This is a genomic window from Kitasatospora sp. NPDC087315 (assembly GCF_044744345.1).
GTDB lineage: Bacteria > Actinomycetota > Actinomycetes > Streptomycetales > Streptomycetaceae > Kitasatospora.
Map to the genome: position 1 here is coordinate 1 of NZ_JBIUYD010000018.1, position 191,506 is coordinate 191,506.

A 191,506-nucleotide genomic window follows, 5' to 3' on the forward strand; every position below is an offset into this window, starting at 1 on the left:
GCCGCCGGCATCTGGCACAACAACCTGATCGGCGCACCGGTCACCCGCTCGCTGATCGCCTACGACCACTGATCACATCGGATCTACTCGTCTAGAGGCCCTGGGCGAGCAGGAGTTCGTGGGCCAGGCGGGCGCTGCGGGCGGCCTGCTCGGGGTCGGGTTCCTGGTCGGGGATCTCCTCCATCCCCTGGACGAGGGTGCGGATCGCCTGCCCGAGGGCCTGGACCTGGGACTCCAGCATCTCCACGCGCTCAATGGCGCTTTCGAGGTCTCGACCGGGCGGGTGGAGGCCGTCGCCGGGTGAGTCGCTGGTGGCGGGGTCGGTGGTGGGGTGGGTCGTCATCGGTTGCTCCTGCGGGGGTGGTTGTGTCGGGGGGCTTGCCCGGCGGGTGTGATGAGGCCGTAGCAGCCGTCGTAGCGGTGGCGGACGGGACGGGCCCGGGCGCGGCGACCAGCTCCAGGGCCTTGGTGTCGACCTCGGTTCCGGTTCTCATACGAGCCCTCCTCGGGCGGAACCGTGGCTCTTCGGGGCCGCCACACCGTGATGCAGCGCGGTACACCCGGCTGGAGCGCGAGGCAGGTGCGGCTGCCCGTACGGCTGACGGCATCCGGCGTGCCCACTCGGCCCCGGTACGGTTGCGTCCCGGTTTCCCGGGCCGACCGTGGACCACTCCGTACCCGACGCTAGTCCGGTTCGCGCCCAGAAGCGATGGCCGCGCGGCCCCGCCCGGTGGTCTGCTCCCGGGCGATCGTCAATTTCCGGGCCGCGCCTTGCGCTCGCCGAGATTCTCCGTGCCGGGCGCGGGCCCGGATGTCAGTCGTGCGGGATGACGGCGACGGGGCAGACCGCGTGGTGGATCGCGGCGTGGGCCACCGGGCCGATGCGTGGTCCCAGGCCGGTGCGGTACCCGCCGCGCCCCACTACGAGAAGGCTTGCGCCGGGTGCGATGTCCACGACGGCCCGGCCCGGGCCGTCGTGGCTGAGGTGCTCCACCACGTGGACGGTGGGGAACTTCTCGCGCCATGGGAGCAGCGCCTCGTGCAGTGCCTGCTGGTCCGACTGTTGCAGAGACTCCTTGGGCGGCCGGTCCCAGCTGAGGGCCACTGGCCGGCGAGTGGTGGCGTGGACGGCGAGCAGGGGCGTGCGGCGTCTGGCGGCGGCGCCGAAGGCGAACCCGACCGCGCCCTCGTACCCGGAGCGGAGACTCATGCCAACGGCCACCGCGCCGGGCCGCGCGGCGGGTGTGCGGGTGCCCTCCGGTTCCTCGCAGGCGCGGACCAGCACCACGGGCCGTTCGAACCGGGCGACGGCGTGCAGGGCGAGCGAGCCGAGCAGGTAGCCCTGGACGCTGCCCAGCCCCTGCGAACCGAGCACCAGCATCTCCGCGTTGCGGGCGGCGGGCAGCAGTGCCGTCGGGGTGTCCACGGGCAGGACTTCGCTGATGACGGGTACGTCGGGGTAGCGCTTGAGCAGGTCGCTCTCCGCGTCCTGGAGGATGCGCTGCGCTGCCCGGGCCTGTGGGTGCTCACCGGGGACGTTCTGCGCCGTCATGGAGCGCAGGATCCACAGGTGCAGCAGCCGTACCGGTAGCCCGCGCAGTTGCGCCTCCTGGGCTGCCCAACGGGCGGCGGACAGGCTCTCGGGGGAGCCGTCGAGGCCGACGGTGATCTCCGGTTGCATGGTGGTTGCCTCCGTGTCGTCATTTCTGCCCGATCTCTGCCGGACCGGACGGGCCGTGGCAGCTCAGACGGTGGAGCCGGCTTTCCCGCCCGGTGGGACCATGACGGTCGCGGTGTGCCCCGTGTGGCCGTCGGCTCCTCGCGGTACTGCCGTCCGAGCGCCCCGTGACAGCCTCCCGCACTTCACGGCGGTACCACGTCCAGCCTGGACAACGGCGGCACCGGTCGCACTTCGGGCGGCCGGGGCAGCCGCCTGTGGGAACGGTGAGACTGGGAAGTGATGGACCACTGCACGGCGGTGGTGAAGACGGCGGAGCCGGCCGGCCCGCCGGGAACGGGAGTCGACCGATGGCTGGGAACGGGCGCGACGGACAACGCCGGCTGACCGGCGAGCTGGCCGAGCTGGTCCGGCTGGCGGGCGCGGCAATGAGCGAGGTCATGGACGGGCTGACCGGCTCGGCCGCCGTGGCGGAGGGGGCGACGGCTGCCGACAAGGCGCTGGCAGAGCTGCGTGAGCGGATCGAGGAGGACGCGGCAGGCGTGTTGCCGGGCAGGACCGCACAGAGGTCGGACCGGCACGCGATCGTCGTCGGCGTGCATGTGGGTACCGAGGTGGAATGCCTGGCGGATCTCGCTGAGCAGCTGCTGCGACTGGCCTGGTCGCGCCAGTCGGCCGAGCCGTGGCCGGAGCGGCTGAGGCTGCCCCTGCGCGGAATGGGCGAGGTCGTGCTGGTGATGCTCGCCAAGGCCGCTGACACGCTGGAGGCCGAGGCCGCCGAAGCCCGCGCGGATCTGCTCGCGGAGCAGCACGAGGTCGCCCAGCGGCAGCGCCTGTTGTACGAGCTGCTGCTGTCCGGGGCCGAACCTGCCGGGGCCGGAGACAGCGCCGACGCGACCCTGCTGGCGTGTTACTACCAGCGCTGTGCCGACCACGCCGTCTCCGTCGCGCGCCATGCGGTCCTGTTTTCGGCGGCCGGGGGCCGGTGAGGCGGGCGAGTCTGCCGACCGCCAGTGCCGCGGTGGTGACCGCCGTCAGCGCGGCCTCGTGACCGTGACCGGTGGCCACCGGGGAAGGCCGCCCGTGCCTCCCGTCCGCCGGGGTCGAGTTTCCGGTCATGCGGTGCCGGCGGCGGCGGTGGCGTCCAGGATCAGCTGCCAGGTGGCCTGGTTCAGGACGCTGCCGCGGTGGGTCACCAGCAGGGCGGCCTGGAGCGGGTCGGTCGGATCGATCGCCGGTGGGCCGCCGCCACGGGTCAGATGCCGGAGGAGCGCCGTGACGTTGTGTGCGAAGGCGGTCGATGCGGTGGCGGGTACCTGCGACGGGAGGTTGCCGGCGCCCATCACCGTGACTCCGTCACCGACCGGCGTCGTGGTGTCCGGTTCGGCGCCCTCGACGTTGCCGCCCAGCGGGCCGACTGCCAGGTCGACCACGACCGAGCCGGGGCGCATCGCGCGCACCGCGTCGCCGGTCAGCAGCGTCGGTGGTGGCCTGTCGGGCGGGTCGACGGAGGCGAAGACCAGGTCGAAGCCGGGGAGCGCGGCGGCCAGCCCGTGGCGCAGCTCGTCCTGCTCGGTGTCGAGGGCCTGGGCCAGTCCCGCCGCGCCGGTCACCGGGGGAAGGTTCGGCAGGTCGAGCAGGGTGGCGCCGAGCGCGACGGCCTCCGCCCGCTCGCGGCGCCGCAGCTCATGGACGTGGACGAGCGCGCCGAGGCGGCGGGCCGTGTCGACCGCCTGCAGGCCTGCGGCCCCGGCGCCGACGACCAGGGCCCGGACGGGCTCGAAGGACGCGGTCGTCGAGCCCCAGGGCGGCAGGCAGCGGTCCAGCCGGTCGGCCGCGGTCAGCACGGCCCGGTAGCCGGCGATCCGGGCCTGCGAGGTGCGGGCATCCATGGGGTATCCGTCGCTCATCTTCTCCGGTACCAGGTCGAGACCGATCGCGGTGAGGCCCTGGTCGGCCCATTGGCGGACCAGGAAGGGGATCAGGGTCGGCCGGAGCAGGGCGATCAGCAGCTGACCCGGGCGAAAGCGGTGGGTGAGACCGAGGTTGGGGCTCTGTACGCCGAGCAGGATGTCCGCGCGGCGCAGCAGGTCGGTGCGCGGAACGAGACGCGCGCCGACGGCGGTGTAGGCATCGTCGGGGCACCAGGCGCGGGTGCCGGCGCCGGGCTCCACCAGGACGGTCAGGCCCAGCGCGCCGACGGTGCGGACCAGTTCGGGGACGAGAGCCACCCGCCGCTCACCGGGTGCCGTCTCCCGCAGGACCCCCGCCGTCATAGCCGTCACAGCCGTTGCCACCGCCCTTCGGAGCAGGCCGACATGCCCAGTATGTCGCGTTTTGAGAGGCTGGATCCCCCGGACGGACCACCGGCAGCCGAGGAGCGGACGACCGGACGAGCGGACGACCGGACGAGCGGAGGGAGCCGGCGGTGGCAGGCAGGGGCTGGCAGTTCTGGGTGGACCGGGGCGGTACCTTCACCGACGTGGTCGCGCTCAGCCCGGACGGGCGGGTGCTGACCCACAAGCTGCTCTCGCACGACCCGGCGAGATACCGCGATCCCGCCGTCGCCGGAATCCGCGCGCTGCTGGGTCGCGAGGGCGGCCGGGCCGGTGCCGATCGGATCGAGGCGGTCCGGATGGGCACGACGGTGGCGACCAACGCCCTGCTGGAGCGCAAGGGCGAGCCGACGGCGCTGGTGATCACCCGCGGCTTCGCGGACGCGCTGCGGATCGGCTACCAGAACCGGCCGCACATCTTCGACCGTGAGATCAAGCTGCCCGAGCCGCTGTACGGCCGGGTGATCGAGGTGGACGAGCGGATCACGGCCGAGGGCACCGTACTGCGCGCGCCCGATCTGGAACGGCTCGCCCACGACCTGCGCCGCTGCTACCGGGACGGCATCCGTGCGGTCGCGGTGGTGTGCCTGCACAGCTACCTGCACCCCGCGCACGAGCGGGCGGTCGGTCGGCTCGCCGAGGAGATCGGCTTCCCGCAGGTCTCGCTCTCCAGCGAGGCCAGCCCGCTGATGAAGCTGGTGCCGCGCGGCGACACCGCCGTGGTGGACGCCTACCTGTCGCCGGGGCTGCGCCGCTATGTGCGGGAGGTGGCCGAGGAACTGCGCGGCGTGCGGCTGATGTTCATGCAGTCCAACGGCGGCCTTGCCGAGGCCGGGCACTTCCGCGGCAAGGACGCGATCCTCTCCGGGCCGGCCGGCGGCATCGTCGGCATGGTGCGGATGTCGCAGCTGGCCGGCTTCGACCGGGTGATCGGCTTCGACATGGGCGGCACATCCACCGACGTCTCGCACTACGCGGGCGAGTACGAGCGGGTGCTCACCACCCAGGTGGCGGGCGTGCGACTGCGCGCGCCGATGCTGGCCATCCACACCGTGGCGGCCGGCGGCGGTTCCGTCCTGCACTTCGACGGCAGCCGGCTCCGGGTCGGCCCCGACTCGGCCGGGGCCGACCCGGGACCGGCCGGCTACCGCGGCGGCGGACCACTGACCGTCACCGACGCCAACCTGGAACTCGGGCGGATCCAGCCCGAGTACTTTCCACAGGTCTTCGGCCCCGATGGCGACCGGTCGCTCGACCTCGACCTGGTGCGGCGCCAGTTCGCGCAGCTGGCAGAGGAGATCGGCGCCGCCACCGGAGAACGGCGCTCACCCGAGCAGATCGCCGAGGGGTTCCTGCGGATCGCGGTGGGCAACATCGCCAACGCCGTCAAGCGGATCTCGGTGCAGCAGGGCCGCGACGTCACCCGGTACGCGCTGACCACCTTCGGCGGGGCAGGAGGGCAGCACGCCTGTGCGGTGGCCGACGCGCTGGGCATCCGTACGGTGCTGGTGCCGCCGATGTCCGGGGTGCTCTCCGCGCTGGGTATCGGCCTGGCCGACACCACGGTCCTGCGGGAACGAGCGGTGGAGCGTGCGCTCGAACCCGCCTCGATGCCGGCGGTCCGGGAGATCGCCGGAGAGCTGGAGGCAGCGGCCCGGACCGAACTGCTCGACCAGGGCGCCGCTACCGAGCGGATCCGGGTGACGCACCGGGCACGGCTGCGCTACGACGGTACTGACACCACGCTCGCGGTCGAGCTGGCCGGGCCCACCAGGATGGCCGCCGCGTTCGAGGCCGTGCACCGCGCCACCTACTCGTTCCTGATGGACCGTCCGATCGTCGTCGAGGCCCTGCTGGTGGAGGCCACCGGCCTCAGCGAGCAGCCCGATCTCGGCGCCCTGGGCACACCGGGCGGACTTCCCGGCGAGGCGCACACGGTGCGGCTGTACACCGGTGGCGCCTGGCGCGAGGTGCCGCTGCTGGAACGAGAGCGGATGCGTCCGGCACACACCGTCACCGGCCCGGCGGTCATCGCCGAGGCCAACGCCACCACCGTGGTCGACGAGGGCTGGCGGGCGACGCTGGCCCCGACCGGGCACCTGTTGGTGGAACGCTCCGGCGCCCGCGCCGAACCGGGCGTCGGCACCGCAGCCGACCCGGTGCTGCTGGAGATCTTCAACAACCTCTTCATGGCGATCGCCCAGCAGATGGGCGCCCGGCTGGAGTCGACCGCCCAGTCGGTCAACATCAAGGAGCGGCTGGACTTCTCCTGCGCGCTCTTCGACCCCGACGGCAACCTGGTCGCCAACGCCCCGCACATCCCGGTGCACCTGGGCTCGATGGGCACCACCGTGAAGGAGGTGATCCGCCGCCGGGCCGGCGCCATGAGGCCGGGCGACGCCTACGCGGTCAACGACCCGTACCACGGTGGCACCCACCTGCCCGACATCACCGTGGTGACACCGGTCTTCGACAGCGATCGCGACGAGATCCTCTTCTTCGTCGCCTCCCGGGGCCACCATGCCGAGCTCGGCGGAATCTCCCCCGGCTCGATGCCGGCGACCAGCCGGGAGATCCACCAGGAGGGCGTGTTCTTCGACAACTGGCTCCTGGTGGCGGACGGCAGACTCCGCGAGGCCGAGACCCGGAAGCTGCTCACGGAGGGACCCCACCCCTCCCGCGACCCCGCCACCAACCTCGCCGACCTGCGCGCGCAGGTCGCCGCCAACCAGAAGGGCGTGGACGAAGTCGCCGCGATGATCGAGCACTTCGGGCTGGACGTGGTGCAGGCTTACATGCGGCACGTGCAGGACAACGCCGAGGAGGCCGTGCGCCGGGTCATCGACTCCCTCCAGGACGGGCAGTACCGGTACGAGACGGACTCCGGCGCGGTGATCGCGGTGCGGGTCGAGGTCGATCGCGCACAGCGCAGCGCCACGATCGACTTCACCGGTACCGCCGCTCAGCTCGACTCCAACCTCAACGCACCGTCGGCCGTCGTCACCGCCGCCGTGCTCTACGTCTTCCGCACCCTGGTCGCCGACGACATCCCGCTCAACGACGGCTGCCTGCGCCCGCTGCGCATCGTCGTACCGCCCGGCTCGATGCTCGCGCCCGTCTACCCGGCGGCGGTGGTCGCGGGGAACGTCGAGACCTCGCAGGCGATCGTCGGCGCACTCTACGCCGCACTCGGCGTCCAGGCCGAGGGCTCCGGGACGATGAACAACGTCAGCTTCGGCAACGAGCAGCACCAGTACTACGAGACGGTCGCCTCCGGCTCGGGAGCGGGCGAGGGCTTCGACGGTGCGAGCGTGGTGCAGACACACATGACCAACTCCCGCCTCACCGACCCCGAGGTCCTCGAATGGCGCCTGCCGGTCCTGCTGGAGGAGTTCGCCGTGCGCCACGGCAGCGGTGGTGCGGGCCGTTGGCGCGGTGGCGACGGAGCGGTGCGGCGGATCCGGTTCCGCGAGCCGATGACCGTGAGCATCCTGTCCGGGCACCGGCGGGTACCGCCCTACGGCATGGCCGGCGGAAAGCCCGGCACCCTTGGCGCCAACCGGGTGCGCCGGGCAGACGGCAGCACGGTCCGGCTGGCCGGCTGCGACAGCGCCGACCTCGCGGCAGGGGACGTCCTGGAGATCGAGACTCCCGGCGGGGGAGGTTACGGGCCGGCCTGACGCACCGCCCGGTCGGCGAAGGCGTGCCGGATTCGGGCTTCGCCCGGGGCTTTCTCGCGCCCGTCGTGGGCGAAGGGGTTCGCAGGTAGGTGTGCGGGCCGGGGAGGGGCGTGGTGACGCGGCCGACGTCTGATCAGACCACGTCTCACTGCGGGCGTCAGCCGTCGCCCGTTCGTCACGGCGGATGAGCTGATCCAGGCAGCTCGGGGCGCGCGGTTGCTCGTGATGGGCAGCCGGGGCCCGGGCGGCTTCGCCGGGACCGTACTCGGCTCGGTCAGCCGGGCCCGCGTGGAGCACGCGAGCTGAAGCCGCGGGGAAGGATGCGCTGACCCGCCGCCCCGACTACACGGGCGGCTCGGGGTAGTACTGGATGCCGTGGCGCACCTGGCGCGCGCGTTCCACCGAGTGCAGGCGCGTCACGAGGTGCAGTGCCATGTCGATGCCGGCCGAGATGCCGGCCGAGGTGATGACGTCGCCGTCGTCGACGAAGCGGGCGTCCCGGTGGACTTCGGCGGTGGGCTCCAGTTCGGCGAGCAGGTCGAGGGACGCCCAGTGCGTGGTGACGGAACGGCCTTGCAGCAGGCCCGCCTTGGCCAGGACGAGCGCCCCGGTGCAGACACTGGTCGTCAGCGACGCCCGTGCGTCGAGCCGGCGGACCCAGTCGAGATGGTCCTCGTCCTCCAGCAGCGGGCGGGTGCCTTGGCCGCCGGGGTGCAGGACGACGTCGGCGGCCGGCATCCCGTCCCGGGAGAAGTGCGGCAGGACGGTGAGGCCCTTCGCGCACTCCGCCGGAGCGCCGTCCCGGGAGACGCAGTTCACCTGCCAGCCGTCCTCGGGGAACTTGCGCGTCCAATAGGAGAGAACCTCCCAGGGCCCGATGGCGTCCAGCTCCTCGACCTCCGGGAAGAGCAGGATCGCGATCTGACGAAGCCTTCTGTCGCTCATGGGCGCCATCAAAGCAGAGGTCCCGGAGCTGTCGCCAGTGGTACGGGAGCGTTGCGGGACAAACCGGAAGCGCGGGGCGGACGGATTCACCCGGCTGGTCTTACCGGCTTCCTCTGTTGTGTGACGTAGCGTCAAATCTCCTGTGCTTCAAGGTTTCTGACGATATTACAGATCGTTGACTTTGGTATAGACCTCTGAATAGATTGTGCGCCGTGCGGACGGGGTCGCCGTGCGGACCCACCGCCGGGTGTCCCGGTGCCCGCAGGTCGTGACCTTCCCCGATACCGCCGGATGTTTCGCGCCTTTCGCCACCCCTTGTCTCCGACGGAGGATGCTTTCAGGTGCTCGACCAGGAAGAAGTTCACCGACGATCGTTCTCCGCACGGGGCGGAACCGCTCCGCTGACCTGGGGGCAGCTCGCGATCTGGAAGACCATCGCGTGGATGGGGGACGAAGCGCACTATTTCAATGTGCGCCGGCTGATCGACCTCCCCGACGGCACCACGGTGGACCGCGCGGTGGAGGCGGTCCGCGAACTCGTCGTCCGGCACGAGGCGTTGCGGACCCGCTGGGAGGAAGACGAGGAGGAACCCACGCAGACGGTGCGGGCCGAGGGCGCCGTCGAGGTCCTGGTCGTGCCCGTACCCGAGGGGGACGTCCGCGAGGCGGCGGAGGCCCGCACCCTTGCCCAGGCCGCCGAGCGGCTCCCCGGCGCCGAGGGGATGCCGGGCCGCTTCACGGTCTTCACCCGCGGCACCGAGGCGATGTGCGTCGGCCTGGTGGTCACCCACCAGGCCGTGGACGGCTGGTCGATGCGAATCCTGGAACGCCAACTGCGCGCCCTCGCCGCTGGCGAGCAACTCGCCGCCGACCCGTGGCAGCCGCGCGACCAGGCCGGCGTCGAGCGATCACCGGCCGGGCTCGCCCGCAGCCGGGGCGCGCTGCGCTACTGGGAGCGGACCATCGAGAAGGCTCCCCCCGCGATGTTCGGGCCGTCCCCGCAGAGCGCCGCCGACCCGGAGCGCTTCGTCCGGCTGGGGATGGACTCGCCCGCGCTCGCGCTCGCCGCCACCGCACTGGCCGACCACTGCAGGACGTCCGTCTCCACGGTCCTGCTCGCCGCGACGGCCGCCGTCGTGAGCCGCTTCGCGGAGCGCACCTCCGTGGTGCTCCAGCTGATCGCCTTCAACCGGGTCGACCCGCGCACCGACGACCTGGTGGGCTCCATGACGGAGAACGCGCTGTTCACCGTCGACGTGGACGCGGCCGGCTTCCCCTCCCTCGTCCGCGCGACCCACGAACGAGCCGCCATCGCCTACCAGAACGCCCGCTACCACCCCGTCGATCTCGACCGGGTACTGGACGGTGTCGCGCAGCGCCGCGGCGCCCGCCCCGACCTGGGCTGCTTCTTCAACGACGCGCGGTTCCAGGACCGGTGGCCCGACACGCTCGGCACGCTGCCCACCGAGGCCGGCGCCGTCGAACGGCTCCGGGCCCGCACCCGCCTCCACGTCGAGGGCGCCTGGGCGGCCCAGGACGCGACCTTCTTCGCCCACACCGCCTACTCGCCCGACTCGGTCCGCTTCTTCGTCATGGCGGACACCCTCCTGCTGCCCCGGCCCGTCATCGAGGAGTGCCTGCGAGAGACCGAGCGGGTGGTCCTCGACAGCGCGCTCCGGCTCGCGGCAGCGCCTGTGCCGGGCGGAGAGGGCGCATGACCCCCGGACACCGCAACCCGGCCGCGTCCGTGCGCACCCGGGCGGCCCGGTGGGTGGCCATCGCCCGCCTGCTGCCGGCGGCCGGAGGGCCGCTTGTGACGCTCGCCCTCGCCGTGAACCTCGCACTGGGCCTGCTGCCCGTCGCGTTCATGGTCGCGACGGCCGTCGCGATCTCGCGGCTCCCCCGGGCGGCCGCCGCCGGCGGTGCCTGGGGCGTGGTGCTGCCCGCACTGCTGGTCGGCCTGTCCGCCTTCGTCGTCGCGCAGACACTGCGCCCGTTCCAGACCGCCGTGGCCGAGTCCGTCACCCGGGCCGTGGACGGCTACTGCGTCGACCGGCTGCTGACGGCGACCACCATTGACGCGCCGCCCTCCTCGCTGGACCGGCCGGAGGCGCTGGACCGTCTGGCGGACGCCCGGTCGGCGTTCGACCGCGCCATGCCCAGCCCCGGCGACGCCGTCGCGGGTCTGGTCGGCCTCGTCGCACGCTACGCCCAGCTCGCCGCCGCGCTGGTGGTCCTCGCCGTGGTGCTCCGGCCGTGGGCCGCCGTGCTGGCCGCCGTCACCGCGATCGCCGTCCGCTTCGGTCAGCGCGGCTCCCTCGCCGCCTTCGTCGAGTACTGGAAGGGGATGGCGGGCGAGCGCCGGAAGTCCGCCTACCTGCGGACCGCCGCGATCGAGGCGTCCGGCGGCAAGGAGATCCGTCTGCTCGGCGCCCTGCCCTGGTTCCGCGACCGCTACCGGGCCGAGGCCGTCGGCTACCTGGCGCAACTCTGGAAGGAGCGCCGCCGCCTGCTACTGCTGCCGTTCGTCGGCCTCGCGGCAGTGGCGGCCGTCGGCGGCGGAGGGGTCTTCCTCGCCCTCGCGACCGGAGTCCCCCGCGGTACCGACGGCGCTCTGGCGCTGGCGCTGACCGTGCAGTGCCTGCTCGTCCCGCTGCGCTTCGGCGTCTACTTCCCGGAGAGCGACGTGCAGACCCAGTACGGCATGCTGGCCTACCGGGCGCTCACCGACTTCGAGGCACAGACGGGCCACGAGGCACGGCCGGAGCGGGCCAGGCCGGTACCCCGGCTGAGCGAGGGCATCGCGTTCCGGAAGGTCTCCTTCGGCTACCCCGGCGCGGACCGCCGGGTCTACGAGGAACTCGACCTGCTCCTGCCCGCCAACCGTTCCACGGCCGTCATCGGCCTCAACGGCGCGGGCAAGACGACCCTGGTCAAGCTGCTGGCACGGGTGCACGAACCGGGCTCCGGCCGGATCGAGGCCGACGGCGTGCCGCTGACCGACCTCGAACCGGCCGAGTGGCGCCGCCGACTCGCCGTCGTCTTCCAGGACTTCAACCGCTACGACCTGACCCTCGCGGAGAACGTCGCGCTGGGCGCCGCGCACCGGCCGATGGACCGGGACGCCGTCACCGCGGCCCTCGTCCGGGCCGGCGCCCGGGAGATCCTGGACGCCGTCGGACCGGACACCGCCCTCTCCGCCGCCTACCAGGGCGGGCGGGACCTCAGCGGTGGGCAGTGGCAGCGAGTGGCCCTCGCCCGCGCCCTCTACGCCGTCGACGCCGGGGCCGAGGTACTCGTCCTCGACGAGCCGACCGCCCAGCTCGACATCCGGGCCGAGGTGGCCTTCTACGACCGCTTCCTCGAACTCACCCGGGGGATCACCAGCGTGGTGATCTCGCACCGGTTCTCCACCGTCCGGCGCGCCGACAACATCGTCGTCATCGAGGACGGCGCCGTGATCGAGAACGGTGACCACGACAGCCTGCTCCGGGCCGGCGGGCGGTACGCGGAACTGTTCCGCCTCCAGGCCGACCGGTTCGACCGGGCCCCGGACGACCCGCAGGCGGACAGCACCGGTGACGGCCGGCCGGACGAGACCGCCCCCGACCGCCAGGGAGCTCTGCGATGAAGGATCTGTGGCTCGCCGTCGCGCACTTCATCCGGTTGTCCTGGCGCATCGACCGGCGCCGGCTGATCACCGGCCTGGGGCTGCTGCTGCTCGGCTGCCTGGCGACACCCGCTCTCGCCGTCGCCCTCAAGCACCTGACCGAGGCGGTGCTGGACGGCCACGGCGGCCCGGCCGTCGGTTTCGCGCTGGCGGCCGCGCTCCTCCTCGTCGGGGAGCAGATGCTGGGCCACTTCGCCCACCTGCACTACTTCGAGCTCGGCGAACTGGAGGAGGTCGAACTCCAGAGCCGTCTGCTCGACGCCGCCGGTGCCCCGGGCACCCTGGAACGGGTGGGCACCCCGGAGTTCGCCGACACCCTGCACCTCGTCCGCGAGGACGTGGTCAGAACGAGGTCGGCGCTGGAGGCGGTGCTGCAACTGGTCACCATCGGTTTCCAGACCGTGCTCACCATGGTGCTCCTGGCCCAGGTCCAGCCCGTCCTGGCCCTGCTGCCACTGCTCGCCGTGCCGCCGGTGCTGGTCGGCCACCGGGCCCAGGAGGTCGTGGAGCGCGCCAAGAAGGACAGCGCCGAGGACTCCCGGCGCACCCGCGACCTGCTCAGGCTCGCCACCGCACCCGGGCCGGCCGGGGAGATCCGTCTCTCCGGCGCCGGTCCCGAACTCCGCCGCCGGCAGGCCGAGTCCTGGCGGGCGGTGAGCGCGGTCCTGAACCGCGCACAGTGGAGCGCCGCCGCCCTGCGCGCCGTCGGACAGCTTCTGTTCGCGGCCGCCTACGCCGCCGCGCTGCTGATCACCGTCGGCGCGGCCCTCGACGGGCGGATCGGGCTCGGCGACGTCATCCTGGTCATCACCCTGACGGTGCAGATCAGCACCCAGACGGCCACCTTCCTGGGGCTGTTCGGCACGCTCCAGGGGGCCGGCCGGACCGTCCGCCGACTGGCCCGGCTCGGCGCGGAGGGAGACCGGGCGCCGGGCCCCGCCGCCGCTGAAGCCCCCGCGGGCACGGCCGCGGAGCCCGGTCCGGCAGCGGGCGCCGACCCGGCCGGGGTGCCGGGAACGGCCCCGCCCGTCGCCCGGCCCGGCCCGTCGGTCCCCGCACGGCTGCACGGCGGCATCCGCTTCGAACACGTCTCCTTCAGCTACCCCGGGGCGGCCGAGCCCGTCCTGGACGACATCGACCTGGAGATCCCGGCCGGTTCCACCATCGCCCTGGTCGGCGAGAACGGAGCCGGGAAGAGCACCCTGGTCAAGCTGCTCTGCGGCCTCTACCGCCCGACCCGGGGCCGGATCCTGGTCGACGGCACCGACCTCGCCGAGCTCGACCCCGTGGCCTGGCGGGCCCGGGTCGCCGCCCTGCTCCAGGACTTCGCCCGCTACGAACTGCCCCTGCGGCAGACCGTCGGACTCGGCGACCTCCGTCCCGGAGCACAACCCGGCGACGACACCGCCGCCCTCGCCGCCGCGCTGCGCTCGGCAGACGCCGAGAGCGTCGCCGCCGCCCTGCCCCGAGGCGTCGACCACCTGCTCGGCAAGGGCTACGGGGACGGTGCCGAACTCTCCGGCGGTCAGTGGCAGAAGCTGGGCCTCGCCCGCACCCTGCTGCGCCCGGCCCCGCTGCTGCTCATCCTCGACGAGCCGGCCTCGGCCCTGGACGCCGAGGCCGAGCACCTCCTGTTCGACGGATACGGCGCCACCGCCCGAACCAGGGCCCGGGCCCACGGCTCCGTCACGGTCCTGGTCACCCACCGCTTCTCCACCGTGAGCCGCGCCGAGAGAATCCTCGTCCTCACGGAGGGCCGGGTACGCGAATGGGGCACCCATGAGGAGCTCATGGCCCGCCCCGGACTCTACGCGGAGCTCTACACCCTGCAAGCCGCCGCATACGCCTAGAAAGGCAGGTACCTTGCACACCCGTGACCCCATCCACCGGTTCGAAGACCCCGCGACCGCGGAGGACGGCACCGAACTCGCCCGGATCTGGGCCGACCTGATCGCGATCTCGGCCCGTCCCGCACTCGCTGACGACGCCGCACCGGGACCAGGTCTGGCCAGGGCCCTGGCCGTGGTCGACAACGGCATCCTCAGCAGGGGATCCGGCGGTATCCGGTCCGTCCCCTCGGCCGGCGCGATCTTCCCCTACGACGTCCTCGCCCTGGACCGATCCGGCCCGGGCCCCGCCGTCCTCTACCGGCTCGATCTCGACCGCCGGCTCTGCGTCCGCACCGCCGGTGGCGCACCACTGGACGAGATCCTGGCGGAGGACGCCGACGACGAACGGTCCGTTCTCGTCCTGCTCGCCGTCCGCCCCTGGCTGTCGATCCGCAAGTACGGTCCGCGGGGCTACCTCTACGCGCAGATCGACACCGGACACGCGGCGACCAACATGCTGGGTACCGCGCTCGACCACGGCACCGCCCGGTTACGCCTCGCGGTGTCCCGGCAGCGGCTGGCCGCGGCACTCGCCGACCTCCTGCCGTACCGCGAGATCCACTCCGTCCTGGAGCTGGGACTCCCGGAGTCGCCCGACGCGCCCGTCCCGGAGGGCTGGAGCTACCTGTGCCAGGACCGGCCGGTCCCGATGGAGAACACCGGTCACCTGGAGGCGGTCTGCTGGTCCGGCATCCCCGACCTGCTCGCCACCGGGCAGGAACGGGCCCCGGTGGCGGCCCGTACCGTCGTCGACGCCGGCCCGGTGCTCCCGGCCTCGGCGCGGATCCGGCCCGGGGAGTGGACCGGTCTGTCCCGCCGGCGGCGCTCCTCCAAGCACTTCGGGCGCCGACCGCTCGACCCTGCCGTCCTGCTCGACACCGTCGGCACCCTGACGACCACACTGCCCTGCGACTTCGCCGGCGCCGGCCTCGGCGTCACGGTGCTCACCCCGCACGGCCGCCTCCCCGCCGGCCGACCGGAGCACCACGGCGAACCGCGCTTCCTGGGCACCGACTTCGTCACCGACGCCGAGGCGATCGCCCGCGCCTGCATGGGACAGCACCACCTGGCGGGCGCGGACACCTTCGTCCTGCTGCACGCCGACCGCGCCGGCACCCTCGGCAAGGGCCCCGCCCTGCTGCGCGAGGCCATCTTCCGGTCCGCGGCCGCCGCCCACCTGCTCTACCTGGGCGCCGCGCGCAACGCCATCGGGGTCACCGGCGTCGGCGGGTTCGACGCCGCCCGGTGGCGGGCCGCCGCCGAGCTGGACGACACCCGGGAACTGCTCTACATCGTCGCCCTCGGCAGCGACCGCGACGCCGGCCGCAAGCTGGACCGCGCCGAGATCGCCTACGCCCAGGGGGAAGGATGACCGGCCTGCTGTGGGAGCGCCTGCGCGAATCCCTGCACACCCACCGTGACCGGCCCGCCGTCACCGATCCGGACGGGACCGCCAGCTACGGTGAAATCCTCACCAGAGCAGTCGAGTTGAGCGAGAGTCTCGGGCTCGGTATCCGGCCCGGCCAGGACCGCCCCAGGATCGCCCTGAGCGCCGGCAACTCCGCGCACTACCCCGTCGCGCTGCTCGCCGCTCTGGGGAGCGGAGCGGTGCCCTTCCTCTTCGACCCGCAGTGGGGGGAGACGGAGATCGCCTCCGCCATCCGCAGCTGCGGCATCGACCTGCTGCTCCACGACCGCCCGCTGCCCGCCGGGTCGGCCGGCCCGGCCCGCCCACTGGCCGGGCCGCTACAGGTCAGCGAGGCCACCGGACCGCGCGAGCGCCCGGAGCTGCTGCCGACCACCGAACTGTGCCGCTACACCACCGGGAGCACTGGGTACCCGAGCTGCGTGGAGTTCTCCGGCACCGCCGTGACCGGCGCCGCCACCAGCTGGCTCGCCGGCACCGGTCTGCGGCCCGACGACCGCATCCTCTGCTTCGCGGGCCTCGCCAACGGCCTGGCCTTCAACACCTCGCTCGTCCCCGGCCTGCTCGCGGGCTCCGTCCTCCACCTGGCCGGTGGCCTGCCGACCGCCGGGCACGTGCTGCGGTACGTCCGGCAGACCGGGCCCACCCGGCTGACCGGGTTCCCGGCGCTGTACGCCTCGCTGCTGCGCCGCACCGCCCCCGCCCCGGAGCTCGCCGGAATCCGGGTGGCGATCTCCTCGGGCGCTCCGCTGCCGCCGGACGACGCCCGTGCCCTGATCGACCGGTACGGCCTTCCCGTCGCCAACTACTACGGCATCGCCGAGACCGGTCCGCTCACCTTCGACCGCGAGCCGGCCCCGGAGCGCGGCCTCGGCGCACCGCTGCCCGGCGTCGAGTTCCGGATCCCGCCCGGCGCGCGGGCCGGGGAGCCCGCCCCGATCTCGGTCCGCTCCTCGTCCATGGGCTCCCGGTACCTCAACGCACCCGGCCTCCTCGAACACCGCCTCGACCAGGACGGGTTCTACCTCACGGGCGACGAGGGCCACCTGGAGTCCGGGCTGCTGCACCTCTCCGGCCGCTCCGGCAAGCACATCAACGTCGGTGGCCGCAAGGTCGATCCCCACGAGGTGGCGGAAGTCCTGCGCACCGTGCCCGGTGTGACCGACGCCCTGGTCCTGGAGGTCACCAGGTCCGACGGCGACAAGGCGCTCGGCGCCCTGGTGGCCGCGCCGGCGCACGTGGGGACCGATGCCGTGCGCGCCCACTGCCAGGGCCTGCTGGCCCCCTACAAGGTGCCCGAGCGCCTCGCCGTGGTGGACCGGATCCCTGCCTCCAGCATCGGCAAGCCCCGGCTGGCCGCCGCGCGCGCCCTGCTGGAGGGCTGAGACCGGCGCGCCGGGGCGCCGGCCGGCCCGGCCGCCGTCCCGCCACCTTGTCCGCACGTCCTCGTCCGCACGTCCTCGTCCGTACGCCCTTGTCCGTACGTCCTCGTCCGCACGCCCTTGTTCGCACGTCCGACCAGACCGTCCCCGCGAAACGGAGTGTCATGACCAACCCGTCCCCGCAGCCCAGCGCCCTGCACGATCGCGTCGCCGATCTCGCGGTGACCGCCTCCGACGGCGGGCTTCCCCTGGACGCCGTCCTGGTCGGCAGCTCCTCCTTCGCGGAGCTCGGCATGTCCTCCCTGTCCTTCCTGCGCCTGATCGACTCCCTGGAGAACGAGTTCGGCGTCTACATCGACCTGGAGGAGGCGGCCGGCGCCCTCGGCACCGTGCGCGGCCTCGTGCGGTACATGGAGGACCAGGGAGTCGGCCCCCATGCCGGGTGAGACGTTCCGGGTCGCCCTGGTCGGCGCCCGGGGAAGGCTCGGTACGGCGGTGGCCGAGGCGTGCCGGGACGCCGGACACCACGTGCTGCCGACCGGCCAAGGCGGCGAGCTGCCGACCGGCGGCCGCCCCGACGTCGTGGTGGACGCCGCCCCGGCGGCCGCCACCGAGCGGACCGTCGCCCAGTGCCGGAGCGCCGGCCTGCCGCTGCTCAGCTGCGCCTCGGGGCTGACCCCACGGCACTTCGACGCTCTGCGGACCCTGGCGGCCGAACGGCCGGTCCTGCGGGCCGCCAATCTCTCGCTTGGCCACTGGCTCCAGCGCCGGGCGATCGCCGTGCTGGCCGAGGCCCTGGCCGGACACACCGACCGGCCGGAGGCCGTGGTGCGCGAGCGGCACACGGCGGCCAAGAAGGACAGCCCCAGCGCCTCCGCGCTGGCCCTGGCCGAGCTGTGGACCGCCCGGACCGGCGAGCCACCGACCGAGGTCGCGGCTCTGCGTTCCGGCCTGCCGGTCAGCGACCACACTTTCCAACTCACCTTTGAACAGCAAATTCTGACAATCAATCACGAGGTCAGGTCACTGGCCGCGGCCGGCGCCGGCGCCCTGCTCGGGGTGCGCTGGCTCGCGCGGGCGGACGCCGGGCTGTGGTCGATGGACGACGTCTACGAGGCCGCGGCCCGAAGGAGCAGGCATGCCGATCAGCACCGATGAGACCGCTGCGGCCACGCCCGCGACCGCCGGCCCGCCGGCCCCGACGCCCGCGCTGCTGCGGCTGCGCGGACACCTGGCGATCGGCGCCCGGTCGCTGTCGCTCGGCGGGCACGACGACTTCAACCAGGGCCAGGTCTCGGCCCGCCTCCCCGGCGGCGGGTCCTTCCAGATCAAGGGCGCCCTCACCGGCTTCGACGAGTGCCGGCCCGAGGACATCGTCCCCGCCGAGGTGGACCCAGACGCGCCGCCGCACCGCCTCGCCCCGCCCGAACTCCCCCTGCACCAGGCGGTGTACGCCGCCCGCCCCGACATCAACGCCATCGTGCACAGCCACGCGCCGTACACCCTGGTGTTCGGCGCGACCGACCTGGCGCTGCGCCCCGTCTCCCACGACGGTGCCTGCTTCGAGGACCGGTTGTCCCGCTTCACGGTCACCAGCAACACGATTCTGTCCATCGCCACCGGCCGCGCGGTCGCCGCCGCACTCGGGCCCGACCCGGCGCTGCTGCTCCGCAACCACGGCGGGCTGGTGGTCGGCAAGTCGCTCAAGCACGCCATCGTCCTCGCCCACCTGCTCGAACGGGCCTGCCGGTTGCAGCTCCTGGCGGAGTCGGCGCCCGGGGGCTACCACAGCTCCTCCGCCACCGACGTCGAGGCCAAGCGCGAGTTCATCTACGGCGACCTCGCGGTCCGGTCCTACTGGGAGCACTCCGTACGCGCCGTCGTACGGGCCTGGCCGGAGGCGGCGGGATGGTAAAGGTCGAACGGTCGTTCGCCGACGACACCCAGCGGGAGCTGTTCGCGCTGGTGGAGGAGATCGCGGACAAGGAACTCGCGCCGCGCGCCGCCGCGGAGGAGCGCTCGGGACGCTTCCCGAGGGAGCTGGTCGAACTCCTCGGCCGGGCCGGGCTGGTCGGCCTGCCGTTCCCGGAGCGCTGGGGCGGCGGGGACCAGCCGTACACGCTCTACCTCCAGGTGCTGGAACGGCTCGCGTACCGCTGGTTCGCCGTGGCCGAATCCGTCCACCTCCAGGTCCTCGCCTCGCACGGACTGGCCCGGTTCGGCGGCGACGAGCAGCGGGACAGATGGCTTCCGCGGCTGCTGAGCGGCGAGGTGCTCGGCGCGAACGCGCTGTCCGAGGCCGACGCCGGCTCGGACCTGGAGGGCATCAGGACGGCCGCCGTCCGGGAGGAGGGCGGCTACCGGATCTCCGGCACCAAGTCCTGGGTCAGCCACGGCGGTGTCGCCGGCCTCTACAACGTCTACTGCCGAACTGGCGGCGCCGGCCTGGGCGGGCTGACCTGCCTCATGGTGGACGCGCAGACTCCGGGCGTGCTGCCCCAGCGGCCCGAGCGCAAGATGGCGCTGGCCACCCTGCCGACCGCCCAGGTCGTCCTCCAGGACGTCCGCGTGCCGGAGTCCATGCGGCTCGGCCGCGAGAACCGGGGCATGCTGGTCGCGGCCTCGGTCTTCGACCACGGGCGGCTGGGCATCGCGGCCTGCGCGGTCGGCCTCGCTCAGGCGGCGCTGGACTACGCCGCCGACTACGCCAAAGGGCGAGTCCAGTTCGGCTCGCCGATCATCTCCTTCCAGGGCGTCGGCTTCCTGCTGGCCGACATGGCCACCCAGGTCGCGGCGGCCCGCGCCCTGCTGCTGGAGGCGGCCCTGATCCGGGACTCCGGGCGGCCGTTCGCGACCCAGGCCGCACAGGCCAAGCTCTTCGCGACCGACACCGCCATGCGGGTCACCACCGATGCCGTCCAGGTGCTCGGCGGCCACGGCTACGTCCAGGACCACCCCGTGGAGCGGTGGATGCGGGAGGCGAAGCTCCTGCAGATCATCGAGGGCACCAACCAGATCCAGCGAGCGGCGATCGCAAGGTCGCTGTGACCTCGGCGGGAACCTGCCAGGACCGCACGAACCGACACAGAGGATCACCATGCGCTTCGGCTGTTTCATCTCCCCCCTGCACCCGATCGGAGAGGACCCGACCCTCCTGTACCAGCGCGACCTCGAATTCGCCCAGGTGGTGGACTCGTTGAACTACGAGGAGCTGTGGATCGGGGAGCACCACTCGGCGGGCTGGGGCACCATCCCCGCGCCGGAGCTCCTCATCGCGGCCGCGGCCGAGCGCACCCGGCGAATCAAGTTCGCCACCGGGGTCACCGCGCTGCCGTACCACCACCCCTTCCTGGTCGCCGAACGGGCGATGCACCTCGACCACATGACCCGCGGCCGGTTCATCCTGGGCGGCGGTGCCGGGTCGGTGATCTCGGACATGCACATGTTCGGGATCGCGCCCGAGGACACCCGCGAGCGCACCGCCCAGGCGATGGAGACGATCGTCGCGCTGCTCGCGGGCGAGACGGTCACCCGGGACGAGGGCTGGTTCAGGCTCGTCGACGCCCGGCTGCAGCTGGGTCCGTTCAGCCCGGGCGGCCCGGAGGTCACCGTCGCCAGCGCCGCCACCCCGTTCGGCGTCCAGCTGGCCGGCCGGCTCGGCATCAGCGTGCTGTCCCACGCCGCACCGCCGTGGGGCGCCGTCCGGGCCGGGCACAGCCTGGGCATCGAACGGTTGGCGGACCAGTGGCGCCACCACGAGGAGGCGGCGGCCGAGGCCGGCCGACAGGTGTCCCGGGACGACTGGCGACTGGTCATACCCGTCCACGTGGCGCGGACCAGGGAGGAGGCACTGGAGGACATCCGGGAGGGGTGGCTGCGCCAGCGCGACGAACTCTGGATCGACACCATCGGCCTCCCGATGTCGCGCAACCCGCAGAGCGGCGCCAAGGCCTTCGAGGCCACCGTGGCGGCCAACGGGATCATCGTCGGCGACGTGGAGGACGTCGTCGGCGCGATCACCAAGCTGCAGGAGGTCACCGGCGGGTTCGGCACCCTGCTCATCTCCTGCCAGGACTGGGCGCCGTGGCCGGCCCAACTGCTGAGTGTGGACCTCTTCGCGCGGTTCGTGGTGCCCCGCTTCCGGGGCACGACCGACCGGCTGCGCGCCTCGAACGCGTGGGCGGCGGCCAACCGTACCGCCATGCAGGAAGCCGGTTTCGCGGCGCGGAACAAGGCCATGGCCGAGCACGGTGCGCCGGACGGCGGGGGCCAGGGGGAGCGCGAGCGCGTCTGACGGCGGCTCCGGCACGTTGTGCGCGGTGCTGTCCGGAGTCAACCTGCGCCCGATCGTGGGGCGAGCAATCGAGATCGGCGCGCTCGCCGACTCTGGCCTGGCGTTGGTCGGGGATCTCTGGACTGGGTCGGAGGAGCGGTCAGCACGGGGACCTGGCGGAACATGCGGACCAGCGGCGGTGTCTGCCCAAGGGCTGGACCGCCGCTGGCCTCGCGACCCCTTCGGGGCTGATGAGCACCAGAAACCTCCCGACCCTATGACGCGCTCGTTGCGAGCCCTCCAGGGCTTACGGCCACGCGCGTACGAGGACACGCAGCATCAACGCTGCCTGTTGTGAGAGGGCGATACGTGAGCTGATGTCCGGTTCGTGATTGGGGCTGGGTGAGGTTCGCTGGTCGGGGGTCCGCGACGGGGGTTGTGGGCGGGGCTGGGTGAACAGGCCGGATTCGGTCTCGGTGAGGACGCCTCTGCTGACCAGGCGTTTCAGCTTGGGGCGGATTCCCTCGGTGTTCTTCGGGACGATCAGCCGGATCGATCTGGTCTTTCCGCCCACCTACAGGTCGTGGCTCAACTGGATCGAGCCCGAGTTCGCCGCGCTTCGTTACTTCGCGCTCAACGGCACCGCTCACCGCAACCGCGACGAGCAGAACGCCGCCATCGGAGCCCACATCCGCTGGCACAACGCCAAGGCCGAACGGAAGACCAGCTTTGCCCCGGACTCACCCGTCCACTCCTGGAGCTATGACCCGGCCAAGGCTGCATGACAAGCCGCTGGAACAAAATGTCTACAAACTCCTTGACCGAACGTCATGAATCGGGTCAAATCTATCAGCGGCGCCCGATTTGTACGCTTTTCATGTTGGTTGGGTGTGCGGGGCGCCGGTCGGACTGTCCTTGAAAGGTGGGTCCCGTATGGACTGGTCGAGAGGGCGGCCGCCGGCCGCCGTGGCTGTGCCCGGAGGAGGGGGGCCACGGTTGTCGCTGATATCCGGGCCCGGAGTGCGCAGAGCGTTATCGCTGGCGCTGGCACTGGCGATGATGCTGACGATGTTCAGCCTGGCAGTGCGGTCATGGGCGGCGACGGCGCATCAGATCGACGGCAGGTGGGTTCCGGGCACCCCGGCCCAGGTGGCCTCCGGTGAGGTGGTCACCGCCGAGTGGCGGGTCAACCTCAACGACGACGCCGAGGCCCCGGCGAACGGACCCGTGGACGACGTCACCCTCGGCGTCACTCTGGTCAACGGGGTGTTCGACGCGCTGCCGGGTCTGTGCCTGACGGCCGGGGTCGATCCGGCGTCGTCCCTGTCGGCTGACAAGAAGACTCTTACCTGTAACCTCGGCACGCACCAGCAGGGCACATCGGTGGTGTTGCAGGCACCCGTGGTGGTCGACGGGCCGACCGGGGGCCAGGTGACCGCGGTGGGGACCATCGACGGTCAGAGCGCCGCCGTGCCGCCGCTGAGTATCGTCAACCCCTTCACCATGGACATGCGCTGGGGCGTCGGCGCGGCGAACTACAGGCAGGGAGCCGGGTACTTCGAAGTCGACTACGAGTGGACGCTGAGCAAGGGGAGGGGAAGCGACCCTGGACCGCAGACGATCACGTACGACTTGACGATCGGCTCGCAGCAGGGGAGCCAGATCCAGCTCGCTCCCCAGGGGTGCGCGCCGTACTCGATTCCCGCGCCGGCCGGCGGCCACCCGTGGTCGGGCGGCGGCCACCCGGCGAACCAGACGGCGTCCTTCGTGGACAACTGCCAGATCACGCAGACCGGTCCGAACGCGTTCCGGCTCACGATCTCCGGGATCGACTACGCCCCGGCCAGCCCGCCGACCCTGGACTCGACCGGCGCCAGGCTGCCGTCCGATCAGGTGGCTCTGGCCTCCGGTTCGATCTGGGTGCGCGTGCTCACCTCGGCCGAAGGTTCTGCCGCACTGACGGCGAGCGCCCCCACCTACACTTCGACCACCGGGCAGACGGCGCAGGACAACCCCGCGAACAACAGCGAGTCCAAATCGTGGACGACCCCCGGCACATACTCCTCGGGCTGGGGACGGGGCTACACCGGTAGCGGCGGTACCACGTGGGATGACACCTACCGGGTGGCGGCCGGCACGACTGTCGGGCAGTACATGGACACCGCGATGCAACTGCATACCGATCGGCCCGACGACCGCCTGGTCGGGATGTGCTCGGCGCTGGACACCAAGTACGTCACCTTCAACGGTTTCAAGTGGACCACCCCCGCCGGCGGAGTCGACGGCGCAGTGGTCGAGTACTACACCGGGAACGACGCCCACCTGGATCCGACCAGTGCCGCGTACGACCCGAACGGGTTCGACTGCGGCGTGACGGGAGGGTGGACCACCACGCCACCCGCCGATCCGGCGCAGGTGAAGGCAGTCCGGGTCACGGCGACCCAGGGCCAGATGAAGGTGCCTGGCTACACCAACATCAACCAGAACGTGTTCCAGACGATCAAGCCGGGCACCCCGCCCGGTACGGACGTGTGGAGCTTCTTCTCCGGTGTTATGGATGATCCGCTCAACAACTGGTGGAACAAGGCGGGTTGCATCCTGAACACACCCGGCCTCCGGTACCCGTGCACCACCGGCTTCCGTGACGTGCTCCGAGTCGCGACGGCGTCGCCGGCGATCGGCAAGTCGGTCGACCGCGCCGTTGTCACGCCGGGCGTCCCGGCGACCTACACGCTGAAGTACTCGGCGAACGGAGCGGGGGCGATCCCCGCGACGGTGGACGGCTTCAAGATCGTCGACACCCTACCCGCAGGGGTGACGTACGTTCCGGGATCCGCCGCTCCCGAACCCGTGGTGACGGCCAACGGATCGGGCCGACAGGTGCTGACCTGGACACTCGACGGTGTCGTCACCAACGCGGACCACAAGCTGACTTACCAGGCGGTGGCCGACAGCTCGGTGACGGCGGGTCAGGCCCTGACCAACTCGGCCACGGCCTCGCTCGGCGGGATCACGACCGCGCCGGCAACGGCACAGGTGACGGTCGCGACGGGCGGATACACCACGATCGCCAAGACAGCCGACTCGGCGTTCATTCCGAACGTGAAGGGCGACGGCAGGGGTTCGGGTTCGTGGACGGTGACGCTGAGGTCGTACGACCCTGCCCCGCAGGCGTTCACGGACACGATCGACATCCTGCCGTACAAGGACGACGGTCGCGGAACGTCCTACTCAGGCTCCTACGAACTGGAGTCTGTGACGGCCGTGCCGGGCGCGAAGGTGTACTACACCACTGTCGCGCCGGGTTCGCTGTCCGACGACCCGGACAACAAGTCCAACGGCCGGGCCGGTGACCCCACCGGGAACTCGGTGGGCTGGACGGAGACGTTCACGCCGGACGCGACGGCTGTGCGGGTGATCGGGCCTTCGCTGGATCCGGGTGCGCGCCAGCAGTTCAAGGTGGCCGTGGCGACCGACGGGGCGGTCGGAGGCGACAAGCTCGTCAACCGGGCGCAGGCACGGGACGGGCACACCGAGCTGGTGATGCGCACGTCGGCTCCGCTGACGGTGGCGAACTACTACTCGGCATCGCTGAAGAAGTTCGTCCAGGGCAAGGACGGACAGTGGCAGGACGCCAATGAGGCCGCCGACTACCCGACCTTCCGCTACGGGGACACCGTCCACTACCGGATCGTGGTCACCAACACCGGCCAGGGCACTCTGACGAACGTCAAGGTCTCGGACGACAAGTTCCCCGAGCTCGGCGCGTTCACCGTCGCCTCGCTCGCCCCCGGGAAGAGCGAGTCCCACGAGTTCAGCACCGTGCTGGACACGTCGGTGCCGGGCACGTTCGTCAACACCGCCTCGGCGACGGCGGACACCCCGCCGGACTCTGGTACCCCGCCGCAGATCCCGTCGGACCCGGCCGGGTTCGAGGTGGCGAACTACCGCGTGGAGAAGGCCGCCGACCCGGTCTCCGGCCAGGCGGTCAGCCCGGGTGAGAAGGTCACCTACACGGTGAAGGTCTCCCAGGAGGGCTCCGCCGCGGCGAACGCCTCCCTCTCCGACGACCTCTCCAAGGTGCTGAACAACGCCGACTACAACGGCGACGTGAAGGCCTCGATCGGCACGGCCGAGGTCAAGGACGGGGTGCTGCAGTGGAACGGCACCGTCCCGGTGGGCGGCGAGGCGACGATCACCTACTCGGTCACCGTCAAGGGCGGTGGCAACGGCGAACTCGTCAACGCCGTGCTCTCCCAGGGCTGCGCGGTGGCCGAGGACGGCACCACCCCGGGCTGCACCACGCACCACCCCGTGGGCTCGTACGTCTTCTCGAAGGTCTCGGACCCGAAGTCGGGTTCGACGGTGCAGGTCGGTGAGAAGGTCACCTACACCGTCGCCGTCAATCAGCACGGCAAGGCCGAGGTCAAGGGCGCCACGATCACCGACGACCTGTCCAAGGTCCTGGACGACGCTACCTACAACGGCGATGTGAAGGCCTCGGAGGGCACCGTCGAGGTCAAGGACGGCAAGCTGACCTGGACCGGCGACCTTCCGGTGGACGGCAAGGTCACGATCACCTACTCGGTGACCGTGACCGGCGGCGGCGACACCAAGCTGCACAACGTCGTCACCACCCCCGACACCAAGCGCGGCACCTGCGAGCAGGAGATCGGCTGCGAAACCGACCACGTTTACGGGACCTACGTCTTCTCGAAGGTCTCGGACCCGAAGTCGGGTTCGACGGTGCAGGTCGGTGAGAAGGTCACCTACACCGTCGCCGTCAATCAGCACGGCAAGGCCGAGGTCAAGGGCGCCACGATCACCGACGACCTGTCGAAAGTCCTGGACGACGCTACCTACAACGGCGATGTGAAGGCCTCGGAGGGCACCGTCGAGGTCAAGGACGGCAAGCTGACCTGGACCGGCGACCTTCCGGTGGACGGCAAGGCCACGATCACCTACTCGGTGACCGTGACCGGCGGCGGCGACACCAAGCTGCACAACGTCGTCACCACCCCCGACACCAAGCGCGGCACCTGCGACGAAGCGGTGGGTTGCGAGACCGACCACACGGTGCCGGCGGGGAACACCCCGCCGCCGCCCACCGACAACAACCCGGCTCCCGACAACCCCGGACCCGCCCAGCCGGCCCCGCAGCCGTCCGGCATCCTCGCCCGCACCGGCACGACTGTGCTCACCGCGGCCGCGATCGGCGGCACGCTGCTGATCCTCGGCGGCCTCGCCCTCGCCCTCAGCAGGCGCCAACGCCGCAACAACTGAGGTAGACGGACCTGAGAAGGGTGTCCGTGGCAGCCAGCCACGGACACTCTTTCGGGTATACGCCACAAAGGGAGAGCGCCGACTGCAACCGCACTGCGCCCCTGGGGTCTGAGAGGGCAGTATGTGACGTGATGTCGCGTCTTTCGTCACCGGATCGTATGGGACCGCAGCCTCCGCGCTGACCAGAGGGCCCGGTCGTGCTGGAGTGTCCCCGTGAGCGACCGCCAGCCCTGCAAGAGCGGCTTATCCGACGAGCGCTGGGCCCTGATCGAGCCCGTGATCACCGCCTGGAAGGCTCGGCATCGCTCGGTCAGCGGCCACGAGGGCAACTGCGACATGCGGGAGATCGTCAACGCCCTGCTGTACCAGTCCCGCACCGGCTGCCAGTGGGACTACCTGACCCACGACCTGCCGCCCGTCGGCACGGTGAAGTACTACTTCTACAAGTGGCGCGACGACGGCACCGACCGGACCATCCACGACCTGCTGCGCTGGCAGGCGCGGGAGAAGAGGGGCCGATTGGCCGACCCGAGCCTGGTGGTGCTCGACACCCGGAGCGTGCACGCCGCCGCCGGAGTCCCGGCCGACACCACGGGGCGGGACGCGAACAAGAAGGTGCCGGGGCGCAAGCGGGGACTGGCCCTTGACGTGCTGGGCCTGGTGATCGCGGTGGTGGTGCTGGCCGCCTCCGTCCACGACAACGCCGTCGGGACCGTGCTGCTGGACAGGGTGGTCGCCGCCACCGAGCCGGGTGCCGTGAAGAAGGCCCTGGTGGGCCAGGGGTTCAAGCAGGCCTGGCGGCACCCGCTGGCACGCCTTGGGCTGCGTCGTGATCAGCCCTGGAGGGCTTGCAACCGGTATGGGTGTCCGGAGTGGGCTTCCTCGGGTTTCACCATCGGCTGGTGCGTCATGTTCCGCGCCGGGGCGGCAAGCCCATCACCTTCCTCGCCCGATGGCCTGCAGACAAGGCTATGAGGCACGCGCGCGGGATCGGCTCTGTGAACTGACGGACCGTTCCCGTCCGCGATTGCCGGTTGAAGTGGTGGTGCAGGCGATGAACTGGTTCCTGTCCGGGTGGGCGGTGTACTTCAAGTATGGAAACTCATCACGCCACTTCGACAAGATCAGGATGTTCGCGAGGATGCGACTGGCGCTGTGGATCGCCAAACGGCACCATCGCAGTCGGTCAGGTCCTCGGCGTTATTCCACCGCGCGAAACGGGAGTCCTTCAGCGCTCTTGCCTGCTCCCGGACGCCGAGTTCGCGCCGGGCCCGGTTCCACGAGGCCCGGCGTCCGGTGTTCAGCGCTTCGGTGGCCCAGACGACCACGTGGAAAGCGTCCATCACCCGCAGCGCACCGGGTGCCCGCTGGGCGATGACCTGGGCGGTCCAGGCGGCGCCGTCGGCGCTGATGTGGGTCAGCCGGGCGGTTCGAGCCTGGCCGAGCTGGTCGAAGAAGCGGGTGAGGACGTCGGCGCCGTGGCCGTCGGCCATCCACACCACGCGGGCGGTATCGTGATCGACCACGACTGTCATGTAGCGCTGGCCCCTGCGGTAGGAGATCTCGTCGATCCCGGTCCGGCGCAATCCGGCCAGGCGGTCGGTGTGCCGGTCGCGGTCGGCGGTGCAGCGCTCGACGATCCGGCCGATCGTGCGCCAGGTGCAGCGCAGCAGTTCGGCCGCGGCGCTCTTGGAACACTCGGCGGCCATCCACGCGGCCTGCTGGTCGAAGGCCAGGGTGTGACCGGTGCCGCGCCGGGCGTCGGCCTCCAGGAACACCTGCCGCGTCCCGTGGTCCAGGTCGCGCCATCGGCGTCGGCCGCGTCCGCGGTCGTACAGCGCTGCCGGGCGGCGGCACAGTCCGCACCGTCCACGCCGCCGCGCGTCAGGCCGTACCGACACGACCACGCACTGTTCTGATTTGTCCCAGCGCACCGCCTCGACCACGGTGTTTGCTGAAGGCAGGCGCGCCGTCTCTCTGCTTGATCCAATTTGGGCTTCGACACCTCAAGGATCACAGAGGACGACGTGTTTTACGTCCAGTCGTAAATCAGCGCACCCACACATGCGGCAGGACAGCCTAGTTTGTCAGGTGGTCGAACTCGCCTGCCTTGATGCCGCGCAGGAAGGCGCGGAGCTTGTCGGGGGTGGTGGTGATGATGGTGTCGGGGTCGTCGCTTTCGCGGAGCTTGATGGCGCCGTCGGGGGCTGCGGCGAGACAGATGCAGTTGACCGACTCGGAACTGTAGCTGGACTTCTGCCAGTTGAGAGCTGACATGGCGCTTCCTCTCAGGTGTCCTTTTCGATACGGGCAATGAGATCACGTGACTTCGGGGGGCTGAGGGTGCAGGCTTCCATGAGGTCCAGAACCTTCTGATACTTCACCAGTTGCGCATGGGCGTCAAGGAACTCGGAGCCGTGATACGTATCGAGCTGCACGGTGTCGAGTTGGGGCACGGGTGCGGAGCAGTAGACGATGGACTGCCCGGAGCCGGGGAGCGTGCCCGCACCGAAGGGGATCACGAGAACCGAGACATTCTCGCGGGTGCTCACCTCGATGAGGTGCCTGTGTTGTGCGCGGGCCACTGCCGGCCCGCCGAACCCCATCCGCAGGGCTGCCTCATGGACAATCGCCGTGAGCGGGATCGCCTGTCGGCTGTAGAGGACTGCCTGCCGTTTCATCCGGTACGACAACCCGGTGCTCCACGTCGTGCGGCGCCAGAGGCGGTACGGCGTTGCTGGCGAGTGCACGTGCCTGGTCGACGGTCTGGAGCAGGCCGGGGATGTGAATCACCGAGGCGATGCGCATCGCCGTGGTGTGGTGTTTCGTTTCGGCAAGATCGAGCATGTTTGGCGGCAGGATGTCGCGATACTCCTCCCACCACCCTCGGGTCCGCCTGCCGGTCATGCCGGCGAGAGCGTCGATCAGGTTCTGGTCTGTGCATGTGTAGGCGCGAGCGAACGTGCGGACGCGCTCCGCGCTCACCGCGTACCGGCCCGCTTCGATTCGGCTCATGTGGGCCTGGTTCACTCCGAGGCGTGCGGCGGCGGCAGTTGAGCTGAGCCCGGCGTTCTCGCGGAGTTTGCGCAGCTCAAGTCCGAGCCGCTGCTGTCGCAACGTTGGGGTGCCGCTCGCTGTCATCGTGCTCCCTCTCATCTCTCACTTACAGCACGCAAACCTTCGACCAGGAGCTGTGCGGGCTCGTGCTCGATACCGCGCCCCGGCTTTTCGCCGTCGTCCAGGTGTGCGGTAACGGCCGCGCGGACGCTGACGGATGGGTCGTGGCCTGGGGGCTCGCCGACGGTGACGGGTCGACCTACGTGGTCGGCGTCGACGGGCAGACGCGGATGACCGTCGCGTCGCCCGAGCGCGCCGTGCACCTGTTCACGGGGCAGCCGGGTATCACCGCGAGACTGGTGTGGCTCGCACAGCCGGCCGCTGCCGCGCTCGACCGGGCCGAAGCCGCCTGAACTCGCTTGCCTGCGCTGCCCGGTTGCCTCGGTTACTGAGCCGTGAGGACCGGTTGCCGCGGCGATCGTTCGTCGGTGGTCGGCGATAGCATCCGGTTCGGCGTGAACGGTACTGGCGAGACAGCAGGAAGTGGAACCGCCGTGGGCTTCGCTACGCGTGACATGCTTGCTGCAGTGACCGGGAGCTTTCTCATGTACTCGGCGCTCGGCGAGAGGTTCCGTACGCGGCATCCTGATCTTGCCGGGCGCCTTCAGATGTCGGCCTCCCCTGCGCTGCACCTGTCGGTGCCGCTGACCGGTGGCGTTCCGTGGTCCTTGCCCAGCTGCGTTTCGCCAAGCCGTATGACCACACCCCGGTCTGGGCGGTCGTGGGGCCGGACACCTCCGAGCCGCCTCGCATCTGGTGGGGCACCACGGACACCGACGTCCTTGTGGACGCAGGGCTGTCGCCGAGCTCGAACGCGGTGAGGAGCGGAGCCCCTGGAGGTGGGGCGAGCCCGAGACCGGCGAGATCGTGGCAATCGGCTCCATAACACTCGGTGCTACCCTCGGCGGGCCGGGCGACATCCTGTGACCAGCACCGCTGCAGTACCGGCCGGTTGCCGCGCTGCCGCGACCCACGACGGCGCTCGCAGGCACTCTGACCTTGGACTTTACCCTCGGGTCGTGATCAGCCCTGGAGGGCTTGCAACAAACCCGGGTTCGTGCCCTCCCATATGCTGCCCGCTTGATGCCGTCGAGCGGGCTCTCGTCGTAGAGGCCGAGCCGGTGGGCGTCGAGGAGGATCGACTTCAGTTTGTCGAAGGCGTTGGGCTGGGGAGCGAGGCCGACGCCGTTGCGCTCCATGGTCTGGATGAAGGCCTCGACGACCTTGTGGTCGAAGGTGCTCATCCGGCGACTGCGGAAGGCGGGGTAGAGGTGGTGTTCGAGAAGCGAGTTGAGGTGGTGTCACCGATATCCAGTTACTCGGGCCCCGAGGGTGTCGGCGTCCCGGTCCTGGCCGGTATCGGAAAGTCGGGGATTCGGGTGGGTTGGCACCAGACCGCAGGACCGTGGTCCGGTGCCTGTGGGGTGCTCTGCTGCTGAGCGGGTGAGGGCGCCAGGCGGTAGGCCGGTCAGCGCGGTGTGCCCAGCGGTGGGCCGAGGACGTGGTCGCGGGCGGCGCGCACGAGGACGGCCTGGACGTGGGTCGGGATCGCGGCGCGGTTCCAGTGGAAGATCACCATGAGCGCGAGTACGGCGCGCAGTCCTCGTGTCAGTTCGCCCGTGCGGGCGGCTTCGGCGAGGTCGTGGCCGGTCTGCGTGAACGCGGCTGTGCGCTCTTCAAGGAGTTCGAGGGCCTGGCCGGGGGCGGTCATGGCCACGGTGTCCGCTGCCATCAGCCGGCCGATGCTGGACGTCGTCGACGTGATCGACTCGGGTGTGGTGCAGGTGGGCAGTTGGCGCATCTGCGCGACGCGGTCCCACACGTCGCCTTGCTCGGTCCACTCCTGGCCTGCGGCGCGCAGCATCGCGCTGCACAGCAGGATGGACAGTTCCGGGCGTCGCACGGGTATGACCGGTCCGGCCGCGTGGTGGCGCGACAGGGCCTCGCTCAGGATGGCGCGGCTGTCGGCGTGGAAGAGGCGGTGGGCGGCGTCCATTCCTCGCGGGCCGCCGAGGGCGGCGGTCTCGGGTTCGTAGATGCCGTGGGACCAGGTGGTGATCACGCCCTGCTGCTGAAGCGCTGTCAGGAGGCCGGTCAGGGAGGTGCGCAGTCTGGTGGCGGTGGTGGCGGGGCCGGGCTGGAAGCGCAAGCGCCAGACGGGGTGTTTGCGGACGTACCACCAGCTGAGGATGTCACCGCTCGTCTTCGCGTCGCGGAGATGGGGGAACAGTTGGGTGGCGAAGGCGTTCTCGGCGGTGTTCCAGGAGGCCGGCTGCACGAAGAAGTGGACCCAGGTGTCTGCGGGGTTGTCGATGGCGGCGCGTCCGGCCGTGCGGTAGGTCTCGGCGGCCGCGGCGAGCGTGGGCGCCGCCACGCCAACGCAGGCGGCGGCGTCGGCGAGCGGCGTTCCGGTGAGGACCGCGAGTACGGCCTTCTCGATGGCGTCGGGACGGGATGGCATGGGCGTCTTCTCGGGAGGAGGCGAGCGCTGGGGTTCAGGACAGGAGCAGGCAGGCGTCCCAGCTCGTGGCGGGTGAACCGCCCTGTTCGGTGGCGTGCAGGGCGAGGCGGGTTCCGGCGAGGCCGTCGAGGAACCCGGGCTCGCGGGCCGGGGCCTGGTCGTGGAGCAGCGTCCGCAGGGCGGGCAGGTGCGCGGCGAAGTCCCGTGCCCGTGCTGAGTCCTGGGCGACGCGGTGCACGGTGTGGAGTAGGCCGGCCGCACCGTGGCACAGTCCGGCGTCGCAGATCAGGGCGAGCTGGGCCGGGTCGGCGATGCACCGAAGGAGGGCCTGTTCAGCGGCGCGCTTGCGGTGGTCGTCGCCGAGCGCGATGGCGGCGAGCTGTTGTGCGCGAGCCAGACCGGGGGCGCCGTAGCACCAGCTCGGGCGCATCGGGCCGTCCTGGAACACGGCGCCGGAGTAGTGCTCGCCGACGGTGACCCACTGCGGCCACCACGGTCCCGTGGCCGCGTCCTGGCGCAGGCCGTCCAGCCACGTCAGGATCCGCCGTATGGCGCCGGTGTGGCCGTCGACCAGGGCCCCGGCGCTCTTGGCCAGGGCCAGGAGTGCGAGCGGGCCGGTGATGCCGTGGGCCAGGCCGACGTTGCCGTGACCGCCGGGGAAGGCACCGGAGGTGCGGCCGGAGGGGTCGTAACGTACCCACCAGCCGGGCAGGTCGCTGCCGGGGATCGGCTGGGTCAGGCGTACGAGGTAGGAGAGGACGTCGTGCAGGGTGTCGCCGTGCGGGTCACGCCGCAGCAGATAGGCGCCGAGACCGGTCAGCCCGTACAGCAGGTCGTACTCGGAGGCGGTGGTGAGTTCGCCGCGGTCGATGCGGGTGTGGGCGGTGTCGAGGCGGCGCCGGGTCAGAGCGGTGACCACGGCATCGAGGGTGTGCAGGGTCTTGCGGTGGTGGCCGGTGGTGCCGGCCGCGGTGTGCAGGACGTAGGCGAGGGCCGGGGCTCCGACGAACAGGCCGGCGTCGTCGGAGCCGACAAGCGGGGTGCGGGCGATGCTGGTCAGCCGGTCCCGCACGGTGGCCCAGTCGCCGGTGCCGAGGTGGGCTCGCTCGATGTGCAGGAGGGTGATGCCGACTGCGCCGGTGGCGAGGGCCTGCGCGTGCTGGTTGTCGGGCCCGCCCGGCACCGGCGACGACGTGGCCGGCGCGGAGTTGGGCGGTTGGGGACGGGCGGTGCGGGGGGTCATCGGAGGGCTCCGTGGGTGCGGGCGGCCCAGGAAAGGGCGGCGGCTCGGGCCAGGCGGTGGCAGGCGCGTTCCGCGTCGGGGTCGATCCCGGCCGCGCGGATGTGGTGCATGTGGAGCAGCGACGCCAGGACGCTGTCCGGGTGCGGGCCGTCAAGGACGGTGAGGCGGCGGCGGTAGGCGTCCAGGGCGGCGCGGCGCCGGGCCCAGGCTTCGGTGATCGAGGTGCCGGTGACGGCTCGCAGCGCCGCCCAGGTGTCGGCGGGGTCTGCGAGGGCGACGGCTTGGGCGAGCAGGGGCCTCTGCGGTGCCGCAGCGGGGGTGCGGGCGACGTTTTCGATGAGCCAGCGCATTCCTGCCTCGGTGCCGCCGAGGAAGCCGGCGGCGATGTCGGTCATGCTCACGGCGGTGAGCGCCGGGGCCGGGAGCCGGCCAGGTCCGGTGTGCTGGAGCTGGGCGAGGACGGCGGCGGAGTCCGCGACGAACACCCACTCCGCGAGGCCGAGCAGCGAGCCCTCGCCGTAGCGGCCGGTCTCGGGCCAGTAGGTGTCCCACTGCACCCGCCCGGTGGCCAGGCCGATGTCGGCCAGGCTCTGGACCCAGATGCCGACCTGGCGGGCGGTCTCGCCGAAACCGCCGTCGCCGTGGCGGATCCGCAGCCGCAGGTGCGGGTCCGGGTCCTGGTAGCGGATGAACCACCACGGCGTGTCGCCCAGGGCGGCGGTCAGGTCGGGCAGGCGGGCCAGCAACTCGGGGTGGCGGGCCGGGTGGGCGTAGACCTTGGCGTACGCCCACCCGGCACCGGCGGCGCCCGGGGTGCGGCCGGGGGAGGGCCCGGCGGGCCGCCGGGGAACGGGCAGCCGGGCAGGCTCGCGGGTGGAGACGAGCGGGACGACGATCTCGTGCGCGCGGCCACCGATCCAGCCCAGGGCGCTGGACGCGGGCGCCTCTCGCAGGATCGCCCGGCCGCTCTGGTCGACGTGGGCACGCAGGAGCTGCCGGTGGTGGCGCTCGGCGAGGTCGAGCCGAAGACGTTGGTCACCGTCTCCGAGGTCCAAGTGGTCCGGTAGCAGGCGCCGTTCCCGCAGCCGGGCGAGCGCGTTGTCCCAGTTTCGCCACGAGGACGCCGTCGGCGGAAGGTCGGCGCTCTCCAGGCGCCAGCGGGTCGGGGCGAGGATGCTGCGCCCGTACCGGACGGCAGGCAGGTAGGGCAGTTTCCCGGCGGCCGGTCCCCAGGAGAACGGTGCCAGGACCGCGGCCCGGGCCCGGGGAAGTTCGGTGAGGAACCGGGCCAGCGGGTGGGTGAAGTTGCTCAGCTGGACGGCGTTCAGGACAGTGGGTTCGATCGGGCGGCCGGTGGTGCGGGAGACCAGCCACAGGCGGCGGGCGTCGCTGGTGACCGCGAGGTCGGTCAGCGGTACGGTGCCCTGGTCGTGTTCGGCGAGTGTGATCGTCTCCGGCAGGACGGGAGGGGTGCGGGCGACGTTCTCGGTACGCACGCGCAGCGGCGGGCTGGAGAGCTGGGCGCGGACGGCGCCGGTGGCGAGCGCCGGAGCCCGGCGCAGCGCGCCGGCCATGCGCTGCTGGGTGGTGTCGTCGAACAGGTGCAGGAAGCGGCCGGTTGTGGTGCCCGCGCCGTGGGCGAGGCCGGTGACGACGAGCGTGAACAGTCCTTCGTCCAGCAGGTCCGGGGACTCGCTGTGGAGTTGGAAGCACAGCTCCAGGTGAGCGGGTACCTGCTCGATCGGTCCGGGGGCCAGTCGTGGCAGCACGTCCGTGGCGTTCACTGTCGTCAGGCCGTTGAGAGCGGCCAGCTGCGCGACTTCGAGCAGCGTGGCGTCGCGCTCCTGCACGGCCGGTGCGGTGGTCGGCAGCTGGGATCCGCGGTACCCGGCCGGGTAGCCGAGCCCGGTGTCGGGGTTGACCAGCTCCAGCAGCGGGACGAGCGCGCCCATGCCGTACCGTTCCAGGAAGCGGCCGTGGTAGTCCCGCCAGGCGGGCGGGCCCTGTGGGTGGGGACCGGCCAGCGCCAGGGCGGCGGCCGCGCGTTCGGCCTCCAGCGCGACGTTCCTGGGCAGGGCCAGGTCGCAGTCCAGCCGCAGGTCCACCGCCAGCAGCGGCGGGCCGCCGCCTGGGACGGCCGCCATCGCCTCCAGCGTCTCGGCGCGGGTACTGCCCTGGTGGCCCGGGTCCTCGGCGCCATGCCGGACGAGGTGGTCGTGCACGGTGCTGAGCAGGTGCACCGTCGGTGCCACGGAGCCGCAGCCGGCGGCGCCGGCGTGCCCGAGCTGGGCCAGGAGATGGCCGAGCGGATCGGGAGCGGTCATCGGCGGCCTCAGCGAGGTGATGAGCACGCGCTGCCCGATCAGTCGCGTGACCATACGGTCGATGGCTCCGCACGGAGCGTCCGGGAATTCGACGCTCACCCTCGTCACCAGCTCCTCGACCAGGACAGCGTCCCGGGCGGCGGCCAGGATCGCCGCGACGGGCGGGGTCCGGCGAACCGACACCTCCTGCGGCGCGCCACCGCCACCGCCAACGGGCGGCTGGCGGCAGGGCAGCACGAGCTGGTCGCCACGAATCAGGCAGGTTGCGTCCGCTACGACCAGCAGCCGGCGCAGCAGTTCGGCGTCCGCCTCCAGCCGGTCCACCACGGCGGCCAGCCAGGCGGCGTCCGGTCGCGCGCAGGCTCGGTGCTCCCCGCCCCAGGAGACCTTCAGCCGGTCCCCCAGCCGGGCGGGCGCGACCCCGGCGAACAGGCCGAAGGGCGTCGCCCGGTGCCGGGCCCGCAGCAGGTAGCGCACCAGGGACTCCCCGATCCGGCGCAGCTGGCGTCCCGAGGCCACCTGGCCGGCTCCTGCGGCCCGTACCCGGGACGCCAGGACGGGGCTAGCCACTTCCACGGCCTCCGCCACACCGGGGCCGGCCCACGCCTCGGCCAGCCACCGCCGCCACGCCGCCGAGTCCTGCGCACCTTCGCCGCTCAGGTCCGGCCACGGCGCCACGGCCTCCGCCCCACCGTTCGCGGCAGCTCGCAGCAGCACCGCGTCCACAGCCCGGAACATCCCCACCCCCAGATCGACTTCGTACGGCCCGCACCCCGGGTGTGCCGGGGCCGAGCGGGCCCCGCCACACCCCCGGTCAGGCGATGCAGGTGCTGTTCGAGCAGGCGCTCTGGCAGGTGCCGCCGCAGCCGTCATCGGTGCTGCTCATCAGTTCGGCGATGACCGGGCCCTGATCGGTGACCGTGACATCCAGCTCGAAGTCGTTCTCATCCATGTGTTTTCCTCCTCGGAGAGTTGACGGACTGACAGGTGGTGCTCACCTGGCCCCGGTGTTGGCCGGTTACGGCCGTCGGCCGGGCCAGGAGATCGAGATGCGGGTATGGGCCTTGTCGACCACACGACCCGCGGGCAACTGGTCATCGGGCGTACCGGCGGGGAAGATCTCGATGCGGGCGCCCGGGCCGCTGCGCTGGGTCTGGTCCCAGGCGCGGATCTCCTTCACCAGACCGGCCGCCGTAGCCGCGGCCGCCGGGCCGTGCCCGTACGCGCCGAGCTCGAAACGGGTCCGGGTCTCGTCCACCGCACGCACCGTGCGGTAGGCGAAGGTGCCGCCGGCCACCAGCGTGGCGACACCGAGCGGCGAGGCCGACGCCACGATGCCCTTGTCACGCGCACCCACCGTGGCGGTCAGCCGGGTGTGGCCGTCCAGGACGGTGGCCAGCCACAGGTCCAGATCGTCGATCGGCTCCTCCCCGCCCACGGTCACCCCCGACCACACCTCCTCGCGGGGCGAGGACAGCGCCGCGCGCAGCGCCTCGACATCCACCTGATCGCCGTCGTCCAGCCGCAGCCCGACCTCCTCGTTCGGTGTGTTGCGCAGCAGCACCAGGCGCTCGCGCTGCTCACCGGCACCCTGCATCGGCACGAACCCGCACAGCTCGTAGCCGCGGCTGACCAGACGGTCGCCTTCACGGACGAGGACGAAGGAACGCATCAGGCCGCGCACGCGCAGCGGGACGACGATCCGGCCTCCCGGGGCGAGCTGCTCCCGCCAGGCCGGCGGGATGTCCGGGGCCCCGACGGTGACCTCGATCAGGTCGAACGGAGCCCGCCCCGGTGCCCCGAACTCGCCGTCGGCGGTGACGACATGAACGCTGTCGTAGCCGGCGTCGGCGAGCAGCCGGCGGGCCCGGTCGGTCACCTCCGGGTCGATGTCGAGGGTGGTGACGGTGCCCGCCGGGCCGACGAGTTCGGCGAGGTAGGCGGCGTTCATACCGCCCGAGCCGATCTCCAGGACGTTCTCGCCCGGCTGCGGGTCGGCCTGCTCCAGCATGAACGCCTGGACGTTGGCGGCGGAGACGGAGCTGATCGCGAGCCCGTCCTTGTCCCGCTTGGTCACCACCGCGCGCTGCGGATCGTAGGCCTCGGCGAGCCGCGCCTCGGGGGCGAACGCCTCGCGGGGGACCTGGCCGATGACCGACGCGACCCGGTCTGTGCGGATCGCTCCGAGGTCGCGCAGCTGCTTGACCAGGCCGGCCCGCAGAGCTTCCGGGGATCCGGAAGCGGGTGTGCTGTTCAAGGATGCTCTCCTTCGTTGGTGGTACGTGCCGGGATCAACGAGCCTGGCCGGACGGGGCCGCGTCCCGCCTCGTGGACAGGGCACGACTTCCTGGTCCTCGTTTGGTTGGGCGGTCGGTCTACGGGCCGCCTCGCTGCCGACGCTCCAACGGCCTGGCGGGAGGGCGGTGGAGGGGACGATGCCCGCCAGGCTGTTCCACGCCTCGGCGTTGTCCGCCACCATCGAGCGCGTCCACGTCACGACGCCTCGTGCCGCGCCTGTCGAGAGCGCATCCGACACGCTCCGCCCCCGGGAGCCTCCCGGCATCGGCGTAGCACGCGGCGATGACCCCCTTGAGGGTCTCCGCGTACTGGCGGATGCGGCCCGGAGACCGAGGTGCTTCCGAAGACATGCCCCTACTGTCACGGGAGCGTGGCGTTCAGTGAACCTGCGGTACATAGGACTTCCGAAGATCGCGCAGGATCGAACTCGCACGGCGCGTAGGACTTCGCCGACGCATCGTCAACTCATGTTGATTGCAAGGTCTTACGAGCGAACGTTCATGGCCGCTGAACGAGGTCAAGGTCGAGCATTCGTGCGACTCGGCCGGCCGTTGCCGGTCCATCGGCGAACACCGCGGTTATGCCCAGGGTCTCGGCCGGCACCAGGTTCGCCGGATGGTCGTCCACGAAGACGCAGTCGGCGGCGGCCAGATCCATGCGGTCCAACGTGCGTTGGTATATCCCCGGGTCGGGCTTGGCGATGCCTTCTTCGCCGCTGATGACCCGCACGTCGAAGAGATCCCATACTCCGGTCTCGGCATACGGGTTGTACGGGTCGAACCCGTAGGAGTTCGACAGGAGGGCAACGGTGATTCCCGCGCTGCGGGCCTGCTGGGCAAGCGCGACCATCGAGGGAACGGCGCGCACTTCTGCGTGAGCCCGCCCCATCAGGTTCTCGGGAGCAACCCCCATGATTGCCGCCGTTTCCCGGTTCCAGTCGCTCTGCGACATCCTGCCGAGTTCGAGCTCGACATAGAGCGCGCGCCCCACAGGGTCGTCCTCGAGGGTGCTGCGCCAGGTGTCGGCGGGCAGCCCTTCGCCGGTGCACCACGCGCGGGAGGAGTGGCCGATGGGGGTGGTCATCACTCCCGCGAAGTCGAGGATCAGGCCGCGGTAGGACAACGTGCGCTCCAATGCAGGTGGTTCGGGTGACTCGGGTGCTAACGGACGGTTGGCGAGGTGCCCAGGATGGCGGACAGCTTCCGGATACGGCTGGTACTGGCGTGACCGGCTCTCTGGATGATGACACCCGGGATGGCCTGGTGGCGCGACCACTCCGGGTGGGATGAGCAGACCTCAAGGAGGGTGTCCAGGGAGGTGTCCCACTGCCGTGCGTCACATTGCGCGAGGGCCACGTCGAGCAGCATGCGGTTGTGCGCGGCCTGCGTGAGCCCGGACGGGTCGAACCGGCGGGAGATCTCCAATGCGCGCCCCGCGTTGCCCAGCGACACGTTGACCCCGACGGCCTGGGCGTCGGCGTAGGAGGGACCGAACTGCAAGCCGTTGGTGTAGACGTCACGTCCCAGGCGGGCGGCCACCGCGTGGGCCTGGGACAGGAGGTCCGCGGCACGCGCGGAGTCGCCGAGTCTGCTGGCGGCGACGGCGGCAAAGATGATGTTCTTCCCGTAGGCCGCCAGGAGGCTCGATCCCTGCTCGGAGAACGTCGGCTCGGTGCGGGCGGCCGCCGCCTCGGCCTCTCGCAGTGCTTGTTCCACCCGGGCGTCGCGCAGCAGGACACGAGCCCGCGCTGATCCCAGCATGGACACCCGTACGGGGTCTGCCGCCAGTTCCGCGTAGCGAATGGCATGGCCGATCGCCGCGTACGCCAAGTCCCGCGCCCCAAGGAAGTTGGCGATGAGGCCGGCAGCGCGATAGGCGTCGGAGAGGAGCGCGTTCGCGGCGGCCTCCTGGCCGGCGGGCGTGGCCTGGGCGAACAGCGCCACGGAACGGAGGAAGGGCGCGACCAGGACACCGGCGTCGGTGTAGGCCCCTCGCCAGTACACCCGCCACATGCGGGCGGCGGCTTCGGCGAGGTCTGCCGGGCCCGGCGCTGCGCCTTCGGCAGGGTCATGAAGGACACCTGCGGCGGTGTCGTGGACTGTTCGGGACAGTTCCCGGAGCATCGCCCGATCGTCCGGGCTCATGCCTCGCCGTGGCGCCTGCTGGCCAAGGATCACCGCAACGTCGGAGTGCAGAGCTTCTGCGAGACGAAGCAGGGTCGGCAGTGACACGTTCCCGTTCTGCTCAGCTTTCTGGACGGTGTGCAGTGAGAGACCGCTCCGCTCTGCGAGGCCGCTCTGCGTCATTTTGCCGCGCAGCACCTTGAGCCGCTCACCTGTGGTGAAGTCCTGCCATTGTCCCATCTCGTCCCCATCCTCCGGCTTCTCATCGGTAGGTACCCCGCCAAGCTGGGCCAGTGGACCACGTTACGGCAGTGAAAGATCTTTGACGGACGTGAAGTTGACCTGCATTCACAGCTGGATGGCCGAGGGGGCGGTTTCTAGCGGTCCATGCTCCGGTGGCCGAGTCGGCCTCGCCGATGCGGGAGAAACCACGGTCCACGAGCCCGTAGGAGTCACTGGTGCGGTGCCTCGCCGCAGTTTTGATGGCACCGATCGCGTTGGCCAGGGGACTGGCCGACCGCGACCACTCTCCCGCGCGGGCTCGTGCCGCCGGGTTCCCCTCGTCGTAGTCCGCCTCATTGGCGACGGACTGCGCGCGCACCGACAAGTCCAGTCGCCAGAACAGCAGGACCTGTTCAAAACGGACGAACAACAGGCGGCGGCGGTTGGAATGAAGGAAGTCCGGATCGACGCGTACTTCTTCAACCGGGTGCACCAGGTGCAGGAGCGCTCTGACCTGTGCCAGGCACGTGGCGAACTGGTTGTCGGGGACGATCCATTCGACGTCGATGTCGCCCTCGCTACCCGCCGCAAGTGACCCCAGAAGCGTCGCCCCCGAACCGGGACAACCTCGCTCAAGGGCAGCCCGCACTCCGGCCGCCAGGCATTCGCGGCTACCTCGGAACTCCATGCAGGACAGCGTAGAACCGCCTCACACCCCACATCGGCCGTCAAGGGCCGCAGGCACGTTCGGCTGTACCCGACAAGCCACGCTGCGGACCGCGGAACCCAATCGCCGACACGGATGTTTTCCAACGGCCAGGACGGCCGAAGGTCAGGAACTCCCACGTTGCTACCCCTCGCAGGGGCGATGGTCCTCATCGCCCCTGCGAGGGGTAGCAACAGCTGGTAGGGGAGTAGCGTTCCGGTGGACATGAGGATGTTTGTCGAAGGCGTTGGACTGGGTGGTGAGGCGGACGTCATTGCCCTCCAGGGTCTGGATGAAGGCCTTGACGACCTCGGCATGGACCTCGCATTGCATCGGGCCGTACTTCTGGATCCGTTCCGCCTTGCGCTGGCTCTGCGGGGAGTTTCCGGGCCTGGTAGACCTCGGCAAGTCGGGCGTTTGCCTTTGCGGACGATGTGTGGGCGGCGGCGGGGCTCGGCGGGGGAGAGGTCACCGGGCGGCGCGGTCGTCCCGGTGGACGGCGGCTCCTCGATGGGGCACTGACGGTCCTTCCCCCGGCCCGGCACCGGCGGGCCGCGCACCGCCCCACGCACCTCACTCACGCACCTCACGCACGCACCTCACGCACGTACCGAACGCACCGAACGCACCGAACGCACCGAACGGAGAACCGGAGAACCGGAGAACCGGAGAACCGGAGAACCGGAGAACCGGAGAACCGGAGAACCGATGGGCATCCTCGACGGCCGGCGCCTGCTGATCACCGGCGTCCTCACCCCGGCCTCGATCGCCTTCCACGTCGCGCGCGTCGCCCAGGAGGAGGGCGCGCGCGTGGTCCTCACCGCGCACGGCCGGCCGAGCCTGGTCCGGCGGGTCGCCCAGCGGCTGCCCGAGCCGCCGCCGGTGATCGGACTGGACGTCACCGACACCGGGCAGCTCGGCTCGCTGGCCGAGCGGGTCGGCGCGCATCTGGACGGCCTGGACGGCGTGCTGCACTCGATCGGGTACGCGCCGCCGTCCGCGCTGGGCGGCAACTTCCTGAGCACGCCGTGGGAGGACGTCGCGACCGCCGTGCACGTCTCGACCTACTCGCTCACGTCGCTGACCATGGCCGCGCTGCCGCTGATGGGGCCGGGCGGCTCGGTGGTCGGGCTGGACTTCGACGCCTCGCGGGCCTGGTCCGGCTACGACTGGATGGGCGTGGCCAAGACCGGGCTGGAGTTTTGCGCCCGTTACCTGGCCAAGGAGTTGGGGCCGCGCGGGATCCGGGTCAACCTGGTGGCGGCCGGCCCGCTGGCGACCACCGCCGCGCGCGGCGTCCCTGGCTTCGACGGGCACGACTGGGACCGGGCGGCCCCGCTCGGCTGGGACGCGGCGGACGCCGGGCCGACCGCGCGGGCCTGCGCCGTCCTGCTGTCGGACTGGCTGTCGGCCACCACGGGCGAGATCGTGCACGTGGACGGCGGCGCGCACGCGGTGGGCGGCTGACCGGCATGGCGCTCAACCGGGCCTGTCTGGACCGGGTGTTCGCCGCACCGGAGCCGTTCCTGGTGACCCGCGCGGCGGTCCGCGCGTTCGCGGCGGCGATCGGCGACCCGAACCCGCTCTACCACGACCCGGTCGCCGCCCGGGCCGCCGGCCACCCGGACCTCCTGGCCCCGCCCACCTTCGCGGCGCTGGTCGCGGGGGAGGCGTACTGGCAGCTGCTGACGGACCCGGAGTTCGGCCTCCCGCCGGAGGGAGCGGTCCACCTGGCGCAGTGGTTCGGCTTCGAGCGGGCGCTGCGGGCCGGCGACGAACTGGCCGCCGAGACGGTCCCGGAGACGATGGACCGTCAGGCCGGCCGGGACCGGGTGGTGTTCCGGACCACGATCGACGACGCGCGGGGCGGGCGGGTGGCCACCGTCCGGACCACGCTGCTCGGCCCGGCACCCGGGCCGGGCTGACCGGACCGCGCCGCCCCCGCCGGGCTTCGGGTGCCTGGCCGTCGCGCCGGCGGGGACAATGGGTGTTCGACCTGTCACACAGTTCGACCTGTCACACAAGGGGGCCGTGCCATTCTCACTCTCGTCCTCGCCTGCGACGTGCTCTTCTGGGTCCTGCTGGCGGCCGGCCTGGCGGCCCGCTACGCGGCCGGCCGGCCCCGGCTCGGCGGCGCGCTGCTGTTCTGCGTCCCGCTGATCGACGTGGTGCTGCTGGTGACCACCGTGCTGAGCATCCGCGACGGTGTCGAGCCGACGGTCTGGCACGGTCTGTCGGCGGCCTACCTCGGCATCACGGTGGTCTACGGGCACCGGACGATCCGCTGGGCCGACGCGAAGTTCGCCCGCCGCTACGCCGGGAACGCGCCGCCCCCGCCGCCGAAGCTGTACGGGCGGGCCGCCGTCCTGGACGCGTGGGCGGGCTGGTTCCGCTTCCTGCTGGCCTACGCGATCAGCGTCGGCCTGATCTTCGGCCTGGTGGCCCTGGTCGGCGGGCCCGACCGGGGCGCCCCGCTGCTGGTCTGGCTCAACCCGCTCACCAAGGTCCTGGTGTACAGCCTGATCTGGCCGGTCGTCACCACCGTCCGGCCCGGCCGCGCCCCGGACCGGCCCGCCGACACGCCGTGACGTGGTCCGGACCACTGGTCCGGACCACGGTGCGGACGGCCCGCTGCGCGGTGGCTCGGCGGGCCTGTCAGGACGGCGGGGCGCAGGGCGGGCAGGCCCTGGGCTGCCGATTGTGTGTTCGCCGGGGCGCGTCAGGGCGTACGGATGGGGGAAGAAGACGGGCAGAGGTCGGCTCCCGGACACCGCGGAGGACCGATGCGCCGAAACGGACGGGTGGCGAACGCCCTGCTCGCACTGGTGAGCCGGGACTGGCTGGGGGTGCCGGTCGCGCTGCTGGTGGCGGGTGTGGGTGCCGGGCTGGTCGGGACCGGTGCGACTTGGGCGGTGACGCTCGGCATCTTATTCGTGACCGTCGGTGTGGTGCTGGCGGTCGGTGCGGTGCGGCACCTGGTGCTGGTGGGCCGCGGAGCGGGGGCGGGCCGGCCGCCGGGGCGGCTGGTCGAGGTGGGTGGGCGCCGGATGCACGTCCTCGCCGAGGGGGTCGCCGGGGACGGGCCGACCGTGGTCTGGATGCCGGGCGGACACGCGCCGGGCGAGGAGTTCGGGCAGTTGCACGCGATGATGGCGGCCCGGACCCGCTCGGTGCTGGTCGACCGGTTCGGCTCGGGCTGGAGCGATGTCGGGCCCTTCCCGAGGACGACGGCGGCCGAGGCGGAGGAACTGCCGGCCGCGCTGGAGGCGGCGGGGGAGCGGGCTCCGTACGTGTTCGTCGGCCATTCCTTCGGCGGGCTGCTGGTCGCGAACGCCGCCCGGCGGCGGCCGGACCTGGTGGCTGGACTCGTGCTGCTGGATCCGACGCCCCTGGATGTCATCGCCTTCGCGCCGCCCAACCGGCTGGTGGCGGGCATGCGCCGGGAGTTCCTGCTGACGGCGGTGCGGCACCTGTTCGGTGCGCACCGTGACCGTGGCGGCCGGACCGGCCAGTACTGCGCCGCCGCGTCGATCTTCGCGGAGCTCTCGCCCTCCGGCCTGGCGGAGGTGGGCTGGGAGACCGTGGTCTACGACGGGGACCTCGGCGACCTGCCGCTGGTGCTGGTCGTACCCCGCGACCTCACGGGTGGCGAGACGGTACTGGCCGCCGCCCGGGACGCGGCCGAGGCCGGGCGGATCGGCCGCTTCTACCTCAGGGCCCGGACCCGCTACCTGGCGGCGTCGACCGCGGCCCGGGTGGTGTACACACCGGCGGGCACCGGCCATGACTTCCCGACCGAGGAGCCCGGGTTCGTGGTCGGTGTGGTCGCGGATCTGGTGCGGGAGCTGCGCACGCTCGGCCCATGACCGCATGTTCACACCCCATGACCGTACGTTCAGCCCATGACCGTACGGGCGGAGCCGGCCCGGACCGGGCGCCGGCGGGAGAAGGCGCCCAGGTCCACGACGTTGCCGGTGTGCTCGCAGCGGTAGTGGACCGGGTCGCCGTCGTGGTCGTGGCCGGCCTCGACCAGGTCGATCAGGGTGGCGAGGTAGCGGCCCACCAGCGGGGCGTTCTTGAACTGGTTGCCGCTCGTGCCCATGGCGACGTAGTAGCCGTCGAGGGCGGTGCGGTCGTAGATCGGGGTCCAGTCGTCGGCGACGTCGTACACGCCCGCGACCCCGAGGGGCCGGTTCGGGACGCCGATCTCCGGGAAGCGGCGGGCCGCCCGGGTGACCTGGGTCCGGAAGCGGTGGGCGGTGGGGCGGGGGTCGGCTTCGTCCGGGTCGTCGATCCACTCCGGCGGGTCGCAGGGTGGCTCGGTGCCGCCGATCAGGAGGCGGCCGCCGGAGGCCGCTCGCAGGTAGGTGCCGAGGTCGAGGTCGGCGACGACGGGGCCGGGTCCGGGACCGGTGGTGTGGCCGCTCGGCGCGACGACCTGGTGGACCTCCTCGCGCAGCGGGCGCACGCCGATCGTGAAGTCGCTGCCGACGCCGGACAGCCGGTTGAGGCCTCCCGACCACGGGCCGGCGGCGTTGACCACGACCGGCGCGGAGATCCGTGTTCCGTCGGCCAGCCGGATGCCCGCGACCCGGTCCGCGTGCCGGTCGACGGCCACCACGGTGTGGTGGAACAGGAAGCTCGCGCCCAGCTCGGCCGCCGCGTCGGCGAGGTTCTGGGCGGCGAGCTGCGGGTCGTCGACGAACCCGGCGTCCGGGGTGAACAGGGCACCGAGCTCACCGGTCGGGCCGTCGAAGAAGGCGTCGTCGTCCACGGGCTTCGGCGGCCAGTACCGCCCGGGGTCGATCCCGGGGAGGTGTCGGCGCAGCGCAGGGGCGTCCCACCGTTCGTACTGGACGCCCGCGCGGTCGAACAGGGCGGTGACCCCGGACGGTGCGACGGCGGGGGAGTCGAGCAGCACGGCGCCGCTGCGGTGGAAGGCCGCGAGCGGGCGGCGGCCGGTGAGCCGCAGGTGGTCGGGCCAGGACGTCCAGAGGTGCTGGGCCTCCCAGGCCGTGGCGACGCCGTCGAAGGTGGAGTAGTTGAACCGGATGATCGCACTGGAGGCGCTGGTGGAGCCGTGGCCGGCGGCGCCCGCCTTGTCCACGACGACCACCTGCCGTCCGGTGCGGGCGAGTTCGAGGGCGACGGCGGCGCCGATCACCCCGGCTCCGACGACGACCGCGTCCGGTCGGCTGGTGGTCATGACGGCCTCTCGTCGGGCAGGGAGGTGCGCAGGCTGGGCACGGAGGCGAGCAGCGTCCGGGTGTACGGGTGCCGTGGGTCGCGCAGCAGGGCCTCGGTGGGGGCGGTCTCGACGATCCGACCGTGCCGCATGACCGCCACCACGTCGGAGACGTAGCAGACCGCGGGCAGGTTGTGGCCGATGAACAGCATGGACAGGCCCAGCCGCCGCTGGAGGCCGCGGATCGTGTTGAGGACGGACGCCTGCACCGAGACGTCGAGCGCCGAGGTGATCTCGTCGGCGATCAGCAGTCCGGGCTCGACGGCCAGGGCGCGGGCGACGGCGACCCGCTGGCGCTGGCCGCCGGACAGTTGCCGGGGCAGGCGGTCCGCGAACCGGGGGTTCAGGCCGACGAGTTCGAGCAGGGCGGTGACCCGCTCGGCACGGGCCTGCCGGTCGAGCCGGTGGAACGCGGTCGCCGCTTCGCCGAGCGTCTGGCGGACGGTCATCCGGGGATCCAGCGCGGTGTCCGGGTCCTGGAGGACGATCTGGACCAGGCGGCCGAGTCGGCGCCGGTCGCCGACGGTGCGGGCCCGGACCTCCCGGCCGTCGAGCAGGACCCGACCCCCGTGCACGGGGGTGAGGCCGACGATCGCGCGGGCCAGGCTCGACTTCCCGGAGCCGGACTCGCCCACGAGGCCGAGCGTGGTGCCGGGCGGGATCTCCAGCGAGACTCCGTCTACGGCGGCGACGGGGCCGCGCGGGCCGTGGTGGCGGACGGTGAGGCCGGTGAGCTGAAGAGCGGTCATGACGCGACCACCTCCGCCGCCACCGGGTACCAGCAGGCCACCCGGTGGACCGCGTCGAGGTCCTCCAGCGGCGGGGTCTCCTCGGCGCAGTGGTCCCGGCGACGTGGGCAGCGGGGCTCGAACGGGCAGCCCGGGGTGGGCGCGAGCGGCTCGGGCAGTGCGCCCTCCACCGTCGGCAGCGGCCGGTCGCGGTCCGCGGTGAGGTCCGGTACCGACTCGACCAGGGCCCTGGTGTAGGGGTGCCGGGTGCCGGTCGCGAGACGGTCGGCGGGCAGGGTCTCGACGATGGTTCCCGCGTACATCACCAGGACGCGCTCGCAGAACTCGCCCACCAGCGCGACATCGTGGCTGATGAACAGGACGGCGGCGGAGGTGTCCCGCCGGATCTCGGACAGCAGCCGGGTGATCTGCCGCTGCACGGTGACGTCGAGCGCGGTGGTCGGCTCGTCGGCGATGATCAGGCCCGGCCGCACCATCAGCCCGGAGGCGATCATCACGCGCTGGCGCTGGCCGCCGGAGAGCTGGTGGGGGCGTGCCCGCAGCAGGGCAGGGGGAAGGGCCACCCGGCGCAGGGCGTCCGAGGCCTCCGCCAACGCCTGGGCGCGGCTCGCACCGCGATGGGCGCGGACGGTCTCGGTGAGCTGGGTGGCGATGCGCAGCGACGGATTGAGCGCCGTGGCCGGGTTCTGGAAGACCATCGCCAGGCCGGTCGCGAGGTGGTGTTCGCGCTGGGCCGGCGTCATGGCGCCCAGGTCGGCGCCGAGCAGACGGAGGGTCCGGTGGGACACCAGGGCCCGCTCCGGGAGCAGGTCGGCGATCGCGAGCGCGGTGAGCGACTTGCCGGAGCCGGACTCGCCGACGAGCCCGACGATCTCACCCGGCCGCAGGGAAAGGCTCACGCCGCGAACCGGTCGGATCACGCCGTCCGGGGTGGGGAGTCCGACGCTCAGGTCCTCGACCTGGAGTACGAGACCGTCCTCGGCGGGCCCGCTCGGCGCGACCGGCTGCCGGGGCGCACGGGGTGCCGGGCCGCGCCGGGCGACGCCTCCCGCCAGGACCTCGCCGAGCAGCTGGAACGTCAGCGCCGCGTAGAGGATGGCCAGGCCGGGGGCGAGGGCGGGCAGCGGCTGTGCGTAGATGCGGTCGAGCCCCTGGTTGAGCAGCTGCCCCCAGTCGTAGCCGGGCGGCTGGACGCCCAGGCCGAGGAAGCTCAGCCCGGAGAGCGCGACCAGGGAGGTGCCCGCCGCCGTGGTCGCGCTCAGCAGCAGCGGCTCGGCGATGTTGGGCAGGACGTGCCGCCACAGCAGCCGGTGCCGGCGCAGGCCGAGGACCCGGGCCGAGGCCAGGTGGTCGGTGCCCGCGACGGCGGCGGCGAGCGTCTGGGCGAGCCGGGCGAAACCGGGCACACCGGCGACGGCGAGGGCGAGCGTCGCCCCGCCGGCGCCCGCGCCGAACACGACCGCGAGGAACATCGCGACCAGGAGCGCGGGGAAGGCGAGCAGGAGGTTGATCAGCCCGGCGAGCAGTCGGCGGGTGCGGCGGCCGACCACGGCGGTGGACGCGCCGAGGAGGATGCCCGTACCCGCGCCGATCGCGGTCGCGGCCAGCGCGAGCAGCAGGGAGGGCCGGGTGGCGGTCAGGACCCGGGCGAGCAGGTCCCGTCCGAGGCTGTCGGTGCCGAGCGGGTGGGCCGCGGACGGGCCTTGCAGCACCGCCGAGGGGTCGGGGCGGTCCGCCGCCGCGCCCCAGAGGAGGGGGCCGGCCAGCGCGAGCACGACCAGCGACGCCAGCATGGCCGCCGTGACCCAGGCCATGGGCGAGCGCGGGTACCTGGTGGGAAGGGGCATCGGATCCTCAGCTCTCCCTGATCGCAGAGCGCGGGTCCAGCAGCGCCAGCAGCACGTCGACCAGGAGGCCGGCGAGTAGTACGGTCGTGCCCAGGATCAGGACCGTCGCCTGGACCACCGGGTAGTCCTGGGTGACCACCGACTGCGCCAGCGCCGAGCCGATGCCGGGCCAGGCGAACACCTTCTCGACCAGCACCGTGCCGGCGATCAAGGCGGGCAGCAGGCTTCCGGCGACAGTGAGCGCGGCGGTCGCCATGTTCGGCGCCGCGTGCCGCAGGTAGCGGCGGGTGGGGGACAGCCGCTTGCTCCGGGCGGTGCGCATGTAGTCCTCGGACAGCACCTTCAGCGCCTCCACCCGGACGATGCGCACCAGGACGGCCGTGGGCGCGAGGGAGAGCGCGAGGACCGGCAGGACGAAGGACTCCGCGCCCGCCGCGCCGGCCACCGGCAGCAGCTGGAGGCCGACGGCCAGCAGCGCGGTGAGCCCGGCGGCCAGGACGAAGTCCGGTACCCCCGCGAGTCCGGCGGTGACCACGGTGAACGCCAGCTCGTTGCGCGGGTGCCGGCCGTCACGGGTGCGGACGGCAGCGAGCAGTCCGCAGGGCAGGGCGACGGCGAGGGTGACGAGGAAGGCCAGGCCGGCGATCTCCAGGGTGGCCGGCAGCCGGGTGCGGACGAGCTCCGCGACCGGTGTCCCGGTGACCAGCGAGCTGCCGAGGTCGCCGTGCACGAGGCCGTCGAGATAGTGCCGGTACTGGGACAGGAAGGGCGCGTCGAGCCCGAGTTGGTGCCGGCGTGCGGCCACCAGAGCGGGGGAGGCGTCGACGCCGAGCGCCGCGCGGACCGGGTCGCCGGGCACCAGGCGGATCATCGCGAACGACGCGGTGAGCACGACCCCGAGGGAGAGGAGCAGCCGGGCGGTGCGGCGGCCGAGGAACGCCGTCCAGGGATTCCGCAGCAGATGGGGCAAGGACACGGTGGGCCCCCGGTCACTGGTGGAGGCGGATGCTGGTGGGGACGAGCTGGCCGCCGAAGGTGGTGGCGAAGGTGGTGCGGTGGCCGTACACGGTGCTCCGGCCGTCCGCGATCGGCAGGGCGTCGACCGAGCGGAAGAGGGCGGCGGTGGCCCGGTTCCAGGTGTCGCAGCCCTCGGTGTCCGGCTCCCGGAGGGCCTGGGCGACCAGGGCGTCGTACTCGGGGTTGGCGACGCCCGCGAAGTTGAGGCCCTGGGCGGGGGTGGGGCCGGAGAAGAACGGGATGAAGCCGACCGGCAGGGCGAAGCCCGGTGAGGTGCCGACCACGACGTCGAAGTCGCCGGTCCGGTACATGGCGTTGACGAGGGCGGGCAGGCTCTCGGTGACCAGCTTGACGTCCGCGCCGAGCTCCGTCCAGGTGCGGGACATCAGCTCGGCGGCGGGCGGCAGGGTCGGTCCGAGGTCCGGGCTGGTGATCAGTCGCAGCCGCAGCGGTCGGCCGTCCTTGGTCAACCGGCCGTCCGGGTCGTGGGTCCAGCCGGCGGCGCGCAGGGCCTCGGTGGCGTCCTGCGTCGGTAGGTTGGCTGCGGCGAGGTCGGCGTGGCAGACGGCGCCCTCGGCGCCGAAGTCGGTGGCGGGCCGGCCGGTGCCGCCGACGGCGACGTTGGCGAGGCCCTGGTGGTCGAGCGCGGACACCAGGGCCCTGCGCAGCGCAGGGTCGGCCAGCGGTCGGCCGGGGCGCTGGTTGAAGAAGGTCAGTCCGACGACGGTCGCCACGTCGGTGGTGGACAGGCCGTGGCCGGCGAGCCGGGCGCGGTCCGGCCCGTTCACGTTCGCGATGTCGACGCCGCCGGTGAGGAGCAGGTTCGCGGTGGTGGAGGCCTGGGGCACCACCGAGATGACGATGCGGGCCGGAAGGCCGGGTTCCGCGGTGGTCGCTCCGGCCGGGCCCCAGGTGTAGCCCTCGCGGACGGTGAACTCGTACGGCCCGCCGGGGGAGTAGCGGGTGAGCACGTACGGGCCGGTGCCGTGGGTGGCGCGGTCGAGCGACTGGGGTCGGTCGAGGCCGGCGGGGCAGACGATCGGCAGCAGGCCGAGGGTGCGGGTGAGGAACGGGAAGGGGGCGGCGGTGCCGGCCGAAACGGTGCCGGCCGGGTCGTCGGCGGTCACGGTGAAGGGGACGTTGGGGAGGACGGTCTGGGCGCCGGCGAGCTGGTTGGCCGGGTCGCCCGCGTAGGTCAGCGCCCGGGCCACCGCCGAGGCGGTGAGGGGGGTGCCGTCGGAGCAGGTGATGCCGGGGCGGAGGGTGAAGGTGGCCGTGGTGGTGGTGGCCTGCCAGGTCGAGGCCAGGCCGGAGACCACGGTGCCGTCGGGGGAGAGGTTGACCAGCGAGTCGTAGGCGTAGCGGGCCTGGGTGGCGCCGAAGGTCGAGTAGGGGTCGAAGCTGGGCGTCTCACTGGCCGCGGCGATCCGGACGGTCCCGTGGTCGACGAGCGGAGTGCTCGTCGAGGACCGGGCGACGCCCGCGCAGCCGGCCACCGCGACGGCCGTGGCGGTGGCGGCGGCTGCCAGGAGGACCGGCAGGAGGCAACGGCGCATGGCGTCATGGTGCCACCGAGTTTTCCCGCTGACGAGTCAACTCGCCTTTGTGGCAAGTGTGTTCGAATAGCGAAAGCCGCCTGTGGATGCGTCGGGGAGCCGTTCGCGCGGCCCCTGGCGATCGGGTTCGTCTCACCCGTTCGAGGGATAGTACGGCCGCGGTTCCGCGGACCGGGCGACTGGGCGGCCGGTCATCGCCACACTGGCCGGATGAGGACGAGGACGAACGCGCCGGGCGAGGAGATCGGTCGACTGGCCGACGATTACTGGGAGTTCCTGCTGGAACGCGATCCACTGCTGAGGGTGCGCCAGGGGCTCCTGGTGGAGACGCTCCCCGGGGCGTCGCTCGCCGAGGCCGAGGAGCGGGCGCGGTTCGCGGAGGGTGCGCTCGGGCGGGTCCGGGCACTCGGCGGCGTGGGGTTGTCCGGAGTCGACGCCGACACCGCCGCGTTCCTCACGGGGTTGGCCGAGCAGGAGCTGCGGTCCCGCCGCTGCCACTGGCTGACGCCCGCGGCCACGCCGTACCGGCTGTTCCCGCTGTCGCAGTACGTCGACGTGGTCCTGTGCCCGTTCCGCTTCGCCGAACGACCGGACGTCGAGCGGTACTTGTCGCTGCTGCACGAGCTGGCCCGGGTGGTCGGCTCGATCGCCGACAAGGCGGCGGAGCAGGCTGTACGCGGTTTCCGGGTGCCGGCCCCGGCCCTGGCCGGGACGCGCGCCACCGTCGTCGGCCTGCGGGCGTCCGTGGCGCGCCGGGTCGAGGTGGACGACGACCGACTCGGCGGACTGGGCCGCGCCGACCGCGGACGGCTCCGCGACGGGGTGCATCGGCTGGTGGAGGTCGAGCTGGCACCGGCCTTCGACGGCCTGCTCGCCGTCCTCGACGAACCGGCCCACCTGCGCGAGGCGCCGCAGGCCGTCGGCTGGGCGCAGTACGCGGGCGGGGAGGAGGCGTACCGGGAGTTCGTCCGGACTCACAGTGGGGGCGACACGCCGCCCGAGCGGCTCCACGAGCTCGGCCGCGAGCAGTGCCGGGAACTCGCCGAGCGGATGCGGGAGGTCCGCACGGCCCTCGGATTTCCGGGCCCCGAGGGCGAGTTCCACGAGCGGCTGCGCACCGAGCCCCGTCTGTACGCCCGGACCCCCGAGGAGGTCGAGGCCCGCTACCGCGGCCACCTCGACCGGCTCGCCCCGCTGCTGCCGCGCTGGTTCGCCGTGCTGCCGGCCGCGCCGTACGGACTGGCGCGGCTGGATCCGGCGCTGGAGGCGGGGATGACCTTCGGATACTACGAGCAGCCGACTCCGGACGTCCCGGTCGGACGCTACCGCTACAACGGTTCGGACGTGGATCGGCGCTCGCTCCTGGGCGCGGCGTCCTTGATCTACCACGAGCTGGCTCCCGGGCACCACTTCCACCTCGCCCGGCAGGCAGAGGGCCTGGAACTGCCGCAACTGCGCCGCGAGGTAGCCGAGTTCACGGCTTTCAACGAGGGCTGGGCGGAGTACGCGGCCGGTCTGGGCTGGGAGATGGGCCTCTACGACGACCCGTGGGACGCGTACGGGCGCCTCGCGCAGGAGCGGTTCACCGCGCAGCGCCTCGTCGTCGACACCGGGCTCAACCTCGGGACGATGAGCCTGGCGCAGGCGCGGGACTTCATGCGCGCCAACTCCACCGAGGCGGACGACCAGATCGTCCCGGACCTGCTGCGCTACTCGACGGACCTGCCCGGGCAGGCGCTCTCCTACCGGGCGGGCTACCTGGAGTTCGGCCGGCTGCGGGCCCGGGCCGAGAGCGGGCTCGGAGCGGGCTTCGACGTACGGGCCTTCCACGAGGCGGTGCTGGGCGGGGGAGGGCTGCCGTTCCCGGCCCTTCGGCGGAGGGTGGCGCGCGAACTCGGCAATCCTCAGCAAGTAGGAAAATAGGCCCATAGGTTTGAATATGTAGGCGGCGGCCTTTACTGCTCAAGCAGGCCAAGATCACTCGCATGAGTGAAATCGGCCGGGACTGTTTGGTCTCGGTGGGCATGGCTCGACTACGGTGGCGAGAGAGTGGGCGGCGGACCCCGGCGATAAGGAATTCGGCCCAGTGGGCCCCGGCAGGGGAATAGTGAATTCCGGAAATGGGTACCTCTGTCCGCCCGGCTGTGCGCTGCTCCGGTGTTCGCAGTGCCCGGGATCCCTGTCATACGTATGCGTGAAGAGGATGGAGCATCATGCCGCCCGTAGTACCGCCCTTCCTGGTTGGCCTCATCGTCGCGCCACTGGCCAAGCGCCTGCTCAAACCGCTGGTGCGCGGTGTCGTCAAGACATCCGTCGGCCTTGCCATGGAGGTGAAGAAGGCGGCCCATGAGGCCGGAGAGAACATCCATGACCTCGCGGCCGAGGTGGCCGCCGAGATGGTGGCGGCGCAGATCGCCGCCGGTGACGTCGCGGCCCCCTCGGGGGACGGCCGGCGGGCCGCCGAGGCCGGCACCCCGAACGGTGAGAAGGACGACCCCGCCGACCGGACCGAGGGCGACGCGAGGACCTCGAAGATCCGTGCGACCGCCGGTGCCGGAAAGGCGCACTGACGGCCTGGCCTGCGGCCCGGGCCGCCGTGCGGGTGAGTATTTCTACCGGACCCGGAGAAATGCGCCTGCGCGGCGGCCGGCCGACGGCCTGTCGGCTGGACCATTCCCCCCTCCAGACTTTCCGATTCGTCGTATGTTCCCCGTCCGATCCGTGACGGCTTCCGCGACTTCCGCAAACAGGTGATCGTACACATGCCATCTCTGCTGGGTGCCTCAGTCGGACATCGCTCCGTAGAGGTGGACGTGCGCCCGCGCTCGGTCATTCCGGGCCGTCAGCGCTGGGACGTCAAGCCGGTCCTCGGGCGACCCCAGGTGGCCGAAGTCCTCGTCGCGGCCCTGCGGCGCATCCCGGGGATCACCGAGGCACAGGCCAGCCCGATCACCGGAGGGGTCCTCGTCCGGCACGACGCGCGGGTGAAGGCCGCCGACGTCGGTCGGCTCGTCCGCGGAGCGGTCACCCTGGTCGTGGAGGGCACCGGCGGAAGGGCGCGGACGCCGCAGACCCGGCCCGCCGTCGAACCGGCCCCGCGGGCGGAACGCGGCGCCGGGGGCCCCGTGCTCGCCGTCGGGGGCGGCCTGGCGGCCGGAGTCGCCCTGATCCGGGGGTCGGCGGTGACCAGGCAACTGGTCGCGCTGGGCGGTGTGGCGACGGCGACCGTGACGGTCCTCCGGAAGGCCTGGCGCAGGACGGCCGACGAGACCCGGGAACTGACCGGGGACGGATCCGCCCGCCACCCCCTGCTGGAGATCGTCGGACCGCACCGCCGGCGGCTCTACCGCGCTGCCGCGCTCTCGGTCGCCTGCCAGGTCTCGGAGATGGCGCTCGGCACCTTCCTCGGCTGGACCGCGCTGGTGCTCATCAAGGGCCGGGCCGCGCCGCTGGTCGGCCTCGGCCTGACCACCGCCTCCGCCCAGCTCTGGGGCCTGGCGGGCCTGGTGTCCGTGGCCTGTGCCGCGGTGGCGGCCCTCTCGTACACCTCCAGCCTCCAGTGGCGCGGGCTCGGCCAGGACATCCAGCACGACTGGCGCAACCGGACGTACCAGCACGTGCAGCACCTCGAACTGCGGCACCTGGAGGGTGAGCGGACGACCCGGGTCGCCGGCACGCTCACGGAGGACGTCGGTCAGCTCGGCACCTTCTTCGCCACCTCCGCGAACGACGTGCTGCAACTGGGTACCAGCCTGGCCCTCCTGGTGCCGGCGTTCCTGCTGCTGGCACCGCAGATCGCCTGGATCGCCTTCCTGCCCATCCCGGTCATCGCCTGGCTGTCGTTCCACTACCAGGAGAAGGTGGCGGAGGACTACGCCGTTTCCGGCGAGCGCCGGGCCAGGCTGCACAGCCAGTTGGTCAACACGCTGGAGGCCGGAGCCACCGTCAAGAGCTTCTGCACCGAGGGCTACGAGGCGGATCGCATCGACCGGCTGAGCGAGGAGGCCCAGGAGAGCAGCCGGCAGACCGACCGGAGCGCGATCCGCCACGCCGAGATCGTCCGGGTCTGCACGACCAGCTCCATGGCCGGCACCCTGCTGCTCGGCGGCCTCTCGGTGCTCAACGGGACCCTGCGGTTCGAGGTGTTCAGCCCGCTGATCGGACTGCCCCAGATGGTGCTCCTGCGGATGAGCCGGCTCGGTGGCATCGCCGACCAGTACCAGCGCACGCTGGCCGCCTACGACCGGGTCAAGCGGCTGCGCGAGCTGCCCGTCGAGACCGACGGCACCGGCGGACCGCTCGACATGGAGAAGGTGCGCGGGGAGATCGTCCTCGACGAAGTGACCTTCGCCTACCCCGGCCGCCCCCCGGCACTGGAGGACCTCTCGCTGACCGTCCCCGCCGGGCGGACCACCGCCATCGTCGGCGCCACCGGCTCCGGCAAGACGACGATCGCCAAGCTGCTGATGCGCTTCCAGGACGCGGAGTCCGGCAGCGTGCTGCTCGACGGGCGGGACGTACGTGACCTGCCGCGGCGGGACCTGCGCGAAGCGATCGGGTTCGTCGCCCAGGACCCGTTCCTGTTCGACGGCAGCATCGCCGACAACATCCGCTACGGCAGCTTCGAGGCCTCCGACGAGGCCGTGGTCGAGGCGGCCGCGACGGCCGAGGCGCACACCTTCATCGCGACGCTGCCGGACGGCTACGACACGCTGATCGGCGAACGCGGCGCCGCGCTCTCGGGCGGCCAGCGGCAGCGGATCGCCCTGGCCCGGGCGATCCTCAAGGACTCGCCGGTCGTCATCCTGGACGAGGCCACCTCCGCCGTCGACAACGAGACCGAGGCCGCCATCCAGCGGACGCTCCGGAGCTTCGCCGTCGACCGGACGGTGATCGTGATCGCCCACCGGCTGTCCACCGTCCGCCACGCGGACCGGATCTTCGTCATGGACAAGGGCGGCGTCGTGGCCGAACAGGGCACCCACGACGAGCTGCTCGCACAGCACGGGCTCTATGCGTCCCTCTGGCACCTCCAGGCCGGCGAACTCGCCGCCTGACCGTAGGGAACAGCGCCACCCACGTCGCCGACCGCGTGACAGTACCGCGGTCGGCGCGACGCCGCGCGCCCTGCCACCAAGCCTGCTCACACCTTCGGAGGTACCCCCATGTCCCGTCGTGAGGGCGATGCCCTTCCCCTGACAGCGGCCCAGTACGAGATCTGGCTCGCCGAGCAACGTGCCCGGACGGCGATCCCGGCCTACCGCATCGGCGAGTACCTGGAGATCCACGGGCCGGTCGACCCGGAGCCGTTCGAGACCGCGCTGCGCCTGGTCGTCGACGAGGTCGACGCCCTGCACGTGGGCTTCGTCGAGGACGGCGAGGGCCCGCACCAGGTCGTCCGCGAGCACACGGAGTGGAAGCCCGCGCAGGTCGACGTCAGCGGGGAGGCCTCGCCGCTCGCGGCGGCGCGGGAGTGGATGGACCGGGACCGGCTCCGGCCGCTGGACCTCGCCCGCGACCCGCTCTTCAGTTACGCGCTGATCGCGCTGGCACCGGACCGGTTCGTCTTCTACCAGAGCTACCACCACCTGGTGATGGACGGGTTCGGGTACACCATCGTCGGACGTCGCGTGGCACAGGCGTACACGGCGCTCGTCGAGGGGCGGCCGGTGCCGCCGTCCCCGTTCGGCTCGCTGGACGAGCTGATCGCCGGCGACGCGGCATACCGCGGCTCGGAGCAGTACATCGCCGACCGCGCCTACTGGACCGGGCGGTTCGCCGACCGGCCGGCACCGGCCCGGCTGTCGGACCGCCTGCCGGGCGGTCCCTCCGCCCAGTTCCGGCGCACTCCGCCGGCCGGACCACTGCGCCCCGGGGCGCTGCGCGACGCGGCAGAACGGACGGGTGTCCGCTGGTCCCGCGTCGTGATCGCGGCGACGGCGCTGTACGCGCACCGGCTGACCGGGGCCCGGGACGTGGTGCTGGGCCTGCCCGTCACCGGCCGGGGCGCCGACCCGGTACTGGCGGCGACGCCCGGTGCGGTGTCGAACCTCGTGCCACTGCGGCTGTCGGTGCGGCCGGACCTGCCGTGGTCGGAACTGGTCGAGCAGGTGGACCGGGAGGTCGCCGCCGCGCTGGCGCACCAGCGGTACCGCAGCGAGGACCTGCTCCGGGAGCTGGGGCAGTCCGGCACGATCGAGACGGCGTTCCCGCTGATCGTCAACATCATGTCCTTCGGCTCCGAGCCGAGTTTCGCCGGGCGGCCCGCCACGGTGTACGCCCCCCTGGGTACCTCCGCCAACGACCTGGCGATCTGGGCCGTGGGCGGGCGCAACGAGTACGGTCCGAAAATCGAGCTCGGGGCCTACGCGGAGGTGTGCACGGCGAAGGAACTCATCGACCACCAGCGGCGGTTGCTCGCGCTGCTGGGCACCCTCGCGGACTGCGACCCGCAGGAGGCGGTCGGCCGCATCGGCCTGATCGGGGCCGACGAGCACGGCGAACTGCTGGCCCTCGGCACCGGCACGACGACGGAAGCCCCCGCGGCCCTGCTGCCCGAGCACTTCCGGGCACGGGTGCGCGAGACGCCGGACGCGGTCGCGGTGGTGTCCGGCGAGGAAACGCTGACGTACGCCGAACTCGACGCACGGGCCAACCGCCTGGCGCACGCCCTGATCGCCCGGGGCGCCGGGGCCGAGCGGTCGGTGGCGCTGGCCCTGCCGCGCTCGGCCGGGCTGGTGGTGGCGATCCTGGCCGTGCTGAAGACCGGGGCGGCCTGCCTCCCGGTGGATCCGGAGCACCCGGCCGCCCGGATCGCGTATCTGCTCGACGACGCCCGGCCGGTGCTGCTGGTGACCGACTCCCGCACCCGGGACCGGCTGCCCGGGGCCGGCCCCGCCGAGCGGCTGGTGCTCGACGACCCGGAGACGGCCGCCCTGCTCGCCGAAGGCCCGGCGGCGGACCCGGCGGTGGCCGTCGACCCGCGCCACACCGCCCAGCTCGTCTACACCTCCGGCTCCACCGGACGGCCCAAGGGCGTGGCGTCGACGTACGGCGGCCTGGCGAACCTCTTCGCCCACCAGTGGCGGGAGCTGTTCCAGCCGCTGCTCGGGGACCGGGCACGCGTGGCGCTGACCACCTCGACGGCGTTCGACGCCTCCTGGGACCAGCTGTTCGGCCTCTTCGCCGGACACGAACTGCACATCCTGGACCTGGAGACCTGGGCGGACCCGGACGCCTTCGTCGACTACGCCGTGCGGCACCGGATCGACTTCGTCAACGCCACCCCGTCGTACCTGCAAGTCCTGCTCTCCCACGGCCTGTTGAGCAACGGCGAACACCGCCCGGCGGTGGTCGTGGCGGGCGGGGAGGCCGTCCCCGACCGCCTGTGGGAGCAACTGCGGGAGGCCGACGGGGTGGCCTGCTTCAACTTCTACGGGCCTTCCGAGTGCACCGTCGACGCGGCCGTCGCGCCGGTGGCGTCGAGCCCGCGCCCGGTGATCGGCCGTCCGGTCGCGGGCGCCCGGCTGTACGTGCTGGACACCGCGCTCCGGCCGGTGCCCACCGGGGTGCCGGGCGAGCTGTACATCGCCGGTGCGGGCCTCGCCCGCGGCTACCTCGACCGGCCGGGCCTGACCGCAGGACGGTTCGTCGCCGACCCGTACGGACCGGCCGGTGCCCGCATGTACCGCACCGGCGACCGGGTGCGGTGGGGCGCGGACGGCCGGCTGGAGTTCCTCGGCAGGGTGGACGACCAGGTGAAGATCCGGGGCTTCCGGATCGAGCCGGGCGAGATCGAGGCCGCGCTCGCCGCCCATCCCCGGGTCGCGCAGACCGCCGTGGTGGCACGGACCGACGACGAGGTCCGGCTGGTCGCCTATGTCGTACCGGCCGCCGGGGCGGCCCCGCGCTCGGCCGAGCTGCGCGAATACCTGCGCGAACGGCTGCCGGAGCACCTGGTGCCCGGCGCGTTCGTGCTGCTGGACGGGCTCCCGCTGACGCCCACCGGAAAGCTCGACCGCCAGGCGCTCCCGGCCCCCGGTCCGGTGCCGGTGACCGCTGGGCGGGCCCCGCGCACCGCGGCCGAGCAGGTGCTCGCGGGCCTCTTCGCCGACGTCCTCGGCGTGTCCGGGGTCGGAGTGGACGACAGCTTCTTCGACCTCGGCGGGCACTCGCTGCTGGCCACCCGACTGATCGCCAGGGCCCGCTCGGTGCTCGGTGTGGAGCTGGCCCTGGCCGACCTGTTCGACGCACCGACCGTCGTGGGCCTGGCGGCGGCCGTGGACGGGGCCGGCCGGGCGCGGCCCGCGCTGGGGCGGCACGAGCGGCCCGACACGGTGCCGCTGTCCTTCGCACAGCGCCGGCTCTGGTTCCTGCACAGCATGGAGGGGCCCAGCGCCACCTACAACGTGCCGCTGGCACTGCGGCTCTCCGGGGATCTCGACCAGCGGGCCCTGGAAGCCGCGCTGGCCGACGTCGTCGAGCGGCACGAGAGCCTGCGCACCGTCTTCCCGGTGGCCGACGGCGAGCCGTGCCAGCGCGTGCTGGACCTCGACGACGCCCGGCCCCGGCTGCGCGTCACCGCGGTCGAAGCGGACGAACTGCCGGAGCGGCTGGCCGAGGCGGCCCGGCACGGCTTCGACCTGGCGGCCGAACCCCCGCTGCGGACCGAGCTGTTCGAGCTGGGCGCGGACGAGCACACCCTGTTGCTGGTGGTGCACCACATCGCCGGCGACGGCTGGTCGATGGGCCCGCTGGCGCGGGACCTGACCGCCGCGTACGCGGCACGGGCGGCGGGCGGGAAGCCGGAGTGGGCGCAACTGCCTGTCCAGTACGCCGACTACACCCTCTGGCAGCGGGAGCTGCTCGGCGAGGAGACCGACCCGGACAGCCTCCAGGGCCGACAGCTCGCCTACTGGTCGGACCGGCTCGCGGGACTGCCGGAGCAGACCGAGCTGCCCTTCGACCGGCCCAGGCCGGCCGCGATGTCCTTCCGGGGGGCGCAACTGCCGGTCCGGCTCGACGCCGAACTGCACCAGGGCCTGCGCGAGCTCGCCAGGGACGGCGGCGCCAGCCTGTTCATGGTGCTCCAGGCCGGGCTGGCCGCCCTGCTCGGCAAGCTCGGCGCCGGCACCGACGTGCCGATCGGCACACCGATCGCCGGGCGCACCGACGAGGCCGTGGACGACCTGGTCGGCTTCTTCGTCAACACGCTGGTGCTGCGCACCGACCTCTCCGGCGACCCGACCTTCACCGAACTGCTCGGCCGGGTGCGGGCCGGCGCGCTGGCCGCGTACGCCCACCAGGACCTGCCCTTCGAGCAACTGGTGGAGGCGGTGAACCCGGCCCGGTCGCTGTCCCACCACCCGCTCTTCCAGACCATGCTCGCGCTGCAGAACGCGCCCACGGGCAGCTTCGACCTGCCGGAGCTCCGGGTGACCGGCGACCTGGTCGGCACCGGTACGGCCAAGTGCGACCTGACCTTCATCCTGACCGAACGGCCCGGCGAGGACGGCCTGTCGGGCGTGCTGGAGTACAGCACCGACCTGTTCGACGAAGCCACCGCGGCCGACCTCGTCGAGCGCTGGCTGCGGCTGCTCCGGGCCGTGGCCGCCGAACCGGACCGCCGGATCGGCCGGCTCGACGTGCTGTCGCCGGAGGAACTGCGCGAGCTGCTGCCGTCCGGTGCCGGTCCTGCCGATCACGCCCCGGAGAGCACCATCACCGCGCTCGTCGAGGAGCGGGTGCGGGTGAACCCGGCCGCGGTCGCGGTGGTGTGCGGCGACACCGCGTTGACCTACGGCGAGCTGAACGCCCGTGCCAACCGGCTCGCGCACGCGCTGATCGACCGGGGGGTGGGGCCGGAGCGGCTCGTCGCGCTGGCGCTGCCGCGCTCGGCCGAGCTGGTGGTCGCCGTCCTGGCCGTGCTCAAGGCCGGCGCCGCGTACCTGCCGGTGGACCCGCAGTACCCCGCGGCCCGGATCTCCTACCTGCTCCAGGACGCCTGCCCCGCCCTGCTGCTGACGACGAGTCGGATCGGTGAACTGCCCGGCGCGGAGTCCGTGGACCGGCTCCTGCTGGACACCGCCGACCTGGACGGGCTGCCGGACGAGGACCCCGGCATCGACGTCGGTCCGGGCCACCCCGCGTACGTCATCTACACCTCGGGGTCCACCGGCAACCCCAAGGGCGTGGTGGTCCCGCACCGGAACGTGGTGCGGCTGTTCGGTACCACCAGGGAGCTGTTCGCGTTCTCCGCCGAGGACGTCTGGACCCTCTTCCACTCCTACGCCTTCGACTTCTCGGTCTGGGAACTGTGGGGCCCGCTGCTGTACGGCGGCCGGCTGGTGGTCGTGGACTACGAGACCAGCCGCTCGCCCGGACGGTTCCTGGAACTCCTCGCCCGCGAGCGGGTGACGGTGCTGAACCAGACGCCGTCCGCCTTCTACCAGTTGATGCAGGCGGACGAGGAGGCGCCGGAGACCGGCCGGGTGCTCGCCCTGCGCACGGTGGTGTTCGGCGGCGAGGCGCTGGAGCCCGCCAGGCTGGCGGCCTGGTACGAACGGCACCCGGACGACGCGCCGCTGCTGGTCAACATGTACGGCATCACCGAGACCACCGTGCACGTCACCTACGCCGCGCTCGACCGGTCGGTCGCGACCGCGGGGGCGGCCAGTGTGGTCGGTGCCGCCATCCCCGACCTGCGCGCCCACGTGCTGGACGCCCGGCTGCGGCCGGTGGCCCCGGGCGTAGCGGGCGAACTGTACGTCGCGGGCGCCGGGCTGGCACGCGGCTATCTGAACCGGCCGGGCCTGACCGCCGGGCGGTTCGTCGCCGACCCGTACGGGCCGGCGGGCAGCCGCATGTACCGCAGCGGCGATGTGGTGCGCCGGGCCGGGGGAGGCAGCCTGCGGTTCGTCGGCCGGGCGGACCAGCAGGTGAAGGTGCGCGGCTTCCGGATCGAGCTCGGCGAGATCGAGGCGGCGCTGGCCGCGCACCCCGGCGTCGCCCAGGCCGCGGTCCTCGCCCGGCAGGACCGCGCCGACGACACCCGGCTGGTCGGATACCTGGTGCCGAGCGCGGGCCTCGCCCCGCGCTCGGCCGAGCTGCGCGAGTACCTGCGCGAGCGGCTTCCGGAGTACATGGTGCCCTCGGCGTTCGTGGAGCTGGACGCGCTGCCGCTGACCACCAACGGGAAACTGGACCGCCGGGCGCTGCCCGCACCGGAACTCGTCTCGGCGGGATCGGCGGGGGCCGGCCGCGCGCCGCGCACCCCGCAGGAGCAGATCCTCTGCGAGCTGTTCGCCGAGGTCCTCGGGGTGGCCGAGGCCGGGGTGGGGGACAGCTTCTTCGACCTCGGCGGGCACTCCCTGCTCGCCACCCGGCTGGCCGCCCGGGTCCGCGCGACCCTCGGCGTCGAGCTGGAGCTGCGCACCCTGTTCGAGTCCCCGACCCCGGCCACGCTGGCCGCCGCCCTCACGGGCGCCCGCCGGGCCCAGCTGGCCCTGGCGCCGTACCCGCGGCCGGAGAGGACCCCGCTGTCGTTCGCCCAGCGCCGGCTGTGGTTCCTGCACCAGCTGGAGGGCGCCAGCGCCAACTACAACATCCCGCTGGCCTGGCGGCTGTCCGGACCGCTCGACCGCGAGGCCCTGAAGGCGGCGCTGGCGGACGTGGTGGCCCGGCACGAGAGCCTGCGGACGCTCTTCCCGGCGGTGGACGGCGTGCCGTACCAGCGGGTGCTGGACGTCGTGGCGGCCCGCCCCCGGCTGCACCTGAGCCGGACCTCCGAGGCGGAGCTGGACGGTGTCCTGGCCACGGCGCTGGCCTGCCGGTTCGACCTGGAGACCGATCTGCCGCTGTACGCCGAGCTGTTCGAGCTGGCGCCGGACGAGCACGTCCTGCTGCTGGTGGTGCACCACATCGCGGGCGACGGCTGGTCGCTCGGCCCGCTGGCGCAGAACCTGACCGCCGCCTACGCGGCGCGCCGCCGTGGTGAGGAGCCGTCGTGGGAGGCGCCGGCGGTCCAGTACGCGGACTACACGCTGTGGCAGCACGAACTGCTGGGCGACGCCGCCGACCGGGACAGCCTGTTCGCCCGGCAGGCGGGCTACTGGACCGGGCAGCTGGCCGGCCTGCCGGAGCAGATCCAGCTGCCCACCGACCGGCCCCGCCCCGCGGTGGCCTCGCACCGGGGCGACTTCGTGCGGACCGGGCTGGACGCGGAGCTGCACCGCGGCCTGCGCGAGCTCGCCCGCACGCACGGCACCAGCCTGTTCATGGTGCTCCAGGCGGGGCTCTCCGCCCTGCTCACCAAGCTGGGCGCGGGCGAGGACATCCCGGTCGGCAGCCTGATCGCGGGCCGCACCGACCAGGCGCTGGACGAGCTGGTCGGGTTCTTCGTCAACACGCTGGTGCTGCGCACCGACACCTCGGGAGACCCGACCTTCGCCGAACTGCTCGGCCGGGTCCGGGACACCTCGCTGGCCGCGTACGCCCACCAGGAGCTGCCGTTCGAGTACCTGGTCGAGGCCCTCAACCCGGCCCGGTCGCTGTCGCACCACCCGCTGTTCCAGGTCATGCTGGTGCTGCAGAACGCCCCGAGGGCCGACTTCACCCCGCCCGGGCTGGAGACCGGCGAGGTCAAACTGACCACGACCACCTCCAAGCTCGACCTGATCTTCTCGATGTCCGAGCGGCACGCCGAGGACGGCACCCCCGAGGGGATCGACGGATTCGTCGAGTACGCCTGCGACCTGTACGACCGGGCGACCGTCGAGACGGTGATCGAGCGCTGGGTGCGACTGCTCGGAGCGGCGGTCGTCGACCCGCGGCGGCGGCTCAGCCGTCTCGACCTGCTCTCCGCCGGGGAGCGGCGCGCACTGCTGCCGGGGCCGGTCCCCGCGGAGACGGCCGGCTCCACCGGTCTGCCCGCGCTGTTCGAGGCCCGGACGCGGGAACGGCCGGACGCGGTCGCCGTGGTGAGCGGTGACCGCACCCTCACCTACCGGGAGCTGAACAGCCGGGCCAACCGGCTGGCCCACGCGCTGATCGGGCGCGGGGTGGGGCCGGAGCAGCTGGTGGCGCTGGCCCTGCCGCGCTCGGCGGAGCTGGTGGTGGCCGTCCTCGCGGTGCTCAAGACCGGCGCCGCGTACCTCCCGGTCGACCCGGACTACCCGGCCGCCCGGATCGCCCACCTGCTCGACGACGCCCGGCCCACGCTGCTCCTGACGGACCGCCGGACCGGTGACCTGCCGGGCGCGGAGGGGGTCGACCGGCTCGTCCTCCACACCGCCGACGGGTCGGACGGGTCGGACTGGCTGGATGGGCTGGACGGGCTGCCGGACGGCGACCCGGGTGTCGTGGTCGCGCCCGAGAGCGCCGCCTACGTCATCTACACCTCCGGCTCCACCGGGAAGCCCAAGGGCGTGGTGGTCCCGCACCGGAACGTGGTGCGGCTGTTCGACGCCACCCGGGCGCTGTTCGCGTTCTCCGCCGAGGACGTCTGGACCCTGTTCCACTCCTACGCCTTCGACTTCTCGGTGTGGGAGATCTGGGGCCCGCTGCTGCACGGCGGACGGCTGGTCGTGGTGCCGTTCGACATCACCCGCTCACCGGAGCGCTTCCTGCGCCTGCTGGCCGACGAGCGGGTGACGGTGCTGAACCAGACGCCGTCCGCCTTCTACCAGTTGATGCAGGCGGACGAGGAGGCGCCGGAGACCGGCCGGGTGCTCGCCCTGCGCACGGTGGTGTTCGGCGGCGAGGCGCTGGAGCCGGCCAGGCTGGCGGGCTGGTACCGGCGCCACCCGGACGACGCACCGCGCCTGGTCAACATGTACGGCATCACCGAGACCACCGTGCACGTCACCTACGCGGAACTGGACGGCACGCACACCGCCGGCCCGGCGAGCGTCATCGGCACCCCGATCCCCGACCTGCGCGCCCAGGTGCTCGACGCGTACCTGCAGCCGGTGCCCCCCGGGGTCGTCGGCGAGCTGTACGTGGCCGGCCCCGGGCTGGCGCGCGGCTATCTGAACCGGCCTGGCCAGACCGCCGGGCGGTTCGTCGCCGACCCGTACGGGCTGCCGGGCACCCGCATGTACCGCAGCGGGGACCTCGTCCGCCGACGCGCGGACGGGGGACTGGAGTACGCCGGCCGGGCGGACGACCAGGTGAAGGTGCGCGGCTTCCGGATCGAGCTCGGCGAGATCGAGGCGGCCCTGGCGGAGCACCCGCAGGTCCGCCAGGTCGCGGTGATCGCCCGGCAGGACCGGGCGGACGACACACGCCTGGTCGCCTACCTGGTACCCACGGCCGGAGCGGACGCCGGGCCGGACGCGCTCCGCGCCCACCTGCGCGAGCGGCTGCCGGACCACATGGTGCCGGCCGCGTTCGTCGCCCTCGACGCCCTGCCACTGACCGTCAACGGCAAGCTCGACCGGCGCGCCCTTCCCGAGCCCGACACCACCGGGGCCCCGGCCGGCCGGGCACCGCGCACCCCGCAGGAACACGTCCTGGCCGGGCTGTTCGCGGAGGTGCTGGGGGTGGCCCGGGTCTTCGCCGACGACGACTTCTTCGACCTCGGCGGGCACTCCCTGCTCGCCACCCGGCTGGTCGCCCGCGTGCGCGCGACCCTGGGCGTGGAACTGGAGCTGCGGAGCCTGTTCGAGACCCCGACGGTGGCCGGGCTGGCCGCCGGCCTGGGCGGGGCCGGCCGGGCGCGGCTCGCCCTGGGCCGCGCGGAGCGACCCGACCGCGTTCCGCTGTCGTACGCGCAGCGGCGGCTGTGGTTCGTCGACCAGTTGGAGGGGGCCGGCGGGATGTACCACATCCCGCTGGCCTGGCGGCTGACCGGCGATCTGGACCAGGACGCCCTGCGGGCGGCGCTCGGGGACGTCGTCGCCCGCCACGAGAGCCTGCGCACGGCCTTCCCCCAGGTCGACGGAGTGCCGTACCAGCTGGTCCTGGACGCCGGGACGGCCCGGCCGCTCCTGCCCGTCACACGGACCGACGAGGCGGGCCTGCCCGAGGCGCTGACCGAGGCGGTGGGACGCGGATTCGACCTGGCGGCCGAACCGCCCGTGCGCGCCGAGCTGTTCCGGCTGGCGCCGGACGACTACGTGCTGCTGGTGGTGATCCACCACATCGCGGGCGACGCCTGGTCGCTGGGCCTGGTGTCCGCCGACCTGTCCACCGCGTACGCGGCGCGTCTGCGCGGCGAGGAACCGCGCTGGGCGGACCTGCCGGTGCAGTACGCCGACTACACCCTGTGGCACGACCGGCTGCTCGGTGACCGGACCGACCCCGAGAGCCTGTTCGCCCGGCAGGCGGGCTACTGGACCGGGCAGCTGGCCGGTCTGCCGGAGCAGATCCGGCTGCCCGCCGACCGGCCCCGCCCCACGGCCATCTCCAGCCGGGGCGGACACCTCGCCGTCGAGCTGGACGCCGAGCTGCACGAAGCGCTCGTCCGCCTCGGCCGGGAGCGTGGCGCCAGCCTGTTCATGGTGCTCCAGGCGGGGCTCTCCGCCCTGCTCACCAAGCTGGGCGCGGGTGAGGACATCCCGGTCGGCAGCCTGATCGCGGGCCGGACCGACGAGGCGCTGGACGAGCTGGTCGGGTTCTTCGTCAACACGCTGGTGCTGCGCACCGACACGAGCGGCGACCCGACCTTCGCCGAACTGCTCGGCCGGGTCCGGGACACCTCGCTGGCCGCGTACGCCCACCAGGAGCTGCCGTTCGAGTACCTGGTCGAGGCCCTCAACCCGGCCCGGTCGCTCTCCCGCCAGCCGCTGTTCCAGACGCTGCTCGCGCTGCAGAACGCGCCGCGCTCCGCCTTCGACCTGCCCGGCCTCACCGCCGAGATCATGCTGGTGCAGTCGCCCACCGCGATGTTCGACCTCTCCTTCCACCTGGTGGAACGCGGCGGCACCGGCGGGGCGCCGGAGGGCGTCATCGGCCACATCGAGTACGCCACCGACCTGTTCGACCGGGCCACGGTGGAGGCACTGCTCGCCCGCTGGCTGCGGCTGCTCGCGGTGGCGGCGGCCGAGCCGGACCGGCCGCTGAGCCGGATCGACGTCCTCACCGCCGAGGAACGGCACGAGCTGCTGGTCGCGCGCAACGACACCGGGTGCCCGGCGCCCACGGCCGGCCTGCCCGCGCTGTTCGAGGCCTGGGCCCGGGCCACCCCGGACGCCGAGGCGGTGGTGTTCGAGGAGACCGTGCTCACGTACCGGGAGCTGAACGTCCGGGCCAACCGGCTGGCCCACGCGCTGATCGCGCGCGGGGTGGGGCCGGAGCAGATCGTCGCCCTGCGCCTGCCGCGCTCGGCGGAGCTGGTGGTGGCCGTCCTCGCGGTGCTCAAGACCGGCGCCGCGTACCTCCCGGTCGACCCGGACTACCCGGCCGCCCGGATCGACTACATGCTGACCGACGCGCGGCCGGCCGTCGTGCTCGACGACCTCGCGGCCGTCGACGCGCCCGGGGCGTACCCGGACACCGACCCGTCGGTGGTGCCGGACGCCCGGCACCCGGCGTACGTCATCTACACCTCGGGCTCCACCGGCCGGCCCAAGGCCGTGGTGATGCCCTCCGGCGCCCTGGCGAACCTGCTGCACTGGCACCACCGCGCCGTCGGCGGCGAAGCGGGCACGCGGACCGCCCAGTTCACCGCGCTCAGCTTCGACGTCTCGGTGCAGGAGATGCTGTCCGCGCTGCTGTTCGGCAAGACCCTGGTGGTGCCGACCGACGAGCAGCGCCGCAGCGCCGAACTCCTGGTGCGGTGGCTGGAACGGCAGCGGGTGGCGGAGCTCTTCGCGCCGAACCTGGTGGTCGAGGCGCTGGCGGAGGCGGCCGAGGAACACGGGCGGGACCTGCCGGACCTGCGGCTGATCGCGCAGGCGGGCGAGGCGATGCGGCTGGGCGGCGGCCTTCGGCGCTTCCAGGCCCGCAGGCCCGGCCGCGTACTGCACAACCACTACGGCCCGGCCGAGACCCATGTGATCACCGCCTTCCCGCTGCCGGCCGACCCCGCCGACTGCCCGCTGCCGGTGCCGATCGGCCGCCCGATCGCCAACAGCCGGGTGTACGTGCTGGATCCGGCCCTGCGGCCGGTCGCCCCCGGCGTCACGGGCGAGCTGTACCTGGCCGGGGCCGGGCTGGCGCGCGGCTACCTGAACCGGCCGGGTCTGACGGCGGGGCGGTTCGTCGCCGATCCGTACGGGCCGGCGGGCACCCGCATGTACCGCACCGGGGACCTGGTCCGCTGGCGCGCCGACTGCGAGCTGGAGTTCGCCGGCCGGGCGGACCATCAGGTGAAGGTGCGCGGCTTCCGGGTCGAACCCGGCGAGATCGAGGCGGAGCTGGCCGCGCACCCCGGCGTGGCCCAGGTCGCGGTGCTCGCCCGCGAGGACCGGCCGGGCGACACCAGGATCGTCGCCTACGTCGTGCCCTCGGCCGAGACCGGGACCACGGCGCCGGCGCTGGCGTCGTACCTGCGCGAGCGGCTGCCGGACCACCTGGTGCCGTCGGCGTTCGTGGTGCTGGACGTGTTGCCGTTGACGCCGAACGGGAAGCTGGACCGGGTGGCGCTGCCGGCGCCGGAGGCGGGTGTGCCCGGGGGCGGTCGTGCGCCGCGGACGCCGCAGGAGCAGATCCTGTGCGAGCTGTTCGCGGAGGTGCTGGGCCGGCCGCAGGTCGGTGTCGACGACGACTTCTTCGGCCTGGGCGGGCACTCGCTGCTGGCCACCCGGCTGGTCTCCCGGGTCCGGGCGACCCTCGGGGTCGAGCTGGAGCTGCGCCGGCTGTTCCGGACGCCGACACCGGCCGGGCTCGCGGCCGGCCTGCACGACGCCGCCACCGCACGGCAGGCGCTGGTGCCCCGGCCGCGCCGGGAACCGCTGCCGCTGTCCTTCGCGCAGCGCCGCCTGTGGTTCCTGCACCAGTTCGGGGCGCCCAGCGCGACGTACCACATGCCGCTGGCGCTGCGGCTCTCCGGCGACCTCGACCGGGAGGCGCTGGGGGCGGCGCTGACGGACGTGGTGGCGCGGCACGAGAGCCTGCGCACGGTGTTCCCGCACACCGGCGGCGTCCCGCACCAGCGCGTGCTGAGCGCCGCGGAGGCCACGATCCGGGTGCCGGCGTGCCAGGCGAGCGAGGCGGAGCTGCCGGAGCTGCTGCGCGAGGCGGCGGTGCGCGCGTTCGACCTGACGGCGGACCTGCCCGTCCGGGCACAGCTGTTCACGCTCGCGCCGGACGAGCACGTCCTGCTGGTCGTCCTGCACCACATCGCCGGCGACGGCTGGTCCATGAGCCCGCTCTCCCGCGACCTCGCGACCGCGTACGCCGCACGCAGGCGAGGCGGCGCCCCGGGCTGGGCGCCGCTGCCGGTGAGCTACGCGGACTACACCGCCTGGCAGCACGAGATCCTCGGTGAGGAGTCCGACGCGGACAGCGTGTTCGCACGCCAGGTCGGGTACTGGACCGAAGCGCTCGCCGGGCTTCCCGAGCAGCTCCCGCTGCCGGCCGACCGGCAGCGGCCGGCGGTCATGACCTATGGCGGCGGGCTGCTGGACGTCCGGATGGACGCCGAACTGCACGCCGGACTGGCCGAGTTGGCCCGGCGTTCCGGCGCCAGTCTGTTCATGGTGCTCCAGGCGGGTCTGGCGGCGCTGTACACGCGGCTGGGCGCGGGGACGGACATCCCGATCGGGAGCCCGATCGCGGGCCGGACCGACGAGGCGCTGGACGACCTGGTCGGGTTCTTCGTCAACGCGCTGGTGCTGCGCACCGACACCAGCGGCGACCCGAGCTTCCTCGAACTGCTGGGCCGGGTGCGGGAGACGACGCTGTCGGCCTTCGCGAACCAGGACGTGCCGTTCGAGCACCTGGTGGAGGTGCTGAACCCGGCGCGGTCGATGTCGCTCCACCCGCTCTTCCAGACCGTGCTGGCCCTGCAGAACGCGCCGATGGGCGACTTCGAGCTGCCCGGGCTGGTGGTCTCCGGGGTGGCGGTGCAGACCGGGACCTCGCGGGTCGACCTGACCTTCGGCCTCGCGGAGAACCGCGGGCCCGACGGCGCACCGGCCGGGCTGACCGGTGCGGTCGAGTACAGCACCGACCTGTTCGACCGGCGGACGGTCGAGACCCTGTTCGCCCGCTGGACCCGGTTGCTGGCCGCGGTCGCCGCCGCTCCCGACCGGCCGATCGGCTCGATCGACCTGCTGGACGGAGCGGAGCGCCGCGAACTCCTGCCCGCCGTCGAGGGCGAGGTGGCCGCCGCGAGCCTGCCGGATACCTTCGCGGCACAGGTGGCGGCGACGCCGGACGCGGTCGCCCTGGTCGACGGGCCGACCGAGCTGACCTACCGCCGGCTGAACGCGTGGGCCAACAGGTTCGCGCATGCCCTGATCGCGCGCGGGGTCGGGCCGGAGCGGACCGTGGCGGTGGCGCTGCCGCGGTCGGCGGAGTCCGTGGTCGCCGTCCTGGGCATCCTGAAGGCGGGCGCCGCCTACCTGCCGGTGGACCCGGCGTACCCCGCCTCCCGGATCTCGTACATGCTGGACGACGCGCGGCCGGTTCTGGTGGTCGACGATCCGGCGCTGGTGACGGAGACCGAGGGCTTCCCGGAGAGCGATCCGGTGGTGGCGCAGGATGTCCGGCACCCGGCCTACGTGATCTACACATCGGGGTCGACCGGTCGGCCCAAGGGCGTGGTGGTGAGCCACACCGGTGTGTCGGGCCTGGTGGCGGCGCAGGTCGAGCGGCTCGGCCTGGAGCCGGGCAGCCGCGTCCTCCAGTTCGCCTCGCCCAGCTTCGACGCGTCGTTCTGGGACCTGTGCAGCGCCCTGTTGACCGGTGCCACCCTCGTGCTGGCTCCGGCCGAGGCCCCGATGGAGGCCCTGACGGACCGCCGGCTCGACGTCACCCATGTGACCTTGCCGCCCTCGGCCCTGGCCGCGCTGGACGGTGACGACCTCACGGCCGGCACCCTGGTGGTGGCGGGTGAGGCCTGTTCGCCGGAGCTGGTGGCGCGCTGGGCGCCCGGGCGCCGGATGATCAACGCGTACGGTCCGACGGAGACGACGGTGTGCGCGACGATGAGCGACCCCCTCGCACCCGGGTCGGGCGTGCCGCCGATCGGCCGGCCGGTCGCGGGCTTCCGGGTGTACGTACTGGACGAGCGGCTGCGCCTGGTGCCGCCGGGCGTCGCGGGGGAGTTGTACGTCGCGGGCCCGGGGCTGGCCCGGGGCTATCTGAACCGGCCGGGTCTGACGGCGGGGCGGTTCGTCGCCGATCCGTACGGGCCGGCGGGCTCGCGGATGTACCGCACGGGAGATCTGGCCCGCTGGCGCGCCTGGGGGTCCCCCCGGTCGGTGGGGGCGCCTCCCAGCCTCCCCCAGCCTTCGGCCGGGGGGACCCCCATGGCTGGGGGCGCGGGGGGAGGTGAGCTGGAGTACGTCGGCCGGGCGGACCATCAGGTGAAGGTGCGCGGCTTCCGGGTCGAACCCGGCGAGATCGAGGCGGCCCTGGCCGAGCACCCCGCCGTCGCCCGGGCCGCCGTCCTCGCCGACGGTGACCGGCTCGTCGGCTACGTGGCACCGCGCCCCGGTACTGTCGCCCGCCCGTCGGCGCTGGCGGGGTATCTGCGGGAGCGGTTGCCCGACTACCTGGTGCCGTCGGCGTTCGTGGTGCTGGACGTGTTGCCGTTGACGCCGAACGGGAAGCTGGACCGGGTGGCGCTGCCGGCGCCGGAGGCGGGTGTGCCCGGGGGCGGTCGTGCGCCGCGGACGCCGCAGGAGCAGATCCTGTGCGAGCTGTTCGCGGAGGTGCTGGGCCGGCCGCAGGTCGGTGTCGACGACGACTTCTTCGGCCTGGGCGGGCACTCGCTGCTGGCCACCCGGCTGGTCTCCCGGGTGCGTTCGGCCCTGGGGGCCGAGGTGGGGCTGCGCGCGCTCTTCGAGGCGCCGACGGCGGCCGGCCTGGCGGCGCGGCTCGCCGGGGCCGACCGGACCAGGCCCGCGCTGGCGCCGTACGAGCGACCGGAGTCGGTACCGCTGTCGTTCGCGCAGCGCCGCCTGTGGTTCCTGCACCGGATGGACGGGGCCGCCGCGGCCTACCACATCCCGCTGGCGCTCCGGCTGACCGGAGCGCTGGACCGGAAGGCGCTGGAGGACGCGCTGGCCGGGGTCGTGGCCCGGCACGAGAGCCTGCGGACGGTGTTCCCGGAGCTCGACGCCGTGCCGTGCCAGCGAGTCCTCGACCCCGAGGCGGCCCGGCCCCGGCTACGGGTGACCGAGGCCGGGGAGGACGATCTGCCACAACGGCTCGCCCGTGCGGCGCGGCTCCCGTTCGACCTCGCGGCGGAACCACCGCTGCGCGCCGAGCTGTTCGCGCTCGCGCCGGACGAGCACGTGCTGCTGCTGGTCGTGCACCACATCGCCGGTGACGGCTGGTCCACCGGCCCGCTCGCACGCGACCTCGCCGAGGCCTACGCCGCCCGGTGCCAGGGCCGCGAGCCGGACCGGGGCGCCCTGCCGGTGCAGTACGCCGACTACACGCTCTGGCAGCGCGAGCTGCTCGGCGACCCGGACGACCCGGACAGCCGGTTCGCCGGACAACTCCGCTACTGGACCGAGCAGCTGGAAAGCCTTCCGGAGCGGATCCCGCTGCCCGCCGACCGTCCGCGGCCGGCCGTCGCCGGCTACCGGGGAGACGCCCTCGGCCTCGAACTGTCCCCGGAACTGCACGCCGGACTGGCCGAGTTGGCCCGGCGTTCCGGCGCCAGTCTGTTCATGGTGCTCCAGGCGGGTCTGGCGGCGCTGTACACGCGGCTGGGCGCGGGGACGGACATCCCGATCGGGAGCCCGATCGCGGGCCGGACCGACGAGGCGCTGGACGAGCTGGTCGGGTTCTTCGTCAACACGCTGGTGCTGCGCACCGACACCAGCGGCGACCCGGCCTTCGGCGAACTGCTGGGCCGGGTCCGGGAGACCGCGCTCGCCGCCTACGCCCACCAGGACGTGCCGTTCGAGCACCTGGTGGAGGTGCTGAACCCGTCCCGCTCGCTCTCGCACCACCCGCTCTTCCAGACGATCCTCGCCGTGCAGAACGCGCCGATGGGAGAGTTCGGGCTGCCCGGCCTCAGGGCGTCCACCTTCGCCGTGCCGACCGGAACGGCCAAGTTCGACCTCGGCTTCAACCTGAGCGAGCGGTTCCGCCCCGACGGCAGCCCGGACGGGATCGCCGGTGTGGTCGAGTACGCCACCGACCTGTTCGACCGGGACACGGTCGCCGCTCTCGCCCGGCGCTGGACGCTCCTGCTGGAGGCGGTCACCGCCGATCCGGACCGGACGATCGGGGGGATCGACCTCCTCGAATCCGAGGAGCGGAGCCGGCTGCTGGAGCGCGGCAACGCGACCGCTCGCGAGGTGGCCACCGTGCCGGTGCCGGAGGCGTTCGCGGCACAGGTGGCCGCGACACCGGACGCGCTCGCCCTGGTCTGCGGGGACATCCAGCTGACGTATCGTCAGCTGGATTCCCGGGCGAACCGGTTCGCGCACGCGCTGATCGCCAGGGGCGTCGGCCCGGAGCGACTCGTGGCCGTGGCGCTGCCCCGGTCGGTGGAGTCCGTGGTGGCCGTCCTCGGCGTCCTGAAGGCCGGTGCCGCGTACCTTCCGGTGGACCCCGCGTACCCGGCGGCGCGGATCGCGTTCATGCTGGAGGACGCCCGTCCGGCACTGGTGGTCGACGATCCGGCGATGGTGGCCGAGGTGTCCGAATGGCCGGACACCGATCCGAAGACCACCCTCGACGTCCGGCATCCGGCCTATGTGATCTACACCTCGGGCTCGACCGGCCGGCCCAAGGGCGTCGTGGTCGGCCACGGCGGCGTGGCCAGTCTTGTCGCCGCGCAGATCGAGCGGTTCGCGATCGAACCCGACAGCCGGGTGCTCCAGTTCGCCTCGCCCAGCTTCGACGCCTCGGTGTCGGAGATCTTCACCGCCCTGCTGCGCGGCGCGGCCCTGGTGCTGCCTCCCGCGGCGGAACCGGTCGCCGCGCTGACCGACCCCGGCCTCGCGGTCACCCACGTGACCGTGCCCCCGTCCGTCCTGGCGGCCCTGCCGGAGGGCGCGGTCACCGTGTCGACCCTGGTGGTGGCGGGTGAGGCCTGCCCGCCGGAGCTGGTGGCGCGCTGGGCGCCCGGGCACCGGATGATCAACGCGTACGGTCCGACGGAGACGACGGTGTGCGCGACGATGAGCGACCCCCTCGCACCCGGGTCGGGCGTGCCGCCGATCGGCCGGCCGATCGCCAACGCCCGGGTGTACGTGCTGGACGAGCGGCTGCGCCCGGTACCGCCCGGCGTACCGGGTGAGCTGTACGTCGCCGGCGCGGGCCTGGCCCGCGGCTACCTGAACCGGCCGGGCCTGACGGCCGGGCGGTTCGTCGCCTGCCCGTTCGGCACGGACGGCCACGGGCCCCACGCCCCCAGCCTGGCGGCCGGGAGGTGCCCCCAGCCCGATGGCGGGCAAGGAGGGAGGATGTACCGCACCGGCGACGTGGTGCGCTGGCGCGCCGACAGTCAGCTGGAGTACGTCGGCCGCGCCGACGACCAGGTGAAGGTGCGCGGCTTCCGGATCGAGCCCGGCGAGATCGAGACGGCCCTGGCCGAGCACCCCGCCGTCGCCCGGGCCGCCGTCCTCGCCCAGGACGACCGGCTCATCGGCTACGTCGTCCCGCGCCAGGACGCCGGCCGCGACGGCGGCCGCGAAGCCGACCACGTGGGCGAGTGGCGGGACATCTACGACGCCCTGCCCATCACCCCCGGGGAAACCGCCTTCGGCCAGAACTTCGTCGGCTGGAACAGCAGTTACGACGCGAGCCCGATCCCCGTCGAGCAGATGCGGGAATGGCGGGACGCCACCGTGGCCCGCATCCTGGCCCTGCGCCCCCGCCGGGTGCTGGAGGTCGGCGTCGGCACCGGCCTGCTCCTCTCCCAGATCGCCCCGCACTGCGAGTCCTACTGGGCGACCGACTTCTCCGCCACCGCGATCGACGCGCTGGCCGCCCAGGTCGCCCGGCAGGAGGAGCTGGCCGGACGCGTCGTGCTGCACACCCGCCCCGCGCACGACACCGACGGCCTGCCCGCCGGGCAGTTCGACACCATCGTGCTGAACTCGGTGATCCAGTACTTCCCGTCCGCCGACTACCTCACGGACGTGATCGACCGGCTGGTGCGGCTGCTCGCCCCCGGTGGCGCGCTCTTCGTCGGCGACATCCGCAACCTGCGGCTGCTGCGCCCGCTGGCCACCGCCGTCCAGCTGCACCGGGCCGGAGACGGCGCCGACCTGGCGACGGTGCGTCGGGCGGTGGAACAGTCCCTCCTGATGGAGAAGGAGCTCCTGGTCGACCCGGACTTCTTCACCGTCCTGCGGGACGGCGGCACCGACATCGGCGCGGTGACCGTGGAGGTCAAGCGGGGCCGGTACCACAACGAGCTGACCCGGTACCGCTACGACGTCACGCTGCGCAAGCGGCCTGCCGCCCCGGTGGAGGGCGACGCGACGGCCGAACTCGCCTGGGGCCGGGGCGTGACCGGGCTGCCGGAGCTGCGTGAGCTCCTCGACCGGCAGAGCGGCCACCCGGTCCGGATCACCGGCGCACCCAACCGCCGCGTGCTGCGCGAGGCGGCCCTGGCCCGGGCCGTGCAGGACGAGGACCTCCCGCTCGGGCCGCTGCTGGACCGGCTGCACGCCCCGGAGGAGGACGCGGCGCCCGATCCCGAGGACTTCCACGCCCTCGGGGACGAGCTCGGCCGCCCGGTGTCCGTCACCTGGTCGGCCACCGGCCCGGACGCCCTGGACATCGTCTTCGGCGGCGCACCCGGTGACGCCCCGGCCGAGGCGTACCGGCCCACCCGGGGCGCGGGCACGGCGCCGTCCCCGCTCACCAACCGCCCGGCCGGAAGCCGCGGTACCGCGGCCCTGGCCGCCGAACTCCGGGGCTGGCTGGGCGGCCGGCTGCCCGACTACCTGGTGCCGTCGGCGTTCGTGGTGCTGGACGCGCTGCCGCTGACCGCCAACGGCAAGCTCGACCGTCGCGCGCTGCCCGCCCCCGACCTTGGAACGGTCGCCGGCGGCCGGGCTCCGCGCACCCCGCAGGAGGAACTGCTCGCCGAACTCTTCGCCGACGTGCTCGGTCTGCCCCGGGTCGGCGTCGAGGACAGCTTCTTCGACCTCGGCGGCCACTCGCTGCTGGCGACCCGCCTGGCCTCCCGGGTCCGGGCGGTCTTCGGTGCCGAGCTGGAGGTCCGGACGCTCTTCGAGCACCCGACCGTGGCCGCCCTGGCGGGCCGCCTCGACGGCTCCGTCACGGAGCGGCCCGCGCTGACCGCCCGGCCGCGCCCCGAGCGCCTCCCGTTGTCCTTCGCCCAGCGCCGCCTGTGGTTCCTGCACCGGATGGACGGGCCGAGCGCCACCTACAACATGCCGCTGGCGCTGCGGCTCTCCGGCGCCCTCGACCGGGAGGCGCTGGGGGCGGCGCTGGCGGACGTGGTGGGACGGCACGAGAGCCTGCGGACCGTCCTGCGAGAAGCGGACGGCGTGCCCCACCAGCAGGTGCTGAGCGCGAGCGAGGCGTACCCGCCGCTGCCGGTGGTCGAGCTCGACGAGAGCCGGCTGCCGGAACGGCTCGCGCAGGCGGCCCGGCGCGGCTTCGACCTCGCCGCCGAACCGCCGATCCGGGCGGAGCTGTACGCGCTCGCCCCCGAACGGCACGTCCTGCTGGTCGTGGTGCACCACATCGCCGGCGACGGCTGGTCGATGGGCCCGCTCTCCCGCGACCTGGCCACGGCCTACGCGGCCCGCTGCCGGGGAGAGGAGCCGCACTGGCAGCCGCTGCCGGTCCAGTACGCCGACTACACCCTGTGGCAGCGCGACCTGCTCGGCGAGGCCGCCGACCAGGACAGCCTGTTCGCCCGGCAACTCGACTACTGGAAGGGCGAGCTGGCGGGCCTTCCGGACCAGGTCCGGCTACCCTCGGACCGGCCCCGGCCGGCCGAGGCCTCCCAGCGCGGCGGCCGGATCGAGGTCCGGCTCGACGCGGACCTGCATCAGAACCTGCGGGACCTGGCCACCGCGCACGGCGCCAGCATGTTCATGGTGCTCCAGTCCGGCCTCGCCGCCCTGCTCACCCGGCTCGGCGCCGGCACCGACATCCCGATCGGCAGCCCCATCGCCGGGCGGACCGACCAGGCGCTGGACGACCTCGTCGGGTTCTTCGTCAACACGCTCGTGCTGCGCACCGACACCGGCGGTGACCCGGGCTTCGCCGAACTGCTCGGCCGGGTACGGCAGAAGGCGCTGGCCGCCTACGCCCACCAGGACGTGCCGTTCGAGTACCTGGTCGAGGCCGTCAACCCCACCCGGTCGCTGGCCCACCACCCGCTGTTCCAGGTCATGCTGGCCCTCCAGAACGCCCCGGCCGGCGAGTTCATCCTGCCGGGACTGGAGACCGCCCACCTGGCGGCCCCGACCGGCACCGCCCGCGTCGACCTGACCGTCAGCCTGGCCGAGCGGTACGGCCCGGACGGTGTCCCGGCGGGCGTGCTCGGCGCGGTCGAGTACGCGACCGACCTGTTCGACCCGGCCACCGTGGAACGGCTGTTCGCCCGCTGGGTGCGGCTGCTGCGCGCGGCCACCGCCGAGCCGGACAAGCCGATCGGCCGACTCGACCTGCTGTCCGTCGAGGAGCGCCATGAGCTGCTGGTCGAGTTCAACCGGACCGCCGCCGAACTGCCCGAGGCCGGTCTGCCGGAGCTGTTCGCCCGCCGGGTGGCGGCCACACCGGAGGCGGTCGCGGTGGTCGCGGACGGTACCGAACTGACCTACCGGGAGCTCGACCTGCGGTCCAACCGTCTGGCGCGGGCGCTGATCGGGCAGGGCGTGCGGCCGGAGACCCCGGTCGCGGTCCTGCTGGAGCGCTCGGCGGAACTCGTCGTCGCGCTCCTGGCGATCGTCAAGGCAGGCGGCGCGTACGTCCCGCTCGACCCGCGGTTCCCGTCCTCCCGGATCGACCTGATCATCCGGGAAACCGGCGCGGTGCTGGTGCTCACCGAGGACGTGCTGACCGCGCTGAGCCAGGCCGAGTCCGACGATTCCGACCCGCACGTCACCTGTGATCCCCGGCAGCTGGCGTACGTGATGTACACCTCCGGCTCGACCGGCCGGCCGAAGGGGGTCGGTGTCACCCACCGCGACGTGGCGGCGCTCGCCCTCGCCCCGTGCTGGCGCGAGGGCGGCCACGAGCGGGTGCTGCTGCACTCGCCGACCGCCTTCGACGCCTCGACCTACGAGCTCTGGTCACCGCTGCTCGGCGGCGGCCGGGTCGTCGTCGCACCGCCCGGCCGGCTCGACCTCGACCTGCTCGCGGGAGCGGTCGCCGACCACGGGGTGACCGGACTGTGGCTGACGGCCGGCCTGTTCCGGCTGGTGGCCGAGGAACGGCCGGGCCTGCTCGCCGGGGTCCGCGAGGTGTGGACCGGCGGCGACGTGGTGCCGCCGTCGGCCGTCGCCCGCGTGCTGGCGGCCTGCCCGGGCACCGCCGTGGTCAACGGTTACGGCCCGACCGAGGCCACCACCTTCGCCGCCCACCACCGGGTCCGGACGCTTCCCGGGGCCGCCGCGAGCGTGCCGATCGGCCGGCCCATGGCGAACATGCGCGCCTACGTGCTCGACGCCGGGCTGCAGCCGGTGCCGACGGGTGTGGAAGGCGAGCTGTACCTCGCCGGGGCCGGCGTGGCCCGGGGCTACCTGGGCCGGCCGGGCCTCACCGCCGAGCGCTTCGTCGCGGACCCGTACGGGCCTGAAGGACAGCGGATGTACCGCACGGGCGACCTGGCCCGGTGGCTGCCCGGTGGTGCCCTGGAGTTCGTCGGACGCACCGACGAACAGGTCAAGTTGCGGGGCTTCCGGATCGAACCCGGCGAGGTCGAGGCCGTCCTCGCGGCCTGTCCCGGCATCGCCCAGGCGGCCGTCCTCGCCCGCGAGGACCAGCCCGGCGACCAGCGGCTGGTCGCCTACCTGGTGCCCGCCGCCGAGGGCGCGCCCGCGGCGGACGAACTCGCCCGCAGGCTCGGCCGCGAACTGCCCGAGTACATGGTGCCGTCGGCCTTCGTCACCCTCGACGAGCTGCCGCTGACCGCCAACGGCAAGCTGGACCGGGCGGCCCTGCCCGCACCCGGGTTCGAGGCGACGGGCGTCGGCCGCGGCCCGCGCACCCCGCAGGAGCAACTGCTGTGCGCCCTGTTCGCCGAGGTCCTCGGCCGGGAGCGGGTCCACCTCGACGACAGCTTCTTCGACCTCGGCGGGCACTCGCTGCTGGCCGCCCGCCTGGTCTCGCGCATCCGGGAGACACTGGGCGTCCCGGTGGGCCTGCGCACCCTGTTCGAGGCACCCACCGTGGCCGGTCTGACACACCGTCTGGCCATGAACGACCCCGAGGACGCCTTCGACGTGGTCCTGCCGCTGCGGTCGACGGGCAGCCGCCCGCCGCTGTTCTGCATCCACCCCGGCGGCGGCATCAGCTGGTCCTACTCCGGGCTCCTGAACCACCTCGGCCCGGAGTACCCGGTGTACGCGATCCAGGCGCGCGGCCTCGCGCGCCCCGAGACCCTGCCGACGTCCTACGAGGAGATGGCGGCCGACTACGCCGACCAGATCCGCAAGGTCCAGCCCGACGGCCCCTACCGGCTGCTCGGCTGGTCCGCCGGCGGGTTGATCGCCCACGCGATCGCCTGCGAGCTCCAGGCCCGCAGCGAACGCACCGAACTCCTGGCGGCCCTCGACGCCTACCCGGTCAAGGACGTGGTGCTCGACGAGTCCCCCGTGCCCACCGAGCGGGACGTGCTCGTCGGCATCCTCGACTGCGACCCCGCCGACCTGGGTGAGGGGCCGCTCTCCTACACCGAGGTCGCCGAGATCCTCCGCCGCCGGGGCAGCGCCCTGGCGCACCTGGACGAGCGGCGCATCGAGGCCGTCGTCCGGATCATGATCAACAACGCCGAGCTGGCGGCCACCCACGCCCCCGGCCGGTTCGAGGGGGACCTGCTGCTGTTCAACTCCACGATCGACCGCACCGAGGACTCGGCCGGCGCCGCCACCTGGCGGCCGTACGTCACCGGCCGGATCGACTCGCACGACATCACCACCCGCCACGACCGGATGACCCAGCCGGGCTCACTGGCCCAGATCGGACCGATCGTGGCCGCCCGCCTCGCCGAGGTCACCGGCGACACCGCCCTTTCCCACCAGGAGGACTGACCCATGACCAACCCGTTCGACGACCAGGACGGCACCTTCCTCGTGCTCGTCAACCAGGAGAACCAGCACTCGCTGTGGCCGCAGTTCGCGGACGTCCCCGAGGGCTGGACCGTCGTCCACGGCCCCGACACCCACGCCGCCTGTCTGGAGTACGTCGAGCAGTCCTGGACCGACATGCGGCCCAGGAGCCTTGCCGACGCCATGGACGCCCAGCGGTAGCGCGGCCGACGTGACCTCCACCGACACGCTCGGAGCCGACCCGCTCGGAGCCGACACCCCGGCCGGGGCCCGTGCCACCACGGGCCCGGCCGGGCTGTCCGGAGACCTCGCCGCGGCGCTGTACACGCCCGAGGCCCGCCGGGACCCGTATCCGTTCTACGCCCGGATGCGGCGCGAGAGCCCGGTCCACCGCAGCGACCAGGGCATCTGGTACCTCACCAGGTACGCCGACGTCGACGCCGCCCTGGGCGACCTGCGCCTGTCGAACGACCGGGACCGGATGACCAGGGCCCTCGGCGGTCTGGGCGGAAACCTGAAGGCCCTGAGCCGGCTCACCGACCGGCTCGGCCGGGTGATGACCAACACCGATCCACCGGACCACGCCCGGCTCCGCAAGCTGGTGAACCGGGCGTTCACCGCCCGGCGGGTCGAGGCCCTGCGGGACGGCATCCAGACGGTCGTCGACGACCTGATCGACCGGGCCGTGGCACAGGGGCCGGCCATGGACTTCATCGAGGCGGTCGCCTCCCCGCTGCCCCTGGCCGTCGCCTGCGAGCTGTTCGGCATCCCGCCCGAGGACCGCCCCCGGGTGAAGACCTGGTTCCGACGGCTCGGCAACCTCACCGCGGACATCGAGCAGGCCGAGGCCGCCGTCGACCAGTACGAGGAGTACCTGTCCGGGCTCATCCGGCAGCGCCGGAGCGAACCGGGCGACGACCTGATCAGCGCCCTGGTCACGACACAGGCCACGGACGACCGGCTCACCGACTCCGAACTGCTGTCCACCTGCTTCGTCCTCGTCACCGCCGGAGACGAGACCACCGCCAACCTGATCGGCAACGGCACCCTCGCCCTGCTGCGCCACCCCGACCAACTGGCCCGGCTGCGTGAGGACCCGGCGCTGATCCGCACCGCCGTCGAGGAGCTGGCCCGCTACGACACGCCGACCCAGGCGATCGTCCGGGTCGTCGCGGAGGACGTCGAGATCGGCGGGCAGGTGCTGCGCGAGGGCGAGCTGGTGTACCTGTTCCTCGGCGCGACCAACCGCGACCCGGACCGCTTCGAGGACCCCGACCGGCTCGACCTGGCGCGCACCCGCAACCGGCACCTGACCTTCGGCACGGGCCCGCACTTCTGCCTCGGCGGACCGCTCGCCAGGCTCCAGACCGAGCTGGCCGTCGGGACGCTGGTCCGCAGGCTCCCGCGCCTCGGGCTCGCGGACGAGGCGGCCCTCGAATGGCGGCCCAACCCGCTCCAGCGGCGGCTGTGCGCCCTGCCGCTCACCTACTGAACAACCCCATCGACCGCAAAGGAGAACCGACCATGGCCCGAGAGTTCCAGGTGCGTCGGGAGCAGGACCTGCCCGTCGCACCGGACAAGGTCTGGCAGGCGATCGCCACCGGTGCCGGCAACCTCAGCTGGCTGTACCCCATGGAGGTCGAGCCGCACGTCGGCGGGACGGTCTCCCGCGGCGGGGGCACCGTCGTGGCGTGGGAACCGCCGCACCACTTCGCCGTCCGGGCGACCAGGGACGGCGGCTTCTCGAACACGCTCAGCTACCACATCGAGCCGGCCGACGGCGGGTCGAGCCATCTGCGGATGGGGATCCACTGGGTGCACGAGGGTGTCGTCGACGACGGCTGGGACACCAGGGCGGACGCGGCCGAGAAGCACGTCGACTTCTACCAGCACAGCCTCGCCCAGTACCTGACGCACTTCGCCGACCGCGCCGCCGTCTACGTCAAGGCCGGCCGGCCCGGACCGACGGGCGACCCCGCCGACTTCGCCACGCTGCGCCGGCGCCTCGGCCTCCCCGACGACGCGGCCGTCGGCGACCGGCTCTCACTCGACCTCCCGGGCGCGGACGACGGCCCGGAGGAGGTGGTCGTGGACTACCTGAGCCCCGACTTCATCGGGCTGCGCGGCCCGGACGCGCTGTACCGGTTCTACAACGGCAGCTCCTGGAACTGGCCGATCTGGCTGGGCCACCACCTGTTCGCCGAGGGAGCGGACGAGCAGCAGGCCACCAAGGCGTGGAACGCCTGGCTCAACGGCTCCTGACCCCTCGCACCACAGACAACCGGAGGACCACTGGTGGAAACACTGCTCTACGCCGCCGAACTCGTCGAGGAGGGCGGCACGTACAAGCTCGTCGTGCAGGACGTGGTGCGGGACACGGTCCAGGTCACCCCCGTCCCCAAGACCGCGGTGGACAAGCTCCCGATCTTCCTGTCGGCGCTCAGCTCCAAGCTCAACTCCGCACCGGCGCGCGGCCGCCGGTAGCACACCTCACACCCGACGAGGCCGGTGCCGTCCGTCCGGAACGACTCCCGGACGGACGGCACCGGCCTCGCTCACGCCCAGAGCTGTTCGCCGAGGGTCCCGCCCGGCGCGGCCCCGGGCAGCACGTAGGCCACGGCCGACGCCTGGTGTTCGACGAAGGGGGACAGCGCGTCGCGGGCGGCCAGGCGCTCCTGGACGCGGGTGAAGAGGGCGGGGTCGCGCATGAAGGCGCAGAACAGCAGGCCGCGGTCGTCCAGGCCGTCGTCGTAGCTGTAGCCGCGACGGAGCATCCGGGCGCCCCTGTCGAGGCGGGGGCTGCTGAGACGGATGTGGGAGGTCGCGGGGATGACGTAGGAGCCGTCCGGGTGTTTGGCGTAGATGTCCGGCTCGTCGTGCTCGGCGGTGCCGGTGAGCGGGACGCCGTCGCCGGAGCGGCGGCCGATCGTCATGTTCTGCCGGTCCTCGGGGAGTGCCGCGAAGCCGGCGACATCCATGCGGATCCTGCGGTAGACCAGGATGGTCCCGTTCTCGTGGGCTCCTGGCGGGCCCCAGACCCATTGCCGGGCGGCCTCGTCGTCGGGGTTGGCGGTGCCGTCCTTGAACCCGAACAGGTTTCGCGCGGTGGTGCCCGGGGGCGTGGGAGGCAGGAAACCGGACTGGGTCCAGCGCGGGACGGCGCCGGCGGCCCTCGCGGCGGTGGTGGCCAGCTCGGCGACGACGGTCAGCGTCCAGCGGTCGGCGGCGCACAGCTGGACCAGCACGTCGCCGTTGCCGCGTGCCGGGTCGAGGCGGTCGCCGGGGTACGGCGGCAGGTCGGTCAGCTCGCCCGGGACGTTCAGGCCGAGCCGGGAGGCGAGCACGGGGCCGACGCCGACCAGGGAGGTGAGCCGGGCCGGGTCGTCGGTCCGCAGCCGCAGGTCGGGCAGCGTACCGGCGGCAGCGGTGGAGAGCGTGCGGGTCAGCGCCTCCAGGACGGTGCGCAGGGTCTCCCGGTCCGCGGTGGCGGAGGTCGGCGGGAGGTCCAGGGAGAACAGCTGTGTGACGGGTAACTGAGGCGCAGTCAGGCCGGCCTGCCGGGCGCCGTGGAAGGAAATCGCCGCCGGGGGTGGCGGGGCGGCGCTGGAAGCGGCGCCACGGCGCGATGCCCGGACGCTGCTCACCACCCCCTCCGCCGCCGTGCCGATCCCGGCGGCCAGCACCGCTCCGGCAGTGAGGAGGCTCCGGCGGTCCAAACCGGTTGCGGCGATTCGTGCCGGCTCCTGCGCATTTCCCGGTTCGGTGTGCATGGGCGATATTGGAGACGATAGAACACCTGTCATGCAAATCCTGCCTCCTCATGGTCTGTTGAATCGTTCGGTGCCCGGGCCTGCCGTGTCCCGGGCACCGGCGCCGCGGTACCTGCCGCGGTACCTGACGGCGCTGGTCGTCGCGGTCGCGGCGGCGGCCACGGGTTGCTCGTCGGCCGATTCGAAGCCGTCCGCCGATCAGCACCCGGCCGGGAACGTCCTTCGCGTACCGGAGGACTTCCGCACGGTGCAGCAGGCGGTGGACATCGCTCGTGAGGGGGACACGGTGCTGGTTCACCCCGGCGTGTACCGGGAGAGCGTGCGGGTCACCGTCCCGCGGGTGGTGGTGCGCGGATCGGACCGGAACGCGGTGGTCTTCGACGGAGGGCAGCGGCTCACCAACGGCATCACCGTCTCCGGTGCCGGCTCGGTGGTGGAGAACCTCACCGTCCACGGCTACCTCGCCAACGGCGTGCTGTTCACCGGCGTCACCGACGAGAAGCTGCAGTACCGCGGCGCCGGCGGGTCGGCCTACGACCCGCTGGACACCGTCCGGTTCCCGCCGGTGCAGGGGTTCCGGGCCTCCAGGGTGACGGCGTACAACAACGGGCTCTACGGCATCTACGCCTTCGACGCGCGCAGTGGTGTCATCGAGGACTCCTACGCCTCCGGAGGGGCCGACTCCGGCATCTACGTCGGCCAGTGCAAGCCCTGCGACACGCTGGTGCGCGGCAACACGGTGGAGCGCAACGCGGTCGGCATCGAGATCACCAACGCCTCGGACGGCTTGACGGTGCTCGGCAACCGCGTCGTCGGCAACCGCGTCGGGGTGACGGTGAACTCCAACGACCTGGAGGCACTCGCCCCGCAGCACGGCGCGGTGATCGCCGGCAACGTGATCACCGACAACAACGCCGCGGACTCGCCCGAGCAGGCCGACGGGGGCTTCGGCATCGGCATCGGGATCGGTGGCGGCACGGAGAACCACATCGCGCGCAACCTCGTCCGGGGCAACCGCGCGGCCGGGGTCGTCGTCACCGACCTCCCGGGGCACCCGGCCGTCGGCAACCGCATCGAAGGCAACAGCGTCACGGCCAACGGCGCCGACCTGGTGATGGCCGCGGCCGACCCCGGCAACTGCTTCAGCGGCAACTCGCCCGCGACCCAGAGCCCGAACGGCCTGGAGGGCCTTGCCGGTTGCGGTGTCACACCGCGGCAGGCCGTCCCGGCCGGCCGGTCCGTGCCCGTCCAGCCGCCGCCCGGTACGCCCTTCAACTCCGTGCCCGTCCCGCCCGCCCAGCCGTCGATGCCGGACCCGGCGGAACCCGGCCGCCCGGCGACGGACCTCCCCGGCCCGGTCGACCCGGACCGCTACCCCCTGCCGACCGACGCCACCGTCATGCCGCGGCCGAGCTGAGCCCGGTCGGCGCGCTCAGGCCCGGGACACGGCCGACGGGGCTCCCCGGAAGGCGAGTCGAGCTGCCGGAAGGCCCGCTCGGCCGCCGGGGAGCCCCGCCGGTGCCGCTTTCGGTACCGATCGCGGTGCCTCTTTCGGGGTGGTCGCGTCAGCCCGCGGCCCACGGTGCCTCGGGCAGCCGCGCGCCGTCGTCACGCCCGGTGATCTCCACGGTCGTCGGGGTGCCCAGGCCCGGCATCCGCATCGTCACCCGCCGCAGACCGCCGTCGCCGTCGATCCAGTACGTCAGCGGCGACAACTCGCCGTCCGGCCCCGCCCCGTGCGTGGCGTCGCGGGAGCGCGGTCCGGAGAACCTGTCGTAGTTCCGGCCGTCGATCCGGTCGGTTCCCAGCCATCGCGGCCCGGACTGCGCGAGCAGCAGCGGATTGTCGGGCCGGTCCGCGCCGAGCTGGATCAGCAACTGGAGCCCGGCGTCCAGGGGATCCGTCGTGTAGGCGCGCGGTGACCAGCCCGGGCGGGGAACGTGCTCGGCCCGCTGCCACGGCGGGCCGCCGGCGCCCTCCGGCTCCGGTGCCAGCCCCAGACCGCGGCTGTCCCACACGATCAGACCGTGGTCGAGCTGCCCGGTGGCCCCGGTCGCCTGGTAGCTGCCCACGGCCCGGTGGTTGCGGTAGTCCACGACCCCGTCGACCCGGATCACCACGCCGCCGCCCTCGGCGGCGGTGAGGGTCACCGCGACCGGACTGGCCTGGTACAGGGTCAGGCGCGACAGTGCGATGCGGGCCGCCTCGTCGGACGTCACCGCCCTGCTCGTGGTGGGCCCGGAGCCGTTCTGGTAGACGGCCAGGCCACCCGCCGTGGCCGCGCACACCGTGACCGCTGTCAGCGTCCTGAACCAGAAGGTCCGACGCGGCGTACGGCCGCTGGTCTTCTTCCGGGCCATGCAGATGCCTTCTCTCACGTCGGTCAAACACGAGGGCGGGTTCGCGGACCACCGGTCCGCGAACCCGCCCGATCCACTCCTGCCGGCAGCCGGCGCACCGGGCGCCGGCCACCGAGCCCGGATGCTACCTGTGCTGGGCCCTGCGCCTGCGGACCAGCACGAGCAGCGCCCCGCCGAGAGCCGTCAACATCGCGGCGGCCAGGGCCATCGGCATGAGCTGGCCCGTGCCGGTGCTCGCCAGGGGCGAGCCGGGCACGGCGCCCGGTGCGGCAGGCACGTTCGGCGGGTTCGGCGCGGCCGGTGCGCTGGGCGTGTCCGGCGTCGGTGGCGCCGGTGTGGGTGTCGGCGTTGCCGACGGGGTGGGTGTGGGGGTGGCCAGCAGCCGGTTGACCGCGGTCGTGGAGAGTCCGGCGTCGAGGTTCCCGGCGTTCAGCACCAGCGGGCCGAGCACCGTAACGTCCGGAGCGGCGTAGCCCTCGGGCGGGCTGACCTCCTGCCAGTAGTACGTCCCCGGTACGCCGGTGCCCTGACAGATGCCGTCGGGCCCGGTCGTGCAGGGCTCACCGACCGGCGTGTCGGGCTTCGCCCCGGTGGTCTGCAAGCCGTCGGTGCCGTTCGTCTCCTTCCACAGCTGGAACTTCGCCCCCGCCAGCGGTTTGCCGTCCTGGTCGTTCTTGACCAGGCGCAGCGCGCCCTCCTGCTGACGGAACCCGAAGTCGAAGGTGTGGTCGTTCTCGCCCGGTCCGCCGGTGGTCAGCGCCCGTTCCGGGAACTTCCCGCCGGCCGGGACGATGCCCTTGGAGTCGACGAAGTGGTTGTCGCCGACGTCCGCGTCGGTGGGCACCCACTGGTACAGCGGGCCGTCCTTGGCATAGTCGGCCGGGTTGTCGAGCCGGATGGTGTACTTCGTCTTCGGCTTCAGACCGCCGGGCACGTCCGAGTCGTCGAAGTAGTACTCACCGCGCGGTGTTGTCTTCGTCGTGCCGACGAGTTTCCCCGACTCGTCGTAGAGGTTGACGGTGGCACCGGGGACCGGGCGCTGGCCCGGGCTCTGGACGCCCTTGCGCTCGGGGTCGTACCAGACCCGGTTGCCGATCTGCAACGGTGCCTGGTCGCAGAGCACCTCCAGGTCGCCCATCGAGGCGCCCTTCCCGAAGGCGGCGTTGCCCGGGTTCAGGCGCAGGCCGGAACCGTGCTCCCGCGTTCCGTCGCGCTTGGTGAACATCGTGCCGGCGCCGTAGGCCGTGTCATTGGGGTCCACGCCGGAGGTCGCGATGTAGTCCTCCACCTTCGACAGCGCCAGGCCGGCGTAGGCCGAGTTCGCGTGGATACCCCCCATGCTGGACACGTTGAAGAACCTGGTGCCGCGCGGCGTCAGCCCGCAGCCGGTGTTCGTGTCCATCACGTACACGCCGCCGGCCAGGCACGCCTTGTTCAGGTCGCCGCCGGCCACGATCACCCGGTAGGTCGAGGTGTCCCCGGGCCGCGCATACGCCGTCGACTGGTCGGCGAACCGGTCGCGGAACGCCAGCAGCATGGAGCCGTCGGTCTCGAAGGCGATATCGGCCAGCTCCGGCTCGGGGTTGGACATGGACCCGCCGCACGCCTGGCCGTTCTGCTGGGTGGGGTACGTGTCCGTCCAGGGGAACCAGCCCGACCCGGCGCAGGGACCGGCCCCACCGAGCGTGGACAGGCGCGGGTAGTCCAGGGGCTGCTCCAGCACCGCCTTGCCGAAGGTCCCCGTCGCCGGGTCGAACGGCAGGACCACCGCGCGCAGGTCCGAGACCTTCCCGGTCGACTCGCCCGAACAGACACCGCCGACGTAGCCGACGCCGTCCTGCAGGCCCAGGCCGAACGGACGCCAGTCTCCCGGCGCGGGACAGCCCGGGTCCGGGATGGCGTGGACGGACTCGGGAGCCGCCGCGGTCGGCAGGGTGGCGTTGTAGTGGTACAGCTTGCGGTTGTTGAGGTTGACGACGAAGAGGTCGCGGCCGTCCTCGGAGATCTCCAGGTCGCCCAGGCTCTCCTTGCCCGTCGCGGAGAGGAAGGCGTCGTCGGCGGTGCCGGCGCCGTGCGCCGACGCTCCGGAGTCCGGGACGGTGGTGAACAGCGACGTGGTCTTGTTCGTCATGTCGGTGACGTAGATCGCGCCGGCGCCGCCGGGGCCGTACGTCGTGTCCCGCTTGGCCAGCGCCGAGCTGAACAGCCGCTTCCCGGGCTTGCTCCACCCGATTCCGTAGAGGGTGCCGGTCTCGGCGTTCGTGGCCAGGTCGGTCGTGTCCGTGTTGAGTCCGCGCGCGTTGTACGGGAACGTCACCAGCGTTCGCTGGGACTGCGGTTCATTGCTCGCGGGCTGGCACGCCGTGACCAGCGGCGCGTTCTTCTGGCAGTAGTCGCCGGGGCTCCACAGCCCCGTGGTGTACGCCACGTGCTTGCCGCCGCCGAGGTCGACGAACTCCTCGTTGCTGCTCAGCTGGTTCGGCGCGCCGTCCAGGCCCTGCCGCGACGCGAACGCCGGGAACAGCACGCCCGGCTTCGGGTTCACGACCTGGACCCGGTACTTGCCGCTGGCCGTCCGGGCCGTACCGGGTGCCAGGGTGAGCGTGCCGTCGGCGGCCGTCACCCCGGTGATCCCGACGCCGTCGTCGTTGGTGAGTGTCACCGTGACGCCGCCGATGCCCGGTTCCAGGGCCGGGCTCCACACGCCGGACGCGTCCACGGCCCGCACCACCCGGACCGTCACCGATCCGTCGTCCGCCTGCGGATACGCCGCCGGTGCCACCGCCAGTGAGCAACTGGCGATTCCCACGGCGAGGGCCGCGGAGCGGGCTATGGTGCGGCGGCCGGGCAGACCCGACCACCGCCGGCCCGGTCCGTGCGCGGCGCCGTTCGTCTGTTCACTTCTAGGTGTCATTCCTGCTCTCATCGTGGAGAAGGGGCTGGTGCCCCGACCTCGTGAAGGAGTCCATAGAGCGGCGGTGATCCGCCTTCTTAACGGAAGTTTAAAGAGGGTGTAAGCAAGCATGTGACAGAATGGCAATTTTGACGTCAGGTCAATTCGCTTCGGTGCCCGGCCCCGGCCTTCCGCGAGCGAGCCGCCCGGGCCGGGGATCCCTCGGTCAGGTCGACAGGCGGATGAAGTGCTCGGTCGCGAGGATTCGGTGCCGGACGTCGTCGGGCAGGCGGGACAGGACGCCGGGAAGAGGACGCTCGCCGTCGACCTGGCTCCGGTGTGCCGTGATCGCGGCCCACTTCTGCCCCAGCCAGGGGCGGACGTCGCGTGTCACGTCGGCCAGGGCGTCCGGGACGCTGAGCACGGACTTGCCGACCCGCGTCAGCAGGGGGCCGAGGTCCGCGACCGCCGAGTGGGGATGGGTGGCCATGTGCACGGTGCCGGGCCGCCAGGGCGCCCCGGCACCCGGGTAGAGGTGTTCGAGCCCTGCGGCGGCCGCGGCCAGCAGGGTGGCGCGGTGGGTCTGCCGGTGGTCCGGATGGCCTGTCAGCTGCCCGTAGGCGTCGTGGGTGAGCACGATCTCGGGCCTCACCTCGCGGATGTGGCGCACGATGTCCTCCACCACGCGATCGAGAGGTGCCTCGCACAGCCGCGGCCGCCCGGGGGCGGAGTCCGGGGCACGGTGGTCGGCGTAGCCGAGCATCCGCGGCTCGCCCGCGCCCAGGATCCGGAGGGCCTCGGCGAGTTCGGCGGCGCGGTGGGTGCCCGGCGCCCAGGTGACGGTGACGACCGCTGTCCGTGCTCCGGAAGCGGCGTGCTGGGCGAGCACCCCGCCGACGAGGAGCGACTCGTCGTCCGGGTGCCCGACCACGGCGAGCAGCGAGGGCAGTGGCGGCATGCGAATCTCCATCATCGGTGTGCCGGGAACGGTCAGCGCACCCACCCGTCAGGGCCGGGACGCAGCGTCATGTAGCCGTCCACGGGCCCGAAGCCGAGGTCGCGGTAGAGCGGGGCGCCGGCCTCGGTGGCGCGCAGCTCGATCGAGCCGCAGCCGGCGTCCTGGAGCGCCTCGACCAGGGCGGTGGTGACGGCGCGGGCGTGGCCGCGCCGCCGGTGCGCGGGGTCCGTGGCCACCGTGTGGATCCGGCCCCAGCGGCCGGTGGGAAAGGCCGGGCCGAGGTAGCCGCGGTAGATGATGCCGATGGCGCACGCCGCGAGCCCGCCGTCGGTGGGGACGACGTAGGCGAGCAGGTTCGGGTCGCTGCCGAGGCGGGCGCGCATGTCGTCACGGAAGGTCGAGCGCCACTCGTCGGTGGGCTGGGCGCCGTCCAGGACGGCGACGCGCAGGCGCAGCAGTTCGTCGGCGTCCTCGGGCCGGGCCGGACGGGCGGTGGTGGCGGTCATCGACTGGTCTCCTTCGCACGGGGGTCGGGGTCGGTGGTGAGGAGGAGGCGGATCCGGCGGGCAGGACGGCGGCGCTCAGGAGCACGCCGGCTCCGCTTCCCCCTGCGGCCACGCGTCGCGGTCGCGGCGGTGGTCGAACTCCTCGGCCTCGGCGGCCAGGACGTCGAAGTGGGGGAGCGGGGCCCAGAGGCTTCGTTCGCCGATGACGTAGAGGCGGCGCTTGGCGCGACTGGCGGCGACGTTGAGCAGGTGCGGGGTGCCGGCGGCCCACGCGCGGGCGCCGGGCCGGCCTCCGCCGAGTACGAGGATGACCACGTCGGCCTCCTTGCCCTGGGCCTTGTGGACGGTGGCGCAGCGTTCGTCGAGGAGATCAGGGGACCAGCCGGTGCGCTCGCGGCAGATCTTCCTGCACTCGTCGACGAGGGCGCGGAACGGGGCGATGATGCGCAGGCGTTCGAGGTCGACGCCGTGCTGGTGGAGGCGGTCGAGGACGAAGGTGAAGGCGCGGCGGTCGCGTTCGCCCCAGGGGGCGTCGGGTGGGCGGTTGGGGTCGTCGGTGTTGAGCCAGCGGCTGGGCAGCAGGCCGTCGCGGGCGGTGTCGGGGAAGGGCCTGGGGTGGGTGCCGTAGACCATGAGGCCGCCGTACGCGACCTCGTTGCTGACGGTGAACATCGGTTCTTCGCAGCGGCGGTGGACACGCAGGGGCGAGCCGACCCAGACGTACTCGTCGTCACCGCCGGGGGAGGGCAGGTAGGTGCCGTAGCGGTTGACACGGTCGGCGACGGCCTGCGCGGAGGTGGCGGAGGGCAGCCACTCCTCGTCCACTCCGTAGGCGCGCAGCAGGCGGCGCTGGAGGCTGGTGGGCATGGTGACGACGGGTTCGAGCTGGAGAGGGTCGCCGACCAGGACGGCGCGGCGGGCCCGCCACAGGGCGCCCACGGCGGCCTGCGGGGTGGCCTGGCCGGCCTCGTCGACGAGGACCCAGCCGACCGAGCCCTGTCCGAGGCGGGCGAACATGCTGCCGATGGAGGAGAAGGTGGTGGAGACCACCGGCACGAGGAGGAAGAGGGTCTGCCAGGCGTGCTGGACCTCCTCGTCGGGGACGGGGCCGTTGGTGCCGGCCATCAGCTCCATCAGGACCTGGAGGTTGCCGCGGACCTTCTTGGCGGTGCCCGCGACGAGGGCGCGGTGCAGGTCCAGGGCGCGCAGGAACAGGTCGCTGCGGGCGGTGGACCAGGCCTCGTCGGACCAGGGTGAGCCGAGTTCCTGGTCGCGCTCGTCGAGGTGGAGCCAGCCGAGCGGCAGGGCGGGCAGCGTGTTGGTGGCCTCCCGCAACTGGTGGTGGAGGGCGTCGAGTTCGGCGACGGCGGAGTCGAGGTCGCGCCGGGCGGTGGCCGTCGCGTGCCGGGCGCGCCGGAGTGCGTCGTCGGCCGCGTCCTCCTCGGCGCGGGCCGCGTCCTCGCGGGCCTGGGCGGCGGCGACGGCGGAGGCGGCCTCGGCCACCGCGCCGCCGCTGCGGGCGTGGAGGTCGGCGGCCAGGGCCTCGGTGCGTACGGCGGCGGCGACCTGCGCCATGGCGCTGTCCAGGTCGGTGCGCTGCTGGACGAGCAGGTGCAGGATCTCGGCCTGGGTGCGGTCGCGGTGCTGTTCGGCGGCCTGCCGGTCGGCGGAGGTCTGCAGCAGGCGGCGCAGTCCGCCGCGCACGCCCCGTTCGGTGGTCGGGGGCGCCTCGTGACGGGCGGTCAGCGCGTCCACGTACTGCCGGTGGTGTGCGGCCAGTTCGCGGGCGGCCGACAGGTCCGCGCGGGCGGTGGCCAGCTGCCGGCGGGCCTGGGGAACGCCTTCGCCGGCCAGCCGGTGTGCCGTCTCGGCTGCCCGGGTGGCGGCCTGGGCGGTGGCGGTCGCCGCGGTGGCGGTGTCGAGGCGGGCCGCGGCGGCGACCGCCCGCTCGTCGGCGCGGTGGACGTCGGCTCGCAGTGTCTCGATCCGCTGTCCGGCCCGCGGTGACTCGACGCCCTCCAACCCGGCGGCCAGTCGGCGGCGTTGCTCGCGCAGGCGCTCGACCTCGGCCTGCGCGGCGCGGAAGTCGGCGACGGCCTGCGTCCAGGACGGCACCGGCCGGGCCGGACCGGCCGGTGGGGCGGTGCTCGGGCCGGCGGAGCCCTCGGCCCGGCCGCGGGCCGGGGCCGGGGTGCGGGGCGGGATCCAGTCACTCAGGAGGGCCTGCATGCCGCGCAGCGCGGGGAGCCCCGCGGCGGTGCGGGCGTCGGCCTCCTTCTCGGGCAGCCGCCCCCACCAGAAGCGCTCCCCGAACTCCCTGCGGTTGGCCTTGTTGCCGAGTACGGCCGCGACGAGCCCCCACGCGGGCGCGCCCCCGAGGAGCGCGGAGGCGAGGTCGGCAAAGTGGTCCGGGTCGTCGTGCCAGTGTTCGTCGAGCGCGTCGAGGCCGGGGAGTTCGGCGGTGATGTTCTCCACCGCGCCGTTGTTGGACGAGGTGACCACGATCTCGAAGCCGGTCAGCCGCGGGTCGAGCCCGGAGACGAAGCGCGCGTGAGCGCCCTGGCGGTCCTTGCCCTGCCACGGGCGGCCGGTGAACGCCTGTGCGGGCCGGTCGAAGTCGGCCATCGCCGCGGCCCGTTCGACCACGAGTGCGGCGACCAGATCGCGCAGCATCGTCGTCTTGCCCGTTCCCGGCGGGCCGTTGACCGAGAACAGCCCGCCGTCGGTGCCCGCCCGGTCGGCCAGCATGCGGTCGACCGCGAACTGCTGGCTCAGCGCGAGGGGGAACCGCGCCGGTGCCGGCCACCGGCCGGCCGGCACCAGGTCCGGAGCGACACCGGCCAGGACGACCTCGCGGTCCTGCCGGACATCCGTCCTCGCGCCGGTGTCGATGGCGCCGTGCTCGGTCAGGTAGGCGTCCAGGGCCGGGCCGAGGCCCTCGCCGGCGGCCGCGCGCACCCGGGCGAGGTCCGGCGGAAGCAGGCTGTTGAGGAACGGCTGGGCGGCGGTGACCTTGGTCCTCGGATCGCGCGGGCGGTGAACCAGCAGGCTGCGCACCCGGACGACCCTCGGCCGCAGGTGCTCCTGGACACCGCACAGGTCGGCGATCTGCGCGGTCAGGGCCACCAGGTCGGCGAACGCGACCGGGCGCGGACCGGCATCGGCCTCGCGGCCGGGCACCGCAGCCACGTCCGCCGGGTCGGTGGGCGATGCCTCGGAGGCGGCGTCCGGGCCGCTGTCGGCTTCGGCCGCGCGGCCCTCCTCCACGGTGCCGCGAGCGGAGTGGCGGGCCGCCGCCCAGTCGGCGGCGCGACGTACCAGGGGCTCCGTCGCACCCTGCAACGCGACGCCGGCGATCTCGCCGAACAGCGCGCCGACCGCGGCCACCGCGGCGCCGCCCAGAATTTCGGCGAGCAGCTGCTGCCAGCCGCGAGTACCGGCCACGGGTTCCGGTGCCGCCGTCCCATCGGGCCGCCGGACCGCTTCCCGGACCGTGGATCCGGGCGATCGGGGGGAAGTGGCGTACGGGTTCGCGGCAGCGGTCAGCTCGCCGACCGCCACGGCGAACGCCTCGCTCAGTTCCTCGAAGCCGTCCAGCCACCCGGGAACGGACGGGCCCGGGTCGAACAGCCGCCCCGCCGCCCAGCCGCACGCGGAGACCACGGACGTGTCCTCGATCGGGCGCCCCTGGTCGTCCAGGACGAGCGCGAACATCGCGCTCTGACCGGACAGCACCAGCTCCTCCTGCGGCACCCCCGGATCCGGGTCGGTGCCCTCGGGCAGCACCGCGATCATCGCCTGGCGCAACAGCTCCAGGTCGAAGACCCCGCCGTACACCTCGTGGCGCCACACCTTCCCGTACGGCGCCCGGTCCGCGGCCGTCACCGGATGGTCCGGCGCCCACGGCAGCGGCGGCAGCGCCTGGCCCGCCGTCGGCGTCAGATCCACGACGTGCTTGTCCGCGGTGCCGGCCCGGCCCGCGCGGCGCCGGCTCGCCGCCGGGATGGTCGGCGGGCTGAACAGCTCGACGGCCCGCCAGCATTCCAGCAGAGCCTCCTGGCGCCGGCCCTCCCCATGTGCGGTCCGCACCCACTGCCCCCGTGTCGAACGCGCGGCGCACGGCCGCTTTCTGTGCTGATCAGCTGTCCGCAGAATCTACCCGACCAGGGACGGGTGAGCGGAGTGGGTTGCACGGGTGCCTGGCGGGGCGCGGTGCGCACACGGCAGGGCCGGGACTGCGCCCGATCGGTGGATCAGCCCTCGCCCGCTGTCGGGTGGCGAGCCCGCGGCGGGGCGGCGAGCATCGAGACCATGGCCGACCGCGACATCCCCTTGAGTCACGACGCGTTCTACCTGGACGCCACGGCCCGTATGTTCGGGTGGAACGTCACGCGGGAGGCGGACGAGAGTCTGATGATGTCGCTGTTCGAGCGGACGGTGCGGGTGGTCTTCTGGCACGACGGCGGGTTCCGGTACGCGTGGGCCACAGGCCCGGGCAGCGAGGCCATGGAACTGGCACTGCCGGAGGTGCTCGACGTGCTGGAGGAGTACGGCAGCGCGACGCCGCCGGCGCCGTAATGGAGGAGGAGGCCTGATCGGCAGCGTGTGTCACCGGGCGTTGCCCCGGATCCTCCGGCGGGCCGCGCCGCACTGGCGCGGGTAGCGTCTTGTCCTGGGGAGCCCGGCAGCGCGAGGAGACTCATGTCCGATGCCATCGTGATCGGCGCGGGCCCCAACGGGCTGGTGGCCGCCAACGTCCTGGCGGACGCCGGCTGGCAGGTCGACGTCCTGGAAGGCCAGGCGGAGCCCGGCGGGGCGGTCCGTAGCGACCGGGGCGTCCACCCCGGCTATGTCCACGACGTGTTCAGCTCCTTCTATCCGCTCGCCATGGCCTCGCCCGTCATCGGAGCACTGGACCTGGAGAAGTACGGTCTGCGCTGGAGCCACGCACCCACCGTCCTGGCCCACCCCCTGCCCGACGGGCGCTGCGCCACGCTGCACCGGGGCGCCGCCGCGACCTGCGCAGGCCTGGAGAGCACGTTCGGCGGGGCGGACGCCGGGGCGTGGCAGCGGCTCTCGCAGCTGTGGGACGAGCTGGACCCCCACCTCCTGCGCACGCTCTTCACTCCTTTTCCGCCGGTCAAGGCCGGTGCGGCGACGGCGGCCCGGATACGGGCGGCGGGCGGTCTGCGGGCGTTGCGCTTCCTGACCCTGCCGGTGCGCCGCCTGGCGCAGGAGGAGTTCACCCAACCGGGTGCCGGTCTGCTGCTCGCCGGGTGCGCGCTGCACGCCGACATGCTGCCCGAGGGCGTCGGCAGCGCGGCCTTCGGCTGGCTGATGGCGATGCTCGGACAGCAGGTCGGCTGGCCCGTCCCGGTGGGCGGCGCCTCCGCCCTGACGGGCGCGCTGGTGCGCCGCCTGGAGTCCCTGGGCGGCAGGGTGCACTGCGGGGCCCCGGTCGTGGAGGTGATCGTGCGCGGCGGCCGCGCGCTGGGAGTGCGTACCGTCGACGGCCGGGCGTACCGGGCCCATCGCGCGGTCCTCGCGGACGTGCCCGCCCCCGCCCTCTACGGTTCACTCGTGGGGTGGGAGCACCTGCCGCCCCGGACGGCGGAGGACCTGCGCCGCTTCCAGTGGGATTTCTCCACCCTCAAGGTCGACTGGGCTCTGGACGGCGCGATCCCCTGGGCCGCACCAGCGGCGGCGGACGCGGGAACCGTGCACCTGGGCGCCGACCTGGACGAGCTCAGCGACTACGCCCTGCAGCTGACCACCGGGCGGCTCCCGCGCCGCCCGTTCGCCCTCCTGGGGCAGATGACCACCGCCGACCCCGCCCGCTCCCCGGCCGGAACCGAATCGGCCTGGGCCTACACCCACGTCCCGCAGAAGATCAAGGACGATCTGGGCCCCGACGCCATCACCGGACGCTGGGACACCCGCGAGGCACACGCCATGGCGGAGCGCGTCGAGGACCAGGTGGAACGCTTCGCGCCGGGCTTCAAGGACAGGATCGTCGCCCGGCGCATCCTCACCCCGCCGATCCTGCAGTCCCTCAATCCCAGCCTGGTCGGCGGTGCCATCAACGGCGGCACCACCGCCCTGCACCAGCAACTCGTCTTCCGCCCCGTGCCGGGCACCGGCCGGCCCGAGACACCCGTCACCGGGCTCTACCTGGCTTCCTCCTCCGCGCACCCGGGCGGCGGCGTCCACGGCGCCTGCGGAGCCAACGCCGCCCGCGCGGCCCTGCGCTCGCACCGGCTTCTGGCCGGCCGCATTCTCTCACCCGGCCTGGCCGCCGCCCAACGGCTGCTGTCGGGCCCACGCGAGAAACACATCTGACGATCACCGCACCGGCCCCGCCGGGCAGCAGACCGCGTGGCGGGGAACACGGAGGAGGAACCGCATGGCACGGCGCCAGCAATTCATCGAGTGCCCACCGCAGCAGGTGTGGGCCGTCCTGGCGGACGGCCACAGCTACGCCCAGTGGGTCGTCGGCACCCAGCACATCGGCCACGTCGACCCGCGCTGGCCCGCTGTCGGTGCCGTCCTGCGCTACCAGGCCGGCCTCGGACCGTTCAACATCCACGACATGACCGTGGTGAGGATCTGCGAGCCCGGCACCCGCCTGGAACTCGAGGCGAAGGCCCACCCGTTCGGCGCCGCCCGCATCGCCCTCACCCTCATCCCCTGGGGAGACAACACCCTGGTCCTCCTGGACGAGCACCCCCTGACCGGTGCCGGCGCGCGGCTCCAGGGACCGGCCAGCGAACTGCTGCTCCACCTGCGCAACCGCCGGTTGCTCGGCAACCTGGCCCGGGTAGCGGTCGGGGAACAGCATCAGGACACGGCCTCGGGCTCCGCCCCGCACCATTGGTGAGCGCGATCGCCTCTGTCACCGATGACGGGGCGGTGCCGATGACGACACAGCGCCGTTCGCTGACAGGCCTTCTCCGCGACAACGGCACGGCGTGAAGCAGTCGCCTGGTCGGCCGGACAAGTCTTGGCAGCCAAAAGGTAGTTCGGGGCGCCCGGCCGCTTGTTGCCCACCCTGATCGTTCTTCACGCCGGGAAGTCGACCTTCAGGCTCGACGTACCCGTGCATCAGGGCGACCCAGGAGACCCCCGGCGTTATCGTGGAAGGAGTGGCGGGCCCGCGATCGGGGCCATAACTCACGAAAGGCAACCAGCCATGGCTATCGGGAAGAAGGCCGCCCACAAGGCCGAAGCGGTCAAGGGCGGCGCGAAGAAGACCGCCGGTCGCGCGACCGGTGACCGCAAGCTCGAGGCAGAGGGCCGCGGCGACCAGATCAAGGGCAACATCAAACAGGCAGGCGCCAAGATCAAGGACGCCTTCAAGCACTGACCGTCCGGCCGCGGCGGCGCTCGGCCTGTATTCCCGCGCGGCCGCGGCCCGGCGTATCGGACACCCTGGCGCGCCGCCCCACGTCCAGCATGTCCGCCGCCGATCCGATGGCCGCACTGACAGGTCGTCACCTGCGTTACGACCGGCACGACCCCGCGACCCCGGCCAACGACGATCTGGTCTTCTCCAGGGGCCACGGGGGCGTGTGTCTTCTGCCGCGTTGCTCAGGTGCTGAGCAGGCGGTTGAAGAACGAGCGGTAGCGCCGGAGCGCGATGCGCAGTTCTTCGGTCGGCACCTCGTCGCCGCGGTGCCATTGGCCTTCGAGGTCCTGCTTGTGTGCGGCGAAGGTGGTGGCGAGTGCCTGCATCGCTTCGGCGACCAGTGTGTCGGCCGCGTGTACGGCGTTGCGCGGGTCGTCGACGAAATCGCTCTGGATCTTCTGCCACCGTGAGCGGAACTCCTCCTGCTCCGCCCCCAACAGGGGTTCGCTCTCGTCGGCGGCTTCCTGGTCTTCGGCGGGCTCGGATGCCTGGGCGTCACCTTTCTCCCGGTCTTCTTTCTCCCGGTCTTCGGCTTTCTCCCGGTCTTCTTTCTCCCGGTCTTCGGCTTTCTCCCGGTCTTCGGCCCGGTCTTCGGCCGTGGACTCCTGCCCGCGGCCCTCCCGCTCGGTGGCGGTGGCTTCCCCGGGGAACGCCGGTGGCGAATCCGCCCAGGAAGTACCGCTCTGTTCGTCGGTGTCCTGTCGGGCGCCGGCCAGGTCCTGCGTGGACAGGCCGCCCTCGCCCGGCTCGGGTGTCTCTTGGCTGCGCATCTCTTCACTTCCGTTTCGGCAGTTACGGTCGGCTGCGGCCGCCGACGGGTGCGCCCTGCCGGCTCAACTCGCCGGTCCAGGGCTCACGTACGGCTGTCCCGCGGCCGGTCGCCGTTGTGGAGCAGTTCCTCGAACAGGGTGCGGTAGTGCACCATCGCGCCCCGCAGCTCTTCCGTGGTCGCCTGGTGGCGGCTGCTGCGGTCGTTGACCTCGTGGGCGGACCGGAAGTGCGTCAGCACGTTCCCGTGTTCGACGGAGAGGTCCTTGAGCTGCTGTTCGTACCCCTCGGTCGGGTATCCGCGTTCGCTCATGAGCGTGGTGACGAGCCGGTCCGCCTCGTGCACCGCGTCGTCGGGCCGATCGACGAACCGTTCCTGCACCCGGGCCCAGTCCTCGGCGTACCGCTCCCGGACGCCTGGTGGCAGCGGCTTGATGTTCAGCGCGTCGTGGCGTGCCTCGCGTTCGCGCAGCTCGCGGTCGGCCGCCAGACGGCCGTCCTTCGCCTCCGCGGTCCGGTCGTACTCCGGCCCGAACCGCTCCCGCAAGTGGCGGCGGCGTGTGACGAACCACGCCACCAGCGCGCACACGATCAGCAGGACCACGACGACACCGATGATGATGAGGGTTCCTGTTGACATTGGGTCCTCCGCTTGTAGCCCACTGAACCCCCAAGACCGCGCCTTCCCTTGACTGCTGATCCGAAACGCGGACAAACCAGGCCGAACTTTCGCCACCTGGCGGCCTCCGAAGACCGGCCCCCGCTGAGGGCGTACGTCTCCGGCCGTCGTGGGGCCGGCGCCCGGCAGCGGTTCGCTCGAATCGCTCGACTTCGTGGAGCGCCATCAGCCCGAGGGCGCCGGTCGGGTCGGCGGCCCGTGGTCCCGGAGCTCGCCGATCACCGCCCAGGCCACCGACACCACCGGCACCGCCACCACCGCGCCCAGGAGGCCGGCCAGGACGGCGCCGCCGGTCACGGACAGGGCCACCGCGACCGGGTGGATCCGGACCGACCAGCTCATGACCAGCGGGTGCAGCAGATGGCCCTCGATCTGGCCGATGACCACGATCAGCCCGAGCACCAGCAGCGCGACCAGCGGACCACGGGCGGCCAGGGCGACCAGCGCGGCGACGGCCAGCGCGATGGGGGAGCCGATCAGCGGGACGAGCGCCGCGACGAACTCCAGCACCGTCAGCGGCAGTACGAGCGGCACCCGCAGCACGGCCAGGGCGATACCGACCAGCATCGCGTTGGTCGCCGCCACGATCAGCACCCCTCGGGTGTAACCGGCGAAGGTGTGCCACGCGGCGCGCCCCGCCCGGCCCCACACCGGACGCGCCCGGGCGGGGAGCTGGTGCTGCGCCCAGCACCACATCCGGTCGCCGGAGTGGAGGAAGAACACCGAGCAGAACACCGCGAGCGCCAGCCCGGTGAGCAGTTCGACGGCCCGGCTCGCGCCGCTGAGCGCGGTGCTGAGCAGCGCGGAGCGGTGGGCGGCGACGAACTCGCCGATCTTGGCCCGCAGGCCGGTGACGGTGCCGGGCCGCAGGTGGAAGGGGGCACCGGTGAGCCAGTGGTCGATCCGGCCGAGGCCGCCGCGCAGTTCGGTGCCCAGTCGGCTCCAGTCACCGGCGACGGTCGTCCCCACCAGGGTGAGAACGCCGGCCACGACCACGAGGGCGCAGACGACGGCCAGCAGGACGGCGAGCGGGCGGGGCAGCGTCCGCGCCAGCAGGTCGACGAGCGGCCGCAGGACGGAGGTGATGACCAGCGCCAGGAACACGGCGATGACCGGAAGTTCGAGCTGGGTGAGGACGGAGACGGCCAGATAGGCGGCCACGCCCAGCAGGACCAGCCGCCAGGTGTACCCGGCGGCGGTCCGCAGCCCGGAGGGCACGCGGTCCCCGGAGGGCACGCGGTCCCGGGACGCCGGGGGGCGGACCCGGGGCGGGTTCACCCTGGTCCGGCGGCTGCCGGGCGGGCGGGGTCGCCGGGCCGGTCTGACGCCGTTCACTCGCACGGGCGGCCTCCCTGACGTCGGCCGGGTTTCGTCCGGTCCCGTGCGGCTACCCCGGCGGGTGGGCCGGAAACGGTCGCGGCCACGGCGGCGTGGCGACCGCGGCCAGCAGGACCACGAGGCCCACGGCCGGTCACGCCACGTGGTCGCCGGGCAGTCCGGAGTGGGGGCGGTGCGGGGGCAGGACGGTCTCTCCTGCGCCCGCGCCCGTGTAGCCGCCGCGGAGCCGGGCAAACGCGGGGCGTGGACGAGGAGCAGGTGGTGAGTCCGGCCCTGCCCGGGACGGCGATCTCCCCGGCCCCGGTCGTCCGCGCGACCCGGCGCGCCGCCCGGCGCACGACGGCCGCAGACCCGCCGCCGGGCACCTCCGACGACGTGGAGTGAGGAGCCCGGCATGAAGCGCCCAGGCGAAGGCCCCGCGCCAAAGGGCTCCGACCGGACCAGGCGGCTCGTGCTGGACGGCGGCGAAGGCGCGGTGCAGCGTTCCCGGGACTTCAGCCGCCGGTCCCTGGTGTCCTGGCATTGGCTGCCCACCTCGGACGCCGGGCAGCTGGCGGTGGCGGGGGACGTCCTGCTGATGGTCTCGGAGCTGGTCACCAACGCGTGCCTGTACGCGCCCGGCGGCCCTCGGGAACTGCGGCTGAGCTGGGACGGCGAGCGGCTGCGGGTGGAGGTTTCGGACGCCAGCCCGGTCCCGCCGCGGCTGCGCCCGTTCGCCGACCCCGGTCGTCCTGGTGGCTACGGTCTGCGGGTGGTGGACCGGTTGGCGCGCGACTGGGGCTGTCTGCCCGAGGGCGAGGGGAAGCTGGTGTGGCTGGAGGTTCCGTCCCCGATGGACCACGGCGCCCGTCGGCGCTGACCCGCTGAGACCCGCTGACCCTCGGGCTCGGCACTACCAGGTCTGCCCCCTCGGTACAGCCAGGTCTGCCCCCGGAGGCCGGCGCGGTCAGGTCTGCGCGGTCAGGTCCGCCCGGGGTGTGGCCTGGGCGGCGGTGCCGGGTCGGGGCCCGGGAAGGGGCCGGGATTCGGGAAGGGCGGGATCGGCGGCGGAACCGGGTCGGGGTCCTTGCCCGGCTTCGGCGCAGGGTCGGGGCGGGGGATCGGCTCGGTGTCCGGGCCCGGGGGAGGCGGGATGGTCATCACGGCCGGGACGGTCTTCACGACGGCCTCCTCAACGGCCCAGCGCGTGCGCCAGCTCGCGCTTGTTCATCTTCGAACGGCCCTTGATGTCGCGGTGCTTGGCCTCGTTGTACAACTGCTCGTAGGTCGGGCCCTGGGCCCCCTTGTGCGAGCGCTGCCCACCGCGGCGGCTGGAGGACATGTCCTGGAGGGAACTGCGGCTCGCGGTCTTCGACTCGCCGTGCCGGGCGCGTTCCTTGTTCACCGTCCGGGCGGCGATCTCCTTCGCCCGCTTCTCGCTCTCGCCCCGGTCGAGCGCGCTCTCCTTGATGTGCTCGTACTGGCGCTCCCGCTTGGGGCTGGATCCTCGCGGCATGGCGGTCGCTCCTCTCTCGGCCGAGGTTGTTGCCCGAGCGCGTATACCCGGAGAAAAAGCAACAAACCACCCAAAACATGAATTGGATGTCGTGTGTCGGGTAGAAAAACCCATGACGCGGCCCAGACGCACAGCCGGCCGCGTCAGCACCCCCGCCGGGTGCCACCGGGACCGTCGCTTGAAGACGGGCACAGGTCCTCCGGAAAGCAGCCCGCCGCGCTTGAGCGCGAGCCGCTCGCGGCGTTCGCCCCGATGCCCAGGAGAAAACCACCGTGTTCACCACACTGGAAACCGGTCACTCCACCGACCGGACGGCCGCCCCGCCGTCCGGTCTCCCGCCCGACCTGCCACCGCGTCCGACCGACGCGCAACTGCGTGCGATGGACAAGTCCGAGGCACGCGAACTCAGCGACGCGCTGTTCGAGCGCCTGGCCGGACTCGGCCGCGAGACGCGCGCGTACAGCTACGTGCGCGGCACGATCATCGAACTCAACATGCCGCTGGTGCGTTTCATCGCCGCCCGCTTCCGGTACCGCGCCGAGGACATGGACGACATCCTCCAGGTCGGTACGATCGGTCTGATCAAGGCCGTCGACGGCTACGACCCGCAGCGCGGCGTCGAGTTCGTCACCTACGCCATCCCCACCATCGCGGGCGCGATCAAGCGGTTCTTCCGCGACACCTCCTGGCCGGTCCGGGTCCCGCGCAGCATGCAGGAGCTGTACCTGACCGTCGCCCGCGGCTCCGACCTGCTGGAGCAGGATCTCGGCCGCCTCCCGCACCCCGACGAGATCGCCGAGGGCCTCGACCTGACGGAGGCCCAGGTCATCGAGGGCCTGGTCGCCGGCCGGGTCTACCACCCCGACTCGCTGGACGCGTTGCGTGACCAGGATGCCGACGAAACCGGCAGCGCCCTGCTGGACCGGCTCGGTGACTGCGATCCGGGCATCGAGCTCGCCGAGTTCCGCATCGCCGTGCGCCCGCTGCTCGCCCGACTGCCGCGCCGCGATCAGACCGTGCTCAAGCTCCGCTTCTGGGACGGCTGGACGCAGTCCGAGATCGCCGAGCGGATCGGCGTCTCCCAGATGCACGTCTCCCGGCTGCTCACCGCCACCCTGGTCCGCCTGCGCGAGCAACTGGAGGACCGCGAGGCCCCCGGCTGGACCGACCGGCCCGGCCAGGAGGACTGAGGCGGAGCCGTCGCCGTGGACCGGCCGGGTCGGTCCGGGCGCGACCGGGGGCCGCTCGGCGGCGAGAACGGCGACCGCGAGGAGGCGGGCACGATGGATCAGCAGGATCAGCAGGATCAGCAGGACCAGACGGCACCGCTCGGAAGCGGGACCGAGACGCGCCGCGACCGCGAGCCGGACGCGCTGCTGCGCAGGTTCGGCCTCGGGTTGCGAAGCCGGGCCTGGGAGGTGATGCGCGGCGTACGGCCCCGTACGGTGCTGGTGCTGGGCCTGCTGATGGGCGGGCTGCGGACCTCCCCGGCGGCCGTGTTCTGGGCGATCACCGGCTGCTGGGCCCTGGCGCTGGGCGTCGGGTTCGCCGTACTGTGCGCCTTCGCCGAGGGCCGCCGGAGCGGGCGGTGAACCGGCTCCCGGGCCCGCGCGGCCCGCTGTCCGAGGCGGTGCTGAGCCTGGTGACCTCCGGCCCGCCGGGCGCGGGCCGGCTCCTCGTGCCGCCCGTCCCGGGCACCGACCCGTGGGGCGAGGACCACCAGCTCGCCCTCCACCTCTGCTACGAACTCCACGACCGCGGCCTGCCCGGCGTCCACCCCGGCTGGGAGTGGGAGCCCGAACTGCTCTCCTTCAGAGGAGAATTGGAACGGCCGTTCCTCGCCGCCGTGCGCGCCGGGGCGGAGCCCGTCCGGCCGCTGCGCCAGGCCCTGGAACGGTTGCTGACGGAGCCCGCCGAGGGGACCGGGCCGTCGCACTTCCTGCTCGCCGAGGGTGCGCGGTGGCACGCGCGCGAGTATCTGGTGCACCGCTCGGTCTACCACCTGAAAGAGGCCGACCCGCAGCTGTGGATGCTGCCGCGGATCCACGGCCCCGCCCAGGCGGTGCTGATGGCGGTGGCGTACGACGAGTACGGCGCAGGTCGGCCCGACCGGGCCCACTCACTGCTGTTCGCCCGGATGATGGCCGACTTCGGCCTCGACGCGGAGTACGGGCACTACCTCGGCCTCGTCCCCGCGCCCGCGCTCGCGGTGGTCAACCTGATGACGCTGTTCGGCCTGCACCGCGTGCTGCGCGGCGCCGCCGTCGGACACTTCGCCACTGTCGAGATCACCTCCTCGCCCGGCTCCGCCCGCCTGGCCGCAGCCCTGGAACGCCTCGGCGCAGGGCCGGACGGCACGCTGTTCTACCGCGAGCACGTCGAGGCGGACGCCGTCCACGAGCAACTGGTCCGGCGTGGGGTGATCGATGAACTGATCAGCGCCGAGCCCGGGTTGGAGGACGATATCGCGTTCGGTATCGCGGCCGCCGAAGTCGTCGACGGCCGGTTCGCGGACCACCTGCTCGGCCAGTGGCGGGCCGGCCGCAGCTCGCTTCGCTCATTCCTGCCCGACGGCCGGGGCTGAAGCCCGCCCCGGCCGGGCGCGGCGCCGGTGGCTGGTGTCGCAGAACGGATAGCGACGGCTGCGCCGGCAGGCGCACAGTGCCACCACCGGGCGGTCGGAGACGTGGACCGTCCCGTCCGGCAGGACAACCTCCACCGGGCCCTCGACCAGCAGCGGCCCGCCCGGCACGACGGTCACCCGGGTCGCGGCCCGGTCAGCGCTCCCGGACACCGCGCACCACCACCAGTTCCTCCTCGCGCTCGCCGGGCCGGATCAGCCCCCGCCGCTCGAACAGTCCGGCGCGCGCCGTCATCACCGGCCCGAAAGGCTGCCTGCGACGGGTCGCCACCGCCACCCGTAGCCCGGCCGACCGCAGCGTGGCCAGTGTCGCCGGGACATCGGCCAGCGAGGACTGCACCAGCAGTAACACCCCGCCCCTGGCCAGCAGTTGCGGCGCCTCCCGGCAGATCCGGTCCAGCAGCAGCCGCCCGTCCGCCCCGGCGTCCCAGGCCAGCGTGCGCCTGGGGCGGGGCCGCGCCACGTCTTCGCAGGTGGGGACGTACGGCGGGTTGGCGGTGATCAGGTCGAAGCGCTGTCCGGCGACCGGGGCCGCCAGGTCGCCCCGGAGCAGGCGCACCCTGCGGCGGTTCAGCCTCGCGTTCAGCCAGGCGGTCGCCACCGCCCGGGCGGAGAGGTCCACGGCGGTGACCCGCGCGCCGGACCCGGCGGCGGCGAGGGCCACCACACCGGTCCCGGTGCCGAGGTCCAGCACCCGGCTGGCGGCGTCCAGCGACTCCTGGCGCAGGCAGGAGAGCAGGAGCTCGGTGTCGCCCTGGGGCGGGTAGACGCCCGGTGGTCTGATCAACAGCATGCCGGGCGGCTGCCCAGGTCGGCGGCGCCTACACCTCGGACGCCGACCTGCGCCGTGCCGTGGCTGCCGCGACGGTCCGCGGCCTGCCGGCGCGCGTCCGGGCAACTCCCTCACTCACCGTTGACCTCGTAGCGCATTTCGTGTCAAGGAATGCGCGAATTCCACTTCATGTCTTGTTCAGCGTGATCGTCCTATCCTGAAGAGGTGGAAGAGCAGCAGGCGGTCGGGCGTCAGTGGACGTTTCTGACCAACCACGCGCGCGTCCTGGTGCAGATCGCCCGGGACCCGGGCATCAGGGTGCGGGACATCGCGGCCCGCTGCCTGCTGACCGAGCGAGCGGTCCAGCGGATCATCGCCGACCTCGAAGCGGCGGGCTATCTCAGCCACCACCGCGTCGGACGCGCCAACATCTACCGCGTCATCGACGGCAAACAGCTGCGCCACCCCGCCGACAGCGGCCCGACGCTGGCGGAACTGCTGGCTGTCCTGCTGCGCTGACCGTCGGCCTCGGCCGCGCCCGGGCCCTCGCCCTTCCGCGGCAGGGGCGTGTGTTTCCGGCTGCCCGTTCGGGAAACACGCCGGATGACAACACCTTGCCCGGAGCGGAGCACCATGACAGGGAATCCTTCCCGCACGGGAGCGCGGCCGTGACCGGCCCCGGCGTGTTCAGGTTCGGCGTCGAGGAGGAGTTCCTGCTGGTCGATCCGGCCACGCGGCTCACCGTTCCCCGAGCCCACCGCGTAGTGCCGGGGGCCGCCCGAACACTGGGCGGCCGGGCCCAGCACGAGTTCCTGGCCACCCAGGTCGAGGTGTGCACCCGCCCCGTCGTGACGGCCGCCGACCTGTGCAGGGAACTGGCGGCGGCACGCCATGCGATGGCCGCCGCGGCGGAGGACACCGGGTGCCTGCTGGTGGCCTCCGGTACCGCCGTGCTGCCCAGCCACCACCCGCTGCCGCTCACGCCGACGGACCGCTACCGGCGCGTCGCCGACCACGTGGGCCGGATCGCCGACCAGCGGGGCGGCGAACTCTGCGGCTGCCACGTCCACCTCGGTGACCTCAGCCGGTCCGAGGCCCTCGCGCTCAGCGCGCACCTGCGCCCCTGGCTGCCGGTCCTGCAGGCGCTCTGTGTCAACTCGCCGTTCTGCGAGGGCCGGGACGGCGGTGCCGCGAGCAGCCGGGCCGGCCACTACGAGGCGTGGCCGACCTGCGGACCCGCCCCGGTCCTGGATCCGAGAGAGTACGAGGAGACGATGCGGCGGCTGATCGCCCACCGCGTGATCCTCGACCGGAAGATGGTCTACTGGTACGCCCGGCCGTCGGAACACCTGCCGACCCTGGAGGTGCGGATCGCCGACACCAACGCGGATGCGGGCGTCCCGCTCCTGCTGGCCGTCCTGCTGCGCGGCCTCGCCCAGGTGCTCCTTGCCGCGCACCGCGACGGTGCCCCACCCCCGCGCATGGCCCCGGCGGTTCTGCGGGACGCCCACCGGCGAGCCGCACTCGGCGGTCTCGCCGCCGTCGGTACGGACCCGTCCACCGGACTCCGCCGACCCGTGTCCGGGCTGGTCGACGAGGTGCTCGAACTGGCCGCTCCCGGCCTGGCGAGGGCAGGGGACCTGGAACTCGCCCGCATTCTCCTCCACCGCCAGCTGACCTGCGGCACGGGCGCCGACCGGCAGCGGGCCGTGTTCGCCCGCCGCCGCTCGCTGACGGATGTCGTCGACCACCTCGCCCGCCTCACCGCGGGCCCGGGGATCGCGCCGCTTCCGGTCCTCGCGTCCGGCGGCACCACGTCCTCCCGCCGAGCCGACGGCACCGCCGCCCCGTTCTGACAGCCAAGGGCGGGGAGGGGGCGGAGGCCCGATCGACCGGCCTCCGAGTCCGCCCGTTCTGTGGACGATCTTTGCCGCAAACATCTTGAGCGTGAACGTTTCTGACTGTCTGTCACTTGACTTTGCGCTTCGGCTGCAGTCGCCTGAGCCAGGTCTGGCGCAGCACGGTGCGATGGGGTGGGGGAGACGTGCGCGAGGGCGTGATGGTCGCGGGCCGCCTCAATGGAGTGCCCTGCCCGTGAGGCGGTGTCCGACTCCGCTCCGCCTCGGAGCTGATCCCGGGGCGGGGTCTGCGGTGGCCGGGCCCGGCAGGCGGCTCTTCGCCCGTAATTCGCCCGCATTTGTCGTGCCCGTGGCAGGAGCGGCCCAAAGTGACCCTTTCTTCCGCAGGCGTATGCATGGCAGGCGAAGCGTGGACAAATCAACCGGGGGAATCGGGTGGGGGCGAGGGCTTCCGGGCGCGAGCCCGGGCGAAGGTGGTGCGTCAACGTCGTTCTCCCGGTGGGTATTCGGCCGGGCGGCGGCCTTCGCGGTGCGGGTGGGATTCGCGAGGCGCGTGGCCGCCCTCCCCTGCCGTCCCGTGCCTGGTTCCGGGGGCGGGCCCTGCGGTGGCAGGGTCGTTCGGGCCGTGACCTCCTCGGTGGAGCCGCCCGGAGATGTGCCGGAGGCAAGAGCGACACTTGCCGCAGATCGGTCGCCGGCCCGGCCGCCCCTGAATTCGGTTGAGACCTTGGCGATATGAGGTCGTTACGAATAACGGGCAATGGGCGAGTCAAAGATGCGTATGATCGCCTACTGTGCGCCAGCGGCCTTGGCGTTATTAATGCGGCATCCAGTTGACCTGCGGGATTCTCAATGAATGCGATGATTCTTCGGCGATGTTCCGCTGCTGCCCGGCTTCCGCATGGGCATGCCGGATTCTGCGGGCTGTAGCCACCGGGATTGTCCGGGGACCGATCCGGGCGACCCGCCGGGGTCCGTACCCCGGCGAACTCCGCAGGACGGACCGCCGGGTGGTTGGCCCGACCGCCGCAGGACCACCCCGCCCCGCCCCGTCGAGGCGTACCACCCACCGCCCGACGGGCGAACCCGTTGACACACCGGCCCTGACACGGCATCTCCGGGCGCTGCCCCGGGTTGGCCGACGTTCTCTCTCGGAGTCCCCCATGCCCAGTACCCACGTGGCCGCCATCCTTCGGAAGCGCCTGCTCGGAATCGTCGGCGCCAAGGCGCCTCAGCCTCCCGCTCCCGTCCCCGCCCAACCCGCGCCGCCCGCCGCAACCGCCGCACCCGTCGCGCCCGCCGAACCCGCCCCCGACCCGCTGGCCGAACGGGAGGCGCAGCTGGCCGAGGAGCTGTCCACCGTGGTGCGCCACGGCGATCGCCTGGCGTACCCGGGTGGTGACTACTGGCCGGCGCAGGCCTGGGACGAGAACCTGGAGGAGGCCGCCGCCGCGCTGCGGGCCGCCGGCCTGGCCTTCGCGCTCGTGCCGGACCCCGAGTTCCGGCACCGCCTGGCCATCCGTCCCGGCGACCGGGCCGCGGTACTCGACGCCTGCGCGACCGCCTTCGCCGGTCAGGCCGTCTACGCGGATCTGCTGGAGCACGGCAGGACGCTGCGCACCGTCCTGGCGGAACAACTTCCCGTGGCCGTCGCACAGTTCGAGGCGCCGGCCGACGAGTTGCCGACGGAGCGCGGCGCACAGGACGAGCGCGACGCGGAGGACCCGGCGGAGCAGGAGCAGGAGCAGGAGCAGGAGCAGGTTCGGGACCGGGTCAAGGGCATCCGTCTCTACCGTCCCCGCCTCACGCAGGGACCGCAGTACTACGGCGCCGACTACGGCTGTGACCTGGAGTTCTGGGACTCCGCCGAGCCCGGTCCCGGAGCGATCGCCTCCATCGCGGAAACGAGCTTCGGCTGGTGGCTCCCCTCCTTGGAGGCGACGGCCGACCTGCGGATACGTGGCCGAAACTACCCGGTGCTGGACGCCCTGGCCGCGACCTTCCCCGACGACGTCGGCTTCCCCGTCGACGTGGTCATCACCTGGGTCGACGACTCGGACCCCGAATGGCAGCAGCGCCGCACCGCGACCCGCGCCCGCGTCCTCGCGGGCCTCGCGGGCCACGCACCCGACGGGGACGGCACCGAACTGCCCGGAGACGCCGACCACCGCTACCACAACCGGGACGAACTGCGGTACTGCCTGCGGTCGATCGCCGCCCACGCCCCGTGGGTGCGGCACGTCTTCCTCGTCACCGACGACCAGACCCCGGCCTGGCTCGACTCCTCGCAGCCCGGGCTCACCGTCGTCTCCCACCGGGAGCTGTTCGCCGGCACCGACGCCCTGCCCGTGTTCAACTCGCACGCCATCGAAACCCGGCTCCACCTGATTCCCGGCCTCGCCGAGCACTTCCTGTACATCAACGACGACGTGTTCCTCGGCCGGCCCGTGCGCCCGCAGGCGTTCTTCCTCGGCAACGGGCTCTCGAAGATCTTCCGCGACACACGCGTCATCCCGCCGGACGTGAACGACCCGGACGCCGCCGTCCACGACGAGGAGAACCCGGACGACGCCGTCTACGTCGCGGCCCAGAAGAACACCCGCGCCGTCCTGGAGCGGGAGTGCGGACGAACGTACCCGCTGGTCCTCGCCCATGTGCCGCAGCCGCTGCGCCGCAGTGTGATGGACGAGGCCTCCGAGCGGTTCGCGGACGGCCTGGCCGCCACCACCCGGTCCGCGTTCCGCTCCGCCACGGACCTGGCTCCGGTGACCCTCGTCACCAACTTCGCGCACGCCTCCGGTCGCGCGGTCGACGGCCACCTCTACCATGGCTACTTCGCCGCCGACAGCGCCGAAGACCTCGAACGGCTGGACGACTTGACGCGGGAGCGCTGGGCCGACGTGTTCTGTCTGGCGGACGGGGCCCGTCATGCCGTCGGGCCGCAGGAACAGGACCGCGCCGTCCGCGACTTCCTGCAGGAGTACTTCCCCGTGCCGTCCCGCTTCGAGCACCACGGGGCCGACCGTCCCGCGGCACAGCGGGACGGGGCGTTCACCGCGTAGCACCCCGCCCTCCGCCCCCGCCCGCGCGGGTATCACCGCTGTTCAGGTGCCCGGGATCCGCTTGGTAGGCTCTGCGAGCCGCAGGACCGGGAGGGGCATTGAGGAAGCGATCCGTGGGCGCGCTCGCGTTGGTGCTGGCGGTGTTCCCGGTGTGGCACGCGCCCCAGGCGGTGCCCGGGGTGCGCCCCGGCAAGATCGTCCAGATCGTCGCGCACCAGGACGACGACCTGCTGTTCATGAACCCCGATGTGTCGAGCTCGATCCGCCGCGGGTTTCCCGTCGTGACCGTCTTCATCACGGCGGGGGACGCCAACCGCGGTCCGGCCTACGCCAGGGACCGGCAGAGGGGCGTGCGGCGGGCCTACGCGCAGATGGCCGGTGTGCGCGGCTGCGGCGACGACGGCAGCGGCTGCTGGATGAGGGAGGTGTACCGGCCGGTCGAAGGCGGTCCGGCCGTGGAGCGTGACACGCTCAGGAGCGCCACGTACACGCGGGTGGTCTTCCTCAACCTGCCCGAGTGGACCGACCGGGACGCGGCCTACCTCGGCGGCGAGGCACTCGACCGGCTGTGGCGGGACCCGGCTCTCTCCAGCAGCACCCTGGACATGGACGGCGCCGGCGGGGTGTGGCCCCAGCGCTACGACCGGGCGGCCCTGATCGGCGTCCTGAACGGCCTGCTGGCAGCCGAGGAGGCCACGCTGGTCCGGGTCCAGGACCCGGCCCCGGACCCCTCCCTCGCCGCGGACCACGGCGACCACATACGGGCGGCCTGGTTCGGGCAGGCGGCCGTGGACCGTTACTCCGCCACCGGCCGGCGGCGGGTGGTCGTGGAGCACTACCGCGACTACAACACCCGCAACTCGCCCGCCAACCTGGCCTCGGCCGAGAGCGCCGGCAAACACGCCACCTTCGAGGGCGCCTACGCGCCCACCGACGACGAACTGGCCGACGAACTGACCCCGGGCGTCTGCGCGGACCAGAAGCGGTACCGGTGCTGGCAGTCCCGGCAGTACCCGCGCTCACCCCGGTCGACGCAGGTGGTCACCGCCGACCGCGACGGCGCGCTGCACGCCTTCGTCGTGGAGAGCGGCAGGCTCTACGAGTGGTACGAGGACGCGGACAAGGCCTGGCGAGGCCCGAACATGCTCGGGACGCCCGGCGGCCCGCTGGTCGCGGGCCTGTCCGTGGGGCGCGACCAGGACGGCCGGCCGGCGGTCTTCGGCCAGCGTGCGGACACCGGCGAGATCGTCTCCTGCCGTCAGGACGGGACGGGGGGCTGGACGTGGCAGCCGCTCGGCAGCCCGAACGAAATCGCCCAGGCCGCGGGCCCGTTGGGCAATGCCGCGCTTCAGGTCAGCACCCCGGTCGTGGCGTCCAACGGGGACGGGCGGCTCCAGCTCTTCGTGCGCAACCGGGACGGCGGTCTGAGCACCCGCTGGCAGCGGGAGGGCGACGGCGCCTGGAGCGGCTGGGCCGACCTGGGGCAGCACGACCTCCAGGGGCCGCCCACCGCCGTCACCACGCGGGACGGCCGGATCGAGGTGTTCGCGCTCTCTGTCACGGGCGGGCGTTCGACCGTCCGGCACTGGTACCAGCCCGCGCCCGGCGCGCTGCCGGTCATCGACCCCGGCTTTCCCGTGATCGCCCCCACCAGCACCGTCAGCGCGGCGGTGGGCCCCGATGGGCGGCTGGAACTGTACTACCGCAGTATCGATGCCGCCGATCCGCTGGACCAGTACGCGAGTTCCTCCACCGCCGTCCTGACCGAGGCCGCCGAGGGAGGCGCATGGAGCCCGCAGGGCCGCGCGCTCAACGGCACCGCGGACGACGGCGGCAGCGGCGAGGCGGCCATCGCCACCCCGGGACCGGTGGTCGGCCGCCGCACGGTCGTGGCCGTACGCAACCGCGACGGCGCCGTCAGCGTCAGCACCCGCGACGACAGCGGCTCGTTCGGGGCCTGGACCCACCTGGGCGGCTACATCGTCGGTGTCCCCGCCGCGGGCATCGACCGCGACGGCCTGACCGACCTGGTGACCATCGGCATCGACGGGCGGCTCTACGACAACCGGCAGAAGGCGGACGGCTCGTTCGCCGGCTGGCTCCCGATGGGCGACTCCTGACGCGACGTGAGCCGGCCGCGCCGCCGGAGAACACCGGCGCCGCCGGGGAGTTGCCCGCGGCCGCGGCCACCGGTGTGCGACCTGAGGAGGAGGGGAGGATCACCCCTGCGGCTTAGCCGCGGGGAACCTCGTATTTCTACTCTGGACTGATGACGCGCCTCGATGTCTGGCTCCGTGAGCACCCCCTGGCGGTCGACGGCGCCTGGGCGTTCGCCGTGTTCTGCCTCGCCGCGCTCTCCCGGCTCGACGGTCACGGCGCGTGGCAGGGAGGCCTGCGCGCGGAGGACGCCGTCGCCCTGGTCCTGTGCGGCCTGATGGTGGTCCGGCGCCGCCGGCCGGACGCGGTGGTGGCGGGCGCACTGGTGCTCGGCCTCGCCCAGGCGTGTCTGGACATGCACCCGGACGGCGAGGGCATCGCCTACCTGGTCTTCGCGTACACCGGCGCGGCCTTCGGCTCGGTGTGGATCTCACGGCTGGCCCTGGTCGGCTGCCTGCTGACCGGCCTGCTCGCCTTTGGCCTGATCACCAGGCACCCGGCGCCCGACCACGCGGTCCTGTGGGCCGTCCTGCTCTCCAGCCCCTTCCTCCTCTGCTGGGCCTGGGGGCGGCTGATCCGCACGCGCCGTGCCTATCTGATCTCGCTGGAGGAGCGGGCGGTGCGGCTGGAGCAGGAACGCGACGCGAACGCCCGGGTGGCCGTGGCGGACGAGCGGGCCAGGATCGCCCGGGAACTGCACGACGTGGTGGCCCACAACGTCTCCCTCATGGCGGTCCAGGCGGGCGGCGCCGCGTGCGTGGTGGAGACCTCCCCGGCGCTGGCCAGGGAGGCGCTGGGCACCATCGCCTCCACCGGCCGGAAGACGCTGGCCGAGATGCGCAGCCTGCTGGGCGTGCTGCGCGCCGCGGGCACGGCCGAGGAGTATGTGCCGCAGCCGCGTGTCGAGGATCTGCCGGAGCTGCTGGAGCAGGTGCGGACCGCCGGTCTGCCGGTGGAGTTCTCCGTCTCCGGGGAGTCGCGCGAGCTGCCGCGCGGGGTCGAACTGGCCGTCTACCGGATCGTCCAGGAGGCGCTGGCCAATGTGCGCAAGCACGGGGGGCCCGACCCCACGGCCCGGGTGACGGTGGATTTCGGCGACCGCAGGCTGGGGGTGCTGATCGAGGACGACGGCCGTGGCGGTACCGGCCGGTCGCCGGCGTGGGGCGCCGGCGGTACGGGGCACGGTCTGATCGGCATGCGTGAGCGGGTGGCCATGGTCGGCGGCAGACTGGAGGTCGGGCCGCGGCCCGGCGGCGGCTTCCGTGTCAGTGTCGTCCTGCCGCTGGCCGCCACCGGGCTTCCGCGCGCCGACTGGTGACACGCCGGCTGGTGACACACGTCGGCTGATGACACGCCGACTGATGACGGTCCGGCGCGACGCCCCGGGTCAGCCGAGCCGGGCGAGGGCCAGGTTGAGGGCGAGGACGTTCACCCTCGGCTCGCCGAGGAACCCGAGGGTGCGGCCCCGGACGTGGGCCTCGACGAGCCGCCGGACCGTGCCGCGGTCCAGGCCGCGGGCCCTCGCCACCCGGTCGACCTGCTCCTGCGCGTAGGCGGGGGAGATGTCCGGGTCGAGGCCGGAGCCGCCGGCGGTCACCGCGTCGGGAGGGACCAGGGCCGCGTCGACACCGTCGAAGACGGCGGTCGCCGCGCGGCGCTCCTGGACGGTCCTGGTCAGGCCCGCGTCGTTCGGACCGAGGTTGGAGGCCCCCGAGGCGGTGGGGTCGTAGCCGGCCGCGCCGGCCGCGGACGGGCGCGGCTGGAACCAGCGCGGGTCCGGCCGGGCCTGCCCGTCGGGGCCTGCGGGGTCCTTCCCCGGCAGGGTGAAGTTCTGGCCGAGCAGGCCGGAGCCGACCACCCGGCCCCGCTCCCTGACCAGCGAGCCGTTGGCCCGGTGCGAGAGGGCGGCCTGCGAGATCCCGACGACGAGCAGCGGGTAGGCCAGACCGCAGAGCACCGTGAAGACCAGCAGGACGCGCAGGCCCGTCAGATGCAGCCGGACCGGGGTCGGCAGGTGCGTGGCCACCGGGGACTCCTTCGCGGGGGCTGGGGGATCGGCTGGGGGCTCGGGGGGCTCGGCGGGGATCCGGGAGGCCGCGGCTAGTAGATGAACCGCACCACCAGGTCGATGAGTTTGATGCCGACGAACGGGAGGATCAGGCCGCCGACCCCGTACACGGCGAGGTTGCGGCGCAGCAGGCCGGAGGCCGACGAGGGCTTGTAGCGCACGCCGCGCAGGGCGAGCGGGATGAGCACGACGATGATCAGGGCGTTGAAGACGATCGCGGAGGTGATCGCCGAGGTCGGGCTGTGCAGGTGCATGATGTTGACCTTGCCCAGGCCGGGGTGGACCGAGGCGAACATGGCCGGGATGATCGCGAAGTACTTGGCGACGTCGTTGGCGATGGAGAAGGTGGTCAGCGCGCCGCGGGTGATCAGCAGTTGCTTGCCGATCTCGACGATGTCGATCAGCTTGGTGGGGCTGGAGTCCAGGTCCACCATGTTCCCGGCCTCCTTCGCGGCCGAGGTGCCGGTGTTCATCGCCACACCGACGTCGGCCTGGGCGAGGGCCGGGGCGTCGTTCGTCCCGTCCCCGGTCATCGCGACCAGCTTCCCGTCGGCCTGCTCCCGCCGGATCAGGGCCATCTTGTCCTCGGGGGTGGCCTCGGCGAGGAAGTCGTCGACGCCCGCCTCCTCCGCGATCGCCCTGGCGGTGAGCGGGTTGTCGCCCGTGATCATGACGGTCCTGATGCCCATCGTGCGCAGCTCCTCGAACCGCTCGCGGATGCCGCGCTTGACCACGTCCTTCAGGTGGATGACCCCGAGCACCCGGGCCGGCTCCCCCGGGTGGTGGACCGCCACGACCAACGGCGTACCGCCGGCCGCCGAGATGCCCTCGACGACGGTGCTCACCTCGGGGCCGACGGTGCCGCCGTTCCGCTCCACGAAGGCACTCACCGAGGCCGCCGAGCCCTTGCGGATCCGCCGGGCCGCGCCGTTCCCGGTGAGGTCGACGCCGCTCATCCGGGTCTGCGCGGTGAACCCGATCCAGTCGGCGCGGCCGAGCTCGCCCTGGGTACGGGAGCGCAGGCCGTACTTCTCCTTGGCCAGCACCACGATGGAACGGCCTTCGGGGGTCTCGTCGGCGAGGCTGGACAGCTGCGCCGCGTCGGCGAGTTCGGCCACCCCGCTGCCGCCGACCGGGGTGAAGCCGGCGGCCTGCCGGTTGCCGAAGGTGATCGTTCCGGTCTTGTCGAGCAGCAGGGTGGACACGTCCCCGGCGGCCTCGACGGCGCGGCCGGACATGGCGAGGACGTTGCGCTGCACCAGCCGGTCCATGCCGGCGATGCCGATGGCCGACAGGAGCGCGCCGATGGTGGTCGGGATCAGGGCGACGAGCAGGGCGATCAGGACCACGAGGGGCTGTTCGGCGCCCGCGTAGGCGGCCATCGGCTGCAGGGTCACGACGGCGAGCAGGAAGATGATGGTCAGTGAGGCGAGCAGGATGTCGAGGGCGATCTCGTTGGGCGTCTTCTGCCGGGCGGCGCCTTCCACCAGGGCGATCATGCGGTCGATGAAGGTCCTGCCGGGCTCGGAGGTGATCCTGACGACGATGCGGTCGGAGAGGACCTTGGTGCCGCCGGTGACGGCCGAGCGGTCGCCGCCGGATTCGCGGATCACCGGTGCCGACTCGCCGGTGATGGCGGACTCGTCGACGCTCGCGATTCCCTCGACGACGTCACCGTCGCCCGGGATGATCTGCCCGGCCTCCACGATCACCTGGTCGCCGAGGCCCAGCCGCGCGGCCGGGACCACCTCCTCGGCGGCCACCGCAGCGCCGGGCCGCCAGTCGCCGACGATGCGCCGGGCCACCGTCTCGGTCCTGGTCCGGCGCAGGGTCGCGGCCTGCGCCTTGCCCCGGCCCTCGGCGACGGCCTCGGCCAGGTTGGCGAAGACGACGGTCAGCCAGAGCCAGACGGCGATCACCCAGGCGAAGACACTGGGGTGGCGGATCGCCGAGACGGTGGTCAGCAGCGAGCCGACCTCGACCACGAACATGACCGGATGCCTGACCATCACCCGTGGGTCGAGCTTGCGCAGCGCGTCCGGGAGGGAGGAAACCAGTTGCCGGGGGTCGAGCAGACCACCGGAGACCCGGCGCGCCCCGCGCCCGGCGGGCCCGGCCGCGTCGGCAGGGTCGACGGGGCCGGGCGGAACGGGCGGGTCCATCAGCGGAGTCCTTCCGCGAGCGGTCCGAGCGCCAGGGCGGGGAAGTAGGTGAGGCCGACGACGATCAGCACCACGCCGGAGAGCATGCCGACGAAGAGCGGCCGGTGTGTCGGCAGCGTCCCCGCCGTGGCGGGGACCGGCTGCTGCCGGGCCAGCGAGCCGGCCAGGGCGAGGACGAAGACCATCGGCAGCAGCCGGCCGAACAGCATGGCCAGGCCCAGCGCGGTGTTCCACCAGGTGCTGGTGGCCGTCAGGCCGGCGAAGGCGGAGCCGTTGTTGTTGGCCGCCGAGGTGAAGGCGTAGAGGACCTCGGAGAAGCCGTGCGGGCCGGAGTTGAGGGCGGCGGACCGCACGCCCTCGAACGTCATCGCCGTGCCCGTGCCGATCAGTACGACGGCCGGGGTGGTGAGGAGGTAGAGGGAGGCGAACTTCATCTCCCGGCCGCCGAGCTTCTTGCCCAGGTACTCCGGGGTGCGGCCGACCATCAGCCCGGCGACGAAGACCGTGACGACGGCCAGGACGAGCATCCCGTACAGGCCGGAGCCGGTGCCGCCGGGGGCGATCTCGCCGAGCATCATGTCGAGCAGGGTCAGGCCGCCGCCGAACGGCGAGTACGAGTCGTGGGCGGAGTTGACCGCGCCGGTGGAGGTCAGCGTGGTCGAGGCGGCGAAGAGCGTCGACCCGGCGATGCCGAAGCGGACCTCCTTGCCTTCCATCGCCGCTCCGGCCGCCTGGAGCGCGGTGCCGTGATGCCGCCATTCGAAGGCGGTCATCAGGGCCGCGGAGGCGATCCAGAACAGGGCCATCACGGTGACGATGGCATGGCCCTGGCGGCGGTCGCCGACCATCGTCCCGAAGGTGCGCGGCAGCGAGAACGCGATCACCAGCATCAGGTAGAGCTGGAGCCAGTTGGTGAGCGGGCCGGGATTCTCGAAGGGGTGCGCGGAGTTGGCGTTGTAGAAGCCGCCGCCGTTGGTGCCCAGCTCCTTGATGACCTCCTGCGAGGCCACCGGCCCGCCGGGGACCGACTGGGTGTCGCCCGTCAGGGTGGTGATCTGCTGCGCGGCGTGCAGGTTCTCCACCACGCCGCCGGCCACGAAGACGACCGCGAACACGACCGAGACGGGCAGCAGCAGCCGCAGGGTGATCCGGGTGAGGTCCACCCAGAAGTTGCCGACCCGGTCGGTGCGGTCGCGCGCGAAGCCGCGGATCAGCGCGGCCACCACGGCGATGCCCACCGCGGCCGAGAGGAAGTTCTGTACGGCCAGCCCCGCCATCTGCACCAGGTGGCCCATGGTCGACTCACCCGAGTACGACTGCCAGTTCGTGTTGGTGACGAACGACGCCGCCGTGTTGAAGGCGGTGGCCGGGCCCACCGGGGGGAGGCCGAGCGAGAGCCAGAGGTGGTTCTGCAGGCGCTGGAAGGCGTACAGGAAGAGCACCGAAACCGCGGAGAACGCGAGCACGCTGCGCAGATAGGCCGTCCACGACTGGTCCTGGTCACCGTTGACACCGATCAGCCGGTAGACACCCCGTTCCCCGGGCAGGTGTGTCCGGCTGGTCAGGACGTGCGCCAGGTAGTCGCCCACCGGGCGGTGCGACAGACCCAGCGCGGCCACCAGCGCCAGCGCTTGCAGGAGGCCCGCGAGGGTGGGGCTCACCTCAGAACCGGTCCGGGTGGAGCAGCGCCAGGAGCAGGTAGATCACGAGGGCGGTCGCGACGATGAGCCCGACGATGTTGTCCGCGGTCACAGCCGTTCCACCGCCTTGGCGATCAGAGCGAGGACGGCGAACACGAGAACCGTGACGCCGACGAAGGCCAGGTCGGTCATGAGGGCTCCACCGGGGCTGTCGGGACCGGGCGCCGAGCGGCTGTCCGATCGGTCCAGTCGATTGTCGGACGGCTGGGGTGACAATCCGTGGTTATCCGCGTCCGTCAGGGTGACGGCGGCCGGCGGGGCGGCGTGCCGGTGGTGCGGGAGCGGCGGGTCCGCGGACCGGGCGGTCCGTACCGCCGCCCGCGAACTCACCGCCGCCGCCCGCACGTTCCTCCGGTGAGCCGTCAGGACACCGGTGCCGGTGAACTCGTCGGCCCGGCCTTCGGCACCGACCGGCCTTCACGGCCCGACCGACCGGCCCGCACCGCCGAACCGACCGGCCTTCACCGCCGGCCAGAGCGCAGGAGAACCTCCGATGTCTTCCGAACCGCCGACGCCCGACACCACGCCGAGGAACCCCGACCGCCGACGCGACGACGACCGGGCACTGCCCCGCTGGCTGCCCAGGGGGATGATGCTCGCCCTGCTGCTCGCGGGGGCGTTCCAGCTCGCGAACTGGGCCTTCCATCAGCTCATCGACCTCCTGGTGATGCTGCTGATCTCCTTCTTCCTCTCCCTCGCCATGGAGCCGGCGGTCGACCGGATGGCCGCCCGCGGCATCCGGCGCGGCGTCGGCACGTTCCTCGTCTTCATCGCCCTCGCGGCGGCCATGGCCGGCTTCGTCACCGCACTGGGCACGCTGCTCGTCGACCAGGTGGCCCAGCTGTCCGAGCGGCTGCCCGGCACCCTGCAGAACGGGATCGACTGGATCAACTCGAACTTCCACCAGAGCCTCTCGCTGGACGGCATCCGGAAGAAGTTCTTCGCCGACGGAGCGGTGGAGAAGTACGCGCAGCAACTGGCCGGGAACCTCTGGGGGGTGTCCAGCACGGTGATCGGAGGCCTGTTCCAGGCGTTCACCGTGGGCCTGTTCACGTTCTACTTCACCGCCGAGGGGCCGCGGGTGCGGCGGCTGGTGTGCTCGATGCTGCCGCCCGCCCGGCAGGCCGAGCTCCTGCGGGCCTGGGACATCGCCCTGACCAAGACCGGGGGCTACCTCTACTCCCGGGCCCTGCTGGCGGCCGTCTCGACCCTCGCGCACTGGGTCGCCTTCGAGATCGTCGGACTGCCCTACGCCGCCGCCCTCGCGGTGTGGGCCGGGGTGGTGTCCCAGTTCGTCCCCACCGTCGGCACCTACATCGCCAACGCGCTGCCCATTCTGGTCGCGTTGACCGGCGAACCGTCCGACGCCCTCTGGGTCCTGGGCTTCGTCCTCGTCTACCAGCAGATCGAGAACTACCTCCTCCACCCCCGGATCACGGCACGGACCGTCGACATCCACGCCGCGATCGCCTTCGCCGCGGTCATCGTCGGCGCCGCCCTGCTCGGGGCCGTCGGCGCGCTCATCGCCATCCCCGCCGCGGCCACGCTCCAGGGTTTCCTCAGCACCTACATGCCCCGCTACGAAGTCGTCGGCGACCTCCGCTTCGACCGGCACCGCCGCCCCCGGCGCCACGGCATACGCGGGCTGCTCTCCAGCGTCGCGAGCCGGTGGCCGGGGCGCTGACGGGGCACTGACGGGGCGTTGACGGCATGTGAGGGCATGTGAGGGTGAATTTCCGTCTCCTTTTTACTTTCTGATGACTTCCTTATGGGACTAACCGCCTTGTTCCAGTGGTGTCAAGTGCGTTGGAATGCGAGGGCTGTCGGGACGCGCGTTCCAGAGGCATCCACGCGTCCGACCCGGATCCGCGTGCACTGGGCCACCGCAGCCTGACGTCGCATCAGACGAAAGGATGTCCATGATCGGCTGGCGGAAATCCCAGCTAGCAATCGCCGTCGCGGTCACCGCCGCGTCCATGTTCCTGGCCGGCGGGGCAGGCGCGAGCGCCGCCCCCGCGCCCGACCCCACGACCGCCCAGGCGGCCGCGGCGGGCGGAACCCCGGTACCGGTGATCGTGATTCTCAAGGACCAGATCGCCGACGCCCCGGCGGACGCCGGGCACCTGGGCGCGCGCAGGCAGAAGGCCGCGTCCGCCCAGGCGCCGCTGCTGGAGCGGGTCAGGGCCGGTGGCGGCACCGGGATCAAGAGTTTCGTGGTCGGAAACGCGTTCTCCGCCACGGTCGGCCCGGCACTGCGGGCGGCGCTCCAGGCCGACCCGGCGGTCGCCTCGGTGGTGGCGGACGGACAGGTCGCCGTCGCCCCGCCGATCGGCGGCAAGGACGCGGACCCCGCGACCGCCCCCGCCGCGAAGGCCCCGAAGTCCGCCGCGGCCGCCCCCGAGGCCGCCCGGGGAGACAAGGCCGGCAAGGGCGGCGCGGGCGGCGAGGAGAACGCGACCAACACGGTCTGCCCGTCCGACCCGGCCCATCCGCTGCTGGAGCCGGAGGCGTTGTACTCCACGCACACGGTCGCGACCGCCGGCTCGCCCGGCGCCCAGGACCTGGCCACCGGCAAGGGCGTGAAGGTGGCCTACATCGCGGACGGACTCGACCCGGACAACCCGGACTTCATCCGGGCCGACGGCTCGCACGCGGTCGTCGACTACCAGGACTTCTCGGGCGAGGGCACGGACGCGCCGACCGGCGGCGCGGAGGCCTTCGGCGACGCCTCGGCGATGATCGCGCAGGGCCGTCAGGTCTACGACGTCGCGCAGTTCGTCAACCCCTCGCACCCGCTGCCGGCCGGCTGCACCATCCGTGTCCGGGGCATCGCCCCCGACGCCTCGCTGGTGGCGCTGCGGGCCGGCGGCGAGATCATGTCGAACTCCTCGATCCTGCAGTCCATCGACTACGCGGTCTCGGTCGCCCACGTCGACGTGCTGAACGAGTCCTTCGGCGGCAACGTCACCCCCGACAGCGGTGCGCGCGACACCATCTCGCTCTTCAACGACCAGGCCGTCGCAGCCGGTGTGACCGTCGCCGTGTCCACCGGCGACGCCGGGATCAGCGGCACCGTCGGCACCCCGTCCACCGACCCGAACGTGATCGCGGTCGGCGCTTCCACCGACAACCAGAACTACCAGCAGACCGGTTACGCGGCGGCCCAGTTCTCCAACGGCACCTGGGACGACAACCGGATCTCCGCGCTGTCCTCGGGTGGCTTCACCCAGGCCGGCCGGACGCTGGACCTGGTCGCCCCCGGTGAGTCGGACTGGGCGCTCTGCTCGCCCGACCTGTCCAAGTACACCGACTGCGCCGGCTTCAGCGGCAACGGCTCCCCGATCCAGTCGTTCGGCGGGACCAGCCAGTCCGCGCCGTTGACCGCCGGTGCCGCGGCCGTGGTCATCCAGGCCTACCGCGACACCCACAAGGGCGCCTCGCCGGCTCCCGCACTGGTGAAGAAGCTCCTCACCGGCACCGCCCAGGACCTGGGCCTGCCGGCCGAGGAGCAGGGCGCGGGCCTGCTGAACGTCCGCGCGGCCGTGGAGGCCGCCCGGGGCTACCAGAACGGCTCCGGCGCCCAGGACGGCAACACCGTCGTGGTGACCTCCGGCCAGGTCGACATCGCCGGCACCCCGGGCTCGGCCCACACCGCCGACATCACGGTCACCAACACCGGCGCCACCCCACAGACGGTCAGCGGCGCCACCCGCAGCTTCGCCCCGCTCTCCGACGCCCAGCAGAGCATCCGGCTGAGCTCCTCCTCCGACCAGACCTTCAAGTACGCCACCAACGGCGCCACCTGGGTCCAGCAGCAGGTCAGGTTCAGCGTTCCGGCCGGCGCCGACCGCCTCGCGGCGTCAATCGCCTGGCAGGGGGCGGCCAGTCCGGTCGGCAACGGCCCGGTGGTCCGGCTGACGCTGCTCGACCCGTCCGGCCGGTTCGAGACCAACACCCGCCCGCAGGGCGGTGCCACCGTGGCCGACTTCGGCCTGGTGGACGTCCCGCACCCGGTGGCCGGCGACTGGACCGCGATCCTGTACACCCCGGCCGGCAAGAGCGGCTACACCGGCCAGGTCCTGCTGGACACCGCCACCCAGCGCGCGGTGCCGGCGGGCGCCGTGAGCCCGCAGGTGGCCGAGCTGGCGCCGGGCGCCAGCAAGACCCTGCACGTCCGGCTCACCACCCCGCAGACCGGCGGCGACTCCAGCGAGTCGGTCACCGTCTCCAGCTCCAACGGCCGCACCACCAGCGTGCCGGTGGTGCTGCGCAGCCTGGTGGCGATCGGTCAGGGCACCGGCGGTTTCACCGGCACCATCACCGGCGGCAACGCCCGCAGCGCCTCGCCCACGCAGACCTTCGGCTACGCCTTCGACGTCCCGAAGGGCCAGCACGACCTGCGGGTCGGCGTGACGGTCGCCAAGGACCCGAACCTGCTCCTGCAGGGCGTCCTGGTCAGCCCGAACGGCACGCCGGTCGACGCCGAGGGCAACGCGGTCCTCGACGCGCGGGGCAACCTCACCGGCACCACCGCCGGGGTCTCCGCCACCACGGTCGACCCGGCCGCGGGCCGCTGGCGGTTCGTCCTGGTCGTGCTCGGCCCGGTCAGCGGTGCGCAGGTCAGCCAGGAGTTCACCGGCACGGTCGGCCTCAACCTCGACCGCGCCACCGCCGCCGGTCTGCCGAACGACCCGCGTACCAGGCTGGCGGCCGGCAAACCGGTGACGGTGGCGGTGGACTACACCAACAACACCGTCGCCACCCAGCAGGTCGCCGCGGACGCCCGGCTCGACGGCCGGGTCGACCTGCCGCTGGTGCCGCAGGGCAGCTCGGCGACGGTCGGCCTGCCGCTGACCACCGACGCGACCACCCCGTCCTTCCTGGTCCCGCCGGGCACCGACCGGCTGACCGCCGTGTCGGCCTCCTCCGTCCCGGCCCACCTGGAGATCAGCGCCGTCACCGGCTCGCCCGACCTGTTCGGTGATCTGAAGAAGGCCCAGAACGGCTCGACGATCTCGGCCGCGACCGCCGCCGGCAGCCCCGCGCAGCCGGTCGTCCCGGGCAGGTGGACCACCTTCGTGCAGCAGATCGGCCCGTTCGGCACCTCCGGCGCCCCGGCCGGTACGGCCACCGTCACCGCGAGCGCGCACACCCGGGCGTTCGACCCGGCGCTGACCTCCAGCACCGGCGACCCGTTCGCCGCCGCGGTCGACGCCGCCGCCCCCGCCGCCACCCCCGTGACCGTCCAGCCGGGCGCCACGGGCACGTTGCGGGTCACCCTCACCCCGACCGGCCCGAAGGGCGGCACCGTGCACGGCGTGCTGTACCTGGTCTCCGGACCGACCGGTCTGGCCACCGCCAACAACTCGCTCGGCACCACCGGTTCGGTGCTGGCGGCGATCCCGTACAGCTACACGGTGAACTGACACCACGCCACAACGGCCGAGGCCGCCCCGGCTGCCGGGGCGGCCTCTCGGCGGTCAGAAACGCGGCTCGTCGGGCCGCGGCGGCACGGCCTCGACCGGGTCGAGCGTGATCAGGCTCCGGGGGGCGACCTCGCGCAGCTCCGGCAGGAAGCCGCGGATCCGCTCCTCGCTGTCCACGATCACGACGGCGACCGGGAGGTCCTCGGTCAGGTCCAGGAGCCGGGAGGTGTGAATGAGCGAGCCCGCGCCGAACCCCTCGACGCCGTGGAAGACACTGGCCCCGGCGAGGCCGGCCCGGCGCGCGCGGTGCACGATCTCGGAGAACACCGGGTGGTGCCGGTACCGGTCCGACTCGCCGAGGTAGACCGTCGCCCGCAGGGCCGGTCCCGTCGGCAGCTCGCGCGGCGGCGGCGGGGGTTCGGCGTCCCGGTCGTCGTGGTGGCGGTGCAGGTGCGGGCTCATCGCCACCCTCCTCCGGCCGTCGGCGTACGGTGCGGCCGCGGCGGGCCCCGCCGTCCTCAGGTCCACGATACCGGCGCGCCGGTACCTCCGCCCTCCTCGCGGCGGCCCCGCCCGGTCGCGGACTGCGCCGACCGCACCGACCGCACCGACCGCCTCGGTCCGGCGGTGCGGAGCCCGCGATCGCGGCCGATCGCGGCCGATCGCGGCCGATGGGGCCGGGGCGCGACGGGTGATCGCGGAGCGGAGCGGGGCGTCGTCCCTCTGGCGCCGTCCTCCTGGCGCGCCCGACGGCTGTGCCGGCGCGGTGCACTGACGTAGCATCAGAGGCTTGTCCCCACCGGGAGGTTGTCATGCGTCGGATCGCCGTTGTCGGAGCGGGCCAGGCGGGTCTTCAGCTCGCGCTCGGGCTGGTGGCGGGAGGGTACGAGGTGACGCTGGTGGCCGCCCGGACCCCGGCGGAGCTGCGGTGCGGACCGGTGCTGTCGACGCAGGCGATGTTCGGCCCGGCGCTGCGGATCGAGCGTGCGGCCCGGCTGGACCTGTGGGCCGACGAGGCGCCGGCGGTCAGGTCGGTCGATTCGGTGCTCGTGACGCCCCCCGGGGTGCGGGCGCTGGAGTTCACCATGACGCTGGACGAGCCGGCCCAGTCGGTCGACCAGCGGATGAAGCTGGCGCGCTGGCTGGAACTGCTGGCCGCGCGCGGCGGCCGGGTGGAGTACCGCACGCTGGACCGCGCGGGCCTGCGGAAGCTCGCCGAGCGGCACGAGCTGACGGTCGTCGTGGCCGGCCGGGGCGAGCTCGCCGGGATCTTCGAACGGGACGGGGACCGCTCGCCGTTCGACGCGCCGCAGCGGGCGCTCTCCTGTCTCTATGTGCACGGGGTCGGCTCGCCCGACCCGGCGGCCGGGCCGAGGGCGCGGATGCACGCGCTCCCCGGGGCCGGCGAGCTGTACCTGCAGCCGGCCCTCACCCTCTCCGGGCCGTGCGCGATCCTGCTCTGGGAGGCGCTCCCCGGCGGCCCGCTGGACTGCTTCGCCGACCGTCCTTCCCCCGTCGCGCAGTTGGCCCGGATCCGCGAGCTGCTGCACACGTACCTGCCGTGGGAGGCGGAGCTGTGGGCCGCCGCCGAGCCGACCGACGCGGGAGCCGGCCTGTACGGGGCGGTGACCCCGACGGTCCGCCGGCCGGTGGCCCGGCTGGACGGCGGTGCCGGGGAGGTCCATGTGCTCGGCCTCGGCGACGCACTGGTGGTGAACGACCCGATCACCGGCCAGGGCGCCAACAGCGCGGCACGGGCCGCGGACGCCTATCTGCGGGCGATCACCGAGCACGGCGACGCCCCGTTCACCCCCGCCTGGATGCGCGACACCTTCGAACGGTTCTGGCGGCAACACGCGCGCCACACCGTCGACTTCACCGCCACGATGCTCACCGTGCCGGACCACCTCCAGGGCGTTTTCGCCGCCGCCGCACAGCACGACGACGTCGCCCGGCGCCTCGCCAACACCTACGCCGAGCCGAGCGACCACGCCGCCTGGCTCGCCGCGCCGGAGTCGACCGAGGCCTACCTGGCCTCGGTCGGCCGGTAGGGCACGCCCCGGGCCGGCGACCGGTCCTGCCCCGGCAGCGGTGTCAGCCGTACGGGACGACCGCGACCGGGCAGCGGACATGGTGGATCGCGGCGTGCGCCACCGAGCCGAGGCGCGTGCCGATCGGCGCCCGGCGGGCGCGGCGGCCGACCACGGCGAGGCCGGCCGCCGCGGTGGCCTCGACCAGCGCGACGGAGGCGTTCCCGCGGACCAGGTCCGCGGTCACGGCCACCCGCGGGTGACGGGCCCGCCACGGCGCCAGGACGTCCGTGAGCTGCTGCTTCTCGACGGCGGACAGCTCCTCGTCCACGCTCCCGATCGCGGCGAACGCCATGTACGCGCTGCCGGTCGGCGGGTCCCAGGCGTGGACGGCCCGGAGCGGGGCCGAGCGCAGCTCGGCGGCCTCGAAGGCGAAGGCGAGGACCTCGTCGAAGGGGCGCCGCAGGTCCAGCCCGACCACGACCTCGTGGTTCCCGGCGTCCGTCGCGGAGTCTTCCTCGGCCGCCCGGACCAGTACCACCGGGCACGGCGCCCGCCGCAGCACCTCCTGGCTCACCGAACCGACCAGGAAGCCGCGCAGGGCGCCCAGCCCACGTGAGCCGAGGACGAGCATGGCCGCCCGCCGGCCTGCCGCCTCCAGCGCGTCGGCCGGGTCATGGGGGACGTGGGCGGAGGTCACCTCCACCCCGGTGAGCAGGGCCCGCAGCCTCGCCTCCTCGGCGGCCAGCTGCTGCCGGCTCCAGGTGACGGCGTCGGATGTGCCGAGCACATCGGTCTTCGGCCACGGCCAGGCCTGGAGCAGTTCGAGCGGCAGGGCGCGGAGCAGCGCCTCACGGCCGGCCCAGCCGGCCGCGGCGACGCTCTCCGGCGAGCCGTCGAAGCCCGCGACGATCGGTGTGGTCATGCTGCCCTCCGGTACCGGGGCGGTCGGTGGTGCGGCGCCCGGGCTCCGGGCACCGCGGCCAGTATCGACCGGTGTCCGGCCTCGTGCCCGCCGAGCGGCCCCCGGGTCAGTGCGGGGAGGCGGGCACCGTGACGATCGGGCAGTGGGCGCGGTGCAGCAGGCCGTGCGGGACGGACCCGAGCCGCATGCCGGTGAAGCCGCCGCGCCCCCGGCGGCCCACGACGACGGCGAGGGCGTGTTCGGACGCGAGGGCGAGCCCCTCGACGGGGTGGTCCCGGAGGACCTCGTGGGTGAGCGTCACCTCGGGGTGGCGGTCGCGCCGGCCGGCCGTGCTCTCGTACAGCAGGCGCCGGAGCGTCTGCTCGACCTCCTGCTCGTCGGAGCGGCCGAACAGGCGGATCTGCCAGACCCAGAGGGCGCGCAGCGCGGCCCGGCGGCTCGCGGCGAGACCGAAGGCGAAGTCGAGGGCGGCCGCCGACGCCGGGCTGCCGTCCACACCGACCACCACGTACGGCGGCTCCTGGGTGACGTGCTCGGGTTCGCGGACGACCACCACCGGGCAGTGGGCCTGGGCGCTCACCGGGACGGTCACCGAGTAGGTGCTCAGCATCTCCTCCAGCCGGTTCAGCCGGCGTGAACCGAGGACCACGAGGCCGGCGTGCGCGGACTCCCGGCACAGCACCAGGGCGGGCACGTCCTCGGCGACGGCGGTGGTCACCGGCAGTCCCGGGTGCCGTTCGCGGGCGACGCCGGCGGCCCGGTCCAGGGCCTCGTCGCCGCGCTCGCGCAGCGCTTTGTGGTACCGGCCCTCGTCGAACGCGCGCAGCTCGTGGACCGGCGTCGGAATCGCGTGGACCAGCCGCAGCGGCAGCCCGCGGCGGTCGGCCTCGTCGGCGGCCCAGGCGGTGGTCATCGCACCCGTGGTGACGGCATCGACGCCCAGCACGACCGGCCGGCGCTCGCTGGCGGATGTCATGGCTCCTCCATGGGGCAGGGCGGGGTGGGACACCGGGCTCCGGCCCTGTTTCCACGCTAAGGACGCGGCGCGCCCGATGCCAGGGCTCGGGCCGGCCGGCTGCGGAGCCGGGTCCCGGCCCCACCGGCCCCCGTGGCGGCCACCGGCCGCAGGGGGAACGCTGGGGGAGAGGGCCGGCCCGGCCCGGACGGGCGGCAGGACGCGTACGACGTCCGCACCGGCACCCTCACGGTCGCGCTCGTCCGGGCGTGGCGACAGGCACAGGTACCGGCGAGCCGAGGAGCCACCGTGGACCACGACCCCGACCTCGAGGACGCCCGGCGGGCGGACCCCGCCGCCGTCGCCCGGCGGATCACCGAGCGCCGCGATCTGCTCGGCCTGAGCGAGCAGATGCTGGCGTCCCGGGCGGCGATGTCGCCGCGCTATCTCCAGTACCTGCTGGAGGCCGGGCCGGCCTTCGACCCGGCCGGCCTCGCGCGGATCGCCGCCGTGCTGCGGACGACGTACCGGGAGCTGCTGGAGGGCCGTGCCGACGCGCCGCCGGGGCAGCGTGAGGCAGGCGCGCGCCCGCTGCTCTTCCACCTGGCCGCGTCCGAGTGCTGGGAGCGGATCGGTACCCACGGCATCGGCCGGATCGGCCTTCCGGTCCAGCCCGCCCCGGCGGTCTTCCCGGTCAACTACGCGGTGGACGCCAGGACGATCGTCTACCGGACGGCCGCCTTGGGCCCGACGGACCCGGCCGACGGTTCGTCCGTCTCGTTCCAGGTCGACCGCATCGACGAGCAGCTGAGCCAGGGCTGGAGCGTGCTCCTCCTCGGTCGGGTCGAGCACGTCGACGACCCCGCGGAGGCCGACCGCCTGCGGGGACTGCCCGGAACCGCCCCCTGGGCCGGTGGCGCCCGCGCGGTCTGGGTGCGGATCCGGCCGGACGAGATCACCGGCCGTCGGATCGGCGGCGGGTGAGCCCATGGCCCGGCGGGGCGATCCGGACCGTGCCGTCCCCGGCGTGCCTCACCCGGCTCCGTGCCTCACCCGGGTGCGGGCCTCACCCGGGTGCGGGGGAGCGGGGCGGTTCGGTCGGGATCCGGTGGACGAAGAAGAGCGCGACCAGCCCGCTGAGGGCGAGGACGGCGAGGGCGGCGCGCAGTCCCTCGATCCGCGCGGCGGCGTTCGCGTCGAGCGCGGCCCGGGCCGCCGCGGACTCCGCGCCGGCCTGCTCGAGGGCGGCCGTCAGCTGTGCGTCGGACAGGAACGGCACGCCGGCCGAGAGCTCCACCCCGGCCCGGTTCCTGACCTCGTCCGGGATCGCCGGGCTCTGCTCGATGGTGGTGAGGAACGACGTGGTCAGAACGGCGATGAGGATCGACCCGGCGAGCGCGGTGCCGATCGACGCGCCGAGGTTGGTGACGGTGTTCTGCACGCCGCCGACCTCGGCGCTCCGCTCGTCCGGCACCGCGGACACGGTGACCGCGCCGAGCTGGGAGGCGAGCGCCCCCATGCCGAGCCCGATCAGCAGCAGTGGGACGGTGACCACCTCCGCGCCCGTGCCCGCGTCGAGACCGGCCATCAGGACGACCGCGCCCAGGACCATCGAGACGATCCCCAGCCGTACCACCCGCCGTGGTGAGACGTCCGGGAGTAGCCGGGGGATCGCGAGCGCGGCGACCAGCAGGGTGAGGGAGAGCGGCAGGATGCGCACCCCGGTGGCGAGCGCGGAGAGCCCGAGCGCGACGGACAGGTACAGCGGCACGACGAAGAAGACGCCCATCTGCACCAGGAACTGGAAGAAGAAGACGACCAGGCCGCCGGTGAGCTGGCGGTTCGTCAGTAGTGCCGGGTCCACCAGCGGTTCCTCGCCCTGCTCCGCGAGGCGGGCCTCCCAGCGGAAGAACAGCCAGATCAGGAGCACCCCCGCGAGCATCAGCCAGACCACCGGTGAGAGGCCGAACCAGGCGGCGGTGTCGGACTTCGGCCGGAACCAGCCCCAGGTGGCCGAGCGGAGCACACCGAGGACGAAGAGCCCGATGCCCAGCGCGGAGAGGACGGCGCCCAGCAGGTCGATCCGCGGGCGGGTGCCGGGCGGCGCGTCGGCGACCCGTCGGGCCAGCAGCAGGATGCCCAGCACCAGCACGGTCTCGGCGGCGAACACCCAGCGCCAGGAGAAGAAGGTCGTCGCGGCGCCGCCGATGAGCGGGCCGAGGGCGATCGCCACCGCGCCCGCGGCCGTGACCAGGCCGTAGGCCGCCGGACGCCGCTCCGCCGGGAAGTTCCCGGCGACCAGCGCGACGATCGCGGGCAGGATCAGGGCGGCCCCGACCCCTTCGAGCAGCGACCAGCCGAGCAGCAGCACGGTCAGGTTCGGGGAGAGCGCCGTGGTCAGGGAGCCGCAGCCGTAGACGACGCAGCCGATCATGAACGCGCGCCTGCGACCGATGAGGGCGCCCACCTTGCCGCCGGAGACCATGAGCATCGCCATGACGAGCGTGTAGGCCGTGATGGCTCCTTGCAGGCCGCTCACCGTGGTGCCCACGTCGTTGGCCACGGTCGCGATCGAGACGTTCATGACGGAGCTGTCGAGCGCCATCAGGAACTGTCCGGTCGCCAGCGTCAGGAGTACGAGTGTCGCGGCCGCGGCCTGCCGGGAGGTGCCTTCACTGCCTGCCATGGGCGTAGCGTTCCACGGCCTCGCCCGGCGGCTCCCCGACCCGCCGGAGGGGTCAGCCGGTCGGCGGGGGCGGGCGCCCGGAGGCACCCTCATCCGGACCGGCACCGAGCCCTACCGCTTCCAGGCCACCCAGGTGAACTGCCTCGGCAGCCGCACCAGCCACCACGCCCTTCAACAACTGCACGACGGCGCGGACTGGCGCGTCCTGGCGACCGCTCTCATCCGGCTGGCGGACCATCTCGATGCCCATCGACTACCACCGTCGCCGCGTGCTCGACTACACAGGCCTCCTGCCCGAGGAGTTGTGGGAGCAGGTGAGTCGCCGCAGCGGTATCCACCCGGGCCACAACCTCCGCCGGAAGCTGGCCCGCGCCGTCCTGTACACGCCCTACAACCCTGTTCCGGTCTCTGATGGCGAGGCGATGTCGGATTCTCACTGCGTCGTGCCCTGAGGGGCTGTCCTTGGACGGTGAAGCCAGTCGCCCTTGACCGATCTCGTTCAATCGAGTCGTTCACTCAGCGGACCCAGTCGTTCAGCCTTCCGTCTCGGTGAACCTGGTCGTACGGGCAGACGTCGGGTCGACACCGGTCAGGGCACAGCTGGCCGTCCAGAGGTGCGCCGCGGTCGTGGTGTCGGCCAGGTGGTTCCAGAGGGGTTCGCTCCTGGGCCTGCCGCGCAGCCCGAACACCCGGGGGCCCCACATCTGGCGGCCGCGCACGTCTGGGTCGAGCACGGCGCGTACGGTGGGCCAAGCGCCGGCTTCCTTGCCCTGGACGAGAAGGCCGAGTGGCAGGCCGAGCAGCCGCTCGCCGGTGGTCCGGACCTGAACCGGCGGCCGCGAGGGGGTGAGGGAGTCGAGCGCGCCGCCGGGGTGGGCGACCACGCTCAGCATCGTGCTGCCGACGGCGTCCAGGCGGCGGTCGAGCTCGAAAGCGAAGAACATCTGGGCCAGCTTCGACCGCGCATAGGCGCGCTTGGGCTGGTAGTCGTGCGTGCTCTGGAGATCGTCGAGGTCCAGGCGTTCGGACTTGGCCGCGAAGCTGCCCGTGGTGACGATCCGACTCGCTGGGGCTGTCATGAGCAGGGGGGCCAGCCAGTGGGTGAGTGCGAAGTGACCCAGGTGGTTGGTCGCGAACATCAGCTCGTGGCCGTCCTTGGTCTCTCGGCGCGGCGGCTGGTCGAGCGCCACGCCGGCGTTGTAGACGACCGCGTCGAGGCGGTCCAGGTCGAGCGCGTCCACGGACGTCCTGAGCGATGCGAGGTCGGCCAGGTCCAGAGGCAGATGTCGCACCTGGGCGCCGGGGACACGTGAACTGATCGAAGCGATCGCGGCTTTGGCCTTCGTCTCGGCCCGGCTGCCGAGGACGACCGTGGCCCCGGTGCCGGCGAGCTGCTCGGCGACGAAGTACCCGATGCCCGCGTTGCCGCCGGTGACCAGGAAATTCCTGCCCTCGGCGCGAGGCAGCCGGTGAACGTCCCACACTGGGGCCTTGGGTACGGAGGGCATGGCGGGCTCCCGGAGCTTGGAGTGATCTGGAGGCGGGCGGAGCCGCACCTTCACCACCGGTCCCACCCAGCTCCTACGGTCCCGGTGGTAACTCACATCCCACCGACAGGTCGCTGTCGCCACTGACAGCCGACCGGCATCGCGTGGGCCCGTCATCCGTCGCGGCCGATCTCCGTACCCGACACATGTGTGTCTCATCCGGCCGAGTCGGCACAGGTCAGCGGGATCCCCGGCGACTGAATTCCTTGAGAACGGCCAGCCCTGTCATCCAATCGAGGTGGTTGACACCGAACCTGGGCGTCCACACCCTCACGCCGCCCCGACCGGCCGGTACCAGCGGTGGCCGGTACCGTCGCGATCGGGGCGGTTGTGCATCTGTCGGCCACCGCCATCGAGGAGGGCCAGGGCCTGTCCTTGATGAGCGGCTGGCCGGTACCGCCTACCGTCTACTGCCCCGGTGGTGGGGCCGGCCCGTGGCTAGCGCAGATGCCGAGCGAAGAACCCGGCGGCGCCCTCCCCTGCGAACTGCGGGACGCCCGTGTGCCCGCCCATATTGGCGTGCAGGGACTTCTCCTTGGAGCCGAAGGCGTCGAACAGGTCCAGCGCCGCCTGCCGGTCGTTGCCTTCGTCGTCCCACTGCAGCAGGACGTGCAGCGGAATGGTGACCTGGCGGGCCTCCTCGAACATGGCGCGAGGCACGAAACTCCCGGCGAAGAAGCCGGCGGCCACGATGCGCGGCTCGACCACCGCAAGGCGAACGCCGATGGAGATCACTCCCCCCGAGTACCCGACCGGGCCGCCGATCTCGGGCAGCGACAGGAGGGCGTCCAGGGCGGCCTGCCATTCCGGGACCGACTTTTCGACCAGCGGGAGGACGAGGGCGTCGATGATCTCGCCGCTGACCGGCTCGCCGGCCTCCATGGCCCGGCGCAGGTCGGCGCGGGCCTGCTCGGCGGCGGGCCAACGGGGCCGGTCACCACTCCCCGGGAGCTCGATGGTGGCCGTGGCGAAGCCATCCGCCGCGGCGTGCCGGGCCCGCGCCACCAGTCGGGGGTACATCTTGCGCAGCCCGAGGGGAGGGTGGCCGAGCAGGATCAGCGGCGCCGGTGCGGATGCGGATCCGGGCGTCCACAGGATGCCGGGGATCTCACCGAGGGTGAATTCGCGCTCGAGGACGCCGTCATCGAGGCGCTGCTCAGAAATGAAATGCATGGTCGTGCCTTTCGGGAGTGCACTGGAACGGCGCTCCCGGACGACGACCTATCGCCCGACCGTGACCCCGGAGGAGAGCACCCATGTCGATACGGTCACGGGTACCACCTCCTTGTTCTCTCGCACGGCTTCCGGCAAAGCTAGCAATGGTCACCGAGGTTCGCCAAACGGGTTCTTGCGGAGGCTCCGTGACCGGATGCCGGAGACTGCCCGTCCTCGGCGGCACCCTGACGCTCGGATTCGCCCCTGACACCTGGCAGCCGACGCCCGGGCAGGCCGCCGACTGCCAGGAGAGCCTGGAACAGGGCTTCGGGCCCGGCCCCGATCCGCAGGTCCACCTTGCGCGGCTGCTCAGGCCTCTCATCAGCGGTCAGGCGGTGTTCCGGGCCCGGTTGACACCACCCCCGGGTCGTCCGATCGGCAGGGGCAACAGTCATGCCGGGCCCGGAGGCCAGGAGCCCCGTTCCAGGACCACCACGAAGGAGGTGACGGCGTGGCGGTGCCGGACGGCGTCCCCGGGGGTGGGCGCGGAGGGGCTACGCGGTCGCGGTCCGGTACTGGTCGACGTTCTGCCAGGTGACCGGCAGGGACGCCAGGCACCGGTCGAAGACCTCGGCCTGGCGCAGGTAGGCGGCACGGTCGGGACCGGGGCGTACGCAGAGGTCGTCCGCGTCGCCCACCGACCACGGCTGGAGCCCGTGGGAGAGCGCGGCAGGCAGCAGGGAGGCCACTCCCCGTGCCCCCAGCTCGCTGGTGAGCTGGCGTCGGACGGGGCGGCCCAGCACGTCGGCGAAGATCTGCGCCCAGACCTCGGAGCGGGCGCCTCCGCCCGCGATCCGCCAGGGGCGGTCGGCCACGTCCGCCCCGCTGGCCACGAGCCGGTCGAGCTGTACGCGGTGGTACTGGGCGACGCCCTCGATGACCGCGCGGGTCAGGTGGCCGCGCCGGTGCACACCGGAGATGCCCAGGAAGGTCCCGGACGCGGCGGGATGCTCGGGCGCGCCGTTCACGAAGGGCAGGAACAGCAGGCCGTCCGCGCCCGGCCGGACCCCGGCCGCCTCTCGCAGCAGTTCCGTCGGCGGCACCCGGTCGGCCCGGTCGTGCGGCACCGCGGCGGCGGCCAGCCACTCCAGGTTGGCGGCCGAGGTCGGGGCCACCTCCATCGCGAGCATCCGGCCGGGGTCCGGCAGCAGGGCACTGAGGGTGACCTTGGGCGCCGGGGTCCGGGCCGGCACCACCGCGCCGTTGATCGCCCAGGTGCCCACGATGACCGTGACGTCGCCCAGTTCGTGGCCTCCCGTGCCCAGGGTGGCCGCCACGCAGTCCATGGCGCCCGCGATGACCGGCAGCCCCTCGGCCAGGCCCGTGCGGGCCGCTGCCCGCGCGGTCAGCCCGGCGACCACCTCACCGGAGGGCCGCAGCGCGGGGAAGCGGTCCAGGTCCGCGGCCGGCAGGCCGACCAGGTCCAGCGCGGTGGTGGTGTACCGGCGGGTGTCCAGGACGACCATGCCGAAGGCGCTGGCGTCGCTGTAGTCGGCGCTGGCGACCCCGGTGAGCTGGGAGGTCACCCAGTCCTTGCAGGACAGCGCCCATCGGGTGGCCCGGTAGGCCTGTGGCTCGTGGTCGCGCAGCCACCGCAGCAGCACCGCGGGCTGGGCCGCCCACGGGATGGAACCGGTCTCCGCGGCGAGCCGGGCGGCCGCCTCGGGGGAGATCGCGTCCACGATCCGCTGCGCCCGGGTGTCGGAGGAGGCGATGGCGGGGCCCACCGGCCGCAGCTCGGCGTCGACCGGGTAGAGGCCGTTGCCGTGCGCCGCGACGCCGAGGCCGGCCGGGGTCCAGCCGTCGGCCGTCAGCTTCGCGTTCAGCTCGGCCAGCAGCGACAGCACCGTGTCGGCCAGCAGGACCATGTCCACGTCGTGGCGGTGCGCGGTGACGCAGGTGCGCGGTGTCCGGGCGGTGACGACGTACAGCTCATGGCCCTGTGCGTCGAAGGCGGCGGCCTTCGTCGCGGTCAGCCCGACGTCGACACCGATGTAGCAGGTGGTCACTGTGGTCTCCTGTCGCCGGTCGCGGCGGTCGCCGGGGTCTTCAGGCCCCGGGGACGGAAGCGCCGCAGCTCCGTGTCGTAGGCCGCGATCTCCGCGGCGATCCGTTCGTCGTCCCAGCCCAGGTACCGCGCGGCGATCCCGGCGCAGCGGGCGGCCGCGGCGCGGCCCATGTCGCCGCCCAGGCCGACGAGGGTACGCCGCAGCATGATGTCCCCCAGGGTGACGGCTCCCTCGTCGACGACCGCGACGGCCACCTCGGCGGCGATCGCCCCCGATTCCTCGTCGACGACCTCCAGCAGCCCGGGGTCGGCCTCGGCGAGCGCCAGCACCCGCCGGGCCCGTACGCCGTAGACGTCGAGCAGCCGGCGTCGCTGGGCCGGGGTGAGTACCGGGGAGTTGAGGAAGTCCTCGCGGAACGCCTCCCACTGCGCGGTGTCCGCGCCGGGGAACGGGCGGGTGCGGGTGGTGCAGCGCCGTGGGGCGCGTCCCATGACCTTGAGCGCCTTGTCGGTGACGTCCTCGGCGAGCGCGCGGTGGGTGGTGAGTTTGCCTCCGATGACGGTGAGCAGGCCGGGGTGGGCCGGGGCGTGGTCCAGTACCGTGTGGCCGCGGCTGATCTTGGCGTTGTCGGTGACGTCGGCGGCGTAGGGCAGGGGGCGGATGCCGGACACGCTGTAGAGCACGTCGTCGGGGGTGAGCCCGGCGCCGGGGAAGATCCGGTTGGTCTCGTCGAGCAGGTAGTCGATCTCCGCCTCGCTGGCCACGACCTCGTCCAGGTCGCCCTCGTAGGTGAGGTCGGTGCTGCCCAGCATGTAGCGGCCTTCCCAGGGAAGGACGAAGATCGGCCGCTGGTCGGCCGCGGCTTCGAAGAAGATGCAGGTCTTCGGGGCCCCCGGGAAGGGGTCCACGATGACATGGCTGCCCTTGGTGCCGCCGTTGAGCCGCTTGGAGGCGATCTGCCCTTCGAGGACGTGGTCGATCCACGGGCCGGCGGCGTTCACGGTGAGGCGGGCCCGGATCTCCTGTTCCTCGCCGGTCCGGTTGTCGCGGGTCCGCAGGCCGGTCACGCGCGCGCCGTCCCGGATGAGCCCGGTGACGGTGGTGTAGGTCAGGACCCGGGCGCCGAGGTGGCGGGCGTCCAGGAACAGTTCGACGCAGAGCCGCTCCGCCCACGGGACCTGCGCGTCGTGGAAGAGCGCCGCACCCCGCAGGCCCTTTCTGGACAGGTGCGGCCAGCGCTGGGCCACCCGGTGGTTGGTCACGGTGCGGCTGAGGCCGCGCCCCCGGCGCGCCGCCAGGGCGTCGAACACGGCGAGGCCGAGCCGGATCAGGATCCCGGGCCTGCTGTTGCCGGCGTAGAAGGGGATGAGCATGGGGTAGTCGCGGACCAGGTGCGGGGCGCTGCGGAACAGCAGGTGGCGTTCCCGGATGGACTCGTGGACCAGGGTGAAGTCGTAGCGTTCGAGGTACTTCAGGCCGCCGTGGATGAGCCGGCTGGACGTGCTGGTGGTGCCGGAGCCGACATCGGCGCGGTCGACCACGACGACGCGCAGGCCGCGGGCCGCAGCGTCGCGGGCGATGGCCAGCCCGTTGATCCCGGCTCCGACGACGGCGAGGTCGACGATGTCCTCGCCGTTGGAGGGATGGTGCGACATGGGAGCTCCCGGAGGTGAGGGGTGCCGGTCCCGGTGGTTCGCACCGGGACCGGCACCCGTGCAGGGTCAGGCGGAGGCGGAGCCGGCGGACTGTTCCCGGAACAGCTCGTACGCCTCTTCGGGCTTGACCTCGTCGTGCACGACGGCCCGGACGGCCGCGAGCATGGCGGCCGGGTGCTCGCTCTGGAAGATGTTGCGGCCCATGTCCACACCGGCCGCGCCCTCCTGGACGGAGCGGTAGGCCATGGTCAGGGCGTCCAGCTCGGGCAGCTTCTTGCCGCCCGCCACGATGATCGGCACCGGGCAGGCCGCGGTGACCGTCTCGAAGCCCTGCTCCACGTAGTAGGTCTTGACGACGTGCGCGCCCATCTCGGCGCTGATCCGGGTGGCCAGCCGGAAGTAGCGGGCGTCGCGGACCATGTCCTTGCCGACCGCGGTGACGCCGAGGACGGCGATGCCGTGCCGCTGACCGGCGTCCACCAGGGCGGCCAGGTTGCGCACCGAGCGCGACTCGTGCTCGGCGCCGATGAAGACCTGGGTGGCCACGGCGGCGGCGTTCAGCCGGACCGCGTCCTCCATGTCCAGGGCGATGTGCTCGTCCGAGAGGTCACGCAGCACGCTCGGGCCGCCGCTGGCGCGCAGCACGATCCCTGCCTCACTGTGCGAGGGGATGCTGGTGCGCAGCGCACCCCGGGTCATCATGATCGCGTCCGCGTCGGGGACGAGCGGGGCGATGTTGGTGTCCAGGCGTTCCAGGCCGGCCATCGGGCCGAGGAAGTAGCCGTGGTCGAACGCGAGCATCACCGTGCGGCCGGTGTCCCGGCGGAAGATCCGGGAGAGCCGGTTCTGCAGGCCCCAGTCCTGGGCGTGGGCGCCCTTGACGTGGAAGGTGCCCGCGGCGGCCTGGGCCCCGCCGAAGTCGCGGGCCTCGATCAAGGCGTCGGTGTCAGCCATGGGTGTGTACTCCTGTACGTGTCTGGGTTGTCGGGGGTCAGTTGTCGGAGGTCAGTTGTCGGGGTTGGTCGGGGTGGCGGACGCGCCCGGGACGGGTGGTCGGTGCCCGGTGCGGCGAAGGGGGGTGCGGCCGGTGCGGCCTCCCCCGCCCGCCAGGAAGAGGACGAAGAGGACGAGGGAGCCCTTGAGCAGGTTCTGCGCGGCGGTGCTCCAGCCGACCAGGTTGACCAGGCCGTCCAGCAGGATGAAGAACAGTGCGCCGCCCCAGATGCCGACCGGCACCGCCCGGCCGCCGGAGATGAGCGTCCCGCCGATGACCACGACCGCGATCGAGTCCAGCAGGTAGCGGGTCCCCAGGTCGGGGGCGGGCGCGATGTAGGTGGCCAGCAGGGCTCCGGCGAGCCCGGCCAGCGCGCCGCTGGCCAGGTAGGTCGCGGCGAGCACCCGGGTGACGGGGATACCGGCCCGCTCGGCGGCGCGGGCGCTCTGGCCGATCGCGGTCAGCGACCGGCCGTACGTGGTTCCGCGCAGCAGCAGCACGATCAGCACGGTCAGCACCGCGACGGCGACGGCCGTCAGCGGCACGCCCGCCGGGCGCAGGTTGAGCAGCCGGCGCAGCCCTGAGTCGGGTACCGCGGTGAAGCCTTCGGCCATGACCAGCGTGCAGGACGAGGCCATCAGGCCGGTGGCCAGGGTGGCGATGATCGGCGGCATCGAGAGGCCGAGGATCGCCGTCGCACTGACGGTGGCCACCGCGAGGCCCGCCGCGATCCCGGCGAGGATGCCGAGCGTCACCGAGCCGGTGGTGGAGGCGGCCGCGACGGAGACGAACCCGGCCAGCGAGATGACCGGCCCCACCGACACGTCGATGTTGCCCGGCCCGGCGGTGACCACGAGCATCTGACCGACGCCGACGAGGACGAGGTACGGCGCCAGCGACAGCGCGAGGGAGACCGTCTGGCCGCCGCCCTGGCCGGAGACCGCCAGGATGACCAGCCAGACCAGCAGGGCCGCGAGGAATCCCCAGATCCAGGGGCGGGTGAAGAGCGCACGGAGGTTCATCGCAGCACCCTCCCGATCACGGCCCGGCCGGCGAGGACGGCCAGCACGATGCCGCCCTGGACGGCCGACTGCATGTTGGACGGCACGTTGAGCAGGCTGAGCGTGACGCTGACCAGGCCGAGGGTGACGCCACCGATGGCCACGCCCCACGGCACGGCGCTCCCACCGCGGAAGCTTCCGCCGCCGAGGATCACCGCGGCCACGGTGACCAGGGTGTAGCTGGAGGCCGACGAGACATCGCCGCCGCCGGTCTGCGAGGCCAGCAGCAGCCCGGACAGCACCCCGAGGACGCCCGCCACGGCGTAGACGGCCACCCGGGAGGTCAGCGGGCTCAGCCCGGCGCGCTCCAGCGCGGTGGTGTTGCTGCCCAGGGCGCGGATGCGCACGCCCACCGAGCTGCGCCCGGTCAGCAGGTACGTCAGCGCGGCGACCGCGATGATCGGCAGCAGCGGTGCGGGGAACCCGCTCGGCTGCCAGGCGCCGAACCGCGCCAGCCACTCGGGGGTGGTCCCGCCCGGGGTGGGCAGCAGGAACAGCCCCAGGCCCAGCCAGATGAACGAGGCGCCGAGCGTGGCGATCAGCGAGGGCACCCGGCGCAGGTGGATGAGCGCGCCCAGCACGGCGTACCCGGCCACCAGCGCCAGCAGCATCAGCGATCCGACCAGGGGAGAGGTGACCAGCCGGGTGGCGGCGACGACGGTGACCAGGCCGACGAAGGAGCCGATCCCGAGGTCGATGTCGCCGACCGACATCAGCATCATCTGGGCCTGGGCCGCGAAGACCAGGGGCACGGTCGCGGAGAGCACCAGCGTGAGCCCCGGGACGGTCAGCACCCCGGACTGGAGGGAGGCGCAGACCCCGATCATGGCGGCCAGGGCGATGGCGCTGACCGCGGCCGGTGCGGCTCTGTGCAGCCCGGCTCTGGTCGGCAGGGCCGACGTGAGGACATCAGTCATGGCGGTGTGCTCCGGCTGGGCTCCCGGCCGCCTGAGGGGCGGCCGTCGGGTGGGGGGCGGGCGGCGGCTCGGGCGCCGGGTGGGGGGCGGACTCGTCGAAGGAGACGGCGATGATCCGTTCTTCGGATATCTCGGCCCCGGCCAGTTCGGCGACGACCCGGCCGGCCCGGAAGACGTAGACCCGGTCGCAGTGCGCCATCTCGGCGTTCTCGCTGGAGTACCAGACGACGCTGCGCCCCTGGGCCGCCTCGGTTCGGATCAGGCTGTACAGGTCGGTCTTGGTGTGCACGTCGACGCCCCGGAAGGGGTCGTCCAGCAGCACCAGGTCGGCCGAGGAGGCGAAGGCGCGGGCGACGATCACCTTCTGCTGGTTGCCGCCGCTCAGCGCGGTCATCGCGGCGTCGGCGCCGCCCCGGATCGACAGCTTCCCGACCCAGTCCTGGACGACGGCGCGTTCCTCGGCGGTCCGGCGGAGCCCGTACCGGGCGAGGGAGCGCATGCCCGAGACGATGAGGTTGTCCGCGACGGTCCACAGCGGCAGGACGCCGGAGCGCTGCCGGTCACCCGGGACGAACGCCCGGGTGCCGTGCACCTTGGTGTCGCGGCGTACCGGGTGCCAGAGGCGTTCGAGTACCTGCTGCTGGCCCTGCCCGGCCAGCCCGGCCAGGCCCACCACTTCGCCCTTGGCGACGCGCAGGCTGACGCCGTGCAGGCCGGGTCCGGTGGCGTCGCGCAGTTGGGCCACCACGGGGCCGTCGGCCGCGGGCGCCGCCCCGGTGGCCGGGCCCGTCCCCCGGGCCGCGCCGCGGGGTGCCACGTCGGCGCCCATGAGGGCCAGCACGTCGTCCTCGCGGAGTCCGGCCGCCGGGCGGTCCTCGGCGACGGCGCCGTCGCGCAGCACCGCGACCCGGTCGGCCACCGACAGCACCTCGCGGATGCGGTGCGAGATGAGCAGGACGGCGGTGCCGCGGGCGGTGAGGGTGCGGACGTACGCGTACAGCGACTGCGCGGCGTCCGGGCCGAGCGACTCGGTCGGCTCGTCGAGGATCAGCAGGTTCAGCGGATGGGCCAGGCCGGCCCGCGTGATCTCGACCATCTGCCGCTGGGCGAGCGTGAGGTCCTCGACCCGGTCGCGGGGTGACACGCCGTGGCCGGGGAACATCTCGTCCAGCCGCTGCCGCACCGCCTCGGCGGCGGCCCGCCGCGGGCGGGTCCGGGGCAGGCAGTGGCGCGAGGAGAGCCAGATGTTCTCCGCCACGGTGAGGTCGGGGCAGAGCGAGGTCTCCTGGTACGCCATCCGGACGGTGCGGAAGTCCTGTTCGCGGGGCCGGGTTCCGCCGGGGACCTGTCGGTCCAGGACGGTGACCGTGCCCTGGTCGCAGCCCTCCAGACCGGCGAGAACCCGCATGAGGGTGCTCTTGCCGGCGCCGTTGTGGCCGACCAGGCCGAGCACCTCGCCGGCGTGGACCGCGAGGTCCACCCCGTTGAGCGCGCGGGTGGGACCGTAGCTCTTGGTGACGCCGCGTGCGGCGACCACGGTCACGGCGCGGGGGTCCTGGTTCTTCCCCGGCGGGACGGCGGATGGTCCCGCCGGCAGCTTGTCGACGTGCATGCCTCGCTCCTGGTGTGGTCGTCCGGTCAGCCGGCGGTCGTCGGGACCGGGGGCTGCACCGGGGCGCCGCCGCTCTTCGAGGCCTCCACCTGCTTCTGGAACAGCTCGCGGGTCCACGGCCAGGCCGCGTACTGGTCGGGCTTGAGCACGGCGGCCCAGGCGTCGCGGTCCTTCTGCTCCACCAGGACGATCGGCAGGGTCATGTGCTGCGGGACGTCCTTGCCGTCCAGCAGGTCCAGTGCCGCCCACAGGGCGGCCACCGACTGGCCCGGGTCGGACATGACGGCGACCGAGCCGTTGTCGAGCTTGGTGTCCTTCCAGTAGTTGAGCGCGCGGCCGTTGGTCTCGAAGGTGACCGCCGGGACGGGCTTGCCGGCCGTGGTGAAGGCCTGGGCCACGCCGTAGCCGTCGCCGCAGCCGATGACGCCGTCCACCGTGGGCACGCTGGAGAGCACGCCGAGCACGGCCTTCTGCGCGGTCGCGCCGTCGCACATGCCGTTCACGGTCGCGGCGGTCTTGACGTCCGGGTACTTGGCGAGGATCTCCTCGGTGGCCTTGTGCATCTCGGCCTCGGGCTGGGAGCCCACCACACCGCGGCTGACGATGACGTTGCCCTTGCCGCCGATGCCGTCGAGGAGGGGCTTGGCCGCGTCGGTGGCCCAGTCGGTGAAGCTGTTCTGGATCACATGGGCGCACGGGGCGTCGATCGCGGAGTCGAAGACGACCACCTTGACGCCGGCGGTGCAGGCCTGCTGGATGACGGGCTTCAGCGCGGTGGGCGAGGCCGGGTCGATCAGCAGCGCGTCGGGCTTCTGCAGCAGCAGGCTCTTGATCTGGGCGATCTGTTCCGTCGCCGAGTTGTCGCCGGGCGCGTTGACGGTCTGGTACTTGCCGATCAGCCCGTCCGCCTGGGCCTGCTTGGCGGCGGTCTCGAACGAGGCGACCATGGTCTGCCGCCAGCCGTTGCCGATGAAGCCGTTGCTCAGGGCGATGAACGGCTTGCCCGGTCTCTTGGCGGATGTTCCGGCGTCGCCGCCGGCCGAGCCGGAGCCGGAGCCGCAGGCCGTGGCCAGGAGCGCGACGGCGGTGGCGAGCGAGGCCGCGGCTGCGGCACGACGGCGCGGGGAGGTCGAGGGGATGCGCATGGTGCCTCCTGGGAAGCAGGACCGCTGAGGGTGGGGGTGGGGCGGCGGTGGGGGTCAGTGCCCGGTTCCGACGCAGTGAGTAGTCATTACAGGCCTGTAATGACAGGTTGGCCAGAGGGTGGGAGCTAATGTGTTGTAGGTCACACTTGTGGCCGCAGTGGCGGAAAATCTCCCCGCTGGGGGATCTCTTGTTCCCTACCTGTCATGACAGCATCGATGCCGTGGCATGATTTGAGGACACAGTCGTACCGCCACCGAGGGGGATGGTCAGACCATGGCGCATCAGCGGTTGAACCGCGATTCCAGCGAGCCGCTCTGGATGCAGCTGATGACGGCGCTACGCGCCCAGATCGAGGCCGGCCGCCTGGCACCCGACCAACCCCTGCCCTCCGAGGCGGAGCTGACGGACCTCTACGGCGTCTCCCGCACCGTGGTCCGCGAGGCGCTGGGCGAACTCGTCCAGCAGCGGCTGATCTACAAGGTCAAAGGGCGCGGCGCATTCGTCGCCCCGCGCAAGACCGAGCTGCGGTTCGTCGGCTCCGTCTCCGGCTCCGCCGACGACCTGCGCGAGTCCGGACGCCGCGTCACCACCCAGACCATCCACCAGGAACTGGCCGAGGCCGACGAACGCGAGGCCGCACTGCTGCGCATCCCCATCGGCGAACAGGTGGTGAGGACGCGCCGGCTCCGGCGGGTGGACGGCCAGCCCTGGCTCCTGGTCGACACCACCCTGCCCGCCCGCCTGGTCCCCGGCCTGGAGAAGGCCGTCCTGGAGAACCAGTCGCTCTACGACGTGCTGCGTCGTCGCTACGGCATCGAACCCGATGGGGCCGACCGCTGGATCGAGGCCGTCTTCCCCAACGAGCAGGACGCGGCCGTCCTGGAGGTCTCCACCTCCACGCCGCTGCTCGGCATCGAATCCGTGTCCTGGCTGCCCGACCGGACCCGCTTCGAGGCCTACTACGCCCTCCACCGCAGCGACCAGACCCGCTTCTACGTCGGCATCCGCTGACGGGAAGTCACTATTCGGCGGCCCCAGGGGATATGACGAGGGATGCGTCGATGTCCAGGGCCGGGCCGGGCGGTTCGCACCTGCCCGCGGGGGAAGCGGGTATCCCGTCGGGGGTCTCGTCGGCGTGCGGCCGGGCGATCCCGCCCGGCCCGCCCTTTGACCGCAACCGGGTACGGTGCCTGGGGACGGTCGTCAAACTCCCGCCTGCGTGGCGGTGTTGGGGCAACGCCGCCACGCCGCCCGCCCGGAGGGCGGACGGCGTGGGTTCGACGACAGGCCCCGGCGGCTAGCGGCGCAGCGGGCCCTCGCAGGTGTAGTCGGCGCTGCCGGCCTGGCCGGCGGGCCAGACGTCGACCTTGCCGAACCAGCAGTTCATGTCGGCCATGTTGTTGCTCGCGGCGCCGCCGCGGCCGAGGAGGAAGTGGTCGACGGTGTCGGCCATGTCCTTGCGGACCCGGCCGCTGTCGGCAGGGTTGCCGAGGTTGGCGGTGATGCGCCCGGTGCAGGTGAAGCGCATCTTGTTGTCCCAGTCGCCGTTGTCCTTGCAGACGGGGGCGTTCTCGGTCGCCTTGGCGAACGCCGCCTGCACCTCGGGGGCCAGGGCGGAGGCGAGCCGGCCGTTGGGGGTGTAGGTGGTGTCGGGGACGAACAGCTCGTCGGCGAGCGGCACCTCGGCGTCGAGGTAGGCGGTGTAGTCGCGCTGGAGGGCGGCGTCCCGGCCGAGGCGGTCCCGCCAGGCGTCGTAGCCGGTGCGGTCGTCGGCACGCAGCAGGCGGTACATCTCGGCGAGCTGGTCGGGGTGCCGCTCGCCGAGGAGGTTGAAGAAGGTCGCGGCGTAGGGGTAGGCGCGGAAGCCCTCACCCGCCCAGGTGGCGTGCAGGATCTGGTCGACGGTCAGGCGGGGGGTGCCGGCCTGGTCGTCCCAGCCGACCTGGCGGACCATGTACTTGCGGGCCTTGACGCCGTCGTCGCGGGTGGCGCCGGCGAAGTACTCGGCGGTGCCCTCGTTCATCGCGAAGGTGGCGTCGCCGGGCCAGCGGGTGGTGTAGCCGGACTCGGGGATCGCCCAGCGGGCGTTGAGGTAGTGCGTGTACTCGTGCCGGAACAGCTCTTCGAGGCTGAAGTACGACTCGGCGGTGGTGCGCTGGTAGGTGTAGAAGGTGGACTGGTCCTCCATGAACATGCCGCCGTTGTTGACGTCGCCGATGCCGAACAGCAGGCTCTGGAAGGACTGGTAGTTGGTCTTGGTGTCGTAGAGCTGGACGGTGAGCGCCGGGTGGGTGTCGTCCGCGAGCGGCTGGTCGGTGCCGATGACGCGGAAGAACTGCGCCTTGACCTGCTTGGTGGCGTAGTAGAGCTGGTCGGCGGTGGCCCGGTCGAGGGCGGTGCGCACGACCAGGGTGCCGTTGTCGTACGTGTAGGTGTTGGGGAAGAGCTGCTTCTCGATGTCGGCGCGGCAGACGCCGTACTGGGCGCAGAGACCGAGGTCGTTGACCGGGCCGACGAGGTTGGCCCAGGGCCTGCTCATCCGGCCGAAGGTCGCGGCGGCGAGCTCCAGTTCGGGGCCGATCCGGCTGGTCAGCTCGGGCTTGAGGGCACCGATCTGGGCGAAGCGACCGTACTCCAGCATGGCGTCGGCGGCGGCCCACTCGCTGGCGGTGCCCTTGAGGTGGGCGTAGCCGGCGAAGACCCGGAAGGTCTCGCGGTAGTCGGCGTCGGCGGCGACGGCGGCGCGGAAGAGGCCCTGCGGGTCGTCCGCGACATTGGAGATGCCCTGGAAGTTGATCTGGAGGGCGCCGAGGGCGGCCCAGTTCCAGCCGCTGTCGCCGATCGCCCTGCCGCCGGGGGCGAACATCCGCAGGACCTGCTTGATCAGCGGGATCCGGGCCTGCCGCAACTGTGGGGTGGAGCCGGCCTGGAACAGCTCGCCCAGGGTGTAGCCGTTGGTGGTGGTCGGCTCGAACACCCGCGGGTTGGCGGTGTAGGCGGCGATGGCGCGGTCGACGGCGGCCACGGTGACGGCGTCGCCGCCGTCGATCTCGGAGTGGCTGAAGTCGAAGTAGGCGACGCTGTGCAGGTAGTACCAGAGTTCCTGCTGGTTCAGGTTGTTGGCGCTGTCGAAGGAGGGCGCCAGGGTGCTGATCCGGTTGGCGACGGCCTGCACGTGGGCGGGGGTCATCACCTTGGCGAGCTGGGGGTTCCAGGTGAGCAGCAGCGGCCGCAAGCAGGCCTCGTAGGTGTGGCCGCGGTCGGCGAGGAAGTCGGCCAGCGCGCTCGGGCCGAGCGCCGTGAACTCCTCGGGGGTGCAGGCGGCCTGCCGCGCGGCGACGCCGCGGGCGGCGGCCGGCGGAGCGGTGGCCGGTTCGCCGGGCTGGGGGCCGCCGGTGGTCGGCTGGAGCGCAGCGGTGCCGGGGAAGCCCTGCGGGCCGGACCGGACGGCGGCGCCCGGAGCGCCCTGGTGCGCCACCTGGTCGCCGGCGGTCGGCTGCGCGGTGGCGGAGGCCGCCTGGGTGGTGGCTGCCCCAAGGGGGCCGGCGACGGCCTGGGCGCTGTGCAGCAGCGGCACGGCGAGGGCGGTGGCCAGGGCGGCTGAGAGCAGGGTGTTGCGCACGGATGCGGTTGAGGGCACCGGATCTCCTCGATGGGGGTACGTGTGGGGGTGGTGCGGGGGTGCTCGCCGGGGGAGGAGGGAGGCGGCGGGCGCCCCTGATACCGGGACTTGGGGTGGTGCCGGTATCGGGATACGGCGATGTCGACGTGGAGCTGGACCCGTACGGGGCCGCCGCGGAAGCGGATCGGATCGGCGGCCCCGTACGGGGGTTCGGTGGGGCTGCGGGGGAGGGCGTGGGGTCCGTGTCGTGGACCTCACGCCCTGGCGCGGCCGAGGTGGGTGAGATGCGGTCAGGACCGGCCGGGCCGAGAGTCAAGTGCCAGGAGAATCACCGCTGTTGAGGGCAGCGAGGAGATTCCTGGCGACCCGGTCGGGTCACTGGGTGAGGGCGGCGGCCGGGTGGCCGCCCTGCATAACATAGTAATGTGACATGGCACTCGACAAGAGGGTGCAGCCCCGTTATTCATCCGTGTCCGAGCGGATCCCGGCCGTGTCGACCCCCGGCGGGAGGGATGCCGTGGAAGGTCACGGAAGGGTTTCGAAGTGGCGCGGCGTCGCGCGGAGGCCTTGACGCGGTCCGGGGTGCGGCGTTTGCTGTGACCCGCTCGTTTAATTCTGTTTGTATCTGGTCTGTTATGTGTTTTTGAACGTTCAAATCGAAGGAGCGCGACATGGGCGCGATCGCTGGGGCGGCGGAGTACCTCCGGCAGTTCGACGAGCCCGTCGGCTACCTCGACTTCGCGCGCTTCGGGCCGGTGTCGGCCCGGGTGCGCGACGTCCTCGGCCGGGCCGCCACCGCGATCCACGGCCAGGGCTGGGAGGCGCTGGCCGGTCTCGACGCGGCGGGGGAGGAGACGGCCCGGGCCGCCGCGGACCTGCTCGGCTGCGCGGCGCACGAGATCGCCTTCGTCAGCTCGACCTCGCACGGCATGTTCGCGGCGGCCCACGCGCTGCGGGGCCCCGGTACGGTGCTGGTCGGCCGGTCGGACTTCCCCGGCGCGGTCTACCCCTGGCTGCGCGCCGAGGAGAGCGGAGGCCTGACGGTCCGTCTGATCGACGGGCCGGTCACGGCGGACGCCGTCCGGGCCCACCTGGACGACCGGGTGCGGGCGGTCTCGGTCTGCGCGGTGGACGCCGCGACCGGCCACCGGGCGCCGCTGGCCGCCCTCAAGGAGCTGATCGGCCCGCGGCGCGTCCTGGTCGTCGACGCCGTCCAGGCCCTCGGCGCGGTCGGGATCGCCGCCGACGCCGCGGACATCCTCGCCTCCGGCGGCCAGAAGTGGCTGCGCGCGGGGTGGGGGGCGGCGCTCCTCCTGGTGCGCGACCGGGTGGCCGGCCTGCTCCGGCCCGGGCTCGGCGGCTGGTCGGGCGTGGTCGACCCGATCGACCGCGACGACCACCCGCGCCCGGCCCGGCCCGGCGCCGTCGCGCACACGCTCACCAACCCGGACGGCCCGGCCGTCGCCGCGCTCGGCGCGGCACTCGCGCTGGTCCGGGAGACCGGCGTCGAGCCGATCAACGCCCTGATCGGCGAGGCGCTCGACGGCCTGCTCGACGCCGCCCGGTCGGCTGGTGCCGAAACGGCCGGCGGTACGGGCAGCGGGATCGCCCGGTTCCGGCTGCCCGGAGCCGACCCGGCCGCGGTCCATCACGCACTGACCGGCGCCGGGCTCGCCACCACACTGCGCGGCGGCTGGATCCGGCTGTCGCCGCACGCCTCCAGCGGGCCGGAGGCGGCCGCCCGGCTGGCCGGGGCGCTGCACGCCCTACGGGCCTCCTGACCACTCCGGACCCCGGCCCGCCGGGAGCGTCCGCCACCCGGTCGGCCAAATCCCGTCCGGGTGCCCACAGGTGACGCCACCACATTTTCGAGAGGAATGCAATGTCACACCTTTCCCGTCGCGCCCTGCTGCGCGCCTCCGGAGCCGGCCTGCTCGGCCTGACGGCACTCCCCGCGCTCTCCGCCTGCTCCGGCTCCGGCTCGGCCCCGGGCGGGGACGCGGCCACCGGCACCGTCACCGTCTGGTCCTGGACCTCGGCGGCCGAGGCGTTGCGCGCCGTCGTCCCGGCCTTCGAGAAGGACAACCCGGGCATCAAGGTCGACGTCCAGGACATCGGCGAGCCGGCGATCTGGGACAAGATCACCGTCGGTCTGGCGGCCGGCGGCCAGGGCCTCGGCGACGTGCTCCACATCGGCTGCGACTACCTGCCGGGCTACCTGGAGAAGTTCCCCGGCGGCCTGGCCGACCTCTCGGCCCTCGGCGCCGACGCGCACAAGGAAGCGTTCGCCCAGGGGCTCTGGCCGGTGGTCAGCGGCAAGGACGGGCACGCCTACGCACTGCCGTGGGAGGTCAACCCGTTCGGCTTCTTCTACCGCAAGGACCTGTTCGACAAGGCCGGCCTCGACCCGGAGTCCTTCCGGACCTGGGACGACGTGATCGCCGCCGCCGGCCCCTTCAAGGCGGCCAACCCGGGTGTCGCCCTGATCGGCCTCAACAAGCCGGGCACCCCCGACGCCGACCCCAACTTCCTGCAGGCGCTGATGCAGCTCCAGGGCGCGTTCTACTTCGACCTCAAGGGTGCCATCACCATGGGCTCCCCCGAGGCGGTCCGGGCCCTGACCGTCATCAGGAGCCTCGACCAGGCCGGGCTGGTCGCGGACTCCTCCGGCGACCACGGCTGGTCCAACCTGGTGAAGGCGGGAAAGGTCGCCGCCGCCCCGCTGGCAGCCTGGGCCGCGCACTACCTGGAGACCAAGTTCCCGGACCAGAGCGGCAACTGGCGCCTCGCCCGGCCCGCGGCCGTCACCGCCGGCGGCAAGCGCGCCGCCATCGTGAACTCCACCCACCTCGCCGTCTCGGCCACCAGCCCCCGCCGCGTCGCCGCCTGGAAGTTCGTCGAGTACGCCCTGACCAGGCCCGCCTCGGTGAACGCCATGTTCACCGCCGGCGGCGTCTTCCCCGCCCTGACGGCGGCCCACACGGACCCGATGTACGCCGCGCCCAGCGCCTTCTACGGCGGCCAGCCCGTCCTGAAGACCTTCGCCGACCTGCTCGCCGAGGGCGCGGACGCCACCAACTACTCCGGCGACTACGCCCGCGCGCTCAAGCTCGCCGGCGACGCGCAGGTGAAGGTCTTCCTCAAGGGCGCCGACCCGGCGGCCGTCCTCAAGGACGCCGCCAAGCAACTCGCCCAGCAGACCGGGCGCACGATCGCATGACCGCCACCGCCCGACCCGCCGCCCCGGCCCCGGCCGTGGCGGCGGCGCCCCGCCGCCGGGCGGCCGTGCTCCGCCGCCGGGCCCTGCCCTACCTGCTGCTCGCCCCGGCCCTGATCACCTTCACGGTGTTCAAGGCCTACCCGATCATCTCCTCCCTGCTGCTCTCGCTGACCACCGGCTCCGGCGCCGCCACCCACAACGCCGGCCTCGCCAACTACCGCCGGCTGCTGAACGATCCGCTGTTCTGGACGGCCTTGCGCAACACCGGCGAGATCCTCGTCGTGCAGGTCCCGCTGATGCTCCTGCTGGCCCTCGGCCTGGCCGTCGGCATCAACTCGGCCGTCGTCCGCTGGCGCGCCGTCTGGCGGCTCGGCGTCTTCATGCCGGCCGTCACCGGGCTGGTCGCCACCGGTGTGATGTTCGCCTTCCTGCTGAACACCGACCACGGCGCGGTGAACTGGCTCCTCGACGCCGTCGGCCTGCCCACGGTGGACTGGCTCGGCAGCCCGTTCTGGTCGCGGATGTCCGTCGTCCTCGTCCTGACCTGGCACTACACCGGCTACAACGCCGTCATCTACCTGGCCGGCCTGCAGGGCATCCCCAAGGAGCTCTACGAGGCCGCGATGATGGACGGCGCCGGACCGCTGCGCCGCTTCCGGTCGATCACCGTGCCGGCCCTGCGCCCCGTCCTGCTCTTCACGGTGGTGCTCTCGACCATCGGCACGCTGCAACTCTTCGACGAGCCCTACGTGCTGACCCACGGCGGACCGGACAACGCCACCCTGACCGTCTCGATGTACCTGTACGTCAACGGTTTCCGCTACTTCGACTTCGGCTACGCCTCCGCCATCGCCTACGCGCTCACGCTGCTCGTATCGGTGCTCGGAGCAGTCCAGACGCGCCTGATGGGAGAGCGCGAATGAGCACCAGGTCCGCGCGGCCGCGCGGTTGGCCCCTGACCCTCGTCCTGGCCGGTGTCGCCGGGCTCTCGGTCGGCCCGTTTTACTGGCTGGTGGTGTCCGCCACCCAGAAGGACGGCGACATCTTCGACTGGCCGCCCAGACTGCTGCCCGGCGGCAGCCTCGGCGACAACCTCGACCACCTCCAGGCCAAGATCGGCCTGCTCCGCGTGGTCGGCAACTCGCTGCTCGTGGCCGGGCTGCAGACGGCGGGGGCACTGGTCGTCGCGCTGCTGGCCGGCTACGCCTTCGCCAAGTTCCGGTTCCGGGGCCGTACCGTGCTGTTCGCCCTGCTGCTGTCGACCCTGGTCGTGCCGGAGCAGGTGATGCTGGTGCCGCTGTTCAAGATGATGATGTCCTTCGGCCTGCTCGACAGCTACCAGGCCATGGTCCTGCCGGGCCTCTGTGTGCCGTTCGCGATCTTCCTGATGCGGCAGGCGCTGAGCGGGATGCCGGACGAACTCCTGGACGCCGCGCGGGTCGACGGCGCGGGGGAGTTCCGGGTGCTGTGGAGCGTGGTCGTCCCGGTCATGCGCCCGGTGCTGGCCGCCCTGTCGATCTTCCTCTTCCTGGGCTCGTGGAACCAGTTCGTCTGGCCGCTGATCGCGCTGCGCAGCCCCGAGATGCACACCCTGCCGGTGGCCCTCGCCACGCTCCACGGCAACGAGAGCAACACCGACTACGGCGCGATCCTCGCCGGGACCGCGCTGTCCACCCTGCCGATGATGGTCCTCTTCCTGGTCCTCCAGCGGCAGTTCATCTCCGGCCTGCTGGCCGGCGCCACGAAAGGCTGACCATGGAGGAAACCGTGGAGGAGACCGTGGAAGAGATCTGGGAGCCGCACGCCCCCACCGCGTCCGGCCGTCCCCGGCCGCTGACCGTCGAGGGCCTGGACCTCCTGGTCACCGGCACCGCGACGGCGCGCACGACGGACGAGGGGGTCGTGGAGGTCACCGCGGACGGCGAGGGCGAGGTACGGATCGAGTGGCGCCTCCCGTGCGTCGACGCGACCGCCTTCTGGACCCCCGACCCCAAGGGCACCGGCTGGCTGCCGGCCGCCTGGAGCGCCCCCCGCCGGGTGACCCTGGCGCGCGGCGCCCCGGTCGCCGCCCTGGTCGGCACCGGCGACATCGCGATCTGCGCCTTCGCCGCCGACCGCCCCGACGTCCTGGCCGGGGCCGGAGTCCTGGAGGAGACCGGCGAGTTCCGCTTCTGGGTGCAGGCGACCGGGCGGCTGACCGTCCGGATCGACACCTCCCGCCGGCACTTCGCCCGCTGCCTGGCCGCCATCGCCGGCTGGTGGTGGGCCGACCGCGAGGCGTCCGTCCCCGAGGCCGCCCGGCTGCCCGCCTACTCGACCTGGTACTCGCTGCACCAGGACATCAGCCCCGAGGCGGTGGAGACCCAGGCCGCGCTCGGCAAGGAGCTCGGGCTGGACAGCATCATCGTCGACGACGGCTGGATGACCGCCGACCGCACCCGGGGCTACGGCCACTGCGGCGACTGGGAACCGGTCTCGCTGCCCGACACCGCCGCCCACGTCCGGCGCGTCCACGACCTCGGGGTGCGGTACCTGCTCTGGTACGCCCTGCCGTTCATCGGCAGGGACAGTGCCGCCTGGGAGCGGCTCGGCCGGTACGCGCTCGCCGACGCCGCCCACATGGGCGCGATCGTCGCCGACCCGCGTTACCCGGTGGTGCGCGAGCACCTCACCGAGCGGCTCGCCCGGGCCGTGGAGGAGTGGGGGATGGACGGGCTGAAGATCGACTTCGTGGACTGGTTCGGCGTCGAGAACCCACCAGCCGCCGGCCCGGAGGCGGACTGCGGGACGGTCGCCGAAGGCCTCGAACTGCTCCTCGCCGAGATCCGCCGGCGGATCACCGCCGTCCGGCCGCAGGCCATGATCGAGTTCCGGCAGCCGTACGTCAGCCCCGGCCTCTGGCCCTACGTCACGATGATCCGGGCCACCGACTGCCCGCTCAGCCCGGCCGAGAACCGGCAGCGCACCATCGACACCCGGCTGGTGGCCGGCCCGATCGCGGTCCACGCCGACATGCTCATGTGGCACCCGGCCGAACCCCCCGAGCAGATCGCCTGCCACCTCATCAACGTGCTGTTCTCCGTGCCGCAGATCTCGGTGGACCTGGCGGTCCAGACCCCGGAGCAGCGGGAGACGATCGCCTTCTGGCTCGGCGTCTTCCGCGAGCACCTGGGGACGCTGCAACTCGGCGAACTGCGCCCGGCCCGGCCCGACCTGGGCTACCCCCTGGTGACCGCCGTCGGCGGCGACACCGTGGCGGTCGCGCGCTACGCCCCGTGGCCCGTCCGGATCGGCTCGGATCCGTGGCGCACCCTCCTGGTCGCGAACGCGGACGCGGACCCGGAGGTCCGACTGGTCGGCGGCGGGGGACTGGCGGAGGCCGTCGTCCACGACGCTCGCGGACGGCAGGTCCGGCAGGGCACCATCGACCTGGCCGGCGGTGCGGTCGTCCCCGTGCCGCGCGGGGGGCTGCTGACCCTGCGCCGGGCGGAGCCGGGCCGAGGGTGAGGCCGCCGTCCACCGGTCACCACTGATGAGCCCGATCCAGCCAGCGGAGAGCAGATGAGCCAGGGACCACGTCGGCCGCGGGGCGGCGCCACCACCATCGAGGACGTCGCCCGCGCGGTCGGCGTGTCCCGGCAGACCGTCTCCAACGCCCTCAACGCGCCGCACCGGGTCCGCCCGGACACCCTGGAGCGGGTGACCGCGGCGATCGAGCGGCTCGGCTACCGGCCGGACCAGTCGGCCCGGTCGCTGCGCACCGGCGCCCGGCGCACCCTCGGCTACCTCGCGCCGACGGACGACCCGTTCGACCCCAATCCGCTGATGGCGGGTTTTCTGGAGGCCCTGGTCGACGCGGCCGGGGCCGAGGGGTACCGGGTGCTGCTCTTCCGGCCGCCGCCCGGTACGGCGGACCCGCGGCCGACGATCGACGAGGTGGTCGCCGCCCGGCAGGTGGACGGGCTCGTCCTGGCGGACGTGCTCCACGACGACCCGCGGGTCGGCCACGTCGCCGCGGCGGGGATCCCGTTCGCGGCCTTCGGCCGGATCGGCGAGGGCGGTCCGCGGCACTGGGTCGACATCGAAAACGGGGCGGCGATGGCGGAGGTCGTCCGGCACCTGGCGGAGCGCGGCCACCGGCGGATCGGCTTCGCCGGGCCCCCGGCGGGCCTGCCCTGGATGGCGGCGCGGCGGGAGGGCTTCCGGGCGGAGGCGGTCCGGCAGGGGCTGGAGGTCTCCGAGCCGGTGGCGCCGGCGGCCGTCGGGGAGATCAGGGCGCTGCTGCGGGGGCCGGACCGGCCGACGGCGGTCGCGGCCGGCAGCGACCTGCTGGCGCTGGACGTCTACGAGGCGATCCGGGCCGAAGGCCTGGTCGTCGGCCGTGATGTCGCGGTGGTCGGGTTCTACGACACCCCGATCTGCCGGCACCTGCATCCCGCGCTGACGTCCGTCCGGCTGCCGCTGCGGGCCATCGCCTCGGCGCTGGTCCGGCTGCTGCTGGCCCAGCTCCGCGGCGAACCGCAGCCGGAGGCCGGGCTGTTGCTGCCGACCGAGCTCGTCGTGCGCGACAGCTCCCGGTGACCGGCCGGCCGAGCCGGCGGTGCCGCCCGGCCCTGCGGCCGGTGGGCCGGGCGAGGTCAGGACGCGGGGACGACGATCAGCTCGCCGACGAGGCGGGCGGCGGCCTCGCGGTCCTCGTCGGGCAGGGCGTCGTCGGTGACCAGGACGTCGATCTGGTCCAGCGTGGCGAACGAGGCGAGGCCGACGGCGTTCCACTTGGTGTGGTCGGCGGCGACCACGACCCGGCGGGCCGACTGGAGGAAGGTGCGGTTGGTCTCCGCCTCGGCGAGGTTCGGCGTGGTCAGTCCCGTGGCCGGCGAGAGGCCGTGGCAGCCGAGGATGAGCACATTGACGTGCAGGGACCGGATGGCCTGGTCCGCCACCGGGCCGACCAGGCCGTCCGACGGGGTGCGGACGCCGCCGGTGCGGATGACCGTGGCGGAGGGCGGGGTGCCGTCCTCCGCGGGCTGTTCGAGCACGTCGGCGATCCGCAGCGAGTTGGTGACGACGGTCAGGCCCTCGACCGCGCGCAGGTGGCGGGCCACCGCGTGGGTGGTGGTGCCGGCCGCCAGGCCGACCGCAGAGCCGGGCGGCACCAGCCCGGCGGCGGCCCGCGCGATCGCCTCCTTGGCGGGCAGCTGCCAGGACGCCTTCGTCTCGAACCCCGGCTCGCCGCTGAGCGGGGCGTCCACCTTCACGGCGCCGCCGTGGACCTTGTGGATCAGACCCCGGCGGGCGAGCGCGTCCAGATCCCGGCGGACGGTCATGTCGGAGACGCCGAGGTCCCGGACGAGTTCGGTGACCCGGACGCCGCCCTGCGCGCGGACCAGGTCGAGGATCTGGACGCGCCGCTGTCCGGCGAGCGGTTGGGCACTGTCGCGCATCGGGCGGCCTCCTGGCGGCGCGGTGATCGGTGAAGAGTGATCGATGAAGGTGGTCAACGCCATGATGGCAGGTCGTGGCGGGGCGCGCCCACCAATTCTGTTGCGTTTTGTTGGATGTTGTTTGATTATGATGTTGCCTGGCCGGGCCCACCGGCCGGCCGCCGGAACGCCTTCGGGAGGAAGACATGGCCAGGACCGTGACCGAGCCGACGGCGCCGCCGTCGGCGGCGGGGACGGAGAGGACGGTGACCAGGCTGGCGGACGGCCGGGAACTCGTCTACTTCCACACCGGGGCCGCCCCCCGCCCGGCCACCGACCGGCGCCCGCTGGAACCCGCGGCCGACCGCCCCGAGGTGCGCCTCGACCCGGCCACCGGCGACTGGGTCACCATCGCCGCGCACCGCCAGGTCCGCACCTACCGGCCGCCGGCCGACGAATGCCCGCTCTGCCCGTCCCGGGACGGGCGGCTCAGCGAGATCCCCGCCGGGGACTACCAGGTCGCCGTCTTCGAGAACCGCTTCCCCTCGCTCGCCGGAGCGCCCGGCGCGCCGTCCGCCGATGCCACCGATCCCGCCGAGGGCGGGCTGCACACCGCCCGGCCCGGCTCCGGCCGGTGCGAGGTGGTCTGCTTCACCGCCGACCACGGAGCCTCCTTCGCCGACCTCGACGAGGCCGGCGCGCGGCTGGTGCTGGACGCCTGGACCGACCGCACCGCCGAACTCTCCGCCCGGCCCGGCGTCGCGCAGGTGTACTGCTTCGAGAACCGCGGCACCGAGATCGGCGTCACCCTCGCCCACCCGCACGGCCAGATCTACGCGCTGCCCTTCACCACCCCCCGCACCGCCCGGATGGCCGGACAGGCCGGCCGCCACCGCGCCGCCACCGGCCGCAACCTCTTCGAGGACCTGCTCGCCGCCGAACGCGCCACCCCCGAACGGCTGGTGCTCACCGGAACGCACTGGACGGCCTTCGTCCCGTTCGCCGCCCGCTGGCCCTACGAGGTCCACCTCTACCCCCACCGCCGCGTCCCGGACCTCACCCGCCTCACCGAGGACGAACGCGCCGAGTTCCCCGGGCTCTACCTCGAACTGCTGCGCCGCTTCGACCGGCTCTTCGGCACCCCGGAGGCCCCCGTGCGCACGCCCTACATCTCCGCCTGGCACCAGGCGCCGCGCGAGGGCGGCGCCGAACTCGCCCTGCACCTGGAGCTGTTCACCATCCGGCGGGCCGCCGACAAGCTCAAGTACCTGGCCGGGGTCGAGTCCGGCATGGACGCCTTCGTCAACGACATCGCCCCGGAGGCGGCCGCCCGGCGGCTGCGGGAGGTCGCCTCGTGACCGGGCCCGCGAGCAGCGCCACCACCCCGTCCCTCCACCCGGGAGAGCAGACACCATGACCACCTTCCACGAGCTCTTCGGCCACGCCCCGACCGGGGAGTGGGCGGCACCGGGCCGGGTGAACCTGATCGGTGAACACACCGACTACAACCTCGGGTTCGTCCTGCCGATCGCCCTGCCGCAGACCGTCCGCGCCCGGGCCCGCCGACGCGACGACGGTCGGCTGCGGCTCTACAGCGCCCAGGGCGACGGCCGGGTCGCCGAGCTGGCCGTCGCCGACCTCGCCCCCGGCACGGTGGCGGGCTGGGCGGGCTATCCCGCCGCCGTGGTCTGGGCCCTGCGGCAGGCCGGCCACCCGGTCGGCGGCGCCGACCTGCTCCTCGACAGCGACGTGCCGACCGGCGCGGGCCTCTCCTCCTCCGCCGCGCTGGAGTGCGCGGTCGCCTCCGCCTACAACGACCTGTACGGCCTCGGCCTCGCCGCCCAGGACCTCGCGGTCGTCGCACAGCAGGCCGAGAACCGGTTCGTCGGCGTGCCCTGCGGCGTGATGGACCAGATGGCGTCGATGTGCGGCCGCGCGGGAACCGCGCTCCACCTGGACGCCCGCGACCTGTCCATCCGGCACGTGCCGTTCGACCTGGCGAGCGCGGGCCTGCGGCTGCTGGTCATCGACACCCGGACCAGGCACGACCTCGCCGACGGTGCGTACGCGGCGCTGCGCGCCGGCTGCGAGCGGGCCGCGGCGCTGCTCGACCTGCCCGCCCTGCGCGACGTTCCGCCGTCCGGCCTCGATCCCGCGCTCGGCCGGCTGCCCGCCGAACTGCGGCCGCTGGTACGGCACGTGGTGACCGAGAACGAGCGGGTGCGCCGGGCCGTCGCCCTGCTCGACGCCGGTGACCCGGCCGGGCTCGGGCCGGTCCTCACCGCCGGGCACGCCTCGCTGCGCGACGACTACCGGGTCTCCTGCCCGGAGACGGACCTGGCGGTCGAGGCCGCCCTGTCCGCCGGGGCGCTCGGCGCCCGGATGACCGGCGGCGGCTTCGGCGGCTCGGTGATCGCCCTGGTGGCCGTGGGCGCCGCCGACGAGACGGCGGCCGCGGTGGCGGCGGCCTTCCGGCGGGCCGGGTACCCCGAGCCGGGCCTCGTCCACGCGATCGCGTCCGCCGGGGCCCGTCGGGTGTCCTGACGGACCCCGGCAGGGGGGCGGCCGGTCCGCGTGTTCCGTCCCCGCCCCGCTGACCGGGCGTCACGACTCCAGGACGGAGAGCGGTTCGGGGAGCGCGCTCTCGGCGCACGGGATGACGGTCCTGATGATCTCCATGGTCCGCTCGGTGAGGTCGGCCCGGTTGCCGAGCACCCAGGAGATGTGCTGGGCGCCGAAGAAGGCGGAGACCAGCACCTTGGCGAGGACGGCGGGCGTGGTCGAGCGGGCGAGCTCGCCGCGCTCGGCCCCGTGCTCCAGCCAGGAGCAGATCAGCGCGGTGTAACCCTGGTAGGGCAGCGGGAGTTCGGCCTCGATCGCCGCCCGCTCGATCTGCAGCCGGGCGCCGGCCTGCATCACGGTGTCGTCGCGCAGGGCCGCCGCCGTGCGCAGCAGCAGTTCGGCGACGGAGGCGATCGGCGGCCGGCCGAGCTGCTCCACCCGGCCCGCGATGGCCGCGATGCGGCGGTAGAACTCGTCGGCGATGCTGAGGGCGAGGGCTTCCTTGTTGGCGTAGTGGAAGTACACCGCGCCCTTCGTCATCCCGGACAGCTGGGCGACGTCGAGGATGGTGACGGCGGGGAAGCCGTTCTCGGCGAAGGCCTGGGCGGCGGCGTGCAGGATCCGCTCCTGGGTGCGGACGGCCCGTTCCTGTTTGAGTTCCTTGCCCCGGGCCGTCTGCGGCGGGGTGGTGGTGGGCCCGGGGAGGCGTTGTCCCTGCGGCGCTCTCATGATCGGCCTCTCTCGGACGCGGTGGACGGGGGTGCGGCGGACGCTGGTGCCACACGACGTAACAGTGAACGGCCGGCCCTTGAAACAAACCTTCGTAAAGGTAGATTTGAGAGCGCTGGCGGGCCGGGCCCGTAAGGGCTCGCCCACGACCTCTGGGGGGAGAACATGCGGCAATACCATGTGCGACGTGCGGTCCGGAGAACGGTGACGCGGCGGGTGACCCGGCGGCCGGGACCGTGACGGCCGCCCCGGTCCTGGCCGGCCCCACCCCGCCAGGAGCCCGACTGACGTTCGACCGGACGATACCCCGGCACCTCGTCCACCGTGCGGCCGTCGCCGAGGTGTTCGTGACGGACGCGGTCGCGCTCGGCGGCGACCGCTTCCTGGTCGGCGCGCAGTGGCCGAGGGACCACGCGCTCTACCACCCGGACCCGCAGGGGGTGAGTGATCCGCTGCTCTTCGCGGAGACCATCCGTCAGGCGCTGGTCTGTCTCGCGCACTGGCACTACGGAGTGCCGCTGACCCACCGGTTCGTGGGCAGCGACATGGACTTCGAGATCACCGACCCCGGGGCGCTGCGGGTCGGCACGGAGCCGCTGCGGGCCGAACTCCTGGCGCGGTGGCACTGGGTGGACAACCGGCCGCCGCGACGGTTCGGGATGCGGCTGGAGGTGGTGCTCAGCATCGCGGGCCGCGAGTGCGGCCGTGGCGGTCTGCGGGTCGTCGCCCTCGACGAGCGGACCTACCGGGTGCTGCGCGGGCGCCGCTCCGAGGCCGGTCCCGGCCCGGCCGGGCCGGTTGCCGGGGGGACCGTCGCGCCGGAGGCGGCGCGCCGGAGGGTCCGGCCGTGGCGGGTGGGCAGGCTGCGGGGCAAGGACAGTGTGCTCGTCCCGGGCCCGTCGCCGCGCGAGTGGCGGATGCTGGTCGACCTCGACCACGCCATCCTCTTCGACCACCCCACCGACCATGTGCCGCTGATGGCCCTGCTGGAGGGCGTCCGGCAGTTGGGGCACCTGCTGGTCCACGACCCCACGGCGGGACCGCCCGTCGTCGGCCCGCGGGCCCTTGGCCCGCAGGTCCTCCTCGCCCTGACGACACGCTGCCTGGCCTTCGCGGAGCTGGACGAGCCCCTTCTCCTCGCGGTGCGGGGCGGGGTGACGAGGGCGTCCGGCCGGGGGCGGCTGGCGATCGACGTGCTCCAGGGAAACACGGTGCTCATGACATCGGAGACGGACTGGGGCGGGGCCGGTCCGGGTGATGCGATGGCGAACCATGGACTCCGACCTCCCTTTTTCGTGACCGCCGACAGGCACCCTTAGAAATACCGTCGGGAAGGAATGGGAGCAACGGGATCATCCTTTCCTTGAAGATCCCTTTACCGTGAGCCGGGGTGCCGGCCGCACTTCGGGGCGTTCCCGGGTGGGGGCCGGCCGCCGGTCCGGTTCGGCGGCCGGTGGCCGGAGTGACAACTGACTGCTCGTCATAATTCCTTGCAGGTAGCGGAAGTGTGTCCATCAGTGCGCGCCGGTCCGGCCGGGACCGGCGGTCGGGCGGTGGCGTGGCCCGGCCCGCACGGCCGCACCACCGGCCGTGCGGGCCCGGTGAATCGTCCTTCACCAAACCTTCCATCGTCGTTCTCCTCCCGCGGCGCCGGCCGTCGCCCCGTCGAACCGCGCGTCCCTCGTTCCGCGTCCACTCTCCCGCCCGCGCCCCCCGCTCCGTACCGGAGGAACCGCATGGCCGTCCCAGAGCCCACCCGGCTGGTGTTCAGCGACGTCGACGAGACGCTGCTCACCCGCAAGAGCCTGTTCGACTTCCTGGACTACTACTTCACCCGCCGCTACGGTGCCGCCGGTGCGCGGCACGTCGACCAGACGCGCCGCTGCCTGACGGCCCTGGCGGCGGCCGGCGCCCCGCGGGAGCGCGGAAACCTGGCCTACTACCGGGCGTGGGAGGGTCAGCACGAAGCCTCGGTCGCCGAGTCGGCGCGGCGCTGGTTCGTCGCGGCCAGCGCCGAGAAGGGCTTCTACCGGGCGCGGACCCGCGCCGAACTGCGGCGGCACCAGGCCGAGGGCGGCCTCCTGGTGCTGGTGTCGGGCGGGTTCCCGGCCCTCCTGGAGCCCGTCGCCGCGGACATCGGCGCACGGCACCTGGTGTGCACCAATCCCGAGGTCCGCGAAGGCCGTTACACCGGCGGGGTGGTCGGTGACCCGGTCATCGGCGCGGGCAAGGGGGCCGCCGTGCGCCACCTCATCGGCGCCTACCCGCACCTCGGGCCGCAGGAGTGCTACGGCTACGGCGACCACGTCTCCGACCTGCCGATGCTGGCCGAGGTCGGCCACCCGGTGGTGGTGGGCGCGGACCCGGCCCTGCTGGCCGCGCTGCCCGGTGCGCGGGTCCTGCCGGACTGACGCCCGCGGCCGGTCAGGCCGCGGGCGGCAGGACGAGCCGCCAGATCTCCTGGACCTGTGCGGGGAAGGTGTCCAGCCGGCACGCGGAGGTGGCGGTGTAGTAGGTGCCGAAGACGGAGGCGATCACGAACCCGCTGAGCGCCGAGGGTTCGTGACCGTCCTCCAGTTCGCCGAGCCGCTGGGCATCCCGGACCAGACGGGTCATCACCAGGGACAGGTCCGTGATCACGTCAGGGGTCTGGCTGCGGGACTGGGCCTCCTCGACGACCAGGTGGAGCCCGGCCCGGAAGCGCAGACAGGTGTGGAGCAGACCGACGAGGCCGAAGGTGATCTGACGCAGCACCCCGAGCGGGTGCCGGTCGGATTCCTCGACCTGGTCGAGGACGCCGCGCCAGGCATGGTCGAAGGGGGCGGTGAGCGCCGCGGCGAGTTTCTCCTTCGAGGAGAAGTGCGCGTACAGCGCGCCTTTGGTCATTCCCGTCCGGACCGCTATGCGTTGCAGGTTCGCTCCGGCGTACCCGTGCCGGACGAACTCGTCGGCAGAGGCGTCGAGGAGCAGCTCATGCGTCCTCCACGCCCGTTCCTGCTTGATCACGATGCCTCTCAGCCGTTGTCGGCGAACGTGGCCGGCGAAACGCCGGAACCGTCTTCTGTGAATCTTTTACCGCGGGCGGGTCCGGCAACAAGGGCGGTGCGGCGGGCGGTGGACGATTGAGCCATCTTCGGCCGGTCGCCGGAGCGGTGTGCGGCGGCCGTGCGCGGTCGCGGGCGCCGTGTGCGCGGGCGTGTGCGCAGGTCGGGGCGGGAGGTTGCAAAGTCGTCGACCGCTCCGTCAAAACTGACGTTCGAGAAGGTATTTTTGTCTGCGGTCGATCGCGCAGACGCATCATCGGTGCACCATACAAGGGGGAGTGAACGTCACATGCGGTCAGACGACATTCAGGACGTGGCGCCGGCCGGAAGACCCCTCCTACAGACGTTCATGGAGGAGGTCTTCGACTCGCTGCACCGTGCCGATCAGCGTCGCTGGGCCCGGGCGTACCTGGGCGGGCTGCTCAGCGTCCCCGGCAAGAAGACGCTGCAGCAGCTGGCGCGGACGGTCGCGCCGACCTCGGCCGCCGTCCACGGGCTGCAGCAGTTCATCAACGCCAGCCCGTGGGACTGGGGGCCGGTGCGCCAGGCACTGGCCCGGACGGTGGCCGAGAGCGCGGTGCCGCGCGCCTGGAGCGTGGCGGAACTGACCATCCCCAAACGCGGCGACCACTCGGTGGGGGTCCACCGGCGCTTCGACGCGGCATCCGGACGAACCGTCAACTGCCAGCAGGCGAGCGGCTCCTTCCTGGTCACGGACACCCACTGCGTCTCGGTGGACTGGCGGCTGCTGCTCTGCGAGGCCTGGTGCGAGGACGAGCGGCGCCGCCGGCGGGCCCGGATCCCGGACGGGGTCGCGGCCCGGCCCTCCTGGACCCACGTCCTGGACTTCGCGACCGCGGTCGCCGCCCACCCCCGGCTGGCCTCCGTGCCCTGGGTGCTGGACCTGCGGCACGAGCCCGACATCGCACCGGTGGCCGCCGGACTCGCCCAGCTGGGCATGGACTTCGTCTGCGAGGTGGGCCCCGGGCAGCCGGTGCGGCCCCCCGCCCGCACACCGTCCCCGCCGGTGGGGATCGGGGCGCTGATGGCGCGCAGCCAGACCCGCCAGCCGCATCTGGTGGTCCGTCAGTTGCCGTCCGGCCGGCCCGAACCGTTCACCGTCCACTCGGGGCTGGTCCGGCTGCCCCGGACGGAGGCCTCCGGCGCCGCGCCCCGGCGCACCTACCGGGTGCTGGTCAGGCCCGCCCCGAGCGGGCAGCACCCCGCCCGGTACTGGATCACCAGCCTGACCGAACGCCGGGTGGAGGACGTGCTGGCGCTCGCCCGGGCCGTCCCGGCGGCCGAGCGCGCCATGGCCGACCTGGCGGAGAACTTCGGGGTCCTGGACTTCGAGGGCCGCTCCTACCCGGGCTGGCACCACCACATGACGATGGCCTCGGCGGCCGCCGCCTACAGCCGGCTGCACACCGGCCCCGCCGGCGCGCGGGCCCCGCTCACCGCCCGGGTGCCCGCGCACCGGGCGGCCGGGCCGGAGCGCCGCTCCGCCTGACCGCCGGCCGGGCTCCGCGGGCGCCGGCCGGGGCCCGCGGAGCCCTGCGACTTCCGGAGGTCGCGCTTGTCCGGAGGCGGCCGCGCGCCCGAGAATGGAACCGGCGCGGGAATCCCCGGAGCCGTTTTCCGGAAAGGCCGCGGAAATCGCGGGCCGCCCCGCCGCAATTCCCTGTTCCGTTCGGTGACACCGGTACGCCTTGGCGCTGCCGGTCCGCTGTGCCTGCATTGTGCCTGCGTTATGCCGGGTCGCATACCGGTAATCGCCGAAATCAAGCGAAGGATCGAGGATGACTGTCGCGAATTCAGCTCCGGCCGAGGGGCGACTGCTCCGGGCCGGTTATTCGGACGAGACCCGGGAATGGCTGGCGCGGGTGGAGAAGATCGCCCCGCTGGTCGAGGAGAACCGCGAGCGCGGCGACCGGGAGCGGGTCACCCCGCGCCCGGTCTTCGAGGCGCTGCGCGACGCCGGGATCCCGCGGATGTGGGTGTCACGGCAGCTCGGCGGCGGGCAGGTGAGCATCGAGACGGGTTCGGCGGTGATCCAGGCCCTGGCGCAGCTGGACCCGTCCGTCGCCTGGCAGATGGGCGTCCAGGGTGCCATCGGCCGGCTCTCGGACTACCTCCCCGAGCCCACCGCGCGCCGCCTGTTCGAGGAGCACACCGGTTTGGTGGTCGGCGGCGTCAACCCGTCCGGATTCGCCGAGGCCACCGACGGCGGCTTCACCCTCAACGGCGAATGGGCGTTCGCCAGCGGGTCCGCCCACGCCGACTGGCTGGTCTGCGCGGCCTGGGTGACCGAGGGCGGGGAGGTGCGCCGCACCGAGGCCGGCCCGGAGCTGCGCCAGCTCTTCGTCCGCGCCTCGGACGTCGAGATCCGCGACACCTGGCACACGGTCGGCCTGCGCGCGACCGGCAGCAACCACTACCGGGTGGAGAACGTGCGCGTGCCGGTGGAGTACACCGTCGCGGGCGCGGAGATGTACCGCCCGCCGGCGCCGAGGGCGTCCCGGGCCTACGACATCAGCTACTACGACTTCGGCCCGTTCACCTCGGCCTCGACGGCCCTGGGGATCGCGCAGAACGCCGTCGACTCCTTCAAGGAGCTCGCCGCGGGCAAGACCAGGACGGCCGGCAGCAGCACCCTCGCGCAGAGCCACGTCGTCCAGGAGAAGCTGGCCCGGGCGGAGTTCCAGGTGTACGCGGCGCGGGTCCTGCTGCTCGACACCGCCCGCCGGGTCCAGGAGTTCGGCCCGACCGGCGGCGACCCGCTGAGCGCCGTGGCCCGGCTCACCGCCGCCACCGTCGCCGAGCAGGCGGTGGCGGCCGTGGACGCCGCGTACGACCTCGCCGGGGCCACCTCGGTCTACGAGACCAGCCGGCTCGAACGCTGCTTCCGCGACGTCCACTCGGCCGTCAAGCACATCACGCTCTCGCCGACCCACTTCGAGATGGCCGGCCAGTACCTGCTCGGCGGCGGTCTCCAGATGCGGCGGTAGCACCGCGCCACCGTCCTGCCCGTGTCACCGTCCTGTTCGTGTCACCGCACCGCCGCTTCGCCGTTCCGCCGCGCCACCGCACCGCCCGTGTCACCGCTCCCACCCTCCGCCTTCGGACAACTGAGATGAGGAAACAGGCATGGAGACGATGAAGGCCGTACAGCTTCTGGCCCCGCGCAAACCGGTACTGGCCGAACTGCCCATCCCGAAGACGCCCGCCGACGGGCTGCTCATGAAGACCCGCTGCGTGTCGATCTGCTCCACCGACATCTCCTTCTTCGAGGGCCATCTCTTCCCCTCCGAGTACCCGGTGATCCTCGGTCACGAGTACCTGGGCGAGGTCATCGACATCGGCCCCGAATTCGACCAGCACGGCGCCGACATCGCCGTCGGCGACCGCGTCGTCTACTGGGGCCAGACCGACTTCGGCGGGTTCGCCGAGTACCGCACCGTGCGGCCGATCTTCTCCGGGCAGGTGAAGGAGGACGTCTTCGCCGCCGACCGCAACTTCCACGACGACCACCGGGCCGCGGCGGTGAAGATCCCGCAGGAACTGAGCGACCTGGAGGCGTCGTTCATCGAGCCGGTCACGGGCGCGCTGCGCTCGGTGCTCTCCAACCCGCCGCAGGTCGGTGACCGGGTCCTGATCCTGGGCACCGGCCCGATCGGTGTGATCGCGGGGAGCATCATCCGCCGGCTGCTGGCCCCCAACTCGGTCGTCTCGGTGGACGCCAACCCGGCCCGCAACGATTTCGCCGAGCAGCAGTTCTCCCAGCGCTCCTACCTGCCGGGCGAGTTGATCGAGACCGTCGAGGACGGCGCCTTCGACTACGTCTTCGACGCGCTGCCCACGGTCAAGGTCTCCGACGAGACCAAGGACCCGCGCCGGGTGGCGATGCGCAAGCTCCGGGCCGGCGGCCAGTACGTGCTGTACGGGGCCTCGCAGGAGATGCAGAAGTTCGACACCTGGCTGATGCTCGCCAAGGGCATCACCATCCGGTCCGCGCCCTTCGACGTGACCAGCTTCCCGATGCACAAGAGCGCCAATGTGATCGCCTCGGCCATGCAGATGCTGCTGTCGGGCGTGGTGAACGGCAAGGCCCTGCTCTCCACCGTGCACAAGTTCAGCGACTACGACGGTCTGGTGGACATCTTCGAGAACTACCGGAGCACGACCGATCTCAAGACGATCGTCGACTTCCGCTAGGACTTCTCCGAGGCAGCCACCCCCGCCCCGTCCACCGCCGCGATTCCCCGAGAGAGGTACGTCGGATGCACGAGCAGAGGAGCGCGGCGCCGCCCGGCGGGGCCGGACTCGTGGTGGTGGCCAACCGGTTGCCGGTGAGTCTGGAGCGCGACGCGGACGGCACCGAGCGGTGGCGGCACAGCCCGGGCGGGCTGGTCAACGCCCTCGAACCGTTCCTGCGCGCGCACCAGGGGGCCTGGGTGGGCTGGCCCGGCGCGAGCGGTGCGAGCGCGGCGCCGCCCCCGCAGGACGACGGCCTGCGACTGCACCCCGTCGAGCTGACCGCCGAGGACGTCCGCGACTTCTACGAGGGCTTCTCCAACGCGACGCTCTGGCCGCTCTACCACGACGTGGTGATGCCCCCGGAGTACCACCGCCACTGGTGGGACGCCTATGTCCGGGTCAACCGGATCTTCGCGAAGGCCGCCGCCGAGGTCGCCGCCCCCGGGGCCACCGTCTGGGTCCAGGACTACCAGCTCCAGCTGGTGCCCGCGATGCTGCGGGAGCTGCGGCCGGACGTCCGGATCGGGTTCTTCCTGCACATCCCGTTCCCGCCGGTGGAGCTGTTCATGCAGCTCCCCTGGCGCACCGAGATCGTCCGGGGCCTGCTCGGCGCCGACCTGATCGGATTCCAACGCCTGGGCGGTGCAAGGAACTTCCAGTGGCTGGCCGAGCGGCTGGCCGGTCGGCGGCCGGACCGCGAAACCCGCGACCCGGCGGACGGGCCCGGGCGGCTGCGGGTCGGCGGGCGCGGCGTCACGGTGGGTGCCTTCCCGGTCTCGGTGGACGCGGCGGCCCTGGGCCGGCTGGCACGGAGCCCCGGGGTCCGGCGCCGGGCCCGGCAGATCCGCGCCGAACTCGGCAACCCGCGCCGGATCGTGCTCGGCGTGGACCGGCTCGACTACACCAAGGGCATCGACGTCCGGCTCCGGGCCGTGCACGAGATGCTGGCGGCGGGCCGGATCAAGCCGGAGGAGGTGACGATGGTTCAGATCGCCACCCCCAGCCGGGAACGCGTCGACCACTACGTCCGGATGCGGGAGGACATCGAGCGCACGGTGGGGCGGATCAACGGGGAGTTCGGGCGGGTCGGCTACCCGGCCGTGCACTATCTGCACACCTCGGTCGGGCCGGAGGAACTCGTCGCCTTCTACTGCGCGGCCGACGTCATGCTGGTCACGCCGCTGCGGGACGGCATGAACCTGGTCTGCAAGGAGTACGTGGCCTGCCGGTACGACCTCGGCGGCGCCCTGGTGCTCAGCGAGTTCGCCGGTGCCGCAGCCGAGCTGGAGGCGGCGTTCCAGGTCAACCCGCACCACCTGGACGAGGTGAAGTCGGGGCTGGCCCTGGCCCTCGACGTCCCGGCGGAGGAGGGGGCCCGGCGGATGGCGCAGTTGCGCCGACAGGTGCTCGGCCATGACGTCGGCCACTGGGCGCAGTCCTTCCTGAGCGCCCTCGACGGGACGGCCGGGCCGGCCGGCGGCCCGGCCGCCGCCACGACACCGGCGACCGCGCCGACCGTCCGCGCGCCGTCCCCCGACTCGCCCGCGAGCACGATGACCTGGGGCCCGACGTCCGCTCCCGGCCGCACGACCACGTGACCGGGCCGGCATCCGCCGCCCGACGGCCCGCGCGCGGGCCCGCTCCTGAACCGACCGAGAACGGAGGCCCCGATGCCCGTCAACCAGGCCGACTTCACCCTGGCGATGTCCCGTGTCCCCTCGCCCGTCACCGTCGCCACGACGGTGGACGCGGTCGGCCGCCACTGGGGTTTCACCGCGAGCTCCTTCACCTCGCTCTCCCTCGACCCGCAGCTCGTCCTGATCTGCCTGGACAAGGCCGCCAGTACCCACGCCGCCTTCCTGGCGGCCGAGCACTTCCTGGTCAACGTCCTGGCGCACGACCAGGCCGAGGTGGCCCGGCGGTTCGCCACCTCGGGCATCGACCGCTTCGCGGCCGGCGACATGGTGCCCTGCGAACTGGGGCTCCCCGGGCTGGCCTCGGCGTCGGCCCGGGTCGCCTGCGCCACCCACCGGATCCTGGACGGCGGCGACCACAGCATCCTGGTCGGCCGGGTGGAGCGGACGCACGCCGGCAGCGGCCCGCCCCTGGTCTACAGCGACCGGGCGTTCACCCGGCCCGAACCGGCCGCCCGGCTGGCCCGGGCCCGGTGACCGGCCCGGTCGCCGCGGTCTGCCCGCTCTGCCTGGTCTGCCCGCTCTGCCTCGTCGGCCTGAACGGCCTGCCGCGCCCGGCCGGGCGACGCCGGTGAAGCGCGTCCGGCTGGCCGTCCTCGGTACCGCCCACGTCCACCTCGCCGACCACCTCGACGTGGTGGCCGCGGACCGGCACACCGAACTGGCCGCCGTCCACCGGGGATCGGGCCCCTGGCCGCCCCGGCTGGCCGGTGTACGGCCGGCGACCGCCGACGAGGCGCTGGCCGGGGCCGATGCCGCACTGGTCGCCTCGACCACGGCCGAACACGGCCCCCTGCTGCGCCGGGTGGCCGCCGCCGGGCTGCCGGTGCTGGTGGAGAAGCCGCTCGCCGGCTCGGCCGCGCAGACCGCCGAACTGCTCGCGGTGCTGGCGTCCGGCGGCCGTCCGGCGACCACCGCGATGTTCCTGCGCTGCGCCCCGGCGTTCGGACGGCTGCGGGCTCTGCTGGCCGCCCGGGCGTTCGGCGAACTGGCCTCGGTGGAAGCCGGGTTCAGCCATCCGGGGCTGCCGGACGGCCTGTTCGACGGCCCGGCCGGCTGGATGCTGGACGCGGCGCACGGCCCGGCCGGCGCCTTCGCCGACCTGGCCGTCCATCTGGTGGACCTGCTCGGCTGGCTGGCGCCCGGGGCCGGCCTGCGGGTGCTCGGGGCGGTGCTCCGGCACCGGCCGGGCCTGGCCGCGGACGTCGGCGGGGCGGCGCTGCTCTCCTGGGGCGGGGTGCCGGTCTCGGTGCGCGCCGGGTGGGCCTCCCGCCCCGGCGGTGTGTCGGTGCGGGTGGAGGGGGAGCGCGGGACGGCCCGGGTGGACGGTGGCCGGCTGACCCTCACCGGCGCGGGTGAGCGGGTGGAGGAGTATCCGCCGCCGCGGGCCGGTGCGGCCCTGGAGGGGTTCCTGGCCGGCCTGCGCGGTGAACGGCGCTGGGCGGCGCCGACCTGCGCCGAGATCCTGCGCGGCGCCCGGGTCATGGACGCGATCGGACGGCGGACTTCCCAAAGTCTCATCGATCCGGCCCCGAGCACCCCACAACCGGCCTGCCATCCTAAATAATACGTATTGTCGTACGGAGCCTGCTCTGGGCGCCGGGAACACAACCGGAGGAGAATCAATGTCTTCGCCCCTATCCCCAACCCCGTTGATGGACCTGACCCTGGGCGTGTACGCGTTCAAGGGGCTGGCGCTGGCGACCGAGCTCGAGGTCTTCACCGAGCTGGCCGGCGGCAAGGGCGTCACCCTGGACGCGTTCGCGCGGCGGCACGGGATCCACGAGCGCCCGGCCGAGCTGCTGCTCACGGCGCTGGTCTCGCTCGACCTGCTGGTCCTCGACGACGAGGGGTTCTACCGCAACTCGGCGGTCTCCGAGGAGTTCCTGGTCAAGGGCAAGCCGCGGTACTTCGGCGGCTGGGTGACGCTGGTCGACAAGCACGAGTACCCGGCCTACATCAAGATGCTGGACTCGCTGCGCGGCAACCACCCGACCACCTGGGACGTGGAGAACCAGAAGTCGCTGTTCCAGCCGGACGACCCGGTGGTCAAGGAGCACTTCTGGGACGCGATGCACTCGCTGTCCGCCTACACGGCCGGCCGGCTCGCGGAGTCGATCGACTTCAGCGGGATCAAGCGGCTGCTGGACGTCGGCGGCGGCGGCGCGGCGTACGACATCGAGCTGTGCCGTCGTCACCCGCACCTGAAGACCACCGTGTTCGACCTGCCGTTCGTCTGCGAGCTCACCAGGCCCCGGGTCGAGGCGGCCGGCCTGGCCGACCGGATCGACTTCGCCAGCGGCGACTTCTTCGAGGTCGGCGGGGTGCCCGGCGGCTACGACGCGATCCTGCTCTCCAACATCCTGCACGACTGGGGCATCGAGGACGCGCGCAAGATCCTGCGGGCCTGCGCCGAGGCGCTGCCCTCCGGCGGTGTGCTGCTGGTGACCGAGTCCTTCGTCGACGACGACAAGCGCGGGCCCGCGCCGGCGGCGCTGATGAGCCTGAACATGCTGGTCGAGACCTGGGGCCGGAACTACACGGCGGCCGAGTACGGGGAGTGGGCGGCCGAGTTCGGGCTCAAGCCCGAGGGCGTCGTCCCGTTCGAGGGCCAGGGCGCCAACGGCGTCTGGGTCGCCCGCAAGCCCTGAGCCACCCCGGTGGCCGCCGCGACCGCTCGCACCCGGTCGCGGGCACCGCACCCCGAAACGCCCGGCCGGTTCTCCCCGGCCGGGCGTTTCGGTGCTGTCCGGCTGTGCTCAGCGCAGCAGCGCGGCGCCGCTGCCGACGGCCGGGTGGACCGGCGGCGGTGACACCTGCGCCGGCCGCCCGTCCGCGAACTCCTTGCGCAGCACCGGGACGACCTCCTCGCCGAGCAGGTCGAGCTGCTCCAGCACGGTCTTCAGCGGCAGTCCGGCGTGGTCCATGTTGAACATCTGCCGCTGGTAGTCGCCGAAGTACTCGCGGAAGCGCAGGGTCTTCTCGATCACCTGCTGCGGGCTGCCGACCGACAGCGGGGTGATGTCCATGAACTCCTCCAGCGACGGGCCGTGCCCGTACACCGGGGCGTTGTCGAAGTACGGCCGGAACTCCCGTACCGCGTCCTGGGAGTTCTTGCGCATGAAGGCCTGGCCGCCGAGGCCGACCACGGCCTGTTCGGGCGTGCCGTGGCCGTTGCGGGCGTAGTGCTCGCGGTAGAGCGCGATCAGCTCCTGGAAGTGCTCCTTGGGCCAGAGGATGTTGCTGGCGAAGAAGCCGTCGCCGTAGTAGCCGGCCTGGATGGCGATCTCGGGGCTGCGGATGGAGCCGTGCCAGACGAACGGCGGGACGCCGTCCAGCGGGCGCGGGGTGGCGGTGAAGGACTGCAGCGGGGTGCGGAAGCGGCCCTCCCAGTCCACCACCTCCTCGCGCCACAGGCGGTGCAGGAGCGCGTAGTTCTCGATCGTGAGCGGGATGCCCAGGCGGATGTCCCGGCCGAACCAGGGGTAGACGGGCGCGGTGTTGCCGCGCCCGAGCACCAGGTCGACGCGGCCGTCCGCGAGGTGCTGGAGCATCGCGTAGTCCTCGGCGATCTTCACCGGGTCGTTGGTGGTGATCAGGGTGACGGCGGTGGAGAGGATGATCCGCTCGGTGCGCGCGGCGATGTAGGCGAGCAGGGTGGTGGGAGAGGTCGGCACGTGCGGCGGGTTGTGGTGCTCGCCGGTCGCGAAGACGTCGAGCCCCACCTCCTCCGCCTTGGCGGCGATGGCCACCATCGCCTTGATGCGCTCGTGCTCGGTGGCGGCGCGGCCGGTGGTCGGGTCGGGCGTGCAGTCGCCGACGCTGTAGATCCCGAACTGCATGGGTGTCCTCGCAGGGGTGGCAGTGGCAGGTCGTGACGCGCCGGCCACCCGGCCGCGGGGGCCGTGCGGGGATCCGGTGCGTGGGTTCAGCCGGCGGAGTCGGGCCGGTGGCGGGCCGCCTGGACGGCTTCGTCGTCCAGGGCGCCGGCCAGGATGGCGTCGAGCAGCCCGGGGTAGCGGGCGTCCAGGTCGGTGCGGCGCAGCGAGAGCAGGTTCTCCCGCCCGGACGGCTCCTGCCGGATGACGCCGCTGTCGCGCAGGACGCGCCAGTGGTGCGTCATCGTCGACTTGGCCGTCACGCCGAGGACGTTCAGGACGCTGCCGCAGTTGTGCTCCCCGCCGGCGTCGAGGACCCGGACGACGGCCAGCCGTACCGGGCTGCCCAGGGCCGACAGGACACTCTCGATCCGGATCTGGTCGCGTTCTGGGTGGCGAAAACTCATGCTGCCACAGTACCGCGACAGTCCAACAGTGCTCAGCCCCCACCGGACGCCCTTTCCCCGTCTCGTTCCGTCCCCCGCTCCGGCCGGGGGCCGGAACGAGGTTGCCGAACAGTCCTAGAGTACGCAAAGATACAAACAGTCGTACTCAGGACGGGCATTCCTGCCCGAGATTCCCCCCGGCCCCGGGCCGCCCGAGACCGGATCCGAGAAGGGTGCACTCCCATGTCCACTTCGTCCGCGCCCACGGGCCCCGCCCAGGGGGGCGCCCGGCACCTGGGCTGGACCCTGGCGCTGCTGGCACTGGCCCAGCTGATCTACGCGCTGGATCTCAACATCGTGTTCGTCGCCCTGCCCGAGATCGGTTCCGACCTCGGGTTCCCCGGCCAGACCCAGCAGCTCGTGGTCAGCGCCTACGTCGTCTTCGCCGGCGGCTTCCTGCTCTTCGGCGGGCGCGCCGCCGACCTGCTCGGGCGCCGCCGGATGTTCGTGCTGGCCCTCACCGTCTACGCGGTCTCCTCGCTGGCCGGTGGCCTGGCCGGCAACCCCGGCGTGATCATCACGGCCCGGGCGATCCAGGGCATCGGCGGCGCGCTGCTGCTGCCGGCCACGCTCTCCCTGATCAACACCCTGTTCGACGAGGGCCCCAAGCGGAACCGCGCCCTCGCCGTCTGGGGCGGCGCGGGCGCCAGCGGTCTGACCCTCGGTGCACTGCTCGGCGGCGTCCTCACCGAGAACTTCGGCTGGCCGGCCGTCTTCTACGTCAACGTCCCGCTGGCCGGCCTGGTCGCCCTCGCCGCGCTGTTCGTCATCCCGCGCGACGCGCCCCGCACCGAACGCCGCCGCTTCGACCTGCCCGGCGCCCTGAGCGTCACCGGCGGCTCCACGCTGCTCGTCTTCGCCCTCGTCCAGGGCCCCGAACTCGGCTGGCTCAGCGGCTGGGTGGTCGGCGCGTTCGTCCTCGCGGTGGCCCTGCTCGGGCTCTTCGCGCTGATCGAGACCCGCAGCGCCGACCCGCTGCTGCCCTTCCGCGTCTTCCGCAACCGCAACCTGACCGGGGGAGCGGCCATCACCTTCATCTACATGGCCACCTTCGGCGTGCTGCCCTACTTCCTCACCGTGCTGCTGCAGACCGTCCACGGCTACAGCGCCCTGGAGACCGGCCTCGCCTTCCTCGTCCCGTCCCTGGCGATCGCCACCGGCACCCAGCTCGGTGAACGCCTCACCACCCGCAACGGCCTGCGGCCCACGCTGATCGGCGGCTTCGTGGTCGGCGCCGTCGGCACCACGGCCCTCGCCTTCGGCTTCGACGCGGACGCCGGCTACCTGGCGCTGCTGCCGGGCCTGATCGTCTCCGGCGTCGGCCAGGGTGTCGTCTGGACCGCGATGTGGATCGCCGCCGCGACCGGCACCCCCGACCACGAGCAGGGCGTCGCCAACGGCGCCGCCTCCACCGCGCTCAACCTCGGCAACGCCATCGGCCTGGCCGTCTTCACCGCCATCGCCGACGCCGGCACCGGCGGCAAGACCGGCCACGACCTGCTCTCCGCCACCGCAGACGGCGAGTTCCTGGTCGTCCTGCTCACCGCGGCCGGGATGCTCCTCGGCCTGCTGATCACCCTCACCCTGCGCGGCGGCCGGGCCCAGCCGCCCGCCGCGCCCACCACCCCGACCGAGGAGGCGCTCGCCGCCCACTGATCTCGGGGCCCGCCGATCTCCGGACGGCGGGCGGTGGACCCGGCCTCCCCGGCGCCGGGCACCGCCCGCCGTCCGGTTGGCGTGCCCGCCCGCCGGGTGCCGCGCGAACCTCCCGAAGTCTCCCCGGACCGTTCCCCGATGATTGCCGACCGTCCGACGATACGAAAGAGTACGTACTGTTCGGTCGGTCCGCCCCCGGCACCGGCCGAGGACCGCCCCGGCCCCGAGGAGACCCCAGATGCGGATAGCCGTCACCGGCTCCATCGCCACCGACCACCTGATGACCTTCGCCGGACGGTTCGCCGACCAGCTGCTGCCGGACCAACTCGCCCACGTCTCACTGTCCTTCCTCGCCGACGACCTCAAGGTCCACCACGGAGGGGCGGCGGCCAACATCGCGTTCGGGCTCGGCCGCCTCGGCCTGGCCCCGCTGCTGGTCGGCGCCGCCGGCACCGACTTCGCCGACTACCGCGCCCGGCTGGACGCCCACGGCGTCGACACCGGCGCCGTCCACGTCAGCGAGACGCTCCACACCGCCCGCTTCGTCTGCACCACCGACGCCGACCAGAACCAGATCGCCACCTTCTACCCCGGCGCCATGTCCGAGGCCCGCCGGATCGACCTCGCGCCGCTCGCGGCCCGCCCCGGCGGCCTCGACCTGGTCCTCGTCGCGCCCGACGACCCCGCCGCGATGCTGCGCCACACCGACGCGTGCCGCGCGCTGGACATCCCCTTCGCGGCCGACCCCTCCCAGCAACTGGCCCGCCTCACCGGGCCGGAGGCCCGCCGGCTCGTCCTCGGCGCGACCCTGCTCTTCACCAACGAGTACGAGGCCGCCCTGCTCCAGCACCGGACCGGCCTGGCCCGCGCGGAGATCCTCGCGCAGGTCGGCACCTGGGTCACCACCCTCGGCCCCGGCGGGGTGACCCTCTCCCAGGACGGCCGGCCCGACCTCACCGTCCCCGCCGTGGAGACCACCGCCGTCGTCGACCCGACCGGCGCGGGCGACGCCTTCCGCAGTGGCTTCCTCACCGGCCTGTCCTGGCAGTGGTCCAGGGAGGCGTCCGCCCAGCTGGGCTGTGCGCTCGCCACCACCGTCCTGGAGTCGGCCGGCAGCCAGGAGTACAAGCTGTCCGCCGCCGACCTCGCCGCCCGCACCGAACGGGCCTACGGGCCGCGGGCCGCCGACGCGCTGCGCCGGCGCCTGGAGGACGTCCTGTGACGTGCCGCCACGCCCACCGCACGCCCCGGACGCCCTGAGCCGGGACCTGGCCGACCGCGTCGGCGTTCCGGCCGGGGCCCGCCGGGCCCACAGCACAGCACACGGGGCCCGCCCGCCGCAGCGGACGGGCCCCGTGTGCTGTGCTGTGGGCCGGACGGTGCTCAGGGAGCCGGCGGACCGGCGTCCGCGGCCCCCGGAACGGCCACGCCGAGCCCGCCGAGCAGGCGCGACCGCAGCCGCCCGAACTCCGGATCGGTGACCTCGCGCGGGCGGGGGAGCCCGACCCGGACCTCGTCCGCGATGCCACCGTCGGCCATCAGTAGCGCCCGGTCGGCGAGCAGCAGCGCCTCGTCCACGTCGTGGGTCACGAAGAGGACGGCGGGCCGGTGGAGCCGCCAGAGGTCGATCACCAGATGCTGGGCCTTCAGCCTGGTCAGCGCGTCCAGGGCGCCGAACGGCTCGTCGAGCAGCAGCAGATCGGGGCGGCGGACCAGGGCACGGGCGAGCGAGACACGCTGGGCCTCGCCGCCGGAGAGGTCCTTGGGCCAGGCATCGGCGCGGTGGCCGAGACCGACCTCGGCCAGGGCCCGGTCGGCGACGGCGCGGTCGGCGCGGCCCGGCAGACCCAGCACCACATTGCGCCAGACCCGCTTCCAGGGCATCAGCCGGGGTGCCTGGAAGGCCACGGCCCGCCGCTCGGCGACCTCGGCCTCCCCCTCGACCTCGGGGTCGAGACCGGCCAGCACCCGCAGCAGGGTGCTCTTGCCGCAGCCGCTGGCGCCGAGCAGGGCCACGAACTCGCCGTGCGCCAGTTCGAGGTCCAGATGGTCGATGACGGCGCGTTCGCCGAACCGCCGGACCAGACCGCGCACCCGGGCCGCCGGGGGAGCGGCGGTCCGGGCGTCGGGGCCGACGGCCGGCGGTGCGGTCGTCAGGTGCCGCTGAAGGCCGGTCGCCATGACAGCAGGGTCCTTTCCAGGAGGCGGACGAGGACATCGGCGCCGAGGCCGAGAAACGCGTAGACGACGAGGGCGACCACGACGATGTCCGTCCGGTAGACCTCGCGGGCGTGCGTGATCAGATAGCCGATGCCGCTCTGCGCGTTGACCTGCTCGGCGAAGACGAGGGCGAGCCAGGCGGAGCCGAGCGCGTAGCGCAGGCCGACCAGGGTGCCGGCCGCGGCGCCCGGCAGGATGACGTGGCGGACCATGGCCGGCCGGCCCAGGCCCAGCGTGCGGGCGGCCTCGACGAGCGTGGTGTCCACGTTGCGGATGCCCGCGTAGACGTTGAGATAGAGCGGGAAGGCCACCGCGAACGCCACCAGGGCGATCTTGGGCTGCTCGTCGATGCCGAACCAGATGATGAACAGCGGGATCATCCCGGCCCAGGGCAGGGTGCGGAGCATCTGCATGGGGGCGTCGACCAGGTCCTCGCCGAGCCGGGACAGGCCCGCCGCCAGCGCCAGCAGCAGCCCCAGGGCGCCGCCGATGGCCAGACCGAGGGCGACCCTGCGCAGCGAGGAGACCATCGCCTCGCCGAGCGAGCCGTCACCGATCAGGTCGCCGAAGGTCCCGGCCATCGCCCACGGCGAGGGCAGCACGTCCGGGGCCAGCACGCCGGCGGCCGAAGCGAGTTGCCAGAGCGCCAGGAGCAGCACGGGGCCGGACGCCTTGCGCAGCCAGCGCGGCGGGGCTGGCACCCGGCGCCGGGCCCGTGCCGCGGCGGGGCGCAGGACGGGAGCGGAGGTCTCGGTCACGAGTGGCTCCCGGAGGGCGTGGCCGGCCCGGGTGAGACGCCGGCGGCCGCGGCGACCCTGGCCAGTTCGTCGGTGATGACGGCGTCGAAGCCGGGCTCGATCCGGTCGGCGATCCGGTAGCTCTGCTTGATCTGGTTCTGGCCGCGGAAGTACTCGATCTCGTCCTGCCAGCCCGCCTGGATACCGGCGTCGGCCGGCTGGAGCTGCGCCTCGGACCGGTCGGCGGCCAGCTTCGCCGAGTCCGCCGGGATCTGGGCGAGCCTGGACAACTCGTCGGCCCACTGCCCGCGGTGGCTGTTGACCCAGGCGAAGGCGCGCACCGAACGGCGGGCCAGGTCCTCCAGCGCGGCCCGCTTGGCGGGGTCGGAGGTGGCGCGGGCCGAGGCGTACAGGGCGCTGTAGGTCTGGAGGTCCTGGCCGAGTTCGTGGATGATCCGGGCGTCGTTGTGGAGCTGGGCCACGGCGGCGTTCGGGTCCCAGATGACGAAGGCCGCCACGTCACCGGAGTTGAAGGCGGCCAGGCCGTCGGTCGTGGTGAGGTTGACCGCGTTCACGTCGGACCACTTCAGGCCGGCCGCCTCCAGCGACCTGGCGAACTGGTAGTGCTGCGCGGTGTAGAAGGGGACGGCGACCTTCTTGCCCCGGAGGCCGGCCAGATCGGTGACCGGCGAGTCCTTCTTCACCAGGACGACGGTGCCGCCGCTGCGGTGCTGGGCGACCGCGCCGAGCAGCCTGATGTCGGCGCCGTTGCCGATGGCGAACAGCACGCCCGTCTCGCCGCCCTGGGCGACGTCCACCTTGCCGGCCTTGAGGGCCTCGACCAGGGTGGGCGTCGAGTCGAAGTCGGCCCAGTTGATGCGGTACGGGGCGCCCCGGTCCTCCCCGGACGCGATCAGGAGCCGCTTCAGGCAGGCCTTGCACGGCGATCCGATGGTCAGGGTCACCTGGGCGGCCTCGGCGGTGCCGCCGCCCGCGGAGCCGCCACTGGCGCAGGCGGTGAGCAGGACGGCCAGGAGCAGGGCGGTCAGGACGGCGGCCGGCCGCCGCGGCTGCCGCTGCGGACGGGGGGTGGTGCGATGGGCGCGCAAGGGGATCCTCCGGGTGAGGGGTGGTGCGGGGCGTCGGGTGGCACCGGCGGACGGCCGGGCGCGGTCAGGGCCGGGGCCGCAGGCCCAGCGCGGGGGCGACCCGGGTGGCGATGGCCTCCAGCGCGCCGACGGCGCTGCCGAAGGACGGCAGCCCCGGCTGGAACTGCACGATCAGGTCGGTGGCGAGGGCGAGCGCGGGGTCGGCGGTCAGGCCGGCCGTGACGGCCTCCACCGGGCCGGCGTGGATGTCGTGGCGGCGCAGCAGCGCGTCGTCGTCCGACTCGGTGGCGGCCAGGTCCCTGCCGGCCCACTCCGTCGCCGCCTGGGCCAGCCAGGACCGGGCGCCGGGGGCGAGGTCCCGGACGGCGGTGGCGCGGTCCGCCACCGGGTAGACGGTGCGGGAGACGCCGAGCCTCGGCCGGGTGCCGCGGCTGGTGTCGAACTCCTTGAAGTACGCCTCGGCCGTGGGCACTTGAGCCTCGCCGACGGGCGAGGACGGATCGGTGGTGGTGCGGGAGAGCAGCAGCCCGTGGCCGGCCGCGGCGGCCAGGCGGGCGCGTTCGGTCCCGGAGACGGCGGCCTGCCAGATCCGGTCGGCCAGGCCGGGGGCGGGCGGGTGCAGCGGGGCGCCGCCGGGCAGCGGGCCGCCGCGCAGCGTGTCCTCCAGCACCCGGGCGGCTCGCTCCTGGTCGGCCCGGCGCTGCTCGAAGTCCCGCCCGAAGGCCTCGAAGGACGGCCGGTGGGCGCCACTGCCGATGCCCAGCTCGATCCGCCCGCCGCTGAGCAGGTCGGCCTGGGCGGCGTCCTCGGCGACCCGGACCGGGTCCTCCAGCGGAAGGGTGACGACGGCCGTGCCGAGGCGGATCCGGTGGGTGCGCGCGGCCACGGCCGCCAGGAAGACGAACGGGGACGGGACCACCCCGCTCTCCGCGCCGAGGTGGTGCTGGGCGATCCAGAAGGAGTCGTAGCCGAGCTCCTCGGCGACGACGGCCAGCCGCAGGTGCTGGTCGAGCACCGTGCGGGGGTCGCCCTGCCCGGCGACGTGGACCAGCAGCCCGAGCCGTTCCAGCCCGGGCCGTTCCAGGCAGGTCCGTTCGAGGCCGGGGCGTTCCCTGGTCGCGGCGTTCGCGTTGGTGGCCATTACGCTCCTCCGTCCGGGCGCGCGGCATCGCCGGAGAGCGTGTGCACGACCTCGCCGGTGACCTTCTGCGGTTCGCGCAGCAGGTTGTAGATCGGGCAGTTGCGTTCGACGGAGGCGTGCAGCTCCTCGATCCGGGCGCGGGTGGCCGGTGAGGTGACGCGCACGGTGTAGCGGATGTTGTGCGGGTAGATCGGGACGTCCTCGAAGCCGGGTGTGCCCGCGCGGCCGTCGTGCTCGGCCGCCACCTCGACGGTCAGGGCGTCCAGCGGGATCCGCAGGTCGGAGGCCTGGATGAGGTAGATGTGGGTGAGGCAGCTGGACAGCACGCCCAGCTGGAGCTCGGGCGAGGTGGGCCCGAGGTCGTAGCCGGCGAAGTCCAGCGGGGAGTCGCTGATGACGGTGTGCTCGCGGATGCGGATCCGGCGGACGCCGCTGCGGTGCTCGGCCGTGGTGCGGACCCGCAGGGTGGGCGCGGGCGCGGTGGCGTCGGCGGCCCCGTCGCGTTTCGCCAGCAGGGCGGCGCGCTTGACGGTGAGGTACTCGCGCAGGCCGGGTTGTGGGTCCGGGGCGGTCTCCAGGAGGGGTTCGGGGGCGTTCGGGCGCGTGGTCGCGGTCATGTCCGTCCTTGCGCGATGGAGGAGTTCGGTGATCGGAGGTGATCGGGCAGTTCGGTGATCGGGGGTCCGGAGAGGCGTGGATCCGGTTCGGGGGACGGCCCCGCACGGTCGCGACGGGGCGGCGGTGCGCATGCGGTCGTGGCACGGCCGTGGCGGTGCGGCGGTGCGTACGGGCGGGATCCGCGGGGGAGCGGCGGAGGGGGAGAGGGAGGCGCGCCGAGACGAGAGGGTCAGCCGCGCGCGGGACACAGGGCACTGGCGACGCGACAGAAGTCGACGTGGCCGCGAATGCTCTGGTCGGGATGCACGGGACGAATCTAGGAGTGAATCTGAAAGACTGTCAATCGTCTGCCCCAAAAGGCCAATTAGTTGTGACGTTGGGGAGATCGGGGCAAGCCGGGCCGGTGGGACCGGCTCTGTGCGGCCCCGTCGGCGACGCCGGCCGGAGGGCCGGACGGGATTATGGCGGGGTCGGGTCAAACCGCTCTCCGGCCCGCCGCCCGGCCGGTGGAGTATCCCAACGCGACAATGGCAGCTGGCAATTGACAATGCATCGCTTTGTGTTCCAAGGTTCAGGCATGAAGACGCCGACGCGCCTGACCGCGCGGCGCCACGTGGACCTGATGCGCGTGGCCTCCGCAGGCTGTCACTGACCGTCCGGGCCCCTGCGCCCGGGCCGCCCGGCCGTCGCGCCGCCCCGAGCGCGACGGCGCCGGCCGCCCCCTGCCCCGAGAGTCACCAGCGCGGTGCGCCCTTTCTGCGCGCCCGTGCCGTCCCCGCGGCCACCGTCTGCCGCCGAACCTCCGGGAGAACGAACGCGATGAGCCTGCGACTGGGTTTCCTGACCCACGTCAACTCCGACGACGGCGGCCCGGCCACGGCCTCCGAACTGTACCGACGAACCACAGAACTCTTCGTTGTCGCAGAGGAGTTGGGATACGACAGCGGCTGGGTCGCGCAGCACCACTTCGCCTCCTCGGCCGGCCGCCTGCCCGCCCCGCTGGTGCTGCTCGGCGCCATCGCCCAGCACACCCGCACCATCCGGCTCGGCACCGCCGTCCTGCTGATCGCCGCGGAGAACCCCGTCCGGGTCGCCGAGGACGCGGCCGTTCTCGACGCCCTCAGCGACGGGCGCCTGCACCTGGGTCTCGGCACCGGAGGCGACCCGCGGACCTTCACCGCCTTCGGGGTGGACCCGGAGCGGCGCCGCGAGCAGTACGCCGAGGCGGTGTCCCTGCTCCGGGCCACCCTGGCCGGCCGGCCGCTGCCCGGCGGGGGCCGGCTGGAGCCCGAGCGCCCGGAACTCCTCGACCGGCTCTGGCAGTCCACCACCGGCGCGGAAAGCGCGGCCCGGATCTCCGCCGAACACGACGGCCTGCTGCTGGCCAAGGCCGCCTTCCGGACGGAACTCCCCACCGGTCAGGCCCAGTTGCCGTTGGTCCAGAGCTATCTCGACGGCTGGCGCGGCTCCGGCCCGCCCCGGATCGGGGTCTCCCGGACGGTCTATCCGGCCGTCGACCGACGGACCGCCGTCGCCCAGCTGCGGGAGGGCGTGATCGACAACGTCGACCAGAGTGTCGGCGCCGGTCTCTTCCCGCCGGTGACCTCGCTGGACGGCTACCTCGCCCGCGCCCATGTGCACGCGGGCCACCCGGACGAGGTGGTCGCCTCGCTGCGGCGCGACGAGGTCGTCCCGCACGCGAGCGAGCTGATCGTGCAGACCCACCCCGGCCGGCTCGGCCACGACCAGACCATCGCGGCCCTGGAACTGATCGCCACCCGGGTCGCCCCGCAGCTGGGCTGGCGGCGGGCCGAGCCGAGGCGGCCGGCCGTCCGGACCGGCGCGGCCTGACCTGCGGGCCGCCGTCCACGGGCGGCCACGACGGCCGTCGCCGGTGACGGCCACCGACGGGCGGCTCCGGCGGATCCTTCGCCGAGCCGGACCGCGGACCCACCGAACGTCCCCCACCGCACCCACTGGAGCGCCGATGACCTCCACCGCCCCCGGCGGCACCACGAACGCCGGTACCGACGAAGCCGACGAAGCCGACGAGCGAGGCGCCGACCTGATCGCCGCTCTCGTCCCCCATCCCGCGGACGGCCCGCTGGCCGCCGCCCGGGCCCAGCGCCCCGACGTGGTCAGCGGGACCCAGGACAGTTACACCGCACTGTTCGACCCGCGGCTCGCGCAGACCACGCTGACCACCGTCGAACGGCTCCAGGCCGCCCTGCGGGTGGCCACCCTGCACGACGGCGGCCCGGCCACCCGCCGGCTGGCCGGGCACTACCGGGCCGCGCTGATCGCGACCGGTGCCCCCGAGGCGTTCGTCGACGCCGCCGCGACCGGAGCCGGCCGGGCCGACCGGGGTGCTCCCGGCGACCGCTCCGCCGCGCTGCTGGACCACGCCACCCTGCTCGCCCGTGCGCCGCTCGCCGCGACCGCCGACCACCACCGCCGGCTGGCCGACGCGGGCCTGAGCGCCGACGAGGCCGTGACCCTCTCCCAGGTCGCCGCCTACGTCTCCTACCAGGCCCGTCTGGTGCACGGCCTGGACCTGCTCGCCCAGCACCCCGGGCCGGCCCAGGACGGACCGGCGGGCCCGGTCCCGGACGGTGCCGAACTGCCCGAGGGCGAGATCCCGTTCACCCTCGACACGCTGGAATGGGACCCCTGGCTGCCCCCGCTCGACCCGGACTGGGCCACCGAGGAGCAGTCCGCCGGCCTGGCCGCCTCGCCCGACGCGAGCTGGCCCTACTTCCGTCTGCTGGCCCGCGATCCGCACATCCTGCGGCACCGCACCGGCACCGACCGGGGCATCTTCCGCGGTGCGGGAGGCCTGCCGCGCGCCGAGCGGGAACTGGCCGCGACGGTGGCCTCGCGGGTCAACGGCTGCGTGTTCTGCGCCTCCGTGCACAGCCGGCTGGCCGCCCGGCTGGCCGACCGCCGCGCCGACGTCCAGCGCCTGCTCGACCACGGCCCCCGGGCCGGCTTCGGAGCGCGCTGGGACGCGCTGGTCGCCTTCGCGGCGCGCCTCAGCACCACCGCGCCGACGGCCGACGCCGGCGATCTGGCCCGGCTGAGGGCCCTCGGCCTCTCCGAACTGGAGATCGTGGACCTGGTCCAGGCGACCGCCTTCTTCGCCTGGGCCAACCGCCTCATGCTCACCCTCGGCGAGCCCCGGCGGGTGCCGCACGCCGCCTGACCCGCGCCGCCCGACCCGGCCCGACCCGCCGGCCCCGGGCCGGGACCTCCTCGACGACGGCCACGACGCTGTCGTGGAACCCGGGGCCGCCCCGGACCGGGGGGCGGGTCTCCTCCGGGCCGAGGTGGCCGGCGACCAGGCGCCCGACCGGGTCGGCACACCGGTGCCGCCAGTCGTCCACGGTCACACGTCCACGGCCCCCGCGCAGGCGGGGGCCGTGGACGTGTTCGGCGTTCGGCGCCTCGACGATCCGGCGGCCGGGCCGCCCGTGCTCGTCGGGCATCCGGCGGCGCAGCCGGATCGACGGCTGCACTGTGCCGACCGACGCACAACTTTGGTGGATGCCCGGGACCGGCGCGCCCAATTCCCTCGATCGAGTGAATTGAACCGGATTCCTCCGGGGTAGACCGGTGGCCGGCTGGATAGTGAGACAGATATTTCACCATTCCATCCGCGCTGCCCCGCAACGGGTCGGCCAAAAGAAAGGCGGCGGATCTGTGCGCACAGAGGCGGTCAGTCGCGTCAAGCTCGTCTTCTCCCTGCTCGACGCCAACGGAAACGGCCTTCTCGAGGCAGATGATTTCGCTCTTATGGCAGGTCGTGTGGTCGAGGCGGCACCCGATTCAGACGGTGCGGCGAGAGACGCGATGCTGGCCGCCTTCCGGCGGTACTGGACGACTTTGGCCACCGAGCTGGACTCCAACCGCGACGGCCGGATCACCTTCGACGAGTACGCCGCCTGCGTGCTCGCGCCGCAGCGTTTCGACGCCACGATCAGCGAGTTCGCGGAGTCGCTCGCCGCGCTGGGGGATCCGGACGGCGACGGGCTCATCGAGCGCCCAGCCTTTGTGGCGCTGATGGTGGCCATCGGCTTCGAACGCGCGAACATCGACGCCCTTTTCGACGCTTTCGCTCCCACGGATTCGGACCGGATCGAGGCGGCGACGTGGGCCGACGGCATCAAGGACTATTACCGTCCGGACAAGGCCGGAATTCCGGGTGACCATCTGGTGGGGCGCGTGGCGCGCTGATGAAGGAATCCGAGGACGAAGGAGAGCAATGAAGTCGGTTATCGGACTTGCGGTCGGCCGCGGCACCGGGGCGGAAGTCGCGGCCGTTTTCGAACGGGTCCTGGCCAGGCTCGCCCAGCTGCACGCGGTCGACATCGAGGTCGTCCGTTCGCCGCGAACGTATCACTCGTACGCCTCGCTGCGGGCCGAGGGCGGGAGCGATCGGGTCCGTGAGCTCACCCAGGAGGACGCCGAGCACTACGAGGGGTTCTGCCGGGCCCAGGCGGACAGCGGTGTCCCGGTGATCTTCCGTACGGCGATCAACGCCCAGTCCCTGTACCTGGTCCGGCAGCGGCTGCAGGCGGTCAAGGTCGATCTCATAGCCACCGGCGGCGGATCACTGCTGCTGGTCCGGGACGAGGCCCAGGGCTTCTACACCGGTGAGAACCAGCACTCCCCGGGCCTGGTCACCCGCACCATGACGTTCAGCCGGGAGATCACCGAGAAGGTCATCTCCTACGCCCTGCGGCGCGCGCGGCAGGAGTGGCCCGACGGCGAGGTCGGCCAGGTCGTCATGGCCTACAAGTTCCATCTGCTGGACGGCGCTCTCGACACCTGGGTGGCCGAGAGCGCCGGGCGGCACGGCGTGGACATCCGGCTGTTCCAGCCGGACACGGTGAACCGCAATCTGATCGAGCACGGGCCGTCGGCGCGTACCGTGATCGTCGCGGGCAACGAGTGGGCCGACATCATGCACGTGGTCCTGCTGGACCGCTTCGGCTCCGAGCGGCAGGAGAACTGCTGCACGGAGAACGTCTACCTCCACCCCGACCTGGCCGGACTGGTCGAGTACCAGACCGTGCACGGCTCCGCCGACGCCCTGGAGGGGCGGGACACGGTCAATCCGGTGGCGACCGTGCGGGCCGCGGCGGCGATCGCGGAGCGGCACGCGGGCTGTACCGGCGCGGTGCGGGCGGTGGAGCAGGCGCTCGAGTCCGTCGTGAAGCGGGGTGTTCTCACCCCGGACGCCGGCGGACGGAACTCCACCACCGAGGTGGTGGAGGCGCTGCTCGACGCGCTGGAGCCGGACGGGCCCGACGGGCCGCCGGCCGCCGGTGCCACCCGGGTCTCCGGGTCATGACCTCTCGGGAGGGCACGACGCTGGTCGTCGTCGATGTCCAGAACGACTTCTGCGCGGGCCCGACCGCCCTCGCCCGCTACCGCGGCGACCCCGCGACGCTGGACGCCGTGACGACGAACGCCGCGCGAGCCGTCGACCTGGCACGGGAGCACGGCACGGAGGTCGTCTTCGTGCGGTTCGTCGGGGACGTCGCGCACCAGGGGCCGAGCTGGCGGCAGCGGGACGCCGCCCTGGGCAAGAAGCCGAAGTGCCTCGACGGTTCGTGGGGCGCCGAGTTCCACAAGGTGTCACCGGCGCCCGGCGAACGGGTCTTCACCAAGCGGGCGTGCTTCGACGCCTTCCTCAGCGACGGATTCGAGCAGCACCTCGTCCGGCGCGGCACCGGGCATCTCGTGTTCGCCGGCCTGTACACCGACGTCTGCGTGGACTCCACGGCCCGGACGGCGTTCCAGAAGGGTTTTCACGTGACGGTGCTGACGGACTGCACCACCAGCCTGCACCTGCCGGACGACGAGGTCCTGCGGTTCATGAGTCTCGTCTACGGCGCCCGGTGCACCACCCATGAACAGCCGGCCTCGTGGTCCCGGCTCACCTGAGGGGAGGACAGTCATGATCGGCACAGCGATTCGCACCCCCGTGGCGCCGTCCTCCGGGGTGGCACGGCCTTCCGGACCGGCCCTGACCGCCGGGGTGGAAGGGGGCGTCGGCCTGACCGCCCTGATGGTCGCCGCGGCCCGGGCGATCGAGAGTCACCGTCACAACGCCCTGGCGAGGGATGTCTACGCCGAGCACTTCGTGCGCGCCGCACGGGCCTCCGCCGACTGGCCGGTCCGCCTGGAGCACGTTCCCGGCGGGGACGCGAACCCGCTCTGGGGGCGGCTGGGGCGCTACTTCGGCCTGCGGACGAGAGTCCTCGACGACGCCCTCCTCCGCTCGGTGCGGGCCGGCGCCCGCCAGGTGGTCCTGCTCGGGGCGGGGCTGGACAGCCGGGCCTTCCGCCTCGACTGGCCCCCCGGCTGCACGGTCTTCGAGGTCGACACCGAGGACGTCCTGGCGTTCAAGCACCAGGTGCTCGACGGGCTCCGCGCCGCCCCGAAGACGGTGCGGGTGCCGATCGCGGCGGATCTGTGCACCGACTGGGCCGGGGCGTTGACCGGCGCGGGCTTCGACCCGACCGCCCCGAGCGCCTGGCTGGCCGAGGGGCTGCTGCTCTATCTGCCCAACGCCGCCGAGCGGTACCTCATCGACGCGGTGGACGGGTTGAGCGCCGCCGGCAGCACGCTGGCGTTCGAGGTCAAGCTCGGCGGCGAGTCGCCGGAGGTCCGCGACAACCCGGTCTACCGCTCGACGAAGCAGCAGATCGGCGTCGACCTGCTCGACCTGTTCGACGGGGAGCCGCGGCCCGACTCGGCCGGCGCGCTGGCGCGCCGGGGCTGGGCCACCTCGCTGCACACCCCGTTCGACTTCACCCAGCACCACGGGCGCGGCCCACTCCCCGAGCCGAACGACGCGTTGGCGAGCAACCGGTGGGTGTTCGCGGACAAGCCCCGGGCGGTGGCGGTACGCCCCCCGGCCGGGCCGGGAGGAGTGCGGCTTCTTCAGTAGCCGGTCGGGCGCACCAGCCCCGTCCCGTAGGCGAAGACCGCCGCCTGGGTCCGGTTGCGCAGTTGGAGCTCGACCAGGATGCGGCTCGCACGGGACTTCACGGTCTGCTCCGCGACGACCAGCCGGGTGGCGATCTCCGCGTTCGACAGGCCCTGCGCGATCAGCGTCAGTACCTCGGTCTCGCGCTCCGTCAGGTCGTCGCCGACCCGCTCCTTGTGCGGGGCACGGGGGTAGGGGCGGGCGGGTCGCCCGCCCCTACCCGGTGTGGTGTCGGGCCCGGCTCAGCAGCTCACGACGGTCGAGGCGGTCGCCGGCGACGGCGGCCAGCCCCACTGGTCCACGCTGAACTCGACGGTCACCGTAGCTCCGCAGGGCGCGGTGGTGGTGATGCCGCTGACGTAGTTGCCGCCGGCGGTCACCAGGGTGGTCGGGTTGACGCCGCCGAACGGGGGGCTGCCGATCACGGCGCCGCTGAGCTTGAACCTGACCTGCTGGTCCTGCCAGCCGGGGCTGGTCGGGGCGGCGTGCCCGTAGAGGTTCACCTGGTTACCGGTGACCTCGATGCAGGCCTTGGTCAGCAGGAAGCCGGGCGCGCCCGGGCTCCCGCAGGTGATGACGCCGGTGAACTCCGGCCCGGAGACGGGTGCGGCGACGGCGGTCTGAGTGCCGATCAGGGCTGCCAGGCCGGCGGTGCCGGCCAGTACGGCGGCGAGACGCTTCATGGGTTCCTCCCTCGTTCGTGCGCCCGGCGGACACCGAGAGCACTGTGACATGTCACATCGTTCTTCGGGCATCATGGCAGGCTCCGCCGGGCGGTCCACAGGTTTCCGGCCGAGGGGCACCCTCGCGCCGATAACCGGCCGTCAATTGGCCTGATCCGCCTGTCATGAGCGGCCCAGGACGGCCGGCGCCCGGCGTCCGGCCACTCGGGTTGATGGCGGGCCGAGGGTGCTGAGGTGGCGTCATCCGCACTGGGACGCAAGGTCGTTGATGAGTCCGCTCACCGGTTTCGCGCCACTGGCCGGGGGGCGGCACACCGTTCACCCCGCAGCTCGGGCGGTGACCGGGTGCTGCACTACTACACCCTGAACGAGGGCACCTGGCGCGCCACCACCCGCTGGCCGGTGGCCGGCACCCGGGCCGCGCGGCTCTACCTGGCCGACGGGAACGCGCTCACCCGGCAGCGCCCGACGGCCACCGCCGCCGGACCGGACGCCGACCTGCTGCGCCTCAGCCCGACCGCGGGCACCGGCCCGTCGGACCGCTGGAGCACCAACCTCAGCGGCGCCCCGGTCAGTTACCCCGACCGCACCGCCGTCGACCGCGAACTGCTCAGCTACGACAGCCCGCCGGTCCGCCAGGACACCCGGGTGACCGGCCTCGGGCGAGTGACCCTCGACGTGACCGGCATCAGCGGCGCGAGCGACGGCGCACTGCACGTCTACCTGGAGCACGTCGCACCGGACGGCCGCGTCACCTACCTCACCGAAGGCCAACTCGCCCTCGCCGACCGGGCGACCACCTCCCGCCGGGAGAACCCGGACTGGCGCCGGCTGCGCACCGCCCGCTGCTACACGAGCACCGACGCGGCGCCGTTCCCGCAGGGCAGGCCCCGGCAGGTGACCCTGGACCCGCAGCCGACCTCCGTCCTCTTCCGGGCCGGCGACCGGATCCGGCTCACCGTCGCGGCCGCCAACCCCGACTCCTTCGAGCTGCGGCCGGCCGACGGCCGGGCCGCCTACACGATCGGCCACGGCGCCGTGCGGCCCTCCTTCGTGGAGCTGCCGGTGGTCGGTTAGCGCCTGCCCCTGTCCTGCCGCTCCCGCCCCGGGCGGGAGCGGCGCGGTCAGTTCCGCACACTCTCCGGCTTCGGGGCCGAGCCGGCGACCACGACCGGGACGGCACGGTGGGCCGGCACGAGGAAGGCGGCCAGGGCGGCCGCCAGACAGAAGAGCGCGAGCAGGGCGAAACCGTTGGTGTAGCCCGAGGCGTAGGGGTGACCGGAGGGCTGGAGCCGGCCGGTGACCAGACCGGTCATCAGGGCCGTGCCGACCGAGCCGCCGATGGTGCGGATATTGGCGTTCATCCCGGTGGCCGCGCCGGTCTGCGCCGCGGGCACGCTCTGGACGATGAGGATGCTCATCGAGGCGTAGGCCAGACCGATGCCGATCCCGAACACGCCTGCCGCCAGGGCGATCTGGCACGGCCGGCCGTGCCAGGCGGCGAGCATCCCGCAGGCCGCCGCGCCCAGCACGGCGCCCACGGTGAGCTGCGCCTTGGCGGGGAAGCGGCCGGCCAGCCGGCCGCTGAGGACGCCGGCGGCGAACATGGTGACCAGCATCGGCAGCATCAGGAGCCCGGCGCCGGTGACGCTCGACGCGAAGCCGTAGCCGGCCGACGAGGGGGTCTGGGTGAAGCCGGGCAGGAACGCCCAGACCGCGTACATCCCGCCACCGAAGAGCAGCGCGGCGGTGTTGGTCGTCCAGACCGCCGGCAGGCGCATGACGCGCAGGTCGATCAGCGGGTGGCGGGAGCGGGCCTCGACCAGGGCCCAGAGGGCGAAGAGGACGACGGCCGCCAGGAGCAGGACGATCACGGCGGGGGAGCCCCAGCCCCACTTCGAGGACTGGCTGACGGGCAGCAGCAGCGCCACCAGCCAGCCCGAGAGCAGCACGGCGCCGAGCCAGTTGACGCTGCCCTCGGCCCGGTGCGGCGACTCGGGGACGAAGCGGTGGGCGATGACGGTGGTGATCGCGACGATGATCACGGGGAACCAGAACAGCCAGCGGTAGTCCAGCGCGCCGACGATCGGTCCGGCCAGCACCATGCCGAGACCGCTGCCCACCGCGATGACGGCGGAGAGGTTGCTGATGGCCGTGGGCACCCGCGCGGCGGGGAACTCGTCGCGGATGATGCCGAAGGAGAGCGGGAACAGCGCCCCGGCGATGCCCTGGACGACCCGGGCCACGATCAGCACGGTGATGTTGGGGGCGAGGGCGGCGACGAGGCAGCCGACCAGGAGCGCGACGAGTGCCGCGACGAGGGTGCGCTTCCGGCCGACGAGATCGCCGATCCGGCCGAGGATGGGTGTGAAGATCGAGGCGGAGAGCAGATAGGCGGTCATCACCCAGGTGGCCGTGGCCTGCGAGGTGTGCATCGCCTGCTGAACGGTCGGCAGGGCGGGCGCGATCAGCGACTGGAGCAGGGCGAACACACCCGCGCCGGTGGCGAGAACGCCGAAGGTACGGCGGTTGGACTGGCGGTTCATCGAACCTTCTCGGGACGTGGGACGCGGGAGGCGGGACGCCGGAGGGGAGGGGATGCCGGAGAGTCGGGCAGGGGCGGCGTGTGGTGGCCGACGGCGGTGGCCGCACGTGGCGGCAGGGCGAAGCCCAGGCCTCACTGGTAAAGTTGAGGCATGCCTCCACATTAGTGGAGGTGAACCTCCGCTCCAACCCGTTGTCCGAAAAGAGACCCCCGTGACGGAACAGGTCGTCAGCGAGTTCCTCGCGGCCCGGCGTCCGCGCCGCACCGACGCCGCGCGCAACTTCGACGCGCTGCTCGCCGCCGCCCGCGAGGCCTTCGCCGAACACGGGGCCGAGGCGTCCCTGGAGGACATCGCCCGCCGGGCCGGCGTCGGCATCGGCACGCTCTACCGCAACTTCCCCACCCGCCGGCACCTCTTCGAAACGGTCTACGCCGACGAGGTCGGCGAACTCAGCCTGGCCGCCGAGGAATTGTCCGCCGAGCCGCCATGGGAGGCGCTCTCCGACTGGCTGCGCCGCTTCGTCGCCCACACCCTGACCAAGCGCGCGATCCGCGAGGCCCTGGCGGGCGAGGAGACGGAGGTCTTCGTGGCCTGCCGCAGGTTGATGTACGACGCGAGCGCACCGCTGCTCCACCGGGCCCAGACGGCCGGCGAGGTGCGCGCCGACATGAGCATCGACGATCTGCTGCGCCTCGTCTCCGGCGTCGGCTCGGTCTCCTTCGCCGACGAGAAGCAGCGCGACCGCGTCCTGTCCATCGCCCTGGACGGCATCCGCACCACGGCCTGACCCCTCGCCCGAGCACCACGGCCGCCCGCCCGCCGTCGCGCCGGCCCCTGCCCGGCCCCGGATGCGGCGGACGCCGCCGTTCGGGTGGTGGTGCGGGGTTCTTCCGGCCCCGCGACCCCGCCGCCGGGCCGGGTCGCGGGGCCGAACGGGGGAGTCTGACCCGGATTGGCGCCAATCGGGTGCCCCGGACGGCGGTCTCCGGTGGCAGCCCGTATGCGCGCGTGCGTAGATAGTGAAGGGTCGCCAGTTCGCGGCGATCTGACTGCTCATCAACTTCAATGCCTGGAAGGGCTTTTCCTCATGCGCACTGTGCACCGCGTCCTGGCCGTCTCCGCTCTCTCCCTCCCGCTCGTCATCGGTGGGGCGACCATCGCCTCGGCTCACGAGGCCGACCACATCCCCGTGGCGAACTTCGACAAGGGGGCATTCGCCGTCGGCCCGAACGGTAGCGCCATCCAGATCACCGATGTCGACTTCGGCCCCGGCGGTGCCTCCTTCCTCAGCGCCGCCCTGGCGATCGGCGCCAACGGCGTCGGCGGCAACTTCACCGAGACCGGCATCAG

141 protein-coding genes and 4 pseudogenes are annotated in these 191,506 nt (G+C 73.1%); 82 read left to right on the forward strand and 63 right to left on the reverse strand.

From position 1 onward, the window contains the following. Positions 1 to 91: 91 nt before the first annotated feature. Together ACIO5D_RS24635 and ACIO5D_RS24640 are read right to left on the reverse strand one after the other, a co-directional pair. Positions 92 to 343: a hypothetical protein gene (locus ACIO5D_RS24635; RefSeq protein ID WP_363612840.1), complete on the reverse strand. Its 252-nt coding sequence runs from the start codon at positions 341 to 343 to the stop codon at positions 92 to 94. Positions 344 to 814: 471 nt separating this feature from the next. Then, positions 815 to 1,681 carry a universal stress protein gene (locus tag ACIO5D_RS24640; protein WP_400650991.1) on the reverse strand — a complete coding sequence of 289 codons (867 nt, stop codon included), beginning with the start codon at positions 1,679 to 1,681 and terminating at the stop codon, positions 815 to 817. A gap of 347 nt (positions 1,682 to 2,028) precedes the next feature. On the opposite strand from ACIO5D_RS24640, the gene ACIO5D_RS24645 reads away from it, so the two are divergent. Beyond that, positions 2,029 to 2,667, forward strand: coding sequence for a PhoU domain-containing protein (locus tag ACIO5D_RS24645; RefSeq protein ID WP_363612844.1), 639 nt, complete (start codon positions 2,029 to 2,031; stop codon positions 2,665 to 2,667). 126 nt (positions 2,668 to 2,793) lie between these two features. Here ACIO5D_RS24645 and ACIO5D_RS24650 read toward each other — a convergent pair whose 3' ends face one another. Next, on the reverse strand, positions 2,794 to 3,954 hold the full coding sequence (locus ACIO5D_RS24650) for an NAD(P) transhydrogenase subunit alpha (protein ID WP_363612846.1): 1,161 nt from the start codon (positions 3,952 to 3,954) through the stop codon (positions 2,794 to 2,796). Between the two features lie 152 nt (positions 3,955 to 4,106). Here ACIO5D_RS24650 and ACIO5D_RS24655 point away from each other — a divergent pair, with 152 nt between their 5' ends. Together ACIO5D_RS24655 and ACIO5D_RS24660 are read left to right on the forward strand one after the other, a co-directional pair. Continuing rightward, a complete protein-coding gene (locus ACIO5D_RS24655) occupies positions 4,107 to 7,694 on the forward strand; it encodes a hydantoinase B/oxoprolinase family protein (RefSeq protein WP_400797814.1) in 3,588 nt (1,195 codons plus the stop codon). A 192-nt stretch (positions 7,695 to 7,886) separates the two neighbouring features. Next, complete coding sequence (locus ACIO5D_RS24660) at positions 7,887 to 8,000, forward strand: universal stress protein (protein WP_400762514.1); 114 nt, start codon at positions 7,887 to 7,889, stop codon at positions 7,998 to 8,000. Between the two features lie 36 nt (positions 8,001 to 8,036). Here ACIO5D_RS24660 and ACIO5D_RS24665 read toward each other — a convergent pair whose 3' ends face one another. Next, positions 8,037 to 8,639: a DJ-1/PfpI family protein gene (locus tag ACIO5D_RS24665; protein WP_400650983.1), complete on the reverse strand. Its 603-nt coding sequence runs from the start codon at positions 8,637 to 8,639 to the stop codon at positions 8,037 to 8,039. 341 nt (positions 8,640 to 8,980) lie between these two features. Between ACIO5D_RS24665 and ACIO5D_RS24670 the strand changes: the two genes are divergently transcribed. From ACIO5D_RS24670 to ACIO5D_RS24735, 14 genes and pseudogenes are all read left to right on the forward strand, one after another. Then, complete coding sequence (locus tag ACIO5D_RS24670; protein ID WP_400650981.1) at positions 8,981 to 10,357, forward strand: condensation domain-containing protein; 1,377 nt, start codon at positions 8,981 to 8,983, stop codon at positions 10,355 to 10,357. After that, positions 10,354 to 12,270, forward strand: coding sequence for an ATP-binding cassette domain-containing protein (locus ACIO5D_RS24675; protein WP_400797817.1), 1,917 nt, complete (start codon positions 10,354 to 10,356; stop codon positions 12,268 to 12,270). Before ACIO5D_RS24670 ends, ACIO5D_RS24675 begins: the two co-directional genes overlap by 4 nt. Beyond that, complete coding sequence (locus tag ACIO5D_RS24680) at positions 12,267 to 14,159, forward strand: ATP-binding cassette domain-containing protein (RefSeq protein ID WP_400797819.1); 1,893 nt, start codon at positions 12,267 to 12,269, stop codon at positions 14,157 to 14,159. Before ACIO5D_RS24675 ends, ACIO5D_RS24680 begins: the two co-directional genes overlap by 4 nt. A 13-nt stretch (positions 14,160 to 14,172) precedes the next feature. Beyond that, positions 14,173 to 15,570 (forward strand): hypothetical protein, encoded by a 1,398-nt coding sequence (locus ACIO5D_RS24685; RefSeq protein WP_400650974.1) that lies wholly within the window; start codon positions 14,173 to 14,175, stop codon positions 15,568 to 15,570. After that, positions 15,567 to 17,009, forward strand: coding sequence for a class I adenylate-forming enzyme family protein (locus ACIO5D_RS24690; protein ID WP_400797822.1), 1,443 nt, complete (start codon positions 15,567 to 15,569; stop codon positions 17,007 to 17,009). The genes ACIO5D_RS24685 and ACIO5D_RS24690 overlap by 4 nt, the downstream gene beginning before the upstream one ends. Positions 17,010 to 17,170: 161 nt before the next feature. Continuing rightward, positions 17,171 to 17,452 carry an acyl carrier protein gene (locus ACIO5D_RS24695; protein WP_400797825.1) on the forward strand — a complete coding sequence of 94 codons (282 nt, stop codon included), beginning with the start codon at positions 17,171 to 17,173 and terminating at the stop codon, positions 17,450 to 17,452. Continuing rightward, positions 17,442 to 18,164: a dihydrodipicolinate reductase C-terminal domain-containing protein gene (locus ACIO5D_RS24700; protein WP_400650966.1), complete on the forward strand. Its 723-nt coding sequence runs from the start codon at positions 17,442 to 17,444 to the stop codon at positions 18,162 to 18,164. The genes ACIO5D_RS24695 and ACIO5D_RS24700 overlap by 11 nt, the downstream gene beginning before the upstream one ends. Continuing rightward, positions 18,145 to 18,921, forward strand: a complete 777-nt coding sequence (locus ACIO5D_RS24705) for a class II aldolase/adducin family protein (protein ID WP_400650963.1) — start codon at positions 18,145 to 18,147, stop codon at positions 18,919 to 18,921. The genes ACIO5D_RS24700 and ACIO5D_RS24705 overlap by 20 nt, the downstream gene beginning before the upstream one ends. Then, positions 18,915 to 20,054, forward strand: a complete 1,140-nt coding sequence (locus ACIO5D_RS24710) for an acyl-CoA dehydrogenase family protein (protein ID WP_400650961.1) — start codon at positions 18,915 to 18,917, stop codon at positions 20,052 to 20,054. The genes ACIO5D_RS24705 and ACIO5D_RS24710 overlap by 7 nt, the downstream gene beginning before the upstream one ends. A gap of 49 nt (positions 20,055 to 20,103) precedes the next feature. After that, entirely contained in the window at positions 20,104 to 21,300 is a 1,197-nt protein-coding gene (locus ACIO5D_RS24715; RefSeq protein WP_400650959.1) for an LLM class flavin-dependent oxidoreductase, read from the forward strand. A gap of 455 nt (positions 21,301 to 21,755) precedes the next feature. After that, positions 21,756 to 22,064, forward strand: coding sequence for a hypothetical protein (locus ACIO5D_RS24720; protein ID WP_400797828.1), 309 nt, complete (start codon positions 21,756 to 21,758; stop codon positions 22,062 to 22,064). 235 nt (positions 22,065 to 22,299) lie between these two features. Beyond that, positions 22,300 to 26,562 (forward strand): hypothetical protein, encoded by a 4,263-nt coding sequence (locus ACIO5D_RS24725; protein WP_400797830.1) that lies wholly within the window; start codon positions 22,300 to 22,302, stop codon positions 26,560 to 26,562. A 213-nt stretch (positions 26,563 to 26,775) separates the two neighbouring features. Then, positions 26,776 to 27,351 (forward strand): annotated as a pseudogene (locus ACIO5D_RS24730) (transposase); the annotation flags it as partial. A gap of 163 nt (positions 27,352 to 27,514) precedes the next feature. Further along, a pseudogene (locus ACIO5D_RS24735) lies at positions 27,515 to 27,694 on the forward strand (group II intron maturase-specific domain-containing protein); the annotation flags it as partial. Here ACIO5D_RS24735 and ACIO5D_RS24740 read toward each other — a convergent pair. From ACIO5D_RS24740 to ACIO5D_RS24750, 3 genes and pseudogenes are all read right to left on the reverse strand, one after another. Next, entirely contained in the window at positions 27,687 to 28,508 is an 822-nt protein-coding gene (locus ACIO5D_RS24740; protein WP_400797833.1) for a transposase, read from the reverse strand. The pseudogene ACIO5D_RS24735 and the gene ACIO5D_RS24740 overlap by 8 nt on opposite strands. A 133-nt stretch (positions 28,509 to 28,641) precedes the next feature. Next, complete coding sequence (locus ACIO5D_RS24745; RefSeq protein ID WP_400650951.1) at positions 28,642 to 28,839, reverse strand: DUF397 domain-containing protein; 198 nt, start codon at positions 28,837 to 28,839, stop codon at positions 28,642 to 28,644. An 11-nt stretch (positions 28,840 to 28,850) separates the two neighbouring features. Continuing rightward, positions 28,851 to 29,703, reverse strand: a pseudogene (locus tag ACIO5D_RS24750) (helix-turn-helix domain-containing protein). 62 nt (positions 29,704 to 29,765) lie between these two features. Between ACIO5D_RS24750 and ACIO5D_RS24755 the strand changes: the two are divergent. Together ACIO5D_RS24755 and ACIO5D_RS24760 are read left to right on the forward strand one after the other, a co-directional pair. After that, complete coding sequence (locus ACIO5D_RS24755) at positions 29,766 to 30,032, forward strand: hypothetical protein (RefSeq protein ID WP_400797836.1); 267 nt, start codon at positions 29,766 to 29,768, stop codon at positions 30,030 to 30,032. A gap of 666 nt (positions 30,033 to 30,698) precedes the next feature. Then, on the forward strand, positions 30,699 to 31,118 hold the full coding sequence (locus ACIO5D_RS24760; RefSeq protein ID WP_400797839.1) for a hypothetical protein: 420 nt from the start codon (positions 30,699 to 30,701) through the stop codon (positions 31,116 to 31,118). Positions 31,119 to 31,147: 29 nt separating this feature from the next. Here the strand turns inward: ACIO5D_RS24760 and ACIO5D_RS24765 are convergent, their stop codons facing one another. The 7 genes from ACIO5D_RS24765 to ACIO5D_RS24795 form a co-directional block, all read right to left on the reverse strand. Next, positions 31,148 to 32,140: a thiopeptide-type bacteriocin biosynthesis protein gene (locus ACIO5D_RS24765; RefSeq protein WP_400797842.1), complete on the reverse strand. Its 993-nt coding sequence runs from the start codon at positions 32,138 to 32,140 to the stop codon at positions 31,148 to 31,150. A 34-nt stretch (positions 32,141 to 32,174) separates the two neighbouring features. Then, on the reverse strand, positions 32,175 to 33,383 hold the full coding sequence (locus ACIO5D_RS24770) for a lanthionine synthetase C family protein (protein WP_400797845.1): 1,209 nt from the start codon (positions 33,381 to 33,383) through the stop codon (positions 32,175 to 32,177). Next, on the reverse strand, positions 33,380 to 36,580 hold the full coding sequence (locus tag ACIO5D_RS24775; protein ID WP_400797848.1) for a lantibiotic dehydratase: 3,201 nt from the start codon (positions 36,578 to 36,580) through the stop codon (positions 33,380 to 33,382). The genes ACIO5D_RS24770 and ACIO5D_RS24775 overlap by 4 nt, the downstream gene beginning before the upstream one ends. Beyond that, positions 36,522 to 36,659, reverse strand: coding sequence for an FxLD family lanthipeptide (locus ACIO5D_RS24780; protein WP_400797851.1), 138 nt, complete (start codon positions 36,657 to 36,659; stop codon positions 36,522 to 36,524). The genes ACIO5D_RS24775 and ACIO5D_RS24780 overlap by 59 nt, the downstream gene beginning before the upstream one ends. 66 nt (positions 36,660 to 36,725) lie before the next feature. Then, positions 36,726 to 37,964, reverse strand: coding sequence for a methyltransferase, FxLD system (gene fxlM, locus ACIO5D_RS24785; protein ID WP_400797854.1), 1,239 nt, complete (start codon positions 37,962 to 37,964; stop codon positions 36,726 to 36,728). 539 nt (positions 37,965 to 38,503) lie between these two features. Next, entirely contained in the window at positions 38,504 to 39,139 is a 636-nt protein-coding gene (locus ACIO5D_RS24790) for an HAD-IA family hydrolase (RefSeq protein WP_400797856.1), read from the reverse strand. Positions 39,140 to 39,165: 26 nt separating this feature from the next. Then, positions 39,166 to 40,368, reverse strand: a complete 1,203-nt coding sequence (locus ACIO5D_RS24795; RefSeq protein ID WP_400797859.1) for a helix-turn-helix domain-containing protein — start codon at positions 40,366 to 40,368, stop codon at positions 39,166 to 39,168. A gap of 223 nt (positions 40,369 to 40,591) precedes the next feature. On the opposite strand from ACIO5D_RS24795, the gene ACIO5D_RS24800 reads away from it, so the two are divergent. The 5 genes from ACIO5D_RS24800 to ACIO5D_RS24820 all read left to right on the forward strand — a co-directional run bounded on the left by ACIO5D_RS24800 (position 40,592) and on the right by ACIO5D_RS24820 (position 44,922). Beyond that, a complete protein-coding gene (locus tag ACIO5D_RS24800) occupies positions 40,592 to 40,945 on the forward strand; it encodes a hypothetical protein (protein ID WP_400797862.1) in 354 nt (117 codons plus the stop codon). 819 nt (positions 40,946 to 41,764) lie between these two features. Continuing rightward, positions 41,765 to 42,523: an enoyl-ACP reductase FabI gene (gene fabI, locus ACIO5D_RS24805; protein ID WP_400797865.1), complete on the forward strand. Its 759-nt coding sequence runs from the start codon at positions 41,765 to 41,767 to the stop codon at positions 42,521 to 42,523. A 5-nt stretch (positions 42,524 to 42,528) separates the two neighbouring features. Continuing rightward, a complete protein-coding gene (locus ACIO5D_RS24810) occupies positions 42,529 to 42,981 on the forward strand; it encodes a MaoC family dehydratase N-terminal domain-containing protein (protein WP_400797868.1) in 453 nt (150 codons plus the stop codon). A gap of 138 nt (positions 42,982 to 43,119) precedes the next feature. After that, on the forward strand, positions 43,120 to 43,644 hold the full coding sequence (locus tag ACIO5D_RS24815; RefSeq protein ID WP_400797871.1) for a hypothetical protein: 525 nt from the start codon (positions 43,120 to 43,122) through the stop codon (positions 43,642 to 43,644). A gap of 195 nt (positions 43,645 to 43,839) precedes the next feature. Continuing rightward, on the forward strand, positions 43,840 to 44,922 hold the full coding sequence (locus ACIO5D_RS24820; protein WP_400650927.1) for an alpha/beta hydrolase: 1,083 nt from the start codon (positions 43,840 to 43,842) through the stop codon (positions 44,920 to 44,922). Between the two features lie 29 nt (positions 44,923 to 44,951). On the opposite strand, the gene ACIO5D_RS24825 is transcribed toward ACIO5D_RS24820, so the two are convergent. From ACIO5D_RS24825 to ACIO5D_RS24845, 5 genes are read right to left on the reverse strand one after another with little or no spacing between them, the layout of a single operon-like run. After that, positions 44,952 to 46,262 (reverse strand): NAD(P)/FAD-dependent oxidoreductase, encoded by a 1,311-nt coding sequence (locus tag ACIO5D_RS24825; RefSeq protein ID WP_400797874.1) that lies wholly within the window; start codon positions 46,260 to 46,262, stop codon positions 44,952 to 44,954. Then, entirely contained in the window at positions 46,259 to 47,050 is a 792-nt protein-coding gene (locus ACIO5D_RS24830; protein ID WP_400650921.1) for an ABC transporter ATP-binding protein, read from the reverse strand. The genes ACIO5D_RS24825 and ACIO5D_RS24830 overlap by 4 nt, the downstream gene beginning before the upstream one ends. Continuing rightward, positions 47,047 to 48,897, reverse strand: coding sequence for a dipeptide/oligopeptide/nickel ABC transporter permease/ATP-binding protein (locus ACIO5D_RS24835; RefSeq protein WP_400797877.1), 1,851 nt, complete (start codon positions 48,895 to 48,897; stop codon positions 47,047 to 47,049). The genes ACIO5D_RS24830 and ACIO5D_RS24835 overlap by 4 nt, the downstream gene beginning before the upstream one ends. 7 nt (positions 48,898 to 48,904) lie before the next feature. Continuing rightward, positions 48,905 to 49,873: an ABC transporter permease gene (locus ACIO5D_RS24840; RefSeq protein ID WP_400797880.1), complete on the reverse strand. Its 969-nt coding sequence runs from the start codon at positions 49,871 to 49,873 to the stop codon at positions 48,905 to 48,907. A 13-nt stretch (positions 49,874 to 49,886) separates the two neighbouring features. Beyond that, on the reverse strand, positions 49,887 to 51,470 hold the full coding sequence (locus tag ACIO5D_RS24845) for an ABC transporter substrate-binding protein (protein ID WP_400797882.1): 1,584 nt from the start codon (positions 51,468 to 51,470) through the stop codon (positions 49,887 to 49,889). A 210-nt stretch (positions 51,471 to 51,680) separates the two neighbouring features. Between ACIO5D_RS24845 and ACIO5D_RS24850 the strand changes: the two genes are divergently transcribed. The 8 genes from ACIO5D_RS24850 to ACIO5D_RS24885 all read left to right on the forward strand — a co-directional run bounded on the left by ACIO5D_RS24850 (position 51,681) and on the right by ACIO5D_RS24885 (position 83,287). Beyond that, complete coding sequence (locus ACIO5D_RS24850; protein WP_400797885.1) at positions 51,681 to 53,393, forward strand: DUF885 domain-containing protein; 1,713 nt, start codon at positions 51,681 to 51,683, stop codon at positions 53,391 to 53,393. Between the two features lie 290 nt (positions 53,394 to 53,683). After that, positions 53,684 to 54,040, forward strand: coding sequence for a DUF5132 domain-containing protein (locus tag ACIO5D_RS24855; RefSeq protein WP_400650908.1), 357 nt, complete (start codon positions 53,684 to 53,686; stop codon positions 54,038 to 54,040). Between the two features lie 192 nt (positions 54,041 to 54,232). Then, entirely contained in the window at positions 54,233 to 56,527 is a 2,295-nt protein-coding gene (locus ACIO5D_RS24860; RefSeq protein ID WP_400797888.1) for an ATP-binding cassette domain-containing protein, read from the forward strand. 108 nt (positions 56,528 to 56,635) lie between these two features. Then, positions 56,636 to 80,785 (forward strand): non-ribosomal peptide synthase/polyketide synthase, encoded by a 24,150-nt coding sequence (locus ACIO5D_RS24865; protein ID WP_400797891.1) that lies wholly within the window; start codon positions 56,636 to 56,638, stop codon positions 80,783 to 80,785. A 3-nt stretch (positions 80,786 to 80,788) separates the two neighbouring features. Further along, the gene (locus tag ACIO5D_RS24870) at positions 80,789 to 81,004 is read left to right on the forward strand and encodes an MbtH family protein (RefSeq protein WP_400650899.1); all 216 of its coding nucleotides are present in this window, start codon (positions 80,789 to 80,791) and stop codon (positions 81,002 to 81,004) included. A 10-nt stretch (positions 81,005 to 81,014) separates the two neighbouring features. Continuing rightward, complete coding sequence (locus ACIO5D_RS24875; RefSeq protein WP_400650897.1) at positions 81,015 to 82,295, forward strand: cytochrome P450; 1,281 nt, start codon at positions 81,015 to 81,017, stop codon at positions 82,293 to 82,295. 32 nt (positions 82,296 to 82,327) lie between these two features. Next, the gene (locus ACIO5D_RS24880; protein WP_400650894.1) at positions 82,328 to 83,065 is read left to right on the forward strand and encodes an SRPBCC domain-containing protein; all 738 of its coding nucleotides are present in this window, start codon (positions 82,328 to 82,330) and stop codon (positions 83,063 to 83,065) included. 33 nt (positions 83,066 to 83,098) lie between these two features. Beyond that, positions 83,099 to 83,287 (forward strand): hypothetical protein, encoded by a 189-nt coding sequence (locus tag ACIO5D_RS24885; protein ID WP_363612521.1) that lies wholly within the window; start codon positions 83,099 to 83,101, stop codon positions 83,285 to 83,287. Positions 83,288 to 83,358: 71 nt separating this feature from the next. On the opposite strand, the gene ACIO5D_RS24890 is transcribed toward ACIO5D_RS24885, so the two are convergent. Beyond that, entirely contained in the window at positions 83,359 to 84,573 is a 1,215-nt protein-coding gene (locus ACIO5D_RS24890; protein WP_400650891.1) for a Dyp-type peroxidase, read from the reverse strand. A gap of 70 nt (positions 84,574 to 84,643) precedes the next feature. On the opposite strand from ACIO5D_RS24890, the gene ACIO5D_RS24895 reads away from it, so the two are divergent. Further along, positions 84,644 to 85,990: a right-handed parallel beta-helix repeat-containing protein gene (locus ACIO5D_RS24895; RefSeq protein ID WP_363612517.1), complete on the forward strand. Its 1,347-nt coding sequence runs from the start codon at positions 84,644 to 84,646 to the stop codon at positions 85,988 to 85,990. Positions 85,991 to 86,138: 148 nt separating this feature from the next. Here the strand turns inward: ACIO5D_RS24895 and ACIO5D_RS24900 are convergent, their stop codons facing one another. The 5 genes from ACIO5D_RS24900 to ACIO5D_RS24920 form a co-directional block, all read right to left on the reverse strand. Further along, positions 86,139 to 86,933 carry a hypothetical protein gene (locus tag ACIO5D_RS24900; RefSeq protein ID WP_400650887.1) on the reverse strand — a complete coding sequence of 265 codons (795 nt, stop codon included), beginning with the start codon at positions 86,931 to 86,933 and terminating at the stop codon, positions 86,139 to 86,141. Positions 86,934 to 87,057: 124 nt separating this feature from the next. Further along, positions 87,058 to 89,847 carry an SdrD B-like domain-containing protein gene (locus ACIO5D_RS24905; protein WP_400797894.1) on the reverse strand — a complete coding sequence of 930 codons (2,790 nt, stop codon included), beginning with the start codon at positions 89,845 to 89,847 and terminating at the stop codon, positions 87,058 to 87,060. 205 nt (positions 89,848 to 90,052) lie between these two features. Beyond that, entirely contained in the window at positions 90,053 to 90,784 is a 732-nt protein-coding gene (locus ACIO5D_RS24910) for a PIG-L deacetylase family protein (protein ID WP_400650882.1), read from the reverse strand. A 32-nt stretch (positions 90,785 to 90,816) separates the two neighbouring features. Beyond that, on the reverse strand, positions 90,817 to 91,290 hold the full coding sequence (locus tag ACIO5D_RS24915) for a GNAT family N-acetyltransferase (protein ID WP_363608337.1): 474 nt from the start codon (positions 91,288 to 91,290) through the stop codon (positions 90,817 to 90,819). Between the two features lie 75 nt (positions 91,291 to 91,365). Then, positions 91,366 to 95,379 (reverse strand): AAA domain-containing protein, encoded by a 4,014-nt coding sequence (locus tag ACIO5D_RS24920; RefSeq protein ID WP_400797897.1) that lies wholly within the window; start codon positions 95,377 to 95,379, stop codon positions 91,366 to 91,368. A gap of 222 nt (positions 95,380 to 95,601) precedes the next feature. On the opposite strand from ACIO5D_RS24920, the gene ACIO5D_RS24925 reads away from it, so the two are divergent. The 4 genes from ACIO5D_RS24925 to ACIO5D_RS24940 all read left to right on the forward strand — a co-directional run bounded on the left by ACIO5D_RS24925 (position 95,602) and on the right by ACIO5D_RS24940 (position 98,653). Continuing rightward, a complete protein-coding gene (locus ACIO5D_RS24925; protein ID WP_363608341.1) occupies positions 95,602 to 95,868 on the forward strand; it encodes a hypothetical protein in 267 nt (88 codons plus the stop codon). A 123-nt stretch (positions 95,869 to 95,991) separates the two neighbouring features. Beyond that, positions 95,992 to 97,629, forward strand: coding sequence for a phytoene desaturase family protein (locus tag ACIO5D_RS24930; RefSeq protein WP_400797901.1), 1,638 nt, complete (start codon positions 95,992 to 95,994; stop codon positions 97,627 to 97,629). A 64-nt stretch (positions 97,630 to 97,693) separates the two neighbouring features. Then, positions 97,694 to 98,167 carry an SRPBCC family protein gene (locus ACIO5D_RS24935; RefSeq protein ID WP_400650861.1) on the forward strand — a complete coding sequence of 158 codons (474 nt, stop codon included), beginning with the start codon at positions 97,694 to 97,696 and terminating at the stop codon, positions 98,165 to 98,167. 312 nt (positions 98,168 to 98,479) lie between these two features. Further along, entirely contained in the window at positions 98,480 to 98,653 is a 174-nt protein-coding gene (locus tag ACIO5D_RS24940; protein WP_363608347.1) for a CsbD family protein, read from the forward strand. Positions 98,654 to 98,877: 224 nt separating this feature from the next. Here ACIO5D_RS24940 and ACIO5D_RS24945 read toward each other — a convergent pair whose 3' ends face one another. From ACIO5D_RS24945 to ACIO5D_RS24955, 3 genes are all read right to left on the reverse strand, one after another. Beyond that, positions 98,878 to 99,465, reverse strand: a complete 588-nt coding sequence (locus ACIO5D_RS24945; RefSeq protein ID WP_400797904.1) for a hypothetical protein — start codon at positions 99,463 to 99,465, stop codon at positions 98,878 to 98,880. An 83-nt stretch (positions 99,466 to 99,548) separates the two neighbouring features. Beyond that, positions 99,549 to 100,103, reverse strand: a complete 555-nt coding sequence (locus ACIO5D_RS24950; RefSeq protein ID WP_363608351.1) for a hypothetical protein — start codon at positions 100,101 to 100,103, stop codon at positions 99,549 to 99,551. A gap of 204 nt (positions 100,104 to 100,307) precedes the next feature. Beyond that, the gene (locus ACIO5D_RS24955) at positions 100,308 to 101,360 is read right to left on the reverse strand and encodes an AI-2E family transporter (RefSeq protein ID WP_363608353.1); all 1,053 of its coding nucleotides are present in this window, start codon (positions 101,358 to 101,360) and stop codon (positions 100,308 to 100,310) included. A gap of 363 nt (positions 101,361 to 101,723) precedes the next feature. On the opposite strand from ACIO5D_RS24955, the gene ACIO5D_RS24960 reads away from it, so the two are divergent. Both ACIO5D_RS24960 and ACIO5D_RS24965 read left to right on the forward strand, forming a co-directional pair. After that, entirely contained in the window at positions 101,724 to 101,864 is a 141-nt protein-coding gene (locus tag ACIO5D_RS24960) for a hypothetical protein (RefSeq protein ID WP_400650855.1), read from the forward strand. Between the two features lie 10 nt (positions 101,865 to 101,874). Continuing rightward, positions 101,875 to 102,339, forward strand: coding sequence for an ATP-binding protein (locus ACIO5D_RS24965; RefSeq protein WP_363608356.1), 465 nt, complete (start codon positions 101,875 to 101,877; stop codon positions 102,337 to 102,339). A gap of 312 nt (positions 102,340 to 102,651) precedes the next feature. On the opposite strand, the gene ACIO5D_RS24970 is transcribed toward ACIO5D_RS24965, so the two are convergent. Next, positions 102,652 to 102,975 carry a plasmid stabilization protein gene (locus ACIO5D_RS24970; RefSeq protein WP_400650853.1) on the reverse strand — a complete coding sequence of 108 codons (324 nt, stop codon included), beginning with the start codon at positions 102,973 to 102,975 and terminating at the stop codon, positions 102,652 to 102,654. A gap of 272 nt (positions 102,976 to 103,247) precedes the next feature. On the opposite strand from ACIO5D_RS24970, the gene ACIO5D_RS24975 reads away from it, so the two are divergent. The 3 genes from ACIO5D_RS24975 (at position 103,248) to ACIO5D_RS24985 (ending at position 105,559) form a co-directional block, all read left to right on the forward strand. After that, positions 103,248 to 104,165 (forward strand): SigB/SigF/SigG family RNA polymerase sigma factor, encoded by a 918-nt coding sequence (locus ACIO5D_RS24975; RefSeq protein WP_400650850.1) that lies wholly within the window; start codon positions 103,248 to 103,250, stop codon positions 104,163 to 104,165. A 93-nt stretch (positions 104,166 to 104,258) separates the two neighbouring features. Continuing rightward, entirely contained in the window at positions 104,259 to 104,567 is a 309-nt protein-coding gene (locus tag ACIO5D_RS24980; protein WP_400797907.1) for a hypothetical protein, read from the forward strand. Continuing rightward, entirely contained in the window at positions 104,564 to 105,559 is a 996-nt protein-coding gene (locus ACIO5D_RS24985) for an iron-containing redox enzyme family protein (protein ID WP_400797910.1), read from the forward strand. The genes ACIO5D_RS24980 and ACIO5D_RS24985 overlap by 4 nt, the downstream gene beginning before the upstream one ends. On the opposite strand, the gene ACIO5D_RS24990 is transcribed toward ACIO5D_RS24985, so the two are convergent. Together ACIO5D_RS24990 and ACIO5D_RS24995 are read right to left on the reverse strand one after the other, a co-directional pair. Next, positions 105,533 to 105,769 carry a CDGSH iron-sulfur domain-containing protein gene (locus ACIO5D_RS24990; protein WP_400650845.1) on the reverse strand — a complete coding sequence of 79 codons (237 nt, stop codon included), beginning with the start codon at positions 105,767 to 105,769 and terminating at the stop codon, positions 105,533 to 105,535. The genes ACIO5D_RS24985 and ACIO5D_RS24990 overlap by 27 nt on opposite strands. Then, entirely contained in the window at positions 105,753 to 106,409 is a 657-nt protein-coding gene (locus ACIO5D_RS24995; protein ID WP_363608365.1) for a HemK2/MTQ2 family protein methyltransferase, read from the reverse strand. Before ACIO5D_RS24995 ends, ACIO5D_RS24990 begins: the two co-directional genes overlap by 17 nt. A gap of 204 nt (positions 106,410 to 106,613) precedes the next feature. Between ACIO5D_RS24995 and ACIO5D_RS25000 the strand changes: the two genes are divergently transcribed. The 5 genes from ACIO5D_RS25000 (at position 106,614) to ACIO5D_RS25020 (ending at position 114,784) form a co-directional block, all read left to right on the forward strand. Next, positions 106,614 to 106,907, forward strand: a complete 294-nt coding sequence (locus ACIO5D_RS25000) for a helix-turn-helix domain-containing protein (protein WP_363608367.1) — start codon at positions 106,614 to 106,616, stop codon at positions 106,905 to 106,907. A gap of 149 nt (positions 106,908 to 107,056) precedes the next feature. Next, complete coding sequence (locus tag ACIO5D_RS25005) at positions 107,057 to 108,244, forward strand: YbdK family carboxylate-amine ligase (protein ID WP_400797913.1); 1,188 nt, start codon at positions 107,057 to 107,059, stop codon at positions 108,242 to 108,244. Between the two features lie 1,166 nt (positions 108,245 to 109,410). Then, positions 109,411 to 111,309 carry a stealth family protein gene (locus ACIO5D_RS25010; protein WP_400797916.1) on the forward strand — a complete coding sequence of 633 codons (1,899 nt, stop codon included), beginning with the start codon at positions 109,411 to 109,413 and terminating at the stop codon, positions 111,307 to 111,309. A gap of 113 nt (positions 111,310 to 111,422) precedes the next feature. Continuing rightward, a complete protein-coding gene (locus tag ACIO5D_RS25015) occupies positions 111,423 to 113,429 on the forward strand; it encodes a hypothetical protein (protein WP_363608373.1) in 2,007 nt (668 codons plus the stop codon). Positions 113,430 to 113,578: 149 nt separating this feature from the next. After that, positions 113,579 to 114,784, forward strand: a complete 1,206-nt coding sequence (locus ACIO5D_RS25020; RefSeq protein WP_400797919.1) for a sensor histidine kinase — start codon at positions 113,579 to 113,581, stop codon at positions 114,782 to 114,784. Positions 114,785 to 114,853: 69 nt separating this feature from the next. Here ACIO5D_RS25020 and kdpC read toward each other — a convergent pair whose 3' ends face one another. The 5 genes from kdpC to ACIO5D_RS25045 form a co-directional block, all read right to left on the reverse strand. After that, positions 114,854 to 115,492, reverse strand: a complete 639-nt coding sequence (gene kdpC / locus ACIO5D_RS25025) for a K(+)-transporting ATPase subunit C (protein ID WP_363608377.1) — start codon at positions 115,490 to 115,492, stop codon at positions 114,854 to 114,856. A 74-nt stretch (positions 115,493 to 115,566) separates the two neighbouring features. Then, positions 115,567 to 117,696: a potassium-transporting ATPase subunit KdpB gene (gene kdpB / locus ACIO5D_RS25030; RefSeq protein WP_400797922.1), complete on the reverse strand. Its 2,130-nt coding sequence runs from the start codon at positions 117,694 to 117,696 to the stop codon at positions 115,567 to 115,569. Next, positions 117,696 to 119,357 carry a potassium-transporting ATPase subunit KdpA gene (kdpA, locus tag ACIO5D_RS25035; protein WP_400797925.1) on the reverse strand — a complete coding sequence of 554 codons (1,662 nt, stop codon included), beginning with the start codon at positions 119,355 to 119,357 and terminating at the stop codon, positions 117,696 to 117,698. Before kdpA ends, kdpB begins: the two co-directional genes overlap by 1 nt. Position 119,358: 1 nt before the next feature. Next, entirely contained in the window at positions 119,359 to 119,448 is a 90-nt protein-coding gene (kdpF, locus tag ACIO5D_RS25040; protein ID WP_363608383.1) for a K(+)-transporting ATPase subunit F, read from the reverse strand. Beyond that, complete coding sequence (locus ACIO5D_RS25045; RefSeq protein WP_363608385.1) at positions 119,445 to 119,612, reverse strand: hypothetical protein; 168 nt, start codon at positions 119,610 to 119,612, stop codon at positions 119,445 to 119,447. Before ACIO5D_RS25045 ends, kdpF begins: the two co-directional genes overlap by 4 nt. Positions 119,613 to 119,889: 277 nt before the next feature. Between ACIO5D_RS25045 and ACIO5D_RS25050 the strand changes: the two genes are divergently transcribed. Both ACIO5D_RS25050 and ACIO5D_RS25055 read left to right on the forward strand, forming a co-directional pair. Then, positions 119,890 to 121,080, forward strand: coding sequence for an AI-2E family transporter (locus ACIO5D_RS25050; RefSeq protein WP_400797928.1), 1,191 nt, complete (start codon positions 119,890 to 119,892; stop codon positions 121,078 to 121,080). A gap of 235 nt (positions 121,081 to 121,315) precedes the next feature. Further along, positions 121,316 to 124,822, forward strand: a complete 3,507-nt coding sequence (locus ACIO5D_RS25055) for a S8 family serine peptidase (RefSeq protein WP_400797930.1) — start codon at positions 121,316 to 121,318, stop codon at positions 124,820 to 124,822. Between the two features lie 54 nt (positions 124,823 to 124,876). On the opposite strand, the gene ACIO5D_RS25060 is transcribed toward ACIO5D_RS25055, so the two are convergent. Further along, positions 124,877 to 125,284: a DUF190 domain-containing protein gene (locus tag ACIO5D_RS25060; protein WP_363608391.1), complete on the reverse strand. Its 408-nt coding sequence runs from the start codon at positions 125,282 to 125,284 to the stop codon at positions 124,877 to 124,879. 350 nt (positions 125,285 to 125,634) lie between these two features. On the opposite strand from ACIO5D_RS25060, the gene ACIO5D_RS25065 reads away from it, so the two are divergent. Continuing rightward, entirely contained in the window at positions 125,635 to 126,873 is a 1,239-nt protein-coding gene (locus ACIO5D_RS25065) for a styrene monooxygenase/indole monooxygenase family protein (RefSeq protein ID WP_400797932.1), read from the forward strand. A 43-nt stretch (positions 126,874 to 126,916) separates the two neighbouring features. Here the strand turns inward: ACIO5D_RS25065 and ACIO5D_RS25070 are convergent, their stop codons facing one another. Beyond that, the gene (locus ACIO5D_RS25070; protein ID WP_363608395.1) at positions 126,917 to 127,777 is read right to left on the reverse strand and encodes a universal stress protein; all 861 of its coding nucleotides are present in this window, start codon (positions 127,775 to 127,777) and stop codon (positions 126,917 to 126,919) included. A gap of 106 nt (positions 127,778 to 127,883) precedes the next feature. Continuing rightward, a complete protein-coding gene (locus ACIO5D_RS25075) occupies positions 127,884 to 128,753 on the reverse strand; it encodes a universal stress protein (RefSeq protein ID WP_363608397.1) in 870 nt (289 codons plus the stop codon). 288 nt (positions 128,754 to 129,041) lie between these two features. Here ACIO5D_RS25075 and ACIO5D_RS25080 point away from each other — a divergent pair, with 288 nt between their 5' ends. Further along, positions 129,042 to 129,716: a helix-turn-helix domain-containing protein gene (locus tag ACIO5D_RS25080; protein ID WP_400797934.1), complete on the forward strand. Its 675-nt coding sequence runs from the start codon at positions 129,042 to 129,044 to the stop codon at positions 129,714 to 129,716. Between the two features lie 82 nt (positions 129,717 to 129,798). Here ACIO5D_RS25080 and ACIO5D_RS25085 read toward each other — a convergent pair whose 3' ends face one another. Next, a complete protein-coding gene (locus tag ACIO5D_RS25085) occupies positions 129,799 to 131,418 on the reverse strand; it encodes an MFS transporter (RefSeq protein WP_400760255.1) in 1,620 nt (539 codons plus the stop codon). A gap of 242 nt (positions 131,419 to 131,660) precedes the next feature. On the opposite strand from ACIO5D_RS25085, the gene ACIO5D_RS25090 reads away from it, so the two are divergent. Further along, the gene (locus tag ACIO5D_RS25090) at positions 131,661 to 131,870 is read left to right on the forward strand and encodes a hypothetical protein (RefSeq protein WP_400797936.1); all 210 of its coding nucleotides are present in this window, start codon (positions 131,661 to 131,663) and stop codon (positions 131,868 to 131,870) included. 81 nt (positions 131,871 to 131,951) lie between these two features. Here the strand turns inward: ACIO5D_RS25090 and ACIO5D_RS25095 are convergent, their stop codons facing one another. The 9 genes from ACIO5D_RS25095 to ACIO5D_RS25135 all read right to left on the reverse strand — a co-directional run bounded on the left by ACIO5D_RS25095 (position 131,952) and on the right by ACIO5D_RS25135 (position 143,573). Beyond that, positions 131,952 to 132,926, reverse strand: a complete 975-nt coding sequence (locus ACIO5D_RS25095; RefSeq protein ID WP_400797938.1) for an SDR family NAD(P)-dependent oxidoreductase — start codon at positions 132,924 to 132,926, stop codon at positions 131,952 to 131,954. A 477-nt stretch (positions 132,927 to 133,403) separates the two neighbouring features. Beyond that, positions 133,404 to 134,138, reverse strand: coding sequence for an alpha/beta hydrolase (locus ACIO5D_RS25100; protein ID WP_363608407.1), 735 nt, complete (start codon positions 134,136 to 134,138; stop codon positions 133,404 to 133,406). A 536-nt stretch (positions 134,139 to 134,674) separates the two neighbouring features. Further along, entirely contained in the window at positions 134,675 to 136,189 is a 1,515-nt protein-coding gene (locus ACIO5D_RS25105; protein ID WP_400797940.1) for an FGGY-family carbohydrate kinase, read from the reverse strand. Next, on the reverse strand, positions 136,186 to 137,844 hold the full coding sequence (locus tag ACIO5D_RS25110) for a glycerol-3-phosphate dehydrogenase/oxidase (protein WP_363608411.1): 1,659 nt from the start codon (positions 137,842 to 137,844) through the stop codon (positions 136,186 to 136,188). The genes ACIO5D_RS25105 and ACIO5D_RS25110 overlap by 4 nt, the downstream gene beginning before the upstream one ends. 66 nt (positions 137,845 to 137,910) lie before the next feature. Next, positions 137,911 to 138,798: a 3-hydroxy-5-phosphonooxypentane-2,4-dione thiolase gene (gene lsrF, locus ACIO5D_RS25115; protein ID WP_363608413.1), complete on the reverse strand. Its 888-nt coding sequence runs from the start codon at positions 138,796 to 138,798 to the stop codon at positions 137,911 to 137,913. Between the two features lie 51 nt (positions 138,799 to 138,849). Beyond that, positions 138,850 to 139,860, reverse strand: coding sequence for an ABC transporter permease (locus ACIO5D_RS25120; RefSeq protein ID WP_363608415.1), 1,011 nt, complete (start codon positions 139,858 to 139,860; stop codon positions 138,850 to 138,852). Continuing rightward, the gene (locus ACIO5D_RS25125; protein ID WP_400797944.1) at positions 139,857 to 140,816 is read right to left on the reverse strand and encodes an ABC transporter permease; all 960 of its coding nucleotides are present in this window, start codon (positions 140,814 to 140,816) and stop codon (positions 139,857 to 139,859) included. Before ACIO5D_RS25125 ends, ACIO5D_RS25120 begins: the two co-directional genes overlap by 4 nt. After that, positions 140,809 to 142,428, reverse strand: a complete 1,620-nt coding sequence (locus tag ACIO5D_RS25130; RefSeq protein ID WP_363608419.1) for a sugar ABC transporter ATP-binding protein — start codon at positions 142,426 to 142,428, stop codon at positions 140,809 to 140,811. Before ACIO5D_RS25130 ends, ACIO5D_RS25125 begins: the two co-directional genes overlap by 8 nt. Positions 142,429 to 142,454: 26 nt before the next feature. Beyond that, complete coding sequence (locus ACIO5D_RS25135) at positions 142,455 to 143,573, reverse strand: ABC transporter substrate-binding protein (protein ID WP_400797946.1); 1,119 nt, start codon at positions 143,571 to 143,573, stop codon at positions 142,455 to 142,457. Positions 143,574 to 143,847: 274 nt separating this feature from the next. On the opposite strand from ACIO5D_RS25135, the gene ACIO5D_RS25140 reads away from it, so the two are divergent. After that, on the forward strand, positions 143,848 to 144,585 hold the full coding sequence (locus ACIO5D_RS25140; protein WP_363608423.1) for a GntR family transcriptional regulator: 738 nt from the start codon (positions 143,848 to 143,850) through the stop codon (positions 144,583 to 144,585). A 286-nt stretch (positions 144,586 to 144,871) separates the two neighbouring features. Here the strand turns inward: ACIO5D_RS25140 and ACIO5D_RS25145 are convergent, their stop codons facing one another. After that, positions 144,872 to 147,214, reverse strand: a complete 2,343-nt coding sequence (locus ACIO5D_RS25145; protein ID WP_400797948.1) for a collagenase — start codon at positions 147,212 to 147,214, stop codon at positions 144,872 to 144,874. A gap of 653 nt (positions 147,215 to 147,867) precedes the next feature. Here ACIO5D_RS25145 and ACIO5D_RS25150 point away from each other — a divergent pair. The 6 genes from ACIO5D_RS25150 (at position 147,868) to ACIO5D_RS25175 (ending at position 154,997) form a co-directional block, all read left to right on the forward strand. Continuing rightward, entirely contained in the window at positions 147,868 to 148,977 is a 1,110-nt protein-coding gene (locus tag ACIO5D_RS25150) for an aminotransferase class V-fold PLP-dependent enzyme (protein ID WP_400797950.1), read from the forward strand. Between the two features lie 101 nt (positions 148,978 to 149,078). Further along, positions 149,079 to 150,416, forward strand: coding sequence for an ABC transporter substrate-binding protein (locus ACIO5D_RS25155; RefSeq protein ID WP_400650790.1), 1,338 nt, complete (start codon positions 149,079 to 149,081; stop codon positions 150,414 to 150,416). Beyond that, the gene (locus ACIO5D_RS25160) at positions 150,413 to 151,339 is read left to right on the forward strand and encodes a sugar ABC transporter permease (protein WP_363608431.1); all 927 of its coding nucleotides are present in this window, start codon (positions 150,413 to 150,415) and stop codon (positions 151,337 to 151,339) included. Before ACIO5D_RS25155 ends, ACIO5D_RS25160 begins: the two co-directional genes overlap by 4 nt. Continuing rightward, entirely contained in the window at positions 151,336 to 152,169 is an 834-nt protein-coding gene (locus tag ACIO5D_RS25165; RefSeq protein ID WP_363608432.1) for a carbohydrate ABC transporter permease, read from the forward strand. Before ACIO5D_RS25160 ends, ACIO5D_RS25165 begins: the two co-directional genes overlap by 4 nt. Before the next feature lie 14 nt (positions 152,170 to 152,183). Then, positions 152,184 to 153,923: a glycoside hydrolase family 36 protein gene (locus ACIO5D_RS25170; RefSeq protein WP_400797952.1), complete on the forward strand. Its 1,740-nt coding sequence runs from the start codon at positions 152,184 to 152,186 to the stop codon at positions 153,921 to 153,923. Between the two features lie 54 nt (positions 153,924 to 153,977). Continuing rightward, positions 153,978 to 154,997: a LacI family DNA-binding transcriptional regulator gene (locus ACIO5D_RS25175; RefSeq protein ID WP_400797955.1), complete on the forward strand. Its 1,020-nt coding sequence runs from the start codon at positions 153,978 to 153,980 to the stop codon at positions 154,995 to 154,997. Positions 154,998 to 155,053: 56 nt separating this feature from the next. Here the strand turns inward: ACIO5D_RS25175 and ACIO5D_RS25180 are convergent, their stop codons facing one another. Then, positions 155,054 to 155,860 (reverse strand): DeoR/GlpR family DNA-binding transcription regulator, encoded by an 807-nt coding sequence (locus tag ACIO5D_RS25180; protein WP_363608437.1) that lies wholly within the window; start codon positions 155,858 to 155,860, stop codon positions 155,054 to 155,056. A gap of 185 nt (positions 155,861 to 156,045) precedes the next feature. On the opposite strand from ACIO5D_RS25180, the gene galT reads away from it, so the two are divergent. After that, entirely contained in the window at positions 156,046 to 157,197 is a 1,152-nt protein-coding gene (gene galT / locus ACIO5D_RS25185) for a galactose-1-phosphate uridylyltransferase (protein ID WP_363608439.1), read from the forward strand. 55 nt (positions 157,198 to 157,252) lie between these two features. Beyond that, positions 157,253 to 158,383, forward strand: coding sequence for a galactokinase (gene galK, locus ACIO5D_RS25190; RefSeq protein WP_400797958.1), 1,131 nt, complete (start codon positions 157,253 to 157,255; stop codon positions 158,381 to 158,383). A 60-nt stretch (positions 158,384 to 158,443) separates the two neighbouring features. Here the strand turns inward: galK and ACIO5D_RS25195 are convergent, their stop codons facing one another. Continuing rightward, a complete protein-coding gene (locus ACIO5D_RS25195) occupies positions 158,444 to 159,130 on the reverse strand; it encodes a ScbR family autoregulator-binding transcription factor (protein WP_400797961.1) in 687 nt (228 codons plus the stop codon). A 236-nt stretch (positions 159,131 to 159,366) separates the two neighbouring features. Here ACIO5D_RS25195 and ACIO5D_RS25200 point away from each other — a divergent pair, with 236 nt between their 5' ends. Further along, entirely contained in the window at positions 159,367 to 160,449 is a 1,083-nt protein-coding gene (locus tag ACIO5D_RS25200; RefSeq protein WP_400797964.1) for a ScbA/BarX family gamma-butyrolactone biosynthesis protein, read from the forward strand. A gap of 417 nt (positions 160,450 to 160,866) precedes the next feature. Continuing rightward, positions 160,867 to 161,541 carry an HAD-IB family hydrolase gene (locus tag ACIO5D_RS25205; RefSeq protein WP_363608447.1) on the forward strand — a complete coding sequence of 225 codons (675 nt, stop codon included), beginning with the start codon at positions 160,867 to 160,869 and terminating at the stop codon, positions 161,539 to 161,541. Between the two features lie 13 nt (positions 161,542 to 161,554). Here ACIO5D_RS25205 and ACIO5D_RS25210 read toward each other — a convergent pair whose 3' ends face one another. Then, on the reverse strand, positions 161,555 to 162,136 hold the full coding sequence (locus ACIO5D_RS25210) for a TetR/AcrR family transcriptional regulator (protein ID WP_363608449.1): 582 nt from the start codon (positions 162,134 to 162,136) through the stop codon (positions 161,555 to 161,557). 327 nt (positions 162,137 to 162,463) lie between these two features. On the opposite strand from ACIO5D_RS25210, the gene ACIO5D_RS25215 reads away from it, so the two are divergent. From ACIO5D_RS25215 to ACIO5D_RS25245, 7 genes are all read left to right on the forward strand, one after another. Then, positions 162,464 to 163,684 carry a transposase gene (locus ACIO5D_RS25215; protein ID WP_363608451.1) on the forward strand — a complete coding sequence of 407 codons (1,221 nt, stop codon included), beginning with the start codon at positions 162,464 to 162,466 and terminating at the stop codon, positions 163,682 to 163,684. Between the two features lie 289 nt (positions 163,685 to 163,973). Next, on the forward strand, positions 163,974 to 165,182 hold the full coding sequence (locus ACIO5D_RS25220; RefSeq protein WP_363608453.1) for an acyl-CoA dehydrogenase family protein: 1,209 nt from the start codon (positions 163,974 to 163,976) through the stop codon (positions 165,180 to 165,182). A 139-nt stretch (positions 165,183 to 165,321) separates the two neighbouring features. Then, the gene (locus ACIO5D_RS25225) at positions 165,322 to 166,389 is read left to right on the forward strand and encodes a zinc-binding dehydrogenase (RefSeq protein WP_400797968.1); all 1,068 of its coding nucleotides are present in this window, start codon (positions 165,322 to 165,324) and stop codon (positions 166,387 to 166,389) included. A gap of 65 nt (positions 166,390 to 166,454) precedes the next feature. Further along, positions 166,455 to 168,029, forward strand: coding sequence for a trehalose-6-phosphate synthase (locus ACIO5D_RS25230; protein ID WP_400797970.1), 1,575 nt, complete (start codon positions 166,455 to 166,457; stop codon positions 168,027 to 168,029). Between the two features lie 72 nt (positions 168,030 to 168,101). Continuing rightward, positions 168,102 to 168,602 (forward strand): flavin reductase family protein, encoded by a 501-nt coding sequence (locus ACIO5D_RS25235; RefSeq protein WP_363608459.1) that lies wholly within the window; start codon positions 168,102 to 168,104, stop codon positions 168,600 to 168,602. A 94-nt stretch (positions 168,603 to 168,696) separates the two neighbouring features. Then, complete coding sequence (locus ACIO5D_RS25240; protein WP_363608461.1) at positions 168,697 to 169,692, forward strand: Gfo/Idh/MocA family oxidoreductase; 996 nt, start codon at positions 168,697 to 168,699, stop codon at positions 169,690 to 169,692. Positions 169,693 to 169,750: 58 nt separating this feature from the next. Then, positions 169,751 to 170,776, forward strand: a complete 1,026-nt coding sequence (locus ACIO5D_RS25245) for a methyltransferase (protein WP_400797973.1) — start codon at positions 169,751 to 169,753, stop codon at positions 170,774 to 170,776. A gap of 108 nt (positions 170,777 to 170,884) precedes the next feature. Here the strand turns inward: ACIO5D_RS25245 and ACIO5D_RS25250 are convergent, their stop codons facing one another. Together ACIO5D_RS25250 and ACIO5D_RS25255 are read right to left on the reverse strand one after the other, a co-directional pair. Further along, positions 170,885 to 171,967 (reverse strand): LLM class flavin-dependent oxidoreductase, encoded by a 1,083-nt coding sequence (locus ACIO5D_RS25250; protein ID WP_400650751.1) that lies wholly within the window; start codon positions 171,965 to 171,967, stop codon positions 170,885 to 170,887. 86 nt (positions 171,968 to 172,053) lie between these two features. Then, on the reverse strand, positions 172,054 to 172,410 hold the full coding sequence (locus ACIO5D_RS25255) for a helix-turn-helix domain-containing protein (RefSeq protein WP_363608467.1): 357 nt from the start codon (positions 172,408 to 172,410) through the stop codon (positions 172,054 to 172,056). Positions 172,411 to 172,632: 222 nt separating this feature from the next. Here ACIO5D_RS25255 and ACIO5D_RS25260 point away from each other — a divergent pair, with 222 nt between their 5' ends. Both ACIO5D_RS25260 and ACIO5D_RS25265 read left to right on the forward strand, forming a co-directional pair. Further along, positions 172,633 to 174,105, forward strand: a complete 1,473-nt coding sequence (locus ACIO5D_RS25260; RefSeq protein ID WP_400797976.1) for an MFS transporter — start codon at positions 172,633 to 172,635, stop codon at positions 174,103 to 174,105. A 238-nt stretch (positions 174,106 to 174,343) separates the two neighbouring features. Continuing rightward, a complete protein-coding gene (locus tag ACIO5D_RS25265; protein ID WP_400650746.1) occupies positions 174,344 to 175,327 on the forward strand; it encodes a carbohydrate kinase family protein in 984 nt (327 codons plus the stop codon). A gap of 161 nt (positions 175,328 to 175,488) precedes the next feature. Here the strand turns inward: ACIO5D_RS25265 and ACIO5D_RS25270 are convergent, their stop codons facing one another. The 5 genes from ACIO5D_RS25270 to ACIO5D_RS25290 all read right to left on the reverse strand — a co-directional run bounded on the left by ACIO5D_RS25270 (position 175,489) and on the right by ACIO5D_RS25290 (position 179,929). Next, positions 175,489 to 176,286: an ABC transporter ATP-binding protein gene (locus ACIO5D_RS25270; RefSeq protein ID WP_363608473.1), complete on the reverse strand. Its 798-nt coding sequence runs from the start codon at positions 176,284 to 176,286 to the stop codon at positions 175,489 to 175,491. Further along, the gene (locus tag ACIO5D_RS25275) at positions 176,259 to 177,083 is read right to left on the reverse strand and encodes an ABC transporter permease subunit (RefSeq protein ID WP_400650743.1); all 825 of its coding nucleotides are present in this window, start codon (positions 177,081 to 177,083) and stop codon (positions 176,259 to 176,261) included. The genes ACIO5D_RS25270 and ACIO5D_RS25275 overlap by 28 nt, the downstream gene beginning before the upstream one ends. Beyond that, positions 177,080 to 178,171: an ABC transporter substrate-binding protein gene (locus ACIO5D_RS25280; protein WP_400797979.1), complete on the reverse strand. Its 1,092-nt coding sequence runs from the start codon at positions 178,169 to 178,171 to the stop codon at positions 177,080 to 177,082. Before ACIO5D_RS25280 ends, ACIO5D_RS25275 begins: the two co-directional genes overlap by 4 nt. 64 nt (positions 178,172 to 178,235) lie before the next feature. Continuing rightward, complete coding sequence (locus ACIO5D_RS25285) at positions 178,236 to 179,312, reverse strand: LLM class flavin-dependent oxidoreductase (RefSeq protein ID WP_400797982.1); 1,077 nt, start codon at positions 179,310 to 179,312, stop codon at positions 178,236 to 178,238. After that, positions 179,312 to 179,929, reverse strand: a complete 618-nt coding sequence (locus ACIO5D_RS25290; protein ID WP_363608479.1) for an OsmC family protein — start codon at positions 179,927 to 179,929, stop codon at positions 179,312 to 179,314. The genes ACIO5D_RS25285 and ACIO5D_RS25290 overlap by 1 nt, the downstream gene beginning before the upstream one ends. Before the next feature lie 578 nt (positions 179,930 to 180,507). Here ACIO5D_RS25290 and ACIO5D_RS25295 point away from each other — a divergent pair. From ACIO5D_RS25295 to ACIO5D_RS25325, 7 genes are all read left to right on the forward strand, one after another. Then, positions 180,508 to 180,582: a putative leader peptide gene (locus ACIO5D_RS25295; RefSeq protein WP_363608505.1), complete on the forward strand. Its 75-nt coding sequence runs from the start codon at positions 180,508 to 180,510 to the stop codon at positions 180,580 to 180,582. Positions 180,583 to 180,749: 167 nt separating this feature from the next. After that, positions 180,750 to 181,781: an LLM class flavin-dependent oxidoreductase gene (locus ACIO5D_RS25300; RefSeq protein ID WP_400797985.1), complete on the forward strand. Its 1,032-nt coding sequence runs from the start codon at positions 180,750 to 180,752 to the stop codon at positions 181,779 to 181,781. 136 nt (positions 181,782 to 181,917) lie between these two features. Further along, positions 181,918 to 183,132, forward strand: a complete 1,215-nt coding sequence (locus tag ACIO5D_RS25305) for a CMD domain-containing protein (protein ID WP_400797987.1) — start codon at positions 181,918 to 181,920, stop codon at positions 183,130 to 183,132. Between the two features lie 497 nt (positions 183,133 to 183,629). Next, positions 183,630 to 184,163 carry an EF-hand domain-containing protein gene (locus ACIO5D_RS25310; protein ID WP_363608486.1) on the forward strand — a complete coding sequence of 178 codons (534 nt, stop codon included), beginning with the start codon at positions 183,630 to 183,632 and terminating at the stop codon, positions 184,161 to 184,163. 28 nt (positions 184,164 to 184,191) lie between these two features. Further along, the gene (locus ACIO5D_RS25315; protein ID WP_400762245.1) at positions 184,192 to 185,283 is read left to right on the forward strand and encodes an isocitrate/isopropylmalate family dehydrogenase; all 1,092 of its coding nucleotides are present in this window, start codon (positions 184,192 to 184,194) and stop codon (positions 185,281 to 185,283) included. Continuing rightward, positions 185,280 to 185,879 carry a cysteine hydrolase family protein gene (locus ACIO5D_RS25320; protein ID WP_400650726.1) on the forward strand — a complete coding sequence of 200 codons (600 nt, stop codon included), beginning with the start codon at positions 185,280 to 185,282 and terminating at the stop codon, positions 185,877 to 185,879. Before ACIO5D_RS25315 ends, ACIO5D_RS25320 begins: the two co-directional genes overlap by 4 nt. Positions 185,880 to 186,003: 124 nt before the next feature. Beyond that, entirely contained in the window at positions 186,004 to 186,888 is an 885-nt protein-coding gene (locus ACIO5D_RS25325) for a class I SAM-dependent methyltransferase (protein ID WP_363608507.1), read from the forward strand. Here the strand turns inward: ACIO5D_RS25325 and ACIO5D_RS25330 are convergent. Both ACIO5D_RS25330 and ACIO5D_RS25335 read right to left on the reverse strand, forming a co-directional pair. After that, positions 186,882 to 187,118, reverse strand: a pseudogene (locus tag ACIO5D_RS25330) (response regulator transcription factor); the annotation flags it as partial. The gene ACIO5D_RS25325 and the pseudogene ACIO5D_RS25330 overlap by 7 nt on opposite strands. Before the next feature lie 51 nt (positions 187,119 to 187,169). Then, complete coding sequence (locus tag ACIO5D_RS25335) at positions 187,170 to 187,610, reverse strand: hypothetical protein (protein ID WP_400797990.1); 441 nt, start codon at positions 187,608 to 187,610, stop codon at positions 187,170 to 187,172. 345 nt (positions 187,611 to 187,955) lie between these two features. On the opposite strand from ACIO5D_RS25335, the gene ACIO5D_RS25340 reads away from it, so the two are divergent. Beyond that, the gene (locus tag ACIO5D_RS25340; protein WP_400797992.1) at positions 187,956 to 188,687 is read left to right on the forward strand and encodes a CocE/NonD family hydrolase; all 732 of its coding nucleotides are present in this window, start codon (positions 187,956 to 187,958) and stop codon (positions 188,685 to 188,687) included. Between the two features lie 47 nt (positions 188,688 to 188,734). Here the strand turns inward: ACIO5D_RS25340 and ACIO5D_RS25345 are convergent, their stop codons facing one another. Then, positions 188,735 to 190,156 (reverse strand): MFS transporter, encoded by a 1,422-nt coding sequence (locus ACIO5D_RS25345; RefSeq protein WP_400797995.1) that lies wholly within the window; start codon positions 190,154 to 190,156, stop codon positions 188,735 to 188,737. 211 nt (positions 190,157 to 190,367) lie between these two features. Between ACIO5D_RS25345 and ACIO5D_RS25350 the strand changes: the two genes are divergently transcribed. Next, positions 190,368 to 190,943 (forward strand): TetR/AcrR family transcriptional regulator, encoded by a 576-nt coding sequence (locus ACIO5D_RS25350; RefSeq protein ID WP_400797998.1) that lies wholly within the window; start codon positions 190,368 to 190,370, stop codon positions 190,941 to 190,943. 300 nt (positions 190,944 to 191,243) lie between these two features. Beyond that, positions 191,244 to 191,506, forward strand: a 263-nt coding sequence (locus ACIO5D_RS25355) for a hypothetical protein (protein ID WP_400798001.1), incomplete at its 3' end; no start/stop codon positions are given.

Coding starts and splice junctions, on each gene's coding strand:
- ACIO5D_RS24995 (WP_363608365.1), bottom strand. CDS start 106,409: ATGCTGTTGATCAGACCACCGGGCGTCTACCCGCCCCAGGGCGACACC.
- ACIO5D_RS25215 (WP_363608451.1), top strand. CDS start 162,464: ATGCGGTCAGACGACATTCAGGACGTGGCGCCGGCCGGAAGACCCCTC.
- ACIO5D_RS24925 (WP_363608341.1), top strand. CDS start 95,602: ATGGCCGACCGCGACATCCCCTTGAGTCACGACGCGTTCTACCTGGAC.
- ACIO5D_RS25050 (WP_400797928.1), top strand. CDS start 119,890: ATGTCTTCCGAACCGCCGACGCCCGACACCACGCCGAGGAACCCCGAC.
- ACIO5D_RS25225 (WP_400797968.1), top strand. CDS start 165,322: ATGGAGACGATGAAGGCCGTACAGCTTCTGGCCCCGCGCAAACCGGTA.
- ACIO5D_RS25230 (WP_400797970.1), top strand. CDS start 166,455: ATGCACGAGCAGAGGAGCGCGGCGCCGCCCGGCGGGGCCGGACTCGTG.
- ACIO5D_RS24700 (WP_400650966.1), top strand. CDS start 17,442: ATGCCGGGTGAGACGTTCCGGGTCGCCCTGGTCGGCGCCCGGGGAAGG.
- ACIO5D_RS25255 (WP_363608467.1), bottom strand. CDS start 172,410: ATGAGTTTTCGCCACCCAGAACGCGACCAGATCCGGATCGAGAGTGTC.
- ACIO5D_RS24910 (WP_400650882.1), bottom strand. CDS start 90,784: ATGCCGCCACTGCCCTCGCTGCTCGCCGTGGTCGGGCACCCGGACGAC.
- ACIO5D_RS25065 (WP_400797932.1), top strand. CDS start 125,635: ATGCGTCGGATCGCCGTTGTCGGAGCGGGCCAGGCGGGTCTTCAGCTC.
- ACIO5D_RS24810 (WP_400797868.1), top strand. CDS start 42,529: ATGGCGCTCAACCGGGCCTGTCTGGACCGGGTGTTCGCCGCACCGGAG.
- ACIO5D_RS24970 (WP_400650853.1), bottom strand. CDS start 102,975: ATGCCGCGAGGATCCAGCCCCAAGCGGGAGCGCCAGTACGAGCACATC.
- ACIO5D_RS25160 (WP_363608431.1), top strand. CDS start 150,413: ATGACCGCCACCGCCCGACCCGCCGCCCCGGCCCCGGCCGTGGCGGCG.
- ACIO5D_RS24905 (WP_400797894.1), bottom strand. CDS start 89,847: ATGACACCTAGAAGTGAACAGACGAACGGCGCCGCGCACGGACCGGGC.
- ACIO5D_RS25265 (WP_400650746.1), top strand. CDS start 174,344: ATGCGGATAGCCGTCACCGGCTCCATCGCCACCGACCACCTGATGACC.
- ACIO5D_RS25220 (WP_363608453.1), top strand. CDS start 163,974: ATGACTGTCGCGAATTCAGCTCCGGCCGAGGGGCGACTGCTCCGGGCC.
- ACIO5D_RS25155 (WP_400650790.1), top strand. CDS start 149,079: ATGTCACACCTTTCCCGTCGCGCCCTGCTGCGCGCCTCCGGAGCCGGC.
- ACIO5D_RS24855 (WP_400650908.1), top strand. CDS start 53,684: ATGCCGCCCGTAGTACCGCCCTTCCTGGTTGGCCTCATCGTCGCGCCA.
- ACIO5D_RS25100 (WP_363608407.1), bottom strand. CDS start 134,138: ATGCATTTCATTTCTGAGCAGCGCCTCGATGACGGCGTCCTCGAGCGC.
- ACIO5D_RS24835 (WP_400797877.1), bottom strand. CDS start 48,897: ATGCCCCTTCCCACCAGGTACCCGCGCTCGCCCATGGCCTGGGTCACG.
- ACIO5D_RS24850 (WP_400797885.1), top strand. CDS start 51,681: ATGAGGACGAGGACGAACGCGCCGGGCGAGGAGATCGGTCGACTGGCC.
- ACIO5D_RS24715 (WP_400650959.1), top strand. CDS start 20,104: ATGCGCTTCGGCTGTTTCATCTCCCCCCTGCACCCGATCGGAGAGGAC.
- ACIO5D_RS24865 (WP_400797891.1), top strand. CDS start 56,636: ATGTCCCGTCGTGAGGGCGATGCCCTTCCCCTGACAGCGGCCCAGTAC.
- ACIO5D_RS24860 (WP_400797888.1), top strand. CDS start 54,233: ATGCCATCTCTGCTGGGTGCCTCAGTCGGACATCGCTCCGTAGAGGTG.
- ACIO5D_RS24635 (WP_363612840.1), bottom strand. CDS start 343: ATGACGACCCACCCCACCACCGACCCCGCCACCAGCGACTCACCCGGC.
- ACIO5D_RS25085 (WP_400760255.1), bottom strand. CDS start 131,418: ATGGCAGGCAGTGAAGGCACCTCCCGGCAGGCCGCGGCCGCGACACTC.
- ACIO5D_RS25305 (WP_400797987.1), top strand. CDS start 181,918: ATGACCTCCACCGCCCCCGGCGGCACCACGAACGCCGGTACCGACGAA.
- ACIO5D_RS24940 (WP_363608347.1), top strand. CDS start 98,480: ATGGCTATCGGGAAGAAGGCCGCCCACAAGGCCGAAGCGGTCAAGGGC.
- ACIO5D_RS24950 (WP_363608351.1), bottom strand. CDS start 100,103: ATGTCAACAGGAACCCTCATCATCATCGGTGTCGTCGTGGTCCTGCTG.
- ACIO5D_RS25260 (WP_400797976.1), top strand. CDS start 172,633: ATGTCCACTTCGTCCGCGCCCACGGGCCCCGCCCAGGGGGGCGCCCGG.
- kdpB (WP_400797922.1), bottom strand. CDS start 117,696: ATGGACCCGCCCGTTCCGCCCGGCCCCGTCGACCCTGCCGACGCGGCC.
- ACIO5D_RS25195 (WP_400797961.1), bottom strand. CDS start 159,130: ATGAGAGCGCCGCAGGGACAACGCCTCCCCGGGCCCACCACCACCCCG.
- ACIO5D_RS25345 (WP_400797995.1), bottom strand. CDS start 190,156: ATGAACCGCCAGTCCAACCGCCGTACCTTCGGCGTTCTCGCCACCGGC.
- ACIO5D_RS25165 (WP_363608432.1), top strand. CDS start 151,336: ATGAGCACCAGGTCCGCGCGGCCGCGCGGTTGGCCCCTGACCCTCGTC.
- ACIO5D_RS24765 (WP_400797842.1), bottom strand. CDS start 32,140: ATGCCATCCCGTCCCGACGCCATCGAGAAGGCCGTACTCGCGGTCCTC.
- ACIO5D_RS25180 (WP_363608437.1), bottom strand. CDS start 155,860: ATGCGCGACAGTGCCCAACCGCTCGCCGGACAGCGGCGCGTCCAGATC.
- ACIO5D_RS24680 (WP_400797819.1), top strand. CDS start 12,267: ATGAAGGATCTGTGGCTCGCCGTCGCGCACTTCATCCGGTTGTCCTGG.
- fabI (WP_400797865.1), top strand. CDS start 41,765: ATGGGCATCCTCGACGGCCGGCGCCTGCTGATCACCGGCGTCCTCACC.
- ACIO5D_RS25125 (WP_400797944.1), bottom strand. CDS start 140,816: ATGACTGATGTCCTCACGTCGGCCCTGCCGACCAGAGCCGGGCTGCAC.
- ACIO5D_RS24675 (WP_400797817.1), top strand. CDS start 10,354: ATGACCCCCGGACACCGCAACCCGGCCGCGTCCGTGCGCACCCGGGCG.
- ACIO5D_RS25130 (WP_363608419.1), bottom strand. CDS start 142,428: ATGCACGTCGACAAGCTGCCGGCGGGACCATCCGCCGTCCCGCCGGGG.
- ACIO5D_RS25290 (WP_363608479.1), bottom strand. CDS start 179,929: ATGACCGCGACCACGCGCCCGAACGCCCCCGAACCCCTCCTGGAGACC.
- ACIO5D_RS24650 (WP_363612846.1), bottom strand. CDS start 3,954: ATGACGGCGGGGGTCCTGCGGGAGACGGCACCCGGTGAGCGGCGGGTG.
- ACIO5D_RS24780 (WP_400797851.1), bottom strand. CDS start 36,659: ATGGATGAGAACGACTTCGAGCTGGATGTCACGGTCACCGATCAGGGC.
- ACIO5D_RS24775 (WP_400797848.1), bottom strand. CDS start 36,580: ATGACGGCTGCGGCGGCACCTGCCAGAGCGCCTGCTCGAACAGCACCT.
- ACIO5D_RS24825 (WP_400797874.1), bottom strand. CDS start 46,262: ATGACCACCAGCCGACCGGACGCGGTCGTCGTCGGAGCCGGGGTGATC.
- ACIO5D_RS24900 (WP_400650887.1), bottom strand. CDS start 86,933: ATGGCCCGGAAGAAGACCAGCGGCCGTACGCCGCGTCGGACCTTCTGG.
- lsrF (WP_363608413.1), bottom strand. CDS start 138,798: ATGGCTGACACCGACGCCTTGATCGAGGCCCGCGACTTCGGCGGGGCC.
- ACIO5D_RS24695 (WP_400797825.1), top strand. CDS start 17,171: ATGACCAACCCGTCCCCGCAGCCCAGCGCCCTGCACGATCGCGTCGCC.
- ACIO5D_RS24935 (WP_400650861.1), top strand. CDS start 97,694: ATGGCACGGCGCCAGCAATTCATCGAGTGCCCACCGCAGCAGGTGTGG.
- ACIO5D_RS25325 (WP_363608507.1), top strand. CDS start 186,004: ATGGTCGCCGCGGCCCGGGCGATCGAGAGTCACCGTCACAACGCCCTG.
- ACIO5D_RS25235 (WP_363608459.1), top strand. CDS start 168,102: ATGCCCGTCAACCAGGCCGACTTCACCCTGGCGATGTCCCGTGTCCCC.
- ACIO5D_RS25150 (WP_400797950.1), top strand. CDS start 147,868: ATGGGCGCGATCGCTGGGGCGGCGGAGTACCTCCGGCAGTTCGACGAG.
- ACIO5D_RS24980 (WP_400797907.1), top strand. CDS start 104,259: ATGGATCAGCAGGATCAGCAGGATCAGCAGGACCAGACGGCACCGCTC.
- ACIO5D_RS25075 (WP_363608397.1), bottom strand. CDS start 128,753: ATGACATCCGCCAGCGAGCGCCGGCCGGTCGTGCTGGGCGTCGATGCC.
- ACIO5D_RS25135 (WP_400797946.1), bottom strand. CDS start 143,573: ATGCGCATCCCCTCGACCTCCCCGCGCCGTCGTGCCGCAGCCGCGGCC.
- ACIO5D_RS24705 (WP_400650963.1), top strand. CDS start 18,145: ATGCCGATCAGCACCGATGAGACCGCTGCGGCCACGCCCGCGACCGCC.
- ACIO5D_RS25315 (WP_400762245.1), top strand. CDS start 184,192: ATGAAGTCGGTTATCGGACTTGCGGTCGGCCGCGGCACCGGGGCGGAA.
- galT (WP_363608439.1), top strand. CDS start 156,046: ATGGCCAGGACCGTGACCGAGCCGACGGCGCCGCCGTCGGCGGCGGGG.
- ACIO5D_RS25020 (WP_400797919.1), top strand. CDS start 113,579: ATGACGCGCCTCGATGTCTGGCTCCGTGAGCACCCCCTGGCGGTCGAC.
- ACIO5D_RS25320 (WP_400650726.1), top strand. CDS start 185,280: ATGACCTCTCGGGAGGGCACGACGCTGGTCGTCGTCGATGTCCAGAAC.
- ACIO5D_RS24965 (WP_363608356.1), top strand. CDS start 101,875: ATGAAGCGCCCAGGCGAAGGCCCCGCGCCAAAGGGCTCCGACCGGACC.
- ACIO5D_RS25070 (WP_363608395.1), bottom strand. CDS start 127,777: ATGACCACACCGATCGTCGCGGGCTTCGACGGCTCGCCGGAGAGCGTC.
- ACIO5D_RS24710 (WP_400650961.1), top strand. CDS start 18,915: ATGGTAAAGGTCGAACGGTCGTTCGCCGACGACACCCAGCGGGAGCTG.
- ACIO5D_RS24915 (WP_363608337.1), bottom strand. CDS start 91,290: ATGACCGCCACCACCGCCCGTCCGGCCCGGCCCGAGGACGCCGACGAA.
- ACIO5D_RS24690 (WP_400797822.1), top strand. CDS start 15,567: ATGACCGGCCTGCTGTGGGAGCGCCTGCGCGAATCCCTGCACACCCAC.
- ACIO5D_RS25300 (WP_400797985.1), top strand. CDS start 180,750: ATGAGCCTGCGACTGGGTTTCCTGACCCACGTCAACTCCGACGACGGC.
- ACIO5D_RS25120 (WP_363608415.1), bottom strand. CDS start 139,860: ATGAACCTCCGTGCGCTCTTCACCCGCCCCTGGATCTGGGGATTCCTC.
- ACIO5D_RS25110 (WP_363608411.1), bottom strand. CDS start 137,844: ATGTCGCACCATCCCTCCAACGGCGAGGACATCGTCGACCTCGCCGTC.
- ACIO5D_RS24795 (WP_400797859.1), bottom strand. CDS start 40,368: ATGGGACAATGGCAGGACTTCACCACAGGTGAGCGGCTCAAGGTGCTG.
- ACIO5D_RS25090 (WP_400797936.1), top strand. CDS start 131,661: ATGCCCATCGACTACCACCGTCGCCGCGTGCTCGACTACACAGGCCTC.
- ACIO5D_RS25140 (WP_363608423.1), top strand. CDS start 143,848: ATGGCGCATCAGCGGTTGAACCGCGATTCCAGCGAGCCGCTCTGGATG.
- ACIO5D_RS24880 (WP_400650894.1), top strand. CDS start 82,328: ATGGCCCGAGAGTTCCAGGTGCGTCGGGAGCAGGACCTGCCCGTCGCA.
- ACIO5D_RS24930 (WP_400797901.1), top strand. CDS start 95,992: ATGTCCGATGCCATCGTGATCGGCGCGGGCCCCAACGGGCTGGTGGCC.
- ACIO5D_RS24945 (WP_400797904.1), bottom strand. CDS start 99,465: ATGCGCAGCCAAGAGACACCCGAGCCGGGCGAGGGCGGCCTGTCCACG.
- galK (WP_400797958.1), top strand. CDS start 157,253: ATGACCACCTTCCACGAGCTCTTCGGCCACGCCCCGACCGGGGAGTGG.
- ACIO5D_RS25205 (WP_363608447.1), top strand. CDS start 160,867: ATGGCCGTCCCAGAGCCCACCCGGCTGGTGTTCAGCGACGTCGACGAG.
- ACIO5D_RS24830 (WP_400650921.1), bottom strand. CDS start 47,050: ATGACCGCTCTTCAGCTCACCGGCCTCACCGTCCGCCACCACGGCCCG.
- ACIO5D_RS25245 (WP_400797973.1), top strand. CDS start 169,751: ATGTCTTCGCCCCTATCCCCAACCCCGTTGATGGACCTGACCCTGGGC.
- ACIO5D_RS25250 (WP_400650751.1), bottom strand. CDS start 171,967: ATGCAGTTCGGGATCTACAGCGTCGGCGACTGCACGCCCGACCCGACC.
- ACIO5D_RS25095 (WP_400797938.1), bottom strand. CDS start 132,926: ATGCCCTCCGTACCCAAGGCCCCAGTGTGGGACGTTCACCGGCTGCCT.
- ACIO5D_RS24820 (WP_400650927.1), top strand. CDS start 43,840: ATGCGCCGAAACGGACGGGTGGCGAACGCCCTGCTCGCACTGGTGAGC.
- ACIO5D_RS24645 (WP_363612844.1), top strand. CDS start 2,029: ATGGCTGGGAACGGGCGCGACGGACAACGCCGGCTGACCGGCGAGCTG.
- ACIO5D_RS25175 (WP_400797955.1), top strand. CDS start 153,978: ATGAGCCAGGGACCACGTCGGCCGCGGGGCGGCGCCACCACCATCGAG.
- ACIO5D_RS24665 (WP_400650983.1), bottom strand. CDS start 8,639: ATGAGCGACAGAAGGCTTCGTCAGATCGCGATCCTGCTCTTCCCGGAG.
- ACIO5D_RS24870 (WP_400650899.1), top strand. CDS start 80,789: ATGACCAACCCGTTCGACGACCAGGACGGCACCTTCCTCGTGCTCGTC.
- ACIO5D_RS25055 (WP_400797930.1), top strand. CDS start 121,316: ATGATCGGCTGGCGGAAATCCCAGCTAGCAATCGCCGTCGCGGTCACC.
- ACIO5D_RS24745 (WP_400650951.1), bottom strand. CDS start 28,839: ATGTCAGCTCTCAACTGGCAGAAGTCCAGCTACAGTTCCGAGTCGGTC.
- ACIO5D_RS24640 (WP_400650991.1), bottom strand. CDS start 1,681: ATGCAACCGGAGATCACCGTCGGCCTCGACGGCTCCCCCGAGAGCCTG.
- ACIO5D_RS25010 (WP_400797916.1), top strand. CDS start 109,411: ATGCCCAGTACCCACGTGGCCGCCATCCTTCGGAAGCGCCTGCTCGGA.
- ACIO5D_RS24890 (WP_400650891.1), bottom strand. CDS start 84,573: ATGCACACCGAACCGGGAAATGCGCAGGAGCCGGCACGAATCGCCGCA.
- ACIO5D_RS25285 (WP_400797982.1), bottom strand. CDS start 179,312: ATGGCCACCAACGCGAACGCCGCGACCAGGGAACGCCCCGGCCTCGAA.
- ACIO5D_RS25335 (WP_400797990.1), bottom strand. CDS start 187,610: ATGAAGCGTCTCGCCGCCGTACTGGCCGGCACCGCCGGCCTGGCAGCC.
- ACIO5D_RS24770 (WP_400797845.1), bottom strand. CDS start 33,383: ATGACCCCCCGCACCGCCCGTCCCCAACCGCCCAACTCCGCGCCGGCC.
- ACIO5D_RS25060 (WP_363608391.1), bottom strand. CDS start 125,284: ATGAGCCCGCACCTGCACCGCCACCACGACGACCGGGACGCCGAACCC.
- ACIO5D_RS25270 (WP_363608473.1), bottom strand. CDS start 176,286: ATGGCGACCGGCCTTCAGCGGCACCTGACGACCGCACCGCCGGCCGTC.
- ACIO5D_RS24845 (WP_400797882.1), bottom strand. CDS start 51,470: ATGCGCCGTTGCCTCCTGCCGGTCCTCCTGGCAGCCGCCGCCACCGCC.